The sequence below is a fragment of the Parabacteroides sp. D25 genome (assembly GCF_000307475.1).
Lineage (GTDB): Bacteria > Bacteroidota > Bacteroidia > Bacteroidales > Tannerellaceae > Parabacteroides > Parabacteroides distasonis.
Genome location: NZ_JH976501.1, coordinates 1 through 230,686, shown reverse-complemented (window position 1 = coordinate 230,686; position 230,686 = coordinate 1). Strand labels below are relative to the sequence as shown.

General features: G+C 44.6%; 161 protein-coding genes, 2 tRNA genes and 5 pseudogenes (1 of these 168 cut by a window edge). 74 read left to right on the top strand and 94 right to left on the bottom strand.

Annotation, left to right across the window (positions count from 1 at the left end; genetic code table 11):
- The 10 genes from HMPREF0999_RS04570 to HMPREF0999_RS04525 form a co-directional block, all read left to right on the top strand.
- Window positions 1-901 carry the 3' portion of a FecR family protein gene (locus tag HMPREF0999_RS04570; RefSeq protein WP_009275289.1) on the top strand. 29 nt of this gene lie to the left of the window's left edge, so 901 of the gene's 930 nt are visible here — the last part of the coding sequence; the start codon falls outside the window, past its left edge; it ends in the stop codon at window positions 899-901.
- A 334-nt stretch (window positions 902-1,235) separates the two neighbouring features.
- A complete protein-coding gene (locus HMPREF0999_RS04565) occupies window positions 1,236-4,451 on the top strand; it encodes a TonB-dependent receptor (RefSeq protein ID WP_232054474.1) in 3,216 nt (1,071 codons plus the stop codon).
- A gap of 19 nt (window positions 4,452-4,470) precedes the next feature.
- Window positions 4,471-6,228, top strand: a complete 1,758-nt coding sequence (locus HMPREF0999_RS04560) for a RagB/SusD family nutrient uptake outer membrane protein (RefSeq protein WP_009275287.1) — start codon at window positions 4,471-4,473, stop codon at window positions 6,226-6,228.
- A gap of 63 nt (window positions 6,229-6,291) precedes the next feature.
- Window positions 6,292-8,637, top strand: a complete 2,346-nt coding sequence (locus HMPREF0999_RS04555; RefSeq protein ID WP_005867298.1) for a hypothetical protein — start codon at window positions 6,292-6,294, stop codon at window positions 8,635-8,637.
- A 292-nt stretch (window positions 8,638-8,929) separates the two neighbouring features.
- Window positions 8,930-9,475, top strand: a complete 546-nt coding sequence (locus HMPREF0999_RS04550; protein ID WP_005867296.1) for an RNA polymerase sigma-70 factor — start codon at window positions 8,930-8,932, stop codon at window positions 9,473-9,475.
- 74 nt (window positions 9,476-9,549) lie between these two features.
- Entirely contained in the window at window positions 9,550-10,479 is a 930-nt protein-coding gene (locus tag HMPREF0999_RS04545; protein ID WP_009275286.1) for a FecR family protein, read from the top strand.
- A gap of 243 nt (window positions 10,480-10,722) precedes the next feature.
- Window positions 10,723-13,932, top strand: coding sequence for a TonB-dependent receptor (locus HMPREF0999_RS04540; RefSeq protein WP_009275284.1), 3,210 nt, complete (start codon window positions 10,723-10,725; stop codon window positions 13,930-13,932).
- 13 nt (window positions 13,933-13,945) lie between these two features.
- The gene (locus HMPREF0999_RS04535; RefSeq protein ID WP_009275283.1) at window positions 13,946-15,574 is read left to right on the top strand and encodes a RagB/SusD family nutrient uptake outer membrane protein; all 1,629 of its coding nucleotides are present in this window, start codon (window positions 13,946-13,948) and stop codon (window positions 15,572-15,574) included.
- A gap of 62 nt (window positions 15,575-15,636) precedes the next feature.
- Window positions 15,637-17,493: a glycoside hydrolase family 127 protein gene (locus HMPREF0999_RS04530; protein WP_009275282.1), complete on the top strand. Its 1,857-nt coding sequence runs from the start codon at window positions 15,637-15,639 to the stop codon at window positions 17,491-17,493.
- 16 nt (window positions 17,494-17,509) lie between these two features.
- The gene (locus tag HMPREF0999_RS04525) at window positions 17,510-19,552 is read left to right on the top strand and encodes a beta-L-arabinofuranosidase domain-containing protein (RefSeq protein ID WP_009275281.1); all 2,043 of its coding nucleotides are present in this window, start codon (window positions 17,510-17,512) and stop codon (window positions 19,550-19,552) included.
- A 113-nt stretch (window positions 19,553-19,665) separates the two neighbouring features.
- Here the strand turns inward: HMPREF0999_RS04525 and HMPREF0999_RS04520 are convergent, their stop codons facing one another.
- On the bottom strand, window positions 19,666-21,165 hold the full coding sequence (locus HMPREF0999_RS04520; RefSeq protein ID WP_009275279.1) for a potassium/proton antiporter: 1,500 nt from the start codon (window positions 21,163-21,165) through the stop codon (window positions 19,666-19,668).
- 220 nt (window positions 21,166-21,385) lie between these two features.
- On the opposite strand from HMPREF0999_RS04520, the gene HMPREF0999_RS04515 reads away from it, so the two are divergent.
- The 12 genes from HMPREF0999_RS04515 to gldN all read left to right on the top strand — a co-directional run bounded on the left by HMPREF0999_RS04515 (window position 21,386) and on the right by gldN (window position 37,975).
- Window positions 21,386-24,046 (top strand): transglutaminase domain-containing protein, encoded by a 2,661-nt coding sequence (locus HMPREF0999_RS04515; protein WP_010182438.1) that lies wholly within the window; start codon window positions 21,386-21,388, stop codon window positions 24,044-24,046.
- A gap of 322 nt (window positions 24,047-24,368) precedes the next feature.
- Window positions 24,369-25,469, top strand: coding sequence for an efflux RND transporter periplasmic adaptor subunit (locus HMPREF0999_RS04510; RefSeq protein ID WP_029257153.1), 1,101 nt, complete (start codon window positions 24,369-24,371; stop codon window positions 25,467-25,469).
- Between the two features lie 11 nt (window positions 25,470-25,480).
- On the top strand, window positions 25,481-28,516 hold the full coding sequence (locus tag HMPREF0999_RS04505) for an efflux RND transporter permease subunit (RefSeq protein WP_009275276.1): 3,036 nt from the start codon (window positions 25,481-25,483) through the stop codon (window positions 28,514-28,516).
- 11 nt (window positions 28,517-28,527) lie between these two features.
- Complete coding sequence (locus HMPREF0999_RS04500; protein ID WP_008779110.1) at window positions 28,528-29,871, top strand: TolC family protein; 1,344 nt, start codon at window positions 28,528-28,530, stop codon at window positions 29,869-29,871.
- 135 nt (window positions 29,872-30,006) lie between these two features.
- Window positions 30,007-30,798 (top strand): O-methyltransferase, encoded by a 792-nt coding sequence (locus tag HMPREF0999_RS04495; RefSeq protein ID WP_009275275.1) that lies wholly within the window; start codon window positions 30,007-30,009, stop codon window positions 30,796-30,798.
- Window positions 30,799-30,817: 19 nt separating this feature from the next.
- Window positions 30,818-31,381 carry a cob(I)yrinic acid a,c-diamide adenosyltransferase gene (locus tag HMPREF0999_RS04490; RefSeq protein ID WP_005859850.1) on the top strand — a complete coding sequence of 188 codons (564 nt, stop codon included), beginning with the start codon at window positions 30,818-30,820 and terminating at the stop codon, window positions 31,379-31,381.
- A 71-nt stretch (window positions 31,382-31,452) separates the two neighbouring features.
- Complete coding sequence (locus tag HMPREF0999_RS04485; protein WP_005633363.1) at window positions 31,453-31,674, top strand: DUF2795 domain-containing protein; 222 nt, start codon at window positions 31,453-31,455, stop codon at window positions 31,672-31,674.
- Window positions 31,675-31,821: 147 nt separating this feature from the next.
- On the top strand, window positions 31,822-32,769 hold the full coding sequence (locus HMPREF0999_RS04480; protein ID WP_008777736.1) for a type IX secretion system membrane protein PorP/SprF: 948 nt from the start codon (window positions 31,822-31,824) through the stop codon (window positions 32,767-32,769).
- A 3-nt stretch (window positions 32,770-32,772) separates the two neighbouring features.
- Window positions 32,773-34,200 carry an SUMF1/EgtB/PvdO family nonheme iron enzyme gene (locus tag HMPREF0999_RS04475; protein ID WP_005863265.1) on the top strand — a complete coding sequence of 476 codons (1,428 nt, stop codon included), beginning with the start codon at window positions 32,773-32,775 and terminating at the stop codon, window positions 34,198-34,200.
- Between the two features lie 51 nt (window positions 34,201-34,251).
- On the top strand, window positions 34,252-35,298 hold the full coding sequence (gene gldL / locus HMPREF0999_RS04470) for a gliding motility protein GldL (RefSeq protein WP_232306298.1): 1,047 nt from the start codon (window positions 34,252-34,254) through the stop codon (window positions 35,296-35,298).
- Window positions 35,299-35,304: 6 nt separating this feature from the next.
- Window positions 35,305-36,873, top strand: coding sequence for a gliding motility protein GldM (gldM, locus tag HMPREF0999_RS04465; protein WP_005859860.1), 1,569 nt, complete (start codon window positions 35,305-35,307; stop codon window positions 36,871-36,873).
- A 10-nt stretch (window positions 36,874-36,883) separates the two neighbouring features.
- A complete protein-coding gene (gldN, locus tag HMPREF0999_RS04460) occupies window positions 36,884-37,975 on the top strand; it encodes a gliding motility protein GldN (RefSeq protein ID WP_009275273.1) in 1,092 nt (363 codons plus the stop codon).
- A 118-nt stretch (window positions 37,976-38,093) separates the two neighbouring features.
- Here the strand turns inward: gldN and HMPREF0999_RS04455 are convergent, their stop codons facing one another.
- Both HMPREF0999_RS04455 and HMPREF0999_RS04450 read right to left on the bottom strand, forming a co-directional pair.
- Window positions 38,094-39,281 (bottom strand): DUF418 domain-containing protein, encoded by a 1,188-nt coding sequence (locus HMPREF0999_RS04455; RefSeq protein WP_009275272.1) that lies wholly within the window; start codon window positions 39,279-39,281, stop codon window positions 38,094-38,096.
- A gap of 5 nt (window positions 39,282-39,286) precedes the next feature.
- Window positions 39,287-40,246 carry a nitrilase family protein gene (locus HMPREF0999_RS04450; protein ID WP_009016570.1) on the bottom strand — a complete coding sequence of 320 codons (960 nt, stop codon included), beginning with the start codon at window positions 40,244-40,246 and terminating at the stop codon, window positions 39,287-39,289.
- Window positions 40,247-40,341: 95 nt separating this feature from the next.
- Between HMPREF0999_RS04450 and HMPREF0999_RS04445 the strand changes: the two genes are divergently transcribed.
- Both HMPREF0999_RS04445 and HMPREF0999_RS04440 read left to right on the top strand, forming a co-directional pair.
- On the top strand, window positions 40,342-40,851 hold the full coding sequence (locus HMPREF0999_RS04445; protein WP_009275271.1) for a GNAT family N-acetyltransferase: 510 nt from the start codon (window positions 40,342-40,344) through the stop codon (window positions 40,849-40,851).
- Window positions 40,848-41,471: a chloramphenicol acetyltransferase gene (locus HMPREF0999_RS04440; protein WP_009275270.1), complete on the top strand. Its 624-nt coding sequence runs from the start codon at window positions 40,848-40,850 to the stop codon at window positions 41,469-41,471. Before HMPREF0999_RS04445 ends, HMPREF0999_RS04440 begins: the two co-directional genes overlap by 4 nt.
- A gap of 4 nt (window positions 41,472-41,475) precedes the next feature.
- Here the strand turns inward: HMPREF0999_RS04440 and HMPREF0999_RS04435 are convergent, their stop codons facing one another.
- Window positions 41,476-44,601: an ATP-binding protein gene (locus HMPREF0999_RS04435; RefSeq protein ID WP_009275269.1), complete on the bottom strand. Its 3,126-nt coding sequence runs from the start codon at window positions 44,599-44,601 to the stop codon at window positions 41,476-41,478.
- A 341-nt stretch (window positions 44,602-44,942) separates the two neighbouring features.
- Between HMPREF0999_RS04435 and HMPREF0999_RS04430 the strand changes: the two genes are divergently transcribed.
- Window positions 44,943-45,203, top strand: coding sequence for a DUF6582 domain-containing protein (locus HMPREF0999_RS04430; RefSeq protein ID WP_009275268.1), 261 nt, complete (start codon window positions 44,943-44,945; stop codon window positions 45,201-45,203).
- A 68-nt stretch (window positions 45,204-45,271) separates the two neighbouring features.
- Here HMPREF0999_RS04430 and HMPREF0999_RS04425 read toward each other — a convergent pair whose 3' ends face one another.
- Both HMPREF0999_RS04425 and HMPREF0999_RS04420 read right to left on the bottom strand, forming a co-directional pair.
- Window positions 45,272-46,420, bottom strand: a complete 1,149-nt coding sequence (locus tag HMPREF0999_RS04425) for an acyltransferase family protein (RefSeq protein ID WP_010182445.1) — start codon at window positions 46,418-46,420, stop codon at window positions 45,272-45,274.
- 344 nt (window positions 46,421-46,764) lie between these two features.
- Window positions 46,765-49,821 carry a DUF6383 domain-containing protein gene (locus HMPREF0999_RS04420; RefSeq protein ID WP_009275266.1) on the bottom strand — a complete coding sequence of 1,019 codons (3,057 nt, stop codon included), beginning with the start codon at window positions 49,819-49,821 and terminating at the stop codon, window positions 46,765-46,767.
- 1,839 nt (window positions 49,822-51,660) lie between these two features.
- Here HMPREF0999_RS04420 and HMPREF0999_RS22875 point away from each other — a divergent pair.
- Both HMPREF0999_RS22875 and HMPREF0999_RS04415 read left to right on the top strand, forming a co-directional pair.
- Window positions 51,661-52,122, top strand: a pseudogene (locus HMPREF0999_RS22875) (phage integrase SAM-like domain-containing protein); the annotation flags it as partial.
- Window positions 52,105-53,106, top strand: coding sequence for a PDDEXK nuclease domain-containing protein (locus HMPREF0999_RS04415; RefSeq protein ID WP_029257154.1), 1,002 nt, complete (start codon window positions 52,105-52,107; stop codon window positions 53,104-53,106). The pseudogene HMPREF0999_RS22875 and the gene HMPREF0999_RS04415, both read left to right, overlap by 18 nt.
- Window positions 53,107-53,167: 61 nt before the next feature.
- On the opposite strand, the gene HMPREF0999_RS04410 is transcribed toward HMPREF0999_RS04415, so the two are convergent.
- The 4 genes from HMPREF0999_RS04410 to HMPREF0999_RS04395 all read right to left on the bottom strand — a co-directional run bounded on the left by HMPREF0999_RS04410 (window position 53,168) and on the right by HMPREF0999_RS04395 (window position 55,679).
- Window positions 53,168-53,968, bottom strand: a complete 801-nt coding sequence (locus tag HMPREF0999_RS04410) for a GNAT family N-acetyltransferase (RefSeq protein WP_010182448.1) — start codon at window positions 53,966-53,968, stop codon at window positions 53,168-53,170.
- Window positions 53,965-54,762: a class I SAM-dependent methyltransferase gene (locus tag HMPREF0999_RS04405; RefSeq protein WP_009275262.1), complete on the bottom strand. Its 798-nt coding sequence runs from the start codon at window positions 54,760-54,762 to the stop codon at window positions 53,965-53,967. The genes HMPREF0999_RS04410 and HMPREF0999_RS04405 overlap by 4 nt, the downstream gene beginning before the upstream one ends.
- A gap of 129 nt (window positions 54,763-54,891) precedes the next feature.
- Window positions 54,892-55,470 (bottom strand): GNAT family N-acetyltransferase, encoded by a 579-nt coding sequence (locus HMPREF0999_RS04400; RefSeq protein WP_010182451.1) that lies wholly within the window; start codon window positions 55,468-55,470, stop codon window positions 54,892-54,894.
- 125 nt (window positions 55,471-55,595) lie between these two features.
- Window positions 55,596-55,679: transfer RNA gene (locus HMPREF0999_RS04395), tRNA-Leu, on the bottom strand.
- Between the two features lie 203 nt (window positions 55,680-55,882).
- On the opposite strand from HMPREF0999_RS04395, the gene HMPREF0999_RS04390 reads away from it, so the two are divergent.
- A complete protein-coding gene (locus tag HMPREF0999_RS04390) occupies window positions 55,883-56,965 on the top strand; it encodes a mannose-1-phosphate guanylyltransferase (RefSeq protein WP_005859880.1) in 1,083 nt (360 codons plus the stop codon).
- A 44-nt stretch (window positions 56,966-57,009) separates the two neighbouring features.
- Here HMPREF0999_RS04390 and HMPREF0999_RS04385 read toward each other — a convergent pair whose 3' ends face one another.
- Genes HMPREF0999_RS04385 through aroQ form a run of 5 tightly spaced genes read right to left on the bottom strand, consistent with a single transcriptional unit; the run spans window position 57,010 to window position 61,174 of the window.
- Window positions 57,010-58,239 carry an FtsX-like permease family protein gene (locus HMPREF0999_RS04385; RefSeq protein ID WP_008772970.1) on the bottom strand — a complete coding sequence of 410 codons (1,230 nt, stop codon included), beginning with the start codon at window positions 58,237-58,239 and terminating at the stop codon, window positions 57,010-57,012.
- 11 nt (window positions 58,240-58,250) lie between these two features.
- Window positions 58,251-58,586 carry a 30S ribosome-binding factor RbfA gene (rbfA, locus tag HMPREF0999_RS04380; protein WP_005859883.1) on the bottom strand — a complete coding sequence of 112 codons (336 nt, stop codon included), beginning with the start codon at window positions 58,584-58,586 and terminating at the stop codon, window positions 58,251-58,253.
- Between the two features lie 12 nt (window positions 58,587-58,598).
- On the bottom strand, window positions 58,599-59,234 hold the full coding sequence (locus tag HMPREF0999_RS04375) for an O-methyltransferase (RefSeq protein WP_005859885.1): 636 nt from the start codon (window positions 59,232-59,234) through the stop codon (window positions 58,599-58,601).
- Between the two features lie 5 nt (window positions 59,235-59,239).
- Window positions 59,240-60,697 carry a pyruvate kinase gene (gene pyk, locus HMPREF0999_RS04370; protein WP_005859887.1) on the bottom strand — a complete coding sequence of 486 codons (1,458 nt, stop codon included), beginning with the start codon at window positions 60,695-60,697 and terminating at the stop codon, window positions 59,240-59,242.
- Window positions 60,698-60,757: 60 nt separating this feature from the next.
- Complete coding sequence (gene aroQ, locus HMPREF0999_RS04365) at window positions 60,758-61,174, bottom strand: type II 3-dehydroquinate dehydratase (protein ID WP_005859889.1); 417 nt, start codon at window positions 61,172-61,174, stop codon at window positions 60,758-60,760.
- A 100-nt stretch (window positions 61,175-61,274) separates the two neighbouring features.
- On the opposite strand from aroQ, the gene xerD reads away from it, so the two are divergent.
- Window positions 61,275-62,180 carry a site-specific tyrosine recombinase XerD gene (gene xerD / locus HMPREF0999_RS04360; protein ID WP_005859891.1) on the top strand — a complete coding sequence of 302 codons (906 nt, stop codon included), beginning with the start codon at window positions 61,275-61,277 and terminating at the stop codon, window positions 62,178-62,180.
- 39 nt (window positions 62,181-62,219) lie between these two features.
- Here the strand turns inward: xerD and HMPREF0999_RS04355 are convergent.
- From HMPREF0999_RS04355 to hflX, 5 genes and pseudogenes are all read right to left on the bottom strand, one after another.
- Window positions 62,220-63,116 (bottom strand): annotated as a pseudogene (locus HMPREF0999_RS04355) (Rpn family recombination-promoting nuclease/putative transposase).
- Window positions 63,117-63,375: 259 nt separating this feature from the next.
- Window positions 63,376-63,804, bottom strand: coding sequence for a hypothetical protein (locus HMPREF0999_RS23305; protein WP_005859894.1), 429 nt, complete (start codon window positions 63,802-63,804; stop codon window positions 63,376-63,378).
- A pseudogene (locus tag HMPREF0999_RS23210) lies at window positions 63,799-63,976 on the bottom strand (AraC family transcriptional regulator); the annotation flags it as partial. The pseudogene HMPREF0999_RS23210 and the gene HMPREF0999_RS23305, both read right to left, overlap by 6 nt.
- Window positions 63,977-63,981: 5 nt before the next feature.
- Window positions 63,982-65,970, bottom strand: a complete 1,989-nt coding sequence (locus HMPREF0999_RS04345; RefSeq protein ID WP_009275257.1) for a DUF4954 family protein — start codon at window positions 65,968-65,970, stop codon at window positions 63,982-63,984.
- A 21-nt stretch (window positions 65,971-65,991) separates the two neighbouring features.
- Window positions 65,992-67,203: a GTPase HflX gene (hflX, locus tag HMPREF0999_RS04340; RefSeq protein ID WP_005859898.1), complete on the bottom strand. Its 1,212-nt coding sequence runs from the start codon at window positions 67,201-67,203 to the stop codon at window positions 65,992-65,994.
- A gap of 73 nt (window positions 67,204-67,276) precedes the next feature.
- Here hflX and HMPREF0999_RS04335 point away from each other — a divergent pair, with 73 nt between their 5' ends.
- The 4 genes from HMPREF0999_RS04335 (at window position 67,277) to HMPREF0999_RS04320 (ending at window position 74,629) form a co-directional block, all read left to right on the top strand.
- Window positions 67,277-69,079: a T9SS type A sorting domain-containing protein gene (locus HMPREF0999_RS04335; RefSeq protein WP_009275256.1), complete on the top strand. Its 1,803-nt coding sequence runs from the start codon at window positions 67,277-67,279 to the stop codon at window positions 69,077-69,079.
- Between the two features lie 49 nt (window positions 69,080-69,128).
- Window positions 69,129-69,347, top strand: a complete 219-nt coding sequence (locus HMPREF0999_RS04330) for a hypothetical protein (protein WP_005859902.1) — start codon at window positions 69,129-69,131, stop codon at window positions 69,345-69,347.
- Window positions 69,348-69,783: 436 nt separating this feature from the next.
- Window positions 69,784-72,972, top strand: coding sequence for a SusC/RagA family TonB-linked outer membrane protein (locus tag HMPREF0999_RS04325; protein WP_009275255.1), 3,189 nt, complete (start codon window positions 69,784-69,786; stop codon window positions 72,970-72,972).
- A gap of 25 nt (window positions 72,973-72,997) precedes the next feature.
- Window positions 72,998-74,629, top strand: coding sequence for a RagB/SusD family nutrient uptake outer membrane protein (locus tag HMPREF0999_RS04320; protein WP_005863343.1), 1,632 nt, complete (start codon window positions 72,998-73,000; stop codon window positions 74,627-74,629).
- Between the two features lie 90 nt (window positions 74,630-74,719).
- Here HMPREF0999_RS04320 and uvrA read toward each other — a convergent pair whose 3' ends face one another.
- Complete coding sequence (gene uvrA / locus HMPREF0999_RS04315) at window positions 74,720-77,503, bottom strand: excinuclease ABC subunit UvrA (RefSeq protein WP_005859908.1); 2,784 nt, start codon at window positions 77,501-77,503, stop codon at window positions 74,720-74,722.
- A 206-nt stretch (window positions 77,504-77,709) separates the two neighbouring features.
- On the opposite strand from uvrA, the gene HMPREF0999_RS04310 reads away from it, so the two are divergent.
- From HMPREF0999_RS04310 to HMPREF0999_RS04285, 6 genes are all read left to right on the top strand, one after another.
- Window positions 77,710-79,239 carry a glycoside hydrolase family 10 protein gene (locus tag HMPREF0999_RS04310; RefSeq protein WP_005859910.1) on the top strand — a complete coding sequence of 510 codons (1,530 nt, stop codon included), beginning with the start codon at window positions 77,710-77,712 and terminating at the stop codon, window positions 79,237-79,239.
- An 11-nt stretch (window positions 79,240-79,250) separates the two neighbouring features.
- Window positions 79,251-80,105 carry a helix-turn-helix transcriptional regulator gene (locus HMPREF0999_RS04305; RefSeq protein WP_005859912.1) on the top strand — a complete coding sequence of 285 codons (855 nt, stop codon included), beginning with the start codon at window positions 79,251-79,253 and terminating at the stop codon, window positions 80,103-80,105.
- Window positions 80,106-80,237: 132 nt separating this feature from the next.
- A complete protein-coding gene (locus HMPREF0999_RS04300) occupies window positions 80,238-80,813 on the top strand; it encodes a DUF5119 domain-containing protein (protein WP_009275253.1) in 576 nt (191 codons plus the stop codon).
- Window positions 80,810-81,841: a DUF5119 domain-containing protein gene (locus tag HMPREF0999_RS04295; RefSeq protein WP_009275252.1), complete on the top strand. Its 1,032-nt coding sequence runs from the start codon at window positions 80,810-80,812 to the stop codon at window positions 81,839-81,841. The genes HMPREF0999_RS04300 and HMPREF0999_RS04295 overlap by 4 nt, the downstream gene beginning before the upstream one ends.
- Before the next feature lie 53 nt (window positions 81,842-81,894).
- Entirely contained in the window at window positions 81,895-82,950 is a 1,056-nt protein-coding gene (locus tag HMPREF0999_RS04290; protein WP_005863353.1) for a fimbrillin family protein, read from the top strand.
- A gap of 1,038 nt (window positions 82,951-83,988) precedes the next feature.
- On the top strand, window positions 83,989-84,399 hold the full coding sequence (locus HMPREF0999_RS04285; RefSeq protein ID WP_009016597.1) for a hypothetical protein: 411 nt from the start codon (window positions 83,989-83,991) through the stop codon (window positions 84,397-84,399).
- Between the two features lie 94 nt (window positions 84,400-84,493).
- Here the strand turns inward: HMPREF0999_RS04285 and HMPREF0999_RS04280 are convergent, their stop codons facing one another.
- Window positions 84,494-85,222: a nitroreductase family protein gene (locus HMPREF0999_RS04280; protein WP_005859925.1), complete on the bottom strand. Its 729-nt coding sequence runs from the start codon at window positions 85,220-85,222 to the stop codon at window positions 84,494-84,496.
- 55 nt (window positions 85,223-85,277) lie between these two features.
- The gene (locus HMPREF0999_RS04275) at window positions 85,278-85,967 is read right to left on the bottom strand and encodes a type 1 glutamine amidotransferase domain-containing protein (RefSeq protein ID WP_009275251.1); all 690 of its coding nucleotides are present in this window, start codon (window positions 85,965-85,967) and stop codon (window positions 85,278-85,280) included.
- A 216-nt stretch (window positions 85,968-86,183) separates the two neighbouring features.
- On the opposite strand from HMPREF0999_RS04275, the gene HMPREF0999_RS04270 reads away from it, so the two are divergent.
- The gene (locus tag HMPREF0999_RS04270; RefSeq protein WP_226769947.1) at window positions 86,184-86,657 is read left to right on the top strand and encodes an AAA family ATPase; all 474 of its coding nucleotides are present in this window, start codon (window positions 86,184-86,186) and stop codon (window positions 86,655-86,657) included.
- Window positions 86,658-86,760: 103 nt separating this feature from the next.
- On the opposite strand, the gene HMPREF0999_RS04265 is transcribed toward HMPREF0999_RS04270, so the two are convergent.
- Both HMPREF0999_RS04265 and HMPREF0999_RS04260 read right to left on the bottom strand, forming a co-directional pair.
- Entirely contained in the window at window positions 86,761-87,279 is a 519-nt protein-coding gene (locus HMPREF0999_RS04265) for a DUF3868 domain-containing protein (protein WP_009275249.1), read from the bottom strand.
- 12 nt (window positions 87,280-87,291) lie between these two features.
- Window positions 87,292-87,852, bottom strand: coding sequence for a DUF3575 domain-containing protein (locus HMPREF0999_RS04260; protein ID WP_009275248.1), 561 nt, complete (start codon window positions 87,850-87,852; stop codon window positions 87,292-87,294).
- A gap of 152 nt (window positions 87,853-88,004) precedes the next feature.
- On the opposite strand from HMPREF0999_RS04260, the gene HMPREF0999_RS04255 reads away from it, so the two are divergent.
- On the top strand, window positions 88,005-89,135 hold the full coding sequence (locus HMPREF0999_RS04255) for a clostripain-related cysteine peptidase (RefSeq protein ID WP_009275247.1): 1,131 nt from the start codon (window positions 88,005-88,007) through the stop codon (window positions 89,133-89,135).
- A 102-nt stretch (window positions 89,136-89,237) separates the two neighbouring features.
- Here HMPREF0999_RS04255 and HMPREF0999_RS04250 read toward each other — a convergent pair whose 3' ends face one another.
- Window positions 89,238-89,516 carry a hypothetical protein gene (locus tag HMPREF0999_RS04250; protein WP_009275246.1) on the bottom strand — a complete coding sequence of 93 codons (279 nt, stop codon included), beginning with the start codon at window positions 89,514-89,516 and terminating at the stop codon, window positions 89,238-89,240.
- A gap of 33 nt (window positions 89,517-89,549) precedes the next feature.
- Window positions 89,550-91,922: a lamin tail domain-containing protein gene (locus tag HMPREF0999_RS04245; RefSeq protein ID WP_009275245.1), complete on the bottom strand. Its 2,373-nt coding sequence runs from the start codon at window positions 91,920-91,922 to the stop codon at window positions 89,550-89,552.
- A gap of 154 nt (window positions 91,923-92,076) precedes the next feature.
- On the opposite strand from HMPREF0999_RS04245, the gene HMPREF0999_RS04240 reads away from it, so the two are divergent.
- Window positions 92,077-93,087 (top strand): aspartate-semialdehyde dehydrogenase, encoded by a 1,011-nt coding sequence (locus HMPREF0999_RS04240; protein ID WP_009275244.1) that lies wholly within the window; start codon window positions 92,077-92,079, stop codon window positions 93,085-93,087.
- Between the two features lie 95 nt (window positions 93,088-93,182).
- Here the strand turns inward: HMPREF0999_RS04240 and HMPREF0999_RS04235 are convergent, their stop codons facing one another.
- On the bottom strand, window positions 93,183-94,403 hold the full coding sequence (locus tag HMPREF0999_RS04235; protein WP_029257155.1) for a DcaP family trimeric outer membrane transporter: 1,221 nt from the start codon (window positions 94,401-94,403) through the stop codon (window positions 93,183-93,185).
- A 22-nt stretch (window positions 94,404-94,425) separates the two neighbouring features.
- Window positions 94,426-95,655: a DcaP family trimeric outer membrane transporter gene (locus HMPREF0999_RS04230; RefSeq protein WP_009275243.1), complete on the bottom strand. Its 1,230-nt coding sequence runs from the start codon at window positions 95,653-95,655 to the stop codon at window positions 94,426-94,428.
- Window positions 95,656-95,814: 159 nt separating this feature from the next.
- On the opposite strand from HMPREF0999_RS04230, the gene HMPREF0999_RS04225 reads away from it, so the two are divergent.
- Window positions 95,815-97,176 (top strand): TrpB-like pyridoxal phosphate-dependent enzyme, encoded by a 1,362-nt coding sequence (locus HMPREF0999_RS04225; protein WP_005859947.1) that lies wholly within the window; start codon window positions 95,815-95,817, stop codon window positions 97,174-97,176.
- Window positions 97,177-97,253: 77 nt separating this feature from the next.
- Here the strand turns inward: HMPREF0999_RS04225 and HMPREF0999_RS04220 are convergent, their stop codons facing one another.
- Window positions 97,254-97,664 carry a DUF3836 domain-containing protein gene (locus HMPREF0999_RS04220; protein WP_005859949.1) on the bottom strand — a complete coding sequence of 137 codons (411 nt, stop codon included), beginning with the start codon at window positions 97,662-97,664 and terminating at the stop codon, window positions 97,254-97,256.
- 332 nt (window positions 97,665-97,996) lie between these two features.
- Here HMPREF0999_RS04220 and HMPREF0999_RS04215 point away from each other — a divergent pair, with 332 nt between their 5' ends.
- Together HMPREF0999_RS04215 and HMPREF0999_RS04210 are read left to right on the top strand one after the other, a co-directional pair.
- Window positions 97,997-99,196 carry an LruC domain-containing protein gene (locus tag HMPREF0999_RS04215; RefSeq protein WP_009016603.1) on the top strand — a complete coding sequence of 400 codons (1,200 nt, stop codon included), beginning with the start codon at window positions 97,997-97,999 and terminating at the stop codon, window positions 99,194-99,196.
- Between the two features lie 21 nt (window positions 99,197-99,217).
- A complete protein-coding gene (locus HMPREF0999_RS04210) occupies window positions 99,218-100,366 on the top strand; it encodes a BPL-N domain-containing protein (protein ID WP_009016604.1) in 1,149 nt (382 codons plus the stop codon).
- An 11-nt stretch (window positions 100,367-100,377) separates the two neighbouring features.
- Here HMPREF0999_RS04210 and HMPREF0999_RS04205 read toward each other — a convergent pair whose 3' ends face one another.
- The 9 genes from HMPREF0999_RS04205 to HMPREF0999_RS04165 all read right to left on the bottom strand — a co-directional run bounded on the left by HMPREF0999_RS04205 (window position 100,378) and on the right by HMPREF0999_RS04165 (window position 112,233).
- Window positions 100,378-101,049, bottom strand: a complete 672-nt coding sequence (locus HMPREF0999_RS04205; RefSeq protein ID WP_009016605.1) for a DUF2461 domain-containing protein — start codon at window positions 101,047-101,049, stop codon at window positions 100,378-100,380.
- 37 nt (window positions 101,050-101,086) lie between these two features.
- Entirely contained in the window at window positions 101,087-103,291 is a 2,205-nt protein-coding gene (locus HMPREF0999_RS04200; protein ID WP_008779066.1) for a patatin-like phospholipase family protein, read from the bottom strand.
- 445 nt (window positions 103,292-103,736) lie between these two features.
- Window positions 103,737-104,894 carry a 6-bladed beta-propeller gene (locus HMPREF0999_RS04195; RefSeq protein ID WP_008779065.1) on the bottom strand — a complete coding sequence of 386 codons (1,158 nt, stop codon included), beginning with the start codon at window positions 104,892-104,894 and terminating at the stop codon, window positions 103,737-103,739.
- A gap of 32 nt (window positions 104,895-104,926) precedes the next feature.
- Window positions 104,927-106,390, bottom strand: coding sequence for a tetratricopeptide repeat protein (locus HMPREF0999_RS04190; protein ID WP_009016607.1), 1,464 nt, complete (start codon window positions 106,388-106,390; stop codon window positions 104,927-104,929).
- A 56-nt stretch (window positions 106,391-106,446) separates the two neighbouring features.
- Window positions 106,447-108,270 (bottom strand): M56 family metallopeptidase, encoded by a 1,824-nt coding sequence (locus HMPREF0999_RS04185; RefSeq protein WP_009275242.1) that lies wholly within the window; start codon window positions 108,268-108,270, stop codon window positions 106,447-106,449.
- A gap of 17 nt (window positions 108,271-108,287) precedes the next feature.
- On the bottom strand, window positions 108,288-108,650 hold the full coding sequence (locus tag HMPREF0999_RS04180; RefSeq protein WP_005859967.1) for a BlaI/MecI/CopY family transcriptional regulator: 363 nt from the start codon (window positions 108,648-108,650) through the stop codon (window positions 108,288-108,290).
- Window positions 108,651-108,764: 114 nt separating this feature from the next.
- A complete protein-coding gene (locus HMPREF0999_RS04175) occupies window positions 108,765-109,256 on the bottom strand; it encodes an energy transducer TonB (RefSeq protein WP_005859969.1) in 492 nt (163 codons plus the stop codon).
- A 228-nt stretch (window positions 109,257-109,484) separates the two neighbouring features.
- Window positions 109,485-110,708, bottom strand: a complete 1,224-nt coding sequence (locus HMPREF0999_RS04170) for a 6-bladed beta-propeller (protein WP_009275241.1) — start codon at window positions 110,706-110,708, stop codon at window positions 109,485-109,487.
- Window positions 110,709-110,817: 109 nt separating this feature from the next.
- Complete coding sequence (locus HMPREF0999_RS04165) at window positions 110,818-112,233, bottom strand: tetratricopeptide repeat protein (protein ID WP_008779061.1); 1,416 nt, start codon at window positions 112,231-112,233, stop codon at window positions 110,818-110,820.
- A 185-nt stretch (window positions 112,234-112,418) separates the two neighbouring features.
- Between HMPREF0999_RS04165 and HMPREF0999_RS04160 the strand changes: the two genes are divergently transcribed.
- From HMPREF0999_RS04160 to HMPREF0999_RS04140, 5 genes are all read left to right on the top strand, one after another.
- On the top strand, window positions 112,419-113,111 hold the full coding sequence (locus HMPREF0999_RS04160) for a succinate dehydrogenase cytochrome b subunit (RefSeq protein ID WP_005859976.1): 693 nt from the start codon (window positions 112,419-112,421) through the stop codon (window positions 113,109-113,111).
- A gap of 48 nt (window positions 113,112-113,159) precedes the next feature.
- The gene (locus tag HMPREF0999_RS04155; RefSeq protein ID WP_005859978.1) at window positions 113,160-115,103 is read left to right on the top strand and encodes a fumarate reductase/succinate dehydrogenase flavoprotein subunit; all 1,944 of its coding nucleotides are present in this window, start codon (window positions 113,160-113,162) and stop codon (window positions 115,101-115,103) included.
- A gap of 30 nt (window positions 115,104-115,133) precedes the next feature.
- The gene (locus tag HMPREF0999_RS04150) at window positions 115,134-115,889 is read left to right on the top strand and encodes a succinate dehydrogenase/fumarate reductase iron-sulfur subunit (RefSeq protein WP_005859980.1); all 756 of its coding nucleotides are present in this window, start codon (window positions 115,134-115,136) and stop codon (window positions 115,887-115,889) included.
- Between the two features lie 422 nt (window positions 115,890-116,311).
- Complete coding sequence (locus tag HMPREF0999_RS04145; RefSeq protein ID WP_009275239.1) at window positions 116,312-117,523, top strand: radical SAM protein; 1,212 nt, start codon at window positions 116,312-116,314, stop codon at window positions 117,521-117,523.
- 33 nt (window positions 117,524-117,556) lie between these two features.
- On the top strand, window positions 117,557-118,789 hold the full coding sequence (locus tag HMPREF0999_RS04140; RefSeq protein ID WP_009275238.1) for a glycosyltransferase: 1,233 nt from the start codon (window positions 117,557-117,559) through the stop codon (window positions 118,787-118,789).
- 205 nt (window positions 118,790-118,994) lie between these two features.
- Here HMPREF0999_RS04140 and HMPREF0999_RS04135 read toward each other — a convergent pair whose 3' ends face one another.
- Window positions 118,995-122,132: an ATP-binding protein gene (locus tag HMPREF0999_RS04135; protein WP_010182497.1), complete on the bottom strand. Its 3,138-nt coding sequence runs from the start codon at window positions 122,130-122,132 to the stop codon at window positions 118,995-118,997.
- Window positions 122,133-122,376: 244 nt separating this feature from the next.
- Between HMPREF0999_RS04135 and HMPREF0999_RS04130 the strand changes: the two genes are divergently transcribed.
- The gene (locus HMPREF0999_RS04130) at window positions 122,377-123,138 is read left to right on the top strand and encodes a LiaF transmembrane domain-containing protein (RefSeq protein WP_009275236.1); all 762 of its coding nucleotides are present in this window, start codon (window positions 122,377-122,379) and stop codon (window positions 123,136-123,138) included.
- 7 nt (window positions 123,139-123,145) lie between these two features.
- Window positions 123,146-123,940, top strand: coding sequence for a LytR/AlgR family response regulator transcription factor (locus HMPREF0999_RS04125; protein WP_009275235.1), 795 nt, complete (start codon window positions 123,146-123,148; stop codon window positions 123,938-123,940).
- 337 nt (window positions 123,941-124,277) lie between these two features.
- Here HMPREF0999_RS04125 and HMPREF0999_RS04120 read toward each other — a convergent pair whose 3' ends face one another.
- The gene (locus HMPREF0999_RS04120; RefSeq protein WP_005859990.1) at window positions 124,278-124,796 is read right to left on the bottom strand and encodes an FKBP-type peptidyl-prolyl cis-trans isomerase; all 519 of its coding nucleotides are present in this window, start codon (window positions 124,794-124,796) and stop codon (window positions 124,278-124,280) included.
- A gap of 4 nt (window positions 124,797-124,800) precedes the next feature.
- Complete coding sequence (locus HMPREF0999_RS04115; RefSeq protein ID WP_005859992.1) at window positions 124,801-126,345, bottom strand: glycine--tRNA ligase; 1,545 nt, start codon at window positions 126,343-126,345, stop codon at window positions 124,801-124,803.
- 207 nt (window positions 126,346-126,552) lie between these two features.
- On the opposite strand from HMPREF0999_RS04115, the gene HMPREF0999_RS04110 reads away from it, so the two are divergent.
- Complete coding sequence (locus HMPREF0999_RS04110; protein ID WP_005859995.1) at window positions 126,553-127,989, top strand: Gfo/Idh/MocA family oxidoreductase; 1,437 nt, start codon at window positions 126,553-126,555, stop codon at window positions 127,987-127,989.
- 697 nt (window positions 127,990-128,686) lie between these two features.
- On the opposite strand, the gene HMPREF0999_RS22870 is transcribed toward HMPREF0999_RS04110, so the two are convergent.
- Together HMPREF0999_RS22870 and HMPREF0999_RS04100 are read right to left on the bottom strand one after the other, a co-directional pair.
- A complete protein-coding gene (locus tag HMPREF0999_RS22870) occupies window positions 128,687-129,487 on the bottom strand; it encodes a hypothetical protein (protein ID WP_009275234.1) in 801 nt (266 codons plus the stop codon).
- A gap of 121 nt (window positions 129,488-129,608) precedes the next feature.
- Window positions 129,609-130,376, bottom strand: coding sequence for a porin family protein (locus HMPREF0999_RS04100; protein ID WP_005859999.1), 768 nt, complete (start codon window positions 130,374-130,376; stop codon window positions 129,609-129,611).
- A gap of 218 nt (window positions 130,377-130,594) precedes the next feature.
- Here HMPREF0999_RS04100 and HMPREF0999_RS04095 point away from each other — a divergent pair, with 218 nt between their 5' ends.
- The 4 genes from HMPREF0999_RS04095 to HMPREF0999_RS04080 all read left to right on the top strand — a co-directional run bounded on the left by HMPREF0999_RS04095 (window position 130,595) and on the right by HMPREF0999_RS04080 (window position 135,385).
- The gene (locus HMPREF0999_RS04095) at window positions 130,595-133,330 is read left to right on the top strand and encodes a DNA gyrase/topoisomerase IV subunit A (protein WP_005860001.1); all 2,736 of its coding nucleotides are present in this window, start codon (window positions 130,595-130,597) and stop codon (window positions 133,328-133,330) included.
- 3 nt (window positions 133,331-133,333) lie between these two features.
- Window positions 133,334-134,203 (top strand): DUF3316 domain-containing protein, encoded by an 870-nt coding sequence (locus HMPREF0999_RS04090; protein WP_009275233.1) that lies wholly within the window; start codon window positions 133,334-133,336, stop codon window positions 134,201-134,203.
- A gap of 11 nt (window positions 134,204-134,214) precedes the next feature.
- Entirely contained in the window at window positions 134,215-135,231 is a 1,017-nt protein-coding gene (locus HMPREF0999_RS04085; RefSeq protein WP_009275232.1) for a S41 family peptidase, read from the top strand.
- Between the two features lie 72 nt (window positions 135,232-135,303).
- Window positions 135,304-135,385 (top strand) — tRNA-Leu (locus tag HMPREF0999_RS04080).
- A 328-nt stretch (window positions 135,386-135,713) separates the two neighbouring features.
- Here HMPREF0999_RS04080 and dprA read toward each other — a convergent pair.
- The 3 genes from dprA to HMPREF0999_RS04065 are packed head-to-tail and all read right to left on the bottom strand — an operon-like array spanning window position 135,714 to window position 138,505.
- The gene (gene dprA / locus HMPREF0999_RS04075) at window positions 135,714-136,832 is read right to left on the bottom strand and encodes a DNA-processing protein DprA (RefSeq protein ID WP_008773035.1); all 1,119 of its coding nucleotides are present in this window, start codon (window positions 136,830-136,832) and stop codon (window positions 135,714-135,716) included.
- Window positions 136,833-137,246, bottom strand: a complete 414-nt coding sequence (locus HMPREF0999_RS04070; RefSeq protein WP_005860009.1) for an acyl-CoA thioesterase — start codon at window positions 137,244-137,246, stop codon at window positions 136,833-136,835. It lies immediately after the preceding gene.
- Entirely contained in the window at window positions 137,246-138,505 is a 1,260-nt protein-coding gene (locus HMPREF0999_RS04065) for a peptidase U32 family protein (RefSeq protein ID WP_008773036.1), read from the bottom strand. The genes HMPREF0999_RS04070 and HMPREF0999_RS04065 overlap by 1 nt, the downstream gene beginning before the upstream one ends.
- 279 nt (window positions 138,506-138,784) lie before the next feature.
- Between HMPREF0999_RS04065 and dusB the strand changes: the two genes are divergently transcribed.
- The 11 genes and pseudogenes from dusB (at window position 138,785) to HMPREF0999_RS04010 (ending at window position 155,846) form a co-directional block, all read left to right on the top strand.
- Window positions 138,785-139,774, top strand: coding sequence for a tRNA dihydrouridine synthase DusB (gene dusB / locus HMPREF0999_RS04060; RefSeq protein WP_009275231.1), 990 nt, complete (start codon window positions 138,785-138,787; stop codon window positions 139,772-139,774).
- A gap of 369 nt (window positions 139,775-140,143) precedes the next feature.
- Window positions 140,144-140,614: pseudogene (locus HMPREF0999_RS04055) on the top strand (AAA family ATPase); the annotation flags it as partial.
- 88 nt (window positions 140,615-140,702) lie between these two features.
- A complete protein-coding gene (locus HMPREF0999_RS04050) occupies window positions 140,703-141,746 on the top strand; it encodes a sugar kinase (protein ID WP_009275229.1) in 1,044 nt (347 codons plus the stop codon).
- 36 nt (window positions 141,747-141,782) lie between these two features.
- Window positions 141,783-142,457 (top strand): bifunctional 4-hydroxy-2-oxoglutarate aldolase/2-dehydro-3-deoxy-phosphogluconate aldolase, encoded by a 675-nt coding sequence (locus HMPREF0999_RS04045; protein WP_005860016.1) that lies wholly within the window; start codon window positions 141,783-141,785, stop codon window positions 142,455-142,457.
- A complete protein-coding gene (uxaC, locus tag HMPREF0999_RS04040) occupies window positions 142,454-143,857 on the top strand; it encodes a glucuronate isomerase (protein WP_009275228.1) in 1,404 nt (467 codons plus the stop codon). Before HMPREF0999_RS04045 ends, uxaC begins: the two co-directional genes overlap by 4 nt.
- 118 nt (window positions 143,858-143,975) lie before the next feature.
- Complete coding sequence (locus tag HMPREF0999_RS04035; RefSeq protein WP_009275226.1) at window positions 143,976-147,224, top strand: SusC/RagA family TonB-linked outer membrane protein; 3,249 nt, start codon at window positions 143,976-143,978, stop codon at window positions 147,222-147,224.
- A gap of 41 nt (window positions 147,225-147,265) precedes the next feature.
- Window positions 147,266-148,897, top strand: a complete 1,632-nt coding sequence (locus tag HMPREF0999_RS04030) for a RagB/SusD family nutrient uptake outer membrane protein (RefSeq protein WP_005860022.1) — start codon at window positions 147,266-147,268, stop codon at window positions 148,895-148,897.
- A 159-nt stretch (window positions 148,898-149,056) separates the two neighbouring features.
- The gene (locus HMPREF0999_RS04025; protein WP_009275225.1) at window positions 149,057-151,930 is read left to right on the top strand and encodes a GH92 family glycosyl hydrolase; all 2,874 of its coding nucleotides are present in this window, start codon (window positions 149,057-149,059) and stop codon (window positions 151,928-151,930) included.
- Window positions 151,931-151,951: 21 nt separating this feature from the next.
- On the top strand, window positions 151,952-153,100 hold the full coding sequence (locus HMPREF0999_RS04020; RefSeq protein WP_009275224.1) for an alkaline phosphatase: 1,149 nt from the start codon (window positions 151,952-151,954) through the stop codon (window positions 153,098-153,100).
- Between the two features lie 181 nt (window positions 153,101-153,281).
- Entirely contained in the window at window positions 153,282-154,910 is a 1,629-nt protein-coding gene (locus HMPREF0999_RS04015) for an MGH1-like glycoside hydrolase domain-containing protein (protein WP_008779045.1), read from the top strand.
- 81 nt (window positions 154,911-154,991) lie between these two features.
- On the top strand, window positions 154,992-155,846 hold the full coding sequence (locus tag HMPREF0999_RS04010) for a phosphatidylinositol-specific phospholipase C/glycerophosphodiester phosphodiesterase family protein (protein WP_005860028.1): 855 nt from the start codon (window positions 154,992-154,994) through the stop codon (window positions 155,844-155,846).
- Window positions 155,847-155,964: 118 nt separating this feature from the next.
- Here the strand turns inward: HMPREF0999_RS04010 and HMPREF0999_RS04005 are convergent, their stop codons facing one another.
- From HMPREF0999_RS04005 to HMPREF0999_RS03895, 24 genes are all read right to left on the bottom strand, one after another.
- Entirely contained in the window at window positions 155,965-157,284 is a 1,320-nt protein-coding gene (locus HMPREF0999_RS04005) for a murein hydrolase activator EnvC family protein (protein ID WP_008773044.1), read from the bottom strand.
- Between the two features lie 6 nt (window positions 157,285-157,290).
- Entirely contained in the window at window positions 157,291-158,136 is an 846-nt protein-coding gene (locus tag HMPREF0999_RS04000; RefSeq protein WP_005860032.1) for a DUF4292 domain-containing protein, read from the bottom strand.
- Window positions 158,133-159,851, bottom strand: coding sequence for a tetratricopeptide repeat protein (locus HMPREF0999_RS03995; RefSeq protein ID WP_005860034.1), 1,719 nt, complete (start codon window positions 159,849-159,851; stop codon window positions 158,133-158,135). The genes HMPREF0999_RS04000 and HMPREF0999_RS03995 overlap by 4 nt, the downstream gene beginning before the upstream one ends.
- A gap of 28 nt (window positions 159,852-159,879) precedes the next feature.
- Window positions 159,880-160,314, bottom strand: a complete 435-nt coding sequence (dut, locus tag HMPREF0999_RS03990; protein ID WP_005860037.1) for a dUTP diphosphatase — start codon at window positions 160,312-160,314, stop codon at window positions 159,880-159,882.
- 33 nt (window positions 160,315-160,347) lie between these two features.
- Window positions 160,348-162,183 (bottom strand): 4-hydroxy-3-methylbut-2-en-1-yl diphosphate synthase, encoded by a 1,836-nt coding sequence (locus tag HMPREF0999_RS03985; protein ID WP_008773045.1) that lies wholly within the window; start codon window positions 162,181-162,183, stop codon window positions 160,348-160,350.
- 106 nt (window positions 162,184-162,289) lie between these two features.
- Window positions 162,290-162,796, bottom strand: a complete 507-nt coding sequence (purE, locus tag HMPREF0999_RS03980) for a 5-(carboxyamino)imidazole ribonucleotide mutase (protein ID WP_005860041.1) — start codon at window positions 162,794-162,796, stop codon at window positions 162,290-162,292.
- 2 nt (window positions 162,797-162,798) lie between these two features.
- Window positions 162,799-163,179, bottom strand: a complete 381-nt coding sequence (gene gcvH, locus HMPREF0999_RS03975) for a glycine cleavage system protein GcvH (protein WP_008773046.1) — start codon at window positions 163,177-163,179, stop codon at window positions 162,799-162,801.
- 16 nt (window positions 163,180-163,195) lie between these two features.
- Complete coding sequence (locus HMPREF0999_RS03970) at window positions 163,196-163,816, bottom strand: hypothetical protein (RefSeq protein WP_009275223.1); 621 nt, start codon at window positions 163,814-163,816, stop codon at window positions 163,196-163,198.
- Window positions 163,817-163,822: 6 nt separating this feature from the next.
- A complete protein-coding gene (rpoN, locus tag HMPREF0999_RS03965; protein WP_005860047.1) occupies window positions 163,823-165,280 on the bottom strand; it encodes an RNA polymerase factor sigma-54 in 1,458 nt (485 codons plus the stop codon).
- A gap of 142 nt (window positions 165,281-165,422) precedes the next feature.
- A complete protein-coding gene (locus HMPREF0999_RS03960) occupies window positions 165,423-166,718 on the bottom strand; it encodes an HlyD family secretion protein (RefSeq protein WP_009275222.1) in 1,296 nt (431 codons plus the stop codon).
- A 21-nt stretch (window positions 166,719-166,739) separates the two neighbouring features.
- Window positions 166,740-168,935: a peptidase domain-containing ABC transporter gene (locus tag HMPREF0999_RS03955; RefSeq protein ID WP_009275221.1), complete on the bottom strand. Its 2,196-nt coding sequence runs from the start codon at window positions 168,933-168,935 to the stop codon at window positions 166,740-166,742.
- Window positions 168,932-170,185 (bottom strand): TIGR04157 family glycosyltransferase, encoded by a 1,254-nt coding sequence (locus HMPREF0999_RS03950; protein WP_009275220.1) that lies wholly within the window; start codon window positions 170,183-170,185, stop codon window positions 168,932-168,934. The genes HMPREF0999_RS03955 and HMPREF0999_RS03950 overlap by 4 nt, the downstream gene beginning before the upstream one ends.
- 14 nt (window positions 170,186-170,199) lie before the next feature.
- Complete coding sequence (locus HMPREF0999_RS03945) at window positions 170,200-171,414, bottom strand: 6-bladed beta-propeller (RefSeq protein WP_009275219.1); 1,215 nt, start codon at window positions 171,412-171,414, stop codon at window positions 170,200-170,202.
- A 4-nt stretch (window positions 171,415-171,418) separates the two neighbouring features.
- Window positions 171,419-172,660, bottom strand: a complete 1,242-nt coding sequence (locus HMPREF0999_RS03940) for a TIGR04150 pseudo-rSAM protein (RefSeq protein WP_009275218.1) — start codon at window positions 172,658-172,660, stop codon at window positions 171,419-171,421.
- A 2-nt stretch (window positions 172,661-172,662) separates the two neighbouring features.
- Entirely contained in the window at window positions 172,663-174,099 is a 1,437-nt protein-coding gene (locus tag HMPREF0999_RS03935; protein ID WP_009016696.1) for a radical SAM peptide maturase, read from the bottom strand.
- Between the two features lie 207 nt (window positions 174,100-174,306).
- On the bottom strand, window positions 174,307-174,492 hold the full coding sequence (locus HMPREF0999_RS21745) for a TIGR04149 family rSAM-modified RiPP (RefSeq protein ID WP_005860066.1): 186 nt from the start codon (window positions 174,490-174,492) through the stop codon (window positions 174,307-174,309).
- A gap of 33 nt (window positions 174,493-174,525) precedes the next feature.
- Entirely contained in the window at window positions 174,526-175,170 is a 645-nt protein-coding gene (locus HMPREF0999_RS03930; RefSeq protein ID WP_009275217.1) for a lanthionine synthetase LanC family protein, read from the bottom strand.
- Between the two features lies 1 nt (window position 175,171).
- Complete coding sequence (locus HMPREF0999_RS03925; protein WP_009275216.1) at window positions 175,172-176,995, bottom strand: hypothetical protein; 1,824 nt, start codon at window positions 176,993-176,995, stop codon at window positions 175,172-175,174.
- A gap of 10 nt (window positions 176,996-177,005) precedes the next feature.
- Window positions 177,006-177,524 (bottom strand): hypothetical protein, encoded by a 519-nt coding sequence (locus HMPREF0999_RS03920; protein WP_011967179.1) that lies wholly within the window; start codon window positions 177,522-177,524, stop codon window positions 177,006-177,008.
- Window positions 177,525-177,532: 8 nt separating this feature from the next.
- On the bottom strand, window positions 177,533-178,240 hold the full coding sequence (locus HMPREF0999_RS03915) for a glycosyltransferase family 32 protein (protein WP_005860074.1): 708 nt from the start codon (window positions 178,238-178,240) through the stop codon (window positions 177,533-177,535).
- 5 nt (window positions 178,241-178,245) lie between these two features.
- Window positions 178,246-178,608: a DUF3244 domain-containing protein gene (locus HMPREF0999_RS03910; protein WP_009275214.1), complete on the bottom strand. Its 363-nt coding sequence runs from the start codon at window positions 178,606-178,608 to the stop codon at window positions 178,246-178,248.
- Between the two features lie 162 nt (window positions 178,609-178,770).
- Entirely contained in the window at window positions 178,771-180,498 is a 1,728-nt protein-coding gene (locus tag HMPREF0999_RS03905; RefSeq protein ID WP_009275213.1) for a tetratricopeptide repeat protein, read from the bottom strand.
- Between the two features lie 337 nt (window positions 180,499-180,835).
- Entirely contained in the window at window positions 180,836-182,404 is a 1,569-nt protein-coding gene (locus HMPREF0999_RS03900; protein WP_009016698.1) for an ATP-binding protein, read from the bottom strand.
- Window positions 182,405-182,537: 133 nt separating this feature from the next.
- Window positions 182,538-184,205, bottom strand: a complete 1,668-nt coding sequence (locus tag HMPREF0999_RS03895; protein ID WP_005860083.1) for a nucleoside kinase — start codon at window positions 184,203-184,205, stop codon at window positions 182,538-182,540.
- An 83-nt stretch (window positions 184,206-184,288) separates the two neighbouring features.
- Here HMPREF0999_RS03895 and HMPREF0999_RS03890 point away from each other — a divergent pair, with 83 nt between their 5' ends.
- The 5 genes from HMPREF0999_RS03890 to map all read left to right on the top strand — a co-directional run bounded on the left by HMPREF0999_RS03890 (window position 184,289) and on the right by map (window position 190,619).
- Window positions 184,289-185,974 carry a Na/Pi cotransporter family protein gene (locus tag HMPREF0999_RS03890; protein ID WP_005860085.1) on the top strand — a complete coding sequence of 562 codons (1,686 nt, stop codon included), beginning with the start codon at window positions 184,289-184,291 and terminating at the stop codon, window positions 185,972-185,974.
- Between the two features lie 76 nt (window positions 185,975-186,050).
- The gene (locus HMPREF0999_RS03885) at window positions 186,051-187,433 is read left to right on the top strand and encodes a S41 family peptidase (protein WP_009275212.1); all 1,383 of its coding nucleotides are present in this window, start codon (window positions 186,051-186,053) and stop codon (window positions 187,431-187,433) included.
- Between the two features lie 11 nt (window positions 187,434-187,444).
- On the top strand, window positions 187,445-188,620 hold the full coding sequence (gene nagA / locus HMPREF0999_RS03880) for an N-acetylglucosamine-6-phosphate deacetylase (protein ID WP_005860089.1): 1,176 nt from the start codon (window positions 187,445-187,447) through the stop codon (window positions 188,618-188,620).
- A gap of 56 nt (window positions 188,621-188,676) precedes the next feature.
- Window positions 188,677-189,690: an AI-2E family transporter gene (locus tag HMPREF0999_RS03875; RefSeq protein WP_005860091.1), complete on the top strand. Its 1,014-nt coding sequence runs from the start codon at window positions 188,677-188,679 to the stop codon at window positions 189,688-189,690.
- A gap of 71 nt (window positions 189,691-189,761) precedes the next feature.
- The gene (gene map, locus HMPREF0999_RS03870) at window positions 189,762-190,619 is read left to right on the top strand and encodes a type I methionyl aminopeptidase (RefSeq protein WP_005860093.1); all 858 of its coding nucleotides are present in this window, start codon (window positions 189,762-189,764) and stop codon (window positions 190,617-190,619) included.
- A 12-nt stretch (window positions 190,620-190,631) separates the two neighbouring features.
- Here the strand turns inward: map and HMPREF0999_RS03865 are convergent, their stop codons facing one another.
- The 21 genes and pseudogenes from HMPREF0999_RS03865 to HMPREF0999_RS03765 all read right to left on the bottom strand — a co-directional run bounded on the left by HMPREF0999_RS03865 (window position 190,632) and on the right by HMPREF0999_RS03765 (window position 224,142).
- On the bottom strand, window positions 190,632-194,192 hold the full coding sequence (locus HMPREF0999_RS03865; protein WP_009275211.1) for a tetratricopeptide repeat protein: 3,561 nt from the start codon (window positions 194,190-194,192) through the stop codon (window positions 190,632-190,634).
- A 7-nt stretch (window positions 194,193-194,199) separates the two neighbouring features.
- On the bottom strand, window positions 194,200-195,003 hold the full coding sequence (locus HMPREF0999_RS03860) for a metal ABC transporter permease (RefSeq protein ID WP_005863493.1): 804 nt from the start codon (window positions 195,001-195,003) through the stop codon (window positions 194,200-194,202).
- A gap of 17 nt (window positions 195,004-195,020) precedes the next feature.
- Window positions 195,021-195,440, bottom strand: a complete 420-nt coding sequence (locus HMPREF0999_RS03855) for a hypothetical protein (protein ID WP_005860099.1) — start codon at window positions 195,438-195,440, stop codon at window positions 195,021-195,023.
- A gap of 35 nt (window positions 195,441-195,475) precedes the next feature.
- Window positions 195,476-196,711 (bottom strand): 3-phosphoshikimate 1-carboxyvinyltransferase, encoded by a 1,236-nt coding sequence (locus HMPREF0999_RS03850; protein ID WP_009275210.1) that lies wholly within the window; start codon window positions 196,709-196,711, stop codon window positions 195,476-195,478.
- Window positions 196,712-197,259: 548 nt separating this feature from the next.
- Window positions 197,260-198,081 (bottom strand): alpha/beta hydrolase, encoded by an 822-nt coding sequence (locus HMPREF0999_RS03845; protein WP_009275209.1) that lies wholly within the window; start codon window positions 198,079-198,081, stop codon window positions 197,260-197,262.
- An 85-nt stretch (window positions 198,082-198,166) separates the two neighbouring features.
- A complete protein-coding gene (locus HMPREF0999_RS03840) occupies window positions 198,167-200,440 on the bottom strand; it encodes a GH92 family glycosyl hydrolase (RefSeq protein WP_009275208.1) in 2,274 nt (757 codons plus the stop codon).
- 17 nt (window positions 200,441-200,457) lie between these two features.
- Window positions 200,458-202,797 carry a GH92 family glycosyl hydrolase gene (locus tag HMPREF0999_RS03835; protein WP_009275207.1) on the bottom strand — a complete coding sequence of 780 codons (2,340 nt, stop codon included), beginning with the start codon at window positions 202,795-202,797 and terminating at the stop codon, window positions 200,458-200,460.
- Window positions 202,794-204,188, bottom strand: coding sequence for an SGNH/GDSL hydrolase family protein (locus tag HMPREF0999_RS03830; RefSeq protein WP_009275206.1), 1,395 nt, complete (start codon window positions 204,186-204,188; stop codon window positions 202,794-202,796). The genes HMPREF0999_RS03835 and HMPREF0999_RS03830 overlap by 4 nt, the downstream gene beginning before the upstream one ends.
- Window positions 204,189-204,207: 19 nt before the next feature.
- The gene (locus HMPREF0999_RS03825) at window positions 204,208-205,356 is read right to left on the bottom strand and encodes a glycoside hydrolase family 130 protein (RefSeq protein ID WP_005860111.1); all 1,149 of its coding nucleotides are present in this window, start codon (window positions 205,354-205,356) and stop codon (window positions 204,208-204,210) included.
- 24 nt (window positions 205,357-205,380) lie between these two features.
- Complete coding sequence (locus HMPREF0999_RS03820) at window positions 205,381-207,546, bottom strand: GH92 family glycosyl hydrolase (RefSeq protein ID WP_009275205.1); 2,166 nt, start codon at window positions 207,544-207,546, stop codon at window positions 205,381-205,383.
- Window positions 207,547-207,673: 127 nt separating this feature from the next.
- Window positions 207,674-210,358 carry an alpha-L-rhamnosidase gene (locus HMPREF0999_RS03815; RefSeq protein WP_009275204.1) on the bottom strand — a complete coding sequence of 895 codons (2,685 nt, stop codon included), beginning with the start codon at window positions 210,356-210,358 and terminating at the stop codon, window positions 207,674-207,676.
- 117 nt (window positions 210,359-210,475) lie between these two features.
- Window positions 210,476-213,211, bottom strand: a complete 2,736-nt coding sequence (locus HMPREF0999_RS03810; protein ID WP_009275203.1) for a hypothetical protein — start codon at window positions 213,209-213,211, stop codon at window positions 210,476-210,478.
- A gap of 171 nt (window positions 213,212-213,382) precedes the next feature.
- Window positions 213,383-214,147, bottom strand: coding sequence for a DNA-binding domain-containing protein (locus HMPREF0999_RS03805; protein WP_009275202.1), 765 nt, complete (start codon window positions 214,145-214,147; stop codon window positions 213,383-213,385).
- Window positions 214,148-214,505: 358 nt separating this feature from the next.
- Window positions 214,506-215,453: a tyrosine-type recombinase/integrase gene (locus tag HMPREF0999_RS03800; RefSeq protein ID WP_009275201.1), complete on the bottom strand. Its 948-nt coding sequence runs from the start codon at window positions 215,451-215,453 to the stop codon at window positions 214,506-214,508.
- Window positions 215,454-215,515: 62 nt separating this feature from the next.
- Window positions 215,516-217,258, bottom strand: a complete 1,743-nt coding sequence (locus tag HMPREF0999_RS03795) for an ATP-binding protein (RefSeq protein ID WP_009275200.1) — start codon at window positions 217,256-217,258, stop codon at window positions 215,516-215,518.
- A gap of 128 nt (window positions 217,259-217,386) precedes the next feature.
- The gene (locus HMPREF0999_RS03790) at window positions 217,387-219,588 is read right to left on the bottom strand and encodes a GH92 family glycosyl hydrolase (RefSeq protein ID WP_009275199.1); all 2,202 of its coding nucleotides are present in this window, start codon (window positions 219,586-219,588) and stop codon (window positions 217,387-217,389) included.
- A gap of 202 nt (window positions 219,589-219,790) precedes the next feature.
- Window positions 219,791-220,090 (bottom strand): annotated as a pseudogene (locus HMPREF0999_RS23205) (glycoside hydrolase family 97 C-terminal domain-containing protein); the annotation flags it as partial.
- A 430-nt stretch (window positions 220,091-220,520) separates the two neighbouring features.
- Window positions 220,521-220,880, bottom strand: coding sequence for a DUF418 domain-containing protein (locus HMPREF0999_RS23300; protein WP_048926824.1), 360 nt, complete (start codon window positions 220,878-220,880; stop codon window positions 220,521-220,523).
- Window positions 220,861-221,610, bottom strand: a complete 750-nt coding sequence (locus HMPREF0999_RS03775) for a DUF418 domain-containing protein (RefSeq protein WP_009275197.1) — start codon at window positions 221,608-221,610, stop codon at window positions 220,861-220,863. The genes HMPREF0999_RS23300 and HMPREF0999_RS03775 overlap by 20 nt, the downstream gene beginning before the upstream one ends.
- Window positions 221,611-221,736: 126 nt before the next feature.
- Window positions 221,737-222,984 carry a GntP family permease gene (locus HMPREF0999_RS03770; RefSeq protein WP_009275195.1) on the bottom strand — a complete coding sequence of 416 codons (1,248 nt, stop codon included), beginning with the start codon at window positions 222,982-222,984 and terminating at the stop codon, window positions 221,737-221,739.
- Window positions 222,985-222,996: 12 nt separating this feature from the next.
- Window positions 222,997-224,142: a glycerate kinase gene (locus HMPREF0999_RS03765; protein WP_009275194.1), complete on the bottom strand. Its 1,146-nt coding sequence runs from the start codon at window positions 224,140-224,142 to the stop codon at window positions 222,997-222,999.
- 277 nt (window positions 224,143-224,419) lie between these two features.
- Here HMPREF0999_RS03765 and HMPREF0999_RS03760 point away from each other — a divergent pair, with 277 nt between their 5' ends.
- Window positions 224,420-226,276, top strand: a complete 1,857-nt coding sequence (locus HMPREF0999_RS03760; RefSeq protein ID WP_009275192.1) for a glycoside hydrolase family 2 TIM barrel-domain containing protein — start codon at window positions 224,420-224,422, stop codon at window positions 226,274-226,276.
- 414 nt (window positions 226,277-226,690) lie between these two features.
- Here the strand turns inward: HMPREF0999_RS03760 and HMPREF0999_RS03755 are convergent, their stop codons facing one another.
- Both HMPREF0999_RS03755 and ltrA read right to left on the bottom strand, forming a co-directional pair.
- The gene (locus HMPREF0999_RS03755) at window positions 226,691-228,436 is read right to left on the bottom strand and encodes a glycoside hydrolase family 2 protein (protein WP_232306296.1); all 1,746 of its coding nucleotides are present in this window, start codon (window positions 228,434-228,436) and stop codon (window positions 226,691-226,693) included.
- Between the two features lie 4 nt (window positions 228,437-228,440).
- Window positions 228,441-230,093 (bottom strand): group II intron reverse transcriptase/maturase, encoded by a 1,653-nt coding sequence (gene ltrA, locus HMPREF0999_RS03750; RefSeq protein ID WP_009275190.1) that lies wholly within the window; start codon window positions 230,091-230,093, stop codon window positions 228,441-228,443.
- Between the last annotated feature and the right edge of the window lie 593 nt (window positions 230,094-230,686).

The window sequence follows — 230,686 nt, the reverse complement described above, 5'->3', positions numbered from 1 at the left end:
AGGAGAGGTTTCAGAGAAAGAAAGACTGAAAATAGCATCATGGTTAGACGAAAGCCCTGAAAACATGCGTGAATTTCTGGTTTTACGCAAATTATATGACATTTCACTTTGGCAAGCCAATACAGATAAGACAAATTCCGTAAAGAAAGTACATTATTCCATACGGAAGATAATGGCCGAGATCTTAAAAATCGCAGCCATCTTTCTAATCGGCTTTTGGGGAAGCAAACAACTGCAGATACAACAATCGAACAAGAAACAAATGCAAACCATTCATGTCCCTGCCGGACAACGGGCAGAGGTCACCTTAGCCGATGGTACGCATGTATGGCTAAACTCTCGCTCAACCCTAAAATTTCCTGAACAATTCAGCGCAAACACCCGAAACGTGGAATTAGACGGCGAAGGTTACTTCTCTGTCCAGCACAATGAAAATAGTCCATTTACCGTACATACCCAAAATCATGATGTTCAAGTATTAGGTACAGAGTTCAATGTAAAAGCTTACCATAACACATCCTTGTTCGAAACCGCCCTTTTAAAGGGTAGTGTAAAAATCAGTTCCCCTAATTTAAGAAATGGATTACAACTCAAGCCTAATGAAATCGTTAGTATAGAGAATAGGATGCTCAAGAAATCTACAATTAATAATAGCGACTATTTTAAATGGAAAGAAGGCCTGTTCTGTTTTGAGAATGAATCAATCCAAGATCTAATAAAGAAACTAGAACTTTATTATGATACTACGATTGAGATCCAACGTCCCTCATTGTTGAAACATCACTATTCCGGCAAATTTCGTATTCAAGATGGAATAGAGCATGTATTAAAAGTACTTCAGTTAAAACATAAATTCACATACATCAAAGATGACGATAAGAATCTAATAATCATAAAGTAAGAACAGAATGTTAACCTTATAAATCATGTATGCCTATGAGATAAAAAATATCAAAAAAGAAACGGTATATAAAAACCGGGAAATGCGGCAACACTCCCCGGAAAGAATCAATACCACATGCACTTAAATCATCAGTATCAAATTCAAGAGTTACAAATGTATGAAAAATCAAACAAAAAGAGTTATGAAGTTAACTTTTATAACACTATTTCTATCAACCACAGGAATGTTTGCATCTGTTAATTCGCAAAATACACGGGTCAATATCCATGTGAACAATGCAAACACTCAAATTGTCTTAAACGAAATCGAAAAACAAACAGACTATCTCTTTGTGTACGACACCAAAGAAATAGATCTAAATCGTAAGGTTTCCGTAGAGGCGCAAAATAAAACCGTAGCAGATGTGTTATCATCTGTCTTTACCCAAACAGACATCTCATATGCGATGGAGGGTAATAACATCATGTTAATGCGAAAAAACACTTCTGTTACACAACAGAGTAACCGGAGAATTACCGGTGTTGTGAAAGACGCAATTGGTGAACCTATCATTGGAGCAAATATCGTGGTGAAGGGAACCACAAACGGTATAATCACCGACATTAACGGAAATTTCAGCCTTATGGTCTCCGAGAACGCCATCTTGCAAATTTCCTATATCGGATATCAGACACAAGAAATCCCTACCAAAGGGCAGACGAACATCCAAATTACCATGAAGGATGACGCACAAGCATTGGATGATGTCGTTGTTATCGGTTATGGTACGCAACGCAAGAAAGACGTAGCCGGATCTATCTCTTCCATATCTACGAAGGATTTATCTATTCAATCATCCGGGAATATACAGAACCTTCTTCAAGGTAGGTTATCCGGTGTGTCCGTAACAACTTCCGGCGTAGCTGGCGATGCTCCTGCTATCCGTATTCGAGGTGTCGGAACACTGAATAATAACAGCCCGTTGTATGTCATTGATGGTTTTCCTACAAAAAGCGAGATCGCATCCCAAATAAATCCTTCAAGTATAGAGTCTGTACAAGTATTGAAGGATGCTTCCTCCGCCTCTATCTATGGTTCCCAAGCAGCTAACGGGGTTATCTTAATCACGACAAAGCAAGGTAAAGAAGGAAAACCTACCGTTGACGTAAAAGTAAACGTAGGCGTGCAACTTCCCACCAACTTGCCGGAAATGCTAAACTCCCAACAATATGGAGAAGTCTTGTGGAACGCAATGAGAAACGCCGGGTTAACACCACAGCATGACCAATATGGCAACGGAGCTACACCTGTCATTCCTGATTATATTCTACCGGCAGGAGCCATGGAAGGCCAGGTAGATCTCAGCACTTATAATACTGCGGAAAATCAATTTATGCGCGCTAATAAGATCGGAACTAATTGGGCTGATGAAGTTTATCGCCCCGCACCGACTACAAACATTGATATCAGCGCACAAGGAGGTGGCAATGGGTCTAAATATTTCTTGAGCGCAAACTATTATAAACAAGAAGCTCTTGTAAAATGGGCGGGCTATGATCGCTTCTCTTTACGAGCCAATTCTCAATTTAAGATTTTGAGCTTCGCCACATTAGGATCAAACCTAAGCGCAACTTACTCTAAATACAAAGGAAGCAAATCAGACCATGAGGCCGTACGTATGGCTCCGCTTATTCCGGTTTACGACGTAGAAGGTAATTGGGCCGGAACAAAAGCTAATGGTTTAGGTGATTCCAAGAATCCGGTAGCCCAACTTTATAATCAAAGAGAGAATTACAATGACAACCTCAACTTGTTAGGTAATTTGTATTTGGATATCAATTTCTTGAAATACTTCCAATTCAAGACAAATGTCGGCGTAAACGTTGAGGATAGCGGCTCCAAAGAGTTCAATCCAAAAACTTATTGGAACAAAGGAGACGCAAATACGCTAGTGAATTCTTTAAAGGAAGCAAGAGGCCGTAAATCAGAATTGGTTTGGAACAATACTTTGACCTTCACGAAAAAATTTCGTGAAACACATAATCTGAATGTTTTGCTAGGTACAGAAGCCATTAGTTCTAAAATAGAGAATCTCTCTGCTTATAGAAGTAATTTTATTATCGAGGATCCCGATTATAGATACCTTGACGCTGGCGAATCCAACAAGGACAATACAGGCAACGCAAATGAATACGCTTTGTTCTCTCTGTTCGCACGTGTCAATTATCAATATAAAGACAAATATTATTTAGGGGCTATTATTCGTCGAGATGGGTCCTCACGTTTTGGTGCGAATCATAGATATGGCTACTTCCCAGGGGTAAACGCCGCATGGAGACTTACGGAAGAAAACTTCATGAAAGGGCAAGATATTCTTAGTGATTTGAAAATCAGAGCCAGTTACGGTTTGACAGGAAATCAGGATATCGATAACTACGCATTTGCGTCCATGTATTATACGAATATCTCAACTAGCAGCTATCCTATAGCGGGAGATCCAAACTCTGTCACTCAAGGTATCAGTAAGGAGAGCATTGGTAATCCGGATCTTAAATGGGAGACGACTACACAAACAAACATTGGTATCGACGCAGGTCTTTTTAATAATAAACTGAATTTGTCATTCGATTTCTACCATAAATATACTACCGACATCTTGCAAAGAATTACTTATCCTTCTACCGGAGGAGTGGCAAGTGCCCCATTTATGAATATCGGTGAAATGCAAAATAATGGATATGAATTGAATATCAATTTCCAGAATACGACAGACTATGGTTTCCGGTACGAATTAGGGCTCATTTTGTCCGGATATCGTAATGAGGTAAAGAAATTAGCTTCAAATCAATTCATATCGAACACATATACAAGAACAGAAGTAGGTCATCCGATTTCCTCTTTCTATGGCTATGTGATCGATGGTATTTTCCAAACACAAGGCGAGGTCGACTCGCATGTAGAACAGTCAGACAAAGCAATCGGCCGTTGGAAATATAGAGATGTGAATAATGACGGAAAAATAGACAGCCAAGATAGGGCCTATATCGGTAATCCTCACCCTGATTTCGAGTACTCTTTGAGTTCACGCTTCTATTACAAGAACTTCGATTTGTCTCTTTATATCCAAGGCAGTCAAGGAAATGATATTTGTTTCGCATCGAAAGGCGGTAGGGATGGCCTTGATTTCTGGGGAGATTATTTCAATAAAAGTACCCGTATATTGAATACTTGGACTCCTGAAAACAGAAATGCGGAACTGCCGGAGATCAATATCTTGAATCCAAATGATGAGGCAGGTAAGGTTTCTTCATACTTAATTGAAGATGGTTCTTATATTCGTTTGAAACAATTAGAATTAGGATATACCCTTCCAAAACAAACGCTTTCGAAAATTGGACTCCAGCAATGTCGTGTTTATTTGAATGCGGAAAACTTATTGACATTGACAAAGTATAACAACATTGATCCCGAGGTTAAGAACGGCGATGACAAGAATATGGGTGTCGATTATATGAATAATATGCCACTAGCACGCGTATTCTCCATTGGTTTCAATTTATCATTCTAATACTTAAAATTAAACAAACATGAAAAATCTATTTCATATAGCGAAAAAAACGTTCACATGGGTAACCGTCACGATGGCTGTTAGCCTGTTTAATGGTTGTTCTGATTTTTTGGATAAACAACCATTAGGCAAATTGAATGAGTCTGTATTAACAGATGAAAGTACCGTGAATAAACTCCTTATTGCCTGCTATAGTCCATTAAACGGATTTATCAACGGAGTTTGGGGAATAACAAGTGGGCCGGATAATGTCTTCTATGGAGATATGTGCGCTGGAAATATCCATAAAGGAAGTACTACCGGCGATCAAGGCGAACTGCTACAGATGGAGCGTTATGTCGCTACTGCTGAAAATGGTCGTATCCGGGATAAATGGATACTGGTATATGGAGCTATTGAGCGTTGCAACGACGTACTTCGTATGCTGAATGATAATAAAATTGATGGCTTATCAGAAGAAAGTGAAATGGAAATTAGAGCAGAAGCCCGTTTCCTAAGAGGATATTATCATTTTGAAGCGAAAAAAATCTGGAACATGGTCCCTTATATTGATGAATACGTAGAAGATCCGCAAAGAAGGGTTCCCAATGACAAAGATATTTGGCCTAATATTGAAGAAGACTTCTCTTTTGCTACCGGAATTTTACCGGATAATCAGAGTGAGCCTGGAAGACCTACGAAAAACGCCGCTAAAGCGTTCTTGGCCAAGGCTTATTTATTCCAGCAAAAATATAGCGAAGCAAAAGTTTTATTAGACGAAGTCATCACTAGCGGAAAATATAAGTTACTTGACAATTATTTTGATAACTTCAATGCGGAGCAAAACAATAACGCAGAAGTGGTATGGTCTAACCAGGTAGCGGTAAATGTAGCGGGAGCTGGTTACGATCGTAGCCAACGTGGTTTCGACTTATCTTATCCCAATGCTCCAGATCAACCAAACTTAAGTGGAGCCGGATTCCAACAACCTACTTTCGACTTAGTGAATGCCTATCAAGTAGACGAAAATGGCCTACCCATGATTGACACTTACGCTGACCATGAATTCAAAAACGACCAAGATATCGAATCAAGCGAGGCATGGGAACCAGATATGGAAACCCCTGTAGATCCGAGATTAGACTGGGTCGTTGGTCGTAGAGGCATTCCATATCATGATTGGGGATTGCACCCGGGAAAAGCTTGGATCAGGGATCAAGTCAGCGCAGGTCCTTATAACCAAAAGAAATGGATTATATTAGAAAGCCAACTTGCTACATACGCTTATGACAATACAGCAAAATTTAACGCAATGAATTTCAATATTATTCGATACGCTCAAGTATTATTGTGGGCAGCGGAATGTGAGGTGGAGATTGGTAACCCTGAGAAAGCAAAAGAATATGTCAATATGATTCGTCAAAGGGCAAAAGACGGATCTTACGTGAGATTAGGAGATGAAGCACCTTTTGGCAATGGTCCAGCTGCCGCCAATTATAAAGTGGATATCTATAAGGATTCATGGGCAGGACTAAGTAAAGATGTATTACGAAAACGTGTACGATTTGAAGAACGCTTGGAACTTGCGTTAGAAGGTCATTTCTTCTTCGATTTGGTACGTTGGGATATCGCTGAGGATTTTTTAAATAAATATGTCGAAAGAGAAAAAAGACATATCCAATATTTAAATGGAGCCGTTTTTGATAAGAACCATCGCTATTACGCTATTCCTCTAACTGAAATAGATAGAAGCTATGTCGATGGTAAACCAACATTGACACAGAATCCGGGATATTAATTATAGTAAGTGTGAGGGGGTATCATAATATCCCCTCCACTTTTATCTACAAAAGATTTGAATATGACGCAATATCTAAAGTCACTTTATCTATGCATTTGTTTACTGGGGGGATTTATATCTTGTCAAACAAATGAAAGTATCACTCAAGATGAGGAGATACAAACAATCATGGAAGGAATCTCGAATCAAGCGGGTCAAGAAAAAAATCCTTATCTGACAGCAGGAGATAAAACCTACATAATAGGTACGCAAGATGGAAACTTCCCTGATCTTGGTGGACATACTCCCGGAGAGATGGGAGGAGTTTGGAATCATTTGATCAAGCTATTAGATGGCTTTTGGGTAAAAATGACAGATAATAAAGGTAATTCTTGTTGGTTGGAAAACGCAATACAATATACGAATTATCCTTTTGGAAGTAAATTTGAGTACGCTCCTTTATTTAATAATAGTATCCGTGTCAATCGTTTCCAATTTTGCCCACAAGGAAAAAATGGTGTTGTTATTACCTATACCATCGAAAATGTATCGGATTCAGAGCAAACGGTCCTTTTTGATTTTGTCGCAAAAACAGATTTGTTGCCTGTATGGTCATCCGGGACAATCGGGTTAAAAGACGCAAATGATGTCGTGAACTGGGATGCCCAAGATGCCATTTTTAAAGCGAAAGATTTAGGTAATAACTGGAACGTGATTTGGGGAGCGGATCAACATACGAGTATTTATCAACTAGATACTCCTACTTATATAAATACGCAAGGAACGGGTAAAAGTGCCTCTTCTACTTATACGATTACACTTCCTAAGAATCAGGAGAAAAAACTTTCTTTCGTCATCGCAGGATCAAAAGACAGTGAGGAGGATGCCCTAAAAAGTTACAAAGACATCTTAGCGAACCATTCCGAAATGTTGGAAGATAAAAAAATGTATTACACCCAACTATTAGAGAGAGGACGGATTAACATTCCAGATAAAAAGTTACAAGAGGTTTATAACTGGTGCAAAATCAATACGGAATGGCTTGCGGCAGATATGGAAAGTGCAGGACGCTTTCTGGGAGCGGGCGCAATTGAATATCCATGGTTATTCGGTTGTGATAATTCTTATTCATTACAAGGCCTTGTCGCTACAGGTGACCAAAAATTAGCAAAAGAGACATTGAGAGTTATCAAAGAGATGTCAGAGAAAGCCAATAGGAATGGCCGTATTTTGCATGAAATGGCATTCAACGCATTCGTCAGCCACAAAGGAAATACTCAAGAGACTGCTCATTTTGTCATCGCTGTATGGAATGTTTATAAATGGACTGGTGATAACAAATTCCTTGCAGATATGTATCCTTATATGCAAAAAGGTCTGAACTTCCTTTTGAAAGATATGGATACAAATAAGAATATGTTCCCCGAAGGGTATGGAATCATGGAAGTTAGAGGATTAAATGCGGAATTGATTGATGTCTCTGTTTATACCCAGCAAGCACTGGAAGTTATGTCGCAGATTGCCTTAATAATGGGAGAAGAAGCATTTGCCAGTGAGTGCGCCTCGCAAGCAATCGATTTGAAAGAAAGGATAAACGACCTATTTTGGGATAAGGATTTAGAAATTTATTGTGATTTTTATGGAACGAGAGAGCAAGCCTTAGAAACGACTAAAGGTGCTATCGAACAGGTTCGTAATACAGAATACAGGTGGGATGTTGCCGAGGTTTCCTTACAGGAATATGAGGATAGCAAGAAAAAGCATATCGCAATGTATGAGGATATGTATAAACAATTTGAAGCGTATCCAACTGGTATTATGAAAGGATGGTTAACTAACAAGAATTGGGTAATAAGCACTCCAATAGAAACTCATATTGCCTCAGAAGACAGAGCTATTCGGCAATTGGATAAAGTACGAAAAGAGCATTGCGGCGAATATGGTCCTTATTTATCCGCAGTCGAAAGAGATCGCATGATGACTATCGCAACAGGCGTACAAGCGATGGCCGAATGCGCTTACGGACGTGTAGATGAGGCTTTATGGTATATCAATCGCATCGTCGATACATTTGGCCGTACACTTCCGGGATCAATTAATGAGATGATGCCTGATTATGGCTGCCCTGTTCAAGCATGGACCATCTATGGTATAGCAACACCTTTGATTCGTTATATATATGGCATACAACCAGAAGCCTATAAAAAGACCTTGACCCTAAGTCCTAATTTACCATCAGATTGGGACTTTATTGAAATGAAAGATCTTCCTGTTGGAAATAATAAGATTAATTATAAAGTAAAACAACTGGAAGATGGATTGGAAATCACGTTAGATACAACTGAAAAGGATTGGAGTTACCTATTAAGACCGGTAAAACAACCTATCAAGCGATTTATCGTGAATGGTAAGGAACAACGGATTTAGAGAGAGACGGGGCATGCCCCGTCTCCACATATAGACACCGCCTCATAATGATCTAAAATTAAAACAGATAACCCCAACTATTTTGAGTAAATAGAACTTAGTCTGAATTCCGTATTCAAGACCTCTTTCCACTCTAACCTTTTACTATCAATGCGATAAATGGATAACAATCAATTTCTTTCATCCCATATTATACTTGAGATAACCGGAAAGCGGGGAAAATGAAAGTATGATTACTTTAACTATTTTTCTATCAAAAATTCCTACTTTTACCGCTAAATCTGTATTGAAGATGAAAGGAGACGATTTTAATATCATTTATGAACGGAATTACCGACGGTCATTCCTGTTCACCAAATCATATGTACATGATGACATGGTGGCTGAGGATATCGTAGCTGAATCGCTTGTAAAATATTGGCGACTGGTCTCTGCTGGAGAAAACGAGATAACAGAAGCCTTATTGCTCACGATTTTGAAAAATAAAGCCCTTAACTATTTACGCCATAAAGCCATACATGATGCCGCTATTGAAAATTTAGAGGAAATAAAAAATAGAGAACTAAGCATTAGAATTTCCACACTCGAGGCTTGCGATCCGAAAGAGATCTTCTCTGATGAGGTCAATAGGATCATCCACAAAACTTTAAAAAACTTACCAGAACAAACTCATCGAATATTCGAGATGAGCCGCTTCGAGAATAAAACCGTAAAAGAAATAGCGGATGAGACAAACCTCACCATAAAAGGTGTAGAATACCACATAACCAAGGCTTTAAAAGCTTTGCGTATCAACTTGAAAGACTATCTACCCTTATTTTATTTTCTTTTTTCTTAATTTTTTTCATTTTTCCACTAGGGATTTAGCGCACAGCGTTGTTTTTATAATAGAAAATAAATTAACAGACATTCATGGAGCAATTACTACAACGGTACATAAGAGGTAAGGTTTCCGAAGAAGAGAGACTGAAAGTAGTGTCATGGCTGGACGAAAGTCCTGATAACATGCGTGAATTTCTGGCTTTACGTAAATTATATGATATTTCACTTTGGCATACGGATACAGAGCAAAAAACACTTCATAAAAAATTCATTCCAACAATTCGACGTATCGCAATCGAAACACTAAAAATAGCAGCGATCTTTTTAATTGGAATCTTTGTTACTAAACAATTCGTAGAACAAAAGGTAGAGGATATACAAATACAAACCATCCATGTACCCACAGGTCAGCGAGCTGAGTTAACTTTAGCGGACGGGACACATGTTTGGCTCAACTCTCGCTCGACATTGAAATTTCCTAATAAATTCGGCACAAATAAACGGAACGTAGAACTTAACGGAGAAGGGTATTTTTCTGTACATCATGACAAAAAACGTCCTTTTACCGTACAAACCGAAAAATACGCAATTCATGTATTGGGTACCGAATTCAATGTTAAGGCATATCACAACAGTCCTTTATTTGAGACAGCATTATTAAAGGGCAGCGTAGAAATCTCTTCCTCAACCATGCCGAAGAGATTACGCCTAAAGCCGAACGAGATGGCGATCGCAAGTCAGGAAGGATTAAATACATCCTACATCCCCGACCACAATTACTTTAAATGGAAAGAGGGATTATTCTGTTTCGAAGACGAGTCGATCCAAAGTTTAATAGAAAAGCTACAACTTTATTATGATATTAAAATTGATGTTCAACGACCATCCTTACTTCAATACCGTTATTCCGGCAAATTCCGTATCAAAGACGGGATTGACCATGTATTGAAAGTATTACAGTTAAAACACAAATTCACTTATACAAAAAATGAAGAGACGAATCTAATCGTGATAGAATAAATATTTAGTCGTTAACCTTTTAAATACAACAGAATATAGAGAATGAAGACATGACAAACAATTAACAGCACAAATTTCACAAAAAGGGAGATGCTGCAACATCCCCCTTCCGTAAGTCAGTACCAGACTTGCGAAAATAAATTCATTTAGTACTAACAAATAAGACATTACAAATGTATGAAAAAAATTTGTAACGGGCATTTTATGTCCCCTTTTAACACAGAAGATAAAACATTTCGAATAATGAGATTAACATTCATTGCATTATTTGTATTCAGTTTCAGCTTACTCGCATCCGTACATTCACAAACGATGCGCGTCAATATCAATGCTAATAATGAATCTACGCATTCTATTTTAGAACAGATAGAACAGCAAACTGATTATCTATTTATTTATAACACAAAAGAAATCGACTTAAGCCGTAAAGCATCCGTACACGCTCAAGACCAAACGGTAATGGACGTTTTGTCACAAATTTTCAGAAACACGGATATTGGATATGCGATTGAGGGCAGTAATATCATGTTGATGAAGAAAGATGAAAAAGCAGAAAAACAACAGGACAACAATAAGGTCTCAGGAACGATTACAGACAAATCAGGAGAACCTATTATCGGCGCTAACGTCGTTATAAAAGGAACAACCAACGGAACCATTACAGATATAGATGGTAATTATGCGTTAGATGTTCCTGTTTCTGCCATCTTGCAGATTTCCTATATCGGATATTTGACACAAGATGTTCCTGTAAATGGAAAACAACAAATCAATGTCCGTTTAGTAGAAGATACGCAACAATTAGACGAGGTGGTAGTGGTTGGCTATGGTACACAGAAAAAAGGGGAATTAACCTCATCTATTTCCAGCATAAAAAGCGAAACATTCATTCAAGGTTCAGTACAAGACGCAGCCCAGTTGCTTCAAGGAAAGGTTGCGGGACTTGGTATTGTCATGCCTAACGGTGATCCGACGTCTTCATCCCAAATTGTATTGCGTGGTATCGGCTCACTAAAAGGAGACCGGGTTCCATTAGTTATTGTCGATGGAGTTCCGGGTGATATGAGCACTGTTGCACCAGAAGATATCGAAAGCATAGATGTTATAAAAGACGGCTCAGCCGCCGCTATTTATGGAACCAGAGGAAATAATGGCGTTATTTTCATCACCACAAAAAAAGTGAAAGGAGAAATACCTGTGACTATTGATATTCAAGCCTATGTCACTACCCAGCAAATCAAAAAAAGATTAGATATGATGGATGCCAATCAATACCGTCAATTAGTAAAACAAGGGAAACCCGGCGCTATTGATTATGGTTACGACACAGATTGGCTAGACCAGATATTAAGGACTCCTATTTCTTACGTAACTAATGCCAGTCTACGCGGAGGTAATCGCAACTCTAATTATATCGCAAACATAAACTATAAGTCTGGCCAAGGCATTATCAAACGCTCAGACAATAGAGTATTAACCACACGATTGGAAATCAACCATTCTATGTGGGATAACTTATTGAAGTTTAATTTAAACATCATGGGTAAAGAACAAAAATATACAGCCTTAGGAGATGGCAAAAGCTTCAATGGGGAGATTTACCGAAATGCGTTAATCAATATTCCAACAGAACGTTCGAAAGACGATAACGGAAACTGGATTGAGCATCCGACAATGAACGGATATATGAATCCGGTAGCTGCGCTATATGAAAGTAATGGCGAGAATAAAAGTACTCAATTACGTACATTCGGAACCGTTACATTGACTCCCATGGATGAATTTTTCGTAAAAGCATTAGTGTCGAGAACCTCTTATAATCAAACCCGCGGGTATGCTGAAACTAAAAAACACATATCAACTGTCCGCAATGGCAAAAACGGGTTTGCTTCTCGCGGAACAACAGCTTCTATCGATAATCTGTTAGAGATCACAGCCCAATACAAAAATAATTTTGGTGCTCATAACCTTACTGGTTTAGCGGGTTATTCTTATCAAGACAATACCTATGAAAATTATTGGATGCAAAACTGGGATTTTCCATCCGATCAATATAGCTATAATAATATGGGGGCTGGAGCTGCCTTAAAAAGAGGAGAAGTTGAGGAAAAGTCTGAAAAAAACAAGTCTAAGTTAATCGGTGTATTTGCTCGTATCAACTATAGTTTCAATGATCGTTATTTAGCATCTGTCAGTATCCGTCATGAAGGAGCTACACAATTCGGAGCTAATTATAAATGGGGAAATTTTCCTGCCGTATCCGTAGGTTGGAATATACATAATGAGGACTTCATGAGCTCCTTACGTTTTATCAGTAGCTTGAAAGCTCGTTTAGGTTTTGGTGTAACGGGTTCCATTCCTGAAGATCCATATATGTCATTAAGCCGCTTGACCAGCGATAAGAATCTCTATACTGGTTCTGGCTGGCTCCCTTCATTAAAACCTTCAAGTAACGCAAATCCAAACCTGCGTTGGGAGAAAAAGGAAGAGTGGAACTTAGGAATAGACTTTGGTGTCCTTGAGAACCGTATCAGTGGATCTATAGACTTTTATAAACGTACGACAAAAGATATGCTATGGAACTATCAAGTCGCCACACCTCCTTATTTATATAAGGAAATCCTCGCGAATGCAGGAACTATGCAAAATAAAGGACTAGAGATACACCTCAGTGCAATCCCAGTACAAACAAAAGAATTCTCATGGACAACTAGCTTTAATTATTCAACCAACAAAAATAAGTTGGTTGCCTTATCCAACGAGGAATTCCAATTAAAATCCGGTTATATAGAAGATGGCTGGACTGGCGAACCTATCCAACAATATACCCATCGAATCTTTGAAGGGGGTGAGGTTGGTAATTTCTACGGTTTTAAAACTATTGATATAGATAGCGAAGGACGTTGGATTATTGAAGATAAAAACGGTAATCCAAAACCGATCTCAGAGCAACAAGCAGAAGATAAAAAAATTATTGGAAATGGCCTGCCCAAACACCTATTAAGCTGGGATAACAGTTTTACCTTCAAAAATTTCGACTTAGGTATAACTATGCGAGGTGCATTCGACTATGACATCCTCAACTACCCCCGCATGTTTTATGAATGTCCTGTAAACTTGACCCGGGGAAATTTGCTTGCCACAGCTTATGAACCGAAGTACGGAAAGACTGTACTAAACGACCAACAGGAACTTCAATATGTTAGCTATTTCATCGAAAGAGGAAACTTTTGGAAAATTGATAATATCACCATTGGTTATACTTTAAAACTTAAGAATGATTATTTAAAAAGGATACGTATATACGCAACCGGTAATAACCTATTCACATTTACAGGATACAGTGGATTAGACCCTGAGGTTAATACGCAAGGACTTAATCCCGGATGTGATGAATTAGGCCGTTACCCTTCTACACGTTCCTTTACTTTAGGCGCAATGTTTACTTTTTAAAATAAATAAACTCATGAATACAATTAAAAAACATATAAATATCTTATTATTAGGTTGCTGTTCATTGAACTTTATTTCCTGCACAGACCTAACCGAAGAAATCTTCTCTGACATTACTGAAGATAGTTATAAATATGAAGCTGGAGACGCGACTAAAGTGGTTGGTGCCGCTTATACCAATCTTCAAGATTGGGGATATTGCGGTTCCGGACAAGCTCCAATGCTGAGTCAAGAAATATGTACCGATGCCGCAGTGTTCCCCGCTAATGGTTCCGGTTGGGATGATGGAGGTGTATTTCGTAGAATGCATCAACATTCATGGAACTCCGAACAATTACAAGTGAATCGTTTATGGGAAGTTTGCTATTCCGGAATTATCTTGGCAAACCGGGCTATCAGCATTATCAACCAAGATGATTTTCCTTTTGCCGCAAATGAAAACAAGGCTGCCATGATCGCTGAATCTCGAGCATTACGTGCTTTCTATTACTGGTACATCATGGATAATTTTGGAGATGCTCCTTTAGTAACGGAACCCACCTCAGAATTACCTGTAAAAACATCCCGGAAGGATCTTTATGATTTTATAGTCAAAGAACTGAAAGAGTCTTTCAGCGATCTCCCAACAGAGAAAAATGAATCTAATTATGGAAGATTCACATTATGGGGAGCTAAAGCCCTCCTCGCTAACGTATATTTGAACGCAGAAGTATATACAGGTGATCCCCAATGGAATGCTTGTATTCAAGAGTGTGATGATATTATTAATTCAGGAAAATACAGTTTAGACATTAATTATAGCGATCCATTTAAGGCACACAATGAAAACTCATTAGAAAATATATTAGTCATTCCCTATGATGAAATATTTGCCACTGGATTTAACTATCATTTAGCCGCCTTACACGGAGCAAACCAAAAAACGTATGATCTAGTTGGAAGCCCTTGGGGAGCTGGGGCTTATAAAGGAATACCTCAATTCATCGACACCTATGATCCAGATGACGAACGTTTAAATGCCACTTGGCTAGGAGGTCCCCAATACGCATCTGATGGGACACCTCTTACAGGCTCTTATGACTTAATGGGACAACCGCTTATCTTCGTCAACAAAATGCCCAACGGTATTTTCACCGGTGAGGCAGAAGGATATCGCTGGTTAAAATATGAGGTTGAGCTGGAAGCCAGAAGTGAACTAAATAATGATTTGGTCTTATTCAGGCTTACGCAAGTCCATATGATGAAAGCAGAATGCCTTTTACGTACTGGGAAAGCAGATCAAGCAGCGTCTATTGTAAGTATGGTCAGAAAAAGAGCTTTTAAAGAACATCCTGAAAAAGCAATTGTCTCAGGAGCGCAATTACAAGAAAAATCCTGTTACAAATACGGTACGGTAGAAAACTATGTATTAACTTCGCAAAATCAAGTTTATCCAGAAAAATTCGGACGTTTCTATGATGAACTAGGTTGGGAATTCGCTGGAGAATCTTATCGCCGGAGAGATATGATACGTTTCGGTCATTTCACAAAAGCTAAATGGTTATCTCATGAGCCGAATGGAGATTATAAAACGGTATTTCCCTTACCTCAAAAAGTAGTAGATACCAATCCGAATCTGGAACAAAATCCGAATTATCAATAATAACATAGAGGGTATGTCTCTATATTGACATACCCTCCTTTAATCTCAATTTCTAAAGCTATATGAAGCAATACCTTTTACTCGCTGCGTCTGCCTTTCTTTTGCAAGGGTGCCAGACCTCTAAAGAAGATATAAAGGAACAGCCTTTGAAGATGATCGAGCAGATCGATTTCTCTCATGTGAAAATCAATGACAACTTTTGGTCACCCAGACTCAGCAAACATGTCTCGGCGACCTTGCCTGTCTGTATCGATCAAATAGAGAATCAAACCGGACGTATCCGTAATTTCGAGAATGCAGCGAAAGGGGAAGGAGAGCATTCCGGCATTTTCTTTGATGATTCCGACGTATATAAAGCGTTAGAAGGTATGGCTTATAGCCTGATCAACAATCCGGATCCCGAGCTGGAAAAGAAAGCGGACGAATGGATTGATAAATTCGCTGCCGCCCAACAACCGGATGGCTACATCAATACCTTCTATACACTCACCGGATTGGATAAACGGTGGACCAATATGGACAAGCATGAGATGTACTGCGCCGGACATATGATTGAGGCAGGAGTAGCGTATTATCAAGCTACAGGAAAGCGCAAGTTATTAGACGTATGTATACGCATGACAGATCATATGATGAGCCAATTCGGTCCGGGAAAAAGACATTGGGTACCGGGACACGAGGAAATAGAACTGGCGCTTGTCAAGCTTTATCAAACCACCCAAGAGCAGAAATATCTGGATTTCGCTTATTGGCTGCTGGAGGAACGTGGACACGGTCACGGCACTATGGGTGATGAAGGTAAATGGAACCCGGTTTACTATCAAGATATCGTTCCCGTCCGGCAACTTACCGATATCTCCGGGCATGCGGTACGATGTATGTATTTGTATTGCGGTATGGCCGATGTGGCTGCCTTGAAGAATGATACGGGATATATAGCCGCCATGGATCGTCTATGGGATGATGTGGTACACCGCAATATGTATATCACCGGGGGAATCGGTTCATCCCGGGATAACGAAGGGTTTACGGAGGATTACGATTTACCGAACCTAGATGCTTATTGCGAGACTTGCGCTTCTGTCGGAATGGTGCTTTGGAACCAACGTATGAACCAACTTACCGGAGACTCTAAATACATCGACGTACTGGAACGTTCTTTATATAACGGTGCGCTTGCCGGTATCTCCTTGGGTGGAGACCGTTTCTTCTATGTCAATCCGCTGGAATCTAAGGGTGATCACCATAGACAAGAATGGTATGGTTGCGCTTGTTGCCCAAGTCAGCTTTCACGCTTCTTGCCTTCTATCGGAAATTATATCTACGCCTCCTCCGATGATGCGTTATGGGTAAATCTATATATCGGAAATACGGGGCAAATACGGATAGGAGAGACGGATATCCTATTAACACAAGAAACGGACTATCCGTGGGATGGATCGGTAAAACTAACAATTTCTACTTCTCAGCCTTTGGAGAAAGAGATACGCCTCCGCATTCCTGATTGGTGCAAAACCTATGATTTAAGTATCAATGGCAAGAGAATAAACGTGCCTAAGGAAAAAGGCTATGCGGTAATCAAGGATTGGAAATCGCAAGATGTAATCGCTCTAGATATGGATATGCCCGTGGAAATTGTCGCGGCAGATCCGCATGTCAAGGAAAATTTCGACAAACGGGCGATTCAACGAGGGCCACTTGTATACTGCATGGAAGAAATAGACAACCCGGTATATTTCGATCAAATACAGTTGAGCCCAAGTACAACATTCCAAACAGCCTTCGCTTCCGATATATTGAATGGGATAAAAACAATTAAAACAAACGGTAGGGCACAATCTGCTACCTTTATTCCCTATTACGCGTGGGATAACCGTAAAGCAGGAAAAATGAGGGTATGGATCCCCTATAACGAATAACTAAAAAAGCATCAAAATGAAGTATTTATTAACGATAACATTATCAAGCCTAATCTCAATTACCTCCTTTTCTGCCACTTTGCTGGGAAATGAAGGTTCTATCAACATTAATTACCCGAACAATCGTTATCCATTAGCCTCTAAGCCTTATATAGAGTTGCCTATTGGGGATGTTAAACCTGCAGGTTGGCTAAAAATCCAAATGGAACGAATGTGTACGGGAATGACCGGCCATCTGGATTCTATCTATACGAAAGTAATGGGACCGCGTAACGGTTGGTTAGGCGGAGATGGAGACGTATGGGAGCGAGGCCCATACTGGATAGATGGCTTACTACCTTTGGCTTACATCATGAATGATGAGGCCCTGATCCAAAAAGTAAAGCCTTGGGTTGAATGGACATTGGCCTCTCAAAAGCCTAACGGATATTTCGGGCCAGATACAGACAGAGACTATGAACCCGGCTTACAACGGGATAACGCACAAGATTGGTGGCCCAAAATGGTTATGCTCAAAGTTCTGCAACAATATTATTCCGCTACCAACGATCAAAGAGTTATCTCGTTCCTCACTAATTATTTCAAATACCAGCTTTCTGAACTACCTAAAAGTCCTCTGGGAAAATGGACTTTCTGGGCTGAACAACGAGGAGGGGATAATCTGATGGTCGTATATTGGCTTTATAATATCACGGGCGATCCTTTCCTTCTGGAGTTAGGAGAGTTAATCCATAAGCAAACCTTCAATTGGACCGACGTGTTCTTGAACCAAGATCATTTAGCCCGGCAAAACAGCCTGCATTGTGTAAATCTCGCCCAAGGATTCAAGGAACCTGTCATTTATTACCAACAGAGCCATAATCCTCAAAATCTGGAAGCGGTTAAGGAAGCTGTACGGAAAATGCGCCATACGATTGGTTTTCCTACAGGATTATGGGCGGGAGATGAACTTTTACGTTTCGGTAACCCGACACAAGGATCAGAACTCTGTACCGCTGTCGAGATGATGTTCTCTCTCGAGAAAATGTTAGAGATAACCGGAGATGTCCAGTGGGCTGATCATTTAGAGAAAGTCGCATACAATGTACTGCCAACGCAGATCAAGGATGACTTTTCCGCACGACAATATTATCAGCAAGTCAATCAAATAGCGATCACTTGCGAAGGACGTAACTTTGTCTCACCACACGAGGACACAGACATTGTTTTCGGAGAATTGAGCGGTTATCCTTGTTGTACCTCCAATCTACATCAAGGTTGGCCTAAATTCACACGACATCTATGGTTTGCCACCGCCGATAATGGCATCGCTTCACTTATCTACGCACCATCGGAAGTGACTGCCCAAGTGGGAAACGACATCACGGTTAAAATCGCAGAGAAAACCGATTATCCCTTTGAAGAAAAGATCGATTTCAATTTATCGTTCCCTAGCAAGAAAGACAAGAAAGCCTTTTTTCCTTTTCACTTACGTATTCCCGCTTGGTGCAATAATCCCGTGATTACGATAAATGGCGAGGCTGTCTCTATCGCAGCTCACTCTGGCGAAATCGTACGAATCAACCGAGAATGGAAAGATGGCGATCATATCCAGCTAGAGCTACCCATGCGTATATCCACAAGCAATTGGTATGACGATGCGGTTGTTATCGAACGAGGCCCATTATTGTATTCCCTAAAGATGGATGAGAAATGGGAACGCAAGGTTGATCAACGCCCGGAGTCTTCACATAAAGGAGAATGGTATTATGAGGTCACCTCTACTTCAGCATGGAATTATTCCCTGATTCGCAAATATCTGAAAGAAGAAGAACTAGAGAAAAATTTCGTCGTTAGAAAGGCAGAGAACATAGCCCCTTACCCATGGAACCTAGAGAATGCCCCTATCACGATCAAAACAAAGGGACGGATCTTACCTTCATGGAAAATGTTCAAAGGTTCCGCCGGCCCCGTAAATTTCTTCATGCAAGCCAACGAACCGATGGGTGATGAAGAGACGATCGAGTTAATTCCTTATGGCTGTACTACTCTACGTATAACCGAGTTCCCTGTCCGATAGAATAATGTTAATAATGTGCCAATTGTTCAATGTGCCAATATGCCAATTCCGATTCAATACGGAAAGAGTATCCACATTGGCACATTGACACATTGGCACATTATTAACATTATTCAATTTTTTTTCATTGTATAGTCTTTCACCCCCAAGGAATCATACGCCTGCAAAAGCGCCTCGTCATTATCGGAGATCATTAACAACTTGTCGTTCTCCTTTAATTCCGTATTTCCTTTCGGGATGAAATAGCGGCCTTCCCGTTTCACCATTACCGCCAAGGTATGATCGGGTAAAGTCAGCTGCATCAATTTATTTCCATGGGATAATACCGCCGGGGTAATATCGATCTCGCTCATAGCGCTCTTGATCTCCTCGGGAAGCTCGATGCCAAACTCATCCTTTCGTTCCGGCTCATCCACCATATCCAGCCATTTAGCGGCTTGGGTAACCGTGGTTCCTTGAATCAGCAAAGAAAGAATCGTGATAAAAAATACGATATTAAAGAACATACCGGCATGCTCGATCCCGGCGATCATCGGGTAAGTAGCGAAAATAATAGGAACCGCCCCGCGTAATCCCACCCATGAGATATACAGTTTACCTTTGAAGGAGAAATTCTTATAAGGTATCAAGCAAAGGAACACGCTAATCGGACGGGCGATCAAGATCATAAAGACTCCCACCATAACACCTACACCCGTCACCGGTAATAACTCATGCGGGTTCACTAGCAAGCCTAACGTAAGGAACATCACGATCTGCCACAACCAAGCGAAACCGTCAAAGAACGTCCCCATACTTTTCTTGTGAACAATCTTAGCGTTACCAACCACCAAACCAGCGATATAAACCGCTAAATAGCCATTACCCTTACATAAGGTCGTAGCGGCGAAGGTGAAGAAAGCCGTAGCCAATAAAAGGATCGGATACAAAGACTCGTTATCTATATCGATCTTATTGATAATCAACACAGCCAGTCTCCCCAATAAGAAACCGGCGATAGCTCCCACCGATAATTGAATGACCAAGGATAGCCCGGCCTCCCAAATATTCATACCTCCGCTTTGTATGTAAGCGATCAGAAGCAAGGTAAGCATATAAGCCATCGGGTCATTACTACCACTCTCCAGCTCCAAGGTAGGACGCAGACGCTCTTTCAAATAAACCCCTTTACTGCGCAAGATGGAGAAAACCGAGGCTGAGTCCGTAGAGGACATGACCGCCGCCAGCAATAAAGATTCCGGGAAAGTCAACGTAACATATTTGCCAAATAAACCAAATAACCAATAGATAAACCCGCCCGTGATAAAGGTCGTAGCCAACACCCCGAGCGTAGCCAATACCACACCTTGCGAGGCGATAGGTTTGACCTCCGCAACTTTCGTGTCCATACCACCCGAGAACAAGATGATACTCAACGCCAACATGCCGATAAACTGGGCTACATTCGGATCGCTGAACTGGATGCCCAGACCATCGCTGCCAAACAACATTCCCACACCAAGGAACAACAACAAAGCGGGTAAGCCGAAACGATAACCGGCCTTACCTGCGAATATACTAAAAAACAGGATCACCGAGGCTATTAATAGCACTTGCTCAGGATTTTGAAACATACGCAAAACGGGTTTTATGATTAGTGATTTGATACTTTGTCACAAAGTTCGTAAACTTTTCGCAATTATAATCACACAAAAAGAAGAAATCCGGTCCCAAATTTACAGGAAGACCAGATTTATTCTTTCTATAGAAAAACAAATCTTTCTTACAAATTGTTCGAGAATTTTTCTATCTCGCATAGAATCATTACTTTTGGCAAACATACATATCCGCTTTATGAACAAAAAACATCTATTTGCGCTGTTGTTCACATTACTCGTATGGACGAGCTGTAACAACCAACAACATTTTATTACCGACGCCGCTTACCGAGCTGAGGTTGAGAACGATTTCCAAGCGAAACAGGCCGCTCTGCCTAACGGAAACCTTTTCGCAGTATTTAACGATCAAATGACTCCCGAAGAGAGGGAGGCGTTAACCTTCATGTACGCCTATATGCCGATTGGAGACATCACGGACTATAGTGGCGATTTCTATTTGAAAAACATCCGTTCCTCTTTCCAAGCACGGAATGAGATGCCTTGGGGCGATAGCATCCCAGAGGATATCTTCCGCCATTTCGTATTGCCGGTACGAATCAACAATGAGAATCTGGATGAAAGCCGCATGGTTTTCTTTGATGAGTTGAAAGACCGGGTGAAGGGTCTCTCGTTGTACGACGCCGTACTGGAAGTGAATCACTGGTGTCATGAAAAGGTTATCTATACTCCTTCCGATGGGCGCACAAGTTCCCCTTTGGCATCCGTGAAGACCGCCTACGGTCGTTGCGGCGAGGAGTCTACCTTCACGGTAGCCGCTTTACGTTCCGTGGGTATCCCCGCGCGTCAGGTATATACGCCTCGCTGGGCGCATACGGATGATAACCACGCATGGGTAGAAGCTTGGGTGAATGGTAAATGGTATTTCTTCGGCGCTTGCGAACCCGAACCGGTATTGAATCTGGGTTGGTTCAACGGCCCTGCTTACCGGGGTATGTTGATGCATACGAAAGTATTCGGTAAATACAATGGCCCGGAGGATGTCATGGAACGTACCGATGGGTATACCGAGATCAACGTGATCGATAATTACGCACCTTCGGCTAAAGCTGTTATCACGGTTACGGATGCCAATGGCAAGCCGGTAAAGGACGCTTTGGTAGAATTCAAGATTTATAACTATGCCGAGTTTAACAGTGTAGCCCGCAAGAAGACGGACGCGGATGGCAAATGCTCATTATCCGCCGGAAAAGGGGATATGCTGGTATGGGCCAGCAAAGACGGCAAGTTCGGCTACAGCAAGGTCTCTTTCGGCAAGGACGGAGAGGTTACGATCGCCTTGAATAAGAAACCGGGAGATGTGGAGACGATCGCCCTAGATATCGTACCACCGGTAGACGGCTCTATCCCCGCAGAAGTTACACCGGAGCAAAAGGAGGCGAACGCCAAACGTTTATTGGAAGAAGACGCTATCCGTAATAAATATGTAGCTACTTTCTATACGGAAGAGAAAGCAGAGGCTTTAGCGAAAGAATTGGGTATCGACCCGATGAAGACAGAGGATTTCATGATCGGTAGCCGTGGTAACTGGATGGAGATCGAGAAGTTCTTACGGGAGACTCCCGCCGAGAAGCGTGTGCAAGCGATGGCTTTATTGGATGTCGTATCCGCTAAGGATCTACGTGATACACCTGCGTCTGTCTTTGCGGACCATTTAAACAATACGCCGGCCGTTCAAAGCGAATGGTTCAATGAATATATCATGAATCCTCGTGTGGCCAATGAGTTCCTGACTCCATATAAGAGTTTCTTCGCTGCAAACATTGAGCCTTCCCTTGCGAAACAAGCCGTAGAGAATCCACAGGCATTGGTGGATTGGGTGAAGAATAACGTCTCCATTAACGATGCGCTAAACGCACAACGTATTCCGATCATGCCGATGGGTGTATGGAAATCCCGTATCGCTGATAAGGGCTCCCGTAATATCTTCTTCGTGGCCGTGGCTCGTAGCTTAGGTATTCCGGCACGTATCGAGCCGGTAGCCCGCAAGATCCAGTACTTCAAGGACAACGCTTGGGTAGACGTCGATTTCGAGGCTGCCGTACAGACGACCGCTAAACAAGGCAAGGTAATCGCTTCTTACCAACCAATCAAGGCGCTGCAAGACCCGAAATATTACAGTCACTTCACGATCGCCAAGGTTTTGCCGAACGGTACTTTACAGACCTTGAATTTCGAGAGAGGCGGTAATGTGGATATGGGCTTGGGAGATACTTGGAGCGGATTACTGAAGAAACCGTTATCCATGGATGAAGGTAATTATATGTTAGTGACCGGTACTCGTATGGCAAACGGTAGCGTATTGGCCGAGATCGAGTTTTTCAATGTGGAGGCGGACAAGACCACCCCGATCCAATTGGAAATGCGTGAAAGCAAGGACGAGATACAGGTGATCGGTAATTTCAACTCCGAGAATAAGTTCAAACGTGCGGACAACGGTGAGGAGACCAGCCTGCTAGCTACTACCGGACGTGGCTACTATATCGTAGCGCTTCTAGGCTCCCGCCAAGAACCGACAAACCATGCGATGCGTGATATCGCCGCCGTGAAGAAGGAACTAGAAGATTGGGGACGAGGCATCGTGCTTCTCTTCCCTGACGAGAAGGGCTATAAGAACTTCGATCCGAAAGAGTTCGGCGATTTACCGAGCACGATCACATACGGTCTGGATATCGACGGGGCGATCCAAAAGGAGATGGCTACAGCGATGAAATTGCAAAACGCCAATACCTTGCCGATCTTCTTGATCGCCGATACGTTCAATCGTGTCGTATTTGTCTCTCAAGGCTATACAATTGGCTTGGGCGAGCAGTTAATGAAAGTCATACATAAGCTATAACAGATCGTTTCACAAGTGTGATCTGATCTTTTCACCCATGTGAAACGATCGGATCACGGCTGTGAAACGTTCTTTTCACATAGGTGAAAAGATCTATACGACAGGAGACACTCATTTCTTCTACCACAAACCGATCAGACTTCCTCCCTAGATTCGTTTTAATTCCCTTATTTTTCCCGTTCTTCCCAATCAAGGATTCATCTCTCAAAAAAATAATATCTTTGATTAAACCTTTTTACGAAAGGGCAGTCTAAACTTGCGTTTGGTTATATATTTTGGAGTAACGAGTGTAAATTATCAGTAAATACCATACGAGAACATGATGACAAAGAGAGCGAAATGGGGAGTTACGGCGGCTATCTTATTAATGATAGCGGGAATGATCGCTTACCCTCAATTGAAAAACAAGTTCAAGGCATCCCAAGATGCCGCTTCCGTCGTACCCACATCGGGCACGAGCCTGCGAAACCAGACACTTAACATCAATGCCGAGGTATTGAAATACCAATCATTAACCGATAAGATCATGAGTACCGGAAGTACCCTTCCGGACGAAGAGGTGGATTTGGCTTTCGAGTCCTCCGGTAAGGTGGTAGCCATCTATTTCACGGAAGGTAGCCACGTAAAGGCGGGCGATCTGTTGGCTAAAATCAATGACAAGCCGCTGCAAGCCCAGCTAAAGAAGCTGGAAGCCCAAGTTCCTTTAGCCAAGGATCGTGTCTATCGCCAACGTACCTTGCTGGAGAAAGACGCCGTCAGCCAAGAAGCCTACGAGCAAGTAGCCACCGAATACGAGAAGCTAATGGCAGATATCGAGTTGGTCAAAGCGAATATCGCCCAGACAGAGCTTCGGGCTCCTTTCGACGGGATCATCGGACTTCGCTCCGTGAGTGAGGGCGCGTACGTTACTTCCTCCTCTTCCGTAATCGCGAAGTTGACCAAGATATCCCCGTTGAAAATCGAGTTTTCCATTCCCGAGAGCTACGCGGCCGAGGTACAAGACGGAACCCCGATCCTGTTCCGCATGGAGAAAGACGGTATGATGCAGAACTATAAGGCGACCGTTTACGCCGTGGAAAGCAAGGTAGATATGGCGACCCGTACCTTGAAAGTACGTGCCACTTACCCGAATCCGGGCGAGAATATCTTACCCGGCCGTTATACCTCCGTCGAGATCAGCAAGCGGGAGATCAAGGACGCTTTAGCCATCCCCAGCGAGGCCGTTATCCCCGAGATGGGAAAAGACATCGTTTACTTATATAAGAACGGCGTGGCCGAGCCTCAAGAGATCACGATCGGTATACGAACCGAGAGCCGTGTACAGGTATTGCAAGGGTTGAATGTGGGCGATACGCTGATCACGTCCGGCGTGATGCAGTTACGTACCGGCATGAAAGTTTCTATTGATAACTTGACTGAATAAGGAGAAGAACGATGGCAAATATTTCAGAAACCAGTATAAACCGGCCCGTACTCTCGACAGTGATGATGCTGGTCATCCTCCTGTTCGGCTTTATCGGTTACCGGTTCCTTGGCGTCCGGGAGTTCCCGAGCGTAGACCAGCCGATTATCTCGGTCAACGTATCTTATCCCGGAGCGAACGCCGACGTGATCATGAACCAGATCACCGAGCCGTTAGAACAGAATATCAACGGTATCCCGGGTATCCGTTCATTGAGTAGCGTGAGTAGCCAAGGCAGCAGCCGTATCACGGTAGAGTTTGAGTTGTCCGTGGATATGGAGACGGCGGCGAACGATGTACGTGATAAGGTATCTCGTGCCCAACGCTACCTTCCCCGCGACTGCGACCCGCCTACGGTATCGAAAGCGGATGCCGATGCCTCCCCGATCATGCAGATCGCCATCCGAAGCAACAAACGCTCGTTGATGGAGTTGAGCGAGATCGCCGAGCTAACGGTGAAAGAGCGCTTGCAGACCATCGAGAACGTGAGTGGCGTGGATATCTGGGGACAAAAACGGTATTCCATGCGTCTATGGCTGGACCCAATCAAGATGGCGGGTTACGGAGTGACCCCGATGGACGTGAAAAACGCCGTCGATAACGAGAACGTGGAGCTTCCTTCCGGTAGTATCGAGGGAAATACGATCTCCTTATCCATACGTACCTTAGGATTGATGCATACCGCCAAGGAATTCAACGATTTAATTATCAAGGAAGACAACAACAACATCGTGCGCTTCAGCGATATCGGACGTGCGGAGGTAGCTCCCGAGGACTTGCGGAGCTTACTGAAGAAGAACGGCGAGCCGATGGTTATGACCGTTATCATCCCCCAACCGGGAGCCAACCATATCGAGATCGCCGACGAAGCCTACAAGCGTATCGAGCAATTACAAAAAGACCTGCCGGAAGATGTCACGATCGAGATGATGTATGACAACACCCGCTTTATCCGGGCCTCTATCGGCGAGGTACAACAGACGATCTACGAGGCTTTCCTCTTGGTCGTATTGATTATCTTCTTGTTCCTCCGTGACTGGCGGGTCACGCTGGTTCCTGTCGTCGTTATCCCCGTATCGTTGGTAGGAGCTTTCTTCGTGATGTATATCTCCGGATTCTCCGTCAACGTATTGACGATGTTGGCGGTCGTGCTCTCGGTCGGTCTGGTGGTAGACGACGCGATCGTAGTGGCGGAGAATATATATGTACGTATCGAGCAAGGCATGTCACCGAAAGAGGCGGGTATCGAAGGATCGAAAGAGATCTTCTTCGCCGTGGTATCTACCACGATCACCCTGATCTCCGTATTCTTGCCGATCGTGTTTATGGAAGGTATGACGGGGCGCTTATTCAAGGAGTTCAGTATCGTGATCGCCGGTTCGGTCGCTATCTCCTCGTTCGTGGCCCTTACGTTTACACCGATGTTGGCTACCAAGCTATTGAAGAGGAGAGAGAAGAAAAACTGGTTCTATCGGAAGACCGAGCCGTTCTTCGAGGGATTGAACACGATCTACGCCAAGTCGTTGAACGCATTCTTGAACCATAAGATATGGTCGATCCCTATCGTTATCCTTCTTTTCGGATCGATCGGGTACTTCTGGAAGAACATTCGTTCCGAGTTATCGCCTTTGGAGGACCGTTCCATGATCTCCGTGAATATGCGCGGGCCGGAAGGGGCTACCTTCGAGTTTATCCGCGACTACGCGGACCGTATCGAGCAAATAGCCGACTCCATCGCTCCCGAGAAGCAATCCATCATGACCCGCTCGTGGGAAGGAGGAGGTTCGCTAAACCTCATATTAAGCGATATCAAGGAACGGGAACGCTCGCAAATGGAGATCGCCGAGACCTTGTCGAAAGAAGTCCGCAAAGAGACCTTGGCCCGCGCCTTCGTACAACAGCAATCCACCTTCGGCGGACGCCGGGGCGGTATGCCTATCCAATACGTATTGCAGGCCCCGACCTTGGATAAACTGCAAGAGTTCCTGCCCACGTTTATGCAAAAGGTGAACGAGAGCCCGGTCTTCCAGATGGCGGACGTGAACTTGCGCTTCACCAAGCCGGAGGCACGTATCGAGATCGACCGGGATAAGGCTTCCTTATTGGGCGTCAGCACCCGCAACATCGCCCAGACCTTGCAATATGCGTTGAGCGGACAGCGTATGGGCTACTTCTATATGAATGGTAAGCAATACCAGATATTGGGCGAGATCAACCGCCAGCAACGAAATACCCCTGTCGATTTAAAATCGATCTATGTACGTAGTAACAATGGGGAAATGATCCAGTTGGATAACTTGGTTAAGGTTACGGAAAATGTGGCGCCGCCCCAATTGTATCGCTATAACCGTTTCGTATCGGCGACGGTTTCCAGTGGATTGAATAAGGGATATACGATCGGCGATGGTCTGGACGAGATGGACCGTATCGCCTCGGAGGTGCTGGATGGTAGCTTCCGTACCGCTCTTTCCGGCGAGTCGAAAGAGTTCCGTGAGAGTTCTTCCAGTTTGATGTTCGCCATGATCTTGGCCTTGTTGATGATTTATTTGGTGTTGGCCGCCCAGTTCGAGAGTTTCAAGGATCCGTTGGTAGTGATGTTCACCGTACCTTTGGCTATCGCCGGTGCGCTGATGTTCATGAGCTATTCGGGTATCACGATGAATATATTCAGCCAGATCGGTATCATTATGTTGATTGGTTTGGTGGCGAAGAACGGTATCTTGATCGTAGAGTTCGCCAATCAGCGGCAAGAGTCGGGACTTAGTTTGCCGGAAGCGATCCGCTCGTCCGCGACCCAGCGTCTGCGCCCGATCTTGATGACTAGCGTATCCACCATCCTCGGTTTGGTGCCATTGGTATACGCTACGGGCGAGGGTGCCCAAGGGCGTATCGCCATGGGTGTAGCGGTAGTAGGCGGAATGTTGGTATCGACCTTCTTGACCCTGTTTATCGTACCGGCCATGTATTCGTTTATATCCACCAACCGAAAAAAGAACATTACTGAATAATAAATAAACACATGAATAAGTACCTATATACATTACTATTGGCCTTCTCTTCCCTCTTTATGGCGGAGGCGCAGCAACTATTCGATCTGAAACGGTGTATCGAAACCGGATTAGAGCAGAACTACTCCATCCGTATCATTCGTAACGAGCAACAGATCAGCGACAATAACGCCACCCCCGGAAACGCCGGTTATCTGCCTACCGTAGATATGAGCGGCGGATTCAGCGGAAATATCAATAACAACCGTAACAGCCTGCAAGACGGATCGATCGAGAAGGCGAATGGTATAAACAGCGAGACGGGTAACGTCGGACTAAACGTTAACTGGACGGTTTTCGACGGTTTCGGTATCCAAGCCGAATACTCTCGCTTGAAAGAATTACAGCGAATGGGAGAATTGAACACCCGCATGACCATCGAGGATTTCGTAGCCAACCTTTCCAGCGAGTACTACAACCTGATCCGGCAGAAAATCCGTTTGCGTAACCTCCGTTCCACCTTGGACCTTTCCAAGGAGCGTCTACGGATCGTGGAGGAAAGGTATTATATCGGCTCCATGTCCCGTCTGGACTTGCAACAGGCTCAAGTGGACTTCAACTCGGATAGCTCCAAGGTATTAAACCAATTGGAGGTCGTGCATACCTCCCGTATCCGCCTGAACGAGTTAATGGCATTAAATAATGTGGAGGAGGAAATCCAGATCAAGGACTCCTTGATCTACCCGAACCCGTTCCTCGACGAGGTAGATCTATGGAAGAATACCCTCGAAGCCAACGCCTCACTCCTGATCGCCCAAAAGAACCAGACGTTGTCTGAGCTTGATTATAAAAAGGTAAAAAGCCGCTATTATCCCTATGTCAAGCTAAACGCAGGCTACGGCTACACGGCAAACTGGACGGAAGTGGGCAATTACGACCTCCAACAACGGCTGGGGCTTAATTACGGCGTGACCATCGGTATGAGCCTCTTCGACGGTTTCAACCGGAAACGTGAGCAACGCAACGCCCGCATCCAAATCGAGAACCAGCAATTGCGCATCCAAGAACTGGAACTTGCCCTGCGTGCGGACATGAGCAACTTCTGGATGGCCTATAAAAACAACCTCGACCTATGGAGCCTAGAGAAAGAGAACCTCGTAGCCGCCCAAGAGAACTACCGGATCGCCATCGACCGCTATAAACTCGGCGAGTTGTCTGGTATCGAATTGCGTGAGGCGCAAAACAGTCTACTGGAAGCGGAGGAGCGTCTTTCCGTGGCGGAATATTCCACCAAGATCTGTGAGATCTCGCTGCTTCAGTTAAGCGGACAGATATTAACCTATATCCGTCCCGAGCCGGAGAAAGCCAGTTTCTAGGATAAAGGCCAGTGCCACGCCTATGGCACAAGTTATTATAACTCCGTTTAAAGACTAGAGGCTTATGCTAATTGCGTTTTTTTATGTAAGTTCGCGGCAAATGGCAAGGTCATCATTGCCTAACGACAAAAGGAAATGCAAATACTACCAAAGGTTAATACATTACGAAAAGGATCGCTCTTGTACCGCGGCATCCGCTACCGTAAAGGATTCGGAGTACATTCGCCTTTCGTTTTTAACCTCATCACGAAGGTCATCGAGGAAAAATGTTCCTATTATAGTTTCTATGATATAGAGCTTTTACGTAAGCAGTTATTATTCCGGGAAGGAGAGATCACCTATCCGGACCGGCAGAACAAGGGGAAACGAAAGACCCGTTCCATCGGCGAGATCGTAAAACGGGAATCCATCCGGCCCAAGCATGGCGCCTTATTATTCCGTTTGACAAACTATTTCAAGTCCAAGAATATCCTCCAGATAGGAACCACGATGGGGTTGTCTACCTTATATCTAACCTCCTATGCCACGGGATTGAGATGTATCGCCTTGGAAAATGTACCGGAATTCGCCACGATCGCCCGTCAAGCATTCGCTAAAGAGGGACGTAATCCCATCGATTTGCGTATCGGTAATTATAAGGACTTGCTTCCCCAAGCCTTAAATGACATAAATAGCTTAGATTTTGTTTTTTTCAACACTTTATATGAACAACATAACAACCTCTGGCTGTTTAATGAATGTATGAAATACGCGCACAACGACACGGTATTCGTTTTTGAGGGAATCAAGGCGAGCCGTAAGATGCGTGAACTTTGGGAAGAGATCTGCGCATGTCCGGAAGTGACGGTCACCTTAGATCTTTACTCGCTAGGGATTGTCTTGTTCAACAAGAAATTGCACAAACGAGATTATATTGTTTATTTTTAGGATTCAAAACAAGTCAGATATGAAGAAGAGTATTATCTATACCAGAACAGGCGATAAAGGAACCACTTCACTGGTAGGTGGACAACGCGTGTCGAAAGCGCACGATCGGATCGAGAGCTATGGCACCGTAGATGAGCTGAACTCCTTTATCGGATTATTAATCACGGCCTTGAATGATGAGAAAGATACTGATTTCTTATCATTCATCCAGCATAAGCTATTCACGATCGGTTCTTACCTAGCCACGGATCAAGCGACCACGGAATTGAAAATCGAGAGCAAGGTAACGCCCGAGAGCATCGAGCGTATCGAGCGGGAGATAGACCGTCTGGATAACGAGCTGCCGAAAATGCATGCGTTCATCCTACCGGGAGGATGCCGCTCGGCCGCCCTCGCACATGTTTGCCGCACCGTTTGCCGTCGTGCCGAGCGACAAATCTATCGCTTGGCCGAGAATTGCCCCGTTGAGGAGCCTGTATTGATATTTATGAACCGTTTATCGGATTATTTCTTCGTTCTGGCACGAAAAGAATGCATAAATAATAACGGTAAAGAAATTATTTGGGATTATACTTGCGTATAATAAATAAAGTCATATTTTCGCGGAAAAATAGAGAACCAAATCGCTTCGGCGGTTATTAATACTTGACAGCTATGTATTGGACATTAGAGTTAGCTTCAAAATTGGAAGACGCACCCTGGCCTGCGACTAAGGATGAACTTATTGACTATGCACAACGTTCTGGTGCGCCATTAGAAGTGATTGAGAATTTGCAGGAAATGGAAGATGAAGGCGAGATTTACGAATGCATGGAAGACATCTGGCCGGATTATCCAAGTAAAGAAGACTTCTTCTTCAACGAGGAAGAATACTAGTTCAATTGAGAATTGGAAATTGAAAATTAAGAAATAGAAGAACGAGGTGGCGGACGATCGAGCTCCCCTGCCTCGTTGTTTTTTTGTGAAAATACAATTTATCCGGATTTGCTGCGTTTGTAGTTACAACGTGAAGTGAATGTTTAAATGAGAAGACGTCTTCTTTCGATCTTGATCCTTTTGTGTACTTGTGCGGGAATCGTACGGGCGCAATATGACGCACGCTTAAGTCAATACTTCATGGCGAAACCGTATTATAACCCGGCCGTGGCCGGAGCTACGGAGGACTTGAATATATTGGCTCTCGCCCGCTTGGAAATGATCGGCGTACATGGGGCACCCAAGTCGTTCTTCATTACCGCGGATATGCCACTCGCTTTAGGCAAGACGAATCACGGTGTCGGATTGGTTGTATTTACCGAGGCAATCGGGCTTTTCCAGAATACGCATGTAGGGGCGCAATACGCCTATAAGTATAAATTATTCGGGGGAGTCTTGAGCGGAGGATTACAAATCGGCTTAGTCAACCAGTCGTTCGACGGAACCAAGGTGATAAAGGTTGAGTCCGAGTACCATCAAGAGACCGACGCAGCCATCCCCGTAGAGCAGGTCAGCGGCATGGGGTTGGATATGAACTTCGGTATTTACTATACCCATAAACGGTTTTACGCCGGGTTTGGCATGACGCATATCACCCAACCGGAGCTTCAACTGGACGAGAACGCCTATACCTATATAGGTCGTTCACTTAATTTAATGGGTGGATACAATATTCAATTAAAGAATCCGTTGATAGAATTACAGCCCTCGGTGTTCTTGCTGACAGACATGCAAAGTTTTCATGCGGATATTACCGCTAGGCTGGAATATAATAAGATGTTTAATGGTGGTTTTTCCTATCGGGTGAATGAATCGGTGGGCATCATGTTCGGCGTAAAGCTAGGTCGTTTCCATGCGGGTTACGCCTTTGATTTCCCGACCACGGCCCTAGGCCGGGCAAGTAGCGGTAGCCACGAGCTATGTGTCAAGTATGCCTTAAAGCTGAACAAGACGAAGACAGGGAAAAATAGACATAAAAGTGTACGTATATTATAGTATATGAAAAAAGTATTATTAGTACTTGTAACGGTAGCCTTGCTTACCTCCTGCGGTAAATCTCTCCGGAGTGCCGGCGGTGAGGTGACAGGTGTCAGATCGGTAGCGTTCAATGAACCTGCGCCGTATGGAATGGTCTTGGTTAAAAGAGGTTCGTTCGAGATGGGTCCCGCCGACAAGGATTCCTTGTGGGGAATCATGCCGGAGACGAAAGGGGTCTCTTTCGACGCGTTCTGGATGGATCAGACAGAGGTAACGAACGCCAAATATCGCCAGTTCGTTTATTATGTGAGAGACTCTATTATCCGTGAACGCTTGGCGGACCCGGCTTATGGAGGCAACGATCTGTTCAAGATCACGGAAGACCGTTACGGGGAGCCTGTCACTCCGCATTTGGACTGGAACCGTCCGATTCCTTGGAGACGGGCGAACGAGGATGAGCAACGTGCGATAGAAAGTGTCTATTACACGAATCCCGTTACCGGAGAGAAAGGTTTGGACCCTAAACAAATGATCTATAAATACGAGTGGTACGACTATACCGCCGCCGCCCTCCGCAAGAATCAATTGAACCCGGCGGACCGGGTTCGTAATACGGATATTCAGGTAGATCCGAACGAGGTAGTCATGATCTCCAAGGACACCGCTTACATCGATGATGAAGGACGTGTAATCAACGAGACGATCACCCGCCCGTTAAGCAGCGAATGGGATTTCTTGAATACCCGTATCGTCAATATCTACCCGGACGAGAATTGCTGGGTGAACGATTTCAAGAATGCGTACAACGAGCCATATACCCGTATGTATTTCTCTCATCCGGGTTACGATGATTATCCTGTAGTCGGTGTTTCTTGGGAACAAGCGACTGCCTTCTGCGTATGGCGTACGAATTTATACAAAGAATCCTTGAGCTTGCCACCGGGACAATTGGTAGAGCCATTCCGTCTTCCGTCCGAAGGAGAATGGGAATATGCCGCCCGTACAGGTAAGAACGAGAATAAGTTCCCTTGGTCTACCGACGAGCTTCAAGACAGCAAAGGTTGTTTCTTGGGTAACTTCAAGCCGGGTAAAGGTAATTATACGGAGGATGGCCATTTGATTACGTCTCGTGTAGGCTCTTTCGCCCCGAATGAGTTCGGGCTATACGATATGGCAGGAAACGTGGCGGAATGGACCTCAACGTCTTACTCCGAGTCTGGCCCGAGCCAAATGAGCGACATGAACCCGGATCTGCGTTACAACGCCGCCAAGAACGATCCCTACGCCATGAAAAAGAAAGTAGTGCGAGGAGGTTCTTGGAAAGATGTCTCACAATTTATCCGTTCGGACATGCGTACTTTCGAGTTCCAGAACGAGAGCCGTTCTTACATCGGTTTCCGTTGCGCACGTACCCAAATAGGATTCTCTCGCTCCAAGGGAAAGAAATAAGCGGGAATTATAAATTTAAAGTTTTGAATCATTTAAGACAATAATACGACGATGGGAAAATATAGAAGATATAAAAACAGACTGGAGATGTTCCTCTCCAGCGAAAGAGGAAAACGAGTATTGAACTTCCTGTATAGTTGGGGTGCGTCCATCGTAATCCTCGGTGCGTTATTTAAGTTATTACATATACCATACGCTAACCAAATCCTGTTCGTGGCGATGATCACCGAGTCTATCGTATTCTTTATCTCGGCGTTCGAGCATCCGAACAAGGAGTATCATTGGGAAGATGTTTTCCCCGTATTGAAATCAAAGAACCCGATGGATCGTCCGGATTTCACCGGTACGCCGATCTCAACCATGATCAATTCTACGGATAATGTAGAAGACGATGAGATAGCCGGGGGAATAAATATCGGTTCGGCAGCGTCTAAGGCGAACGCGCAAAGAGGTGGTTCCTTGAATATCGCAGGTAATCTGGACGTGACGGAAGAAGATACCAAGAACTTATCCGAGAGCATCAAGAAATTAAGCGGAGCGGCCGAGCAAATTTCCAAGATGGCGGAATTGACGGAAGCTACCCAAAAATATCTGGAGCAATTATCTGGCATGTCTGAGAACATGGAGCGTTTCAGCCAAGTGACTAATTCGCTTACGAACGTATCCGATACACTGTTGAACTCTTATAAGAGTATCACGGATAATTCCGATGGCATCAACCAAAACTCCCGTGGTTACGTACACCAGATGGAACAATTGAACCGTAATGTATCCGGATTGAATACCATCTATGAGATCCAGTTGAAGAGTATCAGTTCGCAGATCGAATCTATCGAACACATCAATAGTGGCTTGAATCGTATCCGTGAGATGTATGACGGATCGGTGGTAGATAGTTCCGTATTCCGTAACGAGACGGAAAAGATGACTCGCCAACTGGCCGAATTGAACCAAGTATACAGTCGTTTATTGCAAGCGATGACCGTGAATATGGGTTATCAGCAGCCACAACAGCCCAGTTACCAACAGCAATATCAGCAACCCTATGGTTACCAACAGCAACAACAGGCTCCGTATACAAACAACCCAATGAAGTAAAGAAATATGGCAGGAATATCAAATAATCCCAATTCTCCCCGTCAGCGGATGATCAACCTGATGTATCTGGTGTTCATCGCCATGATGGCACTGAACGTGTCGTCGGAGGTGCTGGATGGTTTTGAGTTGGTGGAAGGTAGCTTGCGAACCTCTATCGATAACTCCTCCCGCCGAAACAAGATTGTAGCGGACGAGATGGAAGCTTATTACCAAGAGAATCCCCAGAAAGTGGGTGAGTGGGCATTGAAGGCCCGTGAGGTGAAAAGAGCCTCAGATAGCCTCTATACGTATATACAAGATTTAAAGATCCGTATCGCTAAGGTAGCTGATGGCGAGAATGCCAACGTAAACAGCATCGAGCATAAGGATGATTTGGAAGCCGCCTCCCGTGTAATGCTCTCTCCTGTAAGCGGAGAAGGTAAAAAGCTGAGAGCGGAAATCGATAAGTATCGTATCTGGATGGGCGGCTTTATCGAAGATTCGGCGAAGACTGCCGTATTGGAGGCGAACCTAAGCACGACTCCCCCTCATAAAGCGGGGATCAATACCCGTACTTGGGAAGAGGCCTTGTTCGAGAATATGCCGGTAGCGGCGGCTGTTACCCTGTTAACAAAAATGCAAAGTGACGTTCGCTACGCCGAAGGTGAGGTCTTATCGAACTTATTGAATAGCGTAGACGTTGGCGATTACCGTGTGAACCAGATCACGGCGCAGGTAATCCCGGAAAGCCAGATCGTAATGCGAGGAAGCCAGTACAAGGCGAATATCGTATTATCGGCGGTAGACTCTACGAAACGTCCTACGATCTATGTAAACGGAAAAGAATTACCTTACGAGAATAAAGGAGTCTTCACGGTGAATACCGGAGCTGCCGGGACATTCCCGATCAAAGGTTATATCGAGATGCCGAATAGCGACGGCAGCATCATGCGCCGGGATTTCGAGAGCGAGTATTTCGTGACCGAGCCGACAGCTACCGTGGCCCCGACATTGATGAACGTATTATATGCCGGTATCGCCAACCCGATGCGTATCGCCGTCCCGGGTGTACCGAGCGGTAATGTGACAGCTACCATGACGAACGGCACATTAACCCGCAGCAAGGATGGTTGGGAAGCCCGCCCGTCTAAAGTAGGGACGGAAGCCGTGATCACGGTCAACGCTCGCATGGCGGATGGCCGGAACATAGAGATGGCAAAGACTACCTTCCGCGTGCGTGCCCTCCCCGATCCCCTACCTTATATCGAGTATAAGGATCAAAACGGTAACGTCCGTAAGTTCAAGGGAGGTATGATCGCCAAACGTAGTTTGGTAGAGGCTGACGGTATTCTGGCCGCTATCGACGATGATTTGCTAAATGTAAAATATACGGTATTACGTTTTGAGCTGACTTTCTTCGACTCCATGGGTAACGCTATCCCGGAAGTGGCCGAAGGAACCAACTTCTCGCAACGTCAGAAAAACTATATCCGCAATTTAAGTAAGGGTAAACGTTTTTATATCACCCGTGTAGTTGCGAAAGGTCCGGACGGTATCGAACGTACCATACCGACTATCGAAGTAATCGTAAATTAAGATTCGCAGTATGAAACATCTGTATTACATAGCCGCTTTGGCCGCCACTTTTTTAACAGCGATGCCTCTTCATGCGCAAGAAGAAGTTGAGAACGAAGCTACGCAGCAACAACAAACGCGTCGCCGTTCGCCTCAAGCCAGCCGTGGGGAAAGAAACGATAAGAAAGATACCGGTTTACCCGAACTGACCGTACGGGCCCAAGATATGAACGAGCGTTTGACGCAAGAGATCGGGAACGCTCGCTGGATGCGTATTATCTACCGGCAGGTGGACTTGATGAAAGAGCAGAACGCTCCGCTTTATTACCCGACCCGCCCGATGAACGGACAGATGAATCTTTTCTCCGTAATCTTCCAGCTTTTAGGTGAGAACAAGATCAAGGCTTATGAGTATCTGGACGGATACGAGGAATTTGACGAAGCCCATTTGATCAACTTCAAGGATTTGCTGGATCGCTTCTACATCCTTTATGAGGAGATACCGGGGAGAGCGGGTGAGGAACCGACTTTCGTAATCAATGAAAGCGATATACCTGCAGCCGACGTGCGGTCTTACTATGTAAAAGAAGCATGGTATTTCGACCAGAATAATTCCGCTTTTGATGTCAAGATATTGGCGATTTGCCCGATCCTTACCTCTACAGGTGATATGGGAGAGACAACCATGCCTATGTTCTGGCTGCCTTACGAGAACATACGTCCGTATATCAGCAATTCATACATCATGACGTCTAATATGAATAACGCCATGACTTTTACGATGGATGACTATTTCCGTCGCCGGATGTTCGAGGGGGATATCATCAAGACCCAAAACTTGATGAATCTGCCATTGCAGGCGTATTGCCCGACACCGGATTCCTTAAAGAACGAGCAAGCTCGTATCGAAGGTCAATTAACCAGCTTTGAGAAATCACTCTGGTATCAACCGGATACGACTCAAGTAGCGGTAGACAGCAAAGCCGCGAAGAAAGCAGCCAAGAGAAGTGCCCGGAAAGACAAAGGCTCCACCAAGGAGGCCGCTCCAGAGAAAGCTGCTAAAGTAAAAGCGCCGAAAGCAGAGAAATCTGCCCCTGTGCGCAGTGTACGACGCAGAAGATAAAAAGAAGCACATATGCCTGTCATAGAGTAGAATCTATGATAGCTAAGAGAGCCTAATCTATGATAGGAAAGAGAACCTCGTCTCTGCCTTGCCATAGATTAGGCTCTCTTACATATTTCTACTTAGAACCTACCCATGTCCATTTATGCCAAATACCTTCCAACGGCCCATGTTTATGTCTTTCTGCCCACCATTTACAGAAGCGTACTTGCAAGAAGAAAAAGACGATACCGATGAACATACTGACCGTATAACCGCAGTAAGGAGCCAAATTCAAGCCGATCGGGAAATAGATCAACGCACCGAAAAAGGATTGCGACACGTAATTCGTCAAACTCATCTTCCCATACGAGCGCAAGACGGAAGTGAAACGCCTAAAGCCCTCCCATTGGTACAGTAACACGAAAGAGGAGACCAATACAAACGTGAAAGCGAATTTCTGCCACATATCAAGGACGACCCCGGCTGTCTGACGCACGATAGCGCTATCCGCCGTATCCATCAACAATACTTTCAGTTGGTATAAAGGACCGAAAGCAATTGCGGTAATTATCAAAGTCTTTATCCAAAAACGGGAATTCTCCTCCGAGGAGATAAATAGCTTCCTGCGCCCGATCAACATTCCCAGCATAAACAACCCGCAGGTCTGTACATACCGGCCGGCACCAACAGCCCAGAGCAAACTAGCCTTTTGTCCTAACGTCACGTTCTGCCAGATGAAATTCCATAAATCCCCCCGCTTGGTGTGCTCCGCCATCTCTGAGTACATCTCCCCTACTCCTAAATTGGGTAATTGGTAATCCGGATTAAACAGGCTAGCGATATAATGATACCACTCCACCGGCTGCAATAAAAAGATAATAGCCGTTATCAAGACAGCCTTATCGCTCCATTTACGCACGATAAACAAAACAACGCCCACGATCGCATACAGCAGCAAAACATCGCCTGCCGGATAAAAAGCGGCGTTCAACGTAGCGAAGATCGTCAACAGCAGTAATCTCCAAAGGAAGCGGTAACCGAAGTCTTTTCCCTTCGCCTGCTGGTTCGAATACTGTATATAAAAGGTAAAACCAAATAACAAGGCAAAGATAGAATACGATTTCCCGGCAAACAAAGCGAATACCACCGTAAACACGCCTTCATTCAATACGTTCAACCATCCCGGCAGCGTAGCCGGGTCCGGATAGACCGGATAGATAAAATGTTCCACATTATGCACTAATAAGATTGCCAAGACAGCGAATCCACGTAGCGCATCCACCACCTCTACACGAGGTGACTTAGAGATTGTTGTTTGTTGCATACTATTTATTTGCTATTTGTTGTTTCTGTTAACCATGCTACCTTTTGATTGGACTCATGCGGTTGGCCGATAATATCCGCATAAAGTTCCGGACGACGGGCATTTCGGTAACGATATCCTCCAGCCTGTCTCAATTTCTCAGGGATAGCCGTAGCGATCACGAAATCATCACCCAGTTTACGGCATTCCGCCACGATATCGCCGAAAGGATCCAGAATCATCGAGCAACCGTTCTTGATCTCATTATAATCACGCCCGATCGGATTGGAGAATACCACATATACCGCATTGTCGTACGCCCTAGCGGGAAGCCATTTCATAAGCCAAGCACGTCCCTTCAGGCCATCGAACTCCTGTCGCAAGGAAGTCGGGTCGTTTGCCCGGTTCTCCCATAACATAGGATTTATCAAACCAGCCCCGGGGCGAGGGGAAGGGGTACACATCGTCACGTGAGGCATGAAAATGATATCCGCCCCTAATAAGGCCGTGGCACGGACATTCTCTATGATATTATTATCGTAGCAAATCAATATGCCACATTTCCATCCCTTGATCTCAAAAACCACATATTGATCGCCCGGCAAGATATTCGGATTAATAAACGGATGTAGCTTGCGGTACTTTGCCTTCAAGCCATTGCCATCCACGCAAACTTGCGCTTTATAGATGCGATCCCCATCCCGCTCAAAGAATCCGGCCAGTAGCGTGACGCCAAACTCTTTGGCGATGGCGATCAAGGCTTGCGTACTCTCCCCCGTGGGGATCGGTTCGGCAATAGCCAACAATTCCTTGCGAGACAAGTCCTTGGCAAACGTATATCCACAAACCGAGCATTCGTGGAAAGCCACTACATCCGCTCCCTCTACCGACGCTTTCCGGCACATCTCCCGGATGATAGAAAGATTATACACTTTATCGTTATCCCGTGTCTCGAACTGCACGGTGGCGATTTTCAATGGTTCCATGATATTTTGATTTAATTGGTTTATATATTTTTCGACTAGATTCGCAAAGATAACAATAATATACTACTTTTGCGGGATAACTTTTTCTACCGATCATGAATATCAGACAAACACGACAAGAAGATCTGGCCGAGATAATGGCTATGTACGATTATGCACGCAGGTTCATGCAAGAGCATGGCAACGGCAATCAATGGATCAATGGATATCCTTCCGAGGAATTGATCTCCAACGAGATCAAGGCCAGCCATAGTTTCGTATGCGAAAATGAGCAGGGCGAGTTAGTGGGGACCTTTTGTTACATCGAGGGAATCGACCCTACTTACCTAAAGATCTATGAAGGCGAATGGCTGAACGATGAGCCTTATGCCGTGATCCATCGCATGGCCTCCAACGGTAAACAGAAGGGGATCTCCACCGAATGCTTGAAATGGGCGTTCGCTCATTGCGATAATATCCGTATCGACACGCACCGGGATAATATCGTCATGCAGAATTTATTGAAAAAGCATGGGTTCAAGCAATGCGGTATCATTTACATCTCTAATGGCACGGAACGCATCGCTTTCCACAAAATAGTAAATGCAACAAATAAAGAATCATGAAACATCCTATTGACCTAGAACATTGGAACCGGAAAGAGCATTTCCTGTTTTTCGGTTCCATGGACGACCCTTTCTTTGGGCTGACCACCCAGATAGACGTGACCTCCATCTATAAAGAGGCGAAAGCGGATCATGCCTCTTTTTTCCTCTATTCCTTACATAAGATTATGACAGCCGTTAATGAGGTGGAAGAGTTCCGGTACCGGATCATCGACAACATCCCTGTCTGCTTCGACCGAATCCACGTGGGAACAACGATTGGGCGAGAAGACGGAACATTCGGCTTCGGCTTCTTCGAATATACACCGGACAGGCAACTGTTCCTTCAAAACGCACAGAAAGAGATCGAACGTGTGCAAGCTCTCACAGGCCTTTGCAAAGATAGGGAATCTGACCGGCAAGACCTAGTCCGTTTCTCCCCGGTCCCATGGATCGCCTTCACGGAGATGAAACACGCTTCCTCTTTCCGTACAGGCGATTCCGCTACCCGCATCTCCACCGGAAAGCTGATCGAGCAGAACGGACATTGGATGCTCCCTATCTCCGTAACGGCTCATCATGGCTTGATGGACGGCAGACATGTGTCTATCCTCTTAGATCGTATAGCGGATAAAGGTTAAAGACTTAGATAACAAACACCCTCGCCCTTAGAAGATCGACCATTTGCTTTTTAAGGGCAGAGGCATTCAATGGCTTAGAGGCATAAGCATCGAATCCGCTATTCATGACCTGTTCCTCGTCCGACGCAAAAGCATAGGCGGTAACGGCAATGATGGGAATGACTTCGGAGAGCTTACGGATTTCCTTGGTCGCCTCATATCCGTTCATTTCCGGCATATTGATATCCATTAATACGATATGAGGCTCATATTCCTTAAACAGCTCCACCGCCTCCTTTCCGTTCCAAGCGTGTACGATTGTGTAATCATTCTTCAGTATAGTCTCGAAAAGCTTGAAATTGCCGGCGTTATCTTCAGCGATAAGTACCGTCAACTTATCTTTCTCAACCTTTATCTTCTCAAAAATGACATCCTCCCTCACAGGTTTCTCCGGCGCTTTGTAGGGGAAGGTAAACCAAAACGTACTACCCTTCCCGATCTCAGACTCAACGCCCATCTCTCCCCCTAGATGATCGACAATCATTCGGCAGATAGAAAGTCCCAAACCAGTTCCTTGGGCGAAAGAATCCAACTTCACGAATCGGTCAAATATCGCTTCTTGTTGTTCAACGGAGATCCCCCGGCCGGTATCAGAGACATAGAAGCGCAGCATCTTTTTATTTAGGCAAGAATAACCGTAGCTTATAGAGCCTTGGTCCGTAAATTTAATGGCGTTAGTCAAAAGGTTGATGATAACTTGCATCAACCGATTCTTAGCGATAGATACATAACAATCTTTCTCCTTACGCTCAAACACCAGACGGACATTTTCATTTACGACCCTTTTACTCATGGAACGTTCCAGATCGGACAATAAGGTATTGACATCCACGTCCGAATACACGAACTCCAAGGTCCCAGCCTCTATCTTAGACAAATCCAAGATATCGTTTATCAATTGGAGTAGCAACGCATTATTATTCTCAATGATCTCGGCATATTCCTGTTTTTCCTCCAACACGTCTGTCTCGGCAAGGATATTGGAGAAACCTACGATAGCATTCAGCGGCGTACGTATCTCATGGCTCATATTAGCCAAGAAGGCCGATTTAAGGCGATTGGACTCCTCCGCCTTGTTTTTCGCCTCCAGTAATTCTCGCTCAACCTCTTTCCGGTCGGAAATGATCAAGGAAGAACCAACCAACGTGAGAGGTTTCCCGTTCTCATCCTTTTTCTCCACGGCGGCGCAAGCTTCCACCCACTCCAGCCCGTGCAATCCTTTATTCGGATTATAGATCCGGTATTCCTCCTTTATCTTATTCACCTTACCGAGGATAAGTGACTCATAAGCCTTCCTTACCTTTTCGCGGTCTTCCTTATAGATCTTGGAGAAATACTCGGTATCGGGAACCGTCAGCTGGTTCTCGTCAAATAGTCCGGAGAAATTCACGTTCACTGCCTTATTCACGTCACAAAGAATCGTATGCTGAACCAAGTCCCACTTCCAAGGAGTGACATTCGCCACGTCCAACGACATGGACAGTTTCTGGTTCACGGTGCGGAGCACTTGCTGCGTCTTCGCTAATTCCGAAACATCAACCATAAAAATATCCACACAACCCGGGGTATTCGCTGATATGATCAAAACATTGAAGTAACAGTCTGTCGGCTTGTAGTAATATTGTGTATTTATTTTTTTATTTTCCGAGAAAATAAGATGACAAATTTTTAAATACCGCGACATTTGCAACGGATGAATTTCCGAGCCTTTTTTCCCTATATAAGATTTGTCACACTTCAATAAAGCCTCCAATGCCGGATTTAGCTCTAAAATAACATAATCAGTGGGATACTCTTTTTCATCGAATAGGATACGTTGTTTCATATAGCAAATAGGCATACTATTGACCAATCTGCTATAATTTCGCATAAACATTATCTCTTTCTCCTGATACAATCGAATCCTATTCAATGACCGGATCCTCATGAACACAACAAAAGCAATAAATAAAAGAACACCGATCCCTGCGTTAACATAATCGCCATATTGTTCCCAAAACGTAGGAGGTCTCATATAGAATATCGTATCCGCAGGATAACCTGACGAAAACATCCCCCTATTTACCAAGACCGGATAGTTTAATACTGGATGGGGCTGATACGGAGTTATAATGGTATTGAATACTTCATTTCTCAAAAGTCCGTTAATCGTGTTAATAAGGGTATTGGAAATATTCGACGCAGGGAAGAAAAATCCTCCCGCCATACCATTCTCCACAATATCCATATCATTCAAGGTAAAGACAGGCAGATCCGTATACGAACTGATCATGCGGTAGGTATCCGAACTTAACACCTCTTTATTACCTTGTGTATGTAACAATATCCATGAGTAATATAATATGCCTGTCTGTTTGTCCGCATTTTGCAGAATATCTATCAATTCATCAGTCTGTATATCACCGGCAGTGACCAGTTCCAATTTGACATCCGGGAAATTATTGGTTATGGCTTTATGTATGGAATTCTGGTTTTGCGCACTAATATACCGCTTATCAGAAAGAAATAAAAGTCGACGCATATCCGGATTCGCTTGCTTCATAAGGGAAACTGTCTCCATGATATATTCCGGCACATAAATAATTGTCAATTCTCTCTCGGTCTCGACAATATCCGATAAGTTCTGTCGTTCTGGTTCAGGACAAGCTTTTTTGGAAAGATAATATTCCCGGGGAGCTAGATAGTCCTTCTCTACGCAAACCAAATAAGATAACTCCCCACCCCATTTCTCGTTGAGCCTGTCTTTTAACAAAGCGTATGAGCTATTACCTAGCAAAATGATTAATTTAGGGGCCTTCTTATATTTGTCCAATAAATATAAGGTAAAATCTTCCACGTCCTTCTCATTTTTCATCAGCATCACATCCATATGCTCCGTATAGGCATCAATATCCTCATTACCCGCTACCATACGTTCATAGATCGGAGTCGTAAAAATACGGCTCCAAGGCGTGGATTCCGTATAAGAATTAATAATAAGGATATAGTCCGCCTGTCCGTTATTTGATAGAGCCAAGCACTGGGATGAGATAAGTATCAACAAAATTATTAGCAAAAAGATAGATTTATGGTAACCACCCTTTAATATCATGACCTCTTATTTATTTATACTACAAATCAAGAAAATGAGTCAAGCTTTATGCATATTACCCGGCTCTAATAAAGATCGTTCAAAGATACATAATAAATATTAACTACTACAGGATAAGGCACATAAATTACGCTACTATCCGTGAAATAGCTTTTCTATCGATCGATGAATTAAGCTTTCACTTACATCGAACCGGAATAACCATTCGATGTTTTCCTTATGAATCAGATCCATTAAATAAACATTAATTCTTTCCCAACACTTTTTAGCGAGAAGTTTTTGTTCCGATCGAAACGTTCTATGAACAGGACGAACGAACGGATCATTAAAAAATTATCACGATGGAAAGAGAAAGAGAACAAGGTTCTGACCGGCTTGACACGGAGGAACGCAAAGAGTTGAACGACTCTGATTTCGGATTACCCGAAGAACGGAAATATCCTATGCCGGACGCCACACACGTACGGGCGGCTGAATCCTATTTTCGATACGCTACCGATCAGCAAAAGCCAGAATTGGCTCGTAACATCTTGAGAAAAGCCAAAGAATTCGGAGTTGATGTCGAAAGTCCGACAATCTTAGAGTGGGCAAACCGATACTGACACCCACTTTGATCTCTTATTCACCAATATAACCGTATGTGTTTGGTAGCACATACGGTCATAGCAGGTTATTTACGCACCTGTAAAAAGCGTTTTGTCAAATATCTGCGAACCGGCTCGTCATAGAGTTTCAAACTAATGTAAGCCAACACGATACTGCCGACAACTAATGCCACCGCCTCCGGCCATGCTTCCGCGAATGTAAGGTTCTCCTTCTTCACCCACCCAAAATACAAGTATATAAGTGGATAATGTACCATATACAAAGGATAAGAGATATCTCCCAAGAATTTACAGATACGGGCGGAATGCTTATCGGTTGTTTTCCCGGAAGCCCCCAGATAAACAAGCATAGGGAATATTAGGATCGCACATACGGAATCATAGATACCGTTCATCCATAAAGCCTCGCCATTACCGACATATGGCATGGAGAGTAAAACGACGATCGCCAAGCTGCATATCCAAAAAGCTCCTTTGACAGGAATGGGCTTAAAAACGCGCGACATTAATAATCCGATAGAGAAAGAAAATAACACACGCAAGAAACCACCGATCAGATTGTATTCTTCCATCGTCCACCCCACACCCAGATGGCCCGCACCGGAAAAATTGAATATAGCGAACGAAGCCAATCCGATTCCCGCCAACACGACAAGCGCCGTAAGCGCCTTCGTTGACATCCGGCGAATAAACAACGCATACATAATATTCCCGATATACTCAAAGAACAAAGACCAACTAGGCCCATTCAAGGGATACATCTCTCCATTCCCGCGGATCTCAGGCCCGGAGCCGGGTACAGCCGGTATCAAAAAAAGGTTGATAAGCAAAGCTAGCATCACCATGGATATGGAGACCTGCGTACCATCCCACTTCTCACACCCTTGTATACAAAACGCGATAACTCCCAAAACAGCTCCAAGGACAACCATCGGATGCAAACGGATCAATCGACGTTTGATAAAATCCTTTGTCGTCATGGTTTTCCACCGGTCGTCATAGGCATAACCAATCACGAATCCCGATAGGATAAAAAAGAAATCAACGGCTAAATACCCGTGATTAAATCGTTGGTCGATAGGACTCGTCGCAAAGGCTTCGAATACATGATAAAATATAACCATTAGCGCGGCGACACCTCTCAATCCATCAAGAAGGTCATAATGAGGTTTTGTGTCCGCAAATGCGGCCGCTGAGATTTTTGAGTTTGACATTAATTGTTTGAGCTTATTTTTGATACTACTATTACTCCTAATTTCCGCAAAAATACAAAAAGGCCCCATCTTTCACGTTATTAGACAGTTCTTTTTTCATTAGTTACACATAAATAAGGTCGCAAAATACGAAGTCCCCAGCAAAGCTTACGCCTGCCGGAGACTTGTTTCTTTATCCGTACTCCATCCTCACGGAGGTACTTACGGACCTCTTAATTTATTACTTTAGTATTAATATTAATCCAACTCCCGCCTGTTCATCCGTCACGGATTACTTGGGATCGAAACCCTCACGGGAATTGTCGATTATCTTATTTCATTATTCCTTTACTTTGAATATTCAATTATTTAACGACAACTTTCACAGTCTCCTCGCCAACCGTAACGAATACGATACCGGCAGGTACAGCGATTGTAGCGTTATCGGATGTAAGAACAGTCTCAGCTACAGACTGGCCTAATACAGTACGTACATAAGCGTTCTGACCAGCAGCGCCTTGGATCGTTACGACACCGTTGCCACCTACTACAACGATAGAGGAAGCTGCATCTTCAACAGAACCGTTAGAAGTCGGAACGTCAGTACCTAAAGTGAAGACCATAGCGATATCATTGTCAGCAGTCAAACCAAGTTTTCCATTCAAGGCATAAACATAAACTGTCTTACCATCAATCTTTCTTTGAGAAGAAATAACATACTCATCCTCAGAATCCTTAGCTAAAGTTATATTAAACTTGAACGCATCCAGTCTATCAGAATTTACAGTCTCACCATCAGACTCCAATTCCTTAACAACTTTTACAGCCTCACCATTTACGGTAGTAGCGATTGTATCAACACCCTCAAGGATAGCCGGACGGAAGATTACCTTAGTATCCTCTGTTCCTTCCAAATAATATGCCTCATTTGTATATTCTTGAGCAGAGCCTTCTACGAAATATTTCAAAGAATCCTGAGCATTGAACATGAACATTCTCTCAGCCGGTGCTTCTTCGCCTTCAGCAACCTCAATGCCTTTAGAGATATAGAATGAAGGAGTCTTAGCCTTGCTATCCGCCGTATCCAACCAGAAAATCATGCTTTCCGCAGAAAGGATACCTTCAGTGATACCATTCTTATTCAACTGATAGTTGATAGAACCTAACATATTGTCAAATGATGCGTGACGTGGTTGAGAGGCCAATGACGGGTTGAACGGATTAGCGTCCAAGATCTCAACGTTTGCGTAACCATCATTCAAGTCACTAGCTGCTACATAACGCTTCTTATCATAAGCTACAGTTAAATTTGTGCTATTAACGCTCGCAGTTTTAACCGCAGAAGTATTATCAATTGAAGCAGCATAATCAAGCGTACCCTCAGAAGTCGCAGCTAACGAAACCAAAGAATAACCGCCTGCGGCATTCTTAATGATAGCGAACTCTGTAGCGGCATCCTTTTCTTTATCAGTAGCAGCGGCAGCACCTAAATATCTAGCATCGTCACCCTTAACTTCCGTCGTACGCAAGATATAAGTTGGAACAACCAAAGTATCCTTATCCGCAACTCTTACAACCTCATTCTTATCATTTAAGTAAGCATAAGTATTCGTATTCAAGATGTAATCAGCTACACCTTGCAAAGATTTATCCAAAATTTCAGCACCTTTTACTCTTTCCGGATAAAGGGTCAACATTGTCGCCTTCTCATCGGTAGAGACCTTCATACTCTTTTTATCATTAGAAAGAACTGCATAAAGAGTCTTGTCACCAAATACGTTCTTACCATTGAATGTCATCTTAAAGCCCTCGGCGATCTGAGTATCCGTGAATACTTTATAACCGTCCGTACGAGTTGTAGCGATCGTGTTGAACTTAACGGAAGTTGTATTCAGTGCTAAATCTTCTGTTACACCTTTGGAAGCTTTTTCATCTCCTTTGATTGTTACTTCTTCTCCATCATAAGTTGCTTTATCTACTTTATAGCCACCTTCTTTTCCATCCGGTTGTAAACGTAATACCAAATCCTCACCTGTCTCACGGTTTGTCAATGTAAAATTATATTTGCCATCAAAACCAGAAACGATCCATTGGGATACCGGCATCGTAAAATCCGCACTATTATAAGCAACCACTCTTAAACCGTCACCTGTAGCAGGATCAACCGTTAAATACTTATGGTACTCTGTTTGAGCGTTTGGCTTACCCTCAGAGCTCTTGTCCTCATCATTACTTGTAAAGTAAATATTTACCACATTCTCAGCGTTCTTCTTCAATAATACAGAAGCGTCAAGATAAGAATTCGCACCCAGTTGCGGATGGATAGGAGTATAGTTCGTTTTTGTACTTCCTGATAATACAGTAGTCACATAAGTCTTCGTATCAGAAACAGAAGGCTTAACCGCAGCTACATTTACATCATAAGAATTCCAAGTATTACCTTCTTTGACAGAAGGTTTCATCGTTAAAATCAACTTACCATCCTCATTAAAGGCATCTTTCAATAAGATCGTAAAGCTTGCGTTTGCACTAGAGTCCTTAGCAGCGACCTCACCTTTCATCCAATACAAAGCGTAACCTTCACCATCTTGTTTACCATTGATGTTGTAACGTTGAGTAGGATCTACAGCCAAGAAAGAGATTTCTTTTGCAGCTGATATGGCAACTTCATTATTTGTACCACCTTCAACTTCAGCAACAAATGCTTCTACCTTCTTTGCGTCACCTTTCACAAAATAAGTACCTGTCTGGATTTTCGCATCCGTAGCAGCAATCTCCGCACTAACAGTTACCGGAGTCACGGCATCAAACAAGTTACCAACCAATTCGCTAGTCGTATAATCGAAGGACAAAGTTGTACCTTTTGAATTGTATTCAGTCAAATACTTATCTCCGATCTCTTCAGCATAAGAGAAGGCCTGTAAATTACTACCAACCTCGCTAGCAGGCAATGCAGCCGTAAACAAGCCTTTAAATTTCAGCTTACCATCTTTTACAATAAACTTCGTGTTGAAGTCTGAAAGATTTTTCGTTGACTGATCTCCGGTAACGGCAGTACCATCGCTCTTTGTTATAACTTGGTATTCCTTACCATCAATAGTTACCCACAACTCGAAAGTACGAGAAGAGTAGTTACGGATCGTAAATTCGGCGGCAGTTTCATTTGTAGCAGAAGCAGTTGTAGCTGTTAAAGAAACAACTTCCTTATCGCCCTTCAATTTTAAGATATCACTACTCGTATACTTTGCATACAAAGTAGTATTTGACGCTCCTAAATAGAATGTCATGCCATTGCCCAAAGCGGTCTCTGTAGTTGTATAAGAAACAACGGTCTTGTCTCCAACAGCGGCATACGCAGCATTAAAAGCAGGTCCACCTAGCAGTAAACCAGCTGTTAACAAGGTAAAAATCCTTTTGTTCATAAATTCAAAATTTAATATTAATAATAGTGTTAATTAAAGTCCATCCCGTCGTTTAGCACCCTTGTTTTACCCGAAAACGACTAGTCTAAACGATCGTCTAGATCTTGCGTTTTTTAAGGGGGTAAAAAGAATGGTTCGTGAAAGGAATCGGCAGTTTCGTAACGGATAGCCTATTTGATTGATAAGAAAGAGGATAAGGGGTGAAAAAAATAGCTCAGAAGGGTTGCAAGTATCGAAGAAATGCGTACCTTTGCAAATGACTAAAAGAATCGATCGTTTAAACTAGTCGTTTATATCCCATAAAAGATTGTCAAGCATCAAGGTTTTTAACTATATATAATGTACAGGCGTACATTAAAATAATGTAAACCTATCAAAGCATAAGATCTGAATCAAGCTTCCTCTTTGACACAAAAGTACTGATAGTACCGCTAGCTTCGGGTTATAGGTATTTTATAGGTTCACCCGATAATCATTGGGGGTATCTTCAGGCTCATCTATATTTCAGCCGGCAGCCTAAGACAAGTCGACCTACAGAAATATAGAAGTCGGCCAACAGATGAGATCATGGGATAACCATTGCCATATAAATCGCTGTCTTATATCCTGTTAATCAACAGGCCAACTCACTTGAGAAAGGTTTCCCAAGTGAATAACTAACCACTTCCAGACTCGTAAGCTTACGGCTACCCCCAGCCGTAAGTTATTCACTTGACAAGCCGTAAGTTATTCACCTGACAAGGCATAAATTATACATTAAGCGTCTCTCCCCCGATGGTTATCGGGAAATGGCAGAGGAACTATAGATACAAGTGGCCCATTTGTCTTTTTGACAACTTGTAATCTGAAGTCCCGGAGAAACGATTATTCCGTACCCAAGTGCGTCTCGCTTCCAAATTCGAGAGAAAAAAACAGCAATTCTCTGTTTGATAGCTATTTGCTAAAAAACGGCCTTTCGTTCCAGCCGAAATAATTCACCCTAGTTCATGTTTTACGGTCGTTAGGCGGTAATAATGCCCAACGCTACCGTATGTGAGGGCCGATGCCTATATATGTGTAGGCTTACGCCACTATATGTGTAGCTTGACGCGGCTATATGCGTGGGTTGACACTGCTATATGTGTGAGTTGATACAGCCATATGTGTAGGTTGATACGTATATATTCGTTAAAAAGCGACGCTTATCGTGTTAAAAAGCGGTTGTGGCAGCTTGTTCGCGCTCCCCGTTTACGCTCGTTGGCTTTTATAGCCAGAGAGCCGTGTCGTAAAAAAGAAGGTATTTCAATCAAAAAGATACCATTCATCGCATTAAGCTGACATCCGCAATTCTCGTCTTATCCCTTTGAATTAAGTCTGTCCCCAATAAATATCGGGTGAGCGTTTACTTGATTAATATTGGTAATATATGAACGATGAATCTACAGAAAAATATCTTGAGGCAACGATTCGTCAGCAACCACGTCACTGGCTCATAGACAAAAAACGAAACGGCAGACATCTCCGCCGTCCCGCCCAAAAGAGATAGCCTTATCTCTGTTTGTACACATGTCAAGGTTGGTTATTTACTGATATCAGGGCCTATATAAACCCTGTTTTTCATATCGTGCGTAAACATAAGACTTTTTTTCGACAAAAGAGCAGATTCCTTCTTCTTTTTGGGAATACATGTTCTAAACATGCCACACTACCTCTTGGCTACTAGCGTGAGCTTCTATTATAGAGGAACTATGAAAAAGCATTTTACATCAAAACATAAAGCTAAATCCTTTCTTCTGCGAAGCATTGAACCGTTCAATCTCCAAAGAAAGGGATTTCTTTAACTGATTAGCCATAAATATTAAGAAAGACCTGCGTATGATGCAAATTGCTTTCAGTCGGTTTAAGGATTTTCTGAAAGAACAGTAGCCATTATATGAATGTAACATCAAGCCCGAACTTATTACTAAAGATATGATGGTTCTGTTTGTAGACTATTTGCAATCCCGTAGCGTTGGCGAGGGAGCAAAAAGTATCTATCAGCGTTTCAAGAAAGTGATACGCTATGCCATCGAACACGATGTGATACTGAAAGACCCGTGTAAAGAAGTAATTTGCAAGGTAGACGACCAAATGTTACGGAAAGATGTGCTTTCACTGGAAGAAATTCAGGCTCTTATCAACTGCCATTATGAGAATGAGAACCCAATGGTAAGACGTGCCTTTATCTTCTGCCTATATTGTGGTTTACGCTTCTGTGATGTGAAAGACCTTACATATAAGAATGTAGACTACTCAAACAAGCTATTGAAGTTTGAACAAAACGGTGAAGACCGTGCAGCCTATGGTGAGCAACTCTTGAAGAAGCTGGAAAAACGACTGAATACCAAAGGGCTGAATGAACGTCGATTCCGGGAGTTCAGACGTTTGTATCTTGTTTATCCACAGTTGAAAGAAGAGGTTTTAGGCTATGTTATGTCGGGTTCGGGAATTCGGCGGTTGCCGACCGCCGAATTTGAAACAGAGATTCGGCGGTCAGTAACCGCCAAATTGCAAGTGGTTTCAGAAATAGCAAATAATGACTGGAAATTGGCTGCAGAAAAGCTATTTAACAGATTATCTTCTACGCATTTGAATGCAATATCTGCTATTGACAATCCTATTAAACGTGCCTTTTATGAAATGGAAACGATTAGGGGATGCTGGACTGTAAAAGAACTGGAACGGCAGATTGATTCATTGTACTACGAGCGTAGTGGATTATCTAAAAACAAAGAAGCTCTTTCTGCATTAGTACAGCAACAGGCAGTTCAACTACAGCCTGCGGATGTAATAAATACTCCCTTGACCTTAGAGTTCTTAGGGTTAAATGAACGGGCATTAGTTACAGAGAATGATTTAGAGCAAGCCATCCTTGATAATTTACAAAAGTTCCTTCTGGAAATGGGACACGGCTTCTGCTTTGAAGCTCGCCAAAAACGCATACTGATAGATGAAGATTACTTCTTTGCTGACCTCGTTTTCTATCACCGCATACTGAAATGCCATGTCATAGTGGATTTAAAAATTGACAAATTCCACCATGAATATGCATCCCAACTGAATATGTATCTAAACTACTTCAAAGCAGAAGTAATGCAGCCCGATGATAATCCACCAATCGGTATTTTGCTTTGTACTGAAAAAGGAGATACTTTAGTTCGTTATGCCACAACAGGATTAGACCCAAATATTTTTGTACAAAAGTATAAAATCCAGTTGCCCAGTGAGGAAGAAATCAAGAGATTTCTTTCAAAGGAGATAGGCTAACAACTTTCAATAAAAACAAAGGTTTAGTTCATTTTAGATATACAAGAGAAATGGACTAAACTTAATCTGTAACCTTTTCATTATAAAACCTCAAAAATTCCATTTCACCCACCTGCTTTAAAAATTTCTGATTTTCAATAAAGTCTTGCCCATACTTTAACCAACGTTTTGTAAAACCTTTGAACTTAGTGCAAGGAAATAGATGACATTGGTAGCAGTGTGTTATTCCTTTCTCAACGCAACACAGGTAAAATGTTCTACATTTTTCACAGCGGGTTTTGTTTTCCTCTGCTCCCTGACAATTTTTTTCATCTCGTGTGTAGCTTGGACAACCGCCACAGAACACACCACAAGCAGGAATACGACCATGATATGGTTTTATTACAGATAAGGTTTTTGCCATCCAAAAATTAGTCAAATTCAATTTATTTGCCTGTCGTTTTTGTTCCTTCTTCACCACGTATTTTTGCTTCTCAAAGAATGGACGAGCAGTTAGACTCACTTCTGATGTGATTTGTATAATACCTTTTGTAATAGCATATCGTTCTATTTCTTCCAAAAGCATAGTTGCAATGCCTTTGCCTTGAAAGTCTGCGTGAATGAACATAGAGTACAGATAGCCTTGCGGCGTAATGGATGAAAAACCTACAATCTGAGACAGTTGATTAACAGCCACAATAAAATAGTGAGTCTTTATCATTTCCTCTATATTGGAAAGATCATCTCCGCATGATGCCCAATCTTCAACTTCATCCGGTGAATAATCACGCCTGTTTACTACAAGCACGGTATTCTTATATAAATCTCTCAGTTCAGCACTATCAGATTGTTGCGCTATTCTGATTTTAAAGTCCATTTTCATCTTTGGTTTTGTATCTTTTCGTATAATACCTTATTATCATTAAGGGTTAAAACATATATCTGTTTTTCCGAATTATCGTTAAATGCTTCTTCTTCAAAACTTCCAAACTTGTGAATAATATCAAATCCAGCCCGTTCCAGATATGAATCCAATTCTTGAGGGAAAAACATCCTCATATCCAAATTCTGGATTGAATGAAACTCGCCATTGATAAAATAGTGCCATTCTATGCGATTGATTTGGGTTGTACTCTCATAACGCATTGTTTGTTTTATCAACACATCCCGTCCATCATCCGTTGTATATTCGGCAATTACTGCCTGCACTTTTTCGCTCTCGACAATATACTGGATGTTGGGATTAAAGCAATCTAACAGAAATAAGCCTCCTACTTTGAGATGATTTCTAACGCATCCTAACGCATTGAATAAATCTTCGTTTCTGTATAAATGGTGGATTGAATTAAATGGAATAAAGATTAGGTCGAATTTTTCTTGCAAGTCGAGCATTCTAATATCTGCTTCTATGAAATCAATCACTAATTCTGCTTCGATAGCCTTCATCTTTGCTTGTTCGAGCATTGAGGGTGTGTAATCTACTCCGCAAATGCTGTATCCATCTTTGGCAATGGGGATCGTAAGTCTGCCTGTACCACAGCACAGTTCAAGTATTTCAGCCTCCTTATTTTTCGGTAGCCACTTTTTGTAGAATTGCAAATCAGATAGAAAGGTATTTAATCCATCATATATATTTGCATCATAAATCAACTCACCAACCTTGTAACCTATATTCATTTATATTCTCCAATATTCATTGTTTCATGTTTATATACCAAACTTATTTCTATTCTCTTTCGTGTCCGGATGGGATAGTGCGTTAATGTCAGCCCTACTGATACATTCATTAAATTGCAAGGCAATAATTTAGGGGTCTATCATTATCTCTTCTTTGCTATATTTATCATTATTACCCCATTCGGTTTTAAGCTGCGCATAAATTATATCATCTACCCAATCCCCACGCAAATAATAGCTCTCCTTAAAGTGAGCTTCCTTTCTGAACCCCAATCGCTCTATTAACTGGATAGAAGCTGTATTTCTCGGATCGACTGAGGCTATAATCCGATGTTTATCGAGCGTTCCAAAAAGATAATCAACTATTGCTTTCAATGCTTCTGTAGCATAACCTTTTTTCTGATAATCTTTATGTAGTGTACATCCAAGTTCAGCCTGCATATTGTTGTGATTGGTAAAGCTAATTCCCATATCACCAATTAACCTGTTTTCATCTGCAAGAATAATGGTAAACTGAAAACATATATTGGCAATATCCATTGTCGCCGGCATATTGCTAATATAATCACGGACTTCTTCAACTGAATCAGGAAACCATCCCTGATACTTATTTTTCGCAAAGTCAGAACGGTAAGAAAAAATGCTTTCTGCATCTTCCGGTTCAGCAAGCCGTATGATTAATCTTTCTGTTTTAATGGGATATTTCACCTTGTTGTTTATAAATTCATGAGTTGAGCAAAGATACAAAAATTGTCTAGCCGTGGATAGTCCTGCCGAATAATTACATACAAAAAAAGCTTGACTGATTACTCAATCAAGCTTTTCAACTTCAGTACCCAGAGCCGGGATCGAACCGGCATGGAAGTGAATCCACTGGTGTTTGAGACCAGCGCGTCTACCAATTCCGCCATCTGGGCATTTTTGATTAACCTTTTAGCTTTAGCAGTAGGTTTGTTTCTCAAATGCGTTGCAAAGGTACAGCTTTTTTTTAAACCCGCAAGCGTTTGGGTAAAAATTTTCAAATATTTTTTTCACAGTGGGAATATGTATGGGATTGTTTCGCATAGAAAGATTATTTCGTTACATTTGTAAACGTATAATCATAATAACAGCCAATATCATGAAAGATAATTATTGCGTCATCATGGGAGGCGGGATCGGTAGCCGTTTCTGGCCTTTCAGTAGAGAAAGTTACCCAAAGCAATTCCTTGATTTTTTTGGAAGCGGACGGTCTTTACTGCAAATGACATTTGATCGCTTCGCAAAAATCATCCCTACTGAAAATATATACATCGTTACCAACGAATCTTATGCGGACTTAATCAAGGAGCAGTTGCCGGAATTAGCGGAAGAACAAATACTTTTGGAACCGGCTCGTCGCAATACGGCTCCTTGTATCGCTTATGCGGCTTATCATATTAAGGCATGCAATCCGGAAGCCAATATTGTCGTAGCCCCTTCCGACCATCTGATCTTAAAAGAGGATGTTTTCTTGAGGGACGTTCAAAAGGCGTTGGATTTCGTGAAGAGAAACCGTGCGTTGGTCACTTTGGGCATCAAGCCTAGCCGCCCGGAAACAGGATACGGATATATCCAAAGCAGTGATACGGTAGTAGATGATTTCACCAAGGTGAAGACCTTTACTGAAAAACCGGACCTCGAGTTGGCAAAGGTATTTATGGAAAGTGGAGAATTCTTCTGGAATTCTGGCTTGTTCGTCTGGAACGTGAATACGATCTTGGAAGCGTTCTCTAAATATCTCCCGGATATCAGCAGCCGTTTCGATCTAGGTAAGGATAAATTTAATACCTCGGAAGAAAAAGCGTTCATCCAAGAGAATTTCCCTTATTGCCTAAATATATCCATCGACTACGGTATCATGGAGAAAGCGCACAACGTATATATGCTATGTGTAGATTTCGGTTGGGCTGACCTCGGTAGCTGGGGATCTTTGTTCGACCTAGCGAATAAAGACGAAAATGAGAACGCAGTATTGAAAAATAACGAGGCAATGCTATACGAATGCTCCGGCAATGTGATCGCATTAAATAACCCGAAACGTCTAGCCGTTATCCAAGGGCTAAAAGATTGCATCGTGGCCGAGTCTGGAAACGTATTATTGATTTGTAAGAAGGATGACGAACAACGTATCAAACAATTCGTAGCCGACGCTAAAATCAAATACGGAAAAGAATACAACTAATTAAGAATTGAGAATTGAGAATTATCGGCAAGCGGTATTCATTCTCAATTCTCAATTTTCAACTTCTTAGCAAGATATCGTACAGGATACCACGCAGCTAAAAAGCCTATCGTTAATACCGTCACAAAGACTGTTATTATATCGACCGGGACTACACGTACCGGATAAGCCTCTATAATAAACGCTCCGGCAGCTTCCCCTAGTTTTATAAAGCCAAACTCTTGTTGTAGCAAGCAAAGCACAACCCCGATCAAGACTCCGATCAAAGCTCCAAAACCGGAGATCATCCAGCCTTCAAACAAGAAAATCCGACGGATCAGACTGTCATCAGCCCCCATATTACGCAGTGTGCTCACATCCTCCTGTTTCTCGATCATCAACATGGATAAAGAACCCACCACGTTGAATAAGGCGATCGCCAATATAAAAGTAAGGATCAAGAAGGTCATCCATTTCTCGACTTGCATCATCTTGAAAGAAGCCTCTTGTTGCTCAAAACGGTCTTGCACGATATATTGATCACCTAGGATACGTTGAATCTCTTTCTTTACCGGAGCGATATCCCCGCTATCTTTCACCTTCAATTCCACCGCTGTCACTTCTTTATCATAATTAAATAAAGAACGGGCCAATGACAAAGGCACGATCATATATGAATCATCGTAAACCTGTTGGTCCGTACGAAAGACAGCACCGATATAAGCATATTCCAAATTGAAAGAAGAAGCCGGATTCGCCATGTTCACCTTCTCCTCCCGCTTCGGAGCGTAGATCTCTAGCGGAGAGACAAAGCCTGCGTTTATTCCTAGCGAGAAAGCCAATCCGATCCCCATATTCGCATAATTCGCCACCTCGTCATTCAGAAGGAACTTTCCATCGATCAAGATACTATCGATCTGCGCCAGTTTCTCATATTGCTCGTCTACACCTTTCAAGGTAGCTACACCCTGACGATCTCGATAACGGACCAAGGCATTGTCCTGCAATACCTCACTAAAACAAACAATGCCGGGCAATTCCCTCACCTTACGTATCTCTTCCGAGGTCGGGTCGAAAACCTTCCCTTTCCGGGGCATGATCTTCAACTCCGGATCAAAATTGCTGAAGAGAGAAGATACCAAATCGTTGAAACCATTATAGACCGACAAGGCGCATACTAAGGCGATCGTGGCGACAACAACCCCGCATACCGATACCATCGATATGATATTTATGGCATTGTGCGACTTCTTCGAAAAGAGATATCGCCGGGCTATATAGAACGGAAGATTCAAGGCTCCTCTGATTACTTATGCAAAAGATTGTCGATATTCTCGATATAATCCAATGAATCGTCTATAAAGAAGCTCAATTCAGGAATCTTACGAACCTGCAAACGAATACGTTGCCCCAAATCAAAACGGATCGCTTTCGTATTGCTCCGTATAGCCTCCAATAGCTCTTGCGATTTATCCGACGGGAAAATGCTTAAATAAGCTCTCGCCACACTTAAATCAGGACTTACACGAACTACGCTGACAGAGACCAATACGCCATGCATTCCTTGCGTCTGCTTCTGAAATATATCACTCAACTCCTTCTGAAGAAGGCGTTCGATCTTTTGTAATCTAGTACTTTCCATACGCTTTATTATTTACTTTTTCCAGATCATCGTCAAGCCGTCACGTAAAGGGAGGATCACCTTCTCTACCCGATCGTCTTGCTTAACCTTTTCATTAAAAACCAGTATTCCCTTCGTTTGTTTATCGGAAGGATGCACTTCTTCTACCACTTTACCGTCCCAAAGCGTATTATCCGCGAGAATCAAGCCGCCCGGACGGACCATCGGGAATACCAAATCATAATACTCGGAATACAGGCGTTTGTCGGCATCGATAAAAACCATATCGAACGTCTCATCCAAACGGGGGATAATCTCCATCGCATCCCCAAAATGGACTTTTATCTTGTCCTTATGTAGCGAGCGGGAAAGATATTTCATGATAAAATCCTCCATCTCGTCATTGATCTCGATCGTATGGATCAACGCCCCCTCTTCCATGCCTTCCGCCATACACAAAGTGGCATAAGACGTATAAGTCCCGATCTCCAAGACTCTTCTCGGACGAATCATCCGGCAAAACATCTTCAATATCCTACCCTGCAAATGCCCGGATAGCATACGCGGACGGAGAAGGTTCACATTGGCGTCGCGATTCAACGCCGACAGCAAATCCCCTTCTTCATCTATATGAGAAAGAATATACGCATCAATCTCGCCCGTAAACATTCCTCTTACTCTTTAAAAGTAGGCAACTGATATTGCGTGCCGGCATCCAGCACCTTTCCTACGTTGTTAATCTCCAAAAAGCTGGTACCGCCACCTTCGCCGAAGCTACCGCTCAAATACGCTACCATATCGTTGCGAGTGATACGTCCGCTATGGATCAGCTGGTTCAACGCATCATAGAAATATCCCCTACGGCTGTCGTTGTACGGCTGATGAACCGCCCATACCCCATAAGAAAGACCCAACATACGCATCACACGAGGATTATAGCATATAGCGAACACAGTAGAGGTTCCGCGGAAAGCGGCCAGATAACGTGCCGTACGACCCGTGTAACTATCCGTGATAATCGCCTTCACATGTAATTTAGAAGAAGACTTAACAGCTTGTTTCGCCAAGAAAGAAGTTACGTCTAAATCATTCCCCTCGATCGGCACACGGATATCATTCGCGGAAAGCTTGGTCTTCTCGGCTTCACGAGCCACTTTCGTCATGGTCTGTACCGCCTCGATCGGATATTTTCCATAAGCCGTCTCACCGCTTAACATCAAAGCATCCGTACGATAATAAATAGCGTTGGCGATATCCGTAACCTCGGCACGAGTAGGACGAGGATTATTAATCATGGAATGAAGCATTTGCGTAGCCACGATAACCGGCTTCTTCACCTCCACGCATTTACGGATCAGCATACGCTGGATACCCGGGATCTTCTCGGCCGGAACCTCGATACCCAAGTCACCACGAGCGATCATAACGCCATAAGCCACTTCCAAAATCTCCTCGATATTGTCTACACCCTCTTGATTCTCGATCTTAGCGATAATCTTGATAGGGCTGTTACGCTCGTCCAAGATACGTTGGATATCCAATACGTCCTGTTTGTTGCGAACAAATGAGTGAGCGATAAAATCGAGATCATGATCGATCGCCCAAAGGATATTATTACGGTCTTTCTCAGTCAACGAAGGCAAATTGATACGTACGCCCGGCACATTCACGCTCTTGCGGCTACCTAGCGTAGCGTCATTCTGGATCTCGCAAAGCAAACAATCGCCGGATTTCCCGGTAACCTTCATTTCCAGATCACCATCATCGATAAGGATGTCGCTGCCAATCGCCAAGTCGTTCACGAAATTCTTATAGGACACACAAATACAATCATGCGAAGTTTCCTGATCGGGATTACCGATTACCTTCACGATCTCTCCAGTCTTGAAAGGGATCGGTTCCTTGTTTACCGTCGTAGTGGTACGTACTTCCGGCCCCTTTGTATCCATCAAGATACCGATACGGTCGGATACGGTACGGACGTTATTTACCACACGGGTCAACCCCTCTTCCATCATGTGAGCCGTATTCAGGCGCACCACATTCATTCCCGCTTTATATAACGCCTCAACGAACGCAACGTCGCAGCGCTGGTCGGAAACTGTAGCAACAATCTTCGTATGCTTTAACATATACCTTAAATTATTATAACCTAATTATTAATTCTATTTGATAACCTTCTAAACCTTCTATCACATAAACGATTCGATCGCCAACCGATACGAATCCAGCCCAAACCCAAGAATCACTCCCCTGCATGCCGCCGATATCATCGACACATGACGAAACGATTCACGGGCATGCACATTCGAGATATGCACCTCCACGACTGGCGTAGTAACCGCCTTGATAGCATCGTGCAACGCAATGGAAGTATGCGTATAAGCGCCGGCGTTCAATACGATACCGTCATATTCAAAACCCACCTCATGTATCTTGTTAATTATCTCTCCTTCCACATTACTTTGATAATAAGATATCTCACACTGAGGAAAGCGGGCACGTAACTCGCTCAAATAGTCCTCGAACGAGGCATTTCCGTATACTGTCGGTTCTCGCTTGCCCAACAGATTCAAATTAGGGCCATTGATGATCTGAATCTTCTTCATTCTTATTGTAAGTTTATTACCTTTGTACCGCCCGTTGAGGCCGGAATTATCCGGCAAAGGTAAGGATTTTATTTGACACATTCATAACGACATACCGACAATGCGACAAGGAAAAGATATAATAAACCGATATAACACCTATTTACGGTTAGAAAAATCGCTCTCAGCCAACTCCATCGACGCCTATTTGACAGATCTTGACAAATTGCTACGTTTCGCAGAGGATGAGAAAAAGGACGTTAAGGAGATCAGCTACGACGACTTGCAACAGTTCATCGCCCAATTACGTGACATCGGTATCCATCCCCGATCGCAAGCACGCATCATCTCGGGTATCAAATCGTTCTATCGTTTCTTATTGCTTGACAATTATATAACAAATGATCCGACCGAATTGTTAGAGTCTCCCAAGATCGGATTGAAGCTGCCGGAAGTATTAACCGTCAACGAGATAAATAGCATTCTCGACACGATAGACCTCACGCTTCCCGAGGGACAGCGGAACCGTGCGATGCTGGAGGTTTTATATAGTTGCGGACTGCGCGTATCGGAGCTTACTGGCCTGCGTTATTCGGATATATATCCCAAGGAAGGTTTCATCCGGGTAGAGGGTAAAGGAAGCAAACAACGGCTTGTTCCTATCTCCGAAGTTGCTTTGCGGGAAATTAAAAACTATCTGTATGACCGGAATTCGGTCGTGGTTAAAAAAGGCTTCGAGGATATTTTATTTCTAAGCCGGCGAGGAACGGCCCTCTCCCGTATCATGGTATTTCATATCATTAAGCAACAGACAGAGGCCGCCGGTATCCATAAAAACGTAAGTCCCCATACCTTCCGTCATTCTTTCGCCACCCACTTGCTGGAAGGCGGCGCCAACTTACGCGCTATCCAAGAGATGCTGGGGCATGAGAAAATCACCACCACCGAGATATATACACATATCGACCGGGAATTCCTTCGCAAAGAGATACTGGAACATCATCCGAGGAGTAGGCCAAGAACTTAAAAGAACCGATCATGCTCCGCTAGCAAAGCCCCAAGAATGTCATAAATTATTTATTTCCTCCTCTGACAAACCAGTATAACGCACGACCATTTCCATCGAAAGCCCATCAGACCGCATACGCCGAGCTGTTTCTAGACGTTCTTCCGCACGGCCTTCTTCCCAGCCTTCAAACTTAGCAGTGCTCAACACGTCATTCTGGATCATAATTGCATTCAGATGTTCGTCATAAGCATAACGTTCCTCGGGAGACATTGAGTAATAGCGTAATTTCTCTCGTGCCTCTTCCAAGCCGGGGGCTGTCGTTTCGGAAGTTATGATCCCGTCTTTCAAGTATCGCACCCATTCCTCCAAGGGGGTCACGGCCACCTTATCAAACTCATTCACCCGAACCAATATATACTCCGGAAAGATCTCCGAAGGAAGACGCTTGACGATCGCACCCCTCTCCTTGGTATTTACCTGTAAATGATCATGGGTATGCACGCCGACAAATTGGTTCTACCCGTGATACAGATAATCGGTTCCTACGCCTATATCAAAATAAAGGATACTGATAGAATAGATCTTTTTCACCCCGGAATAGTCCTGCCCCAAATGAAGATGCTCGGTGACGGCCTTCGCCACGCTATAGAGCACACGTTCCAAATAATAAAGCTCGCGGGTATTCTGGATCTCGATAAGGATGATATCTCCCTTTGTGTTCTTAGCCTTGATATCCACCCGATTGAATTTATCATCAGCGTCCTGCTGGTTCCCCTCACTCTCCAATATCTCCTCAATCTTGATCTGCTCGCCCAAGAACACGGTAAGAAAGCCTTCTAGCACTCCGAAATTCGCTTTTTGCCGGAGTAGGCGTTTGATGGCCCAGTCGAAACGGATATATCGATCTTGTAATTCCTTCATATACTTCTCCTCTTTTTCTGTTTTCTTTTCCATAGTCATATCATGTTTTAGTTACCCCACTATTGGGTGGCTTCAAATGTACATAAAAAGATCCGGAATACAAGCTTATCCCATCTAAAAAGAAATGTCCTTCCTTTTGGATCCGTAAGTGAATAGCCAACGAACGGAATCGTAAGCGGTCGCAAAAGGGTATTCTTGTGCCGTTATAACTCTATTTTAACCTCATATTGTATCGGTTTAAACTATTTACCCAAAAACAAAAAACATGGATGTGGACAAATATAAAGACTACTCAATTCTTAGAAATGAGGATTCTGCACCAAATGGCCATCCGATGCTCTGTCGCACCACCTTCCGAATGCTGATCGCCGGGAGAGGCGCTATTGGTGAAATCAATCCACGCTTTATGATCATCTTCCGCCCATAAGTTCAAGGCCGTTCCCTTTACCTTTTTACTATCATACCGTTCCATAGAGGTTCCCAGTAAAACGGCGAAATTATGTTTATCGATCGAACGTTTATAACTCAACGTATTCTCCCAAAGAAGCTTCACGCCACGATTCATCGTTTGCTCCACCCTCGATTTCTCAGTCTTGACCATATAACACAAATAGCTAACAGGGAACCAATTTCTTTCGCCCCAAAAAGCCATATCCGTGGAGAGAGGGCTCTTAAACGTAAGACTCTCAAATACTTCTAATTCACCCCAAACAGAACCCACAAACTTAATCCCTCTACGGGAACGCTCTATCAATTCCCGGATATTATTCATCTCCGGAAGACGAATTAAATTAGGTTCAAAAATCTGACGCTTGAAAATGCGGTAGATACTCCACATAGAAATGAATGTGACTATCTATCGGGAATGGCAGTTCTTGAAATAATGGTTTCATAGGCTTTATACTAAAGGTTTCAACCTCTCGATCAGTTCATCCCCAAGCGCCCGTTTATTCACGATATGTTCCTGCACGGCGGTAACAAACGGATTATTCATGAAATCTCCTCGAACACCCTCGAAATCCTGTTGTTTTTCTTTGCTGGAACCATCCACACCGAAACCAATCATAGAAGTCAAGGAGAATTCCTTACGGGCATCCTCATAAAGCATCTCATCCAAGCGGATCACACATTCTTGCCAACGACGAACCAGATCAATAATCTCTGCGGCGGAAATCGAACGGAGATCCACCCCATAATAACGTTCGATCATCTCGTACGCCCATGTCCATTCCAAGGAATAATAACGTCCGTGAACCAAACGGAAAAAGCATTCCACATCCTCTAAGGAAGCGATTTCCCCCTGTTCGATATCTTGCAACAAGGCTTCTAGCGGTTCCCTCGGGAGGATCAAGCCCGCCAAGTCCAACCATTCTCCGGAGCCTTTGGATTCCGTAGGGCGCAATTGCTCCCAGACCTCTTCCATAGAACAATAGGTCGTACCTTCCAAACGCTTGATTAACGAGTTACCAAAGAACTTATTAATTGCCATCCCATAAAAGTTCAACGCATTCCGGAGGGAGGAACCTTTTATACGAGTATTCTGATAATAATAAATCTCGGAAGTCTCTCCAACCAATGCCTGCAGGTTTTTCAAGATATCCACCGCTTTCAGCATCTTCTGGATCGTATAGGGACTCAATAGATTATAGTTAATCATATCCAAGCGATCCGGGTCCGTACGTTTATCACGTTTCGGCCATTTCTGGGCATCACGGATCGTACCTACGCTGCGAAGATTAATTCCCGGAACTAAGTAAGTCTCATCATCCTTCTCTATTAAATAGGAGAATGGAATATCGGAAGTATCGCTATGATGATGATGGCGGCCCATTACCAAAGAGAAAGCGCCAATACGAGCCGGCCAAAGAATATACGAGTCGCTGGTAGTCTTGGAGCCACGTTCCACGATCCCTTGATGGATCGGTCCCAGCTTATACATATGATTACTCTGGTTAGAGCCACTTCCCGCGTTCAAGAACGAATACATTCCCGCTATCAACAAACTACTCTTATGCATAGACACCGTAAACGGACCGGCGAATATAGCGCAAGCCTCCCCATTCTCGAAAGCGCAGTTGCTGAACAACAAGGAATCATGGGCCGAGAAGTTATGCGTCACTTGGCAAGCCTGTCCGATAAAGCAACGGATAATCTTAGCGGCATCCGCGATCTTGGCTCCCGAAGAGACAATGAAATCTTGCGCGATCACACTATCCCCGATAAATACCGGGGCCTCTCTCTTACTATTTACGGAACCATTTTCCAGACGTGCGCTATTCTCTATGGTCGCGTAATCACCAATCTTCACGTTACGGATCGTACCGGTATTGACAATCTTGACCTTATCGCCAACCGTTCCCTCCGTAGAGGCGATACCCTCCGTATAAGCGGTAATCATATCCCGCAAGCGTTCGATCAAGGCCGGACGATGACGGTACAATGCGATAATATAAGCCAATGAAGCCGACAGGCCATCGTAAATCGGAACCTCACGCCCGCCGGTCTCATTCAAGACCGACACCTCGACATTATTCCCGAACGTAGCCTTGCCTTCCACCAACATAACATTTATATTCTGGATAAAGCAGTCATCACCGATCTGGTAATTAGCGATATAATTCTGTACGTTCTCGATCAGCACATTATCCCCCAACGTACAATTATGTAGGGTAACATGACGAAGCCCGCTATGCTTTACCAATCCTCCCGGTAGGGTAAACGCTTTACGAAAGGCTCCTAACTTAACCACTCCCGAAAAACGCACGTGGTTCACATATTCAATATCAAACACCTCTGGAACCCAAACTTGATTCCAATCATCGGCCCGGCAAGCCTGAGATCGCAAGGTGGCGATCTCATCCGGCCGCAAATTTCTCAAATGATTCATTGGTACTAATTTTGTAAGACTCTACTCTTCATCATATTGCTGAAAGAGGAAGTCATTGTAGGGGAAACGGGTGATATGGATTTGTTTAACCCGTTCATACAACATCTCTTTCAACGCCTCTATATTCGTACGTTCCTTGGCGGAGATAAAGATGCAATTATCTTGCAATTTTCCCATCCACGTACGTTTCAGTTCATCCAGATCGATATTCTCACGACCACGAGGGGTCAAATCATCTTCCTCTTTCGGGACAAAGGTAAATGCATCCACCTTATTGAAAACCATGATCATCGGTTTCTCGGTCTTATCGATCTCCGCCAACGTACGGTTCACGACCTCTATTTGCTCTTCAAAAGTCGGGTGTGAGATATCCACGATATGTACCAGCAAATCCGCCTCCCGTACCTCATCCAAGGTAGATTTAAAAGATTCCACCAGCTCGGTCGGTAACTTGCGGATAAATCCGACCGTATCGGACAGCAAGAACGGCAAGTTCTCGATAATGACCTTGCGTACGGTCGTATCCAACGTAGCGAACAACTTATTCTCGGCAAAGACCTCACTCTTGCTCAATAAGTTCATCAAGGTAGATTTACCTACGTTCGTATATCCGACCAACGCTACACGTACCATCTTACCCCGGTTTTTCCGTTGTACGCTTTTTTGCTTGTCAATATCCACCAGCTCTTTCTTCAATCGTGCGATCTTATCCAAGATAATACGTTTATCAGTCTCCAACTGTGTCTCACCCGGACCACGCATACCTACGCCGCCTCGCTGACGCTCCAAGTGCGTCCACAGACGAGTCAAGCGGGGTAACATATATTTATATTGTGCAAGCTCCACCTGTGTCTTCGCATGGGCGGTCTGTGCACGGCTAGCGAAGATATCCAAGATCAAGCTCGTACGATCCAAGATTTTCACCTGCAATTCTTTCTCAATATTACGGAGTTGCTTCGGACTCAGCTCATCATCAAAGATCACCAAGCCGATCTCATTCTCTACCACATACTCCTTAATTTCCTGCAATTTACCGGTCCCGACAAAAGTGACGGAATTCGGGTAATCCATTTTCTGGGTAAAACGCTTTACCGCATCCACCCCTGCCGTATCGGCCAAGAAAGCCAATTCGTCCAGATATTCCTTAACCTTTTGCTCATTTTGCTCGGGGGTAACCAAACCCACCAAAACGGCCTTTTCGGTCTGTGCCTCAGATATGATAAATTCTTTCATGCCACAAAGATATATTATTTCAATTATTTACGTATATTTGCGAACATATTTACAAATATAAATCAACTTAGCTATGAAAAAGAGAATTTGGCATCTATCCAGATGCGTTGTCGTTTGTACGGCATTCCTATTCGTACAACAATTTATCCAGTCACAAGTTTCAAATCCATCTACATGGGAAAGTTTTGTGCAAAGTAACGCAAATATATCTATCCGGGATACGTTTCGGATGCAGACATTTGAGGGACTTGCTTCTGATAATTGGGATTATGCCATTACAGGTGAAGCCCTTATTGAAGATATCTCCGGCGTGAAAGATATTCCTAACAGCCACGGAAACTACGGGTTACGAATGCCAATGAATACGCAAGTGGCTTTCGAGCATTTCACGTTAACAAATCATCAAGATATAAAAATCAGTATACGGAAAGGGGGCATCCTTCTAGTAGAAGGAGAAGGCATGAGAGCCAGAACCTATCGAAAAGGGGAAACAAGTTATCCCTCCTTAGTTCCAACCATAGGAGAGAGTGGCATCAATCCTTTCAAAACCACAGATATAAAAAACAATCCTCCGGGCTTAGATCTTATCGTCCCCACACCGGCCGCCAATACCAAAAACGGCTATTATTATGTAGACAGCGTTTACGCACACGGCATGATTCCTACCTATTCCCTATTTACCGGAAACAGCGATTGGAACCATGAGGATCACTGGAGCCATCTACCCACCTACCGTCACCGCAACGCCTTGATTAACGGTAATATCTCCATAAATACAAATATCAGCTGTAAAGATATCTTTATTGGCAATGGAAATATCCATATTTTACCAACCGGAAATCTATCCGCAAATAACCTTACTATCTATCCAAATGATGGTACCTTGGCGTCTTCCTCCACCTTGCGATCGTCCGGAACTATTAACATCTCCGGCAAAATAACGATCGAGAGGACCTTCGCTCAAAAAGGCAAATGGTATTTTATCTCCTTCCCCTTCGATGTATTCGCTTCCGGCATAGACCCGGATTTCCAACTGGGTGATGACAAAAGCGATACAAACGGTAACTACTTTTACGTACAAACCTATAACGGAGAAAAGCGAGCCAACTCACAAAGCCCTTCCAACAACTGGGAAGTCATACCACAAACAATAATCAATACATCCCAGCCCATCTTCAAGAAGAACAAGGGGTACCTGATCGCTATTGACGCTTCCGCCGATCGTCAGAACCTTCGTTTCTCCTCGAAAGCAAAAGATATCCCTATAGATTTCGGAAAAAACGGTCAAGCCTCTATTCCGGTAAGCATTAACAACCAAAGCCAGAACCAGAATCACAACGGCTGGTATCTATGCGGTAATCCTCTGCCGGCTCCTTTATCTCTTAGTCAAATAGAATCAAACTCAGCCTTAGACGGATACATTTATATATATGACGGCTCCACCTACCAACCCTACGTGATCGGTAGCGATTTCGCCATCCCTCCATTCTCCGCTTTCTTTGTCAAAGCGAATAAAAGTACCAGCCTATCTGTATATAATACATCCGAACCAGCCAATTATAAATTATTATCAACGAATGCACCCATATCTTTCCCAACATCGGAACCTCAAGCCCGACAAGATCCTCCTGTTTCCAATCAAGCCTTTTCATTTCCGGAATTAAGCTATCAGCTAGAGAACAAAACTTTATTCATTAATAATCTTCCATCCCCCGGTAAAGTCAAACTACTTACTCCGGCAGGCATATTGGTATTTACGCAAGCGGTACAGGCAGGGAACCCTATCCTCCCGATTCCCCTCCCACAAGGTTTATATATCTTAATTATTCAAACAGAACATTATCGGGCACAGTACAAATGCGTTTTAACCTCCTAAAGCCCGAAACAATCTTATATCTTTGCCCTGTTTTAAGAATAAAACGAATATGAAGAAGATCAACATCACAACAATTGCCTTACTTGTCTACTTAATCGTAATGAGTATCATCGGCTGGCCGGGAAACAATTCGGGGAATAATTATACCGAATATTTCTTGATGATCGGCGCTACGCTCGTCATCATCATCCTTCTACGCTATCTGCAAGTCAAACGTCTGAGAATGCGAGATAAGTGGAATAAAGACGAAGATCCTGCCAAGCAATAAAAACACAGCCTGTTTTTCTTCACAGAAGAACAGGCTGAATGAACTTTATTTTATTACACTAGTATTAATATTACTGCTTTTTCGCCCTCACAGGCTACTTGAATGTCTCGTAAAGACTACGCACAGTATAAATTATTCGATTATAAATAAGTACAATCTTAACAGGACACACACACCACTTGTTTCGCTTACTTTCTTAAAATGAGTTACTTTCATAATTCTTACATTTTATTCACTAGTACTAAAACGTCATTAACCAATACGCAAAAGACAACCGACATCATTTTTGTAATCGTAGCCTAATCGTCATATCACTGAAAGGCAATACAATCGTGAACACATTTTTAATAACATAGACATATCATCGTAATATAATCACACGTCCTTTGCGTTCTGAAAAAATAGATTAATTCTAATATATTTTAAGGACAAAAGGATGGACAACAGAAATTACTTTACGATGGCGATTCCCGCTCTTTTGCTAGGCGTAGCATACTTACAGCCAATCAATGCGGCACCAGCGGAGGATCTGCCAAACGTTACTGGACGAATGACGATCACCCAACAGACATTCACGGTAAGTGGCGTAGTCACCGATACGAACGGAGAACCAATTATCGGGGCTAACGTGATTGAGAAAGGGACTACAAATGGAGCCGTAACCGATTTTGACGGCAAATTTTCTCTCTCGCTGCAAAACAAGCAAAGCATATTGGTCGTTACTTATATCGGTTATAACACCAAGGAGATTCCAGCCGGGAATGGTTCTCCCCTCACGATCCAATTGCAGGATGACACCCAGAACCTAGACGAGGTTATCGTGGTAGGTTATAGTGTACAGAAGAAAAAAGACCTTACCGGTGCTGTTTCCGTACTGGAGGTAGGCGACCTGAAAGATACCCCGGTATCCAGTGTAGATCAAATGATGCAAGGTAAATTGTCCGGCGTAAACGTAATCCCGGATAATATGCCCGGCGGAGGCGTAGCGGTACGTGTACGCGGTTTCAGCACGATCCGTAACAATGATCCGCTTTATATCATCGATGGCGTACCAGTAGAGGGCGGCATCAATTTTCTCAACCCGAATGATATCGAAAGTATGCAGGTATTGAAAGATGCTTCTTCCGCTTCCATCTATGGCGCACGTGCGGCAAACGGCGTGGTTATCATCAGTACAAAAAAAGGGAAGGAAGGTACTTTCCGGGTAAACCTAGACGCTTACGTGGGAGTACAAACCTCGGCAAAACAGATGCGTATGCTAAACGCCCAAGAATATGGCGACTTATTATGGCAGGCACAGCGTAACGACGGGAAATCACCAGTAAGCGACGTGTATGGCTCCGGCGAGACCGCCGTAATTCCGGAATTCCTTGACGCAGATCACCGTCTTCCCTCGGGAGACGTGGATTGGGTTGACGAGATCATGCAAAAAGCCATGGTCCAGTCCTATAACCTCTCTCTGGCGAAAGCAGATAAAGTTAGCAGCCACTTGTTCTCCCTAGGCTATTTCAACCAAGACGGTCTTATGAAATATACTGGTTTCGAACGTATATCCGGACGTTTCAACAATGAGTCCAAGCTCTTCAACGATCGTTTGAAAATCGGTGAGAACGCCACATTATCACATGCGTGGGGAACCTCGGTCACCAATAACGCCGCACTGGGAGGTATGTTATACAACGCCTATAAGACCGTATCCATTACCCCTGTTTACGATCTGGACGGGAATTTCGGCAGCAACCCGATCGCCGACATCTCCAACCCGTTAGGCGAATTATACCGTAATAAGGATAATAAAGATCGTACCACCCGTCTATTCGGTAATCTATTCGCCGAACTGAATATCCTAGAGGGACTTTATTTCAAGACCAACTTCGGAGCGGATTATAAAAACCTGTATAAACGAAGCTTCAAGGCCAAATACAACGAATTGAACACCCAGCAACCCTTGAGTACGTTGAGCACGCAAAACCGTTGGAACTTCAATTGGGTATTCACGAACACGTTAAACTATTTACGGACATTCGATAAACATACGATCGGAGCCTTATTAGGTATCGAGACAAACCGTTATCAAGAGGAATACTTCTCCGCCTCCCGTGAAGGCTTTGCCTCGGATGACGATAACTTCCATTTCCTCGATGCGGGCGATAGTGGCTCCCAGAAGAACGCAGGTTCTGCCTTTACTTCCAAGATGATGTCTTATTTCGGTAAAATTGATTATAATTTCGACAACCGCTACTTATTCGCAGCCACGTTCCGACGTGACGGATCTTCTAAACTTGGTAACAATAAATGGGGTAATTTCCCGGCTGTCTCCGCAGGCTGGCGTATCAGTAGCGAACCGTTTTATGATATTCCGGCTATCAGCAACATGAAAGTCCGCATAGGTTGGGGACAAAACGGCAACTCTGATATCCCGGCTTATTCCACGATCGATTCTTACATGAGTAATCCGAACCACTCCAACTATCCGATCGACGGTAGCCAAAGTTCCGTGACAACCGGATACACCCAAACCCGTTACGGTAACGCAAACTTGAAATGGGAGACCACCACGCAAACTAATGTCGGGCTGGATCTAGGCTTCCTAGATAACAGCCTAACCGTTGTGCTGGATTGGTTTAACAAAGATACCAAGGACTTATTATGGGAGCGTCCCTTGATCGGTACCGTGGGGGGTACAAACCAAACGGTATGGGACAATGTCGGGAAAATGCGTAACCGGGGTTTCGAAGCTGAGGTCAGCTACAATAAGAGCATCAATAAAGATTTCGGGTTCAATGTCGCCTTCAATATGTCCGCTATCAAGAACAAGATGACGGAATTAGACGGTGATGTCTCCTATATCGGACTGCCTACCAGTGTGATTCACTCCCTCAACTTCGATCAAGAGGTTTCTCGTTCCGCCATCGGTCAACCAATCGGCTCTTTCTACGCTTATAAAGAAGACGGTTTATTCCAGAGCGAGGCGGAGATCAAATCATATACCAATAATAAAGGCGAACTACTCCAACCTAACGCAAAACCGGGTGATATCAAGTTCGTAGACGTAAACGGAGATGGCGTAATAGACGGTAACGACCGTGACTATATCGGTAACCCGCTCCCCGATGTCACAGCAGGCCTTACATTAGGAGTCAACTTCCATAATTTTGACCTCAGTCTATTCTTTCAGGGAATGTTCGGAAACGATGTATACGACTTGACCCGTTATGTGGGTGATTTCTACAATCAATCGCAATACAACAAAAACAGCCGTGTCGTTAATGCATGGACACCAACCAACACGAATACGGACATACCCCGTGTCACCATGGACGATCCGAACAATAACATCCGGCCCTCGTCTTACTATGTGCAAGACGCTTCTTTCGTTCGCTTAAAGAACATGAAAATCGGTTATTCCGTACCTCAGTCCATCCTATCCAAGATTAAGTTCAATAGCTTGTATATCTATGCGCAAGCAACCAACTTATTCACGATCACAGGATACGACGGTATCGATCCGGAAGTGGGATTGCAAAGTTACTCCAGTGACTACCGTAACCTAGATATGGGTGTGGACCGCGGCATCTATCCGTTATCCCGCACCTTCACCTTTGGAGTAAACGTAAGTTTTTAATCATCAAACAACAACAAACTAGAATATGAAGAAAATGATTATAGCGGCCTGTGCCGTATTCGCATTGACATCATGCAGCGATTTTCTGGAAGAGACACCTGTAGGCGAACTGACTCCCGAACAAGCACAAGATCCCAATAACATCGAGGGATTGATTATCTCCGCCTATTCCATCCTAGACGGCCAGATGGACGATGCCAGCTCCGGCTTGAATTCAGGATGCTCCAACTGGCAATTTGGCGATGTGATCTCAGACGATACCTACAAAGGCGGAGGTGGTACGGGAGACCAAAACCCGGTTCACTTAATGGAAATCTTCCATATCGACCCGACTATCCAAGATTACAATCGGAAATGGCTAGCCTTATACGAGGGCGTGAACCGTTGTAACCAAGCGATCCGTATCCTCAAAGGCAGCGATTATGATAAAAAGGAGACCCGTATCGCCGAGATGCGTTTCCTGCGTGCCCATTTCTATTTCAACTTAAAGATCATCTATAACCAGATCCCATATTTCGACGAGAGTGTCAGCGATCCTTCCGCATTCGCCTCTATCTCGAATAAGGAGTATACATCCGATCAATTATGGGAGAAGATACTGAATGATTTTAAGGCCGCCTACGAAGGTCTCCCGGATTCCCAGCCGGATGTGGCACGTCCATGTAAGATGACGGCCCGGGCTTATATGGCTAAAGTTTACTTGTTCCAAGGCAAATGGCAGGAATGCGCTACAGCGACGGATGAGGTGATCAATTCCGGCAAATACCAGCTACTCCCCGACTTCCGGAATATCTTCTTGCCAGAAAATGACAACTGCTCTGAAATTTTATTTTCAGTCCAAGCCTCTATCAACGATGGCTCCCCGAACAACTACAACGGAAATCCGGGCGACCGTTTGTTACCTCCGGGAGGCCCTTATCCCAACTATGGTTTCCTTCGTCCTTCCCAAAACCTAGTAAACGCTTATAAGACCGACTCCAACGGCTTGCCTTTGGAAGACGGCATAGACGTTTCGGAAAATGATTATGTAGACACCCGCCTAGACCACACGGTAGCCCGCCCCGGAATCATGTTCCTTGATGTCCAACTCTATGACTGGACTCCTCGTGAGGCTACGGTTTACGGTCCGTATAGCCCGAAAAAACGTATTGTCTCCAAGAACTCAAGTTACTATTTGGCTATCTGGCCATACGTAAACGCATTGAATGTTTATATTATTCGATATGCGGACGTGTTATTGTGGCGTGCCGAAGCTGCTATCGAACTAGGCGATTTGGCTACCGGATTGAAATACATCAACCAAGTTCGCGAGCGTGCCATGAACAGCCAGACCGTAAAAACCGCTGACGGGACAGCGGATGCCGCCAAATACCGGATCGGATTATATCCGTCATTTTCCGACAAAGAGGAGGCGATCCGAGCCTTACGTACCGAACGACGTCTGGAATTCGCCTTAGAAGGTGAACGTTTCTTTGATCTAGTCCGTTGGGGAATCGCCTCAGACGTGATGAACACTTATTTCGAGCATGAGAAGACATTCCGCTCTCATCTCCAAAATGCCCGTTTCATCAAAGGGACCCACGAATACGGCCCGATACCGCAAGCGGTTATAGACCTTGCGAAAAATGGAATCATCGAGCAAAACCCAGGATATTAATGGAAATGCTCCCATTCCTCTTAAAAGAAATAGCTCCTATCCGAATATTCGGGCAGGAGCTATTTACATTTGTCTTTTTATATCGTCTCCTTATAACTTATCCCTTAAAAACCTTCCGGTATAGGATGCCTCGCAAGCCGCTATCTCCTCCGGTGTACCGGCACAAACCAACTGCCCGCCGGCCTTTCCGCCTTCCGGTCCTAAATCGATCACATAATCCGCACATTTGATCACATCCATATTATGCTCGATAATTACCACGGAGTGACCTTTCTCGATCAAGGCATTGAAAGCTTTCAACAAAGTCTTGATATCATGAAAATGTAAACCGGTCGTAGGCTCGTCGAAAACGAACAAGGTAGGTTGCTGCTTCTCTTGGCCTAAGTAATAAGCCAGTTTCACACGTTGGTTCTCACCACCGGATAAAGTGGAGGAAGTCTGTCCCAGCTTGATATAGCCCAAACCTACGTCTTGCAGCGGTTTCAAGCGTTTCACGATCTTCTTCTCTTGGGAGCCGGAACCTTTCTCGAAGAACTCGATCGCTTGATTCACGGTCATTTCCAACACATCGTATATGTTAGCGCCTTGATACTCTACATCCAATACATCCTGCTTGAAGCGTTTGCCGTGGCAAGCCTCGCATTCCAAGGTGATATCCGCCATAAACTGCATCTCTACCGTGATCTTGCCCTCGCCCTTACATTCCTCACAGCGACCTCCTTCTTTATTAAAGGAGAAATAGGCGGCGTTATATCCCATCTGTTTCGCTAGGGGCTGCTCGCCGAATAGTTTACGGATCTCATCGTAAGCGCCGATATACGTCACAGGGTTCGAGCGAGAACTCTTTCCGATCGAGTTCTGGTCTACAAACTCGATCGCCTGAATCATATTCAAATCACCACTGATACCGGAGCAATCCACGGTCAGGCGGGCGGCATCATCCAAATGACGTTTCACGCCCTCGTAGAAGATATCACGAACCAAGGAGCTTTTACCCGAACCGCTCACACCGGTAACCACCGTCATCACGTTCAAAGGAAACTTCACGTCCACACCCTTTAAGTTATTCTTCCGAGCCCCTGTCACTTCTATATAATTATTCCACGGACGCCGATAAGGCGGGATCTCGATCTGATCCTCTCCCGTCAAATAACGTACCGTATGGCTATCGGTACATTTCCGGAGGTTATTCACATCGCCTTGATAAACGACCTCGCCCCCCAAACGCCCTGCTTTCGGACCGATATCGATGATATAATCCGCCGCACGGATAATCTCCTCATCATGCTCCACCACGACCACGGTATTCCCCAAGGCTTGCAACTGTCGCAATACCTTGATCAACAAATCCGTATCCCGGGAATGCAGACCGATACTCGGCTCATCCAAAATATACAACGAACCCACCAAGCTACTACCCAACGAGGTAGCCAAATTGATACGTTGGCTCTCTCCTCCGGATAAAGAGGCCGAGAGGCGATCTAAAGCCAGATAACCCAACCCCACATCCAACAGGAATTGCAAGCGATTATTGATTTCCGTGAGCAAACGTTTAGCGATCGCCGCATCCGTCTCGTCCAGTTCCAGTTGATCAAAGAAAGCCTTTGCCTCCGAAACCGGCATCGTCACCAGCTCGGCGATATTCTTACCACCCACTTGCACATACAGCGCTTCCGGCCTCAAGCGGCTCCCCTTACAAACCGGGCAAGTCGTCTTTCCCCGATAGCGGGCTTGCATCACCCTGTATTGTATCTTATAAAGATTCTCTTCCACGAACTTAAAAAAATCGTCGATGCCGTGTAAACCTCTCGCCCCATGCCACAACAAATCTTTCTCTTTCTGTGTCAAGTCGTAATACGGACGGTGGATCGGAAAGTTATATTTCTCGCTCTTCACGATAAAGTCTTTCAGCCATTCCCCCATCACCTCACCTTTCCAGCAAACCACGGCTCCTTGGTAGACAGACAAGCTTTTATCGGGCACCACCAGATTCTCATCGATGCCCAGCACCTTACCGAATCCCTCACAGGTCGGACATGCGCCCAACGGATTATTAAAGCTAAACATCATATCGGTAGGCTCCTCGAATATCATGCCATCCGCCTCGAACTTCTTCGAGAATTCCTTCACGACTACCCCTTCCTCCGTATAAATACGAATCAAACAGGTACCATGGCCCTCAAAGAAAGCGGTCTCGGCCGAATCCGCCAAACGGCTTTTCAAGGTCTTATCGTCCGATACCGTCAGGCGGTCCACCAACAACTCGATCGGGTAAGACAGCAACTCCTCGCTCGCCAGTACCTCCGAGATACGATATACCGTATCATTTACCGACAGACGGGCATATCCTTCTTTCCGCAAGATCTCCAGCTGCTCCTTCATATCCCGGCCTTCCGGCAAGACAACCGGAGCGAATACGGCAAAACGAGTTCCTTCGGGATATCGCATGACCTCCTTGATAATATCGCTCACCTGATGTTTTTTCACCTCGGTGCCGGAAACCGGCGATATCGTCTTCCCGACGCGAGCATATAACAAGCGTAAATACTCATAAATCTCGGTAGATGTACCGACCGTGGAACGCGGATTACGGGTATTCACCTTCTGCTCGATAGCGATAGCGGGCGGTATTCCCTTAATATAGTCGCATTCCGGCTTACTCATCCTCCCCAAGAACTGGCGGGCGTAAGCGGATAAACTCTCTACATACCGGCGCTGTCCCTCCGCATAAAGGGTATCGAACGCCAACGATGATTTTCCACTCCCCGACAGCCCGGTTATCACCACCAGCTTGTCCCTCGGAATCTCTACATCTATATTTTTCAAGTTGTTGACACGTGCCCCCTTGATGAAAATCGAATTGCTCTCAGACATATTACCTTTATCTTTTTCTTTAACGCAAAGATAGCCAAAACTAACTGATTCTGCCCTATCTTCATCGAACTAATTCACACAGTTAGACAAGGTGTGCCTCGTCTCTACTGCCAAGTAAATAAAATAACAAGGGCGAAATATTTCATATTTACAGGGAATCTTCTACATTTGTTGAAAATTTCATAGACAAACACAGCAAGGCACCCATGTACATTAAATATTTTCGCTTCTTAGTAGCGATTCTCTTTTGTGCGATAACCTCATGTTCTACGGTTCGCGAGAAGCCTCGTCCGGCTACGAGTACGGGCAAGGAGGCCAAGCGAGAGTTTAGGGGAGCATGGATACAGACCGCTTTTCAAGGCGAATACAAGGATATGACTCCCGCCCGGATGAAAAAAGACTTCATCCGCAAGCTTAATTACCTGCAAGCATGCGGCATCAACGCCATCATCTTTCAGGTGCGCCCCGAGGCGGACGCTTTCTATAAATCCGATATCGAGCCGTGGAGCCGCTTCTTCACCGGAGAGCAAGGCGTAGCCCCGGCAGGTGAGTTCGACCCGATGGCCTTCCTGATCCAAGAATGCCATAAACGGAACATGGAGTTTCACGCTTGGTTGAATCCTTACCGGGCGAGCACGGCGGGAAACACCCGTTTCGCCGATTCCCACATCTATCATAAGCATCCCGAATGGTTTGTCACCTATAATAAACAAATCCTTTTCGACCCGGGATTGCCGGAAAGCCGTCAGTTTATCTGCCGGGTAGTGCGTGATATCGTCGGCCGTTACGACGTGGACGCTATCCATATGGACGATTATTTCTATCCCTATCCCGCAGCGGGTATGCCTTTCCCGGATGATAACAGCTTCCGGAAATACGGCTTGCGAAAAGGATACAGCGAGGCGCAAAGGAACGATTGGCGCCGGGAGAACGTGAATACCCTGATCCGGGAATTGAAACGTACCATCCTGCTCACCAAGCCTTGGGTACGCTTCGGTATCAGTCCCTTCGGCATCTACCGCAACAAGAAAAGCACCGCAGACGGATCGGGTAGCAATACCAACGGTCTGCAAAACTACGACGACCTCTACGCCGATATCACCTATTGGGTACAGCAAGGTTGGATCGATTATAACATCCCCCAGATCTATTGGGAGATCGGACACCCGGCAGCAGATTACATCACGCTTATCAAATGGTGGGACAAAAACGCCAACGGAGGTCATTTATATATCGGGCAAGACGTGGCCCGCACCATGAAAGCGGACCAATTAACCCGCAAGATGCGTTACGAGCGTGCCTTGCCTCACGTGAGCGGCAATTGTTTCTGGCCCGCCAATGAGATTCTATGGAACAACAAGGGCGTAGCCGACAGCCTGAAACGGAACTACCACCGTTACCCGGCCCTTATCCCGGCCTATACCCATATGCATAACCGTCCGCCAAAAGACGTAAGCAAGCTAAAGACCGAATGGACACCTAAAGGCTTCTTGTTACATTGGCAAGCGGAGCAAAGCCCCACGAATCCGGAGCTAGCCTCCTATTTCGTGGTCTATCGCTTTAACGACAAGGAGCCGATAGACACGAGCGATCCCTCGAAGATCGTGGCTATCACCCGGGAAACCGGCTACTTGATGCCTTACGAGAAAGGTAAGGTAAAATATCGCTATGTAGTGACCGCCGTAGATCGCTTTCACAACGAGAGCGAGGGCAAGACAAAGAAAGTAAAATTATAAAGACACCAATTATGTTAACCGACCATCGCTGCACCAAATATACCGACTGTTCCTCTTGTAGTTTCTACCAGAGGGACATATTCAAGTATCGTCTTTATCCGAAAGGGTACGTGATCCCTCAGACAAGATGCATGCAGAACATGGTCTTTTTCCTAGTCAAGGGAGAGATCTGGCTGAACAGCGAGGAGCACCCGGACACCACGTTCCGGGGCGGACAGTTCGTATTGCAACCGATCGGCTCGAAAGTGGAGTGCAAGGTACTCGACTACACCGAATGTATCATCTATCTCTTCGAGCGTCCGCAAAACATATGCGACAATCGTTTCAACAAAGGCATCTCCATCGTGGAGAACGAACGCCAGCAGCCCATCGTAATGACGATGGTCCCGCCGATACAACTCTTCATCGAGGGCATGAAGCTTTACCTCAACGATGATTTAAGATGCTCCGGACTGATGCAAGCCAAACGCTCGGAGATGGTCTACTTGCTGAACTGCTACTACCCCATCAAGGAGCTAGCCGCCTTTTACGCCCCGATTTACCGGTATAGCCACAGTTTCCAGTATTTCGTGATGCAGAACTACCAGAAGGCGAAAGACGTGGAGACCTTCGCCCAATTGGGAGGCTACAGCGTACCCACCTTCCGCCGTATCTTCAAGGATACGTTTGGAGAGCCCGCTTATCAATGGATGCTGAAACGCAAATGCCAAGACATTCATAACGACCTTATCATGACAGAGCTTTCCATATCCGAGATTTGCTACAAGTATGGCTTTGAATCGCTTTCTAACTTCTCGCACTTCTGCAGGGCTAATTTCGGCCAATCTCCCCGCTCTGTCCGTTCTCTAAAGGATGAAAATACATAATATTCAATGATTTTTTTTAAATCTCTCAACTTTTGCAACTCTTTGGACAAAAATAACAATTCTCCCCTTTAGCATTCCCTATACATTTGCGTCCAGAAGATCAATCATAATTGATTTTCAAAGATAAATAAAATGTATAGGTACAATAAGACAAGTATTATCTTAAAGATCTCTATCGCAGTTTTATTCATTATCGGCATGGTGCTGGAATGTAGTTGCGAGAGATCCGAGGAACCGGAGAAAAGAGGCACGGGCTACATCACTTGCACCCTTCGTTGGGATAGCGTGGTAGCAGGTTCCCCGGTACCGGAGAAACTTCGCTATTGTATCTACCCGTCGGAGGGCGGGCCGATGATACAGACGGATGGGAACGCCAATGGCATCACCCTGTTCTTACCACCGGATAAATATAATGTATTGGTTTTCAATTACGACGCGAAAAACATAGGTTTTCGTAATATGTCGAAGTTCGAGGAAGCGGAAGCATATATCTCCTCTCTAGAGGATCTGGAGGCATGTCAAGACGAGGTGATCCCGTTATATGTCGCCACGATCCGTTCGGTAGAGGTTGAGGGGGACACGGAGAAGCATAAGGAATTGACCTTGTCGCCGTTTTTCCTATCGAAGGACAGTTCCTTGAATCTAAGCAATGAAAGGAAAGGGATCGCAAACAATATCAACGGGCTAAAGAAAACGAGTATCCGATGAGAGAGAGCCGGTTATTTATCATCTTGATCTCGCTTGTCATGGGATTGGCGGGATGCTCGAAAGAGACTATGATCGGCGAGTATGTAGACCGTTGCGCGGTGCGCCTCGACATAGATTGGGGTCCTTGCGGTATCGACCCGGATGGTATGACCGCGCTCTTTTACCCGGTCGATGGAGGGGAGCCAAGCCGTTTCCTTACCAACACGGTGACGGGCGACGAGGTGCGATTGAGGAAAGGGATCTATAACGTAGTGGTATTTAACCAAGCGGCCGAAGAATACAGTTATCTCACGATCGAAGGTCAAGATCAATACAGCACCCTGCGGATCGTGATGAAGACGACGGATAGCGATTGGTACACGCCCACCGAGGGAGAGCGGCTGATCTACGATCCGGAACCTTTAGCGGTAGCTACATTGGAGGGTTTTGAGGTGACGCAAGAGATGGTACGGGCGAACCTTAAGGAGGGAAAGGAGTTTTCCTTGGCTTGCCGGCCCGAGAAGGTAATCTTCACGACCCATCTGTCCTTAGAGATAAAAGGATTGCACAACATGCGGACTGCGAGGGGATCGATTAAAGGGATGGCGGATACATATTGGATAGCGGATAGAAAGACCGGAAGTAGCGTAGCGACGCAACTCGTGGACTTCTCGGAAAAGACCTTTCACGAGAACTCAACGACCGATGGTATCTTATCCGGCTCTTACTTGACACTCGGCAGACCAAACGTCACATCGAAGGCCACGGACGAGATCAGTAATTTGCTTACGCTCTCCATCTTATTGGTCGATAACAGAACGGTCATTACGAAGCAATATGATATAGCTCCACGTGCCGCGATCAATAATGAGACGAAAGAGGTAGAGGTGGTGCTGGGTACGAAAATTGATCTGGATAAGGAAGAAGTTCCCGAGGATATTCCGTTGGAGCTACCAAACGTGGAGCCGGAAAAGAATGGCGGCGAAGGGGGATTCGATGCGACAGTAGACAATTGGGGAGATGAGACGAATATCGTAATCCCCGCATAACTATAGAATGATAAATAGTAACAACATAAAACAACATTAAAAGACTAAACATTATGAAGACAAATTTATTTATCGCAGCATTAAGCCTAGTAGTATTGGCGGGCTGCTCAGGCGAAGATGAGATTGGCACATTGGTAGCAAAGAATGACAATGCGATTAATTTCGGAACTTATGTGGGGAAACAGACGAAGGCCAGTATTATGGATGACACCAAACTACAAACAACGGGATTCAATGTTATAGCAACTTATACAGGTGTCGATACATGGGCATCATTAAGTGGAGACAAAGCTAAAGCTCCAAACTTCATGTACGATCAAGCCGTTACATATACTGATAGTAAATGGTCTTATTCTCCTATACAATATTGGCCAAATGAACAAAATGAGGATGGAGATCTTGGTAAAGTAACTTTCTTTGCCTACAGCCCTAAAACAACTAGTATCACTACAATATCAGACAAAGCAAAAACAGGAGCACCGACTATTAAACTGACTGTTTCCGATGAAATTGATACGCAAATAGATTTAGTAGCAGATATGGTCACAGATCTTACTAAAACAAGCACAACTATAGATGGAGTTGCAGTAGATGCAGGTACTGTTAAATTCAAAATGGATCACCTTCTTTCTCAAATTAAGTTTCAAGCAAAGCTCAAGGCACAGTACACTGGAGCAACAAAGATTACCGTAACAGGATTTAAGTTATCATTTGCAACCAACAAAATTAAGAATGCAGGAACATATACATTTAACACTAATAACACAGATAATATATGGGTGCTGGATAATACTTACCACAACGTAGCCATCGAAAAAACGAACTTAGCAAATGAGTTGGACAATACCGTAGCACTAGCAGCGACCGACTTACTAGATCCTATGTTTTTACTTCCTCAATCATATGCAGAAAAAGATATAACAGCTGTGATCAGTTACACTGTAACCACAAGTGCAGGTGATGTTAATAATGTAAAGAAAATCGATTTACCGGTAGTTACAGACGGATGGAAGCCTAGTAAAAAATATTTATATACTTTTGAGATCGAATTACAGAATGTAACAGTTGGAGTAGAATCCGCAGAATGGGGTAATGGTGAAATCAAGTAATATATTATCTTTATTTTCATAGATTAAGGGATTAGGCTTCCTCAACATAGAAGACCTAATCCCTTAATTAATTTTTAATAGCCGGTCTTCATATCACCGCCTCTCTTCTCTATCATAAAATCCATTCTCATAAAAACACGCCACTCTATATTTAGCTAGGATTACTTACAATAAAATAAATATCAGAAAACCTTTCGATAGCAATACGGTCATTATCCCACCTTTTTGAGCAATATAAGCCATATATCGTGACATCCCCTTCTCGCAAGAACCACAAAACAATGAGAAGGAGATAGCCATTAGTGCCCTTTTTCTCCTCGAAAGCCCCCCTTTTCACACACAATAGGTCGCGAAAGCCAACGCGAAAGGCCGCGTTAGGCGACACATATGGTTACGTTGGGCATCGTAAGCAGCTAAGAATAGGGTTATAACCTAATGAGAAAGGCGTTATAACCTTATTATAACCCTATCGTAACCTTATGGAATAGCCCAAACACCCGGCAAACCATGAGTTACGATGAATTAATTTCGCTAGAATAAAAGGCCATTTTCCGACATCTGTCTGTCTACTAAACAATTGCTGTTTTTTTCTTGCGTATTTGGAAGCGAGACGTACATCCGCCCGAAATAATCGACTCTCACGGATTTCCGTTTACATTTTGTCAAAATGTCAATCCGCGAGGAAACTTCTCCCCACATAGCATACGGATATCAATTATTCTTCCTATATTTGCGATAATCCCTCATATCTAAGCGTAGGTCACTGAAGGAGGACATAAGTTAACGAAGAGCGTTTAAAGATATTATCCCGTATTGAAATCTGGACAATTTCATATCCATGGATAATAGACAATAAACGCTCACGTCGGTGCTATATTTACCAGTAATTGCTCTGGACGATATAACAGCATGGCGTGGGCTATTGTTTATTACATGGATAGGGCCGTCCAGAGCCTCAATACGGTAATATCAATAGTTTCCACGCTTCTGTATTTTTAGCCCGGCAACCGATGGAGACAGGTTGCCCTTATCCATTAAATGAAGACGATCCTCCTGTTACCCGTCTTGTCGCTATGGCTCCTGCTTGCCACGCAAGCCAATGCCCAAGTCTATCACCTACATTTATCCGACAACACTTGCCGGATAACAGAATGCGTTGATACTCCACAAGGCGTCAAGCCCTTGGGTCAGACATGGAAAGGAAACACCTTCCATGATCGTTTCACGCTAGATTTCGATCGCGCTATCTTCACGTGGGAAAAGGAAGGAAAAGAGACGTATGCCAACAAGATCATCAACCACACTGCCAAATACGCTCACCACTCATTCACCACGGAGCAGATTACCGCCAACCTCACCATCAACAGCCATCGAGCCGTCCTTCAACTTATCCACTTTCAGAATGGCCAATGGATACAAGTCACTTATTTTTGCGAGATAGGGAATTAACGGCTCATGCGAACATCTACAACATCTACCACTTATACTTGATATTTGTACTTTTTATTTGTGAGTGAAAATTCCAGCCTTAAAAAAGGAGGCCTTAAAGTTTACGATAAACATCTTCAAAAGGTACTCTGCAACGTTCCCCCCAAATGCCTTTATTTCCATCCCGTATCCCACAAGGAATAGCCATGTTTATTTCAGCACCATGAGGTAGTTTCAATGTCCTTTTTAGCCGACGGCTGTCCAGCCCTTCTAAGGGGCACGTGTCATAGCCTTCGTTTGCCATCGCAATCATAAACGTTTGTGCGGCAAGCGCACAGGATTTATGGGCTGTCACACGTATGTCATTCTCGGAAACTTCAAGCATCATAGGACGGAAAATACTGATTATATTAGCCAACAATTTCCTAAGCAATCCGAGAATACCGAAGAACCGGGCATAAACAAAGGGCATCAATATACCGTAATATATTTCCCGATCCTTAATACGTTTGGCCTGACGTTCTTTAGGACTGTAATGACGAATGTTCTCCCGTTCAAAATTGAGTACGAATCGCGCATGTTTCTTGTACCAGTCACGCCGAACCACAAAAATGACAATTTGTGAAGCGGTAGAAGCCGCTTTCTGACCAAGGCAGTCCCTTGAAATTTTTGCCAATAATTCAGGTTCTGTAATATGGTAAAATTCCCATAATTGCATATCAGAACTGTTAGGAGCCAATGTAGCCAGTTCCAAACAATGTTTTACCTTTTCCGTATCTATTGGTTTTTCTTTATCATACACCCGTACAGAACGACGATGATGAAGGACTTCATCTAAATTCATAATGATACTGATTTGAATTAAACATTTATTCCCAGCTGATTACTTCAGCCATTTATTATCGTGCTTTATTTAATTGCCGCATAACGACCTTCGCCATTTCTTTAGAACTGAACGGGTCCTGCCCAGTAATCAGATTATTATCTACAACTACTTTTGAAGTCATAGGTATCAATGCTTTTTCATAATCCGCTCCTCTCTCTTTCAACAACGCTTCAAGATCAAAAGGCACGTCTTCTTTTCTTCTGGCAAGACTTTCCTCAAACCAACTGAATCCCGTCAGCTTTTTGCCTTTAATCATATATTCGCCATTGGATAGTTTGGCATTCAACAACCCACTGACCCCGTGGCAGATGGCCGACACTATCCTCCCACTTTCATCCTGTTTCCTTACGATAGTCTTTAAAGCTTCATTGCCAGGAAAGTCATACATCGCACCGTGTCCGCCGGCTAAATAGACACAATCAAACTGTTGTTCCAACAGGTTATCCAAACTGTTTGCATGATCCAACAGCTTTTTGAATTCTGGCTTTTCCCAATACTTTTCGGACATTTCATCTAAAAAAATTGGTTTTAAACTTTCGGGATCAATGGGAGTATAACCTCCTTTCGGATTGGCTACCGTTATGTCATAGCCGCTTTCTTTTGCACTATGATAGATATGAGTAAACTCACTAAGCCATAATCCGGTTGCGAGTTTCCCATTGGCAAAAGTCCCTGTGCTAGTAACTATTATTAAAATCTTCATGATAATCAAATTATTGATTCATATTCTTTAAAAGAAAACATACACATGGATAGATTGTTTTTCAGAATATGGAATCTTTAACATAATCCGAAAATATGAAAACCTGCAAATCCTTTCAAATGCTATCTCTATCCACCAGCATTCGATAAGGAGAAATTACCGATCCCTTTCCTATTACCTCCGGGAGGAAGCAATTTGATGAATATTGTTTCCATGATGCCCAAGTTGAAAGAAGAATTAAGAACTATTTTCAACGACTATGGCTTGAAATATGTCTTCGATACCAATAGCCAGGAGATTAAAGTAATGAAAGAAAAGAAACCGGGAGAGATATTTTTAATTCCATTTCATTCCATAGCCGATACCCTGCAGCGTATGATTTTCTACAAAGCGGCTATTGAAAGTAACAGTGAGTCCGCATTAGTTTTTGAAGAACCGGAAGCCCACTCATACCCTCCTTTCATATCAAAGGTAACGCAGGATATTATCCAATCGGACAGAAACCAGTTTTTTATAACGACACACAGTCCTTATGTGGTTAACGACTTTCTGGAATTACCGAGTGACGAACTTGCCATTTACCTAGTTGACTTCAGGAATGGGGAAACTTTCGTGAAAAGAGCCAGTGACACAGAAGTACAAGAAATGTACGAATATGGCATCGAGCTATTTTTCAACACCGAAACATAGCGAAAGATACAGAACACATTGCAGGCACAAGCCCATACCCAAGTCTACCGCCTACGCTTATTCGACAGTACTTGCAGGATAACGGAATGCGTTAAAAACTATTTTACGGAATGTCCAAATGTTCTGTCAATACGTTTACGAATGTTCGTAATGGCGCACCTTCATAATTATCCAACTCCCCAACCAAGATCAACGCGGCGTTCTTCATCCATGGCTGGTATGGGATAGATAGTTCATAGGGGATTTCACGGATCAGTTCCGGGGTGTTCTTGATTACCGTATAAGCGTCGCCATCGGCGGCTTTCTTGCCTTCGAAAACTAAGGTACGGTCGAACATTTTTTGCTTGTTTACCCCGTTTAGTACTACCGGGGCCATGACTACGGAATCTCTGTCGCTACTCAACATCGGCATCAAGGACAGGGTTTGATATCGTCCCACGGAGAGTCCGCAGACACTGATCGTTAGGTCTAGACGCAAGGAGTTGCCCTCCCGCTCGATGCGGTTTTGCTTCACGGAGACTTGCCCCCGGTAAGATTGTATAGGCACCTGCGCTCCTGCCGGAAGAACAAGGCCGATCACAAGCAAGCATATATACAAGCATATATAAATGAATGTCTTCATAGATTTATCTCTTTATTTGATGATGTAAACGATACTGATACCTGCCTTTGTTAATCCCCAATACTCGTTGCGGAACTTGCCGATAGGCGCATCTCCTCTAGGAAAAGCGTACTTATCATATTCGAAATGCAAGTATCCGAAACCCGCCGTGAACTCCACGTTCCAACGGGGCGACACGTATAACTGATAACCATAAGAGATACCGCCGCCATAAGCGTTACCGTTATAACTATTCTTTTTCTCCATCCCATACAGGAGCTTCAAACCAGCGAAATCGTAATCCATATACTGGGCATGAACCCCGAAGAAATGTCCGTTGAAACGCTCGTGTATCCAGTAACGCGCCTCGGGCTGTATCATCCAATGCTTAAATGACTTATCGCTCGAGAATGTCCAACCGTTATAATACCCCGATGCCTCAACGGACCAATGCTTGTTGAAAGCGACCTCCGCCCCTATGTTCGGCGTAGTGATCGCGTCATAAAGCACATTGGTCTTCACGGCCACGACCTGTCCTTGAATATCTATAAAAGTTGGCAAAAGAAATACTAACAGTAAATATAGTTTATTCATATCTCCCGGTTCATTAGGTTTGTTTATTTAAGAGACAAAACCGTACAAATATAGATAATATTTATCAGTTCATTCGTACGTTAACTTATATAATATCCACGATTTACAAACGGAAAACGTTATCTTTGCAAGATAAATCCAGAATATGACTCATGAAGGCTAAATATATCGTGATTTTTCTCCTGTCACTCCTTTCGTTTGTCGCTTGCGATAAAGAGGAGGTCGTTATCCCTACTACCGCCCCTCGTACGGTTCTTATCTATTTCGCAGGAGATAATAGCTTGAGTGGATACGTGAGCCAAAACCTGAGGGCGATAAAGAAAGGGATTGAGCGAGATGGATTGAACAACGGCAATTTATTGATCTATACGGATAAGCAGAACGAGGCTCCCCAGCTTTTCCAATTAAAAGTGGAAGCGGATACCATCCGGCAGATCGTGCTCGAGACCTACGACTCGAACCAGAACTCGGCCTCTACCGAGACGCTGACGCAAATAATCGACAAGGTACAAAAGGAATATCCGGCGGATAGTTACGGGTTGGTGCTGTGGAGTCACGGAACGGGATGGCTACCTTCGGATATCTATAGCTATCTGCGTTCTTTCGGGCAAGACGGGAAGAATAATTTCATGGAGATCAATGATTTGGCCTCCGCTTTATCGAAGTATCATTTTGATTTTATTTTGTTCGACGCTTGTTATATGTCGTGCGCCGAGGTAGCTTACGCTTTCCGGGGATGTGCGGATTATATTATCGGCTCGCCCACGGAGATACTGGCCAATGGTTTCCCCTATCAAACGATCATGGGGGATATGTTCAAAAAAGAAGCTGATGTGGTGGGGATAGCGACAAAGTTTTATACGTATTATCAAAGTGAGGCAGGAACGATCTCGGTCATGAAAAGCGATGAGTTGGATGAATTGGCCGCTACTTGCCGTACCCTATTCCATGATAAGACGGAAAGTGATCTTTTCGCCGTACCCGTTAGCGAATTGCAGATCATGGAGTATTTGACGCCGAATTATCATGCCTTATATGATTTTGATGATTACGTGAGCCGTCTGGCCACGGAAGAGCAATATAACGCATTCAAGCGGAGCATGGAAAAGGCGGTTATTTACAAGGCTACTACACCCAAGGCAGTTTACGCTTATCCGTATCCGTATGGAAGCTATCTGCCGGTCAATAAATATAGCGGCTTATCTATCTACGTCCCCCAAGAAGCCTTGCCCAAACTGAACGAGTGGTACAAGGATCTTGAGTGGTATAAAGCGGTCTATTAATCACCCCTTATCCAACGCTTTCCGCGAGGAGTGTGAAGAAATAGTAAGATACTCCCTGCTATTGCAGCAACAATTGTAAAAAACACAGCCACTACTATCATACTAATCTATTTTAAGTATTAAACTTCCAATATATGCGAACCATACGGTAGCAACTAAGCCAACTCCAAAAATATACCAAATGATCAAAGGTATAGTATCAACATATGATAACCTTTCCCTATTACCTATATTAAAGAAAGCTCCACCTAATCCCAACACTAAAGCCGCAAATGTCAACTTTGACAGGTCAAAGAAATACTTTGCGATATTCTCCTTCCGTATCTTCACTAACTCTCGCGCCTCTTTATTCTTTTCTCTCCTTCTTTCAAAATCACTCATGACAAAAATAGTATTTATATTTCACATCCCATTCTATTTCACTAGGAAAACTTCTTTATAACGTTCAATTTTTCCTTGAGGATGAACAAGTTCCGCATAGAAAATATAAACGCCTGTTCTCACCTTGGAACCATTCACCGCAAGGCCGTTCCAAGTCAATTCACCTTCTATCCCTAATAAGTCATGATTTACCACCTCACTGATACACCTTCCGGAGATATCAAATATCCAAGCTCTACAGGTATAGCCGGATTCATCTAGATGGTAAGAGATGGTATATTCTTTCGTCGCTTCAAAGTAAACGGGAGGCTCTATGCCCGTTACCTCGCCTTCATCTTGCTTTCCATATTGGGAATTCCGATAGCCGGGCGTACCGTATCCCGCCGTGGCCGAAGCCGAGGTCCAATTCATCTCATCCTGCGTATCGCTATCAGGATTAATCCGCTCCAAGGCAATCCCCTTCTCGTTTTTCACGGATGGGGCATGCCATTTAGAGGAATAACGAATCTCATCGATCATAACCTCATCTTCTGTACGAAACAGGACTAACGTAGCGGAGGTATTTGCCAAGACCGGAAGTTTTAATTCATGCAAAGCATCCGGCGAAGATATCAGATAAAAATCGCTCACTCCTCCCATACTTTTAGTCAGCAACGCATAATCTTGTGGTTCTACCGGAGAGACTATAGAAGATAAAGGATAATGCGAACTCAATGTACCATCGGATTTACGAGTAGCAACAGACAGTCCGGCCAAAGGCAATGTCCGGTCCGAACGATTATAAAGCTCGATATACTCACTCCCTTCCGGGTAAGGATTCGGCAACAACTCATTAAAAACGATCTCATTGGGTAAGACTATAATGTCCGTGGGGATACCCGGTTTATGGGGAGCGTCCGGACGATCTGGATCTTCTGGTTCATCGTCAGGAGAAGAGTTCGCGGAACCCGGCGTGCCTCCTCGCTCATCCGTTGATAAATGAAAGCCGGTTTCAGAACGTTCCCAAGCGATACCGGCTTTCGCTTTCTCATAGGCAATCCGGTCGATCTCCTTACCGGAAGGATCGAATAAAGCAAGCTCCTTCCCCGTGTTTACCAACGACGCCGGGAATTTATCCAAGGGCAGATCCAGCCCCGCATCATCAATATGTATATCCCTACCGGACCGATAAAGCACGACATATCCATCCGCATCCAAAAACAAAGCTGTCAATACCGTTGGCTTACTACCATATAAGAATGACCAACCATTTAACTCTATAGCCTTATCCGTCGTATTATAAAGTTCCACATACTCCGTTTCCGGAAAAGCCTTTTGTCCTTTCGGATCAGCCATCACCTCATTAATACGGATACTACCAGCGGGGAAAGAAGGAGTATCCGGCACTTCCGGTTCCTCCGGAACGTCGGGCTCTTCTTCATATTCTAACCGAATCTCGGTAGAACTCTCCGGAATCTTATTTCCCTCAAGATCCATTAACCCCGAGCACAACAAATCATAACCCATGCCAACCTTCAACTCTTTATCAAAGCTGATATTCACATAGATCCGCATATCATCCGCATAGGTCATACGAGAAGCATTACCGATACCCGATATAGAGAATATCGCCTCACGGATATCCACCGGAAGATTATATTGTAATTGGAAAACAGACTCGGTGATCGGTTGGATAGCAAGAAGCCGCGGAAGAACCAACGGCTCATCGGGCTCATTGGGTTCTTCTGGCTCTTCGGGAGTATCCGGCTTCTCTGGTTCGATCGAGATATTATCGGATATAATGATGTAGTTACACGCAAAATCATTTACTCGAGTTTTAGAATAGCGGCATTCAAAACGTAGTTGTCCCCCTTTACATGAAGAAGAAACTTCAGACTCACAACTCCCTATCAAGACAAACCTACCCTTCTCTAGCACATATAAGTTCCATATCTTATGATTTTCTAAAGTAAGTTTCACTTTCAAATCCACGGCTCCCAACAAGACATCGAGCGCTTTCTCTATTAAGATCTTTGGATTCTTCTCCGTTGCGGTATGTTTCCGAAAAGTTATCGTTTTCTTATTACTGCCGATTTGGACATAATAATCGTTTTTTAATCCAAGCATCCTCTGATCATCTAAATAAACATGTAGCCGGATATGGTTTTGATCGCTTGGTTTGAAATCCATCCGAATCTCAAATTCCCATTCCATTGTAGCGGAATAAACGAGAGGAGTTTCTATGGAAACACTTTTCCGGGTAGGATCCGCACGTGAGACCAGCCATCCGGTCTCAATCACAAAGCAATCTAAATCACCCGTCCAAGGGTTATCCGATGTAATCTCCAGTCCATTAAACGGTTCTTTTAACTGGGGATAAGCGCAAAGCGGAAGTAAAAACGCAAGAATTAATAATAATTGTTTCATAGCTATATCGTTTTAGTTATAAATTTCTCTATCTTTGCACCCTAATAAGTTACAACTGTAAATAATAGGGCGCAAAAGGCAAAAATATGAAAGCCCTTTACAGACAGCAAAGTTATAACTATTTTACATTATTCAAATTAAATCAGTGCTCAAAATGAAAGTAGCAATTGTTGGTGTAAGTGGAGCCGTGGGACAGGAGTTCCTGCGTGTACTCGACCAGAGAAACTTCCCGATAGATGAGCTGGAACTTTTTGGCTCATCTCGTAGTGCCGGACGTGTTTATACCTTCCGTGGTAAACAGTATACCGTTAAGGAACTGAAGCATAACGACGACTTTAAGGGAATCGATGTTGCTTTTGTTTCAGCCGGAGGTGGTACTTCCAAGGAATTTGAGAAGACGATCACGAAACATGGTACGGTGATGATCGATAACTCCAGCGCGTTCCGTATGGACGAGGATGTTCCATTGGTCGTACCGGAAGTAAACCCGGAGGATGCCTTGAATCGTCCTCGTGGCGTGATCGCTAACCCGAATTGTACCACGATTCAGATGGTTGTAGCGTTGAAGGCGATCGAGAACTTATCTCATATCAAGCGTGTTCACGTATCTACTTATCAAGCTGCCAGTGGAGCGGGCGCTACCGCTATGGCTGAGTTGGTAAAACAATATGAGCAACTATTAAAGGGCGAGGAGCCTACAGTAGAGAAATTTGCTTATCAATTGGCATATAACGTAATCCCTCACGTAGACGTATTCACGGAAAATGGCTATACGAAAGAGGAGATGAAGATGTATAACGAGACCCGTAAGATCATGCACTCGGATATCGAGGTGAGCGCTACCTGTGTTCGCGTACCGGTTATGCGTGCGCATAGCGAATCTACTTGGGTAGAGACAGAGCGTCCGATCAGCGTGGAAGAGGCTCGCAAGGCTTTCGCCGAGGCTGAGGGTGTGGTATTGCAGGATGAACCGGCAAACAAGGATTATCCGATGCCGTTGTTCGTAGCGGATCACGATCCGGTTTACGTAGGCCGTATCCGTAAGGATATCAGCAACCCGAATGGTTTGACATTCTGGACCGTGAGCGACCAGATCAAGAAAGGCGCCGCTTTGAACGCCGTACAAATCGCCGAGTACTTGCTAAAGGTGGGTAATATCAAATAACAGACAACTTTGTAAATTCTATATACGTGGAAGCGGGATCAAGAGAATACTCTTATCCCGCTTTTTTATGCTTAGCGTAATTCCTCCATGCCTTCTCAAAACGTATAAATCAATACGCCCAATACCCGATGGTTGGTTATCGAATGTGTGTCATGAATCCGTCCGCCATCTTGCAAATCCACATTGCCATACCATGCGATGGAAGGGCTATATTCAACACCTAATTTCCAGTGCGGAAGATTATACGAAAGTTGCAGGTTGGTCGTAAATACCTGATCTACGTCCAGACCTACGCCATAGGTTTTGCCTACCAGTGCCTCATTCGCTCCCAAGTTCTTCAAATAGCCTAAGAACAAACCCGGTTTCCATTTCTTTCCGTACACGATATTCAACCAAGAAGTAGAGAAGAGATACGGCGAATATTCCTGTTCGCCGGTACGTGGGTCGATAGAGGTGACGCCGTAACCACCCAACATACAAGTCTGCGTCAAGTTAGAAGCCAGCAAGGTTTTCGCCATCACCAACCAATTCGCGTCCTGATATTTCACGTGCGCCTCGCCGGATACGGAAGAAACCCGCTCGCTGACTTTATAAATCTTGCCATCCACCTCGTTCTGCGTTCTCGGCACTAACGACAAGATTTCCATACCGGCTCCTACCTGCCAACCGGGTTTCTTATAATCCACCCCGAGATAGACTTCCGGCACGCAACTATTCTTGATATATTCCTCGCTCTTTCCGTTCGGTCCAGCCGATAGATATTGCAACTGCCATAGAACCGACCCGGTCAATTGCCACCCATTGTCCGTATAACGATAACGAATTTGCGGGCTGCGGTTAAAGGGCTGGAACGGGGCGCCGGTAGAAAGATTCAACATCTGTGGAAAGACCTCGCCAAATAGCGGATGCCATGTCTGTCCGATCAAGACAGCGGACTTGCCCCAATCCAGATTCACATAGGCATGACGGATACGGAGCACCGCCCAATTGCTACCCGAACCCCGGAAATCGGCCTCCAGTTTCAAGGAAGTCTTGGCCGAACCAACCTTCGGTCCTTGTACATCGATTCCCAAACGGGAGTAAAGCAGGTAAAAACTACCGTTCGGACTAGCGTTCAAGTCCTTGCCATCCGCATCCAACGCCACGTCCTTCGGATATAGGTGGAACAAACCATCCACGATCTCGGCATTCGCACGGGAATTATAGAACAAGTCTCCACGTACCTGTCCGTAAAATTTGTAAGAGAAGTTTTTCTTTTGCGCCTGTACGCATACCGCCATACATAGGCCGATCAAAAGAAGCAAGTTGCGTTTCATTTCCATTCCGGTCAATCTATCTTTAAAAATAATACATCATCAAACCTAATATACGATGATTCGTTATCGCATGTGTTTGCTCGATACGTCCGCTCTCTAAGTCGGTCGTGCCATAATAAGCTGTCGCCGGACAATACTCGAAACCGAACTTCCAATGCGGTAAATTATACGATACGTTTAAGCTGACGGTTATTAATTGATCGATATCCAATCCCATACCATACACCTTATCCGCTGAGACCAAGGACTTCCCGGTTCCCAAATTCTTCGTATATCCGACGAAAACTCCCGGTCTCCATTTCGTTCCGTAGGCGAAATTCACCCATGTCGTAGAATGGCGAAAAGGCGTATATCCCTGCTCGCCCGTACGGGAGTCCACCGAGCTCACCCCGTAACCGCCCAATAAAGCGGTATGATCCAAGGCTGAGGCCATCAAGGTTTTCGCCGCAAAGGTATAGTTTCTTCCGCTATACTTCAAATGTGCCTCGTAAGAGAATGCGGTCATTCGCTCGTTCACCTTAAAAGTTTGCTCCTTCCATTCCGTGGAAGTACGGGGTTTCAAGGAGATCATATGAGCGCCGAGCCCCATCAACCAACCATCCGCAGGGGTAAAATCCGCCCCCACGAACATCTCCGGAATGCAGCTATTCTTAATATAATCCTCGCTCATGCCTTTCGGTCCGCTGGAAAGGTATTGTAATTGCCACAACACGGAAGCCATCAATTGTACCCGGCTATTCGCCTTATACTGGTAACGGATCTGAGGGCTACGGTTGAAAGGCTGGAACGGCGCTCCGGTGGAAAGATTCAAGACATCCGGCATCACGGCGCCAAACAAGGGATGCCACGTGATCCCTACTAATACCGCCGATTTTCCCCAATCCAAGTTTACGTATGCCTGCCGGATACGTAACATCGTATTACTACCGGAAAAACCGCCAAAGTCCGTCTCTATCTTAGCGGAGGAACGAGCCTTGCCAATGTCGGGACCCGTCACGTCCAAGCCCAAGCGGGAAGTGAACGTATAGAAACTGCCATTCGGCGTGGCGTTCAAATCCTTGCCATCCGCATCAAAACTCTTATCCAAAGGATAGAGATAAAAGTTCCCATCGATCGGAGCCATATTAGCCCGGGAATTGTAGAAAAGATCTCCACGGACGAAGCCGTAGAATTTGTAAGTGAAGTTTTTTCTTTGCGCTGTCGTAGAAAATAAGGCTAGCATCCCCACGAGCAACAGGGTAATCTGTCTCATTATAATTCAGTTTGTTATTTTTCTTACCTTATAAGCCGCGAATGTATATATTTTTATGGATTCAATTTGAAGAAACGAAATATTATTTGTTCCTTTGCTTCCAAGTTGTAAGCCTTAAAGGTCAAATTAGATTAATATTGTAAACACCAGATAAAGAAAATGAGTACTAAAAAGTTTTTGCTAGAAGAAAAAGATATACCTACGGCATGGTATAATATCGTAGCGGATATGAAGAACAAACCGCTGCCGATCTTAAATCCACAAACTAAACAGCCCTTAAAGGAGGAAGATTTATATCCTCTATTCTCGAAAGGTGTCTCTCATCAAGAAATGAACACGACAGACACATGGATCGAGATCCCCGATGAAGTACGCGAGCTTTATAAGGTATGGCGACCGACTCCGTTGGTTCGTGCCACTGGATTGGAAAAAGCGCTGGATACGCCCGCTCATATCTATTTCAAGAACGAGAGTGTAAGCCCGATCGGTTCACATAAGTTGAATTCGGCCTTGGCTCAGGCTTATTATTGTAAACAAGAGGGTACGACAAATATCACGACCGAGACAGGCGCCGGACAATGGGGTGCCGCTCTTTCTTATGCGGCAAAAGCTTTCGGCTTGGAACTTGCCGTTTATATGGTAAAGGTTAGTTACCACCAGAAGCCCTACCGTCGTTCGATCATGCAGACTTTCGGAGCACAAGTTGTTGCCTCCCCGAGTATGAGTACGAAAGCCGGACGTAAGATCTTGACAGACCATCCTAATTATCAAGGTAGTCTAGGTACCGCCATCTCCGAGGCGGTAGAGCTGGCCATGCAGACACCGAACTGTAAATATACATTAGGTAGCGTATTAAACCACGTTATGCTGCATCAGACCGTTATCGGACTGGAAGCTGAGAAACAAATGGAAATGGCTGGCGAGTACCCCGATGTCGTTATCGGTTGTTTCGGTGGTGGTTCCAACTTCTCCGGTATCACATTCCCATTCCTGCGCCATAAACTAACGGAAGGTAAGGATATCCGGGTTATAGCGGCGGAACCGGCATCTTGCCCGAAACTTACAAGAGGGCAATTCCAATATGACTTCGGAGATGAGGCAGGCTATACCCCATTAATCCCGATGTTCACGTTGGGACATAATTTCTCTCCAGCGAATATCCATGCGGGAGGTTTGCGTTATCATGGCGCCGGCTCCATCGTCAGCCAGTTGATGAAAGACGAATTGATGAGCGCCGTGGATATCAAGCAATTGGATACCTTCAAGGCCGCTACCTTATTCGCACAAGCGGAAGGAATCATACCGGCCCCGGAATCATCCCACGCTATCGCCGCAGCTATCCATGAGGCAGAGCAAGCCAAGATCGAAGGTAAACCTCGTACGATCTTGTTCAACTTATCGGGGCACGGCTTGATCGATATGGCCGCCTACGACCAATATCTATCCGGTGATCTAACAAACTATGAGGTAACGGATGAGGAAGTAGCTAACAATTTGAAAGATTTGGAGAAAATCATCTGATAAAAACAAGAAAAGGGGCGATACCAAATCGCCCCTTTCCCCTATTTGTCTATGAAAGTCTTAATTTAAAGTATGTATTATGAGAAAATTTCTTCGTAATTAGTACTCGGGATAATCATGTTCTGGACATTTAAGCTAAAGTTTTTCTTTTTCTTATCCCACATACCGTAATTTGTCTTTATCTCTCCACTTTGATCATCATATTGATAAGTGATCTGATAGAATGGAACCCATTCATCGTTTGTCCGATCCCAACGAAACGCTTTCTTCTCGGAAACCTTGCCGTTCTCGTTGTACTGGAACTCATATCTTACCTGTTTGTTCAACAGTCCGTTTTCCTGTAAGAATACCACTTTAGAGATAATCTTACCATTCTCCTCTTTTGTATCATATAGATAATCTTTAGGAGACGCTGCGCTTATCGCTAAACTACACATGAAAGTAAAAACAAGCGCAAGAATACTTTTACCCCAAACTGATGTCTTCATACTATTTTAATTTATAAGGTTACTATCATTTTGTACCGCGAAGTAAGGAAGTTTCCCGACAATCACCAAAAGCAAAGTGACAAATCGTTAGTAATATCACAATATTTAACACATTCAAGACCTTCATTCCCTTCGATTCTCCCATGTTTACTGACATATTGTAAACCAAATCGTAAGTTCCCCCGATTTTTAAATATCTATTATTTACCACCAGCCGGATGTAACTTTCAAAAGAAAACTTTAGACACCGCTTTTTTAATAAATTAAAAATCTATTGATTAATAAATATATTCTTACTTTTGCAAAGGCAGAATGCAAATTGATTTCTTGACATGCGACAAATAATGAAACTATTTATCACATCCTTTCTTTTTATCCTATTCTCAGGATGTACAAAGGATGTATATGATCCTTCCAATAAAATTCCGGGAGAAGGTACTAATCCATTCTCAAAGGTAACAATTTCCTCTAATTTCGATTGGTCGATGATACAAATATCCCACCTTACCGTACAATCTTTCGACCCCTATGATGGCACCTATAATTATCTGGTAGAAGTATTTGATAAAAGTCCGGAAGATCAAGATGCGAATCTTCTCGCTACCGGGGTTTGCTCAAAGAAAACGCTTTTCGATAAGAAAATTATCTATCCAAAGGGAGAGTCGGATCAAGTTTACATACAATTGACGACCCCTACCGGATATCAAGTTACCGCTCCTGTCACCTTAACACCGGGTAATGATAATGTCTGTGCTTTCGATTCGTTAGCCGTATCGCAGGAAACAACCGCTACTCCGGTTAGCCGTACCCCGACCCGAAGCGTGTCTTCCACCTATACATTTATAATAGAAGACTCTTTCCCTAATTACGGAGATTATGATTTTAATGATGCCGTGATAAAAGTCCAGATGGAAACTTCCATGAAAGACGATTATGTACAATTCGCCAATATAAAACTGACTTTCCGTGCATTAGGTGGAACTAAGCGGGCCGGAGCTTTCATCCATCTCCCCGGCATAAAGTCCAAAGACATCCAAAAAGCCGAGTTAAATGGCTGGACCACGACTCCAGAATCGGAAACCGAGACTCCGGTTTATGCCCTATCGGATGATATACATGGATTATTCTCTTTTCATGAAATGATTAATACAGATAATGACCTTCCATATAGGGGAAAGCAAGAACGTTTGATCACCTTTTCGTTCGCAGCCGGTGCCTTAAAAGATTTGACCATTGATGACATCGATCTTTTCACGACCGTATTAAAGCGGGAAGGAGAGGTCTTACGCACGGAAATCCACCAACGTAATTATAGCTATACCCCCAAAGGGGTCAGATACCGTTATTACTCAAATGATAATTGCATATGGGCCTTAATGATACCGGATGATTTCAAATACCCTGTGGAACATGCTTTTATTGGTGATGCCTATCCGGATCTATTGAAATGGGTAAGTGGAGATAGCAAACATGTACAATGGTATAAAAGTAAGAATACGGTTGATAAGTGGATTTATACCCGAGAACAATAACAACCTAAAATCCTCCGTAAAATGAAAACGACCGCCATCTTATATCTTGCCTATCTGGCTTTATGCGTTCAGTGCTCAGTGCCGGAAAACAAGAGCACGAAAAAAGAGATTAATACTCAACCGATAAAGGTGGGTGTATTCGATGGGCATGGAGGAGCACAGACCTGTATTTGGGAAACTGTCGCCGCTATCCGGCTGGACCCGGAAATGGAGGTACGTACCATTACTACAGCAGATATAGCTAATAATGTGCTCGATTCGATCGACGCTATTATTATCCCGGGAGGAAGTGGCAAAAGTCAGTACTTAAACCTAGGGACCTTAAATCAACAACGTATCAAGGACTTCATCGCTAAAGGTAAAGGGGCTGTCGGGATCTGTGCCGGAGCCTATCTATTCTCGAATACTCCCGATTACACCTGTATACAGCTAAATGGACAGCAAGCGATCGACATCGAGCATGACAACCGAGGGCATGGATTAGCGAAATTCACCTTATGCGAGGAGGGTAAGAAGATATTCCCCGAATTAGCCGACCGCGATACGAGTTTCGTCATTTACTATGAGGGACCGGTATTTATAAACAATCCGGCTGATACGATCCAAAGCAACACGCTTGCCATCATGGAAAGCGATGTGCATGAGGAAGGAAACGCCCCGGCTAATATGACAAACGGTAAGCCATTCTTCGTAGCCAATAACTACGGGAAAGGGCGTGTTTTTAGTTCCATCGCCCACCCCGAAGGTACTCCCGGCATGATGTGGATGATCCCCCGGATGGTACGTTGGACCTTGAATAAGCCTTTTATCCCTTATCAATCCTCCGCCGTACGTCCAGACCTGTTCAATCATGAATCATTAATGGCTACCGATGATTTAAAGCAGGAAGAAAAAGCCTTTCAAATCCTTTTAAGCGGAGAAAGCGAGCAAAAAGTTGCCGCCTTGGATTGGCTGGAAGCACACCATTCATGGGACGCCAAACGATGGGTACAAGGATTGCTTTATGACGCTTCACCCGCCGTCCGTATCCGGGCAGCCCGGTATATAGCGGATACCCATTACTTACCATTCTTACCCAACTTACAGGCGGCCTACCGGACAGAAACCGATAAGGCAACCCAAGAAGAGTTAAAGACGCAGCTGGAGAAACTAACAGCCTTACTTCCTTAGGCTAGGGAGATTTAAACTCTCCCTAGATATTCATCTACCGTATAGTTTAAGAAACGATTGAATGGTAATAACAATTTAAAGTCATCCACCGCCTTATCCATCCAATTCTTAGCGTAAAAGAAATTATCCGGCTTATAAGACACCACGCTGAAATCCTTATGCTTCATGATATAACCATAAGGGGAATCCATTGGATAGCCGGCAGGCATGCGTTTCAGCATCTCCCCCTCTAACACCGGGAATGTTTTCTTAAATGTAGGTTCCTCGATAATAGCCGTAAATTCCTCGATATGATCGTATATATCCTGACGAAGTTTCTTTAATAGCGCAGGTGGCGGGCACCATACACCACCGGAAAGCAAGCAACCTCCCGGCTCCAGATGGATATAATAACCACCCCGTTCGCTGGCACGACCACCTTGGGAGATGTAAGCGGCGAAATGACATTTATAAGGAGTCTTATCTGGAGAGAAACGGATATCCCTGTATATCCGGAACAAACAATCTTTCGCCTCCAACCCGGCTACCTCGGGATCGAATAAGGAGATACGACCGATTAAATCCTGTACCTCATCAATAAAAACCTTACGTAGCGCATCGTAACGACTTTTATTGTCTTGGAACCATTCCCGATTGTTATGGCTCCTCAACTCTGTCAAGAACTCTATGATCTGTTCATTCATAACTTTCTATTTTTAATCCTTACAAATGTAAGAAATATTAGAAACTGTAACCCAGATTCAGATAAAATTGCAGGTTATTATTCCGGTTCGACAATCCGAAGTTCGTATTCATCGGACCGACTATACTGTTATAAGCATAACCGATGCTACCTCCCCAAACGCTTTCTCCCTTGAAGAGATCGAAGAAATTATTCTCATGGATCGCATAATTAGCGATCAAAGAGATATAATGCCGTTGCCCGATACGCTGACGCAAGTTTAAGCGGACAATCGCCACGGAATTATCGAATATCTCCATATGGTTGATCCCGGCGAAAGGGAGTTGCTGGGGAAGATACCGTTCCGGCATATCGCCTCCCACCACATTCAAAAAGGGATAAGCCGGATCTTTCCCGATCAACACACGCCCATCGATGGAAGGCAACAGGCTCAAATGGGAAGTCAGCGGCAATACCGACAGGAAGCTGAGCTTCAAGGCGGAGAAGAATGTATGTCCTTTATAGGTCACGAAGTTATCCGTATAAATGGAATAATCCGCTTGCAGAGAAACGCCTTTACTCGGGAAGTAACGACGATCCAACGTCTCCAGATGGGCTTGAGCGAAATAGCTGATAAAGCCTTCCGGTTTTACTTGATACTTTTGGTTTTCCGCCGTATAAAGGAATGAGTTATAATCGAAATACTCATAACGGGCTCCTAGCTTCAACTTGAAATTCAGCCAGTTCATATCCGAATACCCGAGTTCCACGAAATGATGGCGATACGTCGTATTTACGATCTTATTTCCCCTGTTATACACGTCGAGGTCATGGTACGTGAACATGTAAGACAGGTTAATATTACGCAATGGATTACGCTCTATCGCATAGTCCACCCGCCCATACATACGTTTCCCGATCCTCCCGGTTACGGAGAACTTCGAATGGTAACGGGCCCGATTGTCAAAAGTCACATTCAGCAATAGGGCGACGATATCCTCGCTATTGAAATTCAGGCCCACATTAATCGCGCTATTTGATTTTTCCTGTACCGTAAGCACCAAATCCTCCTGCCTCTCGCCGACTAATTTATAGCTTACATTCGAGTAAAGGTTTGTACCGATCACGATAGACATGGCTTCCTGCAATTTCTTCACGGTAAGCAAGCTATTCTCTTTCAAGCCGCTGATTTGCGTCAACCATTTCTCATCACGAGGATCTATACCTTCAAACAAGACACGCCGGATATGAAACGTATCGGTAGGGGCTACCGGATAGGAATGTACTAATCTCTTTCGGTGCATATCCGAACTATCGGATAAACCAATCTTCTTCTTTAAGGCAAGAATCTCATCCCATTGCTTGCGGGCGACTTGCTCACCCCGGTCAATCAAGGTATCCAAGGCCGTCTCCCCAAAACTAGCGGAATTATAAGGGTCTGTATTCGGGCGGAACAACAGATCGGTCTGTTCCTTATTCGGTCCGTATTTCTCATAACCATGCAAGGCGACGATCTGCCCTACGATATCCCAAGGGGTATTTATCCGCTCCAACTGTTTCAAGTCGCTAGTACCTAGATCTACGCCAATAATGATATCCGCCCCCATATCCCGTGCGACATCCGCCGGATAGTTATTCTTGATCCCACCATCTACCAACACCATGCTATCCAAACGTACCGGCGCAAACACGGCAGGAATCGCCATACTGGCACGCATAGCCAACGGAAGACTTCCATGATGGAAAACATATTCTTGGCCGTCCACCACATTCAACGCCACACAAGCGAAAGGTATATTCAATTGATTGAAGTCCACGGAATCATGATAGCCGATCGTTAGATTCGAGAACAGGTTCTGGAGATTTTGCCCTTTTATCATCCCTTGGATCGCTATCTCTTTTTTACTCCGCCCAAAAGGGAGTGAGAATACATAACGCTCGGAATTCTCTTTCTCCGGAAAAGTAAGGCTACTACGTTTCACCCGGTCGCTCAATAACATACTCCAGTCCTGCAATCTCACCATGCTATCGATTTCCGCAGCATTATATCCAACGGAATATAAGCCCCCCACGATAGCTCCCATACTAGTGCCGGCAATATAATCAATCGGGATGCCGGCCTCCTCCAATACCTTCAACACCCCGATATGAGCGACACCTTTCGCCCCACCGCCTCCCAGCACCAAGCCAACCTTTTTCCGCTCAGCCATCACAGAAGGCACCAACATCAACCCAACCAACCACAATAAAAGGAACTTCCTCATCTAGATATTCTTTCCGGCAAATGTAGCTGGTTTACTCGAAAACGCAAACGGATTCATCTAGAATAAAACGTATGTTTACCTATATATAAAGTTTATCGCTATCTCATCTATTCTATAAACCATGCCGTGAACTGTATAAACCAAGGCGTGGTCTGCACATTCCACGGCGTGGTTTATACAGTTCACGGCGCTGATTTAAGAATAAATACTTATTCGCTATGGAATGTATAGGTTATCGGAGAACTATTTCAACAAGAGAGGAACATTTTATTTCCGGAACATAAGTGGGCAATCGATAGTATTTGATACGGCCTCCCTAAAATTAATAGGCATTTCTCGCTAAAATCGATTTACGTATTATGAATCAAGTATGTACGTGTTTATCAAAAAATAATATAGCCATCAACTTACTTTTTTCCAGCAAGGTAGCAGCCGGAGCAATATATTACTTTTTCTTTTTCAGCAGCATGACCACAGGATTCGACTCTTCATCCAAGTTTGCGGCGATCTCCTTCAACTTTCCTTTTAGCTGGCCTTTCTCGTAAGCCTCAACTAAGTCCGGGGCATCTAGAGTTTGGCAGATAGCTATTTCGGGGTTTCTTGGCTCTGATGTTAGAGAGACTTCTTCCTTATTGATGAAATCATCATTGTATAGAATATAGCTGAATAAGGCATTTTCTTGTTTATCATACACCAGATCTTCACCAAGGAAACCTTTAAACGTCGTAAAGTCAACCTCTTTTCTCATGGTTCTCATAAAACAGTAGCGATCGGTGATAACGGTTGGAAAAAGAAAGACTTTCGTATCCATGGAGGATATGGAAGGGCTTCTTACGATAAAAGGACTCAGATTACCATCCGGCAAGTAATGGAATATGGTATCAGACGATGTATTGACAAGTATCCATTTATCCCGATCCGGGAACGTAAGATAAAATTCCGGCGTAATGACAAACTCCCCTTCTGTCACAACCGGAGTCTCAATACCCTTAGAGGGAATCTGGATCTCATGGGTGATACGGCCATCTTGTTTGGAAATAATCAAATGGCACTCCCGCTTGCCTTTTTCCGATGGATAACTCTTATAGCAAATCAAATGATCACGATCATAATTAAATATATAATTATAATAACTGGTATCCGTGAACTTAAAACTCCTTTTATAGTTTCCCAATAAGTCATAGACACCTATTTTTCTCGCCGGATTATCCTTGACGAATATCTCATCGTTATCCTCATCCAAGACAAGCCCTGTAAGCTGCGTGTATTCCTCACCGCTTTGCCCTAAACGGTTTATCTTCCTAAGTCCCTTTCCGTTTTTATCGAAAACAAGAATATCCCCATCACTGCCCCGATTCGTCACCAGCATGATATCCTTTCCGATCGCTTTCACGGCACCTTTAGTTATAAAATCATCCGTGGTTTCCAACGCAATGTATTCCACGTCCATAAGATCTTGAAGTATCAATTCCTTTTCCGGATAATCGGCCATGACATCAACCCTTATAAGGTTATCGACAGAGGAAGCGGACCGATTGCCACATCCCATACATCCGACTAAAGCGAGTAGCATAGCCACTGCGTTCGTAGTTAATTTTCTCATTTTTTATGATGTTTAAAGTCTTTCGTTCGATGTCATTTCTTGCTCTTTAGCATTTTCTCCCGATCCATCATTCGTATCATCTCTTTTACCTCATCGGATGTCTCCGGCAGTTGATTGATCAGGTTACGCAAATCCACGATAGAAATCTTGCTCTTTTTCCCATCCGGGTCTATCATAGTCTCCTCCGCCACATTACGGAAAAACATATCTTCATAGAAGGATTGCAGAAGCGCCCGGCTAAACACCATCGTCCTCTCGTCCGCTTTTTTCTTTAAGCTCTCATTCATATAAAGTACCAAGATAAAAAGCCCTCGCTGGCGATCCTCCTCACTCTGGAATTTAGACACGTCAATCTCACTATACATATGCGAGATCGCCGCCAGGAAATCCAGTCGTTCCGGATTCTTCTTCCATGCCTCATAGTAGAGACGGGACGCTTCCTTATATCTCCCGTCTTTTTGGTAAGTCTCCGCACGGAAGGCCAATAATTGATTTACCAAGAAACGATTGGGCTCCAATCCCTTTTCCGCCCGGTCAAATAAGTCGTAAGCCCGCTTCCGGTCATATGTCTTACCCAAGGCGGAACCCAATAAGAGGCATACCTCGACCGAGGTCGTATCCTGCTCATAAGCCATATCCAGAATATCTACCGAGGGCATATACAGACCGGCATAATACTTCGAGGCTCCCCCATATTTCAAGGTAAGGTAAGTAGAATCACCATCAGCCAACAAACTGGAATAGACAGAATCCGCCTGAACAAATTGTTTCACGGTATATAGCCCCAATCCTTTACTACGCAATAATTGACGATTCCCGGGATTATAAAACAAGGCGGTATCGCAAATCGCTATTCCTTCCGATATATAATCCGGGCTACTAGCCCCCATCCGATACAATGAATTCACTAACGCAACCGCCAACCCCGCATTCTCACGATTCAAGTTATACGCCTGAAAATAAGCGGTCGTAGCGGAAGGATATTGTTCCATTCGAGTATAGCAATCGCCAATCGCACGGTATAAGACAGTATTATCCTCATTCTGAGCTTGCAATTTCTCATAGGCATCAACTGCTTTCTCATACTCCCCCAATTGGAAATACAGACGTGCCAACTGATAATTAGCGTAGAAGTTCGAGCTATCGGCGGATAAGACCTGATGAAAATATCGCTCGGCATCCTCCGCACGGCCTAAGTTCGTCGCCGTCCGAGCCAAGATGTTTAAGATATCCAAGTTCGTCGTATCCATAGAAAAGCAAAGACGGTAATAGTCATAAGCCTTCTGATACCGAAGCATACCCTCATAAGCCTGCCCGATAGCGTTCATAATCTCATAATTCGAAGAATCGGCTAATGTAAGGCTATCAGCATGAGCGATCACAGCCGCATATTGCTTACGGTTCACCAAGTCTTGCCAATTAAACTCTTGAGCATTCCCGGGAAAAATAAGGCAACAAAGTAACAGAACTGTAACTAAATTACATTTCTCATTCATATCTGTATGTTTTTAAGATTACTGATTAAGCGACCAACACAGCCTCTATTCTTATTTCACTGTAACCGGAAAGTAATAGGCACCGTATATAAGACGCGGACCGCCTTTCCGTCCTGACGACCGGGAGTCCACCGGGGCATCATTCCGATGACTCGCAAAGCTTCCGCATCCAAGGAGGGATCTATCCCCCGTATGATTTTAGGTTCCACGATATTTCCTTTCTTATCTACCACAAACGAACAGATCACACGACCTTGCACTCCCGCTTCCTGCGCATCTGTCGGATACTTTATGCTTTGAGCGATAAACTTCAATAATTCACGATCCCCTCCGGGATATTGCGGCATCACGTCCACTACCGTCAAAGTCTCTTCCTTCGCTTCTTCTACCGGACTTTTCAAACGGAACGTAATCGGGACCGTATATTTCACGGCGACCGCCTTTCCACGTTGCATTCCCGGATTCCAACGAGGCATAGTGTTTATTACCCTTACGGCCTCCTCATTCAATAAAGGAGTCACTCCCCGAAGCACCTCCGGATTATTGACGGAACCATCACGCCCAACGATAAACGAGCAGATTACACGCCCTTGCTCCCCGTTATCCTGACTCTCTTTCGGATACTTTATATTCGTGGCTATGTATTTCAACAACTCCGCATCCCCACCCGGAAAACTAGGCATCTTCTCTACCACGGTAAATACTTGCTCGTTCATCTCACGGGATTTGGAAGATAAGGACAAATGGGTATTATTTGTCATATCAGCAGCCAAGACCTCTTGAGACTCCCTTCCTTGATAGCTGCATCGCAAAATCGCATTCGCAGGGACCTCCAAAGAGAAAGCCCCTTTCTTATCCGTGATAGTCCTCTCTTTACCGCCCTTCACCACAACTGATGCCCCGATCAAAGGCTGCCCGGTCTCATCAACCAGAATGCCCGTAGCCGTCACCATAGCGTTCGAGACCGTAGCCTCATTCGCCAGACGGACAGTCAAACGGGCTACCGCCTCGATATTACTTAACAGCATCAAGATCCCTACCAATGGAATAAATATCAGATATTTCGTACGTACGATACCCGGGCTCCGCTTCTTGTTCATCATCATAATCCGGTTCTTCAGATGCAGCACATTGAAACTATTATACAAAGTAGTAACGGACTGATGATGAGCCAATCCCAATAAATGGTATTGATAGCTCTTACTATCGTAACCAGACTGGATCACCGTGTTATCCGCCAGATACTCCAGATTATGCCTAACCTCACGCTTCAATAACCATACAAAAGGATTAAACCAGCAAGCCATACACATCATCTCGCTCAAGATCACGTCAATCGAGTGCCATTGGGATACGTGCGTACATTCATGTGTCAATATCTCATCCGTTTCCTTATCCGAATGACTCTCCGGATGCAAGAAGACCATACGGAAAAAGGAGAATGGCCCGGCGGCCTTCCGCAACGCATAAACCGGAGTTTCATGAATAACAACACGCTCACTGGTATGAGCCAACCATAAGATACTGCTTAATTGCACGAGAAAACGTCCGCATAAGAACGCTACGATCCCCCAATAAATAAACCCCAAAGATCCCAGCAACCATCCATGCCAATCCACGGACGCCGCGGCATCCGCTTTCGCCGTCGCCTCAGGCAACATAGCGGAATACATATAAATCACATCTGCTATAGGCTCTTGTTGCCTTACCCAATCTTGGATGTTCAGCAAAGGATAAAACAGAGCCAAGCCAAAGAACGCCAGCAATATCGCACGACGTAGCTTGAAGAACGTGTCCTTATAGAAGAACAACCGGTAGAAGGCGTAAAAGAGTACAAAGGCTACATTTACCTTCAATAAGTAGGCAAATTCCGGTGTCATGGTATGTGGGATTTAGGTTATTCTTTTCCTTTCTCAATCAAATCGATGATATCCTTTAGATCATCCGTAGAGATTTTCTGATCTTTCGCAAAGAAAGAAACCATTTCTTTATACGAGTTAGCGAAATAATTCGTTACCACGCCGCCAAGGAACGTACGTTTATATTCCGTTTCCTCTATCAAAGGACGGTATTCATACGTATTTCCATAACGTTTCGCCTTCACGTACTTCTTTCGCTCCAGATTCTTGATCACGGAAGCGAGCGTCGTATAAGGAGGTTTCGGGTCCTCGTATTTGGCCAGCACATCTTTCACAAAACAAGGACCGATCCGCCAAATCCAGCGCATCGCCTCTTCTTCCTGCATCGTTAGCTTCTCCATAAATCTTATCCTTTTATTAATGTATATCCACAAAGCTACGAAATAGTCGTAAACGGCATGCGGAAGGCACGTTAATTAACATTAAATAAGAATCACAAGACCTGCAATCGTGAATTATTGCAACTTAAATGTGATCGGCACCGTATATTTCACGGCTACCGGCTCGCCTCTTTGCGTGCCCGGTGTCCAACGAGGCATCATTTGCAAAACTCGAACCGCCTCTTGGTCTAATGCCGGGGAGATTCCTCTAATGACCTTGTAATTCGTAAGTGTTCCATCCTTCGTTACCACAAACGAACAAATCACACGGCCTTGCTCTCCTTTGTTTTGGCTTTCTTGTGGATACTTTACATTCTTGGCTATAAATTTCAAAAGCTCCGCATCACCGCCGGGAAACTTCGGCATCACCTCTACTACCCTAAATACCTGCTCTCCATTTTCCAGCGTATCTTCGTCCTCCGCTTCCACCTGTACTTGCTCTTGTTTTTCTGCCTTTGTTACATCTGTCGGAACACTTTCTTCTTTTTGTTCCGAAGACTGTCCGCATCCTACGCACATCGCCAAAGCGAACAGGATGATCATTGTGTTCATAATCGCCTTTTTCATTTTCAATCAGTTTTAATGTTATTTATACCGTTATTACACATACTTACCAACCTCTAAGCATATCCGGATATTACGTCGGTTTCGCAAACATACGAAATACTCGTAATATAAATATAAACAATATGTTAAATAACACTAATAGCCATCAAAGACATAGAAAAGATAAAAGAACATAGCTTCTATCGCTAGATTATTACAAGAAGTACAACCGAGCGATACATATCGAAGTCAAATAAGCGAATAGAACACAAAAACCGGATTGCCCTCCTCTCCTTTTAAGTCCAACTCCTGCGGAATCGTGATCGAGTGAAGCGACTTATATAAGTTTAGCTCATACGGGGTCACTACTTGTACCAACTCATCTTTTATGACCCTCCCCCAGACCGGGAAATTCCGATAACTTCTCGTACCCTGCATGCCATGTTGAAGGTTCGCGTCCGCCAGTTCATAGATAGACCCCGGCATCTCGCATTTTTCCACGAGTGTCTTTCCCGTCTTTTTATCCACAGAGGCGATATAATAGCCTTGGTTATACAATAAACGGAAATAATAATGTGCCGGAAACTCAATCATATCTTGCACAAAGATATCCTTGGGGTCCTTTTTTTCAATTCGCAAATTACTCATGTCCGTAACATCCAACGAACGAATCACTTCCGCATCCGAGTTTTTCAGATCAAGGACACAAGCCGCACTTATTCGATCCGCCGAGATACAGAAGACCGTATCATTACTACCGGTCTTAAACAACACGGAGTTTTGCGCATCAGAATAAGCGGAGGCGATACTTGTCGTGAACCCGCTCTTCTCATGGGGTAATAAAAAGGAATAAAAATCATTCTTGATCGCTATCGTATCCCCTTTCCTCGAAAATAGGCCCAATCCGAATCCCCCTCCGTTGAAAGGCTGAAAAGGGAATGATATGGCGGCGAAACGATCCTTTCCGATATGACGCATATAGATTACCGAATACTCATGGGTGGATTGTCCGATAAATTCACCTTCTAATGTATATTCCCAAACTCGATTATTACTAAATAAAAAAAGGCGATCATTACGTTCGTCCACTTGGATACATGGCAGAATACCGCTAAATTCACCCGGTCCCTGCCCTTCTTTTACCAACGTCCGGATAAAACGCCCTTGCCGATCGAACAGGACGATACGGGGCTCTTTTACGGGAAGCACATAGATATATCGATCTGTCACGGCATAATCATAAACTCCGTCTATCAACGAGGCATCATCCGTGGTCACCTCTAAAGGGACAAAAGTAACCCCCTTGATCTCATCGCCTAATTCCAATAGCCCCGGTTTATCCATCCCCCCTCTTATATCCGCGGTTAAAAGAGAGGACGCTTCCGTTGGCGAAGAACCGCATGACACGAAACAAGAAACGACAAAAACACTATTTAAATAAAACAAGATAGAGGCTAACTTTACACTTTTCATAACCATGCTTTTTTGCCTCCAAAAATATCCCGTATATCTCACAAATCACATAATAAATGAGAACAAAAATGAGAACAAACCTGCCAAGACCGCTATAAATATATAATAATCAAAAGTTTGATATAAACTCCACAAATGCCTCCGTAGAACCTTCTTTCTTAAAAATCTTCCGGAATAGACGAGGACGAAGTACCGAACTATTATATTTCAATACCCGTGTGATCTGGTTGGCGGGAACACCGATTTTCGTGAGCATACAGGCCTTCAACTCCGTATCGGAAATAACAGGATATAGCTTTTTCAGCCGTAAGGTAAAGTCATCATAAGCCTTATTCAACAAAACCTCCAAAAGCTCCCAATCCTCAGAGATAATCTTGCCGGCATCCCGATCGTGAAACTTCTCATAGACCTCCGATTTCCGCAAGATCGCGACAGATAATAAATGCTTACTCTCCTTATTAAGAATCGACTCGTTACAAATTTCCAGCCGTTGTTTTTCCAATTGTAAGGAAACCAACATCAACTCTTGATCCTTTTCTTCCTTTATTTTCGTAATTCTTTTTTCCAAAAGGGTGATTTGCCGTTCATTCTCTTCTTTTTCTTCTCGCATACGTTGTTGCTGGCTAGCAATCGAACGTCGCAAGGCTTCTTCCCTTCGAAGAGCGTTTTCCTGCGTATTTCTCCATCGCCGATAAAGGAGGAAGCAAATAAATAGGATTATGCCGATAATAAATGCGTACAGATAACGCTCCTGTCCCCTTTGTAATAGCATCAACTCTTTCTTAGACAAGTCCTCACGGATCGGCCTTACATCATAGCGGGAAGTGATCTGATAAATCGATTCTCTCGCTGATAGTGATCCGATAGAATCCCGTAACATCTCGTATTTCTTGACCTCGGTCAGTATCCGGTCTTGTCCGGCCGCATCGTTCAATAACTGATATTGAGCACTCGCTTTTCTCAAAAAAGACATAGCCTTGCCATATAATTCCTGCTCGGCGTACAGCATCCCCATTTGGTTATATAACCTTCCCCAGAATTCATAATCCCAATTCTCTCCCTCATATTCCAACGCACGTAAATAGCATTCCAAAGCTAGGGACGGTTGATCCATATCCTCATAGACTTTCCCCCGGTAAAACCAAGCTTTGGGAGGCCAGTAACAGCCTCGTGTCGTCCTATAATAATCCGTAGCGATAGAGATTATGGAATCCGATGTATGCCTCAATCCCGCCTCATCCCGTGATTCGGTCCATAACAGACAATAACGGGCTTTCTCTCGAAGCGATAATCCATTGATATCCCTCACTTTCTCTAATAACACCAAAGCACTGTCCGGATGATGCGGAATCAATTTCTCTACCTGCCAGAACAGGTTGCCATGCTTGTCGCTCCTATATGAAAAAAGCACAAGAACCAAGATCACGATCGTAAATAATAAGATCGTAAACTTGATCCCTATGGAAAAATGCCGTGACCCATTCAAATCCTTACGCATATAGGCAAATGTATATAAATTATTCATAAGGAAAGCCTTTTCCTTCCGCATTATTCCATGTGTCGGGACACATGCCCTGACCTCTCCCATTAATGCAGAAATATTTCTTTAATCGTTTGCGCAATATATGGATTTAGCATACCTTTGCGTGATAATTACATAGTTTAAGTAGAAATTTCTAAATACAATTAAATAACTTAAATTATTATCTTATGTGGTTACTTAATTCTTCTATCGGGAAGAAGCTGATAATGAGTATATCAGGCCTCTTTCTTGTTCTGTTCTTATTGTTCCACCTGTCGATGAACGTGGCGGCCGTTTTCTCCGGAGAGGCTTATAACATGGTTTGTTCGCTGTTGGGCTCTAATTGGTACGCTGTGGCAGCTACTCTCGTATTGGCCGCAGGCGTTGTGATCCACTTCGTGTACGCTATCATTCTTACCTTGCAAAACCGTAAGGCACGTGGTAACGACCGTTACGCTATCAACGCTCGTCCGAAAGGCGTGGAATGGGCATCTCAGAACATGTTCGTTTTGGGTTTGATTGTTATCCTGTTCATGCTGTTGCACTTCAGCCAGTTCTGGTATAAGATGATGTTCGCCGAATTGATCGGTCATCACGAAGTTGCATTGGGGTCAGCTATGGTATCTCCACAAGACGGAGCCGCTTTTATCAACTATTACTTCCAAGGTAATGCCGTGATCACTGTTCTTTATTTGATCTGGTACGTGGCTTTGTGGTTCCACTTGACTCACGGGTTCTGGAGCGCTATCCAAACAATTGGTTGGAATAATACGATCTGGATGAACCGTTGGGAATGTATCTCTAAGATCGTAGCTACGGTTATTTGCGGACTTTTCGCGATCATTACTATCATCTTCTTCCTAAACGGAGTAGGTGCTTAATTGCAAGCTACAGGTTTTATAATTAAGAACTTTTGAAATTAAATCATTATGTCTGAAATAAATTCTAAAATACCTCAAGGCCCGTTGGCTGAGAAGTGGACTAATTATAAAAATCACCAGAAATTGGTGAACCCCGCTAACAAGCGTCGTTTGGATGTTATCGTAGTCGGTACAGGTTTGGCCGGAGCTTCCGCTGCCGCATCTTTGGCAGAGATGGGATTCAACGTATTGAACTTCTGTATCCAAGATTCTCCCCGCCGTGCGCACTCTATCGCCGCTCAAGGTGGTATCAACGCCGCTAAGAACTACCAGAATGATGGTGACTCTGTTTACCGTTTGTTCTACGATACGATCAAAGGTGGTGACTACCGTGCTCGTGAGGCTAACGTTTATCGTTTGGCTGAGGTTTCTAACTCAATCATCGACCAGTGCGTGGCTCAAGGCGTTCCTTTCGCTCGCGAATATGGTGGTTTGTTGGATAACCGTTCATTCGGTGGCGCTCAGGTATCGCGTACGTTCTACGCCCGTGGCCAGACGGGTCAGCAGCTTTTGTTAGGCGCTTATTCAGCGTTGAGCCGTCAGATCGGTTTGGGTAAGGTTAAGATGTACACTCGTCATGAGATGTTGGATGTAGTTAAGGTAGACGGTCGTGCTCGTGGTATCATCGCCCGCAACTTGATTACAGGTAAGATCGAGCGTTACGCCGCTCACGCTGTAGTTGTAGCTACGGGTGGTTACGTTAATACGTTCTTCTTGTCAACCAACGCTATGGCATCTAACGGTTCCGCCGCATGGCAATGCTACAAGAAAGGCGCTTACTTCGCTAATCCTTGTATGGTTCAGATCCACCCGACTTGCGTACCGGTGAAAGGTGACTTCCAATCTAAATTGACTTTGATGTCCGAATCCTTGCGTAACGACGGCCGTATCTGGGTTCCGAAGAAACTGGAAGACGCTAAAGCTCTACAGGCCGGAACGAAGAAAGGTAAAGATATTCCCGAGGCAGACCGTGATTATTATTTGGAGCGTCGTTATCCGGCATTCGGAAACTTGGTTCCTCGCGACGTGGCTTCTCGTGCCGCTAAAGAGCGTTGCGACGCAGGTTTCGGCGTGAACAGCACGGGCTTGGCCGTATTCTTGGATTTCTCCGACGCGATCAATCGCTTGGGTAAAGAGGTCGTTAAGCAGAAATACGGTAACTTGTTCGATATGTACGAAGAGATCACGAACGATAATCCATACGAGACTCCGATGATGATCTACCCGGCATTGCACTACTCAATGGGTGGATTGTGGGTTGACTATGAGTTGATGACCTCCATTCCGGGTCTGTTCGCTATCGGTGAGGCAAACTTCTCCGATCACGGAGCGAACCGTTTAGGTGCTTCCGCTTTGATGCAGGGATTGGCCGATGGTTATTTCGTATTACCATACACGATCCAGAACTATTTGTCCGACCAAATCCAAGTTCCTCGCTTCAGCACGGATCTGCCGGAGTTCGTCGAGGCAGAAAAGGCCATCAAGGATCGTATCCAAAAATTGATGAACGTCAAGGGTAAAGAAACCGTAGACACTATCCACCGCAAACTAGGTCATATCATGTGGGAACATATCGGTATGGCACGCGACGCAAAAGGTTTGCAAGAAGCTATCCAGATGCTGAAAGACTTGAAGAAAGAGTTCTGGAGCAACGTATTCATCCCAGGCAACGCAGACAACTTGAATACCGAGTTAGAGAAAGCATTACGTGTAGCTGACTTTATCGAGATCGGTACATTGATGGCACACGATGCTTTGGACCGCGCTGAGTCTTGTGGTGGTCACTTCCGTACGGAGCACCAGACAGAAGAAGGTGAGGCCTTGCGTCATGACGATAAGTTCATGTACGTATCTTGCTGGGAGTACCAAGGCGAGGACAAAGATCCTGTCATGTTGAAAGAGGATTTGAACTATGAGTTCGTTGTTCCTCAAACACGTAACTACAAGAAGTAATAATCATCAATCTCAGAAAAAATTAGAATCATGGATAAAGATATAAGTGTAACACTTAAGGTTTGGCGTCAGAGAGGTCCGAAGGAGAAAGGACAGTTCGAGACATACAAAATTGAGAAGATCAATCAGAGTGTCTCTTTCTTGGAAATGTTGGATATCTTGAACGAGCAGTTGGTCAACGAGGGTAAGGAACCGATCGTATTCGATCACGACTGCCGCGAGGGTATCTGTGGCATGTGTTCATTGTATGTAAACGGACACCCGCACGGACCGGCAACTGGAGCTACGACTTGCCAGTTATATATGCGTCGTTTCCACGATGGAGAGACGATCACGATCGAACCGTGGCGTTCCGCAGGTTTCCCTGTTATCCGCGACTTGATGGTAGACCGCTACGCTTACGACAAAATCATCCAAGCGGGTGGTTTCACATCTGTCAACACAGGTGGTGTACCCGACGCTAATGCGATACCTATCCCAAAGAAGGACGCAGACTTAGCCATGGACGCTGCCGCTTGTATCGGTTGTGGCGCTTGTGCTGCCGCTTGTAAGAATGGTTCCGCTATGTTATTCGTATCCGCTAAGGTTAGCCAGCTGGCTTTGTTGCCTCAAGGTAAAGTCGAGGCTGCTCGCCGTGCCAAAGCTATGGTCGCTAAAATGGATGAGCTTGGCTTCGGTAACTGTACGAACACACGTGCTTGCGAGATGGAATGTCCGAAGAATATCTCCGTTAGCAACATCGCTCGTTTGAACCGCGAGTTCATTTGCGCTAAATTACAAGACTAATATTTGATTAGTATATCATGGAAAAGGCGTCTTTCTCTAAAAGAAAGGCGCCTTTTTGTTTTTGTTATATGTCGTAAAACATAATTTAGCATTATAATCCTTGACAGGAATTGAAAAGTCCGTATATTTGCATCGTGGTTTTTTCATAATAGTATTAGATTTAAGGTTAACAAAGTTTGGTTAGGGCTTGTCGTGAGACAGGCTTTAATTGTTTATAGACCTACCTTTTAAACATGGACCATAAAATACTGCAAATAGAGATTGTTTAGCGTCATTTTATCGTCGATCTTTGCCTTTAAAGATCATATAGTATATGCTAATAAGTATTTTATTTGGCTTCTTATGTTATTTTCTCCGGGTGTTGATCAAACACAAGGAAAAAATCATGCGCCAGATAAGACAAATGGTAAAACAAAAATAAAATGGACAAAAAACGAACCACCAGTTCTTTCAGGGCAATGAGCACGGAAAGAAAACTCGAGTCGATCTTCCTTTTCGTAACAGGCCGATGCAACGCCAAATGCGCAATGTGTTTCTATGCCCAAGAAATGGATAAGAAGCAACCCGACCTCACTTTCGATGAAATCAAGAAGATATCAGAAACCGCCGGGCAATTCAATCGATTATGGATATCCGGGGGTGAGCCTACCTTGCGTGAGGATCTACCGGAAATATTGGAGTTATTCTACAAAAACAACCATATCAAAGATGTGAACATCCCTACGAACGGCTTAAAACCAGACCGGATCGTCGAATGGGTAAAACGGTTCCGCCAGAACTGCCCGGATTGTAATATTAACGTAAGCCTTTCCTTGGATGGTTTCGGTACGACCCACGATACACAGAGAGGCGTACCGGGAAACTTCTATAAGGCCTTGGAAACCCTGCGTAAGATACAGGAGAATTTCGGAGATGACGGCAAAGTCTTAAAAAATATAGCAACCGTTATCACGAAATACAATATAGACCAGATAGAAGACTTCATGACTTGGGTATACGGACGTTTCCGTACCTCCACGCATACGATTGAGGCTGCCAGAGGCATGACCCGTGACGATGGCGTGAAAATCCTAACCGAGTCAACGCTACGCAAAATACAAGATGACATATCCCCTATCTATTCTGCTTATGCGGATCGGATGGTAGCGGATACCACCGGCTTAAGGAAACCGATCACACGCTTCTTCTATCTCGGCCTTATACGTACCTTATATAATGTGCGTGCCAGCAACATAGATCACCCGACCCCTTGGGGGATGGATTGTACGGCCGGAGAGACTACCTTGGTAATCGACTACGACGGACGTTTTCGTGCCTGCGAGCTACGGGAACCGCTCGGAAATATAAAAGAGTATGGTTGCGATATAAGTAAAGTGATGAATAGCGAAGCGATGAAACAGGAAATAGTCGCTATCGGACATGGGTATAAAGCCAACTGTTGGTGTACGCACGGCTGTTGGATCACCTCATCCATCATTTTCAATCCACGTAAGATGATTCGCTCCGTATATAAAGGATACCGGGAAACAAAACGATTGAATCATCCCCTAGCCATCAATGAGCAGAAACTACAAACGATGGAAGCCAAATACCATCTGGACATCGAGCGTTTGCGTCAACTGAATATCCGGTAAACAAGATCCTCATAGCCCATAAATAAACGTAGCATGAAAATACTATTAGTAACCAGAGGCTCACAAGGCGACGTCCTTCCTTATTTGGCCATAGCGGCCGAATTGGAAAGACGTGGCCATGAGGTGACCATCAATCTCCCTCAAATATTCGAGGAGACCGTTAAACCCTACGGATTTAAATACGTATTGCAGCAGTTTGACGATATCGGCGGCATGATCGATAGCGCAGCGCAAAACTCACATAAATTCCGGCCATTCCTTAAATGGATGAGGAACGTGATCGATAAACAGTTCGATCAATTGATTCCCCTACTAAAAGAGCATGATATTTTAGTATCGACCAACTCGGAATTTGCTGTCGCAAGTATCGCCGAGTATTGCAAGAAGCCCTTGATACGTACCGCCTACGCCCCGTTCTTGCCGGGTAAGAAGATTCCCCCGGCCGTATTGCCATTTCCCAAACCCAACCCGATCATCACCCCTGCCATCTTATGGAAGTTGATGAACCGGATGACCAATTTCATGGTCAAAGACACGATCAACAAGAACCGGGCTAAATACGGACTCGCACCGATTCGTAATTTTGGTTATCATGCGGGAGAGCGTTCATATAATTACTTGCTTTTCAGCCAGCACCTAGGAAACATAGATCCGGACTGGACGTTCAAATGGTCGATCGGAGGCTATTGCTTCAATGACACTTTTCAATATGATGAGAAGGCTTACGAGGAAATGATATCATTCGTCGACAGCGCTCAAAGCCCTATTATCTTTTTTACCCTCGGGAGTTGTAGTTCCAAGGATGGTAACCGTTTTAGCAAAGCCTTGGTCGATATTTGCAAGAAACATGATTATCGGCTCATCATCGGTTCCGGTTGGGCAAAGACAGGAATCACCTTACAAGCGGATAAACATTTATTCTTAATGAAGCAGCCGGTTCCGCATAATTTGATATTTCCGCACTGCGACGGCGTTATCCATCATGGAGGTTGCGGCACGACCCATAGCGTAGGAAGGGCGGGAAAGCCCCAATTAATCACTCCGTTGATTATCGATCAACCCTATTGGTCCTATCGAATCCACCAATTAGGGTTAGGGCCGGAAGGGCTTAAGATAGCGAAAGCGAGCGAGCAGGAGATCGAACGCAAGGTTTGTGATCTGGTCACCAATCCGCTTTATAAGAAAAATGCCGCTCATATAGGCGAGATGATCCAAAAAGAGGGAGGTATAAAGAATATATGCGACTCTATCGAAAGATTTCAATGAGGCATAAGTTCCTATTAGATTTTATTACATGTTACAAAACACAATTTAGCACTTAAACTATTGACAAATAATAGTAACTCCGTATATTTGCATCGTGGTTTTTTCATAATAGTATTAGATTTAAGGTTAACAAAGTTTGGTTAGGGCTTGTCGTGAGACAGGCTTTAATTGTTTTATAAGGTCTGCTTCCCGCAAAGCCCTTCGATTACATCAGAATAATCCGATGCGTCAATAAAGTTGATATCTTGTCTTTTAAGATCTTCCCATTAATCGGTTTCGCCGTATAGGCATCAAATCCACTATTAATGATCCGTTGCTCATCTTGGGCGAAAGCATAAGCCGTCACCGCGATAATAGGCACGCTAGCAGAAACCTTACGAATCTCTGCGGTAGCCTCGTATCCATCCATGACCGGCATCTTTATATCCATCAAGATCAACTGAGGTTTGTGCTGATAAAATAGCTCCACAGCCTCCTTTCCATTCCATGCATGAATCAATTTATATTCAGGCTTCAATATAGACTCAAACAGGCGATAATTACTGGAATTGTCCTCAGCGATCAAGATCGTAACCTCACTTCGGGCGATCTTCTCCAAAGTAACAGGCTTCTGCTCTTCACTAGGCAATAATTCTTTCTTCGGCTGAAAAGGCAATGTAAACCAGAACCTAGAGCCTTTCCCTTCCACGGAATCAACCCCTATCGTTCCTTTCATCTGGGTAACAATCATCTCACAGATACTTAAACCCAATCCTGTTCCTTGAGCGAAAGTGTTCAGTTTCACAAAACGTCCGAAAATATCTTTCCGTTTATTCTCCGGGATTCCGCAGCCCGTATCCTCTACATAGAACCACAACGTATTATCATCCTTCAACTTATAGCCAAATAAGATCGATCCTGCCTGCGTAAATTTCATGGCATTGTTCAACAGATTGATCATCAGTTGGGACAGACGATTTCGATCCGTATAAATCACGCAAGGCTCCAGATAATCCTTAAATGAGATCTGTACATCCGGATTCTTATTCTTCAAATGAGCCGATTGCTCCAAATCCCTCAATACAGCGTTAATATCCACATAGTCATAAGTAAACTCCAAGGTACCCGCCTCGATCTTTGACAAATCCAAGATATCGTTTATCAACTGCAACAATAGGGAATTATTATTCTCGATAATATCAGCGAATTCCTTCTTATCCTCAAGGTCATCGGTCGAGGCAAGGATATTAGAGAAACCTACTATCGCATTTAACGGTGTACGTATCTCATGGCTCATATTTGCTAAAAACGCTGATTTCAATTTATTCGACTCTTCCGCCTTATCCCTAGCCATTCGAAGGTCATGTTCCAATTGCTTACGCTCGGTAATAGATATCGTAGACCCGATCAACGCTTTCGGTTTACCGGAAGCATCATATTCAGCCATTACCTGTATCTCCTCCCACTCATGGCGATCTTCTCCCGGAATCAACCGCTCCAGACAATATTCTTTTCGTACTTTCTTTATTTTCCCATTACACAAATCATCGAAAGCCTTTTCCACGCAAGCCCTGAAAGACGGGTGTATCTTGCTGAAATATTCCTTCAACGAAACCTCATGGGTATGCACCTCTGCTGTCTCTATATTATCTCCCGGATGTACTTTCGACTCATAGATAATCTTCCCTTCAGCCAGATTATATCGCCACGGTAAAAGATCTGCCGCCTCTAACGCCATAGCCAGCTTATGATTCATGGCTTTCAAATGCGTCTGGAAATTATGGATATCCGTAATATCAATAAAAAACGCATCAACTACATTCTCTTCCGAGGTAGGCATGATGATAATCGTATAGTAAAGCCCTGTCGGCTCAAAATAATACTCACAAGTAAAGGATTTCCCACTCTCCAGAACTGTAGGCACAGCCGATAGAAGCAAAGGATAACTTCCCCCAATTAAATTAGCGATCTCTTTTCCATGCTTATTTACCACGAAATCTTTAGGAGCGATTTTTTCCTCGAAAGCATGGTTTACATCCAAAACCTGCACATCGATTTGCGTACCTTCCCGAATCAGCCGCTGCCGTATATAAGGCAATGGCATATTATTAAATAAATCACGGTAACGGGATAATAGCCTCAACTCCACTTCCTTCATCTTTTGCTTAGAACGATACACGTAATGCCACGCTAAAAACACTACTACCAGAAAGAAAATCAGAAAGCCTAATAGCGGCATCCAATATTTTTCTAAAAAAGAGGGAGGCGCATTCAAATAGATCGCATCATGTGGGAAATTATCTTCATTAGACATCGCGCTCATCAGCGAAACATAATTCAAGTATTTACGAGGATCATCCACCGTTGAAACCGGGATCTTGCCCATATCTTCACCGTTATAAACTTGCTGTAGCAAGGGAATTAGAGCAGTCTCAATCGTTTTAGCGCTATTATAATATCCACCAATCGTATATCCTTCTTCCACGCCCATATCATATAAAGAAAAAACAGGATGCCTAGAAATGCCGTTTATACCTTGATACAAAGTACTATATAATAACGAGTGATTCAAGAAAGGTTTCTCGGTAATCCACGAGTAATACATCACGGCTGTCGCTCGATGCGGATCTTTCTCCGACAGAACCGCCAATAAACTATCCATGGAGCAAGAACCCTCCGTATAAAAATCCACTTTCCCCTCAGGGAAAGAAGTTTCCATATGTTTCTCCATCTCATCCCGAAGCCATGTGGAAACATAACGTCTGTCGGATATGAAAATCAGACGTCTCAAACCCGGGATTAATTCCTTAACCAAGTCGATCGAACCTTTAACATAATAAGGGATAACCAATCCCGTAGCGTTATACCCCTTAACCGCCTCTTGTAAAGGAATCACCCTATCAGAGGAATGCCTCTGATTAAAATAGCATTCATCTTCTGCCATTTCACCCGTTTCCGAACAGACCAGAGTGGGAATATCCCCCCATTTCTCCCGGATCTTATCCCGCATAAAAGCCCATCCATTTACGCCTAAGTAGATAATTCCATCCGGCTTCTTCTTGTTAGCTTCAAAGAAGACCTCTTGTTTCTCTTTTAATTTCTCTGGCGTATCAACCAACATCACGCTTATATGATCTATCCGGAGAGTGTACTCCTCCGGGGTAGCGAACTTCGAGATCATGTTTAATAAATTGCCAGACCAGCGTTCGCCATCCACATATGAATTTATTACCAATACATACGATTCATCCTTGACCGGATATGAAGAACTCCCATAAGCCGGAGTCGGCATACCGGCTATCAAGCATAAAATCAATCCAAAATAAAGTATTATTGCCTTTAAATTTATAATATTTCGTATCATTCCCTACATTCCTCTATTGCAGTTGTAAAGACAAAGATATTCCTTAATTATCAACTAATCTTATCAAACTCGTTTTTTTATCAAGTTTTGGTGTCAAATTCACGTTTCTTACAAACTAAAGGCTTTTTTAATCGGGATTATTCGGTTATTTACCGATACTCGTATAGAAATCAGCGGTATTTACTTGTGTATAGAATGACGAACCCGTACATTTGATAAAAAACAAAAAAATGGAACTTATGGAATGAAAGATTATGACATCGATTTTAAAGAGAAGAGGACAAACGGGTATCTGATCGCTACCTTATTTATCATTGTCGGTATATTATTTTTACTGCGGAATCTAGGAATGATAGATCCATCTTTATTTGACTTGCTTGTATCTTGGCCGATGCTGCTTGTCGTGTCGGGCATCTTTATGATTTTCCACCGTAATCCGGTAGGAGGTATGCTCCTCGTGGGCGTGGGAGTCTATTTCCTTTTCCCGCAGTTAAATTGGATCACGAACGATTTCTTACGTATATATTGGCCGTTAGGATTAATCCTGTTAGGATTGGTCATCATGCTGAAGCGGAAAGATTCTATCCGCACGAAAAAGCATAAACGTCCTTTTAACCATCCCCCTTTCGGGCACAGAAAGCCTAACGATGAGATCAACTACGAGACAGATAACGGTTTCGTATCGGTTGACACCACTTTCAACTCGGTAAGGCACATCGTACTGGACCCCGTATTCAAGGGGGCGGACATAGACGTATCTTTCGGCAACGTGATCCTCGATCTTAAAAAAACAACATTAGAGGCTGATGAAACCATCATAAACATAGATAGCTCCTTCAGCGGCGTAGTAATATACGTTCCTAAAGGATGGCTGGTTCGTCTAAAGGTTGATTCCTTCTTGGCTGGATGCCAAGACATGAGGGACCTGACAGAAACAACCGACATGACGCACACGTTATATATATGTGGAGACTTGTCGTTCAGCGGCCTTGAACTAAGAGACTAAACTCATCATGCAAGAACATCCTATTACAACATCCATATTACATAAAGGGCAGGGAAGCCTATTACTACTTTTAGCCATAGCGATCCAATGCGCATTATTAACTCTTTATGGCGATCTTCCGTTGAGCATCACTTTGGTCGATAGCCTACTTTCCATCGCATTGTTCGCCGTAGCGGGATATTATCTTTGGTATGTACAATGTACGTTACATATCATGCAAGCACGAGTGGCTTTCGCCGTACTCGTACAAATCGCTTGCATAGCCGGATGCTCGATCTTGCTACAAATATTCGGATTGGAAGATTGGGAGGAATTCTCGATCACGATTCCTTTTCGATTCCTGTTCGGCCTAATGGCATGGATCATTCTATCCCAATGGTATGCCAGCCGGGAAAGAAAGAGTGAGGCGGAACCTATCGGGAGACAAATGGAGGAAAAGACGGCACCTCCCCCGACTACCGTTCCGGAGGAGATTCTAGATCGTATATCCGTAAAAGACGGGACACGTATTCATATCATCCCGATAAAAGAGATATTCTATTTGCAAGCATGTGGCGACTATGTGACCTTATTCACCACTTCCGGTCAGCACGTAAAGGAGCAAACCATGAAGTATTTCGAGCGAAGCCTTCCTTCTCCGGAGTTCGTTCGTATACATCGCTCTTATATCGTTAATACGGAACAGATATTGCGAGTAGAACTATTCGGAAAAGAAACCTATCAAGTACGATTAAAGGATGGAACCTATCTTCGTGCCAGTAGCGCTGGCTATAAGCTACTCAAAGAACGTCTTTCCCTTTAGCAGTCCTATAAAAGGGACCTAATCATCGTTAAAATTAGAAGATTTTGATTGTAATATATAGAGTTTTGTGTTGTGTAACACTTTTTGGCAAGCATTGATATGTTACTTAACATATATTAGTTGCAAAAGACTTGACAAATGGTCTTGACGAACGTATCTTTGCATCGTGGTTTTTTCATAATAGTATTAGATTTAAGGTTAACAAAGTTTGGTTAGGGCTTGTCGTGAGACAGGCTTTAATTGTTTATAGAGGTTTGCTTCCCTAGATTTACATATAACTATAAAAAAACGGCCACCCCTAAAAAGAGGCGGCCGTAATTATTCTTAATGAAAGAACCTACTCTTTGACAATCCTTGTAACTTCCAAATCAAAGATCAAAGTCGTATAAGGCTTTATTATGACACTTCCCGAAGCACTCCTTCCAGCCGAACCGTATCCCATCTGTTGAGGAATCCAAATCTCCCAACGATCTCCTGGGTGCATATTCTGTAACGCTGTAGCAAAACCATCTACCATCTCAGAAACAGTAAGCTCGGCAGGGGCACCTGCCTCAAACGATTTATCATCAAAAACCGTTCCATCAATAAACGTCCCTTTATAATAACATTCCACCTTGCTCGTATAATAAATCGGCTCCTTACTCTCTCCTGTCTTCAAGACCTTGTAAAGGATAAATCCGGCATTACTTTGAGAACTCAATTGCTCGAAACCCGGAACCAGCATCTGGGCTTGAAAAGCCTCCTCATTCTGGACCTTCCAAACCTCATCCACCTCTAGTGCCTCATCATCATCCCCACAAGAGGTGATCATGAGCACGCAAAACAACATCAACGCGATATGCCAGTACTTCTTCATTCGTTTACTCTATTACCTTTTTCAATAAATTCTTCATGCTCACCTTCTCCGTGATAATATCGTGAAGCTTATCGATGCTTACGCGCTCTTGCTCCATCGTGTCACGGAAACGGATCGTTACGCAATTATCCTTCAAGGTGTCATGGTCTACCGTAATACAATACGGGGTACCGATCGCATCTTGACGGCGATAACGCTTACCAATAGAATCCTTCTCGTCGTATTGGCAACGGAAGTCGAAACGCAACATATTTATAATCTCCTCAGCTTTCTCGGGCAGGCCATCTTTCTTCACCAATGGCAATACGGCCAACTTGATCGGAGCCAAGGCTGCGGGCAACTTCAATACCACACGGCTCTCGCCATTCGCCAACGTCTCCTCGCAGTAAGAACCCGCCATGATGCTCAAGAACACACGGTCTACACCGATCGAGGTCTCGATTACATACGGAGTGTAACTCTGGTTCAACTCCGGATCGAAATATTGGATCTTTTTACCGGAAAACTTCTCATGCTGACTCAAGTCGAAATTCGTACGGCTATGTATACCCTCCACTTCCTTGAATCCGAACGGCATCTCGAACTCGATATCCGTAGCGGCGTTAGCGTAGTGAGCCAACTTCTCATGATCGTGATAACGATACTTCTGATCTCCCAAGCCAAGAGCTTGATGCCATTTTAAGCGAGTAGACTTCCATTTCTTGAACCACTCGATCTCCTCACCCGGACGAACGAAGAATTGCATCTCCATTTGCTCGAACTCGCGCATACGGAAGATAAACTGACGAGCCACGATCTCATTACGGAACGCCTTACCGATCTGGGCGATACCGAACGGGATCTTCATACGGCCAGTCTTCTGCACATTCAAGAAGTTCACGAAAATACCTTGAGCCGTCTCCGGACGAAGATAAATCTTAGTCGCTCCATCAGCGGTAGAACCCATATCCGTAGAGAACATTAAGTTAAACTGGCGAACCTCCGTCCAGTTACGAGTTCCGGAAATCGGGCAAACGATCTCGCAATCCAAGATCAATTGGCGAAGATCCTCGAAGTTAGACTCGTTCATCGCCTTACTATAACGCTCATGAATCTCATTCCATTTCGCTTGATGCTCCAATACACGAGGATTCGTCTCACGGAATTTAGCCTCATCGAAAGCGTCACCGAATTTCTTTGCGGCTTTCGCCACTTCCTTATTTATTTTCTCCTCGATCTTGCCCAAATGGTCCTCGATCAAAACGTCCGCACGGTAACGTTTCTTCGAGTCCTTGTTATCGATCAACGGATCATTAAAAGCGTCAACATGGCCGGAAGCTTTCCAGATAGTAGGGTGCATAAAAATAGCGGAATCAATACCCACTACATTCTCATGCAGCAAAGTCATGCTATCCCACCAATATTTCTTTATATTATTCTTTAACTCAACACCATACTGGCCATAATCGTATACCGCTCCCAAACCGTCATAAATCTCTGAGGAGGGAAATACGAAACCATACTCCTTACAGTGTGAAACTAATTTCTTAAATACATCTTCTTGTGCCATAATCTAATAATTTGCCAATTTTGTTAATATGCCAATGTGCCAATGATAAGTCCATCGGAGACCCGCCTGAGTGACACATTAGCACATGGTCTCCTTTATGCGGCTACAAAGTAAATGATTTTTTCCGTAACTATAGAAAGTTTTGTATATTTACGACGTAAATCGTTAGTGTTTGCGCAAACAGTATAATTTAAACAAGATAATACCATGAAATCAGAAGAAATCTCACGCCGCTCGTTCCTTAAGCGAGCGCTAGCCTTATCGGCAGTATCAGCCATCCCGTCGTTCTGGACACCCGCCCACGGACGTGTTCTACCTACTTCCCCGCTAATCAGCGCTAATGACCGGGTAAATATAGCGTTCATCGGCATCGGACAACGAGGGGGCGAGATCGCCAAGGAATTGTATAACACAGGTCTGTGTAACGTGGTAGCTCTCTGCGACGTGGACATGGGAGCCCCTCACACGCAAGAGATTATCAACATGTTCCCGAAAGCGGCCCGTTTTCAGGACTTCCGCACGATGTTCGACCGGATGGCGGACAAGATCGATGCCGTCAGCGTAGGCGTGCCGGATCATTCCCACTTCCCGATCACGATCGAGGCGATGGCGCACGGCAAACATGTATATGTAGAGAAACCGATGGCCCGCACGTTCCAAGAAATAGAGATCATGATGCGTGGAGCGAAGAAATACGGCGTTGTCACCCAAATGGGTAACCAAGGACATTCCGAGGCGAACTATTTCCAATTCAAGGCATGGAAAGAGGCCGGTATTATCAAGGATGTTACCGCCATTACCGCCCATATGAATAATCCGCGTCGCTGGCACGGATGGAACCCGAATATTAGGCATATGCCTATGGGAGAACCGGTTCCCGAGACGATGGATTGGGACACATGGATCGGCGTAGCCCAATATCATGATTACAACCATGACTACCATTTGGGACAATGGCGTTGTTGGTACGACTTCGGAATGGGTGTCTTAGGAGACTGGGGAGCGCATATTTTGGATACGGCACATGAATTCCTAGATTTAGGATTGCCTACAGAAATAAATCCGCTTTATTTGAAAGACCATAACCCGTTCTTCTTCCCGATGTCATCCACCCTTCTGTTTAAATTCCCGGAAAGAGGGAATATGCCGGCCGTGGATATCACTTGGTACGATGGACTGGACAATATCCCCGCCGTACCGGAAGGTTATGGTGTCTCGGAGCTCGACCCGAACATCCCGACCGTAGCCGGAGGGAAGATACAACCGGCTAAGTTGAACCCGGGCAAGGAAATCTACTCGAAAGAATTAACCTTCAAGGGTGGTTCTCATGGAAGTACCTTATCTATCATCCCGGATGAGAAAGCGAAAGAGATGGAATCCCGCTTACCGGAAGTGCCGAAAAGCCCGTCTAACCATTTCGCGAACTTCCTGCTAAGTTGTATGGGTAAGGAGAAAACCCGCTCACCGTTCTCTATCGCCGGCCCATTAAGTCAGGTATTCTGTCTCGGCGTATTAAGCCAGCGCTTGAACCGCAAGCTCGTCTTCGATCGTGACACGAAACAGATCACGAACGATCCGGAAGCGAATAAGATGCTGTGTGGTTTGCCGCCTCGCAAAGGATGGGAACAATATTATACCATTTAATTGTAAAATGGAGAATTGAAAGTTATTTGTTTATCGCTTTGACTTTCAATTCTCCCATATAATTTACAAGCCCATTTGCTACAATATCTACAACTATCCCTGCAATCATCTGGCCTTAGGATATTTAGTTCATGGTGGTAGATAAAAAACATCTACAATTATCTGGCTCTATCTACCACTATTTACTGCTATTTACCACTTTTCCTTCACCTAACACAACGATCCTCTACCCTCACCATATAGCATTATCCAATCTCCTTTCAACATATATAAAATATTAGCATCTAGTTATTTGTAGTTTTTCAGCCTAAAAAACAAAAGTTTTTCCATATGAAAACAAAAGTTTAATAAGCGGAAAACTTTTGTTTCTCTATAGGGAAACTAAAGTTTCCTCAGTATGAAACTTTTGTTACCTCTAAGAGAAACCCACTTTTGCTTTTAATCCCGACGCTACGCTCTGCATTTTTTGTTATATTTATGGCAAATATAGAAAACCATAAGAACTAAAAGAATTTTCAAATTACCGAAGGAAAAGTACAAGGAGTGAGAACAACTACGGAAGGGGTCTTATTGTATAAGGGTATTTCATGAAGAACGGAAATCCGAACGAACAAGGATTGGACGAATAGGCCCCCTATACGAAGGAAAAAACATTCGTGATGACATTCCATATCGAATAAAGTCATCACGAACGCCTTCAAATATACTCATAGGACTCCGAGAAACTCGACTGGGAGCTAGAAGAAGCTAATTCTTCAGAGACTAATTGAAGCAGATTGCCATTCTGATCATAGGACTTCGTGATCCGACGAAGCTCTATGGATTCTTTTTCTGTTGGAAGGTCGGCATAAACCATGATCTCCATGTTCAATCCGTTCTCATTACGGTACTCGCTATATCGGAGAACCTCGGACGTTTCGGGATCACGAATCGTTTCTTTTGTCAACAACCCTGTCTCATCGTACTCATAGTCCGTATAAGTAAGCTTCCGGCCGAGTTCGTCGTACTCAACTTTCCGTTCCAGAAGATTATTCTTATAAGAAAAGACTGTCACCTTGCTCTTGCCAATAACCGGATATTCAGTAATCTCCTTTATTTTCCGACCTTGCTCATCATACTTATAATGAAGCGTAGACAAATTATGATACGTCTGATCTAGGTTTCTGTTGAAGTAAACTTCTTTAGACAAAAAACCCCACTCGTCATAAACATATTCAACGTAGCCAATCAAGTATCCTTCTCCATCCTCCGTATTCAATGGATGTAATACCTTGGAGATACGTCCCGACTCATCGTACACATATTCCTTCGCCAGACTCTGAGGAGAGGAAATACCCGCACCGTACCAAACTCGTGCCAATTTAGCTCCCTCCGGATAAACAACACTAGGACAAATCACCGGCTTAGCCTCATCTTGAAATGAGTCCTCGCTACACCCCAGAGTGCCCAGCAAGACAAAAAGCAGGATGATCCCACCTATCGGATTGATGATTCTCATAATATCTTATTTATTTAAGTTTCTATAAGTTATAGATGATCAAACAATCTCAAAAGCTGCGTATCTATTAAAAAAAGACACCGAATATTCGTCAGATTCGTATCCTATGAGTGATTTGCCGTTAAAGCTTGAACTTATACCCAACCGTCAGACTCATCGTATTGTAATTGGCACCGACACTTCTTACCTCATACAGAGAGAAATTATCGCCATCGATCTTATAGTTACCGCCCTCATCACCTAGAGAGAGATCATACCCCAGATTCATCACCCAGTTATTCACCTCTATACCAAAAGAAGTTGTCAATCCCCAATCAAAAGAATTCACGTCTCGAAATGGATGATCGGCGTTTTCAGCCTCATCATATCCCGAATGGCCATAACCATAACTATACCCTAGGCCAGTAGATTTGACATATTTACCAAGCGCCTGCGGCTCCTTCGAATACCCCATCGTAAACGAAGATCCCCAATTCGTATCATTCTTGACAGATACACCGGCATACATACCGACCGCTAAATGCATACGTACCTCTTTCGACACTTTCCATGAGAAATCAGCCATCACGGGCAATTGCAAAAAATGTTGCGTGATACCACCGGTCATCATCTCTTTCAAGACATACGTGGCAGACTCCGTCGTTCTCGGATAATCTCCCAACGAATACCCTCTATTCGCATAATATAGACCGGATTTCAATCCAATCCATCCCGGTTCAAACTGGTAAGATACACCAACGCCTACCTTAACCCCCGCACGCCAGCTAGAGCCCATTCCAACACGATTAACCGCAGCAAATCCACCCTCCGGAGTAATCCCCCAGCGTGATTGAGCGCTCACCATCAAGCCGCTCAAAGCGCATAACACAAATAAAATCAGCTTCTTCATATCATATTCTTTTATATGTAAATATCAATTGTTATTGATAAGACAAAAGATTCTGAAAAACCCCTACCACCTAAATATTTATTTTATAAAATCTCTTTATTTAACGCAAACTCACTCTCGTAAAAGCCTCATTCTTATAAAAACTGCCGAATATTTGCTATATTTACACCCTGTTAGCAATTTGGCGTAATAGCGTTGTGTAGAAAGAACTGGATTTTATGAGACCGGAAGATAAAGAAGACGATTATATCGAGGATAAGGAAAACGAGGAAATTGAGGATATAAATAGTGATACCCAAGATAACGAGACTACGGAGGAAGAGGCGAATACCCATTCCGACTATAAAGTCCCGGGGAAAGGGGATACACGTGTCACGACCTATCATTTGTCTGGGATGTACCAAAACTGGTTCCTAGACTACGCTTCTTATGTGATCTTGGAACGGGCCGTTCCGCATATCAACGATGGACTGAAACCCGTACAACGACGTATCCTGCACTCCATGAGAAGGTTGGATGACGGGCGGTATAACAAGGTTGCGAATATCGTAGGTCATACGATGCAGTTCCACCCTCACGGAGACGCCTCTATCGGAGATGCCTTGGTGCAATTGGGACAAAAGGATCTATTGATCGATTGCCAAGGAAACTGGGGTAATATCCTGACGGGAGACGGAGCCGCCGCTCCTCGTTATATAGAGGCTCGCCTTTCCAAGTTTGCCTTGGAGACCGTATTCAATCCCAAGACAACCCTTTGGCAGCTTTCTTACGACGGGCGTAATAAGGAACCGGTTACCTTACCGGTAAAATTCCCTTTATTGCTGGCACAGGGCGTGGAAGGTATCGCCGTAGGCCTGTCTTCCAAGATACTCCCTCATAATTTCAATGAGTTATTAGATGCTTCCATCGCCTATCTACGGGGAGAGGAATTCGCGTTATACCCGGATTTCCAGACAGGAGGCTCTATCGACATAGCCAAATATAATGATGGAGAACGGGGTGGATCGGTGAAAGTCCGTGCGAAAATCGGCAAGCTCGATAATAAGACATTGGTGATCTCGGAGATCCCGTATGGAAAAACAACCTCTACCGTGATCGAGTCCATCCTAAAAGCGAACGATAAAGGAAAGATCAAGATCAAGAAGGTAGACGATAATACCGCCAAGGATGTAGAGATCTTGGTGCATCTCGCTCCGGGGGTTTCTTCAGACAAGACCATCGATGCCTTATACGCCTTTACGGATTGTGAGATCAGTATCTCCCCGAACTGCTGCGTGATCAAGGAGGACAAGCCGCATTTCCTTACGGTCAGCGATGTGCTCCGCCACTCTACGGATCGTACGTTGGAGCTTTTACGGGAAGAGCTCAAGATCCAGAAACAAGAGCAAGAGGAGGCCCTGTTCTTCGCCTCCCTTGAAAAGATATTTATCGAGGAGCGCATCTATAAAGATCCGGAATTCGAGAACGCCAAGAACATGGACGAGGCGATATCCCATATCGACCTTCGTTTAGAGCCGTTCAAGCCCCGATTTATCCGTGAGGTTACCCGGGACGATATCCTGAAACTCATGGAGATCAAGATGGGACGTATCTTAAAGTTCAACTCCGACAAGAGTAACGAGTTCATCGCCCAGACCTTGGAACAAATCGCCAAGATCAACGATAAGCTGGAACATATCGTCGACTATACCATCGATTGGTTTACCATGCTGAAAGAGAAATACGGCAAGGCTTACCCCCGCCATACCGTGATACGCAATTTCGACACGATCGAGGCGACCAAGGTCGTAGAGGCGAACGAGAAATTGTATATCAACCGTCAAGAAGGTTTCATCGGCATGGGACTGAAAAAGGACGAGTTCATATGTAACTGCTCGGATATAGACGATGTCATTATCTTCTATCGCAACGGTACTTATAAGATCGTCAAGGTAGCGGATAAGATCTTTATCGGTAAGGATATTCTATATGTCAACGTATTTAAGCGTAACGACAACCGGACGATTTACAACGTCATATACCGGGACGGTAAGTTCGGATATAATTACATCAAACGCTTCGCTGTCACGGGCGCTACACGCGATCGGGAATACGACCTGACCAAAGGTACGGAAAACTCCCGTGTCCTTTACTTCAGTGCAAACCCGAACGGAGAGGCGGAGACCGTCAAGGTAATCCTGAAACCCAAACCCCGGCAGAAACTACTCGTCTTCGAAAAGAACTTCAGCGAGATAGCCATTAAGGGACGGGGTTCTCAAGGTAATATCCTGACGAAAGCGGAAGTGCACAAGATCAGCCTCAAGCAGAAAGGCTCTTCCACCTTGGGAGGCCGGGAAGTATGGTTCGACTGGGACGTACTCCGGTTAAATTACGATGGACGGGGAGAAGAGCTAGGCGAGTTCCATAGCAACGATCAGATATTGGTGATCCTGCCGAACGGCGATTTCTACGTCACGAATTTTGACCTTAGCAATCACTACGAGTCCAATATCATGGTCATCGAGAAATACCAGCCGAGCAAGATATGGACTGCCGTATTATACGACGCGGATCAGAAATATTATTATATCAAACGATTCCTGCTGGAGGTAAACACCCGGAAGCAGAATTTCCTAGGAGAGAATCCTAAGAACCGCTTGATGTTGCTTACGGATGAGGTCTATCCTCGTATCGAGGTGATCTTCGGAGGCCACGACGCCTTCCGGGAAGCTCTCATCCTCGATGCCGACGAATTTATCGCGGTGAAAGGCTTCAAAGCCAAAGGTAAACGAATCTCTACATTTGAGGTCGAGACAATCAATGAGCTGGAACCGAATCGCTTCGTCCCTTCCGAAAACGCATCGGAATCAGACGATACCGAAGGCAATGAGGAGGGAAACGACACTGACGACGGGCAGAGTACCACGGATATTATCGATGAAATTACGGGACAGATGAAATTGTTTGACGAATAACCTATGAAAGCTATCACCTGTTTGATTGGTTTGTTCCTGCTGTTTCTCGCGTCACCGGCCAAGGCCCAGTCCGATGGAGACGAGATCCCTTGGTCTATCAACAGCGGGACCATGGTCGGTATAGGAAGCTACAACCTAATGGACACCTATTTATCTCCCAGCATGGAAGATAAGAAATATACAGGCCCCGGATTACGGGTAATGAATGAACGGATGAAGAGGGTCCGACTGGCAAACTATCGGGTATCCAGACAGCAAATCATAAGCGTCGATCTGGCTAGCACGGATAATGCTGCCTCTACCGCTACGGATTTCGCGGGCTTTATCGATTATACGTTGGGTTACTATTATCATTTGCCCACGGTATTGCCGGATTTAAAGCTTCTGGCGGGTGGTGCCGTGCATGGCATGAGTGGTTTTATATACAATACCCGCAACGGAAATAACCCGGCCTCAGCGAAAGCGGATATCGATTTGAACATCTCCGCCATGGCGATCTATAAGTTACGCGTCAAGGAATATCCCATGACGCTACGCTACCAGTTCACGATCCCCTTCGCTGGTGTTTTATTCTCCCCCCATTACGGGCAATCGTATTACGAGATCTTCAACCTAGGGAATGCCTCGGGAGTGGTGCAATTCAATTCCTTCCATAATAAATTCGCCATGAAGAACTTTTTCACGGTAGATTTCCCGGTTTGTAATTTTACGATACGGGCAGGTTACCTAAACAGCTCTTACCGTACAGATGTCAATGGGATACAGTCTCATATAATCTCTCACTCTTTTATGATCGGCCTCGTGAAAGAATTCATCTCTTTCGGAGGAAAACGCCTAAAGAATACTCAGCGGTTCAGAAGCGCTTATTATTAAAAGGAAATCAAATGAAACGATACCTTATATATATATGTATATCTCTCGGATTCCTGTTTACCGGATGTGAGAAATCGGACGAATACGTGGCCTCCCCACAGGAGAACTTTGAGGCGCTTTGGAAAATATTGGATGAGAATTACTGCTTCTTCGAATACAAGGACATTAATTGGAACGAGGTTCACGACCGTTATAAGACACAGATAAGCGATACGATGAACCAATACGTCCTATTTGACGTATTAGGCGATATGCTAAACGAGCTGAAAGACGGGCATACCAATTTGATATCCACCTTCAATATGTCCCGCTATTGGGATTGGTATCTCGATTATCCGGATAATTTCGACTCGGACATACAAGAGAATTATCTCGGAAGGAACTACTCGATCGCCGGAGGACTTAAATACACGACATTGAGTGACGGGCAGATCGGGTATATTTACTACGGTAGCTTTTCCAGTTCGGCCGGCGAAAGCGGTTTGGATCACATATTCTATCAATTCAAGGATTGCAAAGGTTTGATCTTCGATATTCGGGATAATGGCGGTGGCATGTTATCAAACGCCGATCGCATCGCTTCCCGTTTCTTGGAGGAAAAGATACTGATCGGCTATATCCAACATAAGACGGGTAAAGGGCACGATGACTTTTCCGAACCTTATCCCCTTTATCTCTCACCTTCCGAGCGTATCCGCTGGTTACGCCCTGTCGTGGTCTTAACGAATCGTCATTGCTACAGCGCCGCCAACGATTTCGTGCAGAAAGTACGCATGATGCCTTATGTAACGACGATGGGAGATCGCACCGGAGGCGGTAGTGGCTTCCCCTTTAACTCCGAGTTGCCCAACGGCTGGGGTGTCCGTTTCTCCGCGTCTCCCATGCTAGATGTAAACAAACAGCATACGGAATTCGGTATCGATCCTACATATAAGGTTTCTATGACCCAAGAAGATATCGAGAAAGGTAAAGATACGATTATCGAGGCGGCGATCACCCACCTCTTGTCCGAGACCGAGAAGAAATAAGGTTTCGCTAAAAAAACAACGCAAATATTTGCAAGTTTATAAAAAAGCATTACCTTTGCACACGATTCCAATGCGGCTGTGGTGTAATTGGTAGCCACGTCAGACTTAGGATCTGATGCTTCACGGCGTGGGGGTTCGAGTCCCTTCAGCCGCACAAATCCAGAAATCCTTGTAAGTTCGCTTACAAGGATTTTTTAGTATGGATAAACCTCCTCCATATATACAAGCACTGTGAAGATCAAGGATTACAAACAACATCCAAATTGTTAATTTTAGAAGATTTTGCGCATATTCTGTATAGTTTCAAATTCAAAAACATTTTTTACACCGGACTGGCATGTTGTTTAACACAAGTTATACTCAAAACCCTTGACAAAGGGGCTTTACAAGCTTATCTTTGCATTGTGGTTTTTTCATAATAGTATTAGATTTAAGGTTAACAAAGTTTGGTTAGGGCTTGTCGTGAGACAGGCTTTAATTATTTATAGGGGTTTCATTCGTTTATAGATGCTTCCCGGCATCGATTTTATCTTTCCATCCAATTCCAACTCAAAGAGCAGAGAAGATAATTGATGTACCGGAAGATTCAAGGCTACGGACAATTCATTGATATGAGATTCCTTTTGCGTCTCCAAGAACGACAAGATCCGTTCGCTCTCCTCGTTCTCCGGAAACAATAATTGGGTTTGGACCGGTAACGCGTCTGCCTTTTGAGCGACATCCCAACGCATCGCCATGATTAAATCGTCAGCGCAAGTGATCAAGCCTCCTTTATTCTGCCGGATTAAGCTATTACATCCCTTAGAGTTGATATCCGTTACCCGGCCCGGAAAGGCATAGACATCCCGGCCATACGAGAAAGCGATATCCGCCGTGATCAAAGAGCCTCCTTTCTCCGCTGATTCAATAACGATCGTGGCATCCGCCAGACCGGCTACGATCCGGTTTCGCCGGATAAAGTTCTGCCGATCTGGATTCGTCCCGCTAGGAAAGTCGGTCAACAAACCTCCCCGATCCAACATTTCGATCGCCGTAGAGCGATGCACGGGAGGATAGATACGATCCAAACCATGCGCCAATACGCCCACCGTGGGCAATTGGTTCTTCAACGCATTCCGATGGGCACAAATATCGATGCCATACGCGAGTCCGCTAACGACCAATAGATCCGGGAAACTCACGGACAAATCCCGCAATAAACGCTCGGTCACTTCCTGTCCATAAGCGGAGGCCCTACGAGTACCCACAACGCTGATGATATGGGCGGCGTTTAAATCCGCGTTCCCCTTGAAATAAAATAAAACCGGAGCGTCCGGGCATTCCCGCAGACGTTCCGGATAATTCATATCTTTCAAGAAATAGATAGAGATACCGTTCTTTTGGGCAAAAGCCAATTCTTTCTCTGCCCGTAAGAGCACATCCGCCCGCTTAATCTCGGCGATAATCGAATCGCCGATACCCGGTATCTTCTCTAGCGACTGGCGCTTTTCCGTAAACACGGCCTCCGCATCTCCCAACGCTTCCAGAAGATGGCGGGCTAGGATATCTCCCACCCCATTAATCATAGTAAGGCCAATTTGGTAAATCTGTTTGTCTGTCATTTATGCTTGTTTTGATTCTATTCGCTTTAGCATCTCATCGAAATATTCTCCTCTGGTTAATTTGCCATTCTCTACGACAACGGATTCCACGACTCCTTTAGTAGCCAGCGCCCCATCGGATTCCCGGTAAATATCTTGCTCGAACACCAGTTTCACCCCTTTCTTATATACATTCAGGCAAGAAGTATACCGATCGCCGCTCCGCAAGGAGTTCTTGAACTGGATATCCACACGGGCCACAAAAGCATCGATGCCCTTCTCATGCATGGCGCCGAAGTTCTCACCCAACGACTCCAGAAACTCATGCCGGGTATGCTCCATATAATGTTGGTAATTGGAGTTATTCACCACGCCTTGCAAATCGCACTCATAATCGCGAACCTTGTCTGTCAGTTTAAAAATATATTCCTTCATTATCGTAGTTCTTTTTCGATTTGTACTTTCTCCATTTTATAAAGACGATCGGACGGGCGGATCTTCTCGGACATCTTTATCGAGAAGCGTTCCCCTTTCACGGTCTCCTCCACCGGTTTCAGGTCTACCCGGATCTCATCGACGGTCTGCATAACGGCTCCGGTCGTGGGACCTGTTACCAAGATCTCATCGCCTACTCTCAAGGAACCGGACTCCATCTCAAACTCGGCGACACCGATTCCGCTGAAGTATTTGATACCCCGTGCCACGTACACTTTCTTACGGGTAGCACCGGAGCCATATTTACTGCTCCATTCACCCAATCGTTGTCCCAGATAGTAGCCATCCCAGAAACCGCGATTAAAGACCCTGCGCAGACGCTCGTCCCAAACCGCTACCTTCTCCTCATCGAAGGTACCTTCGCAATAGGCCTTGACCGCCTCTTTATAACATTCGGTCACGAGACGCACATACTCCGGCCCGCGGGCACGCCCCTCCAGCTTGAACACACGTACGCCGGCATCCATCATCTTATTCATGAAATGAATCGTCTTCAAGTCCTTCGGCGACATGATATACTGATTCTCCACATCCAGCTCGATCTGGCTATCCTTGTCATGCACCGTATAGGCACGACGACAAATTTGCATGCAAGCCCCCCGGTTGGCGGAAGCGTTCATCTCATGCAAACTCAAATAGCATTTACCGGACACGGCCATGCACAAAGCCCCGTGAGCGAACATCTCTATGCGGATCAATTCCCCTTTCGGACCTTTGATCTGCTGCTTCACGATCTCCTGATAAATCTCATACACCTGCTTTAAGTTCAATTCGCGAGCCAATACGACCACATCGGCGAAGCGGGCGTAAAACTTCAACGCCTCCACGTTCGAGATATTCAACTGCGTGGATAAGTGCACCTCTTGCCCGATGCTATTCGCGTAACTCATAGCGGCCACATCGGCGGCGATAATGGCGGAGACACCCGCATCCTTAGCGGCGTCTATGATCTCCCTCATCAACGGAAGATCCTCACCATAAATAACCGTATTAACCGTGAGATAACTCTTGATACCATGTTCCCCGCAAATAGCGACGATCTTACGCAAATCCTCCGTCGTGAAATTATTCGACGAGCGAGAACGCATATTCAATCCCTCGATACCGAAATAAATGGAGTCGGCCCCTCCTTGTATAGCAGCCATCAACGATTCATAGGAACCGACAGGCGCCATTATTTCAAAATCCTTCTCTTTCAAGGTTATATATTTTAATATTACGGTAGCAAAGGTACGAATAATATTTGAGAAGATTTCTTATAAGCACAAACCCTCCATCCCATCATGAAAGAATAGTTCCAGTTGGAGAAGCACAAGATCCTAAATAAAGCGGGGCAATCCGAGCTCTATCAATATATCATAAATGATCCGGATTATTAAAAACGCCTGTTCCATCCACCGATCATCTTACGAGATGTAAAAATTATTCCCCAAAAAGAAGTACTTTTGTAATCTCTATTTAGTTAGCAAACAGAAGGTATGAAGATTGGTTCAATAGATTTAGGGGAGCGTCCGGTATTCTTGGCGCCTATGGAGGACGTGACGGATATCTCGTTTCGTTTGATGTGCAAACGCTTCGGGGCGGACATGGTATATACGGAGTTCGTATCGAGCGACGCGTTGATCCGCAGTGTGAACAAAACACAGCAAAAACTAAATGTCTCCGATGATGAACGTCCGGTCGCTATCCAGATTTACGGCAAGGACGTAGCCTCGATGGTAGAGGCCGCACGTATTTGCGAGGAAGCTCGTCCGGATATTTTAGATATAAACTTTGGTTGCCCCGTAAAGAAAGTAGCGGGCAAGGGAGCCGGGGCCGGCATGCTACGCAATATCCCGTTGATGCTGGAAATCACGAAAGAAGTAGTGAAAGCCGTGAACATCCCCGTCACCGTGAAAACCCGTTTAGGATGGGATGCCGACAACCGTGTTATCGTGGATCTGGCCGAGCAACTACAGGATTGCGGTATCGCCGCCCTCTCCATCCACGGACGTACACGGGCGCAAATGTACACGGGCGAGGCGGATTGGACCTTGATCGGTGCCGTAAAAAATAACCCTCGCATGCAAATCCCTATCATCGGGAATGGCGACGTGACTTCCGCCGAGATATGCAAGCAGCGTTTCGAGGACTATGGCGTAGACGCCGTAATGATCGGTAGGGCTAGCATAGGCCGCCCTTGGATCTTCCGGGAGGTAAAACACTATCTTACGACCGGGGAATTATTGCCACAAGAGCCTTTCTCTTGGTATCTGGATATCCTAAAAAAACAAGTGGAGCAAAGCGTGGAACGATTGGACGAGCGTAGGGGAATCTTACATATTCGCCGTCATCTGGCAGCTACTCCACTCTTCAAAGGTATTACCGATTTCAAGCAAACACGGATCGCCATGCTACGTGCGGAGACTGTTAACGAATTATTCGAAATTATGAATAACATTCCTAAAAAGTACGGAATTTCAGAATAACAAGCTTGATATATATCAAATTGAAACCTATTTGCGATATCTTTACAATAAAATGTTACAAATACTATTGACGCATATTATAAAACCCCTTATATTTGCATCGAGTTTTTTTCATAGTATTTTAGATCTAAGGTTAACAAGTCTTTGCAAGGGGGGAATCGTGAGATTGTTTCATTGAGGAGCAAAAAAAGCCGCATCCATATTGGGACTAGCGGCTTTTTTGTTTTTCCGGACTCTATATCCTAAATCAAGAAACTTATCGTATCTTTGTCAATAGGTCACATTAAATATTTGGCACTATGAACCAGACTATTTATCCCAGTCGGTATACAGAATTTCGAGAAGATTCGCAAGGACGGAGATACCCATAAACTGGCCTCCTCCCTCGAACTGACCTATGATGAAACACACTCCTTGCTGAGAAAGCGTTACGACGGCTATCATTTCGTAGCCAACGTACCGGGTATCTATAACCCTTTCAGCCTGCTGAATACCTTTAAATATATGCGGCCTGAAGATTATTGGTTCGAGACCGGGACACCTTCTTATTTAGTAGAGTTACTCAAGCACACCCATTACGACCTCTATGAGCTGGCAAATACCGAGACCGATGCCGATGTGCTGAACAGTATCGACTCAACCTCTAGCAATCCTGTCCCTGTCATTTACCAAAGCGGCTACCTTACGATCAAGGATTATGATTCTCGCTTTGGTATCTATAAAGTAGGATTTCCCAATTTAGAGGTAGAAGAAGGCTTTGTCAAATACCTGCTTCTTTTCTACACCAGTGTTAGCGCCCCAAAGACTCCTTTCGAAATCAGGCGTTTTGTCCGGGAGGTGGAATAAAAAAGCCTATGTTTTCGCACACACGCTATACATTATTCGAAATAAACCCTTACATTTGCGAAAAACATAATACTATACCACCATGAGTAAGAAAGTCATAACTTTCGGAGAGATCATGCTTAGGCTGGCTACTCCGGACTATTTACGCTTTTGCCAAGCCAATCAGTTCAACGCTACTTTTGGCGGAGGGGAAGCGAATGTCGCCGCCTCACTCGCCAACTATGCCATAGAGACTGAGTTTGTAACCCGTTTACCCAAAAATGACATCGCCCGTGCCTGCGTTATGGAATTACGCAAACAGGGTATCGGAACATCCAAGATCATTTACGGAGGGGAACGGTTAGGCATTTATTTTCTGGAGACCGGAGCGGTCGCTCGTGCCAGCAAGGTGGTATATGACCGGGCTCATTCTTCCATCGCCGAGATCCGACCGGGGATGATCGATTGGGACGAGGTATTCAAAGATGCCTCTTGGTTTCACTGGACAGGTATCACGCCAGCCATATCCGAAGGTGCCGCCAACGTATGCTTGGAAGCGATACAGGCGGCAAACCGATTGGGCATCACGGTATCCTGCGACCTCAACTACCGGAAAAATCTCTGGAAATACGGTAAGACAGCCCATGAGGTCATGCCGGAACTAGTAGCCGGATGCGATATCATTCTAGGAAACGAGGAAGATGCCGAGAAGGTTTTCGGTATCAAGCCCGAAGGTTTCGACGCCGCCGCCACGGAAGGTGAGGTACACGCCGTCTCTTTCCAGTCGGTATGTACCCAATTAATGGCTCACTTCCCACGTGCCCGGAAAGTTATCATCACGCTAAGAGGCTCCATCAATGCCAATCATAACACATGGGGCGGAGTGCTATACGCCGACAACCGATTGTACGAATCCCGCCGGTACGACATCACCCATATCGTCGATCGTGTAGGTGGAGGCGATTCTTTTATGGGAGGCCTTATTTACGGTTTGCTCTCCTACCCCGGTGACGACCAGAAAGCCTTGGACTTCGCAGTAGCGGCTTCTTGCCTAAAGCACACAATTTACGGAGACTTCAACCAAGTAACCGTAGAGGAAGTAGAAAAACTCATGTCCGGCGACACCTCCGGCCGTGTCTCCCGCTAATTTTCAATTCTCAACTTTCAATTTTTAATTCCCAATATGGCTCGATTCAATAAAATACAAACATTACAGGCTATCATCCAAACCGGAATGGTGCCCGTCTATTATAATAAAGAGGTAGAGATCGCAAAACAAGTTGTAAAAGCCTGTTACGAGGGAGGCGTCAGAGCCTTCGAGTTTACTAACCGGGGAGATTTCGCCCACGAGGTATTTGGCGAGCTGGTAAAATACGCCGCCAAGGAATGTCCGGAATTAGTATTGGGCGTAGGTTCTATCGTAGACCCGGCCACAGCCGCCTTATTCATACAGCTAGGGGCAAACTTCGTAGTCGGTCCGCTGTTTAACCCGGAGATAGCGAAGATATGTAACCGTCGCCTCATCCCTTATACGCCCGGCTGCGGTTCCGTATCCGAGATCGGCTTTGCCCAAGAAACAGGTTGCGACCTTTGCAAGATATTCCCCGCCGGAAATGTAGGAGGTCCCTCATTTGTCAAGAACATAAAGGCACCCATGCCATGGACCCTAATCATGGCGACCGGTGCCGTGGAGCCGACAGAGGAGAATCTATCCGCTTGGTTCAAGGCCGGCGTGACCTGCGTAGGAATGGGATCCAAACTCTTTCCCAAAGAAGCGATAGCGGGAAACGATTGGCAATCCATTACCGATTTATGCCGCGACGCCTTATCTATCATTCAAAAGTATCGCCAAGTATGAAAAGCTTTTTAGATCAAGATTTCTTGCTCCAGACCGACACGGCCCGTGAGTTATATCACGAGCATGCGGCGAAGATGCCCATCATTGATTACCATTGCCATCTGGATCCCCGGCAAATAGCGGAGAATCACCAATTCGAGGATCTTACGGAGATATGGCTGGGCGGAGACCATTACAAATGGCGGGCGATGAGAGCGAACGGTATTCCCGAGGAATATATCACCGGAGATAAATCTCCTTACGAGAAATTCCTTAAATGGGCCGAGACGATGCCTTACACGATGCGAAATCCGCTTTATCATTGGACGCATCTGGAGCTTAGCCGTATATTCGGAATCCATAAAGTCTTGAATCCGGCTTCCGCCAAGGAAATCTACACAACTTGTACGGATAAACTACGTACCCCCGAGTATCGTGCGCAAGCCATCATGAAACGGATGAACGTAGAGATCGTTTGTACGACCGACGATCCTATAGATTCCTTGGAATACCATCAAAAAATACGTTCAAACGGATGCCACACTCGTGTATATCCGGCATGGCGACCGGACAAGGTACTCGCTATCGATAATTTCAAGGCGCTTAATGACTATTTGTCCAAGCTGGAGGAGGCTGCCGATAAGACCATCCTCACCTACAAGCATTTATTGGAGGCTTTACAAAAACGACATGATTTCTTCGCCGCCCAAGGGTGCCGGTTATCGGACCACGGGTTGGATACTTTCTATGCCGAACCTTATACCGAGCAGGAGATTGAGGTGATCTTCCTCAAGGCTCGTATGGGTAAATCGCTCACGGAGCAGGAAGTTCGCAAATACCGTTCGGCATTGCTATACGAATTGGCGGTGATGGATGCCCGGAGTGGATGGGTACAACAATTCCATATCGGCGCAAATCGGAATAATAACAAACGGATGTTCAAGTTATTAGGAGCAGACACAGGTTTCGACGCTATCGATGATCAGCCGGTAGCTGTTTCCATCAACCGCTTTTTCAGCCGTTTAGATCAAGAAGGGCTGTTAGCGAAAACGATCGTTTACAACCTGAATCCCCGCGACACCGAGTTGATGGTAGCCAATGCCTACAATTTCAACGACGGCAGTGTACCCGGGAAGATGCAATATGGAGCGGCTTGGTGGTTCCTCGATCAGATCAAAGGCATGGAAGATCAATTAAATGCGCTTTCCAGCCTCGGTCTTTTAAGCCGTTTCGTCGGTATGCTGACAGATTCCCGTAGCTTCCTGTCATATCCCCGTCATGAGTATTTCCGCCGGATCCTTTGTAATATGCTAGGCAATGAGATAGAGAAAGGCTTATTGCCCGCCTCCGAGTTTTCCTTCATTGGACAGATGGTGGAGGACATCAGTTACAACAACGCTAAACGATACTTTGATTTCTGATTACTGCAACAGCTTTGCAACATTTTATTCACAAACACTTCATAAGACCTTCCACTATACTCGCACATATTACGCCTACTTTTGCGGCAGATTTAGATAAACACTAAAATACGCAAACATGAAACAACGGCTTTATGATTTCATCCCTGTCAAGCATCTATGCGTAGGGATGTCTTTATGTGGCATAGTGGCGGGTACCCAAACCGCTCAAGCTTCTCCCGTCTTTGGGCAATCATCGGGCTTAGAACTTCCGAGTCCCAGCATCTACCAACAAAGTACGAAACAGATTTCCGGTATCGTCAAAGACCAGGCGGGGATTCCTGTAATTGGCGCGAACGTGATCGTAAAAGGGACGACAAACGGAGTAATCACCGGGCTCGATGGAGATTTCCTACTGGAAGTTCCGGAAAACGCTATCTTAGAGATCAGTTATATCGGTTATATGACGCAAAGTATCCCGATAAACGGGAAAACGACCTTCAACATCATCCTAGAAGAAGATACGCAGAAATTGGATGAGGTAGTCGTACTCGGTTATGGAGCGGGGCAACGCAAACAAGATCTCTCCGCTTCCGTGGGCGTGCTGAACAACACGGAAGACTTGGTGGCCCGTCCGGTTACCTCTACCGAAAGTATGTTGCAAGGGCAGTTAGCGGGTGTTACCGTACAAGCGAACGGTGGAGACCCGACGGCTACACCCTCGATCGTGATTCGTGGACAGGGCTCACAGAATGGCGATAACGTATTATGGGTTGTTGACGGTGTTCCCGGCGCACCCATCGCCTCTATGAATGATATCGAGACGATTGTCGTCTTAAAAGATGCTGCCTCTGCCGCTATCTATGGAGCGCAATCCGGAGCCGGCGGTGTTATCTTGGTAACCACCAAGAAGGCGAAAGAGGGCAAGACCTCGTTGAGCTATGACGCGACTTTCGGTGTTCGTAAAGCTAGCAACGTAATCGAGCCGTTAAATGCGGAAGAGCAACTCGAGATGCGAAAACTGTCTTACGCAAACGCAGGGCTTACATTGCCGACCGGTTGGGATTTGACCAAGAACCCATGGGTAGGTACCACACGTACCAACTGGATGGACGAGATCTTCCGCACCGCTTTCTACCAACGCCATAACGTAGCCTTGAATGTTGGTTCCGAGAATGCCTCCAACCGTGTTTCATTTGCTTACGATAACGATGAAGGTGTATTGATCAATACTTTCAACAAGAACCTTTCACTTCGTTACAACGGTAAATTCAAACTGAACAAATGGGTGACTATCACCGAAGACGTGGTTTGGAAAAACAACGAAAGCCGTTCAAAAGATACCGACAGTGGTTATACGGGAGTTGTCGCGGCGGCTATGTATATGCCTGCCAGCGCTACGGTTTACAATCCGCTGGATGGTACTTACGGTGGAACAACGACCGAAGACCCGGATTACATCGCCAAATATGGCTCCAACTTCGCGGATATCCACGGAGACGCTGTCAATCCGGTTCGCTTGCTGGAAGCGGAAAACCGCTATGACCGAACCAGCGACATCTGGAGTACGACCAGTCTGGAACTAGCTAATATCGTTACCGGCTTGAAGTTCACGAGCCGTTTCACTTACAACCTGAAGAATAATCTATATAAGAACTTCAGCCCGATCCGTGACGAGGTGGGAAAACCCTCCTTGACAAATAATCTGGATGAAACGACTTACCGTGCAGACGCATGGAAAACGGAAAACACATTGACCTACGACAATACGTTTAATGACATGCACACCGTGGGTGTCTTACTATCCACTACGGCCGATCATTACAGCAAGCGAGGATTAGAGGTTAATGGAAAAGATTTATCTGACGAATCCGCTTATTTACAATATCTATCCTATGCGAATTCCGTTTCCGCAACCGATTATTTGACCGGTCCTGACGCAAACGTATCCTTGATCGCCCGTCTGGCTTATTCCTTCAACGATCGTTACTTCGTTACAGCCTCTTGGCGTCGTGATTACGCAGGCCGTCTACCTAAAGATAATAACTATGGCGACTTTCCTGCCGTAACAGCCGGATGGAAAATCTCTAATGAATCTTTCTTCCCGAAGAGCGAGACACTGAATTTATTGAAGATCCGTGCTTCTTGGGGACGTGTCGGTAATCTAGGATCTATCGGTTATAATTACAAATCAGCTTTATTAGGTAAGAATTATTGGTCGGAGCAGGCACAGTACGGCGTAGAATCGAACAAGATTTGGGGAAACTTCGTCTATAACTCTACCGCATTAAATCCCAACTTAACATGGGAAACTTCCGAGCAATGGGACTTAGGTCTAGATGTGAACATGTTCGACAATCGCTTGAGCATGGCATTCGACTATTTCGACAAACGCACGTTCAACTTGATCCAGTCGCAAACGATGAACTGGCCGGGAACGATCGGTATCGATGCCATGTTAGTCAATCAAGGTGAAGTCCGCAACCGAGGTTTTGAGGCGCAAATCAATTGGAACCAACAGGTAAATAAAGATTGGTCGTACTTCGTTTCCGGAAACTTCTCTTATCTAAAGAACTGGGTTTCTGATATTGGGGTAAAGAACGCAGACGGAACCCCGGGTGTCTGGACAGGTATCACCAAGGACAATGCCTATTTCGATGGAAGTTATCGTAACCTTCCATATATGTATCAAACAGCCGAAGGAGAACCGCTGGCCTCTTTCTATCTGATCAAGACTGACGGCATTTTTCAAAGCGACGCAGAGGCAGCCGCTTATGTAAACAAAGACGGAAAACGAATCCAACCGGACGCTGTAGCCGGCGATTTGAAATTCGTCGATGCCAATGGTGATGGAGTCATCAATGATGAAGACCGTCAATACTGCGGTAGCGCTACACCTAAAACTACATTCTCATTCTCCGGAGGATTCACTTGGAAGAAGCTTTCCGTAAGCGCTATGTTCCAAGGCGTAGGTGGAGCACAAGCTTTATATGTAGGTAAATATATGGCCTTAAGTGATGTAGAAGGAAACTTCAACCGCTCAAAAGAGATCATGAACGCTTGGAGTCCGTCGAATACAGGGTCGAATATTCCACGCTTATCGAAAAACGACCCGAATAGCAACTTTAGCACACCGTCTGATTGGTATCTGGAGAATGCTTCTTACTTGCGTTTGAAGAACTTCACCGTATCCTATGACTTGAGTGATGTTATCAGGAAATGCGCTCACCTGCAAGAACGCAACAGCATGATGTCGGTTTACCTTAGCGGTGAGAACCTCTTCACGATCACGAACTACTCAGGAATGGACCCGGAAACCGGCGGTTGGGATGCCTTGAAGTATCCGGTTTCACGCGTATTCTCTGTCGGAGTCAAATTGACATACTAATCGGGTGTTTTAAAAGATATTCATATTAACAAAGGATCAAAATGAAAAGATATATTACAGTATTAGCATTATCCGCATTGGTTTGTAGTTCTTGTAGCGACTTCCTCGACGTTCAGCCGGAAGGAAACGCAACTACAACCTCCTATTTCTTGAATGATCAACAGGCCATTGATGCCATTGACGGATTATATGAAAGATTCCATCAAGAGGGTTGTTACGGCCGTGAGTTATTCTGGGAACAGGGAGCCGCATGCGACATTGTTTGGGGACGTACGCGCGGTTATAACTCTTTGGCGACCTTAGCCTATACCGGTGATGAATCTCCTCTAAGAGATGTATTCAGCCGTATGTATTCTACTATGTCCCGTGCGAATTGGATCATCCAAGAATTAGTGAAGAAAGAAAAGGGAACGACGCTGACCGCCGTCGAGAAACGCAGCTTGGGCGAAGCTTACTTCAGTCGCGGTTGGGCACATTATCTGATCGCTTATCGGTACGGTACGGATAAACAAGGAGTGCCTTTCGTACGTTACGAGGACTTCCCCGACGATTACGACAACTCCATACCGCCTCAGCAGGCTACCGTTATGGACAATTATAAACTGATCATCGAAGATATGGACAAGGCAATCGCCTACCTTCCAAACTTCGAATCCTATGACGCTGACAACCGGGGCCGGGCACATCAGGCTGCTGCCGTGGCGTTCAAAGCGAAAACTTATGCTTACTGGGCTACTTGGGATGCTACCCAATGGAACAACGTCATCGAGATGGTCAATCAATTAGAGAACAACTACAATCGAGATCTAGCTCCCACATTTGCGGAACTATTCTCGTCTGACTTGAAAGATTATTGGAACGCCGAATATCTCTGGACTATTCCGAGTATCGGTGGCGCACTACCGGGCGGTACCGAATTCCCGGGTATTATCCTTGAGAACAAAGGCTGGGGCAAATATAATGGTTGGGGGCAGATGAAGCCCTCTTACGACATCTACGAAGAAATGGCGAAAGATGGTAAAGGTAATGACCGTTTAGTACGCTCAATCTTGGAATACAACCAAGAGTTCCCGTTCTTCGGCGAGACACGCAAGTTCTGGTCTACCTCCGATCTTGAAGCTGGTTTCATGATCAATAAATACATGGACGCGTTCAAATACTCAGACCCTGTAGGTGAAGGAGCCGTGAGTGCTAACGGAGACTGGCCTACGGTCCGTGTCAATTTCCCGATCATCCGTTTCGCAGAAATGTTATTGTTCCGTGCCGAGGCATATTTAATGACAGGCCAAGCCGATAAAGCAACCGCAGATATCAACCGTATCCGCCTACGCTCCAACTTGGTACCGCTTGCCGGCACCGCCACGATGAAGGATCTATATCACGAACGCCGTTGTGAATTGGCTTTTGAGTTTACAGACCATCTATTCGACTTAAAGCGTTGGAACCGTTCTTCCAATGCCGACATAAAGACATTGGCCGATAAAGAGTTGAACGCACATCCACGTATCCGCAGATATGAAGACCGGGCGAATCCGGAATCCGCGTTCACGATTATTGGTTACGAAGATTACACCAACAAAAACGCCTATCAAGCACATATGATGGTATTCCCGTATCCAAGTGAAGAGATTACTAAATCGAATGGTCAACTGAAGCAGAACGAGGGATATTAACCGGCTCCTTTAAACCGATCAAGGAACGAATAAGATTCAATTACGGGCTGTCTCAGAAAATGAAACAGCCCGTGTTATTTTCTACCGGGTAAAAACGCATATCTCAAATAGGTAGTTTACCTTTGCCAATTGTATAATATAGTAAACAAAAGATACACCATGAGATTAATTCAAACTCTTTCTTCTTGCTTGTGTACAGGGATAATAGCCTTATTCACGGCCTGTAGCCAAGCACCACAATCCCCCATCGATTCCGTGAATCCGTTTATCGGCACGGGATTTCACGGACACACGTATCCCGGGGCCACGGCTCCTTACGGAGCGGTCCAACTCAGTCCGGACACCCGGAAAGGGAATTGGGACGCTTGTTCTGGTTATCATTACAGCGATTCTACCTTAATGGGTTTTTCCCATACCCATTTAAGCGGTACGGGATGTATCGACCTTGGCGATATCCTATTCCGTCCGTCACTCCAGACACCTCTAGCGTTCTCGCACTCGGACGAGAAGGCTTCCCCGGGTTACTACTCGGTGAATCTCAGGGAGGCAGGTGTATTAGCGGAACTTACCACGACCCCGCATGTCGGGATACACCGATATACCTATAAAAAAGGGATAGAGTCTACGTTGGTGGTCGATATGGACCATTTATTGGATAACGAATATATATACGAAGGCTGGGTTAAGCAAACCGGGGAGAATGAGCTTACCGGTATGCGGCGTACCCGGGGCTGGGTAGACAATCAGTATGTCTTCTTTGTAGCGCAATTCTCGCAACCCTTCTCTTCCATGGAACAGCCTTCCGAACGGCAAGCCGTACTTACCTTCGATACGACTACCGGAAAGCCCATCGTCTGCAAAGTCGGGGTATCGATCGTAAATGAGGAGAACGCCCGTCTGAACCTTGAGCAAGAGACGGATTCCTATGGCTTTGATTTCGACGCCATCCATCAAGCGACACGCTCCAATTGGGAAAAAGAACTGGACGTTATCACGGTAGAAGGAGGCACCGAAGCCGAGCGCACGAATTTCTATACGGCGCTATACCATAGCAAGATCATCCCGAATATAGCGAGCGACGTGAACGGACAATACCGCCGTCACGACATGAGCGTAGCGACGATCCCGGCAGGTCGCCGCCAATTCTCCACCTTTTCCACTTGGGACACCTTCCGGGCCTGGCATCCGATGATGACTCTGTTGGATACTACCTTGGTGAATGATATGGTACAGTCTCTCTTGGATATGTACGACGCCAGCGGCGAGCTTCCGTTATGGCCCTTATCGGCAGGCGAGACCGGGACCATGATCGGTTATCACTCCACATCGATTATAGCGGACGCTTATTTGAAAGGTATTCGCGGATATGATGCGGAACACGCTCTCGAAGCGATGAAAATCTCAGCGGAGAAGAATAAGAAAGGAGCGGATTATTATATAAAGGAAGGCTTCATCCCGACGAATATCAAGAAAGAATCGGTTTCCTGCCTATTGGAATTTGCCTACGATGATTGGTGTATCGCACAAATGGCGAAAGCTTTAGGACATATGGATGATTATGAGACGTTCATCAAGCGCTCCCAGAATTTTATCAACGTATTCGACGGTAGTACCCGGTTCTTCCGGGGCAAACGGCAGGATGGGAATTGGGAGACTCCTTTCGATCCATTCGCCATCGGACGTTCCTATACGGAGGCTACGGCCTGGCAATATCGTTTCTTTACCCCGCATGACGTATATGGATTGACCCAGTTGTCCGGAGGCCGGGAGGCGTTCATCGCTGATCTGGATAGCTTATTTATGGTTACCTCCGAGGTAGTCGGCGATCTGGTAGACGTTACAGGATTGGTTGGTCAATATGCGCATGGCAACGAGCCTAGCCACCACATGGCTTACCTATATAGCTATGTGGGCCAGCCCTGGAAGACACAGGAATGGACCCGTCGCTTGCTGGACGAGATGTACCAGCCCACGCCGGAAGGTATCATCGGCAATGAGGATTGCGGCCAGATGTCCGCTTGGTATATCTTGAGCAGCCTCGGCTTCTACTCCGTATGTCCGGGTAGCAACCAGTTTATCCTAACGACCCCGTTGTTCGATAAGGCGAACATGAAGCTGGGCAATGGCAAGACATTGGTCATTACCGCCAACCAGCCGGATAAGAACAAGTATATCACGAAGGTTACCTTAAACGGCGAGGAGATATCGCATTGCTACATCACCTACGACCAGTTGATGCAAGGAGGCACACTGGACTTTACGCTCTCGGCGACACCGGACAAGCGTTGGGGAACCGCTCCCGAGTACGCTCCCTATTCCTATACGGAGCAACCTACCGTCTCTATCCCTTACATAGCGAATGATCTGGATTTATTTGAAGGAGAGATTACGGCGGAACTAAAATCCACGACACCCGAGGCGGTTATCCATTACACGCTTGACGGATCGGAACCGGATGAGAACGCTCCGGTATACAGCGAGCCATTCGTCTTAAAAGAGACCACGATTATCAAGGCCAAAGGATATAAAAAGGGATTCGTACCCAGCCGTACGTACTCGATCCAAGCGACAAAAGCCGTATTACGCCCCGCGTTATCCATACAGCCTACGAAGCATGGGGTAGCTTATACCTATTACGAAGGAGAGTTCCAATGGGTAGCCGATCTGCAAAAAGCGAAGGTAGTCGAGACCGGAACAATACCTGAGCCTTCTATCCTGAACGCTAAATTGCCGGATCATTTCGGTTATATCTTCACCGGATATATATACGCACCGGAAGACGGTGTCTATGAGTTCAGTACCCGCTCGGATGACGGTAGCGTCCTCTATATCGGCAAAGAAAAGGTAGTGGACAATGATGCCTCCCACGCCGCCATCGACGCGACGGGACGCATCCCCTTACAAAAAGGCTACCACCCCTTCGCCTTGCATTATTTCGAGGATTACGAGGGTGAGTACCTAGGCTGGAGCTGGCGTACGCCAAGCATGTCCAAACTAGACGCGATCCCAACAGAGAACCTTTATATAAATTGATAATATTAAATACTGAATCATATGAGAAGAACAACTCTATCCGTGCTATCCGCCTTAGCCATCCTGCTATCCGGCATGATCGTTCCGGAGGCCGCGGCACAAAGTCGCCGAGACAAAGAACAAACGTATGTACTAGAGAAACCTTACGAGGTCAAGAAACTAGTCCCCCCTACCGGAAAGAAAATAAAGAACGTGATCCTAATGATCGGCGACGGTATGAGCCTTATGCACATGTATTCCGCTTGGACCGCCAACCGGGGCAAGCTCTGGCTGGACAACTCCCAATACACCGGCCTCTCGAAAACCTATTGCGCCAACCGCCTCATCACCGACTCCGGAGCCGGAGGTACCGCACTGGCCACCGGCCATAAAACGAACTACCATATGGTAGGCGTAGACCCGGAAGGCAAGCCCTTGGAATCTTTGACTACCTTGGCGAATAAGAAAGGCCTGTCAAGCGGCATCGCCGTTACCTGTCGCCTATGGGATGCTACGCCCGCCGACTTCTGCTGCCACAATACGGATCGTGACGCCGAGGCCGAGATCGTAGCGGATTACGTGAACTGTGGCGTCGATTACGTATTCGGCGGCGGCTCCAAGCTATTCGAGAACCGTGCGGACGGTCGCGATTTGTTCAAGGAATTAAGGGAGAAAGGTTACCAGACTCCCCGTAGCTGGGAGGAACTGGCGAAGATCCAAAAAGGCAAGGTATTCTGCGTTACCGATACCGTAGACACCCCGCTTCCCGCCGAGCGAGGCGATCTCTTGGCTCGTGCCTCGATGAAAGCGATCGATCTGCTGGGACAAAACCCGGAAGGTTTCTTCCTGATGGTAGAGGGCTCCCAATTGGATGATTACGGACATTTCAACGATATCGACCTGTTGATGCAAGAGACACATGATTTCGACCGTACGATCGGACGTATCTTCGAATGGGCCGCCCAAGACGGTGAGACATTGGTCGTCGTAACCGCCGATCACGAGACCGGTGGCCTTACCTTGGTGGACGGGGATCTGAACGAGGGCCGTATCGTTTGTAAATTCTCCACCGGAGGGCATAGCGGCGTAATGGTCCCCGTTTATGCTTTCGGCCCGGGCGCCGAGAACTTCACGGGTATCTTCGAGAATACGGATATCTTCTGGAAGATCAAAAAGCTCCTGAATCTATAATCAAACAGTATTCATCCGATGGAGAGTATAACAGGGCTATCCCGCTAGTCAAGTACCGCAGTACTTTGGCTGAGAGGACAGCAGTACTTGACTAGCAGTACTACGGTACCCGACCGGGAGGACTGTGTTCACCGACTGAGGCGCGCCTTCTCCCTCTCTCCCCCAATAAATATCATAAAGAATGACAACAAGACGAAACTTCTTAAAGCAATCCCTTCTTGCGGCAGGCGCGGCCTCCGTTCCCGCCGGGAACCTTTTAGCGCAAGAGAAAATGGAAGAGAAACGCCCCAAATACAATCTTCCTTACAAGAACACCTACCTGAAGGAACCCTTCGTGACCGAGAACGAGTTCCGGACGGCGAAACCGGAGACCATCACGCCCGGAACCTTCGAGGAGGCCAAGCAAATCCTCCCGGACCCGACTTGGAGCGGACACGAGAAGGAAATCGAGATGTACTGGAAGGCTTGGCAAATCGGCATCGGCAACATCAAGGCCCCGGAACCGGATTCCGGTTTCGTATGCAGTTACCTCGATGTCGCCTACAACGGCAATATCTTCATGTGGGACTCCGCCTTCATGATGATGTTCGCCCGTTTCGGTACCCGCTTCTTCCCCTTCCAACGTACGTTAGATAATTTCTACGCCAAACAACATCCGGACGGTTTCATCTGCCGGGAGATCAAGGCGGACGGAGCGGACTGTTTCGAGCGTTACGATCCGACCAGCACCGGACCGAATATCCTCCCTTGGAGCGAGATCGTCTATTATAAGCAGTTCGGCGATATAGACCGCCTACACAAGATATTCCCCGCCCTTTGCGCTTATTATAAATGGTTGAAGCTAAACCATACGTGGCGCAACGGTACGTATTGGACCAGCGGCTGGGGTACCGGCATGGACAACATGCCCCGGGTGGAACCGAAATACAATCCGATATACAGCCACGGCCATATGATCTGGCTGGACGTTTGCTTGCAACAATACTTCACCGCCGGGCATCTGCTTGAGATGGGTTTCTATCTGGAGCGTTGGCAGGAGATCGAGGAGTTCGAGGACGAGCAGAAGATGCTAAAGAAGTATATCAACGAGAACCTATGGGACGAGAAGGAGCATTTCCTTTTCGATCAATACGCCGACGGAAGCCTTTCCTCCACCAAGGGAATCTACGCGTACTGGGCCTTATTGACCGATGTCCTGTCCAAGGAACGCATGGATGCTTTCGTGGCCGAGCTGGATAACAAGGAGACATTCAACCGCCTGCACCGCGTCCCTTCCCTTGCCGCCAACCATCCTAAATACAAGGATAACGGCCGCTACTGGCAGGGTGGCGTATGGCCGGGAGCGAACTATATGGTGATTACCGGCCTATTGCAACAAGGCTATCGTAAATTGGCTTACGAGATCGCACGCAACCATTACGATAACGTCCTAAAGGTGTATAAGAATACCGGTACGTTCTGGGAATACTACGCTCCGGAACATGAGGAGCCGGGCTTCATGGCTCGCCCGAATTTCGTGGGCTGGGGCGGACTGGCACCGATCTCCGGCTTGATCGAGCAAATCTTCGGCATCCGCTCCAATGTGTACGAGAAGAAATTGACCGTAGACGTGAACTTGACGGAGGCTTATGGTATCGACCGTTATCCTTTCGGCCTCGACGGTCTGGTAGCGATCAAAGTCAAGTCCCGTTCTTCCGCTACCCAAGAGCCGCAGGTAGAAATTACCAGCGACGTCCCCTTGGAACTAACCGTCCTTTGGGGCGACAAACAGAAGACGGCTAACGTAAAACCCGGCACGCAAACCGTATAAAACAGTAAATCCATCAAACATCCAGTTGTAGAGACGGGGCACGCCCCGTCTCTACAACTAGACTCAAAAAACAATTAGTATATGAAACAGATTCTATCCTTATTTATCACCTCCCTCGCCCTCTGTACGGCTTGCTCCTCCCCGAAGGGATCGGACACAGTTCAAGTGGCGGAGACAACCACGGAGCAGACGATTCAGAAAGCCTCCTCCGCAATTCATTACAACGCCTTCTCGCACAATGATTACTGGCGGGAGAGACCTCTGCTGGACGCCTTGTCCTTCCGCTTCAACTGCGTGGAGGCCGATCTGTGGCTGATCGATGACGAGCTATACGTTTCCCATGACCGCCCGGAACCCAATCCGGCAATTACCTTCGAGAACCTATACCTCAAGCCGCTCGTGGCCCGCATACAAGCGAATGGAGGTAAGGTCTATCCCGGTAGCGATCGTCCTTTCTACCTGATGGTGGATTGCAAGGCACAAGGCGAAGAGATGTACAAGCTATTAAAGAAACAGATGGAACCTTACAAGGAATATTTCTGTTCCGTCGATAACGGCGAATATAAAGAAGGTGCCGTCCTCTTCTTCCTTTCCGGCGACCGTCCGAAGAACAGCCTGCCGAAAGAGAACAGCCGCTTCACCTTCCTCGACGGACAAATAAAGGATCTGGGACAGGGCATCCCTGCTTCCCTCGCTCCGGTCATAAGCGATAATTACTCCGATTTCTTCACATGGAAAGGCGAAGGTGAGATGCCCGCCGACCAACTACAGAAGATGCGTGAGATCATCCGGAAAGTCCACGATGAGGGAAAACTATTCCGTTGGTGGGGCGCCCCGGATACCGAGCAGTTCAAACGCTTCTTCATCAAAGAAGGCGTAGACTTGGTAGGTGCCGATGACCTGAATGGGTTATACAACGTATTGAACGAGCGTTAAACGAGAAAATTACAATAGGCATTATAAGGTTGTTACAATGGGCATTCTAGCATCTTTACAACAGGCATCGTAACAGCCTTATAATGCCCATCATAGTTTTAACATATCACAACCGCTTTTATTCCAACCAAGGCTGCGGATTCAGCTTCGTCTTTTCCTTCCACAATTGGAAATGGAGGATCGTGGAATTACCGTCCTCCGGATCCGAATAGATCCTTCCGATCGCTTGACGGGTAGAGACCCGGTCGCCCGCTTTTACATATACCTGACTCAAATTGCTATAAACCGTCAAGTAGTTACCATGACGAACGATTACGGAATTATTATACCCCGGCACCACGAACACACGCGTCACCTCCCCATTGAATACCGCACGGGCATCCGCCCCGGGTGAGGTCTGGATATCGATACCACTATTACTGGTACGAACATATTTCAACTCCTGATGCTGTTGCTCGCCGAATGTAGCGACGATCGTATGTCTTCCGGCCACCGGATACGGCAAACGTCCCCGGTTATTGGCGAAGTTATCGGACAATTGCTTCTCCGCCTTTGTCATCGCATAGCCCCCTTTCGTATCCGCCACACGTTCCTCACGGATCGGCTCTTTTTTACTTTCCGGTACGGGTTTACCCTTAGCGGCAGCTTGTTCACGAGCACGACGCTCACGTTCCGCACGTTCACGGGCGGCTTTCGCCTCGGCCTCGGCACGGGCGATCTCCTCGGCGATCTGCTTCTCTATCTGTCGGTTTAAAGCCTCGGCTTGACGACGCTTCTTTTGGAGATCCGCCTTCAAATCCTTTTGTCTCTTATTCAATAGCTGGACTTCCTCTTTCTGAGAAGCTTCCTCACTTTCTAGCTTCTTACTCTCTTCTTGACGAGTTCCTAAAAGGGCACGTTTCTCGGCACGGGTCTTCTCCATCTCAGCTTGCTTACGGCTGATCTCGGCCTGCTTTTCAACGATGTCATTCGCTTGCCGCTTCTGCCAATCCGCATATTCCCGCAAATACCGCATACGCCGCATGGATTGAGAGAAACTCTCGGCGGATAGGATAAACAACAATTTATCTTGCGAGCTATGGCGTTTATAAAGCCCTCGCATCGATTTACCGTAATTCGTCTGCTTATCGCCCAGTTCCCGTTTTAAGGTGCGCAACTGGCCTTGGATATTCAAGATATCTTTCTCGATCTCATCCAGCTCTTGATTCAATAAACTGATGACTTTCTTACGGGAAAGAATTTGTTTGGAGAGTAGATTCAAACGGTTCAGGGAAGTTTTAGCAGTCTGGGCCGTCTCTTGCAATAATTTATTCGTCTCCTCGATATCGGCCAACGCCTCCTTGCGCTGCTGCTCCAACTGACGGACAGCGGCGGATTTCTGACCGTAAACCACGGTAGATAAAGACAATGCCAATAGAACGATCCAGACGTGCCTCATGATAGATTATTGATTCAGATTCGTAATCGTTTTCAATACTTGCGCAAAGGTAATACGCTTATATTTAGAAGGAACCGAAAAATCCAACTTGAGCGGCTCGTCCAGTTGGATACGGGAGTAATGGATCTTCACCCCACCCTCGGGATTCCCGTTCTTCAACACCTGCACATCCATCAACATCGGGAACGGCTGCCGATCCACCAAGCGAAAATCCTCGTACAGCCATTGCAAGGCATAACGATCGGAAGGATCCGCTACATAGGTAGAGAGAAGTTTCTCCTCGCCATCCGCCTTAAAGGTATAGAAAAGCCCCATGGCATCCTTGGTCTTGATCTCGGCTACCGGGCCTTCTTGATTCAGCTTAAAACGATTATAATGCTTACGGGAAACGCCCTGCTCCCCCGGGATAAACAGATGATTCGTGAAAAGAGCCTGCAAATTGTAGAAGTTGAACTCGATCGGAGTCTGCCCTTGCAAATTGGAATAATTCTCGATCATATAGCGTTTATTCATGCGGTCTACCACCTTGATCGTATCCCGGCTCAACTCGATACGGAAGATCTCGATCCCGAGAAAAGGTTGTACCGACAGTTGGAAAGCACTATCCTTGACCATCTTCATATCCACCCGAGAGCTCATTTGCTTACCAGGGATATCCAGATCCACGTTCAACCGGGCCGTCAAGGTACGGAACTGGAAGGATTGATCCTCCACCGACTGGAAGAACTCATTATGAGCCTTCACGCTAGCGGATTCCACCGTCCCGACTTTCTTGGACGATTTACAGCCTGTCAACATCGAAAGTAAAAGACCTCCACATAACAGGAAGGTCAAGAAATAGTCTCTTTTCATTTCGCGTTCTCGTCTTCTATATATTGTTGCTCGGCGATCTTACGGTTCAAGATCTCGGAATCCTTCCCCATCTCTTTCGCCTTTTTCCATTGCTCCACCGCTTTTTCCTTATCACCGTTCATGAAAAGGATGTCCCCATAATGATCCACGAGTTCGGCGCTCTTTGTCTTATCTTTCTCCAAAGCGCTCTCGATATAGATTTTCGCCAAGGTATAGTTTCCTTGTACGAAGAAGATCCAAGCGTAGGTATCCAGATACGTGGCGTTGTCCGGTTCCAGCTTGATACATTGGGCGCTCATACGTTCCGCCTTTTTCAAGTCTTTCTTCTCCAAAGAAAGGAAGTAACTGTAGTTGTTCAGTACGACCACGTTCTTGTCATTATACTTCAACGCCTCATCGTACGCTTTATACGCTTGATCCAATTGCCCCATCTGGTAATAAATATCACCGATCTGACCGTAGAAATCCGATTTCAGCGGCAGGTTCTCCTTCGGAATGATATTCAAGCCCGCATAATAGGTATTCAAGGCTTCTTGATATTTCTGTTGTTGGTAGTAAGCGATACCCAGATAGAAGTAATATTCCGGCGACTCGGGGAAAAGCTCCATACAAGCCGTACAGATACGGATGACCTCCGGGATATCCTCCCCTTTCAAAGCCAGATTCAGCAATTGCTGCCAAGCCCCGGCGTTACCCGGTTCCATCTCTGTTACCAACTGGAACTGGAATTTCGCCTCCTCTGTCTTTCCTTGGGCCATCAAGAGACCGCCATACATCAGTTTTAAGTCGATATCCTCCGGATGTTGCTCCAAAAGAGTTTGGAATAAATGGTTCGCATTCTCAGTTCCTTGCTTCGTTTGTTGCAGTTTCAAGATATACCGGGAAAGGATGTTCACTTTCGTCTCCACGTCCAGCTTCTCGTTTACCAAAGCGCTGCGGATTTGTTGCTCGGCGGCCTCCTTATCCCCTTTCGCCTCGTAGTAATTGGCCATAGAGACGATATAATAAGGGTCGGTCGGATCAATCTCATTCGCTTTTTGATAGCAAGCCAAAGCCTTGTCCATCTCCCCGTTTTCCAAATGAAGATCGCCCAATACGATCTGGTAACGGGCCTCCATAGGATATTTAGCCGCTAGCTTCTCGATCTCCTTGAAAGCCTCTTCCGGTTTCTCCAACTGGACGTACAGTTTGTATTTCTGCATGGAGATCGCCTCGTTCATACCCATAACCGACTCCAACGCATCATAAGCCTCGATCGCCTTCCCGATCTCGCCGGCTTGCGTCAAGGCATCGGCCAGATAATAATTCAGCTCCTCCTTCTCCGGATAATCACGAACCAATTCCTCGTACTCCTCGGCGGCTTCGCCATACATGCCCAGATTCCGGGTGATAGACGCCAATGCCATTTTATACGTGAAATTATCCTTGCTGTTGGCCACGGCTCTTTTCAACATCTCGACCGCTTTCTCCGGACGGTTCAACTGTACATAAAAAGAAGAAAGCTCATACAAGACCGGAGCCGCCGTAGAGTCAATCTCCAAGCAATGGTTGAAGGCATCATAAGCGGCGTCGAATTTCCCGGCGTTCTTCAAGTTCAAGCCCTCATAAAAGAAGTAATCGAATTTACGTTGATCCTTCTCCGTTTCTGTAGCACCAGCCGGGAGCACAGCGACCAACGAGAGGAAAGAGATGAGATATATCAGTTGCTTAAACATCCTATTATTCTTGTTAACCTTATTATTCTTATTCTTTTCCGGTATGGCCGAACCCTCCGGCTCCCCGCTCGGTATCATCCAACGTCTCCACGGGCTCCCAATCCACATGGCTATGAGCGGCTATAACCATTTGGCAGATACGCTCACCATCATTCACCGTAAAAGGCTCCGAAGATAGATTCACGAGAATAATGCCGATCTCCCCCCGATAATCGGCGTCGATCGTACCCGGCGTATTCAGCAGGGTTATCCCATGCTTTAAAGCCAGCCCGCTACGCGGACGCATCTGGGCCTCATAGCCTTCCGGCAGCGAGATATAAAGTCCGGTCGGGATTAATTTACGTTCCAACGGTTTCAACACAACCGATTCCGACAAATTCGCCCGGATATCCATCCCGGCAGATAAAGGAGTCGCATAACCCGGCAGCGGGTGATGCGATTTATTGATAATTCTTACTTTCATACTTGCAAAGATAAACAAATTGTCAATAGTCAATCAATTAACCCAATCCCCGTTCTCTTTTATTAACTGAACTAAACGTTCTACAGCGTCTTCCTCGGGGATATTCTTGAGGACACATTCCTTACCTTTATACAGGCTGATTTGTCCACGTCCGGCACCCACATAACCATAGTCGGCATCGGCCATCTCGCCGGGACCATTCACGATACAGCCCATGATACCGATCTTCAATCCTTTTAGATGAGAAGTAGCCTCCTTGATACGGGCGATCGTTGTTTGCAGGTCGTACAAGGTACGTCCGCAACTCGGACAAGAGATATATTCCGTCTTACTGATACGGGTTCTTGTAGCCTGCAAGATTCCGAACATACAGCGATCCGAGACAACCGCCTCGCATCCCTCATTGTGCAGCATCAAGCCATCCCCGAAACCATCCAGCAAAAGCGTACCGAAATCGGCGGCGGATTTCAGTTGCAACAACTCCACATCCGTCTCCCGGAAATCACGATGCAAGACAACCGGCACGTCACAACCCGCCATCAGCAATTTATGCATAGCCGCACGTTGCGAGCCAACCCCATTCCGATGATGTGTACTTAATAAGACCACCACGGTCTTATCCGCTTTCAAGATCTCCAACATACGATCCGTAAGATCCATATACGTCAGACGGATAAACTTAAGCGGACAATCGTAATCCTTTAACTCCTCCGCCTCCGAGGCGATGAAGCAAGGAAAAGCATTCGGACGCTCTTTCCAAAAATGAGCGTCTACCAATAAACGGAAATTATCCGGCAAATTATCCGGATCTTCCTTTCCTATATATATATAGTCCGGCAAGGACAAATAATCAAACTCAAAATCCCCGCTACTACGATCGGAGATCACGACTGGCGAGAAAGTACCTCCGATACCTTCCACCACACGGCTTATACGACGGCTTGTCGCCACCGTATCGAAACCGGGAGCCATCGAAGCCTCGATAGGACGATGATTTTCCCGTTCCCTAATATAATCCACCAATTTACGCGCTACCGGCATTTCCGCCTCGGGGTCCTCACTCAAGGAAACCCGGATCGTATCACCGATACCGTCACATAGAAGCGTACCGATTCCGACAGCGCTCTTGATACGCCCGTCCTCACCGTCACCCGCCTCCGTTACCCCAAGGTGCAAGGGGTAATGCATATTCTCGGCCTCCATCGTACGAACCAACAACCGCACGGTCCTTACCATGACAACGGTATTGGAAGCCTTAATCGAAATAACCACATCTGGGAAATTCTCCTCCCGGCAAATGCGAAGAAACTCCATACAACTCGCTACCATCCCCTCGGGCGTATCACCATAACGGCTCATGATACGATCGGAGAGCGAGCCATGATTCACACCGATACGAATAGCGGTGCCATGTGCCTTACAAATATTCAAGAAAGGGACGAACCGCTCACGGATCCTCTCGATCTCGGCGGCATATTCCTCATCCGTATATTCAAGATGGCTGAATGTCTTTACCTTATCTACATAGTTTCCCGGATTGATACGTACCTTTTCCACCTCACCGGCGGCGGCATCAGCCGCTCTAGGATTAAAATGGATATCAGCGACCAAAGGAGTCGTATACCCTTGCTCATTCAATTGTTTACGAATCTCGCCCAAGTTTCGGGCTTCCCGTTCCCCCTGTGCCGTAAAACGCACATACTCAGCTCCCGCCTCGATCATACGGATCGCTTGAGCTACCGCCGCCTCCGTATCCATCGTTGATACATTAGCCATGGATTGAATACGGATAGGATTCTCACCTCCCATAGGTGTGTCACCGATTTGGGCAACGGATGATTTACGGCGGTTGTAATTAAAGTAAGCCATTGTTCATTGAAAATTGAGAATTGAAAATTGAGAATGAGTGTTGAGAACTGAAAACCTAAAGAGAGACTTTCTCCTTAATTTTCAATTCTCAACTTTCAACTTTCAATTAATTAGTTTTGTATTTAAAAGAAACCTTAGCCAACTCCTCGTTAGCCTTCACGATTTTCTTCTTCAAATCCTCCTTATAAGCGGATAGCTTCTCCTGAAGTTGCTCGTCGCCAACGGCAAGCATCTGCACCGCAAGGATACCAGCGTTCAAAGCGCCATTGATGCCGACAGTAGCCACAGGGATTCCCGGAGGCATCTGTACGATCGCCAACAGAGCATCCATACCGTCCAACGTAGAGTTAATAGGCACGCCGATCACGGGAACTGTCGTCATGGAAGCGATCACACCGCAAAGATGAGCGGCCATTCCGGCAGCGGCGATGATAACCTTGATTCCACGTCCTTTAGCTCCTTTGGCGAAAGCCTCCACCTCAGCGGGAGTACGGTGTGCGGATAGAGCATGCATCTCGAACGGGATCTCCATCTCATCCAAGAACTTAGCCGCCTTCTCCATAACGGGTAGATCCGAGGTACTACCCATGATAATACTTACAACAGGTGTCATTCTTATTTAGCGATTAATTTTTGATAGTCTTCAGCGGATAATAGTTCCTCCAACTCAGAAGCGTCCGTAAGAGAAATCTTGATTAACCAACCTTTACCATAAGCGTCTTCATTAACCAATTCAGGAGCGTCTTCCAATTCAGCGTTTACTTCCAAAACCTCTCCGCTAACCGGCATGAAAAGATCGGAAACAGTCTTAACAGCTTCAATCGTACCGAACACCTCTTCTTTAGCGACGGTCTCCCCCTCTGTCGTAATGTCTACATAAACGATCTCACCTAGCTCGCCTTGAGCATAATCAGTAATACCAACATAAGCTACGTCACCTTCTACACGAATCCACTCATGGTCTTTTGTGTACTTTAAATCTGCAGGAAAATTCATAATTTTAGTGTTTTTATTAGATGAATAAATAGATATAACTCATTAATGAGGCTACAAAGGTACATATAAATCCCAGACAAAACCCCGCATATACCTGCATTGGTGTATGCCTTTTTAAAAAGATACGCGAGGTACCTAATAAACCGGCCACGATCAACACGACTATAAAAGCCCAGTAGGGATTTATCATATGGATACGCGCCACTCCCATAATACCGCCCAGTAACCCGCCGATACCAATGGCATGCGCGCTAATCTTCCAAGCGAAATTGACGCATAAGGCGATTACCAAGGCTACGCAAGCCCCGATCAGCATCGCCAACAACCAAAACGGCATCAGCATCTTATACAGGAAAAAGATACAGACCAAGATGGAAGTGATAAAAATCAGATAAGGAACCACTCGTTCCTTCCGGTCGGAAAGCTCTATATCGCCGGCCGCGCCATTTTTCACCAATAAGAAAATGAAAAGTCCGGGAACTATCGCTGTCGAAATAAAGGTGCCTCCGGCAATCAGCAGCTTCACAGGTAACGGGTAAATGGCGAGGAATGTAAACATCAACGCCAACACGATCCCATAGGTCACCATAAGCAACGGATGGAACACGAAGGATATTATATTCGAGAATAGCTTCATACGCTTTTATATTTCTTTTCTCAGACGAGCTACCGGAATCCCCAGTTGCTCCCTGTATTTCGCTACCGTACGCCGGGCGATGACATATCCTTTTTCTTTCAGGATCGTAGCCAACTCCTCATCGGTCAACGGTTTTCGTTTGTCTTCGGCATCTACATGCTCTTTCATAATCTTTTTCACCTCACGGGTCGAGATCTCCTCGCCGGTATCGGTCTGCATAGACTCGGAGAAAAAGTATTTCAACGGATAAATACCGAAATTCGTTTGCACATATTTACTGTTACTTACCCGGGAAATAGTGGAGATATCATATCCCGCACGCTCCGCTACGTCTTTCAAGATCATGGGATGGAGGGTAGCCTCATCGCCTGTCAGGAAAAAGTCCCGTTGTAAATAGATAATCGCCTCCATGGTACGCTGCAAGGTCTCATTACGTTGCTTGATAGCGTCGATGAACCACTGGGCGGAATCCAACTTTTGTTTCACGAACTGTACGGCATCCCGCCTCTCAGCGGTTTGGTTCGCCTTATTCGCCGTATAATCCTGAAACATCTCGGCATACTCCCGGTTGATACGCATATCCGGTACCCCCCGGTTATTCATGCTCAAGATAAGCTCTCCATTATGCGCTTCCACCACGAAATCCGGGATGATCTGGCTCATCGCCACTTCCATAGAACCACCCCAACTACTTCCGGGTTTCGGATTTAACATAGTAATCTCGTGAATGACCTTCTTTAACGTTTCCTCATCGATATCGAGACCTCGTAAGATCTTATCGTAATGTTTGCGGGTGAACTCCTCGAAATATTCGGTCAAAACACGAATCGCCAAATTTGTAACCGGAGTATTCTCCTTCTTATCCAGCTGGATCAACAGACATTCTTTCAAGTCACGGGCACCTACCCCGGCAGGCTCAAAATCTTGGATGATATTCAAGATAGACTCGATCTCCTTCTCATCTACCTCTTGTCCGGCTTGGAAGATCAAATCGTCCGCTATCGCCGAAAGGTCCCGTCTCAAATAACCGTCATCATCGATATTTCCAATGATATACTCCGCTATTTTCATTTGCTTATCCGGTAAATCCCTTAACCCGAGCTGCTGTAACAGAAACTCATTCAAGGATTGGCTTACGGAGAAGGGGACATCCTCTTTCCGTTCCGCACGCTCGGTCATTTCCCGTAGCTTATAATCAGGTATATCGTCTTCCGTTAAATAATCTCCCAAAGAAAGGTCGGTCTCAGTATCAACAGAAGGGATCTCTTCTCCCCCCTCCTCGCTTTCAGTTCGTTCAAAATCATCAACAGGCTCTTTTCCTTCCTCCAAGGCTGGGTTATCTTCCAGCTCATGCTTCACACGTTCTTCCAACTCGATCGCGGGAAGCTCCAGAAGCCGTATCAACTGTATCTGCTGAGGGGATAGCTTTTGCTGTAACTTTTGTTGTAACTGTTGCTTTAACATAATCTAAATCATTGCACTGTAAGGGCAGGACAATCACCCGCCCTCTTATTTATCAACATGCAAATATAAGTTTTTAGTTTTAACAGTACAGCTATTAAACTATAATAGTTCTAAACAAGGTGCATGACGGACCCTAGCGACTTTAAAATCCTTCCTTCACGATCCGTTTGATCGGGAGGAAGAATCGTTCGATCAAGCGTAATTCTTCCGTTACGATCTCCGCGGAGGCTTGCGTCTCGGGCGAGACGGGCAGGTCGATACCGTAATTGGTTCTCAGCCCCTCTGGAAAATCGATATCCGCCGTATAGTACTCGTCGGTGGGGACCAATGAGATATTCGATACCACGCCGTTTACCACTCCAAACTCCTGATCCGGGAAATTGGAGAAACGGACGATCGCCCGCTGGCCTCTCCGGACTTTTCCCGAGCGTGCTATCGGTATGCGCACTTTCCCCACCAGCCGGCCCTCGCCTTGCGGTACGACGGTGAAAGCCACCTCTCCGGATGGGATATACTGGTTCTCATTCCAGTACTTGGTGAAAGTCACGACACCCCCTACCGGGGCGATGAGGCAATAACGCAACCTCCACTCGTTCATGCTGTTCAGCAATTGTTCCCGGGCGGTCTGTAATTCCTGCCGTAGCGTAAATTCTTTCTCGCTCCGCTCCAGCGTCAGATCCAGCAAGGATTGCTCTTGCTCCCCGATCTGTATCCTGAGATTCTCAGCCGAGGCTGCCGCCCCTTCTAGCGAATAACGGCTTTGCAGTAGGGAAGCCCGTGCGGTCTCATGCTCGTAGGAGGAAATCACGGACCGGCTATACAATAATGAATCCCGGGCGTATTGCCGCCTTGTCAAGGCGAATTGCTCCGAGAGGGTCTTCCGCTGCCGTTCGGTCTCGTTATAGTAAGCCTTATACAACGCTATCTGTTTGCGGATGGAGGCCATTTTTTGCGGATAATAATCGATCTCCCTGTAATTGACGCAGGCATGGAGCGCCGACAGTAGTCCCGAGTAAGCCGCTTGCATATCACCCAGCGATAGCTCCTTGTACTTTGATAATGCCTTGTCCAGGCTATCCACGTCGCTTCCGGATCGTTCCAACGCCTTATCCAGATAGATGGCATCGTCCGTGTCGGCGTGATTCTCTATGACCGCCAGCCAATCCCCCTGCCTTACCGGACGATTATCCCTGACGAGCAGCTCCTGTATCTTCCCCGCCGCCCGTGTCACCACCGCCGTTGCGGGATGTTGCCCCGTCAATGTCATGTCAGCCGTGATCACGTCAGGATACTTGAAGAAACAGCTCCCCACCAGCAACGCTACGACCACGAGGAATAACAGCGTTATCCCCCACCGTACGATCCAGGCCGGCACTTGCCCCATCACCTCCTGCACCTCCTCGCTCCTCAGCTCTATGTCCTTATTTCCCTTCTCCAACTAATTTTCAATTCTCAATTTTCAATTCCCAAGCTCCAACTGGTTCTTCACCAACTTATAATAAGTCCCCCGCAAGGCCGTGAGTTCCTGATGCGTCCCTTCCTCCACGATGCGTCCCTTGTCCAGCACCACGATCTTGTCCGCGTCACGTACCGTGCTTAGCCGATGCGCCACGACCACCACCGTCCGTCCTTTGTAGAAGGCGTGCAACTGCTCCATGATCTCCCGCTCGTTGTTGGCGTCCAAGGCGTTCGTGGCCTCGTCCAGGAAGATGAAGTCGGGATTCTTGTACACCGCCCGGGCGATCAGGATACGCTGTCTCTGCCCTTGGCTCACTCCGTTTCCCTCCATGCCGATCTTCGTATTATAGCCCAGCGGGAGCGAGTCGATGAAATCCCGGATATTCGCCACCGTCACGGCATGCAGCAGGCGTTCCTTGTCCACCACCTCTTCGCCGGGGGCGATGTTGTTGGCGATCGTATCCGAGAAGATAAAACCATCCTGCATGACCGAACCGGTCTTGCTACGCCATACGTGAGGATTCAAGTTCTTGAGGGAGGTATCGCCGATCCTCACGTCCCCCTTGTTGGGGTTATAAAAACCGAGCAGGAGTTTCACGATCGTCGTCTTCCCGCTCCCGCTGGCCCCCACGATGGCGGTCACCCTGTTATGGGGTATCGTCAGGTTGATATCCTCCAGCACGTAATCCCGGTCTGCGCCGTCATAGCTGAAGCTGAGGTTTTCCAGCCGTAGCGTCCTGTCATCGGGGAGAACATTCAGCCTTATCCCGCCTGCCTGTTCCTCGTCCTCCTTCCCGTGTATCTCGCCGAGTCGTTCCAGACTGATCTTCGCGTCCTGTAGGGACCGTGAGAAATCGATCAATTGCTCGATAGGCGAAGAGAGCTGCCCCACGATGTAGGTCACCGACATCATCATACCCAGCGTCATATCCCCTTGCACGACGGCCCGTGCCGCGATGAAGGAGATGAGTATGTTCGTGGTCTGGTTGAAAAAGACCGCCCCGAGTTGCTGGTATTGTTGTAACGCCAACCCCTTGATCCCTATCTTGAAAAGTTTTACCTGTATCCGTTCCCATTTCCAGCGCATCTTGGTCTCGCAATTATTCAGCTTGATCTCCTGCATGCCGGTGATGAGCTGGAATAGGTTGCTTTGTTCCCCGGCCGCCTGCGAGAAACGCTTTACGTCCAGCTCCCTCCTCCATCTCATGAAAGCGAGTACCCACGCCACGTATAACCCGTTACCTACCAAGAAGAGTCCCAGTATCGTCCAGTCGTAATAGGCCAGCACGAACCCGAACACGATGAAGTTGACGAAAGAGAAGAGCGTATTGATGGATGTCCCCGTCATGAAAGCCTCGACGCGGTCATGGTCACCGATGCGCTGCATGATATCGCCCACCATCTTGGTATCGAAGAAATGCAGGGGCAGACGCATCAGCTTGGCGAGGAAATCGGAGATCAAGGCGATATTGATCCTCGTGTTTACGTGCAGCAATATCCAGCTCCGTATGAAGTCCACGGATAGCTTGGCGATAAAGATCACTAATTGCGATATAAGGATCAAGGTTATGAAACCCAGGTTGTTGTCCCGTATACCGGTATCCACCAGGCTCTGCGTGAGGAAAGGCAGGATGAGTTGCAGTACACTGGCGGTCAGCATGCCCAGCACGAGCTGTGCCATCTCACGCCTGTAGGGCGATATATATCGGAAAAAGAATCCGAGGTTACGTTTCCTGTCTCTCCCCTCGTCCTCCATCCCGTAGAACTCCGGCCCCGGTTCCAGCAAGAGCGCCGTCCCGGTATCCTGCCCGTCCACCTTGGTACTGACCCAGCACCGCTTGAACTCCTCCCTCGTATAGGTGATAAGTCCCGCCGCCGGGTCCGCTATGTAGAACTTCCCTTTCCTTATCTTGTAGCAAACCACGAAATGCCATTGGTTCCAGTGCAGTATGCAGGGTAGGGGACATTCCTTTTCCAATTCCTCCACCGTGATCCGCACGCCCTGTGTCCGGAACCCGATCGCCTCCGCCGCCTCGCTGATACCGAGCATAGAGACCCCTTCCCGTGTGATGAAGGCTTTCTCCCGTAAGTTCTGGATCGAGTACACACGACCATAGAACTTGGCGATCATACGGAGGCAGCTAAGACCACAGTCCTTTGCGTCTAGTTGACGATATATAGGGAACTCTAAAATCACAAAACAAATCTATTATAAAATTCTTGCATACAAGAACTAAATATTTCAGACGTATAATATCTCTCATAGCGTAGACGAGAATTTTTAGCCATTTCTTTTCGCATAGAAGAATCTTTTAATAATATTAAAAGTTTAGATTGTAATTCATAGGTATTTAAATCTGTGTGATTCTCATATTCAATGATTGGTATATGATATCCTGAGACTCCATCCTCTATCATTTCTGATAAACCTGTAGATGTACTTGCAACAAGAGGTATCCCATACATCATCATTTCAATTGCCACATAACTACATTGTTCATGGAATGATGGTAATACACCAATATCTGCGATTTGGTATAATTTGTATAAGTCTTCTTTATTTAGTTTTCCAGTAAATGTAATCTTATTCCATGTTGGATTGCAAGAATTTAAATAGTAAGAATAAAACCCATCTCCTACAATAACTAAATGGCAATAAGGGTCAATTTGCAGTAGTTTTTTGAAAGTAAAAATTAATTCTCCCAGCCCTTTTATTTCATCTAAACGACCAACAAAAAGAATAATTTTTTCTTCTTTACTAAAAAGGAAATTCTTTTTAAGATTCAATCGTTTATCGCTATTCAATAATATAGATTCATCTTTAAGACCATTATATAAAATACAAAATTTGTTTATAGGTAAATCATATATTTTACTCAATAGATTTTGTGTACTATTTGACAAGCAAATAATCTTATCAACTTGTTCAAATACATTTTTTTCTTTTTCGCATATTTCTTTGATATTTTTTTCCAAAGGATTTTTGATACTGTCTAATTCTTTGTAAAGAATACTTTTTAAATAAGAATAATTTCCTTTTATTTTAAAGCACCAATCCATATAATGAATAGTAAAGCAACATCGTCCTTTAGAAAAAAAAGCACGAAATGTATTTAACAGATGAATGTGCTGATAATAATTGATATGTAATATGATATTCTCTTTACTATGCGAGCTAAAGTAAGGAAATATTAGATACCATATATTCTTATAATAAGTTTTTATTCTAATTTCTGGATCATTATTTTGTATCGTATCAGGTATATGATAATAATCTATATCTCCTTTGCGTTCTATATAAAAATCATTTTTTGTTGAACGACAACATATCACGCTAAGATGAATCCCTTGCTTCTGTGAAAGAATTAAACAAAGTTGCTTTATATATGTGCCAATTCCATATTGGGATGCTCTGGATTCTTCATTAACAAGAATAATCTGTATCATATGCTTGTCCTATTTTATTTTGTTTTCAACTTCCCTATAAAAACGATACAATTGTCATCATCAGTAATTTGATTATTCAACTTCTTCACTTTACTCAATACTTCTGGGAATAATTTTTGAGTGGAAGTCAGAACCTTTTCCAATTGCTCTTTTAATGCGTAAGGTTCCATGATCGCAGTGAAATAACCTCGATTGAAGGACGGATTGGTAGGCCCATCTATATTCCCTAGCATATTCCATTTCAAATTCACGAAACAACCTTTAAGGCTTTGTTTGTCTACTAGGATTTTCGGGAAACGGGGTAACTCATTATTCCATGAGGTCTGTGTATACCAAGTGACTAGAAAGTGATTGGGCAGCTCCGTGAAATAATGGCAGATCGGCTCATGACCCGTATGCATCGTAAAAACAGGGTGTAGCGTATTCGAGTCTATGTCATAATGATAAAGTGTGTCTTGCGAGGCTATACAATTATGAAGATAGAAGTCGGAAGCGGTGGTATTCAAGGATTCCCGTACCTCATAATCGTAAGTGCTTGGGATCAACATGAATTGGTCGGAGACCGGATATTCTTGGATGATATTGCCTTCGAAATCCTGCGTCCAGATCAATGCGGTGGGAGTTCCCTGAAAAGGTATGCACATGACGGTTACTGTTTTTTTCTCGGCATTGATGACGAACCGGCCTTTATGGGTTATATAGGCCAGAGGAATGTGTTTTTGTGGCTGCCCGTCGAAGTCAAACACTAATATCTTAGAGGCACGAATCTCCATTAGATAGATTTTATTATTACTTTCATCTAAATACTGATCATAAATAAATAGGTTATATTCATCCGGCCCTTGTCCTTGGGAGGAGATCTTTCTGATGAAATCCCCATTACGGTTATAGAGCTTACATGAAGAACCTGCCCTAAAAGATTTCACAAAAATATAATGGTCACTCACGGCTATATGGGTATCTTGCCCTGCGGCGGTCAATGCGTCTTCCGAGTTTTCTAGGCGAATAACTTGAAAGGAAGAAAGCAAGGAGCTTAGCGATAAATTGAATGTATCCTTTACGGAAGAAAAGTCTAAATTAGTCACCGGATCTCCTTGCAGATTAATAACCTGTGCTATGACTGGGCAATTATCCAAGGTCAACTTTCTGGATACATTTGTCTCTTTATTTCCGCATGAGGAAACAATCGTTAGTAACGTGATCGATACGTAATATATGATTCTATTCATGACCTTATTGATTTAAATAACACATATTATATTCATTGGCTACTATTTCATAATTAGATATAGAAGGACATAGATACTTGTTTACGCAGTTTTTGCATGAAACATAATCTCTTGTAAAGAACCAAGGTTTAAAATAGTTTTCTATTTCAGAATAAACAATTTCAGACAATTTTTGATCTTGAATATTTCCAATCGTAGGAAAGTTTACGTTAGAATACACTTCTCCTGTAGGGAAAATGGTTAATTTGCCAAAAAGATTATCATTCAGTATTTGTTTTCTGAAAATATGCTGTTTTGTGTTTTTTTGTTCTATAATATCTTTAAAATCATTATAAATATATTCTTTGAAGAAATCCATATTATCTCCTGTATACCAAGGTATATAATCAACATTTGTGAATTTCCCGAGGTTGTTTTTAGATAAAAAAATAACGTCATTCTTATTAGAAGCGATTAGACTCCAAGTGATATTATATTCATTAAATAAGTTTATATAACTATTTAACTCTTCATAATCTACAGGTAAATGAACCATTATCATTATTGAAAATTGCGGATTTGTTAACAATTGTTTCAAATCTTCTTTGTTGTATTTTTTATATGGTAATATTATCTGTGTTTTAATACTGTACTGGCGGGAGAGTGATAACAGATAGGAAAAAAGCTCTTTTTTTTCTATTGTAGCCGGTATGATATTTATTTTATCTATTTGACAAATAGATAATTGTTCTATTATCTCTAGATATTTTGCATGTGATAATTTTTGTTTTTCTGTATATGTGGGATATAAGAATTGCTTATAGCAATCTTTATACATTGGATTTAAATCAAAACCTTGATTTTCTAAATAAAAGGTCACTTCATGGAGATGAAATAGTGCATTTTCTCCCAGTAAATTGTATTCTTTTGTCTTTGGATTATTAGGATGATGAAGAATCCGTAAAATAGGCTTAGAGATAAAAGGTGGAATACCTCTAATGTTTTTGATTATATCACCTGAAAATGTATTCCTTATCTTTTTTATGAATTCTGTAAATTGCGAATCTCTTAATTGATACTCATAAATACCTACACAATAGGTTTTATTTGTATTATGAAGAATTGATAAGACTGTATTTATTGTCTTTCCATATAGGGAACAATCAATATAAGTTGAATTTAATGTATTGTATATTACATATTGATTTTTACTGTAAAAAAGAAATGTGTAAGATTCTAAATAGAACCAATGAGTATAATTTTCCATGTTCAATCTATTAATATTTCGTTTTCTATTCTATCTAATAAATCAGGATGCTTTTCTAAAGCGTATATGTAGGTGGAAAAATATCGATTGACATCTTCATTTCCAAGATAATAAGGACATACGGTTTGACCTTCCTCATCTTTGGGTAAATAAAACACGCAGATCTCACAATTTTTCCACAACAAGCATTTTTTGCATTTATCAACTATAGGAGTATAAAGTTTCAAATACAGTTGTTTAACTTCCTTGCTATCCAAATTTATTTTACCATCTCTCACATAGCCTAGCGGATACTGTTGTCCAACCTTCTCGCAAGGTAATATTTTCCCTTGTACTGTCAAAAATATCTTTTTAGAAAAAGGTACACAGGTGCTTGTTGGAAAATATTTGATATCTTTATCTTGGAAAAATAGGTCTGGGATGGTTTTGTAAGTATTGCCAAAATACGATTGCATGAAAATATCTAATTGCACAATATGGGAATCATCTGCAATCTCCTTCAAATAGCTACTTCCACAGTTTACCGCTTGCTTTATGCTGTCTTCTTTAGAATGAAACATTCTATTAAATTCTTCTTTCTTGTCTTCAGCAATTCCATTTCTATTCAATTCAGATATATAAGGTGTTTTGTCAAAGTTAGTCTTTATGTAGCTATAAATTTGATCAACAGAGTTTTTATCGTGCAATACAGAGTTGAAATTTACATTGGAATCAAAATAATTAGGATGATTATCTTTTAATTTTTTGATATTAGCAAATACAATATCGAAAGACTCTTTCCCTTCCTTTTTTACCCGATATATATTATTCTGTTTGGATCCATCAATGCTTATCAATAAATGCACATCATTCTCGACAAGATAATTCATATATTTAGGCAATAATATCGCATTTGTCGTTAAATTATATACAAATGTTATCCCCTTTATCTTCACTGCATTTAAGTAGTTAATTATTTTTTCAATTAATATCATATTGACTAAAGGTTCTCCTCCAAAAAATCCTATGTTTATGGTATTATTGAATGATATATTACGATATGATTTCCATAGTGATATTAAATAGTCAATTAGAATTTTAACATTATTAAATTCTTGTTTGCCTCTATTGCGTTCATCTTGATTTGAATATAAGTCTCCATAACTACAGTATTTGCAAGATAAATTACATTCATCCGTTACCTCAATAAGTAATTGATTTAGGTTTGCTAACTCTGATTCTATACAAGAGGTATCATATTCAATCTCCATATTGGGGATTTTTTTCTCGAAAAAATTATTCTCTCTCAAGAAGAAATCTTTTTGTTTATAATATTCATATGCATTCTTGTCCATATCTATATCAACATATTCATTTTCAGAGGGAGACAATAATATGCTATTTATATATGAACTATAAATATATGTATATCCGGATTTTGATATAACTGGTTGTATCATAATTTATTATTTAATTAGCTTTTGATATCACTAGCATTTCGCACATATTGAAATTGGTATAATAGTTAATTGACATTCAATATCTATCTTAGTGGAAGTAAGAACTTCTTATTTCTTTAATAAGAAATAAGAAGTTCTTTAAAGTGACAGATATCCGCTATAAGATACATCTTATAACAGAAAAATCTTATCTTACTTCAGAAAAGGTTAGTAACCCCATCCATATCCACCACCCGGAGAATAAAGATCTCCTGAATGATTTGCGCTAGCATTAGCTGAGCCGCCTCCACCTCCGCAAATGCAGCATCCACCGCCTTTGAGTTTTTTTAGCTCTTTTTTTTCTAACTCATTTTTGCTGAGTTGAGAAAGTTTCAATTTACGTACTTGTTTCATAACGATAAATTTAAATTGTTTATAAATATGAAATTAGCCAGAATAGACTGGTGTTTCTTCTAATATCCATCTAAGTCCATATCCTGAACTTCCTTGATGTAGACCAAGTTCCCATGAATGGATATCCTCATTTTTGGGAAATGATCCTATAATTTGCAATATAGCTTGTTTTTTATCCAATATTATCTTATTATTACAAATAAGATTCCATTCTAATAAAAATAGATCATCGAAATTTGTATGAATTGCTGTTATATCTGCGTTGTTAATTCGTATATTTATATAACTAGATATTCCCATTAGTCCTGTCTCCAAACTAAGATCTTTTATTCTTCGTAAATCCCGCTCCATGACTTTTTTATCGATTTCTGTAAGGATTTCATTGGAATCCCCTTCCATGAACCCATTTTGAATTAGATATTCGATTCCCCAGCCGATTCCACATAATCCAGTCTCCAGATTTATAGGCAATGTCTCTGGAATATTCTCGCAGATTTCTTCGAGCAGTTCCCCTGCAAAGTCATCATATATAGCTGAGTCTGTATATCTTGCGTAGTGCGCAAAGAATAGCACAACTCCCATCTTTCCATGGAATAAACCAATATCCTCTATGTCGATTGAATGCAAAATCAGATGATTCGCTATTCTTCGTAATAATATGTCTTTTTCTGTATTCATCTTACCAACACTCAATTTTAGTATTTAAATCTTTTGCAAAGCCTAGCAATAATTCTTTTTGATAAGTTTTGCTTGATGTCAAACAAACAACCTTACTTGGGTTTAAGATTCGTAAAATCGTCTCAAACGTATTTGCGTATAAGAACAGTCTAGGAAAATTTTGTTCAATGCTATCATTCTCAAATACCTTTTGTTCGGAAAATTCAACTTGTACAGCTGTAACTGTTTCCGGTAGTTCTGTATCATCTGGAATCTCATATTCAGATAATAATAGAATTGGAATCTCTTCTTTTTGTAAAAAAGTCGATATATGAGCCAATTCTTCCTTGTCCACTAGGTAAACCAAGCAACATCTTTTATATGGAGATAAAAGCTTTGTCCAAAGATGATTATCTATATTAAAGTTATTTGTGGTATTCCTTTTCTTTTCTATCCATTCAAAATGATTCAAGAAATTAGAGATGTTGTGAATAGACTCCTCGATAGATTTTCCGGCGATACGGGAACGTATATAATCCATTTGTTCTTTCGAAATGAAAGACAGTATATATACGAACAATGCGTTTTTTATGGAATGGTTGCCAAGCATGAGTCTTAGGGTATCCCGGACCTCATATTCTTGAATAGCAGTTCTTATATATTCTTGTATGATTGTATCAAACTCGATTTTGTATTTTCCCAAATCCAGCGAACTCATCTTTTCTTGAGACTCCTCTTGTCTCCAATTTTCCAATGTGCGCCAAGGAATTGAATGACGTTGCGCAGAATAGAAATAAGAAAACATGGATTCAAAGCGTGAACGTATGAATAAATTTTTCCTTCTTTTCAGCTTTGAATAATTACATTTCTTGAATTTTTCTAGAGAAATGAAGCGATCCTTTGCTTTTTCATACCAATATTGATAAGTTTCAGTGTGCTTTTGAAGACATGGACGTAAATGAAACCATATCAGACCACCATCAAATAGCTTTTTATTGTGAAACATTACTTCCAGAACTTGATTGTAGCCGGGAGCTTTTGGCAAATAACAAGCTTGGTAGGTCATTTCTTCAGAGACCTCGAAAAAGAAAAGATCTCGCACTCCGTTGAATGGGCATAGAATGTCCCGGTAGGTTGTGTCTATCTTTTCGTCTCCTAAAAAAGTAAGCCATTCTCCGTTTTTTTGTAACACATTGATACCAGAGAGGGATACCAATATTTTATCTTGCTTGATTCTTTTTTTCAAATAGGAAAAATAGAAAGGAACCATCTTTATCGCTAACCAGTCTTGCCATTTTCTTTTTGGACTTTTGTCCTTTTTAAAATTATGCAGGTAAGATGTATATAGCTTATAAGCAATTTGTTCCAAAGGGTTGATCCGGACTTTTTGCTCGGTGCGGTAGGCATCACAATATTTTTTGAATGATTCGGAAAAAAATAGCTGATCTGAATCTATCTTGATCGCATAGCGATAGGTTACTTTTGAAATCGCATAATTCGTGTATCCGGAAAGGAGATGAATTGAATCCTTCGGCAAATTCATGGTCTCTTGGAATTGTTCATCCGTTAAATCTATAGGATAGATATAGGGTTGGTATTCAAAGATTTTGATCTTGTAGGGGTATTTGCTCTGTTTTCTTTTAAGTATATTAGCTGTCTCATCTGTACAATTGTGATATACCGCAATCAGCTCATCTAATCCTTCAATACAGGACTCTATGCAAGCGTCTAGGAAATCCGCACTGTTTTGGCAGCGCAATATACCCGTTACCCCTAAAGGGCGTTCTTTTGTCAATTGTGATAAATCGACAGTGTATTCGGTATAGTCCTGTTGCTTAGAGCTCATGGTAATTAAATTATTGATTCATTTCTAATTGATTTTGAGAAAAACAAGTTTCCCAAATTTTTTTCTGTATATAGCTCTCTCTATAAGGACTATATGGCAAATCTCTTTGTGCATCTTCTCCTATGTACTCTTTTCTAAACATTAAATATGTATGATAATCTTTTAGTGTATCGTCATTCAAAATTTCTGTTTCTTGTATCTTTATATCTATATCCGATAATACATCTTTGATCTCACCGGTAATAAAACGTTCTCTTAATAGATAGGTGATTCCCCATCCAATGCCACATAATCCATCTGACAAATCAAGAGATAAATCATCCGGAAGCTCCATTATAGATTCTAATATCTCGTCCGCGAATTGTTCATATAAAGCATCTCCACTATAACGACTGTATTCATAAAATAGGATAGTCATGCCTAGCTTACCGTTATACAATCCGGTATGCTCTAGAGCCTCTGTTTTCAGTACCCCGTAACGGAGTAGGTCTTTTAGTATGCCTTTGTATTGAATGAATAACTCTTTCATATCGTTCATTAATTGTAAAATGAAAAATTCGTACCCCAGCTACCAAAAAAATAATGAGAACAATATGCTTCCTTTATTTTTTCATGGAATGAGGCGGTCTCTCCCTGATAGATATATGAACCCATGTCATCTTTCGTCACAGGCGTTACTTTTGAATAAGGGAAAAGAGTAACCTTGTATCTTTTCTTCAAGGTATTAAATATCCGTGATATCATCAATGGGCCTGTTGTATGCATCACCTTTTGTGCTGGATAGTCCCGTAACATTGCATCAGTAATTTCTTTTAAAATGTCTATCCATCCTCCGCATCTTGGCTCAGAAACCATAAATGCATTTCCTATTAGGGTGGACATACTTGAGTTGAAATTATGCTCCGGGGGCTCTTCGCCAAATCCTATCATCACGTCTTCTAATAATGGCTCGATAGGCTTAAAACATTCCGTATCCAAATCCGTATAGACTCCCCCATATACATATAATATCATATAGCGAATCGTGTCCCAACGTTGTACATTGTATGGAAAACTTCTATACATGGAAAGATACTCCGGAAAATGTTTTTCTACCAACTCATCCATTTCCTCTCCGTTCCAAAGGTGATATTCCCAATCTGGATTCTGCTCTCGCCAAGTTCTTGCCAAGATTTGTAAGCGGGTGGGCATACATGGTTCTGTACGCCCCTCCCAGACTTGATGTATGATTTTAGGGATTGCCATATGCTTTATTTAATCTCGAATTCTCCAACTAGCCATCCTAACTTATGAATCAAGACTGCTTGGTATGTGTCTGTTTCTATCCCGTCCAATGGAATGTTGATAATATCTCCTGTTTCTCCGGAAAGTATATTCTCATACATTATATTACCTGCATGATCCATGATGCGGATCGTTAGATCATTTAATGCTTCCGTGAAATGAACACTCAAAATATTTCCTTCTATAGATAAGGTAGGAGGTAATACGTGGATGGAGCGATAACGTTCATCATCCCATTTCCCGTGTGCCGGGATGTCATCTCCATAAGCAAATGTGATGGAGAGAAATGATCCTAAAAGAATACATAAGGCTAACAAATGTGTTTTCATAACGCTATTACTATTTTTATTAGTAGTGTAATTACGATTTGTGTTGATAAAGATCAGTGAAAAAGCAACAGAAAAATGAACAAAAAACGAACAAGAGCATAATTATGCAAAAAAGATTTGTGCATTTTTTGTTTAGTTCCTTGGCTGATATCTAGTATAGTGTTATAAATTAGATATATAGCAGTCTAGATCTTTGGCATTTCCCTTCTTGCCAGTTAACTTCTCATATAATCTTTTTCGATAAATGGAGGCGTTTCCCAAATTGAGTAGGATCGCGATCGCTCCCGGCTTTACCCCTATTTTGATCAGATAGCAGATCTTTTTCTCGGATTCGTTCAAGGGAACAGACTCTTGTAAACCTATCGCAAAGTTGGGGAAACACGCTTCTACCGTAACGAAAAGCTTGTTCCAATCGTCGTTTGTTGGAGTCCAAGATATGGGGGAGCGAAACTTGTCATACAATCGTCCTACCTGTAATTGCGCTAACTTCTCCTTCCTTGTTTCCTCTTGGTTTCTTAAATTGGAATTCTCTGTTTTGAGGATGGAAATGTCTCGCTCCAGGCTTTCTTTGATATGGGATAATTTCTCCTGTTGTTGTTCTTTTATTTTATGTTCCTGTATGTCATGTAGCAAACTATTCTTGACAGAGGACAAGTCTTTTATCTCTTGCTCTTTTTTAAGGATTTGTTTCTCATTGTCTTTTAATCGTCGTAATGCGTTTTTTCGCTCCTGCCTATAACGGATGAACGTGAAAATGCTTCCTACTAGTAGAACATGGCAGCCTATTATGGATAAAGTATAAAAGAACTTCTGTTGGGAAGCGTAAAGTCGTGCTTCCCATAAGTCTCGCTCAATGTCATTGTATGAATAGAACGCTTGTACATTCCGGATAGATTCGGCCTGCATTTCCTTTTCTATAGAATCCCGTATCGACTCGTATCTATGGGATAATGAAGCTGCTAGCTCCCATTGCTTTTGAGCGAAGGCGATTTCTTTTAACTGGAAAAGTCCTCCGGCACGTGTCTTAGGCAAAGGTGCGGAATCTGCGCATGCTTGTAGGTAGAAACGAGCTGAGTCAATTTGACAGTTTTTTTTATAAAGTTCACCAAGCACTAGGTATACGGGATATTTGGCTTGTGGTTTCACTATATTTTGTAAAGATGTCTGTAATAATCCATGTGCTTCTTCCAAGCGTTGTTCTTCTATATAAAGGCCGGCCAATTCCGTATAAACGGAAGGGAGGATGTTCTTTCCCATTAAGGCGATCGCTTTTTGGTTACAGATGATCGCACTGTCTTGATATCCCAGCATCAAGAAGGTTCGGCCTAAGTCCCGTAACGCAAATACTTGCCCCATTGAGTCTTTTAGCATACGGAAATCCTCAACGGCCTTTTTCTGAAAGGGTAACGCTTTGTCGTAAACCGTTTGGTAGGTATAGAGCATACCTATATTATTATTGATTCTGCCGAGTAACGCATAGTCCTTAATCTGTTCCTCTTCTCTCAATGCCTTGAGATAATATTCCTGTGCCTTTAGGGGCTGATTTAAGTCTTGGTTGATCCGCCCCTTATAGAACCAAGCTTTCGCTTTTCGTTCCAGATCGTCTGTTTCCTCATAATAATCCGTCGCGATCGTGATCAGCGAGTCGGTTTCATGCTTAACAAAAGTCTTGTCTTGTGCTTCTGTTAACAGCAAATAATAATGTGCCTTATCTTTTCGGGATAGGTTTTCTTTGTTCTCTATTTGTTCAAGGAGCATTAACGCGCTATCCGGATGTTGAGGCATAAGGTTCTCTACTTTCCGGAAGTCTATGGTTTGATGCCCCATCCCATCGCAAGAGATCCATATAATAGGTATTAGAATTAACAGGAAAACAATGTTTTTCTTCATTTGCGTGTTATTTGTTGAGGGTAAAAATAATACAAAAAGACGAGAATATCTTGGCTGGAAATCCCGACTTTTTGGATCTATTTTTATTACCATTAAAACATATTGAATAACAGACGGTTACACTAGAAGCAAGTCATCCGTTTATGGCTTGACAAGTGAATAACTAACGAGTAGGGGTAGCCGTCAGTTAACGGCTTGGGAAGTGATCAGTTATTCACTTGAGAAGCCTTTTCCCAGAGAAGATATACTTACTTTGCCGATGAAGTATATCTTCTCCGGGCATAGAATATATACTGCGTTGGCCAAGTAAGTATATATGGATAAAAATAGGACTTTTTCACCCTACCAGCCACCTCTCGATATTCCGGGTCTCGGAGGAGAAATTCGCGCCGATCTTTAAGACCTCCCGGTCGTCTCCGGCGAAGGGTAGGGCATAACCTTTCTCCTCGATCTGCCGCAGAGCCTCCTCTGCGGTTCCGTTCAGCTTGAACTCCATAATATAGACGTAGCGGTCGGTTTGTAGGACGAGGTCGATGCGTCCATTCGAGGTGTGGTATTCCACTTGCGTGTACAGTCCGACCAGCTTGAAGACGATGAAGAGCACGTTGCGGTAATGCAGCTCCGTGTCCCGTTCCGGGTTCCGGCCAATAATCGCCTCGTAAGAGGTATCGGCGAAGAAGCTTTGTAGGCGGTGGAAGAAGGCGTCGTAGTCTCCTGCCCGTACCTCTCTCACAAAGCGGCCTATCTCGAAAGGAGACTTCGAGGCTTGAATGTTCGTATAGAACGGCAGTAAGTATTTCATGAAACCCTCCTCTACCTCTTGGTTGGGGAAACCTAAGCGATAGATCTTGAATTCCGGCTCGTAATCCTTGATCGTGAGGTATCCGCTTTGGTAGATGACGGGGATGGGATTGTTCGAAGCGGAGTCGATGCTGTTCAACACGTCGGCGTCGGTCTCGGTGTTGGCCATGTCGTACAGGTCGTAATTCGTTCGTTTCAGCAACTCCACCAAGTAAGTGGGCGTGCCCGTCTCGAACCAATAATCGCTGAGCCGCATATACTTGAAGGTATTCAGCAGGCTGAAAGGGTTATAAATGCCCGGTCCCCCGGCCACGAAATGATAGCCGTCGTACCGTTTCCGTAGCAAGGATCGGGCCTCCTCGTATGTCCGCTCAAGGGCAGAGGCCAACGTATGGATGTCCTCATCGAAATGCGTACGCAGCTCCGTTTCCGTGATGCCGCAAATGGCGGCGTAAGGCTCCCGCATGGATATATCGTCCAGATTGTTGAGGTCGCTGAAGACGCTTACCTTCCCGAACTTGGTCACGCCGGTCAGTAGGGCGAAGCGTATAGCCCTGTCCATAGTCTTCAACACACCGTAGAAGGGTTTGAGCATGTTCCGGAACCGGTTTTGCATCTCTTCGTCGTGCAAGTTCTGTAGCAAGGGCTTGTCGTACTCGTCGATCAGGATCACGGCCCGCTGTCCGGTTTTGCGGTAGGCCCGGTCGATGATTCCGGCGAAGCGGAGGGGCAGGGTCTCCTCGGTAGGCCGTGTCCCATACTCCTCCTCATATCTGGACAAGGTATCATTTAATATCTTATACAAGCTGTCAGGGGCGTCGTAGTGGGAGATATTCAAGTCGAAATGCAAGATCGGATGCTTGGTCCACTCTTTCTCCAGCTTCTCCATGGCCAGTCCCTCGAACAGCTCCTTTTTCCCTTGGAAATAGGCCTCCAGCGTGGATAGCAGCAGACTCTTCCCGAATCGACGCGGGCGGCTGAGGAAATAGTAGCTTCCTGTTTTCACCAATTGATAGATCAAGGCGGTCTTATCAATGTAGAGATAGCCGTCCTTGCGGATCTTCTCGAAGTTCTGTATGCCGATGGGGTAAATAGTCTGGTTCATATCGTCTTGTGTTTAATGTGACTCATAGACAAAGATATGAAAAAAACACGTACATGTTTTCAAAAAAAGACGTACATGTTTTCGGAAAAACACGTACGTCTTTTTTTAAAGGCTTTATAGAGTATGATTCTACCTAGTACTTGAAGCTTCCTCCCCCCAAGAATTCACGGAGCAAGGAAGTTCCGGGAAGTTCCTCCGTCGGGATGTAATTAAAGTAGCGGAGGAAACGGAGCAAACGATACGCCTCCGCATTCGCCTTACTACTCTCCGGCACTTGCGCGAGGATCGGTTCCGCAAATTTGCGCAAGGCGGCCAGCTCATACAACATGGCGCTGTTAAACATAGCGTCCGCATTCTCCTGATACGGAAAGATCCATTTATCCTCACCCCGGCGAACGCTCGGCCAACGGTTGATCGTATCTTCCGCCGAATATCCCCTAAAGCGATAATCCCGGATGATACGGCGCAGCAGACGATTATCCGTCGTCGGTATCCAATTATGGTTATCCAAAGAGATAGAGGTCAAGACCGAGACATATACCCGATATTTATATTTATCATCGATAAACTCCGTCAGCTCCGGATTCAAGGCATGGATACCTTCTATCACCAAGATCGAGTTCTCACGAAGCTTAAGCTTCTTCCCTTTGAAAACCCGTTGGCCGGTCTCGAAATTAAAAGTCGGCAAATCGATCTCTTCCCCGGATAACAACTTCTTCAAATCCTTATTAAAATAGGGTAAATCCAGCGCATACAAGGATTCAAAATCATACTCGCCATGCTCATCCTTCGGTGTATCTTCCCGGTTCAAGAAATAATCATCCAAGGAAATTCCTACCGGATGAAGCAGGTTAGTTGTTAATTGCACTTGCAAACGCTTGCAAAACGTAGTCTTTCCCGAAGAAGAAGGGCCAGAGATCAAGACGATACGGATGCCCTCTTTATATCCATCGGCGATCTTTTCGGCGATCTTAGCAACCTGTTTTTCCTGCATCGCCTCAGAGACAAGGATTATATCCTGAGAGCGGCCTTTCTCTATCGCTAAATTCAAATCCCCCACATTATCTAAGCCGACAGTCCGCTGCAATGTAAGGTGTTCCTTATAAGCCTCGAACATCTTATCCTGCTTGATGACAGGCTGCAATTCCATCGGATCGGTCTGCTTCGGAATACGGAGCAAAACGCCATCCATATACGGTTCCAAGTCAAACAATTGGATATAGCCGGTCGAAGGGGTTAAACAGCCATAAAAGAAGTTGATATAACCTTCCAACTCATAATAAGAGGTATAAGGCAATCCCGCCGTCTCTATTAAGCGAGCCTTATCATTCATACCCCGCTCCCTGAACAATACGGCGGCATCCACCGTACGGACACTCTTATGGAGGAAAGGAAGATCCGCGTCAATCAACTCCCACATACGTTTCTTGATCCTCTCGATCGTCTCCAGATCGATGTTCTTGCCGTTATGGATCACGCAATAGTAACCTTTCGACACCGGATGTTCCAGATTTAAGGTCGCCGTCGGCCAAATATCATACACCGCCTTGGAAAATATATGGCAAAGCGAGCGGACATAGGTTCTCAATCCGGATAATTGAGTATAGTCGATAAATTCGATATCCTTCGGTTGCCAGCAACGGAAGTTCAAGCTTTCCGTCTTATTATTCACTTGCGCGTTCATCGGCCTGTACCGAAGCGGAGCGCCAAGCGCCGTATAAATGTCCAACAACGAAGAACCAATGGGTACATCCTTGTAGGTATTATTATTTTTGCAGTAAATTGTTATTGTCTCAGACATACTATCTCAGTTATTATTTGTAAATTCGCCCCCTAAAGTTAGGAATATTAATCGGATATACAATCCACTTAAACGTAATTTAAATGGACTATTCTTTTTTTGATTTTCTCCGGCTGATCGGCTCCTTGGCGCTGTTCTTGTACGGAATGAAGATCATGAGTGAAGGGTTACAAAAATTTGCGGGTGACAGTTTACGTCGAATACTAACCGCGATGACCACAAACAGAGTGACCGGTGTGCTCACCGGCGTGTTAATAACGGCTCTCATCCAATCCTCATCGGCTACGACGGTTATGGTCGTGAGTTTCGTGAATGCCGGACTCTTGACATTGACCCAATCCATCGGAGTCATTATGGGTGCCAACATCGGAACCACGGTAACGGCATGGCTTATCTCCGCCCTCGGTTTCAAGGTCGATATCGCCGCATTCGCCCTTCCCCTTTTAGCTTTCGCTCTCCCACTCTTCTTCTCAGGAAAAAGCTCTCGTAAATCAATTGGTGAATTTGTCTTTGGTTTCGCGTTCCTGTTCATGGGGCTTCAAAGCTTAAAGGCAAACGCCCCGGACCTCGGAGCGAATCCGGAGATGCTGGCTTTCGTGCAGAATTATACGGATATGGGATTTTTCTCCATCATCTTGTTCTTATTTATCGGAGCGATCTTAACCATGATCGTACAAGCCTCCGCTGCCACGATGGCTATTACATTGATTATGTGCGCCAACGGCTGGATCGATTATCATTTGGGAGTCGCTTTGGTATTAGGCGAGAATATCGGAACCACGATTACGGCCAACTTAGCCGCATTAACCGGAAACACACAAGCACGACGAGCCGCGTTAGCGCACCTTGTTTTCAACGTTTTCGGTGTCATGTGGGTTTTGGTGCTCTTCTACCCTTTCACGAATGCCGTCTCATGGTTTGTTACCCATGTAATGAAGGTCAGTGATCCGGCTGTGGCGGTATCCTTTAAACTGGCAGCGTTCCACACAGCATTCAATATCAGTAATACTTTCATTATGATCTGGTTCGTAAGCTTGATCGAAAAGACCGTATGTACGCTTATCAAGCCCAAGGTGGAAGACGAGGAATACCGCCTTCGCTATATCACGGGAGGTATGTTATCCACCGCCGAGCTTTCTATCCTGCAAGCGCATAAAGAAATCTCATTATTCGCCGAGCGTACGGCTAGGATGTTTAATATGGTGAAAGAATTATTCTACGAGAAGAATGAGGAGACCTTCCTCAAGACTTATAGCCGCATCGAGAAATACGAGAATATCAGCGACCGCATGGAGATCGAGATCGCAAATTACTTGACTGAAGTATCGGAAGGCCGTTTGAGTTCTGAAAGTAAGGAAGAAATCCGTATCATGCTACGTGCCGTCTCGGAAATCGAGAGTATAGCGGATTCTTGTAATAACCTTGCCCGAAGTATCAAACGCAGAAACGAGTTCAAATCCGAATTCACGGAGGAGCAAAACAAGCACTTGGATCATATGTTCGAGCTGGTATCCGGGGCGTTAAATCGCATGAACCTAATTTTGCATAAACCGGAACTCGTACATGATGATATCAATCCTTCTTATAACATAGAGAACGAGATCAACAACTACCGTAACCAGTTGAAGAGCCGGAATATCGAAGATATCAACAATAAGCTGTACCAATATCAAGATGGCGTTTATTACATGGACATGGTTAGTGAAAGTGAAAAGCTGGGCGATTATGTATTAAATGTTGTTCAAGCGGTTATCGAGAAGAAAATATAGTGTATATTTGTCCTTAACAATATCAACAGCCCTTTTCCGTTATTGAGAGAAGGGCTGTTTTTAATATATATCCACTATGAATTATAAGTATTATACGATCGTTATCCTTGGCCTTTTAGCATTCTCCGCTTGCGAGAAAGATGATATCGATATTCCGGCAACCGACAATGAAGTAAATCAATGGATCGAGCAAACGATGCGAGAGAATTATCTTTGGTATTCCGAGTTCCCGGATAAAAGTTCCTTGGACTTTAGTCTTGATCCGGAGAGCTTCTTCAAGGGCCTGTTATCCGATAAAGACGGGAAAGAGCTTTCTGATGGCCATCATTACTTCTCCCAATTAGAGAAAGCGACCGTAACAAAGAGCATTTACGACGCGAACAACTCATACGGATTCGATTTCGCGACTTCCAACCTTAAAGACGGAGGCAGGACCTATAAAATAGCCATTGTCCTTTATGTATTAAAGGATTCACCCGCCGAAGAAGCCGGATTGAAACGGGGAGACTGGATACTTGGCGTAAACGGCTCCTTGGGTTCTATCCAAGACTATGATGTGTTGAGAAGCGGAGGCAGCGTATCCCTCCAACTAGGAAAAGAAACAGGAAACACCAAGGGATTCGTCTCCACCCGAAGAGTTACCTTGAACGCATCCCGAACGGTAGAAGACACCCCATTCCTAAAAGATTCCGTATACACATATGGCAATAAGCGAATCGGCTATTTGATGTACAACCATTTCGCCTCCGGACCGAATGAATACGATTATAGCGACACTAGTTATAATCTTTATTTGCAACAACTCTTCGAAAAATTCAAAAGTCGCAACGTCAATGAGTTCGTACTTGATTTACGCTATAATGGGGGTGGGCTTGTCAATTGCGCCCAATTACTGGCTTCGCTATTAGTCCGTGAAAACGTTTTAGGAGAACCTTTATGTATCATGGAGTATAACGATAAAAACTCCAATAAAAATGAGACCTTACCTTTGCTCAAAACGACCGAGGTCATGGCGGGAAACTTAAACCTACAACGGCTATTTGTTTTGACAGGTTCAACTACGGCTTCTGCCTCCGAACTTATCATTAACTCGCTACGATCTTATCTAGACGTTCGGGTTATCGGTAAGCAGACTTTTGGCAAGACCGTCGGTATGACGATCTACAATGAATCTAAAAAATATGGCTGGATACTTTCTCCCGTCACTTTCCATATTTATAATAAGGATCGGGAAGCTGATTATGAAGACGGATTTCATCCCGATGTAGCTATCGATGAATTCAAGAGTGATCTAGCTGAATTCGGAGATTTGAAGGATCCTTTATTAGGACAAGCTATTTACGAGATAACCGGCCAGTCACCGCTCTTACGATCCGCTACCCCGAGGGGCAACCGGGAAATCCAATATAATCCCCCGTTGTCCTATAAGGATAACTTATTACTGATTCCAAAAGACTAAAAACAAGATATATGGAAAGCGCATTTCTTAAAATCATAAACGCAAAAGTATTAACTCCTTCGGGTCTCCTACCAAACGGGCAAATCATCATCTCGGATGGGAAAATAGTGGAGATCACCGGGCAAAACCGGGAGATTCCTCATGCGGAGATCATCGACGCAAAAGGATATTATGTGGCTCCCGGCTGTATCGACACGCATGTACACGGCGGCAACGGACATGATTTCACGGAAGCTACCCCGAAAGCGTTCTATGCGATCACAAGAGCACATGCTTTACAGGGAACAACGGCTTTATATCCTACATTGGCAGCTGCCCCTATCGATACCTTCCGGGAAGCGATCAAGACCTGCGAGCACATCATGAACCACCCGGAACAGGGAGCCCGCATCATGGGATTACATCTCGAAGGCAACTATTTGAATATGGCTATGAAAGGCGGACAAGACCCTAATTATATTTACCCGCCCGATCCCCAAGAATATAAGGAATTACTAAACAGTACCCAATGTGTTAAACGCTGGAGCGCCGCCCCCGAGCTTGACGGGGCTTTGGAATTCGGTAAATATGCGTCAGCTCATGGTGTGTTGGTTTCACTAGCCCACACCACAGCCGATTATCTCCAAGTGAAAAAAGCATACGAAGCCGGATTCACCCATGCTACCCACTTCTACAATGCCATGACTTCCGTCCATAAAGACCGTGAGTATAAACATGAAGGAACAGTAGAAGGTATTTATCTCATGAAAGATATGACCGTTGAAGTTGTAGCCGATGGTATCCACGTACCGCCGGCAATCTTAAAGTTGGTATATCAAATCAAAGGGGTAGAACGTACGTCCTTAATCACGGACGCAATGGCCGCCGCCGCTTGCGATAACGGTACGGAACATTTTCCGGACTCCCGGGTAATTATCGAGGAAGGCGTATGTAAATTAGCCGATCGCTCAGCTATCGCGGGAAGTATAGCTACCGGAATCCGTTTGATCCGTACCCTAGTCGAGAAAGCGGAAATTCCATTGCACGACGCTGTTCGTATGGCTTCCGAAAGCCCAGCCCGCCTAATGGGTCTTTTAGACCGTAAAGGAACATTGGAGAAAGGAAAGGATGCCGATATCATCATTTTCAACAACGATATAGAGATTCAAGAGACCTTCATCGAAGGTAAACGGCTCTCCAAAGAATAAGAAATCCAATAAACAATGACTTCTCCTATCTTGTTTTTAGATAAATAAGGGCATGAATGTATATGGAAAACGTAAAAGAACATTACTGGAGATACTCATTGATCACCATTATATTAGGACTAGGGGTAATTCTATTTTTTAAGATTACCCCGTTTCTTGGAGGTATACTTGGAGCATTCACCATCTATATATTGCTGCGTGGACAGATGTTCCATCTGACAGAAAAGCTAAATATGAGACCAGCTTTTGCAGCTTTACTGTTACTGGGGGAAACAATCTTATGTTTCTTAATCCCAATCACATTGGCGATCTGGTTGGTAATCAACAAAACTCAAAATATTAATTTAGACCCGACTGTACTGCTAAATACAGGCCAACATATAGCGGATCTAGTTCAGGAAAAGACCGGGTTTGATGTACTGGATAGAGGAAACTTATTAAAAGTGGCCTCTATACTCCCACAAATCGGACAGTTTTTAGTGGGTAGCATAAGCAGTTTCGCCGTAAATGTCGTCGTCTTGATTTTCATTCTGTACTTCATGTTGATAGGCGGAAGAAAAATGGAAAACTATCTATACACCTTATTCCCCTTCAGTGATCAAAACAAGGATGAGGTACTCAACGAGATCAATATGATCGTAAAATCAAACGCCATAGGTATCCCTCTTTTGGCGGTTATACAAGGTATCGTAGCGGTGATCGGTTACTTTATCTTTCAGACTCCCGATCCGCTGTTATTTGGGTTTCTCACTTGTATCGCTACGATCATTCCCATTGTAGGGACCGCATTGGTCTGGGTTCCGTTGGCGGCTTATATGGCTTTAAACGGAGATTGGGTACATGCCTTGGGATTGGCTATTTATGCCTTGCTTGTCATTACGAACGTCGATAATCTGATTCGTTTTATCCTACAAAAGAAGTTGGCGGATATACATCCGTTAATCACCGTCTTCGGAGTCGTAATCGGGTTGTCCTTATTCGGATTTATGGGGATCATCTTCGGGCCGCTGTTATTATCCTTATTCCTTCTTTGTATAGATATCTTCAAGAAGAGCTATTTGGATAAATAAAGAGTATCTACAGGACAGGGTATCTTAAAAAGTCATACCTTTACACTACATTTTGAGTAAAATGAATTAATATGTCACGTAGAACAGTAAACAATTGGAAGCCTATCAAGGGGCAACCTCTCACCGAATTAGACAAGAAAATCCTATATATCCAAAATAAAGGACATTTAGTACCCACCCGCAAGCTTATCAAGACTCCAGAGCAGATTGAGGGCATCCGCAGAAGTAGCGTGATCAATACAGGGGTGCTGGATTTAATCCAGAAGGAGATTAAAGAAGGTATGTCTACAGCTGTTATCGATAAATTGGTGTATGATTATACGGTAGGGCATGGAGCGATTCCAGCCCCCTTAAACTATGAGGGGTTCCCTAAAAGTGTATGTACCTCTATCAACGAGGTCGTTTGTCACGGTATTCCCAGTGAGAAGGAGATCCTAAGAGACGGTGATATTATTAATGTGGATGTCTCAACGATTTTAGATGGTTATTATTCGGATGCGTCCCGCATGTTCATGATCGGGAACGTATCTCCGGAAAAGCAGAAATTGGTACAGGTCGCCAAGGAATGTCTGGAGATCGGTATGAAAGCGGCGAAGCCGTTCGGATTCGTCGGTGATATAGGCAACGCTATTCAAAAGCATGCGGAGAAAAACGGATTCTCTGTCGTACGGGATTTATGCGGACATGGCGTCGGTCTGGAATTCCATGAGGAACCGGAAGTTTGTCATTTCGGACGAAAAGGAACTGGGATGCTTTTAGTTCCGGGTATGGTCTTTACGATCGAGCCTATGATTAACATGGGTACTTGGAAAGTATTTATCGACGAGGAAGACGGTTGGACGGTCATCACCGAGGATGAACTACCCTCCGCCCAATGGGAACATACCTTCTTGATGACAGAGACAGGATTGGAAATTCTTACCTATTAATATCTAATGCAATTAACGCTTCCGGGCCTTTTCCCGGGCTACCTTTTCCTTTTCCCGCAAGGCTTCCTTGCGGGCTTTTTCCTTCTCTTTCAATTTTTGCTTGTATAAGCGTTCCTTCTCCTTGCGCTCTTTTTCCTTCTGTTTCAAGCGTTGCTTATAAGCACGTTCTTTTTCCTTACGAAGGTCCTCACGAGCTTTCAGTTTCGCCTTACGGTCGGCTTCCGCTTGTTTCAGCTTGGCTTTGCGGTCAGCTTCCAGCTGTTTCTCTCGATCAGCCTTCGCTTTCAACAGGGCACGTTCTTCCTCCGCTTGCTTCTTGAGAAGTTCTTCCTGTTCTTTCGCTTTCTGCTCACGTAATTCCTTATCCGCCTTTTGCTGGGCCTCGAAAGCCTTACGAGCCTCTTCCTTGCGGGCTTCTTCTTCGGCAGCTTCCCGTTTACGGATCTCTTGGATTTCTTTCAAGGTCATGCCTTGATCCTCAACCGCCGGCTGAACAACAGGAACCGTATCCTTACGAAGGGTATCGACAGGCTGGATTTCCGGTTTGTCAAACGCAGGGACCTCAATCGTATCCGGGACGACTGGCATAGCAAGCTGTCGGACAGGTTCTTGAACAGACCGTTGTTCCTCCTCCGGCTCTGTAACAGGTTGTTTTTCTGGTTCAACTTCTGGTTTCAATTCATCTGCCTTTTCCGGCACTTCGGCTTCTTCCTCCGTGATCATTTCATCTTCAGTCGCCTCCTCCTCCTTAGCGGCTTCCATACGGGCTTTCCAACGACCTGCCAGATCCGGTAATTCCTCACCGAAGCTCTCATCGAAGAAGGTGATATATTCATCCAAGGTCTTGCCACGCATCAAGGTCTCATAATTATCATCAGAGATCGGTAACACGGCAACCGCTTTATTCAAGGCCGTAGCATAACCATCCTTACCGTATATCATCTTATAATATTGGATAATCTCATCAAAACTAATAAATCCTTTAATCGCCAGCATACTGATCGGGCCGGCCTGCTCCAAAGCCAAATCAAACTCTTTCACCATGAAGTTCGCAAAGTTATAAGCGGCGACAGCGAATAGCAACTGATTCTGATCTACGCTACCCGTAGGATATACCAAAAGCATCTGATAAGGCGTATTCCGTTCCGGATTAAATACACGGGCCGAATCCTCGGCAGATAACATACCATCCTCGCCCAAACCGAATCGTAAGTTCCAACTCATACCTTTCACACCGCCCTGCACCAAGGCACGTCCCCGAAGAACACCTTTCAACATCTCCCCGGCCAGTTCCGTGACATCTGCGTTCGGATACTTCTCGACCAGCGCTTTCAAGGCATTCTTAAAGCCTTCCGCATCCCCGGCCTGCACATATGATAACGCATCCAAGAACATGAATTTAGGCATCAATGTAGCCAATGGATATTTCTCGCTTACGTACCGGAAACTCTTACGTACATACGCTGTATCGCTCTCCAGATAACGGTCGTAAGTAGCTTGATAGATCGAGTCTTGTACCACATCCATCATGCGGATATTATACTCGTAATTCGGATCAGCCACAGCTACCGCATAATCGCTTTCCGGGAAGGCGTTCATTAGTTTATTCTTATACTCGGTAGCCAACACTGTATTTCCAGTTTTCAGGGCCATCAAATATACTTGATAATAGCTCTCCAAACGGTGCTCATTATCCGGGAAACGGCGTTCCAAATTCTCGAATGCCTCGACAGATAAGGGGATATCCTCCAACTTATCCTTATAGATCATCGCCATATTGTAAAGACCGTCTATAATAATAATGTTAGAAGCGTCTATATCCTCTTGCGTGAAAGGTAGCTGCTGTAGGTAATACTCACGGGTATGCGGATCATCGGCGGCAACAGCCGACAGGTCACCGCCTATCGAATCGGTCGGCAACGGCTCACCGTCCGGCCCTACCATTTGGGTGGAATCTCCCTCGGCCAGCATCTCCTCATCCAGATTCTCATTAAAGGTAGAGAGTTCCTTCTTACGGCGGCGCCAGTGATCTTCCAACGGACGACGTCCCCATTTACGCTGGAACTGTGTCTTTCCTTGCGCTACGGTCTGAGGATTATAGAAATAGAAAGACGCTCCACCGGACGCATTCGGCAAGACAACAGCATTGGTTTCCGTACCGGGACGGTCGATTCCGGTGCCTTTCGCTTCCTGCTCGGCCAGATAAGCCTCCTTCTCAGCCAAGGCTTTCGCCTCTTCCTCCTCTTTCTTTACCTCCTCAATCTTCTTATCGATAATCGCTAACCGCTCCGCTTCCGGCAATTTAGCCAAGGCTTGCAAACTGTCTTGAAGATGGACCGCTTCTACATGCACGACCAATTCATCCAGAATCGCCGACAATTTAGAAACCCGTTCATAATCCCTGTATTCCTTTTGAATTCCGGCTAAGGCTCCGCTAAAGCAAGGTTGCGCTTTCACGTAATCCCGCATCGTAAAATAGATATCTCCCAGCTTTATCTGGCAGATCGCCTTATCCATTCCATTCAATGTACTCTTATCGATACCGAGTTGATAGTTCTTTATGGCATTCACCGTATCTTCCCGGCTGAGGTATACATTTCCTAAAGCATAGTATACTTGATCCAGATAATCCTTATTCTTCTGGCTTTTCGCCATTTTCTCGAGCATCTTCACCACTTTCAAATAATTCGTACCCGAGAATACTTCTGTCTGACGGATACGTGAGGCAAATTCCAACTCATACGGAGGATTCGAACGGGCTACCTCACCAAAGGTCTTATAAGCCAAGCCATCTAATTCTTGATCCGCATAGATTTGTCCCAAAAGATACTTCATCCGGGTACGTTGCTTCCGGTTTTTCTCCGCCTTGATAGCGGTCTTCAGATAAGGGATGGCATCCTCGAACTGCCCGTTCTTGATCAAATAATCGGCATACACCGCCGCATATTGCTTCAAGACGGAAGCAGGAATACCGTTCTTGTTCATCTTATCCAAGATATCCTCGGATTCATAGAACCAACCCATCTCGGAATAACAACGGGCTTGCCACAAACGGGCCTCGGCCACGACCTCCTCGTCCTTCGCGTAATGACGGGCTATATAGGAAAAGGTAGCGGAGGCTTGCAGGAAATCGGCATTGTAGAATTGCGCCTGTCCCATGATCAGCCAACTATTCTTTAAGAAAGGGTTATACTCCTCTTGTTCTTGGATAGCACGTAGTTTGGGATTATTCCGCCAGCCCGGTTTCTTGGCCGGTTTCGCTTTTATGGAGTGTAGCTTAATAGCTTTATTACTTTTCTCGATCGTCCGGTCGAAAGGGCCGCCCGGCTCGGCTTTGTCTTTAGGCTGGGCGCTAATCGGATACATATAGATCCTGTCGGAATAGTTCTCTTTATATCCGTCCTGTTGGCTTTTCAGTGCCTCGTCAAACGCTTGTTTTCCATTGAAATAAATATTATAACGGGTCGTAAAGGCATGATAAAAACGGCTCGCTTTCGTGTTCTTCTTCGTGCTGCACGACCAAAGCAAGAGTACCGTTAATAACGCCACTATGTAGTAAAACCCTTTTTTCATTCTTTAATTAACGCCGTAACAACGGTTTTATTGCTTTCAAGGCCAAAAAGAGGACCACCAAAAACAAGATGATAAACGCACCGGAAGGCACGTTCAGGAAATAAGAAAGAACCAGTCCGGACACGCAACCCAGAAAGCCGATCGCGATACTTCCCCATATGATCTTCTTGAAGTCGGAAGTAAACAGGTTTACCGTTATTTGAGGCAAGGTCAGCAAACTCATCAATAGCATAATCCCTACCAAACGGATCGAAAGAACAATTGTCATGGCGATAAAGCACATCATCGTATACTCGATCCATTTTACCGGTAGGCCTTGCGTGACAGCGAAGTCACGATCGAACGCCACGTAAACAATCTCACGGAGGAAAAGGGAGAATATGAGTATCAACAATACCACCAACCCTAAAATCCATAAGATATCGGCCGTAGAGATCGTTAATATATTACCAAATAGATAGGCGGATAGATTCGGGGCGTACCCCGGGGTAAGGAAGATGAAGATCACTCCCAAAGCCATACCCAGCGACCATACGCCCGCTATAGCGGAATCCTCCCTTACGTTTTGCGTCTTGCTCGCCCACTCCACGCCAAAGGCAGAGAGGATCGAAAACAACATCGCCATCAAGATCGGGTTTGTTCCCAGATAAAAACCCAAGCCCAAACCTCCGAACGAAGCATGCGTGATCCCTCCGCTGATAAATACCAACCGGCGGGATACGATGTAAGTCCCGACAATCCCACAAGCGATGGCGGTTAGCAAGCTCCCGATCAAGGCGTTCTGAAAAAAGGCATATTGCAATAAATCCATATGATTCGTTTCCTAAATTAATGAGTACGGCGTTCGCCAATGATCAGGAATGCCTCATCCTTCAAGGCATCCGGCAAATTGATCCCTCGCAATTGCAGGCTACGGAGCCAACCGGCCACCTCCACTTCCCGGAGGGTATAAAGCACTTCACTAAACTCCTCAACGGCTTCCTCATCGTAAGCGTCCGCTTCCACTCCTTGGAACCGATCCAGTTCCTCATCGTTATAATATTCGATTTTCTTGCTGACGGCGGCTAATAAACTATCCCGCTCGCAAGTCTCATGTTGTCCGCAGCAAACCTCCGGAATCTCCTGTGCCTCGGGGATCTCCGAGATCTCCCCCCGTTCCAGCATCTTCTGAAGTTTCTTATTCCGGAAATACCCGGCGATAGCGGCTACGACACCCAGACCTATAAGACTTATGACAATGTACCACATAATTCAATTGAAAGTTGAGAATTGAAAACTGAAAATTAAAGGGCTGATTCCCTAATAGAGAAACCAGCGGCCTTAAGATCTTCCCAATAATGGGGATAACTCTTGCTGACCACTTGCGGGTGGGCGATCTCTATCCCCTCGGGACGTACCAAAGCGGCGGGAGCGAATGACAAAGCCATCCGATGATCCTCGTAAGTGGCGATTACCGGATGCGACTCCGGTTCCCTGCGTTCACCGTTCCACTCCAAGATGCTATCATTGCGATCCGTCAACACATAACCTAATTTACGAAGCTCTGTCTTCAATGCCTCGATCCGATCCGTCTCCTTGATCTTCAATGATTGAAGTCCCGTAAAGCGGAAAGGGATATTTAATAACACGCAAGTCACCACAAAGGTTTGAGCCAAATCCGGTTCATTCACGAAGTTATAAACCAACTTCTCACAGATATTTCCAGTATGCTTTAACACTACTCCACGTTTCGTATAAGTAGTGCCCACTCCCAATTGAGCGAACAACTTCGCTCCGGCGGCATCTCCCTGCAAGCTATTCTTGAATAAACCTAACAATTCGATCTCAGCATTTTTCGATAACGCCATGATCTCATACCAATAAGAAGCGGCACTCCAATCGGATTCCACCGTAAAACGAATCGGCTTATACTCTTGGGGAAGTACTTTGATCGTATTCTCCGTCCAAGAGGCTCTCACTCCATATTGCTCCATCAATTGCAAGGTGATATGGATATAGGGCCTAGAGATAATAGCGCCCTCCAAATGCAACGTAACCCCATTTTCTGTTAACGGGGCGATCATCAAGATAGCGGATATATATTGAGAGCTGACATTTCCCGGTAGCGAGATCTCTCCGCCTTGCAAGGCGCTTCCGAAAATACGCAAAGGGGGATAACCCTCCTTCTCCATGTACTCGATCCGGGCGCCTAAAGCGTTCAGCGCATCCACCAACACCTTGATCGGACGGTTCTTCATGCGTTCGGTTCCCGTAATCGTCCATTCGCCCACCACCTTCGAGAGGAAAGCAGTAAGGAAACGCATCGTCGTACCCGCCGCACCCACATTAAAATCCCGATCGTTCGAGTTTAATGCCTTTACCATCAAATTTGTATCATCGCAATCGGATAAGTTCTCCACATCGTATGCGCTATAACTTAGCGCATTCAAGATCAATGCCCTGTTACTGATACTTTTAGAAGCGGGAAGCTTTACGGTAGTCCGGATAGCGGAACCCGGAGCATCTATCTGATAATTCATCGCTTTCGTATATTCAAGATTCAAGAAGCAAAAGTACGAAAATTAGCGTACATATGGAGTATAACTGCGGGAAACTTTCTTTATGCTTCTTTTCGAATGCGAATCGTGACAAGGCATTCGTTTGAATCGCCCCAACCAGTAGACGGGAGGGGCAATAAAACGCCCTTTTAAGTGAGAATATTCCCGTTTTCAGGCACGAAAGGCGATGAAAGCCTACACGTATAGTCGCGTTGGGCGACGCCAATACTGCCGTTAGGCATTATAAACAGTCACGAATAGGGTTGTCAGTAGTCGTGAATAGGCATCGTAACCCGGTTAGAACCCAGTCGTAACCCTATCGGATAGCCCGAAGAAGTCAATGGATATGAATTAGGATGAATTATTTTCGCTAGAATGAAAGGCGGTTTTTCGGTATTGTATTATCAATGAACGAATTATTGTTTTTTTCTTGCGTATTTGGCAACGAGTCGTACATAGTCCCGGAAAAATCGGTTCTCCGGGACTTCAGTTTACAAAATGTCAGAATGTCAAATCGCCAAACGGTCTTATCACAAGGCCTTCATCTTCAAGAAATGCTTCCAGAAAAAGAGGATCTGGTAATCAATAGAATTATTCCAGTATTGTGAATCATGATTACCCGGGCGAGTGATAAAGTCGTGGTCGATGCCTTGTTTTAATAACGCCTCGTGGTAGTTCTTATTCACCTCCAAAAAGAAATCGCTGTCACCGCAATCGAAGATCAAAGCGATCTGGTCTTTCCTCAAGGTTGGAACCAAATTGATAACCGTGTACTTCTCCCAGTTTTCCGGATATTTTGCCTTCTCACCTATTTGTACGCTCATCTCCCAGTTTTTCGGGAAAGGGCGGATATCCACGCCACCGCTAGTACTTCCCGCAGCGGAGAAAACATCGCTATGACGAAGGCCATTCCACATAGCGCCATGTCCACCCATGCTCAAGCCGGTAATAGCACGTCCCTTACGATCGGCCACGGTCTTATAATGGGAATCCACGTATTTCACCAACTCATCCGAGATGAAAGTCTCATACCGTACATCAGCGTTCAAAGGGCTATCCCAATACCACGTATTCTTACCATCCGGGCATACGAAAAAGATACCCTTCTCATCAGCGATCTTAGATAGATCCGGCTTGATACCGACCCATGTACGAGCGTTACCGCCATAGCCATGTAACAAATAAATCACCGGACACGCTTTCGTCGCAGCCACATCCGGACTTACCACGACTACCTCTATACTTTTATTCATCGAAGGACTTTTCACTTGCAAAGTATCTACCTTCGCCGCCTGTAAACCGAGCGGAAGCAAACAAACCAACGCTACCGCTACCTTTTTCATCCAATTCATATCAGTGAACATTAATGATTAATTCCCCGTAGCCTTGTTTTCAAGGAACTACGGGGACAAATATACAGATTTTACAGCCAAAAACTTATTTACTTAACGAGAAAGGACGATCCTCTTTCGCGGTTCCTCTCGTCTTCTCCGGTTGATTGCCCATTTGAAGCTCCAGCACGCCCCCATTCACGATATCGCTGTAATGGATATAATTACGTGTATGTCTCTTCCCGTTCAAGGTAGCGTTTTGGATATATACGTTATCCTTACTATTCCCTTTCGCCTCGATCACGAACTTCTTGCCATCCTCCATCGTAATCGTAGTTTTCCGGAATTTCGGGCTACCCAATACATACTCATCCGTCCCCGGGCAAACACTGTAGATTCCCAACGCGCTCAATACGTACCAAGAAGACATACCGCCTTGATCCTCATCACCCGGATAACCATTTTCCGAGCTATTATATAACCGATCCATCACCTGACGAATCCAATATTGCGTCTTCCAAGGCTGGCCTGCGTAACTATACAAGTAAATCATATGCTGGATCGGTTGATTACCTTGGGCGTACTGTCCCATCTTCGCCAATTCCATCTCCAGCATCTCATGAATTTTCGTTCCGTATGTTCCATATTTCACGATACCGGGTAAAGCGAAAACAGAGTCGATCTTCGCCACGAAACGCTCATCACCTCCTGTCAAATCGATCAACCCTTGGACATCATGGAAAACCGACCAATTGTAATGCCAAGCATTCCCCTCGCAATAAGGACCGCCCCATTCGAAAGCATCGAAATCCGCCCAACTACCATCCAATTTACGACCTCTCATAAAACCGACAGATGGATCGTACACATTCTTGTAATTATAAATCTGGCGGGCAAAGACCTCCTCATAAAACTTATTCCCAGTCATTTTCGCCAACTGATACGCACAAAAGTCATCATAGCAATATTCCAACGTCTGTGCCGTAGATCCCATGGATTCCGGATAAGGTATATATCCCAACTGATAATAATCCTTCCAACGAACCCGTCCGTTGGCACCGCCCCAAGGTCCCTTATTCATCGCCTCATGCGCATACGCTTTCAAGGCTTTCTCCGGATCGAAAGTGCGGATACCCTTCACCCAAGCATCCGTCAATAAAGAGATCGAGTGATTCCCTACCATCCCGCCGGTCTCACTCGGGAACGACCAAGAAGGTAACCATCCACATTGCTCCTGAGCGTCTAGCAAGGCTTGCATATATTGCCCCTGCATCGTAGGGTGCAAGATATTGGTCAGCGGGAACTGGGAACGGAAAGTGTCCCAAAAACCATTATCGGTAAACATATATCCATCATGAATCTTCTCATCGTACGGACTATAGTAGTAAGGAGAACCATCCTCTTTCTCCTCATAAAACTTATGGGAAAACAAATTGGCACGGAACATGCAGGAGTAGAAGGTTTTCATATCCTCCTCGGTTCCACCTTCCACCAACACACGATTCAATAGCTGGTTCCATACATCAGCAGCCGCTTGCTTCGTCACTTCTACCGATGAGTGCTTACCTAGCTCACGAGTCATCGTAACCTCCGCTTGCTCCGGACTGATATAAGAGGTAGAGACCTTGGCCTGTACCTTAGAGCCTTTCGCAAATTGTACATAGGCACCGATACCTTCCCCTTCCCGCCTCAAATTATTCTTCTGGATCGTATTCTTACGATTCTCCCATGTACCATAGCTAACGAAAGGTTTATCAAATTGAATGATAAAATAATTCTTATGTGTCTTCGGAGAGAAAGCCCCATTGTGTACATAGCCGGTGATCCGGTGGTTCGCTACATCGATTTGTACCTGACTGGTTTTCGTATAGCCATCCAGTACGAGAAAAGCGTCTCCCTTCGCGGGAAAGGAAAAACGGAAATGAGCGGAACGGGTAGTTGGCGAGAACTCCGTGGTAATACCATTCTCCAACGTAACCTTATAATAATGAGGCTTGGCAATTTCCTTATCATGAGAGAACGGAGTCGCCCGTTTGGACTCATCAACAACCAATTCCGGTACAGGCATCAAAGAGAATACCCCGTAATCTCCCACCCAAGGGCTACATTGATGCGTCGGTTGGAAACCCCGGATCGTAGTGGCCGAGTATTGGTATTTCCAACCATCACCATTCTTCCCGGTCTGTGGAGACCAGCTATTCATGGGATAGGGAACCGCCGTAGTCGGGTAGGTATTTCCCCAACTCAATTCGTAAGTCGAGTTTGTTCCTTGCAAAGTATTTACGTATTGTACCAAGTCTTTCTCCGCAAAAACAGGGAAAGAGAGGGTTAAACAGAGGGCTAAAGCCGCCCCCTGTTTATAAAAAGTATTGAGTTTCATGTTATTTTATTTACTGATTAATTATTCACGCCCCAATTTGTATTCGGCTCGGGGCCCATCTCCAATTCTAGTACGCCACCTTTCATGATATCCCTATAATCAAGATAGCATCTCGTATAATCCGTCCCGTTTAATTTAGCGGATTGGATATAGGTGTTTTCCGGGGTATTTCGGTTGGCTCGTATGATAAATGTATTCCCTTCGCCAACCTGAATCTCAGTCTTCTCAAAAACCGGGCTGGATATCTCATAGCGAGTATCTCCCGGACAAACCGGATACAAACCACATGCCGCCAATACATACCAAGCGGACATCTGACCGACATCCTCGTTTCCAACCAAGCCTTCTACCTTATTCTTATACGCCTTATCGCAAATGAAACGAGACCATTTCTGGGTTTTCCACGGCTGTCCCAAATGATTATACAAGAAAGGCACATGATGAACCGGCTCGTTCGCATGATTGTAATAAGCGTTCCACAGGAAATCTGTTGGTGTCTTGTCGAACATCGTATCCAGATCGGCGATCACCCGTTCCGTTCCTCCCATCAGTTCCACCATACCCGGAATATCATGAGGCACAAACCACCCCTGTTGCAGCTCATTGCATTCCATACAGCCGTACCATTCCTTCAGCTTACCCTCTTCCGGCCAAGCCTCAAACCGGCCATTCGCTTCTCTCGGGCGGAAGCTATGTTTCTCCGCATCATATAAATTCCGGTAAGACTGAGCCAACTTCGCATAATAAACCGCATCCTCCTGTTTTCCTAATGATTTCGCCAACTGAGACATACACCATTCCGTATACGCATACTCCAAGGTTTTGGAGATACTCTGCGGATTCGGGGTATAGCCCAACTCCGCATTCCCGAACATTCTCGAGGTTTTATCCGCATACCGATAAGCCTTTTCCATATCCAAGCTACAAATACCTTTCGCATAGGCATCCGCCAAGACCGATATAGCCGGATTTCCTAACATACAACCGCTATAGGCGTTCAACAACTCCCAGCGCTCATAGTACTCACGGCCACTCTCCTCTGCCATCGTTGTCAATGACTTCAACAAATCGTTCACCAATACCGGATTAATAATCGTTTGCAAAGGCATCTGACTACGGAACACGTCCCAACCGCTAAAGATCGTACGTTTCGTGAACGTATCCGACTTATGCGCTTTTCCGTCCGCGCCCATATATTGACCATCCACATCCGTGTAAATCCTCGGATCGATCATTGTATGATACAAGGAGGTATAGAAGATCACCTTCTGCTCATCCGTTCCACCGCTGACATCCATCTTAGCCAAAGCCGTATCCCATAACGAGCGGGCACGAGAACGTACCGCATCAAAATCCCAATCCTTGATCTCCGCTTTCAAGTTCTTTTCCGCACCCTCCAAGCTTACAAAGGAAATACCAGCCTTGAAAAGAACCTCCTCATTCGCCTCAGTCTCAAACTCCGTAAAGAACCCGAGGTGCTCGCCCTCATATGCCTTTGGTCTCTCCGAAATCTTTGCGTTCGCTGTCAATATCTGGAAAGCCGGACTCTCCACGAATTCCCGATGCCGATCCTGCCCTGCCGGGATATCCACGCTCCATACACCATAATCTTTCAACGGTTTGGAAAACTGCGCATAAAAATACACGGTGTATCGGGAAGAACCTTCACCATTCCCCCAGCCTCCACCTTCCGGCGTACATTCCATTCGTCCGGCGATCGTATGGTCATCTATCACTTGAACCGCCTGATACGTAGAAGTACCTCCTACACGACGGGCTAAGTCCAACTGGATGCGGGACTGCTTATTCTCGGGGAAAACGAATCTCAGCATACCGCTATGAGGAGCCGCTGTCGCCTCCGCTTGTATCTGGTAATCGCTCAGCAATACCTTATAATATCCAGCCTTGGCCTCCTCGGAAGATTTATCATACCGGGAACGATACCCGGCTACGCCCCCCTCTTTTCCTGAGTTCGTGCGCAGATCGCCCACGGTAGGCATTACCAATAAATTACCCAGATCACCATACCAGCCGATACCACTCATCTGCGTAAAAGCGAATCCCTCGATCGTCTCATGCTCGTAGCTATATCCGGAACCATTGTCGCCCCCCGTAATCGTATTCGGACTTACCTGTACCATACCGAAAGGGGTAGTCGCACCGGGGAAGGTCTTCCCCAAGCCATGGTAAGCACCGGCCGCCTCCGTATTCGTACTCGCCCCGATAAAGGGATTTACATAATCAGAGAAATGAACCTCCTCGATAGTCCGGGTCGGACCGGAACAGGCAGTTCCCACCAACGCAAGCGATAACGCCGTGGTCGTTATCCATCTTAAATTTCTTACTAGTCGTATCATTTTTTTATAAGTTCTATTCTACGTACCTTCGGTTGGGCGATCTGATACATACGATCCACCAACATATCGATTTGTTGGCTCCAAGCCTCCCGGATCTCCGGATACATCATCTTGGAGTAGTTATCCAGATGGCCGGCCAAGAAGATATTCGTATGAAGGTTCGCCCTTAACGTATCCATAGCGGCGATATTATCCTGAAATAACATGCCCTTCCGCTTCAAGATATAAAATTCCGTCCACGCATATTCCCTAAAACGTTTCTCGATATTCCAACGTTCCTCATTCAAATGCATGACCCGAACGGCCTGCTGATATTGCGGTGTGTTCGTTAACGCCGTTAAGTTAATACCTTTTGCCAAATCCTCGGCCGAAAACGTAGAAATTGAATCCCCGTCTATCTCCAACCTATACGAACCTTTCAATCCATCCACCCGCAATACCTCTTGATTAAGATCCTCCATAATCGGAGCGTACAAGGTCGCCTCATATTGCGTATGCTTCTTCTCCCAACCCCGAGAGATCGTATCCATCGGATAAGGTAAAGACTTCGCTAAATAGGTAAAAGAGATCGTACCCTTGTCTGATACTTTCAATTCATTCACGAAACAATTCTCGTTCGCCAACACCATACGTCGGGAAGCATCGATATCAACTTTGGCGACCGGTTTACCCGCCAATCCCTGAGACTTCAAGAAGAAATAGGCCATCAACATATTACCGTGGTTATCCGGATGAATCCGATCTCCTTGCATTAAGGTAAACCGCGGATCTTTCGCTTGTTGTACCCTGTTCACCTCTAATACCGGGTTGTGGAAATCCACGAACGCCCAGTCATTCTTCACGGCCGCCTCTCTTTGCAGACGGATGATTTTCTGGATCGTAGCGTTCTTTCCAAGAAAAGGCTTATTTTTCTCATTTTGCCAAGTCTCGTCGTACGGCGTGCCACCGATCATGATCACCCTTGTATCTTTGTGAGATTTCATGATCTTCTGCATCGCCTGAAAGGTCGTATCTACCCGATACATTTGCCGCTCCACGAAAGCCGTAGGATTATCGCCGTTATATTCGAAATAACCACTATCGTTCATACCGAAAGTAGCCGTAACCACCGTCGGATTTTTACCATATACATCCTCCTCGATCCGTTCCAACATATCCCAAGAACTGTCACCACCGGTACCGGCGCTATACATCCGCATCCGCATATCCGGGAAATGAGTGATATAGTACAACCATATATAAGAATGATAATGTCCGCCCTCTGTTATGCTATTGCCTAAAAAAACAACCCGGTCACCCCTTTGAAAAGGGGAAGGAGTTTTCTGCGCATTGCCACACACAAACACAGAAAGCATACACGCCAAACTAAAAAGCCATCGATTAGTTCTCATCTTATTTACTTTTGGACACTTAGAAGTTCAATTGTTTATCCGATACGGCCACAGCCACGAATGAATCGGCACAGCCATAATACAGATACCATTTATTCCGGTAATAGACCAGACCTTCCACGAATACGGTACCCGCAGGGTATTGACCGCTTTTTTCAAAATCATCCGTCGGTTGCAAGAAAGGCTTATCCAAACGACCGATCAATTTTGTCGGGTTATTTACATCGAACAATGCTTGTCCGGCACAATAAGAGTTCGCAGGATAAGCGGTATCCCCTTTTTCTCCCGGTTCGTTTTTACCGTTATACAACAGAACGATGCCATCCTTTGTCAAGATAGCGGGAGGTCCACATTCGGTCAACTGGCTATCAAAATAGCCGGAACGGGGAGAGAACAATTTAAGCAACTCACCATTCTCGTCCAACAGTGGGTCCCAATCTGTTAAATTATCGGAGGTAGCCGCATATACATTCTTCTCCCCCCAGTACATGAAATACTTGCCATTCACTTTCGCAATGACCTGCTTATCTCCCTTTAAAGTCGTGACTAACGATGCGGATTTGGTCGCCTCATCCTTGAATTTGCCATTATAGGCTTTCTCAAAAGCCGGACCGAACTTCGTCCAGTGTTTCAAATCCTTTGAGGTCGCCACCGCCAGACGAGGCACCTTGCGGTTCCATTGCGTATATAGCAAGACATACGTACCATCCTCGGTCATAGCAATACGAGGATCTTCCGTACCTCCGGGACATTCGTTCTCTACTTGATTATCTTTAGCCGGATAAAAAGCAGGCTTCGTATCCCTCTCGAAATGGATACCGTCAGTAGAGGTCGCATATCCCAAACGGGAAGTCCGGGAACCGATTCCCTGAGCGGAGTTATCTTCCGCACGGTACATCACCACAATCTTCCCATCGTAAATCGTAGCCGCCGGATTAAATGTGTCACTCTCCTCCCATGCTACAGAATCTTCCCGCATCGGGCAATAAAACTTAGTTGGTAACGGCTTAATTACCGGATTCACTCCTGTCGGACGCTCAAACCCGTCCAAGCACCAAGCTGTTTCCGATACAGCTTCCGCCGTCTGGTCTTTCTTTTGAGAGCCGCAAGCTACGGTAACCAATCCCAATAAGCCGAAAGTAGAGACTAATAATGTTTCTTTAATCATGTTATTCGTAGTATTAAGTTATATTTATTTTCCATATGAAGGGGGAGCTATCCGAGTTCCCCACGTCTTATCCGGCTTCCCGGATAATTTATATTCCAAGGTCGCCCCCCGATATAAATCCGACCAATCGATCCAAGTGCCCTCCATCTTCTTTCCATCAAGACTTAAGGAATGGATATACTCTTTTTTCTCATCTCCCCCCTTGATAATCACGTCTCCCTCGGGCAAATGTAAAACAATCTTACGGAATACCGGACTATTCACAGAGAAACCTCCCACTCCGGGAATCTCTGGAAACAAACCGATACTGGCAAAGACATACCATGCTCCCATCGATCCTAAATCGTCGTTGCCCGGCAAACCGTTCACACGGCTACTATATTGTTCGTTCAGTATACGCCGGATCACTTGTTGCGCCTTATAAGGAGCCCCCGCCCAATTATAAATCCAAGGGATTTGGAAACTAGGCTCGTTACCGGAGGCGAACCATTCATCTCCATAACTAGCGTCCAAACGTCGGAACATCTCATCCAAACGCTTCTCCGCCGCTTCCTTTCCTCCTATACTATCGATCAACCCTTGCAAATCATAAGGTACCATCCAGAAATAATTCTTATATGTCGATTCCCGCCAATCCGCATCATAACGTTTCCACGAGCCATCCTCGTTTCGGGACTGCAACCAACCGGTCTCCTTATTAAAAAGATTCTTCCAGTTCATCGCCCGTTGCGTATACCAATTACAAACCGGCTCATCATTGCAGGCTTGCAAGGCGAAACGGCCAATCGCAAAATCAGAAGATGTATATTCCAGTAAGATCGAAGCGTCGTAATACCCTTTCTCCAAATACTGTTCCAAGCCCGGTCGAGTCAAAACACCTTGGGAATTAGCCCCCGGCACTTCTGCTCCATAACGCATAGTCCGCAGTAAAGTTCGAGGATCATAGGTGCGAGCTCCAAACGCATACGCATTGGCTACAAGAATCGGAGTCGGGTCCCCCTGCATAACACCTGTCTCTATATTCGCCAGTACCCAACGGGGGAAGCCACCACCGGATTGCTCGGCAAATAAGTAATGAGACATAACGATATCCGAGGTCTCCTCGGGAGCTAGCATAGCGATCAAAGCAGTCTGCGTACGATACGTATCCCAATTACTGAAAGAGGTATAGAATTTTCGGGCTGTCTTATGCACTTGGCTATCCGCCCCCATATATTCCCCATTCACGTCGCTACAAACATTCGGATGGATTAATGAACGATATAGATGCGTATAGAATTGCATCTGGCGATCCTCGTTATCTCCCTCTACCTCTATCTTCCCGAGGTATTCATTCCATTTATCTTGCGTCGCCTGACGGACCGCAGAGAAGTCCCAAGCGGGATTCTCAACCCTCAAATTCTCTCGGGCATTCTCCACCGAGACATAAGAAACACCGATCTTATACTGCACCGCCTGATTCCCCTCTTTCAACGGAAAAGTAAAATACACCCCCGAGTGACTGCCTTCCGCAAACGTATGATTCGCATGTAGTCGCTCCTCCTTCCATGTACCAAAACTCTCCGCATCCGCATCGAACTCAGCCACAAAGTAAACCTTATAGGGAGTTGGGATTCCACAGAAAGCACCACCCTCCGCATATCCCTCGCAACTATGAGGACCCGTAATCTTAATAGCGGCTACTTGGATAGGGGTAGCGGCTACTCCTCCTCCGATAATCACGGTACCCTGCTTTTCCTTGGAAGAAAACGTATAACGAGCCATACCCGTACGTTCCGTAACGGTTAATTCCGCACGTATAGAATGATCTACGGTGGCTGCGTAATAACCGGCCGTTCCGATCTCCTTGCCGACCGGAGTCTGCATATTCAAGATACTATCCGGAGAAACCCGTAAAGCTCCGGCAATCGGAAGCGTAGGGAAATTTCCCATATGATCGCATCCCGCACCACTCAATTGATTGATGACAAAGCCTAGTTGTTTCGTGAAATAAGTCGGGGTAAACTGTACCATACCGAAGGGATAGGTAGCCCCCGGATACAAATATCCGGAAGCCCACCCATTACCTTGAGTCCCTATCAGGGTATTGGTCTTAGAAACGAGATTTGACGCATTTACCAAACCTCCACACAACAAGAAAACATAGCTAACCACACATATTCGCCTTAAAAGCTGTTTACATTTAAACATGGTAATAGATCCTTTTTATTATTTAGCCTTTTATACTATATACCCTTCAATAGAATAAAACACTTACGGCGTAATAATTAAAAAACAGCTATTAACATAAGTCAACAAAAAGGGAATCATATGATTCCTATTCCGCAGGCAGCGATAGCGTGTGTTTTCCACTTTCCAACAGGATCGAACCCGCCGATATTTCTACATTATTCCCATCTAACACACAATTCGATACGTTAAATGGAGCGATAAAGGTCGCCATACTATTCGCCGGTATCTCCAGATCGAGGGAAAGCGATCGGTTCTCCATAGTCCAAGACACACGTGCCGTACCGTAAGGGGTCTCTCTCGCCGCCCTCGCCCACGTCACGCCATTCGGTATCTGAGGTTTGATAAAGAAATGTTTATAGCCCGGCTCATCCTCATCCGGCAAGATCCCTCCGACCGCCTGACAGAACCAAGCGCCAATGCCATTGAAACAATTATGAACCTTACTACGTTCTCCCGACCAGTATTCCCAAGTCGTAGAAGCCCCTTGATCGATCATATATAGATATCCCGGCAGCTCTCTCTTTTTCAGCATGGAATAGAGAAAATCGGCCTCTCCGTCCTTTATCGCCCAATCGGTCAAGATTGTAACACCCACCAAGCCGGAACCGATATGCCCTTTGCAATTCTCCAATGTCTCTCGATATAAACCTTCCTTTACCTCGGGCATATGCTGTTCATCTGTCACGCCGACCAACATCGGATAAATCCGATCGATCTGGGAGCCTGTAGCGTACTGTTTCTTCTCCGGATCATAGAAAGTCTTCTGGATAAGCTCGTTCAATCGTTGGCGACGCTCTTTATACTTAGCGGCATCCTCCGCTTTCCCCAATACCTTCGCGATCTTCTCCATCGTAGTGAGGCAATCGCTTATAAAGCAGTTACTAACCAGATCTACCGATGACTGCGCCGTATAATCGACACCCGCCGGAGCCAACCAATCCCCTAAATACCATGCCCGATAATCCGTATCCGGCCAACGTTTCAGCAATCCATCGACCGTATACGCATCCACATAACGCAACCAATGTCGCATAACCGGATAATATCGCTCGATCAGACGGCTATCCCCATAATTCAAATAAGTCTGCCACGATCCCGTGATAATAAAGCCACACCAATACGGACCACCTCCCGCCGGGTATGGACTCGGTACGCAATGCGGCATACCCCCATCCTCACGGATGCAATCCTGCCACATCTGCATCCAGTTCATATACACGGAAGAGCCCTCATACAATGTCTGGAAACTCTTACAAGAGGCATTTCCATCCCCACCGTATCCCATACGCTCATAATGCGGGCAGTCTACGATATAACCACTGAAAGCTAGGTTCTTGAAAGTATATTTGATCATCGCATAGATAGCATTCAAGTCCGGATCCGAGCACTCGAAAGACGAGGCATCCTTATAATCCGTATGAATCAGATAGCCGGTTACCTCCTCGGGGGCTTTCGCCAAACCGGATATCCTTATATATTGAAACGCATGGTGGTTAAATTTATTTCGGAATACCTCTTTGCCTTGTCCGGAACCGATATACCAATCCTCATACTGTCCGTTCTCCTCTTGTGGCTTGAAATCTTCGTTTTCATTTAACCAATCCGTATATTCCATACGGACCCGGTGGCCTTCCGGTAATTTTGGGAAACTCAGCTCAACCCAACCATTTAACGCCTTTCCCATATCTACGAGCCAAATACTATCCCCTATTTGTTTGATTCCTTTGGGACGGATAATCTCTTGTATTCGATTAGGCTCACACATTTGGGGACTTACCTCTATCCCGGGTACCTCCACCTCCAATACCGGCGTCCAATCCAGTTTGTCAAGCGTAGCCGTTGTCAAATCCGGCAACGCCTTCCGCCCATCCACACATTCACCCCCGAATTGATGGGGATACCAAGTACCGGTACCGGTCTCACCATACATACTTCCCCGGCCTTCCCAAGAGCTATCTGTAACGAGTAACGTACTTGTAGCGCCATTTCTTTGAATCTCGTCCAATTGCAGTTTAACCAACGGCCCATCATGAACGGCATTAAAAGTAGCTTTTCTGTACCAGCCACGGCCCAACCAGAGCAATAAGTCGTTTATTCCCTGCTTTGCGTACGGCGTAAGATCGTACGTCACCGATAATGATCTTTTGTTTAATTGAGATACCGCAGGCGAGAGAACATCTTCCGATACCTTCCTCCCATTTAAATAGATCTCATGATACCCTAAGGAGTTTACATGAAGGAGTAATGTGGCATCACGGTCTTGAAGCTCGAACTTATTCCTTAACATCGGATTCTTCTCATCCGGCATCCCTATATATTTCCCTTGCCATTCCGCTTTATCCAAAAGCCCGATCCCAAAGCGATTGATTGGACTCCAATCCGAGGATTCCCCCTTATCGTCCCATACCCGGACTTTCCAATAGGCCAGCACACTAGATCGCAACTCTTTCCCTCGATAAGGGACCATCACGGAAGCGGACGATTCCACCTTACCTGAATTCCATAGATCGGCTTTGCCTTGAGCCAGCAAGGAACTATCCGTGGCTACTTGTATCTCAAAATACGCTTGCCGCATAGTTTGCCCGTCTGTCTCGATTTTCCAGCTAAAATGGGGATGGGTATTGTCGATCGCAACCGGATTCTCCAAGTTCTCACAACGAAGATCTTTTAAGATGAACCTCCGCCCGGATTCACAGCCCGACATCAGTAACAATAGGGTCACAAAGTAGATAGATATACATTTCATGATAAATAGATTGAGATTACGCATGAATATACTTTCTAATGGCTTACGATACTTATATCCCCGGTAAATATTAAGATTTATTAAACAAGAAAGGCGAGCCACTCGCAAATGACTCGCCTTCCTACGATTCCTCAAGAATGGCTAGAAGCGGATCTTGTAGGATTGATTTTCGATACGGATGATATAGGCACCTTGCGGAATGGTTATCATCGTCTCACCAATTGGCAAGGTTAAAGCCTTATATAGTTGACCGCCGAATGTCACTAGATAAGCCGTACCCGCATGAGCGGACCGGATATGCAATACCCCGTTCGATCCCCAGACTTTCAAGTCATTGGATTCGAGTTCGGCATTGCCTACGGTGGCGTTTTTTATGATTCCGGTGATAGAGATCGTAATGTCGGACGCGATACCCTTGATCTCGTATTTACCGTCAGAGGTCGGCTCAATCACCTTATCACCTACTTTCACGATAGGGGTAGATTGATCGTAGTCCGCTTCCAGCGTAAGAGAGAAAGAGAAGCTGCCACCCTCTTCCACGGAGTAGGTTCCGGCGGAAGGATTCAACGAGGCACCTTCAACGGATGGAAGAACGACGCTGAATGTCACTACCGGATCCGGTTCGGAAGAGACTGCGGTTACTTTCGATAGGGTGGTCAAAGTCGTAGCGATCTGGTCGCTCACCTTACACGTGATTACGCAACGGTACGTACCCACCTCGGGAGCCTCTACCTTATAAGAATCAGCCAACGGCTCGGCAGCACGTAAGAGAGACAAGGATATCGCTTGAGGTGCTGGGGTCTTTGTCGTTGTCTTCTTATCAATCCATGTACCATTCTCTAATCTCTGCCATTGGAAAATCACCGAGGTATAAGATTCGCCGGGGACAGCGGTAGCCATCAAGTCAATGGAGGAGCCTTCTTCCACGGTCTTATCTCCGATCGGAGCGATCGCGAGAGCTCCCGTGCCGCTAACTTCTGAGATCAAGCCGACACTATCTGCGAATATACCCGCATTCTCAACCGTAGTATTGACTAGCTTGGCTTGTTCATCGGCCGACGACAAGATCAGTACGCCCTCATTCTTGATCTCACCTAACCGGTTCGTGCCGGAGAGAGCCAGTTCCGCTTTCGCCTCCGGGGTAACAGTCAGCGTAGGAGCTGTCACGTTCGTCAATTGAATGGTAGCGGTATCTTTAGCGGCAGTCTCATTTGATATCATGATATCCCCTACTATCGCGTTCTCTATTACAGAATCCTGTTGATTGATCCTGAGAGAGTCTAGCATTACGGCTTCCGCCACGATCTTCAGATCCGTGAGGACAGATGGCACGGACAAGGTACCCTTGGCCTTGTCATACGTATATCCCTTTACGTTTACCTCAACACTATCGGGCAGTTCGTAACCCTCCAGCGCCAGTAAGGTAAGGTTCAGCGTACTATTTCTCTGGATGGATTTGACGGTATCCGCCAATGAGATGTTCTTCAAGTCGTATGTTATCGTATAAGAATCCTTGATACTGGGATCGTATTCCTCTATGTTCTTGAATTTACCCCAGAAATCATTATTCTTATAGACATCCAAGCAGCCTTCCGGGACCAATATCTTACAAGTCAAGGTATCTACGCTTTTAAGCGTTTCGACATCAATTCCCGGCATTAACGGTGACGAGAGTTTTATTGTCCGTAAATTGACGCAATTCCTTATTGACGAACCCATACCTTTCACTGAGGCCGGCACCGTCAACGAATCCAAGGAACTCCCGAAAGAATGCTGTATCTTCGTCACCGCATAATCTATTCCCCCCACGGTAAGGAGAGAAGGGATAATGGCATTACTTCCCCCTTTATAGTTAGAAAGCGTAGCTTCCGCATTGGCCTTATCTAACTCATAGGTATTGACTCCCTCTTTATATTCCTCATATCCATCTATTGTTATTTGCAGATCACCAAACAACGCTGGTACTTGAATCTTTTGTTCTTGGTCATTAATTTTCAGAAAGTCCGGTCTACAATACTCTCCTGTCTCTATAGATCTACAACTTACGCTAAACCGAAGCGGCGTTCCATCTTTGCTTCGAACGGTTACATTTACGTCCTCTCCGTATTTTACTGATTCCGGCCCATCAAAACTTACATTCTTAGATTGATAAGTAATCTTCAAATCATTGGATGGAGCTACTCCCTCATCAGACTCAGAGATATTAGCCTCTTGTACCGGAAGACCTGAATAAGCCTTATAAACCTTACCGGCCCCCTTAGGAACAATAATTTTCAAGTTATCCTTGTCAACAACATCAAACAAATAACTTGCTATACCAACAGGAATATATCCTTTAAATGTGATGGAAGCCAGGGACTTCGGGAGCACATTATTAAAATACATAAACTCCTTGACCCTATATTTAGAGCCACCAAACGTCACAGAGTCCGGCACAATCAGATTCTTGGTTGTACTCGGGACATCGTTTATACAGGCTGTTTTGCCATCACGATCAAGACTGTAGGCATATCCTCCTATCACAGCTTTACCATATCCTGTGACATGTATAACTACATCCCCTGTCACATTGGATATCTTGTAGAACTTAGGTTCCTTCTTATCTTCCTCCAAATGCCCCTGTGAATTTTCCATAGAGACACTATAGTTCATAGGATTCCCATACGATTCGTATTTAGGTTTTAACCTAAAGGTGAACGTCTCGCCATGTCCAACCTCCGCCGGACCTTCCACAAGCTCCATGTTCTTAAGATCATAGGTGATCTTGTGCATCACTTTTGCGTTCTCTTGCCCACTGGCAATCCACGTTCCACTACATAAGAAAGCCATCACCAACAGTGACAGTCTTAAACTAATTTTTTGTAAATCTAGTTTCATAAGCTAATATTTATAATGAACAATCGTTTTAACATTCGTTCACGGGTATGCTCATAGCTTCCCGTCTATGACCGGTGAGAGAGCCTAGGCCATGAACCATGAGAGAGCCTCGTCTATGAGGGGTGAGAGCCTAGGCTTTATCAGCCCTCATAGATGAGGCTCTCTGCCTTATCAGATCTCGTCCGGACTCTCGCTATCGCCTCCGCCTCCGATACCTACCGTCAAGAGGATGGGGAACTTATAGGTACGCGGGTCTTTCACCAAGCCGTAATTCGCCCCCGCCTGCGTAGTGACGCTCAGCCAGTACTGCCCCTCGGCGAGTTGCGGGATCTGGATAATTATCTCGCTCTTGGTGTTACGCACGATGAGGGAGACCTTCACGGGCGTGGCGCCCTCCTCGTCCTTGGTGAAGTAGATGCCTACAGATGGATCATCCCCCTTGATAAGCAGTGTGCTGCCGAAGATGATAGCCGGAGCGTTTGGAGTGATATGGAGGTTCTTCTCGTTCGTGGTAGAATCCGTGAGGCTCTCGATCATCGGGCCCACGGTAGCTACGTCGGCGTTCACGTAGATGTTTTCTAGCGCCTTCAGGAGGGTGGCGCTGGGGGTGAACATTACGGTGATCTTATTCTCCGTAGAGCGGAAGTCTGATTTCTTTCCGTCGAACGAGCCGTTGATAGTGAGCAGCCATTGCCCGAACTTGTTCACCACGCAACGGCCTTGGGCGAGGGCCTCGATCATCTCGTCGTAGGAGAGGTCGAGGATGTTGGTGATCGTCTCCGGACGATACTCGGTACGTTTCTTCACGATGCGGTTCGAGATGTCTGAGGTTCGCGTGGTTCCGGTAATGCGGATCTTTCCGGTGAAATCGCCGGTTTTCTCGGTTAACACGTTGTCGTACAGATCTACGGTCAAGATGGTCTTTTCTTCTGCCATGATGTTTTTTGTCTTTAATGCCCCGTGGTAGTGGGGCGTTACCTTTTAATAATGTTTATCACCCTTATTCGCGAAATAAGGGGAGGAGATATCGCACGTCCAACATAAACTAAAAAAACACGCATAACCACTATTTTTAACCGCATATCCACGATATATGCGCAATAAGCATAAATTTGGATTAATTAGAGGATACGATATCTGTATCCCCTTCAATTCCTATTTCTTAATAAATAGATAAAAGTGATTGTTTATCAATAATATTTTTTACATTTGCCAAGCCTTCCGTTGAAAATAGCCTATTATAGGTAATTTTTATGCTGAATAGGCTCTTCCCCTTATTTCGCGAATAAGGGCATCATCCAGCCGCCAAAAGCAAATCCACCTCTTCCGTCACCCTAGCGTTCGCACGATTCAATTCCGACTGTTCCAAAGAGGCCAGATAAAAACGTGTTGTTTTTTCCGAGGTATGCCCCAGCGCTTGGCTAATGATCGATAAAGGGACTTGTTTCCGCAAGGCGTTCGTTGCCCATGTATGGCGGAAAACATACGAGGTCAGATGAATGGGGCGAGATAGCGCACGACCGATCTTCTTCAACGAGTTATTATACGAACGCAGTATCGCCTTGTATTCCTCATGCCCTACCTCTCTACCCGGAGATAAAATAGGGAAAAGGTACGGGGAAGAAGCGTCCGCATACTTATTAATCAACCGCCGCATCCCCGCTGTTATCCCGACACGGATTAAGGTCCCCGTCTTCTTACGCCGATATACGATTTCCTCGCCATACAGATTCGCCGTAGTCAAGCGAGCCATATCCGCGAAAGGCATGCCGCAAGATAAATAGGCGAACGTACAATAGTCGATCACGCACGCCAAATCCGGCTCCTCAGACTTCAAGGTCACGATCTCCCGGAGCGACTCGTTTCCCAACGCCCTAGATCCGGCTCTTTCCCGCTTCAAGTTCAAGTACGCGAAAGGCGATACGACGCAAGCCGGCAACAGACCATCCCGACAAGCTTGGTTATAAATCGAGCGAAAGTTGCTGAGGTATGTATTCACGGTATTCACTCGCAAGCCGGCGGATTGCAGATAAGCGACAAAACGGCTTATTAAGCCCGGGGTTATCTCCGGGAAAAAAAGGTTTCTCCTACCCAGAAAGGCGCAGATCCAATTACGGGTCGTCCTATATAAATCGGCAGTGTTATGTTTCCCCGCTAAACGTTTCTCCCGGATGCGTTCGGTGGCATAGGTATAAAATGTGATGCCCGCCTTGCCCAAGCGGTTATTCTTTCTCTTGCTCATATCTCCTTTTTTGATGATTAAACGTATTATTATCTACCATCAAAAATAGCATAAAAACAAGATCAAGCCAAGTCCATCTCGCAAACAGCAAGCTTCCAACCCTTAAAGACCAAGGTGACAAGACGAAGCTCCGTATCCCCCTTGGTAGCGTGAACCTTCGGGTCAGCGGCGTAACGGCGTAACTGGATGGCAGCCTCGGCTCTCAACGCCTCGATTTCCGTTTCGGAAGCGTCCCAACGGGCGTATTTCACCTCCACGATATAGCTAAAGCCTATCTCGGGCTGGTGGATCAAGTCGGGCATCATGTAGAAATCGGCGTACCCCTTGTTGGCCTCATACTCCGGATAAATTATATAGGTACGGGTCAAGCCTAGATAAGCCAGTAGGAAACCTTTCACGTGCGCCTCCCCCTCTATGAACTCGCGGATAGCGCTCTGCCGCTCCAGCTCGGAGGAAAAATACTCGAACACAGGCTTCCAGTCTCCGTCGTAAGCCATGTCCTTTACCAGATCATGAAGCTTGTATAACTCTATTGAGAAGACATCAGCTTCCCGGTAAGCCTCGATCAGATAGGTATATAATTGCTCACGTACCGTCAGGTTGGGAACGCCCAGAAGGGTATCTCCACGCTTGGTACCCTTGATGGAGAGCAACCCGAAATAGTAAAGCAGGCTCTTGAAGTTGTCCGGCTTGGCGATATCCTCGGCAGGAAAAGCATCCTTGATTACTGCGGTGGTCTCGCCGTTGTTCACGATCTCCTGGATGATCGAAGCGTTCGTGCCGAACCGCTTGTCGAGACGGATCAAATGGCGGAGCTTGTTGTAGTCCGTGCGGATGTTGTTGTCGATCATCTTATCCGGGGCCGATCTCAAGGGCAGGTAATTGCTGATGAAATACAGTACCATATCCGAGTTGTACATAGGCTCGTCCAGACTCTTCGTAGAGAAACGGTAGTTATCGTACCACGGCTTCATCAAGTTGATCAGATCGTCCACACTATCCTCAAAACCTGTCTCGCTCTTGTAATAGGCCAGCATCTCCCGTACCTCTCCCTCGCTAAAACCTATGATTCCATTAAAGCGGTAATCTGTCGTCATGTTGGCTCCGATATTGAAACCGCTGGTCACGTCGTCCATCGTCACTGGAGATACCCCGGTGATAAACATGCGCTTGATAGGGCCATCGCCCGTAGCCCCTTCTTTCAGTTTGTTGAAGAAATAACGGAAGAAGCCCGTACCGTGTGTCAATGCCTTGTAATGTTTCTCACCCATATTGGCGAGGATAGCGTTGGTGAAGTTATCATACTCGTCAATGAAGAGATAGATAGAGAGATTCAAGCGTTTAGCCTCACTGATCGTGTAGGTCAACTTCTCGTCAGCATTTGGCAGACTCTCCATTTTCTCCCGGAAGCCCGGATTGAAGAAACGTTCGTAGTAGTAGGCAAACTCCCGGAAACGAGCGGCACAGTGATCATTAAAAGAGCGGATCAACTCGTCAGGATCTGGGTTCACGCCTGCGAAATTGAAATCCAGTACAAGATATTGTCCCTGCTCCGGGGTCGGATGGGAGCCGATATATAAGTCGCCGAAGAGTTCCTCAAAAGAATCCTTACGGTTCACGTCATAATACCATCTGAGGACATTCAAGAATAGCGACTTCCCGAAACGGCGCGGGCGGATAAGGAAAAAGAAACTTGCGTTCCGCTCCACCTCCGCAATATAGCGAGTCTTATCAACATAATAATAATTGGCGGTACGGATTCGCTCGAAATCCGTCAGGCCATATGGAATTTGCTTCGTTGCCATAATATATCTCCTCCTGTTTATTTGTCGCTTACGAATAAATCACTTGTTCGTAACTTACTTACGCAAAGATAACATCTACAAAATGATTTCACGAATCTTTGACCGTAGAATCATGCCGTCAAACCAAATCAATCGACAAACTCACCAGAAGGAGGATTCGCACCTTCTCCCACTCCCCACTTCTTATTAGGGCGGTCTCCCATAAACAATTCTAATGTTCCTCCCTTCATGACATCCTCATGAGTAAACCACGTCTTATTATACTCGGCGCCATTCAACTTAGCGGATTGAATGTATTTATTTTCCCACGAAACCCCATGAGCGATCATGGTAAACACTTTCCCGTTCGCCAACTGAATCTCCGATTTATCAAATAAAGGACTACCTATCGTATAAACAGGCACTCCCGGAGAAACCGGATAGAAACCTAAAGCGGAGAATACATAGAAAGCCGACATTCCACCACCATCCTCATCACCACAAACACCCATCAGATCATTCCTGAACCAACTTTCCATAAGCATACGAATCCGTTTTTGCGTCTTCCACGGCTGACCGGCGTAGTTATACAGATAAGGAATATGGAAACTAGGCTCATTTCCCATCACGAATTGCCCGACATTGCCCGTAGCATCCGGATGAAGAGCATAATATTGCCATTTTGACATTTTCATATCCTCAACAAATAACTGATCCAATCTCTCAATAAAAGGAGTGTTGCCTCCAAAAAGATCTATTAAATCCTGAATATGATGGCGTACATCCCAATTATAGGTCCAAGCATTATTCTCATCAAAATAAGCCCTAGCCCCGATACCTCCGGAAAAAATATAGTCGAACGGTTCTATAAACTTCCCATCTTTATCCTTCGGATGGAAGAAATGAGTCTCTTTGTTAAAGACATTCCGGTAATTATAAGAACGATCCTGAAAGAATCGATAATCCTCATCTTTTCCCAAATGTTTAGCTAATTGGGCGATACACCAATCGTCATAGGATGCGGCTGTAGTTACGGCTGCCGCTTGTCGCTGTTCAAATGGTCCTACCTCCGTAAACTCTTCTTTTTCTCCCGGATGCAAAGCGGGGAACCAGCCATTCTCATGATAAAAATCATCCAAGGCCGTTTTAGGTCCCCGGTACCAAGGGATCATGGACTCTGTCATCACCGTATGCTTCATACCCTCGAAAGCCTTTTCCACATCAAACCGCAAGCCTTTATTTAAGGCATCCGCAAAGACACCTGCCGCATGGTTACCGTTCATGCAATGCGCATCCCCAAATACACAAGGGAAAGTAGGTATCCACCCGGATTGCTCATACATCCGGATATAAGACGCCAGTTTTTGTTCTTGAGCCTCCGGATTCAATAACACTTGCAACGGGTGAAGGGCCAGATAGGTATCCCATACCCAATCATCCACCCAGAAATCCACCCCATTATCTTCATGTACCTTTCCGTCATACGCACTAAAATATTTACCATCTTCAGAAATATTGATCATTCTTTCGTGCGCCCGATACAAGGCGGTATAAAATGTGGTCTTTTGATCCTCCGTGCCTCCTTCAATCTTTATTTTGCCTAACACGTCGTTCCATTTATCACGAGCTTGCGAGGCCAATTTCTCCAGATTGAAATCATTGATTTCATTATATAAATTCCGCTTGGCCTGTTCTACTCCAATATAAGAAATTCCATAACGGACATTCACCACATCCTCCGATTCCGGAAATTCAGCAAATACCAAAGAATGAGAGAGGCTATCAACTTGAATGGGCTGGGCATCAAACTCCAAATAAAAATAATGTTTTATCCCGGCGAAATTATCATATCCACACAAAGCTCCATCCTTTATATCGATCTCTCCTTTTCCATTGGCTTTCAACAAAATCAACCGTCGATCCGAATCCTCAAACCGAAAACGATAGATCGCCGATTTAGCAGCAGGCGCAAAATCCACCCCTACGGAGAAATCATCCAAATACACCGAATAATTATAAGGCGTAGATTTCTCATGATCATATCGATATTTTAAATTCCCACCGAACTCCTTAACGTCCCCCCTATAAGGCAACAGCAACAATGAATGGCCTTGCCTATGGGAAGGACTATTTAGGGCCAGTCCCTCCATACGATCCGTCGTAAACTCATTATGAGTCGGAATCATTCGCAACATGCTGTTAGGCAGGTGGGTAGTGGGATAGGTAGGCACAAGTAAATGACTGATATTCCCAATCCGGTTATTCACATAATCTACTGGTGTTTTTTCTATTTTACTTATGCAACTACATAATAATAGAAACAAGGTTGTCTGAAATAATAGTTTCTTCATGAGATTGTATTTAATAATAACGATTCTCTAGCATCTATTCTTACCACAAAGATGAAAATTAAAGTTGATGAAGCAAAACTATCGTGAGTTATTCAAAGCAGAACTCTCTAGAGAATTACATGCCGTGTTCCCGTATTATGACTAGAAAAGAGGCTACCTTCCTTTTTGAACTGCACCTCTTTTCTATCTAGAATAAAGTTTATCAAAAGGATACGGGTTGAATATGCATAGCGGCACCACCATCTGAAGCGAGCGGTACTGTTATTTTATCCTTTGCGGTAACAGTTAAAGTATCTTTGATAAGATGATTAGGATTGGTATCTGTGTCTCTCACATCTTTATAAAGAGTTACTTTATAATCTCCTTTACCGAGGGCTAGCATATGGCAGCGAGTACTAGTGACATAAGGGTTACTTTGTTGTATCTTAAACTTGTCTTTCGGAAGAGCCCGAAACCCGCCTAAATGATAATCGGCAGCTCCAGCCAATAAACGGGTAAAAGGAAATGATGTTTAGCTGCCTTTGCCAAGAACTCTTCCTAAATACGTATCATATCTTGATCGCCATTACGTAATTTTTGCACTATTAAGCGCTCCCGAACATCCATCTCATCGCAAAGATTAGGTTTTAAAATGAAAATTAAAACTGTTATTTCTAATAATACAATCTTCCATCCACAGCTTTTTCATTTACCGCTCCGTTTAAATGAAGCTTCTTGTAAATTTTTATATGTGCTCTGGTTTTCTGTGGAAGGATTCGGGACAAACACGTACGACTTTCATCCAAAACACGTACATGTTTTTTCAAAAAGTCGTACGTGTTTTGGATGAAAGATCATCGTGCTTTTTTGACTCTGATTTTTAGCATTTTATACACTAGACTCATCAGTGGTCTTATTGTACGGAATTTGTATTGAGAACAAAGCTTTCCGGCTTAACCCAAACGGATGGGTTGCCATCTCATATACGTGCCTGTCCGCCATAACCACTCCATCGGGCCGTAGCGCAAGCCGGACAGCCAATATTGGCTAAAGGCAATCTGTATGGCCGTAAATCCAAGGCAGACCAATACACTCAAGAAAACACCCAAATGGCTCCAATCCAAGCCAAAACCGGAGAAGATAAAGACACCGGTCACGGACTGTACGATATAGTTTGTCAATCCCATACGCCCATAACTAACCAATGGCTTCATGGCATTTTGAACTTTTACCGAGCGGTAAGCCTCTAAGACCAACACCACCCACAGATAAGCCGTCATCAGATTAATCAAGTTAGTTGTCGTAGCACTCATCCAAGCGTTGGAACAAGCGGATCCGGCCTACGATAAATCCGAGGATAAACAATCCCAAGGTCAGATAGATACGACCGCTGGCAAACTGGAAATTCATTTTTCCAACCAATCCGTCCCAAGCGTTGTTCTCAATGGTCTCGGCTAATGTCGGGACTCGCCGGGGAGCCTCAGCACGAGCGATAGGTGCGGCAGCCGGTCTCTCCACCACTTGCTCGACGGCAGGAGCCGTTACAGCCTTATACGCTACGGGAATTAGTGAGGCACCGCCCAAGAAAAGGAAAAGGGTGATTCCCACCAATAATTTAGTAGGCCATTTATACATCAATACCAATACAAAACCAAGCAACGCATACACCAACAAAATATCTACACGAACCAATAAACCATGAACAAAACCAATCACAAGCAACAATACCAATCGCCATAAAAAACGAGGACGGAAATCAACACCTTTTTGAGCTGCCCGATCCATCTGGATAAAAAAGCTCAAACCAAACAGGCAAGAAAATATAATGAAGAACTTGCCGAACACCAAGTAATTAATAAACCACCGAAAAATCTCATCCAGCGTCCCTTCCCAAGGGAACATGGCTTGGGGAGCCATCGTCCCCATAGCGCCAAAATGCTGCATCCCATGAATCAAGCAAATACCAATCAAGGAGAAGCCACGCAGAGCGTCGATTACCGTAATACGTCCACCGGACGAAGCAAGTGTCTTATTCATTTCCATATCCGTAATAATTTTTATTCTTATTCGTTTTTTCAAGTTTGATAACGCAAAAGTAAATGGTGGCACTAAACGCCGCAATACTTTCAAACTCCAAAACGAAAACAATAAGCCTCATCACGAAAAGAACTAATTTACGGTAAGATAAGCAATTATAGTCCCAACGGCCAAAATAGCGCCGATTGCGGTCTCATAAGGAATCAGCCTCAACCGCTCACGAATGCTTATATCCGCTACCCCACCAGTAGCGTGGAAGAACGATCCATGCGGCAAATGATCAAGCACGGTAGCACCGGAATTAATCATAGCGGCTCCCCAGACACCACTGATACCGGCAGCGATAATAATATCCGCGAATGACGAAGAGGCAACTGTCGCTCCGGCTGTAGTAGAGGCTGTAGCGGCAGACATCAATACGCCGGAAACCGGAGCCAATAAAATCTCTCCCATATCCGTATGCGATAACGCATCTAATAAAACATCCTTGATAGAGGAAGCCTTGATCACTCCCGCTATAGTGCCTGTCCCGACCAACAGGATCGAGACATTCGACATCTTCTTGAGCCCATACGAGAGACTGTCCGTAATCAATGACCATTTCCTCATCGCCAGAATCCCAACGATTCCTCCAACGGGCAAGGCTATCATCGGATCGATCGCCACATGGAATAAAGGGCGAAACGACAGCAGTAGGATCGTCACTACCGGAGCGACCATGCTAGAGGCGAAGGAGGGGAGAGCCGCTTGCAGGTTATCTATCTCCTCGTTCGCATAAAATCCATTTTGCCGGGGTAAGAAACGGCCTATGACATATACCGTAAACAACAATCCAACCAACGCCGGGATCAAGTTCGCATACATGACAGAGTACAAATCCGCATGAAAATTCTCAGCGGCGATAATCGTATTCGGATTTGGAGAAATGATATTGCCACATTTTCCTCCACCGATCATCATCAACAAAAGGCTACCCCGGGGAACCGCCAGTTTCCGGCCGATACTCAACGCAATCGGAGCCACCGTAATAACAGCAACATCAATAAACACTCCAATAGCCGTTAGCAACATCGTAGCGAAAGCGAGCGCAAAAAACACATGTCGTTCTCCCAATCTATAAATGATCGTATTGGAGATAGAAGCCGCCGCACCTGTTTTCACCAATATCCCCGACAATACCCCCGCCGTCAAGATCCGAATGACAGCCGGAGTTACGTCATTTACTCCACTGATCATTAAAGAGACCGTTTCCGGCAACGAGACTCCCCCTAATAATCCTCCTACTAATGCCCCTAAAATAAGGCTATAGACTGGCGACACCTTTCTTATAATCAAGAAAATCGACACTAATAATCCGATAAAAGCTCCCCATGCACTCATTATACCCATGTGTTAGTGATTCATATAGTAATGGATTACACGCAATTGTTGTTCCAAGGCACGCCCAATATTCCGGCAGGTGAAATCCTTATCCATCGCCTGCTCCAAGGAAACCGGATAAGGAAGAAGTGGTAAGACCGCCAGAAACCCGGATTTATTAAGTGCCTCTACCTCCTCTACGGAACCACCCATTACGATAACCGGGATATCCTGTCTCACACCTGCCTGCAACACTCCGAATGGGGTCTTTCCCATGCAAGTCTGTTTATCCAGTTTACCTTCTCCCGTAATAATTAGATCCGCCCCCCGTATACATTCATCAAAACGCAAGGCATCTAGAACCATCCGGATACCGGGTTTAAGTTCAGCCTTTAGGAAAGCGACAAATCCTCCACCTAAACCACCTGCGGCTCCCGCACCCGGAATGTCGTCTATCTCTATTCGTCCCGTTCTTTTTATGACTTCCGCAAAATTTCGCAAGCCCTCATCCAGCAAACGGACCATAGCATCGTCCGCTCCCTTTTGGCGGGCAAAGACATACGCCGCCCCTTTCTCACCATAAAAAGGGTTATTCACATCGCAGGCTATGGTAAATGAAGTTTCCCGCAATTGCGATAATGCCCTTGAACAATCGATCTCATAAATCCGATTAAGGATCTGCCCACCCAATTCCAGCTCATTCCCGTCTCTATCAAGAAAACGAAAACCCAAGGCCTGCAACATACCGGTTCCTCCGTCATTCGTCGCGCTTCCCCCTATTCCTATTAAGAAATTCCGGCAGCCACGCTCCATAGCGTCTTTTATCAACTCTCCGGTTCCATATGTCGTTGTTCTCAAGGGATTACGCTCCGACACAGGCACTAACGTAAGGCCACTCGCTGTCGCCATCTCGATAACCGCCGTACGATTATCCCCCAGTATCCCATAAGTAGCCTCGACCGGCCTCATCAACGGATCATGTACGACACAAGATACGACTTCTCCACCCATCGCCGTAATCAAAGTCTCCACGGTACCTTCTCCCCCATCCCCAACCGGGATTTTCACGACCTCGCAATCCGGAAAGACCTTATGGATCGCCAACTCGGCACATTCAGCCACTTCAATAGAAGATACTGAGCCTTTAAATGAATCGGAAGCAACAACGATTTTTTTCATTTAATCTCCTTTTTACACATAATAATAAAATAAATCAATTCCTTCAAGATGCCCCAATATATAGATTTTAAATCAAATGAAGTACTACTTACTTGGGTAGAGAAGATATACTTCATTGGCAAAGTAAGCTATCTCCTGTGACAAAATAAGTATATCTCCTGCGACAAAAAAACTAAAAGTGACATTTTAATGCGGTTACCCTTCATAGTCTTTCAAGAATTTGTCTAATAGTATTCAAATTTTTATTTTTGCATTTATTATAATACAATTATATATTATGAAACAAAAATTGAACATTACTACATTCTTACTGTTTTGGTGCATCACTGCTTTATGGTCTATCCCACGTCCCGAATATCCCCGTCCACAATTTGAACGCATGGATTGGGTAAATTTGAACGGAGAATGGACTTGCTCATTCGATTTCGGAGGTACCGGAATGGAACGGGAGTTCTATAAATCGAACGGTTTTGACCAAAAGATCACAGTGCCTTTCTGCCCGGAAAGTAAGTTATCCGGCGTAAAATACACGGATTTCATTCAACATTTCTGGTATCAGCGTCCTATCACGATCCCACAAGAATGGAATGGAAAGAATATAAGACTTAACTTTGGAGCTGTTTATTATAAATCGGAAATATACATTGATGGAGTCTTAGCCAATCGCCATTTTGGCGGAACCTCTTCTTTCGCAGTAGATATCACCTCCTTGGTAACACCAGGAAAGACACATAGCCTAGTCGTATATGTAGAAAGTGACCTACGAAGCGCAAAACAACCGGCAGGAAAACAAAACCTACAATTTGAATCCTACGCCTGTAATTATACCCGGACCACAGGTATTTGGCAAACGGTTTGGATGGAGGCTGTCCATCCGGAAGGATTGCAATCCGTGCAGTTGCTGACAGATATAGACCAACAACAATTGGTTGTGCGTCCTCGTTTCTATAAAGAACTAGGAGGTAAATTGCAAGTAACCGTAAAAGACAACGGTAAAATAGTAGCCAGCCAAACCATTACGGCAAGCTCCTTATCTTCTGCTATTCTACCCATCAAGAAAATGAAAACATGGAGTCCGGAAAACCCTTTTCTGTACGACTTGGAATACAAAGTAATAGATAAGAACGGGAAGGTAGTAGATGAGGTAAGAAGCTATACAGGTATGCGTAAGGTACATATCGAAGGCAATAAGATTTATCTGAACAACAAACCTTATTACCAACGCTTGGTACTTGATCAAGGATTTTATCCCGATGGAATTTGGACGGCTCCTAGCGACGAGGCGTTAAAGCATGACATCGAACTCTCCATGGCGGCCGGCTTTAATGGTGCCCGCCTCCATCAGAAAGTATTCGAGGAACGTTTCTATTATTGGGCGGATAAGATGGGCTATCTTACATGGGGGGAAGCTTCCAGTTGGGGAATGGATTGCAATGATACGGAAACCGCCCGGAATTTCATAACTGAATGGACCGAAATCGTAGAACGTGACCGTAACCATCCTTCCCTTCTTATCTGGACACCTACAAACGAGGAGTTCTGGCCTGATCGCATACAATATCCGCGCCTGATGCACGACCTGTATAACCTAACGAAAATGATAGACCCGACGCGTCCTTTCCACGGTACCAGCGGTGGTGTACACATCGCTACCGATATCTGGACAATCCACAATTACGAGCAAAATCCGGAAGAATTGAAAAAGCAACTGTATAATGACGGTAAACTATTTGTCACCCCAAAATGGGAAATACAATTGATGCCGAAAAATATCGGTTTCAACGGCCTGAAATATACAGACCAATACCAATTCCCGAAATATAAAAAAGATATGCCTTATTTAGTTGATGAGTTTGGCGGTATAAAATGGAACCCGTCACAACAGATGGAAAGTACCCAAAATACATCTTGGGGATATGGAGAGCCCCCCCATTCTTTAGAAGAGTTTTACAAACGTTTGGAGGGCCAAGTTAACGCTGTCCTATCTCTTTCGAAGGATATCTGGGGATATTGCTATACACAGTTGACTGATGTGGAACAAGAGCAAAACGGTATCTATTATTATGACCGTACGCCAAAATTCGACATGAAGCGTATTCATGATATCTTCAGCCAAACCCCGAAGGTAGAATAACATCATGATCTTAGTACGAGGGACAGTCAATATGTAACAACCAAATTTTATCAGGGACATATCCACATGGATACGTCCCTTAATTTTTACAGATTACATATTTATCTTTATCTCAAAAATTTAATAAATAAAATAAATAACCTTGATAAGTATCTACTTTCGTTTGGTTAATTTTGAATAGCACAACATTATTTATCAACAGATTCTCCTCGAACTCCACCACCTTCTCAGTAATGACCTACGGTTCCGTACAATCTATGCTCTAAGTTTTTTCATATTCATTTGCAATTATCACCAGCTCAAATATTTTAAGACAAAAGGGAAAAATATTAGCTCTTTACTTACAAAATAAAAAAACACGGAACTCATCAATGAATCCCGTATTCTTTAATTATCAACATTTTAGAGGATATGCTACTTTTTTCTTGTACATCTTATAACTTCCTGATTGATGTACTTAACTTTCTCCAGATCCATCTTCTCCACCTTTCGGTCATAAGTGACCAAGCCGTTTATCTCATGTTCCACATCTGTAGTCTGCGTATAGATGGCCGTGCTTAGTCCGAAATAGTTTATCATCTGCTCTAGCTCGGTAAGCATTAATACATAGGTATCGGTCAGGACCTCTCTATTCAACATCATCTCATAAGCGTCATTGCGTACAGGCCACATATGCCCACGCACAAATAGACCTTTTCCTCCGAATTCGCCAAGGGACGCAGCACGTTTATCATCGGGACGGGGGATCGCCTTAGGCTCGATCTTGCCATAATGATGCATATCCACGAAATCTCCATTTCTGGGATCTCCATAAGCCTTACGATAGCCCGGAGCGTAATTATATCCCGACATACCGTTTACCCAACGATTCGGATCGTACTTTTTCACCCAAGCTGTGATGTCTGTCGCTTCAAAAGCTCCCCAATTCTCATTAAACGGGACCCACATCACGATAGAAGGCGAGCTGACGTGTTGGTCGATCATCACTTTCAATTCGTCACGGAACTGTTTACGAACCGCCACGGAATCCTCACCATCCGGCTCCCAAAGATTCGGCATATCTTGCCAAACCATCAAGCCAAGCCTGTCACAATGATAATACCAACGTTGAGGCTCTACTTTGATATGCTTGCGTATTACATTAAAACCCGCACGTTTCGCCAGTTCTATATCATACAACAAAGCCTTGTCGGTAGGAGCAGTAAATGCGCCATCGGGCCAATAACCTTGATCTAAAAGACCGATATGGAAAACAAACTCCCCGTTCAATAAAGGCCGAAGCACACCATCTACCTTTCCCATACTAACAGAACGCATACCAAAATAAGAAGATACCTCATCTATTATCTCACCCTTTCGATCTTTCAACTGCAATTTCAAACCATACAAGAAAGGATCATCTGGACTCCATAGACGGGGTTCCCGGATAGGCAAGTAAAAACTCATATTGGAATTTCCTTCGGTTCTTGCCACCTCTGAAGTACCATTATCCGCGATAGCCGTTACCTTTAACTCCTTATCCTCCGTATAAGCAATTACTTCCAACCGATTATTTTTTAAATCGGGCACTAGCTTAATCTGAGAAATATATTGTTTCTCTACCGGTTCAAGCCAAACGGTTTGCCAGATACCGGAGGTAAAAATATAATCTCCACGTGAGCCGTTCTTGCCCGAAGCGGCCCGGCCGTCGTTAGGATCATAAGCACCTACCACAAGGACATTTTCACCGGATTTCAAATAATCAGTAATATTTAAACTAAAAGCATCGTACCCTCCCGTATGGGTACCCACCTTCTTACCGTTGACAAACACAGACGAGATCCGATCTACAGCCCCAAAATTCAACAATACATGCCTGCCCTTCCATGCTTGAGGAACAGAGAAGCTACGCTTATACCACAGACAAGTATCACCCCCACGAGCTATACCGGATAATTCCGATTCCGGAGGATACGGCACACGTATCTTTTCTACTTTCGCGGGAAAGGCTGGAGGAGTGGTCGCCGTAACAGGATCGAGCAGGTCTTTTCCTCCCATATAATCATCGGGTAAGTCAAGGGCATTACTGCCCCCTTCTCCCCTAAGAACCGTACGTGAGAGTTTCCCCTCATACGGCTCAAGCAACTCAATATTTCTATTTGTTGTTAGAAATCGGCTCATACTTTCAACAGTTTCGTTTATTTCGCTTGTAGCAGTTGTTATGGACAAGTTGCCGTACAATTGAACCACCAACAGATATTTCATTGACGTTCCATGCTTTTGTACAATCTATCTCCTTGCCGCATAACGGACAAGTCCGCTTCTGCTTGTTCCATAAATATAAGAGTGACTTACGTCCTTTGAGAGATTCCAGCATTTGTTGCTCCTTTCGCTGAAAGAAATAATCATCGTATTCCGGGTCGAAAGGGTTTGCCTCCCCCTTGACTTGCTTGTACGGAGTATAATGTATATCCGACAACCTTTTAAGGGTCAGGTAGTTCACTTTCTTGCTTTTTGTTTCATATTTCCATGCAAACGTCCATTTACGCCCCCGAATTTCATGCCAATACTTATCTGCAACCCAAGACTTGCGTTTCTTTGGGTGGCGACGTAAAGCCCATTTCTTTGTGAGGTTGTAAATGTGATTGTCGCAACCGTGAAAAGCATTGGTTGATGCACCATATCGGTAATAGTTTCCCCAACCTGTTATCACAGGATTGAGCATTCGTATCAGCGATTCCTGCTTACACATTTTATGTCCTTTAACGATGTCACTGATTTTTGCCCTAAAGCGTTTCTGTGCATCTTTGGACGGAGATGTGTACAGCCTTTTGCCGAACTTCCTTACATTGAAACCTAAGAAATCAAATCCATCGTATATGTTCGTAATGGTAGTTTTCTCTTCGGATAAGGTAAGACCCCTTTCTTTGAGAAATTCTATCACCATTGGTTTGACCTCGTTTTCCAATAATTCCTTATCTCGACCCGTGATTATAAAGTCGTCCGCATACCTGATAAGATTCACTTTGTAGTGGAATGTCTTATAGTTGATGAAACGTCTTTTGAATCTTTCAGCCAAGAGTGGTTGAAGTCCGTCAAGTGCCATATTTGCAAGTGTCGGTGATATGATACCTCCTTGTGGTGTACCCTCTTCTGTCGGGAACAGTTTACCATTGAATACAGCTCCACATTTCAGCCATTTTCTGAGTATTGTTTTATCCATAGGGATATTTTCAATAAGCCAGTCGTGACTGATGTGGTCGAAGCAACCCTTAATATCTCCCTCCAAAATCCATTCGGGGGAATGCTGGCGATTTAGAACCGTATCAATCTGACGAATTGCGTCCATTGTCCTGCGCTTCTTTCGGAAGCCGTAAGAAAAACGGCCGCCTGTCGTTTCGGCTATCGGTTCCAATGCCATGAGATATAATGCTTGCATCGCCCTGTCTTTCATGGTCGGTATTCCCAACGGTCGGAGTTTACCGTTCTTTTTCTTGATGTGAACCCTACGGAGCGGCTGTGGATGGTAGCCACGACGTCTAAGTTCACCGATTGCTTTGTACTTGCGCTTGGGAGAGTCCCAAAGCTGTTTATCTACTCCAGACGTATTCTTCCCTTTGTTGGAAGTAACCCTCTTTACTGCCAATGCCTTGGCGTAAAAAGAGTGAGTAAGCATCCACTGCAAGGTTTTCACCTTGTTATGTCTGCCTTCTTTCTGAGCCTTTACAATACGCGCTTGTAGCTTTCGGACATAGGTTTCACACTTAGACCAGTTCATACCGTCCCAAGTCAGATTCCTGCTGTCAGCAGGCGCACACGATGTTTTAATCTCGTTCATTTGCTTTCCTCCTTTTGAAAGTTCTAAAAGTTATCTTGTAAAGAGTTACCATATACGGAAGTCTGCCCACTTTCGTGTCGGATGATGTTACCCTCATTAACTCGTGATGTTGGTTCAATCCGTATCCTCCCCATTACAGGGCGGCATTCGCTTTCTTCGTTATCTCATACCTGCACCCCATTCGGCTTGCCTTGCGGTTCGCTTACTCGCATTATTACGAGAGAGATACAGGCTTGCCCTGTTCCACGCAATTGACAAACGGATAGTTTAGGTTCTGCCAAGTCCGCCGGCAGTGCTATGTCCGTGTAACCCCAACATGGGCGAGGGTTATCCGACTGCTTACCTTTTGGTGAGAGCTAAAGTATCTTGCGCTCCTTCAAACCTTACGACGGCTAAAGTCAGTTCACATTACGTTAACCATGCTATCCAGCCTCGCCACTCGACGGTATGATACTAACCGCCCTTGACGTTCCCTCACGGTTCAGTCTTGTCCTTTCGGAAAGTGTACTTTGTCCTATAAGCTTAGCACAACCCATCACTGGAGATGCACCTTATAGTAGGCTACCGCTGACGGAACAGCGGGTTAAATCTTG

What these genes read in the sequence shown, in the direction of transcription:
- HMPREF0999_RS04560 (WP_009275287.1), top strand. Translation starts at nt 4,471, where the DNA reads ATGAAAAATCTATTTCATATAGCGAAAAAAACGTTCACATGGGTAACC.
- HMPREF0999_RS04555 (WP_005867298.1), top strand. Translation starts at nt 6,292, where the DNA reads ATGACGCAATATCTAAAGTCACTTTATCTATGCATTTGTTTACTGGGG.
- HMPREF0999_RS04550 (WP_005867296.1), top strand. Translation starts at nt 8,930, where the DNA reads ATGAAAGGAGACGATTTTAATATCATTTATGAACGGAATTACCGACGG.
- HMPREF0999_RS04545 (WP_009275286.1), top strand. Translation starts at nt 9,550, where the DNA reads ATGGAGCAATTACTACAACGGTACATAAGAGGTAAGGTTTCCGAAGAA.
- HMPREF0999_RS04540 (WP_009275284.1), top strand. Translation starts at nt 10,723, where the DNA reads ATGAGATTAACATTCATTGCATTATTTGTATTCAGTTTCAGCTTACTC.
- HMPREF0999_RS04535 (WP_009275283.1), top strand. Translation starts at nt 13,946, where the DNA reads ATGAATACAATTAAAAAACATATAAATATCTTATTATTAGGTTGCTGT.
- HMPREF0999_RS04530 (WP_009275282.1), top strand. Translation starts at nt 15,637, where the DNA reads ATGAAGCAATACCTTTTACTCGCTGCGTCTGCCTTTCTTTTGCAAGGG.
- HMPREF0999_RS04525 (WP_009275281.1), top strand. Translation starts at nt 17,510, where the DNA reads ATGAAGTATTTATTAACGATAACATTATCAAGCCTAATCTCAATTACC.
- HMPREF0999_RS04520 (WP_009275279.1), bottom strand. Translation starts at nt 21,165, where the DNA reads ATGTTTCAAAATCCTGAGCAAGTGCTATTAATAGCCTCGGTGATCCTG.
- HMPREF0999_RS04515 (WP_010182438.1), top strand. Translation starts at nt 21,386, where the DNA reads ATGAACAAAAAACATCTATTTGCGCTGTTGTTCACATTACTCGTATGG.
- HMPREF0999_RS04510 (WP_029257153.1), top strand. Translation starts at nt 24,369, where the DNA reads ATGACAAAGAGAGCGAAATGGGGAGTTACGGCGGCTATCTTATTAATG.
- HMPREF0999_RS04505 (WP_009275276.1), top strand. Translation starts at nt 25,481, where the DNA reads ATGGCAAATATTTCAGAAACCAGTATAAACCGGCCCGTACTCTCGACA.
- HMPREF0999_RS04500 (WP_008779110.1), top strand. Translation starts at nt 28,528, where the DNA reads ATGAATAAGTACCTATATACATTACTATTGGCCTTCTCTTCCCTCTTT.
- HMPREF0999_RS04495 (WP_009275275.1), top strand. Translation starts at nt 30,007, where the DNA reads ATGCAAATACTACCAAAGGTTAATACATTACGAAAAGGATCGCTCTTG.
- HMPREF0999_RS04490 (WP_005859850.1), top strand. Translation starts at nt 30,818, where the DNA reads ATGAAGAAGAGTATTATCTATACCAGAACAGGCGATAAAGGAACCACT.
- HMPREF0999_RS04485 (WP_005633363.1), top strand. Translation starts at nt 31,453, where the DNA reads ATGTATTGGACATTAGAGTTAGCTTCAAAATTGGAAGACGCACCCTGG.
- HMPREF0999_RS04480 (WP_008777736.1), top strand. Translation starts at nt 31,822, where the DNA reads ATGAGAAGACGTCTTCTTTCGATCTTGATCCTTTTGTGTACTTGTGCG.
- HMPREF0999_RS04475 (WP_005863265.1), top strand. Translation starts at nt 32,773, where the DNA reads ATGAAAAAAGTATTATTAGTACTTGTAACGGTAGCCTTGCTTACCTCC.
- gldL (WP_232306298.1), top strand. Translation starts at nt 34,252, where the DNA reads ATGGGAAAATATAGAAGATATAAAAACAGACTGGAGATGTTCCTCTCC.
- gldM (WP_005859860.1), top strand. Translation starts at nt 35,305, where the DNA reads ATGGCAGGAATATCAAATAATCCCAATTCTCCCCGTCAGCGGATGATC.
- gldN (WP_009275273.1), top strand. Translation starts at nt 36,884, where the DNA reads ATGAAACATCTGTATTACATAGCCGCTTTGGCCGCCACTTTTTTAACA.
- HMPREF0999_RS04455 (WP_009275272.1), bottom strand. Translation starts at nt 39,281, where the DNA reads ATGCAACAAACAACAATCTCTAAGTCACCTCGTGTAGAGGTGGTGGAT.
- HMPREF0999_RS04450 (WP_009016570.1), bottom strand. Translation starts at nt 40,246, where the DNA reads ATGGAACCATTGAAAATCGCCACCGTGCAGTTCGAGACACGGGATAAC.
- HMPREF0999_RS04445 (WP_009275271.1), top strand. Translation starts at nt 40,342, where the DNA reads ATGAATATCAGACAAACACGACAAGAAGATCTGGCCGAGATAATGGCT.
- HMPREF0999_RS04440 (WP_009275270.1), top strand. Translation starts at nt 40,848, where the DNA reads ATGAAACATCCTATTGACCTAGAACATTGGAACCGGAAAGAGCATTTC.
- HMPREF0999_RS04435 (WP_009275269.1), bottom strand. Translation starts at nt 44,601, where the DNA reads ATGATATTAAAGGGTGGTTACCATAAATCTATCTTTTTGCTAATAATT.
- HMPREF0999_RS04430 (WP_009275268.1), top strand. Translation starts at nt 44,943, where the DNA reads ATGGAAAGAGAAAGAGAACAAGGTTCTGACCGGCTTGACACGGAGGAA.
- HMPREF0999_RS04425 (WP_010182445.1), bottom strand. Translation starts at nt 46,420, where the DNA reads ATGTCAAACTCAAAAATCTCAGCGGCCGCATTTGCGGACACAAAACCT.
- HMPREF0999_RS04420 (WP_009275266.1), bottom strand. Translation starts at nt 49,821, where the DNA reads ATGAACAAAAGGATTTTTACCTTGTTAACAGCTGGTTTACTGCTAGGT.
- HMPREF0999_RS04410 (WP_010182448.1), bottom strand. Translation starts at nt 53,968, where the DNA reads ATGAAAATGGACTTTAAAATCAGAATAGCGCAACAATCTGATAGTGCT.
- HMPREF0999_RS04405 (WP_009275262.1), bottom strand. Translation starts at nt 54,762, where the DNA reads ATGAATATAGGTTACAAGGTTGGTGAGTTGATTTATGATGCAAATATA.
- HMPREF0999_RS04390 (WP_005859880.1), top strand. Translation starts at nt 55,883, where the DNA reads ATGAAAGATAATTATTGCGTCATCATGGGAGGCGGGATCGGTAGCCGT.
- rbfA (WP_005859883.1), bottom strand. Translation starts at nt 58,586, where the DNA reads ATGGAAAGTACTAGATTACAAAAGATCGAACGCCTTCTTCAGAAGGAG.
- HMPREF0999_RS04375 (WP_005859885.1), bottom strand. Translation starts at nt 59,234, where the DNA reads ATGTTTACGGGCGAGATTGATGCGTATATTCTTTCTCATATAGATGAA.
- pyk (WP_005859887.1), bottom strand. Translation starts at nt 60,697, where the DNA reads ATGTTAAAGCATACGAAGATTGTTGCTACAGTTTCCGACCAGCGCTGC.
- aroQ (WP_005859889.1), bottom strand. Translation starts at nt 61,174, where the DNA reads ATGAAGAAGATTCAGATCATCAATGGCCCTAATTTGAATCTGTTGGGC.
- xerD (WP_005859891.1), top strand. Translation starts at nt 61,275, where the DNA reads ATGCGACAAGGAAAAGATATAATAAACCGATATAACACCTATTTACGG.
- HMPREF0999_RS04345 (WP_009275257.1), bottom strand. Translation starts at nt 65,970, where the DNA reads ATGAATCATTTGAGAAATTTGCGGCCGGATGAGATCGCCACCTTGCGA.
- hflX (WP_005859898.1), bottom strand. Translation starts at nt 67,203, where the DNA reads ATGAAAGAATTTATCATATCTGAGGCACAGACCGAAAAGGCCGTTTTG.
- HMPREF0999_RS04335 (WP_009275256.1), top strand. Translation starts at nt 67,277, where the DNA reads ATGAAAAAGAGAATTTGGCATCTATCCAGATGCGTTGTCGTTTGTACG.
- HMPREF0999_RS04330 (WP_005859902.1), top strand. Translation starts at nt 69,129, where the DNA reads ATGAAGAAGATCAACATCACAACAATTGCCTTACTTGTCTACTTAATC.
- HMPREF0999_RS04325 (WP_009275255.1), top strand. Translation starts at nt 69,784, where the DNA reads ATGGACAACAGAAATTACTTTACGATGGCGATTCCCGCTCTTTTGCTA.
- HMPREF0999_RS04320 (WP_005863343.1), top strand. Translation starts at nt 72,998, where the DNA reads ATGAAGAAAATGATTATAGCGGCCTGTGCCGTATTCGCATTGACATCA.
- uvrA (WP_005859908.1), bottom strand. Translation starts at nt 77,503, where the DNA reads ATGTCTGAGAGCAATTCGATTTTCATCAAGGGGGCACGTGTCAACAAC.
- HMPREF0999_RS04310 (WP_005859910.1), top strand. Translation starts at nt 77,710, where the DNA reads ATGTACATTAAATATTTTCGCTTCTTAGTAGCGATTCTCTTTTGTGCG.
- HMPREF0999_RS04305 (WP_005859912.1), top strand. Translation starts at nt 79,251, where the DNA reads ATGTTAACCGACCATCGCTGCACCAAATATACCGACTGTTCCTCTTGT.
- HMPREF0999_RS04300 (WP_009275253.1), top strand. Translation starts at nt 80,238, where the DNA reads ATGTATAGGTACAATAAGACAAGTATTATCTTAAAGATCTCTATCGCA.
- HMPREF0999_RS04295 (WP_009275252.1), top strand. Translation starts at nt 80,810, where the DNA reads ATGAGAGAGAGCCGGTTATTTATCATCTTGATCTCGCTTGTCATGGGA.
- HMPREF0999_RS04290 (WP_005863353.1), top strand. Translation starts at nt 81,895, where the DNA reads ATGAAGACAAATTTATTTATCGCAGCATTAAGCCTAGTAGTATTGGCG.
- HMPREF0999_RS04285 (WP_009016597.1), top strand. Translation starts at nt 83,989, where the DNA reads ATGAAGACGATCCTCCTGTTACCCGTCTTGTCGCTATGGCTCCTGCTT.
- HMPREF0999_RS04280 (WP_005859925.1), bottom strand. Translation starts at nt 85,222, where the DNA reads ATGAATTTAGATGAAGTCCTTCATCATCGTCGTTCTGTACGGGTGTAT.
- HMPREF0999_RS04275 (WP_009275251.1), bottom strand. Translation starts at nt 85,967, where the DNA reads ATGAAGATTTTAATAATAGTTACTAGCACAGGGACTTTTGCCAATGGG.
- HMPREF0999_RS04270 (WP_226769947.1), top strand. Translation starts at nt 86,184, where the DNA reads ATGCCCAAGTTGAAAGAAGAATTAAGAACTATTTTCAACGACTATGGC.
- HMPREF0999_RS04265 (WP_009275249.1), bottom strand. Translation starts at nt 87,279, where the DNA reads ATGAAGACATTCATTTATATATGCTTGTATATATGCTTGCTTGTGATC.
- HMPREF0999_RS04260 (WP_009275248.1), bottom strand. Translation starts at nt 87,852, where the DNA reads ATGAATAAACTATATTTACTGTTAGTATTTCTTTTGCCAACTTTTATA.
- HMPREF0999_RS04255 (WP_009275247.1), top strand. Translation starts at nt 88,005, where the DNA reads ATGAAGGCTAAATATATCGTGATTTTTCTCCTGTCACTCCTTTCGTTT.
- HMPREF0999_RS04250 (WP_009275246.1), bottom strand. Translation starts at nt 89,516, where the DNA reads ATGAGTGATTTTGAAAGAAGGAGAGAAAAGAATAAAGAGGCGCGAGAG.
- HMPREF0999_RS04245 (WP_009275245.1), bottom strand. Translation starts at nt 91,922, where the DNA reads ATGAAACAATTATTATTAATTCTTGCGTTTTTACTTCCGCTTTGCGCT.
- HMPREF0999_RS04240 (WP_009275244.1), top strand. Translation starts at nt 92,077, where the DNA reads ATGAAAGTAGCAATTGTTGGTGTAAGTGGAGCCGTGGGACAGGAGTTC.
- HMPREF0999_RS04235 (WP_029257155.1), bottom strand. Translation starts at nt 94,403, where the DNA reads ATGAAACGCAACTTGCTTCTTTTGATCGGCCTATGTATGGCGGTATGC.
- HMPREF0999_RS04230 (WP_009275243.1), bottom strand. Translation starts at nt 95,655, where the DNA reads ATGAGACAGATTACCCTGTTGCTCGTGGGGATGCTAGCCTTATTTTCT.
- HMPREF0999_RS04225 (WP_005859947.1), top strand. Translation starts at nt 95,815, where the DNA reads ATGAGTACTAAAAAGTTTTTGCTAGAAGAAAAAGATATACCTACGGCA.
- HMPREF0999_RS04220 (WP_005859949.1), bottom strand. Translation starts at nt 97,664, where the DNA reads ATGAAGACATCAGTTTGGGGTAAAAGTATTCTTGCGCTTGTTTTTACT.
- HMPREF0999_RS04215 (WP_009016603.1), top strand. Translation starts at nt 97,997, where the DNA reads ATGCGACAAATAATGAAACTATTTATCACATCCTTTCTTTTTATCCTA.
- HMPREF0999_RS04210 (WP_009016604.1), top strand. Translation starts at nt 99,218, where the DNA reads ATGAAAACGACCGCCATCTTATATCTTGCCTATCTGGCTTTATGCGTT.
- HMPREF0999_RS04205 (WP_009016605.1), bottom strand. Translation starts at nt 101,049, where the DNA reads ATGAATGAACAGATCATAGAGTTCTTGACAGAGTTGAGGAGCCATAAC.
- HMPREF0999_RS04200 (WP_008779066.1), bottom strand. Translation starts at nt 103,291, where the DNA reads ATGAGGAAGTTCCTTTTATTGTGGTTGGTTGGGTTGATGTTGGTGCCT.
- HMPREF0999_RS04195 (WP_008779065.1), bottom strand. Translation starts at nt 104,894, where the DNA reads ATGAGAAAATTAACTACGAACGCAGTGGCTATGCTACTCGCTTTAGTC.
- HMPREF0999_RS04190 (WP_009016607.1), bottom strand. Translation starts at nt 106,390, where the DNA reads ATGAATGAGAAATGTAATTTAGTTACAGTTCTGTTACTTTGTTGCCTT.
- HMPREF0999_RS04185 (WP_009275242.1), bottom strand. Translation starts at nt 108,270, where the DNA reads ATGACACCGGAATTTGCCTACTTATTGAAGGTAAATGTAGCCTTTGTA.
- HMPREF0999_RS04180 (WP_005859967.1), bottom strand. Translation starts at nt 108,650, where the DNA reads ATGGAGAAGCTAACGATGCAGGAAGAAGAGGCGATGCGCTGGATTTGG.
- HMPREF0999_RS04175 (WP_005859969.1), bottom strand. Translation starts at nt 109,256, where the DNA reads ATGAAAAAGGCGATTATGAACACAATGATCATCCTGTTCGCTTTGGCG.
- HMPREF0999_RS04170 (WP_009275241.1), bottom strand. Translation starts at nt 110,708, where the DNA reads ATGAAAAGTGTAAAGTTAGCCTCTATCTTGTTTTATTTAAATAGTGTT.
- HMPREF0999_RS04165 (WP_008779061.1), bottom strand. Translation starts at nt 112,233, where the DNA reads ATGAATAATTTATATACATTTGCCTATATGCGTAAGGATTTGAATGGG.
- HMPREF0999_RS04160 (WP_005859976.1), top strand. Translation starts at nt 112,419, where the DNA reads ATGTGGTTACTTAATTCTTCTATCGGGAAGAAGCTGATAATGAGTATA.
- HMPREF0999_RS04155 (WP_005859978.1), top strand. Translation starts at nt 113,160, where the DNA reads ATGTCTGAAATAAATTCTAAAATACCTCAAGGCCCGTTGGCTGAGAAG.
- HMPREF0999_RS04150 (WP_005859980.1), top strand. Translation starts at nt 115,134, where the DNA reads ATGGATAAAGATATAAGTGTAACACTTAAGGTTTGGCGTCAGAGAGGT.
- HMPREF0999_RS04145 (WP_009275239.1), top strand. Translation starts at nt 116,312, where the DNA reads ATGGACAAAAAACGAACCACCAGTTCTTTCAGGGCAATGAGCACGGAA.
- HMPREF0999_RS04140 (WP_009275238.1), top strand. Translation starts at nt 117,557, where the DNA reads ATGAAAATACTATTAGTAACCAGAGGCTCACAAGGCGACGTCCTTCCT.
- HMPREF0999_RS04135 (WP_010182497.1), bottom strand. Translation starts at nt 122,132, where the DNA reads ATGATACGAAATATTATAAATTTAAAGGCAATAATACTTTATTTTGGA.
- HMPREF0999_RS04130 (WP_009275236.1), top strand. Translation starts at nt 122,377, where the DNA reads ATGAAAGATTATGACATCGATTTTAAAGAGAAGAGGACAAACGGGTAT.
- HMPREF0999_RS04125 (WP_009275235.1), top strand. Translation starts at nt 123,146, where the DNA reads ATGCAAGAACATCCTATTACAACATCCATATTACATAAAGGGCAGGGA.
- HMPREF0999_RS04120 (WP_005859990.1), bottom strand. Translation starts at nt 124,796, where the DNA reads ATGAAGAAGTACTGGCATATCGCGTTGATGTTGTTTTGCGTGCTCATG.
- HMPREF0999_RS04115 (WP_005859992.1), bottom strand. Translation starts at nt 126,345, where the DNA reads ATGGCACAAGAAGATGTATTTAAGAAATTAGTTTCACACTGTAAGGAG.
- HMPREF0999_RS04110 (WP_005859995.1), top strand. Translation starts at nt 126,553, where the DNA reads ATGAAATCAGAAGAAATCTCACGCCGCTCGTTCCTTAAGCGAGCGCTA.
- HMPREF0999_RS22870 (WP_009275234.1), bottom strand. Translation starts at nt 129,487, where the DNA reads ATGAGAATCATCAATCCGATAGGTGGGATCATCCTGCTTTTTGTCTTG.
- HMPREF0999_RS04100 (WP_005859999.1), bottom strand. Translation starts at nt 130,376, where the DNA reads ATGAAGAAGCTGATTTTATTTGTGTTATGCGCTTTGAGCGGCTTGATG.
- HMPREF0999_RS04095 (WP_005860001.1), top strand. Translation starts at nt 130,595, where the DNA reads ATGAGACCGGAAGATAAAGAAGACGATTATATCGAGGATAAGGAAAAC.
- HMPREF0999_RS04090 (WP_009275233.1), top strand. Translation starts at nt 133,334, where the DNA reads ATGAAAGCTATCACCTGTTTGATTGGTTTGTTCCTGCTGTTTCTCGCG.
- HMPREF0999_RS04085 (WP_009275232.1), top strand. Translation starts at nt 134,215, where the DNA reads ATGAAACGATACCTTATATATATATGTATATCTCTCGGATTCCTGTTT.
- dprA (WP_008773035.1), bottom strand. Translation starts at nt 136,832, where the DNA reads ATGACAGACAAACAGATTTACCAAATTGGCCTTACTATGATTAATGGG.
- HMPREF0999_RS04070 (WP_005860009.1), bottom strand. Translation starts at nt 137,246, where the DNA reads ATGAAGGAATATATTTTTAAACTGACAGACAAGGTTCGCGATTATGAG.
- dusB (WP_009275231.1), top strand. Translation starts at nt 138,785, where the DNA reads ATGAAGATTGGTTCAATAGATTTAGGGGAGCGTCCGGTATTCTTGGCG.
- HMPREF0999_RS04050 (WP_009275229.1), top strand. Translation starts at nt 140,703, where the DNA reads ATGAGTAAGAAAGTCATAACTTTCGGAGAGATCATGCTTAGGCTGGCT.
- HMPREF0999_RS04045 (WP_005860016.1), top strand. Translation starts at nt 141,783, where the DNA reads ATGGCTCGATTCAATAAAATACAAACATTACAGGCTATCATCCAAACC.
- uxaC (WP_009275228.1), top strand. Translation starts at nt 142,454, where the DNA reads ATGAAAAGCTTTTTAGATCAAGATTTCTTGCTCCAGACCGACACGGCC.
- HMPREF0999_RS04035 (WP_009275226.1), top strand. Translation starts at nt 143,976, where the DNA reads ATGAAACAACGGCTTTATGATTTCATCCCTGTCAAGCATCTATGCGTA.
- HMPREF0999_RS04030 (WP_005860022.1), top strand. Translation starts at nt 147,266, where the DNA reads ATGAAAAGATATATTACAGTATTAGCATTATCCGCATTGGTTTGTAGT.
- HMPREF0999_RS04025 (WP_009275225.1), top strand. Translation starts at nt 149,057, where the DNA reads ATGAGATTAATTCAAACTCTTTCTTCTTGCTTGTGTACAGGGATAATA.
- HMPREF0999_RS04020 (WP_009275224.1), top strand. Translation starts at nt 151,952, where the DNA reads ATGAGAAGAACAACTCTATCCGTGCTATCCGCCTTAGCCATCCTGCTA.
- HMPREF0999_RS04015 (WP_008779045.1), top strand. Translation starts at nt 153,282, where the DNA reads ATGACAACAAGACGAAACTTCTTAAAGCAATCCCTTCTTGCGGCAGGC.
- HMPREF0999_RS04010 (WP_005860028.1), top strand. Translation starts at nt 154,992, where the DNA reads ATGAAACAGATTCTATCCTTATTTATCACCTCCCTCGCCCTCTGTACG.
- HMPREF0999_RS04005 (WP_008773044.1), bottom strand. Translation starts at nt 157,284, where the DNA reads ATGAGGCACGTCTGGATCGTTCTATTGGCATTGTCTTTATCTACCGTG.
- HMPREF0999_RS04000 (WP_005860032.1), bottom strand. Translation starts at nt 158,136, where the DNA reads ATGAAAAGAGACTATTTCTTGACCTTCCTGTTATGTGGAGGTCTTTTA.
- HMPREF0999_RS03995 (WP_005860034.1), bottom strand. Translation starts at nt 159,851, where the DNA reads ATGTTTAAGCAACTGATATATCTCATCTCTTTCCTCTCGTTGGTCGCT.
- dut (WP_005860037.1), bottom strand. Translation starts at nt 160,314, where the DNA reads ATGAAAGTAAGAATTATCAATAAATCGCATCACCCGCTGCCGGGTTAT.
- HMPREF0999_RS03985 (WP_008773045.1), bottom strand. Translation starts at nt 162,183, where the DNA reads ATGGCTTACTTTAATTACAACCGCCGTAAATCATCCGTTGCCCAAATC.
- purE (WP_005860041.1), bottom strand. Translation starts at nt 162,796, where the DNA reads ATGACACCTGTTGTAAGTATTATCATGGGTAGTACCTCGGATCTACCC.
- gcvH (WP_008773046.1), bottom strand. Translation starts at nt 163,179, where the DNA reads ATGAATTTTCCTGCAGATTTAAAGTACACAAAAGACCATGAGTGGATT.
- HMPREF0999_RS03970 (WP_009275223.1), bottom strand. Translation starts at nt 163,816, where the DNA reads ATGAAGCTATTCTCGAATATAATATCCTTCGTGTTCCATCCGTTGCTT.
- rpoN (WP_005860047.1), bottom strand. Translation starts at nt 165,280, where the DNA reads ATGTTAAAGCAACAGTTACAACAAAAGTTACAGCAAAAGCTATCCCCT.
- HMPREF0999_RS03950 (WP_009275220.1), bottom strand. Translation starts at nt 170,185, where the DNA reads ATGATACAGATTATTCTTGTTAATGAAGAATCCAGAGCATCCCAATAT.
- HMPREF0999_RS03945 (WP_009275219.1), bottom strand. Translation starts at nt 171,414, where the DNA reads ATGAATAGAATCATATATTACGTATCGATCACGTTACTAACGATTGTT.
- HMPREF0999_RS03940 (WP_009275218.1), bottom strand. Translation starts at nt 172,660, where the DNA reads ATGGAAAATTATACTCATTGGTTCTATTTAGAATCTTACACATTTCTT.
- HMPREF0999_RS03935 (WP_009016696.1), bottom strand. Translation starts at nt 174,099, where the DNA reads ATGATACAACCAGTTATATCAAAATCCGGATATACATATATTTATAGT.
- HMPREF0999_RS21745 (WP_005860066.1), bottom strand. Translation starts at nt 174,492, where the DNA reads ATGAAACAAGTACGTAAATTGAAACTTTCTCAACTCAGCAAAAATGAG.
- HMPREF0999_RS03930 (WP_009275217.1), bottom strand. Translation starts at nt 175,170, where the DNA reads ATGAATACAGAAAAAGACATATTATTACGAAGAATAGCGAATCATCTG.
- HMPREF0999_RS03925 (WP_009275216.1), bottom strand. Translation starts at nt 176,995, where the DNA reads ATGAGCTCTAAGCAACAGGACTATACCGAATACACTGTCGATTTATCA.
- HMPREF0999_RS03920 (WP_011967179.1), bottom strand. Translation starts at nt 177,524, where the DNA reads ATGAAAGAGTTATTCATTCAATACAAAGGCATACTAAAAGACCTACTC.
- HMPREF0999_RS03915 (WP_005860074.1), bottom strand. Translation starts at nt 178,240, where the DNA reads ATGGCAATCCCTAAAATCATACATCAAGTCTGGGAGGGGCGTACAGAA.
- HMPREF0999_RS03910 (WP_009275214.1), bottom strand. Translation starts at nt 178,608, where the DNA reads ATGAAAACACATTTGTTAGCCTTATGTATTCTTTTAGGATCATTTCTC.
- HMPREF0999_RS03905 (WP_009275213.1), bottom strand. Translation starts at nt 180,498, where the DNA reads ATGAAGAAAAACATTGTTTTCCTGTTAATTCTAATACCTATTATATGG.
- HMPREF0999_RS03900 (WP_009016698.1), bottom strand. Translation starts at nt 182,404, where the DNA reads ATGAACCAGACTATTTACCCCATCGGCATACAGAACTTCGAGAAGATC.
- HMPREF0999_RS03895 (WP_005860083.1), bottom strand. Translation starts at nt 184,205, where the DNA reads ATGTCTGAGACAATAACAATTTACTGCAAAAATAATAATACCTACAAG.
- HMPREF0999_RS03890 (WP_005860085.1), top strand. Translation starts at nt 184,289, where the DNA reads ATGGACTATTCTTTTTTTGATTTTCTCCGGCTGATCGGCTCCTTGGCG.
- HMPREF0999_RS03885 (WP_009275212.1), top strand. Translation starts at nt 186,051, where the DNA reads ATGAATTATAAGTATTATACGATCGTTATCCTTGGCCTTTTAGCATTC.
- nagA (WP_005860089.1), top strand. Translation starts at nt 187,445, where the DNA reads ATGGAAAGCGCATTTCTTAAAATCATAAACGCAAAAGTATTAACTCCT.
- HMPREF0999_RS03875 (WP_005860091.1), top strand. Translation starts at nt 188,677, where the DNA reads ATGTATATGGAAAACGTAAAAGAACATTACTGGAGATACTCATTGATC.
- map (WP_005860093.1), top strand. Translation starts at nt 189,762, where the DNA reads ATGTCACGTAGAACAGTAAACAATTGGAAGCCTATCAAGGGGCAACCT.
- HMPREF0999_RS03865 (WP_009275211.1), bottom strand. Translation starts at nt 194,192, where the DNA reads ATGAAAAAAGGGTTTTACTACATAGTGGCGTTATTAACGGTACTCTTG.
- HMPREF0999_RS03860 (WP_005863493.1), bottom strand. Translation starts at nt 195,003, where the DNA reads ATGGATTTATTGCAATATGCCTTTTTTCAGAACGCCTTGATCGGGAGC.
- HMPREF0999_RS03855 (WP_005860099.1), bottom strand. Translation starts at nt 195,440, where the DNA reads ATGTGGTACATTGTCATAAGTCTTATAGGTCTGGGTGTCGTAGCCGCT.
- HMPREF0999_RS03850 (WP_009275210.1), bottom strand. Translation starts at nt 196,711, where the DNA reads ATGAATTATCAGATAGATGCTCCGGGTTCCGCTATCCGGACTACCGTA.
- HMPREF0999_RS03845 (WP_009275209.1), bottom strand. Translation starts at nt 198,081, where the DNA reads ATGAATTGGATGAAAAAGGTAGCGGTAGCGTTGGTTTGTTTGCTTCCG.
- HMPREF0999_RS03840 (WP_009275208.1), bottom strand. Translation starts at nt 200,440, where the DNA reads ATGAAACTCAATACTTTTTATAAACAGGGGGCGGCTTTAGCCCTCTGT.
- HMPREF0999_RS03835 (WP_009275207.1), bottom strand. Translation starts at nt 202,797, where the DNA reads ATGATACGACTAGTAAGAAATTTAAGATGGATAACGACCACGGCGTTA.
- HMPREF0999_RS03830 (WP_009275206.1), bottom strand. Translation starts at nt 204,188, where the DNA reads ATGAGAACTAATCGATGGCTTTTTAGTTTGGCGTGTATGCTTTCTGTG.
- HMPREF0999_RS03825 (WP_005860111.1), bottom strand. Translation starts at nt 205,356, where the DNA reads ATGATTAAAGAAACATTATTAGTCTCTACTTTCGGCTTATTGGGATTG.
- HMPREF0999_RS03820 (WP_009275205.1), bottom strand. Translation starts at nt 207,546, where the DNA reads ATGTTTAAATGTAAACAGCTTTTAAGGCGAATATGTGTGGTTAGCTAT.
- HMPREF0999_RS03815 (WP_009275204.1), bottom strand. Translation starts at nt 210,358, where the DNA reads ATGCGTAATCTCAATCTATTTATCATGAAATGTATATCTATCTACTTT.
- HMPREF0999_RS03810 (WP_009275203.1), bottom strand. Translation starts at nt 213,211, where the DNA reads ATGAAACTAGATTTACAAAAAATTAGTTTAAGACTGTCACTGTTGGTG.
- HMPREF0999_RS03805 (WP_009275202.1), bottom strand. Translation starts at nt 214,147, where the DNA reads ATGGCAGAAGAAAAGACCATCTTGACCGTAGATCTGTACGACAACGTG.
- HMPREF0999_RS03800 (WP_009275201.1), bottom strand. Translation starts at nt 215,453, where the DNA reads ATGAGCAAGAGAAAGAATAACCGCTTGGGCAAGGCGGGCATCACATTT.
- HMPREF0999_RS03795 (WP_009275200.1), bottom strand. Translation starts at nt 217,258, where the DNA reads ATGGCAACGAAGCAAATTCCATATGGCCTGACGGATTTCGAGCGAATC.
- HMPREF0999_RS03790 (WP_009275199.1), bottom strand. Translation starts at nt 219,588, where the DNA reads ATGAAGAAACTATTATTTCAGACAACCTTGTTTCTATTATTATGTAGT.
- HMPREF0999_RS23300 (WP_048926824.1), bottom strand. Translation starts at nt 220,880, where the DNA reads ATGAGTGCTACGACAACTAACTTGATTAATCTGATGACGGCTTATCTG.
- HMPREF0999_RS03775 (WP_009275197.1), bottom strand. Translation starts at nt 221,610, where the DNA reads ATGGAAATGAATAAGACACTTGCTTCGTCCGGTGGACGTATTACGGTA.
- HMPREF0999_RS03770 (WP_009275195.1), bottom strand. Translation starts at nt 222,984, where the DNA reads ATGAGTGCATGGGGAGCTTTTATCGGATTATTAGTGTCGATTTTCTTG.
- HMPREF0999_RS03765 (WP_009275194.1), bottom strand. Translation starts at nt 224,142, where the DNA reads ATGAAAAAAATCGTTGTTGCTTCCGATTCATTTAAAGGCTCAGTATCT.
- HMPREF0999_RS03760 (WP_009275192.1), top strand. Translation starts at nt 224,420, where the DNA reads ATGAAACAAAAATTGAACATTACTACATTCTTACTGTTTTGGTGCATC.
- HMPREF0999_RS03755 (WP_232306296.1), bottom strand. Translation starts at nt 228,436, where the DNA reads ATGAGCCGATTTCTAACAACAAATAGAAATATTGAGTTGCTTGAGCCG.
- ltrA (WP_009275190.1), bottom strand. Translation starts at nt 230,093, where the DNA reads ATGAACGAGATTAAAACATCGTGTGCGCCTGCTGACAGCAGGAATCTG.